The sequence below is a fragment of the Streptomyces sp. HM190 genome (assembly GCF_009857135.1).
Classification (GTDB): Bacteria; Actinomycetota; Actinomycetes; order Streptomycetales; family Streptomycetaceae; genus Streptomyces; species Streptomyces heilongjiangensis.
The window spans coordinates 2757744-2988429 of record NZ_CP047318.1 but is presented as its reverse complement, the minus strand read 5'-3'; the positions used below and the strand labels follow the sequence as shown (position 1 = coordinate 2988429).

The window sequence follows — 230686 nt, the reverse complement described above, 5'->3', positions numbered from 1 at the left end:
GGGGGAGCGACGGGGAACGGAAGGGGAGAGCGCCGGTGCCGCCGCGGTACGGGGCGTCGCGATCATCCTCGGGTACGGGTCCGACACCGAGCCGTGCCGGGCGCGGCGCGCCGGAGCCGCCTCACCCGGGCGGCGACGGGTGGCCGTGCCTGTCCGCCCCCACCGCCCGATTGGTGAATCCCTACAGGTGCTTCCCTCCGTGCCGACGTGGCCAAAGCCACTTCACCTCAGTGACCGGCGTCACGCCCCACCCGGTGTAACCCAAGGTCATTGTCGAAAGCGCACCACGCCGTCGTTCCCGCCTTTGTCGACGGCTGACGGTGTCCTGTTCATGACCGCTGGGATAGCGTCACCGTGTTCGATGCCGCATACACCCTTCTTTCCCTCAACCCTCGCGGAGTCCCCATGAGTACGGCCGTCGCCCCCGCCCGCACCGGTCAGGTCCTCGCCGACCTGCTCCCCGCCTCCCGCGTACGGGACATCGCGCTGGTGGTCGGTGGCGCCGCCGTCACCGGGCTCGCCGCGCAGATCGCCGTGCCGGTGCCGGGCTCGCCGGTCCCGGTGACCGGCCAGACCTTCGCCGCGCTGCTCGTGGGCACCGCGCTCGGCGCGGGCCGCGGTGTCGCGTCCCTCGCCCTGTACGCGCTCGTCGGCCTCCTGGGCGTGCCGTGGTTCGCGAACGGCACCTCCGGCGTCGGTGTCTCCTTCGGCTACATCCTCGGCATGATCCTCGCCTCCGCGGCCGTGGGCGCCCTCGCCCGCCGGGGCGCCGACCGCTCCGTGCTGCGCATGGCCGGCACGATGCTCGTGGGCGAGGCGGTCATCTACGCCGTCGGCGTCCCGTACCTCGCCGCCACCGCCGACATCACCCTCGCCTCCGCAGTCGCGGCCGGTCTCACCCCGTTCCTGATCGGCGACGCCCTGAAGGCCGCGCTGGCGATGGGCGCGTTGCCGACGGCGTGGAAGCTGCTGGACAAGTGACGTCGTAGTCCCCGCGGGGGAGTGCGGGCGATGCGGGGAGTGCGGGTGTGTCACCCATGCCGTGACACCCCCGCCCCCTTGGGGGAGTCGCTCGCACTGTGACGTCGTCGCCCTCTGAAGAGGCTCGCCCGGGTCGCACCCGACCCCCACCCGGGCGAGCCTCTTCCGCGTGTCCGCCTGCGGGGGAGAAGAAGGAGCAGAGCATCAGCGAGGGGCCCGGCCACCGACGGATCCGTCTGCAGGAGACCGAGTTCGCGGCGAACCGGCCGCGGTCCGGGAGCACACCGTCACCGCCCGGCAACTCCCCTGGCACGTCCGCTCCCTGGGCTTCGACACCGGCGGCACCTCGTACCGGCTCACCACCTGGTGGCACCCCGACATCGGGGACCGGGCCGTCCTGCCCGTCCGCAGAAAAGCCGAGAAGGGCTTCACACCCCTGTGAAGCCCTTCTCGACGAACGGGACGCTCAGCGCACCTTGTCGGCCTCGGCGGTCTTGTCGGCCACGCCGGCCGCCTCGGCCGGCGCGCCCGCCCGCTGCCCGAGGATCTTCTCCTTCACCAGGGAGATGCCGACGACGATGGCCGCGACCAGCAGCGAGAGCAACAGGATCTCCCGGTTGCCGTGCTCCGTGTCGGTGAGCATGTAGGCGAGGACGAAGAGGATCAGTCCGATGGTGGCCCATGTCAGATACGGGTACAGCCACATCTTCACCACGAGCTTCTCCGGGGTCTCCCGCTCGATGATCCTGCGCATCCGCAGCTGGGAGAAGCAGATCACCAGCCACACGAACAGGGCGACCGCGCCGGAGGAGTTCACGAGGAACAGGAACACGCCCTCGGGGAAGAAGTAGTTGAAGATCACCGCGACGAACCCGAAGACCACCGAGGCCAGGATCGCCGTCATCGGCACGCCGCGCGACGTGGTCCGACCGAACGACCGCGGCGCGTCCCCGCGCTCACCCAGGGAGAACGCCATCCGGGAGGCCGTGTAGAGGCCGGAGTTGAGGCAGGACAGCACCGACGTCAACACGATGAAGTTCATGATCTGACCCGCGTGGGCGATTCCCAGCGAGTCCAGCGCCGCGACGTAGGAACCCTTCTCCTTGATCGAGGGGTCGTTCCACGGCAGCAGGGCGACCACGACGAAGATCGAGCCCAGGTAGAAGACGGCGATACGCCAGATGATGCTGTTCGTCGACTTCGTGACGGACCGCTGCGGGTCCTCCGTCTCCCCGGCGGCGAGCGTGGCGATCTCACTGCCCATGAACGAGAAGACCACCAGCAGCACACCGATGAGGATGGCGCCCGGTCCGTTGGGCAGGAACCCGCCGTGGTCGGTCAGGTTGCCCAGTCCGGCCTTCTCGGCGTCCACCCCTGGCAGCACACCGAACACGGCCATCCCGCCCACCACGATGAACGCGGCGATCGCGACGACCTTGATACCGGCGAACCAGAACTCGAACTCGCCGTACGAGCCCACCGAGACCAGGTTCGTGGCGGTCAGTACCACCATCACGATCAGCGCCCAGCCCCACTGCGGTACGGCGGGGATCCAGCCCTCCAGGATCACCGCGCCGGCGGTCGCCTCCACCGCGAGGACGACGACCCAGAAGAACCAGTACAGCCAGCCGATCGAGAACCCGGCCCAGCGGCCCAGCGCCCGGTCGGCGTGCGCGGAGAACGACCCGGAGCTGGGGTTCGCCGCGGACATCTCACCGAGCATCCGCATGACCAGCACCACCATCGTGCCGACCAGGGCGTAGGACAGCAGGATGCCGGGACCGGCGGTCGCGATACCGGAGCTCGACCCGACGAACAGGCCCGCCCCGATCACACCTCCGATCGCGATCATCGACAGATGGCGGTTCTTGAGACCGGCGTGGAGGCCGGGGGAGGGGGGAGAGGACGAGCCTGGTGCGCCGGTGTCGGTCGGCAGAGTCGGCTGCGAGGTCATGGGGGGAGTTTCCTTTGCGCCGTTGTGGGGACTTCCGTGCGTCTGCCCACGCGATCCCCGGTGACTCTCGTCAGAGCGGGACACGAGAGGCGGCGGGGGACTGCGTGAGTCTCCGTAAAGATCGGTCCAGTGAATCGGAGGTGAAAGGAATCCTGAACCTTTGAATCCGTATTGTTACTTGAGCTTTTCTTGAGGTTCCGTGGTGCAGGTCACGCTTTTCGGCCGTCGGGCCCCCATCGCACCCCGGTGAGACGGGCGTGTCACACTCGGACCATGCGCGTCTACCTCGGCTCCGATCACGCCGGATACGAACTCAAGAACCACCTCGTCGAGTGGCTGAAGGCCGCCGGTCACGAGGCCGTCGACTGCGGTCCCCACATCTACGACGCCCAGGACGACTACCCGCCGTTCTGCCTCCGCGCGGCGGAGCGGACGGCCGCCGACCCCGGCTCGCTGGGCGTCGTCATCGGCGGATCCGGCAACGGGGAGCAGATCGCCGCGAACAAGGTGGCCGGCGTGCGGGCCGCGCTCGCGTGGAGCACCGAGACGGCCGCGCTGGGGCGCGAGCACAACAACGCGAACGTCGTGGCCGTCGGGGCGCGGATGCACGCGCAGGACGACGCGACCAAGTTCGTCGAGACGTTCCTCAACACGCCGTTCTCCGGTGACGAGCGCCACATCCGCCGCATCGACATGCTCGCGGCATACGAGACGACGGGCGACCTCCCCCCGATCCCGGCGCACCACCCGCAGCCGTAGGGCGCCTGACAACTCGGGGCTGCGCCCCGTGGTTCTCAGAACGAGCTGAAGGGCGGGCCGCAGGCCCGTTCCCTTCAGCGGCGCGGGGAACTACGCGACCAGCCCGCACCCGCACCCGCGCCCTCAGCGGCCCCAACCCCCTACGCGCCCCGCCCAACCCCCGGAGGGCCCCGTGCCGGAAGGCCACACGATCCATCGCCTGGCCGAGGACTACCTCGCCCGCTTCGGCGACGGCACGGCCATCCGCGTCACCAGCCCCCAGGGCAAGTTCGCCGACGCCGCCGCCCTCCTCGACGGCACCCCCCTCACCGCCGCCGAGGCCCACGGCAAGCACCTCTTCCTCCACTTCGGCGCCCCCGACGCGGAGGACTGGGTCCACATCCACCTCGGTCTCTTCGGCAAGGTCGGCTTCGGCTCCACGCCGGCGCCCCCGCCCACCGACACCGTCCGCCTCCGCCTGCGCAACGACACCTCGTACGTGGATCTGCGCGGCCCCACGACCTGCGCGCTGATCACGGACGCCGAGAAGCAGGCCGTCCACGCCCGCCTCGGCCCGGACCCGCTCCGCCCGGACGCCGACCCGGCCCTCGCGTACGCCCGGATCTCCCGCAGCCGTACGACGATCGCCGCGCTCCTCATGGACCAGAGGATCATCGCGGGCGTCGGCAACGTCTACCGCGCGGAGGTCCTGTTCCGGCACGGCATCGACCCGTACCGCGCCGGCCGGGACATCGGCGCGGCGGAATGGGACGCGATCTGGGCCGACCTCGTCGTCCTCATGCGCGAGGGCGTCCGCACCAACCGCATCGACACCGTCCGCCCGGAACACACCCCGCAGGCCATGGGCCGCCCGCCCCGCGTCGACGACCACGGCGGCGAGGTGTACGTGTACCGCAGGGCCCACCTGCCCTGCCACCTCTGCGGCGGCGAGATCCGCACCGCCGACCTCGCCGCCCGCAACCTCTTCTGGTGCCCCACCTGCCAGCACCGCTGACACCCCGGAGGGCACCCCTGCCTCAGCTTGTTCTTTATCTACCAAGATCTTCCGGGCTTGCCGATGGCCTTGAGGGTCTCGGGGCGTTTGACGGTTTTCCCGACGTCGTAGCGGGGTGCCCGGCGTTTGTTCTTGGCGCCGGGTGGCCGCCCGGGACCGGTGCCACGAGGTTTGGGAACACGGCTCGGGCAGGCGAGGTGAGCGCGGATGTTCCTGAACCCCCGGCGGACACGGGCCGGGGTGAGCCGGCCGGAGGTGGTGGGTTTCTCCCACGGTCGGCGGAGGTCCTCAGCGAGTGTCCGGGCGAGTCTGAGCTGGGTGTGAGCGACGATCAGGAGCCAGGTCCAGCGGTCCGCGGCCTGAGGAGTGCGGAGTTTCGGCGTGGTCCAGCCCAGGGTCTGCTTCGCGAAGCGGAAGGTGTGCTCCAGGTCGAAGCGGCGGAGGAACACCTGCCAGAAGCGGTCCACGTCGTCCGAGGTGGCGCCGGTCTTCGAGGACCACAACCACACCGGCGGAGCATCTCGTTCCTTCGACAAGTGCTCAACCTTCAGCCGGATCAACGTCCCTTCCACCAGGGGAAGTTCGCCCTCATGGTCCAGCCACGAGGAACGGTGAGTGAGCCGGGGATGGACCCGGTCCCATGCCTGGGTCTCGGCCTTGCCGTAGTTGCTGGTGTCCGTGATCGTGGTGATTGCGGGCTCCGGCCAGGTCTCCGGTCTGGTGAACCGGAACTCCGGACCGTGCTTGGGCGGCCGGCCGTTGACGCCGTGCATCCGCGGTGGCTTCGGTAGACGCATGACGCGGTCGGAGCGGACCCGGCCGACCAGCTCAACCGGCAGGTCGCGCAGCACCCAGGCCAGACGGGTCACGTCGTAGCCCGCGTCACTGACGATCACGATGGCCGGGTCCCCGGCCTGCCACTGACCAGCGGCCATGAGCCGCTCGACGACACCTCTCAGCTGGTCTGCCGTGACGGCGGTCGCGTCGTCCACCGGACCCAGCCGGACCGCGTCCAGGATCGCGGTCCAGGAGGTGGCACCCGGCTCCAGCACGGCGACAAAGGAGTAGGGCCAGCCCGGAATGAACTGCGACGCCGTCTTCGCCCGGCCATACACGTGGCAGAACAGCCGCTCCGCCGAGCACGGCGCGTCCGAACGCAGCCACGGTGACACATCGACCGCCAGAACCAGGCGTCCACCATCGAAACGCGGCAGCGGCAGCCCTGCCAGCACTGTCCGCAGTTGGCCGACGTCGATCCTGCCGTGATTCAAGCCGCCGTACATCGCTCCGTGCCCACGCCGGTGCTCGGGCAGCAACGTCAGATCCACCGGTGACTTCACCGCACCGTCCGCGCACAGCACCGCGTCCACCAACTCGAACAACTCATCGCGCCGAGCGGTCAGACACTCGTAGAACTCGTCCCGGAAGCGTGACGCCTCCGCGAACGCTTCCCTCCGTACAGCATCAGGCAGCAGACTCACCCTCACGGCCTTCGTCTTGGTCACGTGCACCTTGGTCGGAGCACAGGATCAGACGAGGGCCGCCCCCACGTCCGGCGAATCCCCAGGTGAGCGACCCAGTTCGACACACGATTCGAGCCCGGAAGAAAAAGAACAAGCTCAGCTTGTTCTTTATCTACCAAGATCTTCCGGGCTTGCCGATGGCCTTGAGGGTCTCGGGGCGTTTGACGGTTTTCCCGACGTCGTAGCGGGGTGCCCGGCGTTTGTTCTTGGCGCCGGGTGGCCGCCCGGGACCGGTGCCACGAGGTTTGGGAACACGGCTCGGGCAGGCGAGGTGAGCGCGGATGTTCCTGAACCCCCGGCGGACACGGGCCGGGGTGAGCCGGCCGGAGGTGGTGGGTTTCTCCCACGGTCGGCGGAGGTCCTCAGCGAGTGTCCGGGCGAGTCTGAGCTGGGTGTGAGCGACGATCAGGAGCCAGGTCCAGCGGTCCGCGGCCTGAGGAGTGCGGAGTTTCGGCGTGGTCCAGCCCAGGGTCTGCTTCGCGAAGCGGAAGGTGTGCTCCAGGTCGAAGCGGCGGAGGAACACCTGCCAGAAGCGGTCCACGTCGTCCGAGGTGGCGCCGGTCTTCGAGGACCACAACCACACCGGCGGAGCATCTCGTTCCTTCGACAAGTGCTCAACCTTCAGCCGGATCAACGTCCCTTCCACCAGGGGAAGTTCGCCCTCATGGTCCAGCCACGAGGAACGGTGAGTGAGCCGGGGATGGACCCGGTCCCATGCCTGGGTCTCGGCCTTGCCGTAGTTGCTGGTGTCCGTGATCGTGGTGATTGCGGGCTCCGGCCAGGTCTCCGGTCTGGTGAACCGGAACTCCGGACCGTGCTTGGGCGGCCGGCCGTTGACGCCGTGCATCCGCGGTGGCTTCGGTAGACGCATGACGCGGTCGGAGCGGACCCGGCCGACCAGCTCAACCGGCAGGTCGCGCAGCACCCAGGCCAGACGGGTCACGTCGTAGCCCGCGTCACTGACGATCACGATGGCCGGGTCCCCGGCCTGCCACTGACCAGCGGCCATGAGCCGCTCGACGACACCTCTCAGCTGGTCTGCCGTGACGGCGGTCGCGTCGTCCACCGGACCCAGCCGGACCGCGTCCAGGATCGCGGTCCAGGAGGTGGCACCCGGCTCCAGCACGGCGACAAAGGAGTAGGGCCAGCCCGGAATGAACTGCGACGCCGTCTTCGCCCGGCCATACACGTGGCAGAACAGCCGCTCCGCCGAGCACGGCGCGTCCGAACGCAGCCACGGTGACACATCGACCGCCAGAACCAGGCGTCCACCATCGAAACGCGGCAGCGGCAGCCCTGCCAGCACTGTCCGCAGTTGGCCGACGTCGATCCTGCCGTGATTCAAGCCGCCGTACATCGCTCCGTGCCCACGCCGGTGCTCGGGCAGCAACGTCAGATCCACCGGTGACTTCACCGCACCGTCCGCGCACAGCACCGCGTCCACCAACTCGAACAACTCATCGCGCCGAGCGGTCAGACACTCGTAGAACTCGTCCCGGAAGCGTGACGCCTCCGCGAACGCTTCCCTCCGTACAGCATCAGGCAGCAGACTCACCCTCACGGCCTTCGTCTTGGTCACGTGCACCTTGGTCGGAGCACAGGATCAGACGAGGGCCGCCCCCACGTCCGGCGAATCCCCAGGTGAGCGACCCAGTTCGACACACGATTCGAGCCCGGAAGAAAAAGAACAAGCTCAGAACGAGTGCGGCAACCAGGGCGCCACGGTCGACGAGCAGAACCCCACCGACGCCTCCGCGAGCGCCCCCGGCCGCAACTCCCGCACCCGCCCGGCCGCACCCAGCGACGCGAGGCTCACCCCGCCCAGATAGGCCGACGCCAACTCCCGCACCGACAGGACGAGATCGGCGGCCCGCCCGGTCCGCTGGCAGCTCGCCCCCCGCGCGTCCCCGACGAGCCGCCAACGCCCCTCGTTCCAGGGACAGAAGGCGTCCTCGACCTCCAGCACCAGATCCACCGGCGCCTGATAGGTCCGCGCCCGCAACGCCGCCCCGACGTCCACGAGCCGTACGTGCAGATCGTCCTGCACCCGCAGCCCGCACCGCCGGACGTCCGACACCATGTGCAGCCACGGCTCGTCCACGGGCCGCCGGTACGCGACGACCGACGACGTCAGGTCGATGTCGAACAGGAACCGCCACAACGCGGCGTGCGCGGCCGGATCCACCGCCTCCAGCGCGCTCAGCCGGACGACCCCCGCGGCGCCGCCCGGTCCCCAGTCCGGGGTGATCCGGAACCGCGCGTACCCGACGAGCCCCTTGCTCCCGTCCCGCTCCGCCACCACGCACTGCAACGGCGAGCCCCCCGCCCGGTGCCGGTCCGTGTCCAGCAGTTCCACCTGCTCCCAGCCGGGCCGCCGCACCAGCATCCCCGGCCGCTCCGGAACCCGGCGCGCGTACACCGCCTCACAGGCGTCGAGCACGTCGGCCGGGTCGGCGTACCGCAGCCGCACGTCCTCGGTGCCGGGCGGCACGGACAGCCGGACCCGCGTGCTGTCGACGTCGACACCGAGCCGGTGCGTGGCGACGCCGTACCCGAACCGGCCGTAGATCGCCGGCTCCGACGCGACCAGCACGGCCAGCGGCTCACCCCACGCGCGGACGTCCGCCAACTGCCGCCGCATCATGGACGTCAGCACCCCGCGCCGCCGGTGCGTCGCCGCGACACCCACCATCGTCACGCCCGCCGCGGGAACGACCGCGCCGCCCGGAACCGTGATCCGGAAGTCGAACGCCCCGGCCGTACCCACGCATTGACCGCCGTCCCAGGCGCCCAGCGCACGGCCGTAGTCGATGAGCGACTCGTCGAGGTCGCGTTCCTCGGCCGGAGTCCGCATCCCCCCGAATGCCCTCTCAACGTTCGCGTACCAGACATTCCACTCGTCCTTGCCCAGCACCCGCAGCTCAGTCGTCATGTGCCATGCGTAGCAGTGCCCTTGGTTACGAGCGAGTCAATTTCGCCGTACGGCGGGGGGACGTCGTGGGATCCTTCAGAGGTGCCGCGCGAGGGCCGCAGGACGGGCTCCCGTGTGAGATCTGTGTGAGATTCGTCGTGAACCGGCCCTCGGAAGGGGGACAAGTAGGACCTCCTGTGCACAGGGGCTGGTCCGATGGATAAGGTCCCGAACAATGGCAGCAGGACGAGAGCGGCGCGCGGCGGCCGATACGTTCACGGCCCGGATGAAGAAGCTGGTTCACCGGGTCCGCACCGGCGTGCGCAAATCCGCCGTCGACTACTTCCGGGGCGACGGCTCCGACTGGGTCGCCCTGGCGGGCCTGCTGCTGATGATCCCGCTCATCGCGATGCTCACCATGGTCGACCCGGTGTGGTTCTCGCCCGCCGCGCTGGTCCTGCCCATCGTCGCGGGCGGTGTCCTGCTGCGTCCCGCCAGCCTGCTCGGCCTGTACGCGGCGGCCGCGACCGCGCTGATCATCGAGTCCGTGCAGCTCGGCCCCTACACCGAGGGCCCGGCGAGAGTCACCCCCGGCATCGTGCTCGTGGTCGCCGCCTGCGGTTTCTTCGGCCTGCTCATCGCCCAGTTCCGCAGCCGCGTCGGCGTCCCCTGGCGACGCGGCGGCACCATGCTGTTCGACCTGCGCGAACGGATCAGGGTGCAGAGCAAGTTGCCGCAACTGCCCGCCGGCTGGCACCGCGAGATGGCGCTGCGCCCCGCCGGCGGCCAGTCGTTCTCCGGTGACTTCGTCGTCGCGGCCCGCACCAACGGCGGCCGCACCCTCGAAGTCGTGCTCACGGACGTGTCCGGCAAGGGCATGGACGCCGGCTCCCGCGCCCTGCTCCTCTCCGGAGCCTTCGGCGGCCTGCTGGGATCGCTCCCACCGCACGCGTTCCTCCCGGCGGCGAACGGCTACCTCCTGCGCCAGGACTGGGACGAGGGCTTCGCGACCTCCATCCACCTCGTCCTCGACCTCGACTCCGGCGACTACGAACTCTTCTCCGCGGGCCACCCACCCGGCCTCCAGCTCAGCGCCGGCACCGGCCGCTGGGAGGAGAAGGCCGCCGAGGGCCCGCTCCTCGGCGTCTACGACGGTGCCCAGTTCGACCCCGTCAAGGGTTCGCTGCGCCCCGGCGACGTCCTCATGCTGTTCACCGACGGCCTCGTGGAGACCTCCGAGCGCGACATAGTCGAGGGCATCGACCGTCTGACCGGCGAGGCCGACCGCTATGTCCCCGGCGGCTTCCACGGCGCCGCCTGGCACCTCATCGAGGCGGTGGCCAGGGACGTGAACGACGACCGGGCCCTGCTCCTGATCTGCCGAGAGGGCCCCACGGCCCCGAAGTGACAGGGCGCGCCCCCGAAGGCCGCCCCCCGGGACGCCCCCGAAGGTCGCCGCCGAGGCGCCGTCCCCAAGGGCCGCGGGGCCCGGGTGAACCGGTCACCCGGGATCCGGGTCCCGCCCGCTCGACACACCACAGGAGCCCACCCCATGCCCCTCTCCCTCGCCGACGTCGAAGCCATCGCCCGCAGTGCCCACACCGCCCAGACCGACAAGGCGGGCCGCCCCTACGCCGAGCACCTCCAGGCCGTCGCCCACGGTGTGGCCGCCCGCGGCGGCGACGAGGACCAGATCGCAGCGGCCTGGCTGCACGACGCCATCGAGGACGAGGCCCTCACCGAGGACTGGCTCGCCGAGGCCCCCCTGACCGCCCGTACGAAGGACATCGTGCTGGCCCTCACCAAGCGCCCCGGAGAGGCCCCGGAGGCGTACGCCGCGCGCATCCTCGCCACCCCGGGCGCCGTCCTCGTCAAGCAGTCCGACCTCGCCCACAACGCGAACCCGGCCCGCCTGGCCGTCCTCGACGAGTTCACCCGTGTCCGGCTGACCCACAAGTACGCCCGCATGCGAAACCTCCTCGGCCTGCCGGACGAACCGGCGGCCGAGGAGGTCACGGGCGGGCAGGACGGCTGAACGTCAGGTCCTCGTGGCGGACTTCCCGCGCTCGCGGGCCAGCTCGGTCGCGTCCCGCTTGAAGGCCCACTCCATCTTCGGCTCCATCGCGAACCGGAACATCCGCTGCACCGGCGGTGTGCACAGCACGGTGATGACGGCGGCCGCGACGAAGGTCACGAACAGCTCGCCGAGCGGCTGGTAGACCCACGCGTTGAGGTCGTACCAGTCCCAGAAGCGCGAGCCCTTCGCGAGGAAACCGTGCAGCAGGTAGCCGTACAGGGTGCCCGCGCCGAGCACGGTGAACCACATCTTCCGCCGGGGCACCCAGGCGAAGAAGCACGTGGTCAGCACCATGGAGCAGCCGAACAACGCGAAGGTCATCACGACACCGGCCCACCACGGCGCGCCCAGCTCCTGGGCGCTGTCCCGGTGGTAGAACCAGGCCGAGTTCATGTCCGGGCCCAGCCAGTACGCCATCGCCAGCGCGCCCGCCAGCACCGGCACGGACAGGATCCGCACCTCACGGCGGCGCATGAACTGGAAGTGCGCCGGCTTCATGGACAGCCCCACCACGAAGAACGGCAGGAACTGCAGGACGCGCTGGAGGTCGAGGTCGTCACCGATGTCCGGCGACACGGAGGCGAGCGCCGCGATGGCGAGCGCGAGCGGCACCGGCCAGCGCACGACCTTCCACAGCGGCGTCGTAAGCCGCCAGACGAACAGCGCGATCAGGAACCAGGTGAGATACCAGGGGTCCAGCAGGCTGATCGGGTGCGACGGGTCGTCGTCGGCGTACCGCTTGAAGACCGAGTACGCGATCTCGAACAGCACGTAAGGCACCGCCACGCCGGTGACCAGCCGCCGCAGCCGGTCGGGACGCATGTCGAAACTGCGGGAGAAATAGCCGGAGATGATGATGAACGCCGGCATGTGGAAGGTGTAGACGACCATGTACAGCGCCTCGGCGGCGCGGCTGTGGTCGGTCAGCGGCTCCCAGGCGTGGCCCATCGCGACGAGCACGATGGCCAGGTACTTGGCGTTGTCGAAGAACGCGTCGCGTTGTCTGGCCGGTCTGGTCCCGGGGGAGGCGGCGCTCGTGGCCGGGTGGGGGGACGATGACTTCAGCGAGCGTGGACTCGGCACTCCGTCCGTCGGCGACTGGGCCGGGGGGAGCGGCGCGCTGGTATGGCCATGCGGTCGCAGCGAGTTCGTCACAGACCCTCCCGCCGTGAACGACGCGGGCCGGTCCGAGCACTCGCTGCGCAGGCGGGGGACGAGGCAGCGGTGAACATCTGAGGCACCCTAGCGTTGTCTGTGCGCATCAGTGAAACCATCGAGGTTAATCCCGTATTGGTGAGTGAGTGTGCTCTTCGGGTACCCCGGATTTGGCGAAGTGAGCACCAGTCAGAGCGTCACCGTCCGTGCACCCAAGCGACATGGCGCGCCACCCTTATGTCCGCATACATCAGGACTCAGCGGTGCATAACATCCTCGGGCGACTCTGACGGAATGTCCTGTTAATTACCGTTCTCCGTACGGCCCTTGATGTGTCTGTGGCAACAATTCGAATTACCTGCGAACGGGATGTGTGTGCACGGAAACGATCACCGTGAATTCCGTCCCGGCGTCCTCTCGCCGGTCACCGGCACGACCGCGGACCCGCGTCACCGCGGCCTGCGTTGCCTCACCTGCCGCATAGGAAGGCCGGGTTGGTGGCACGATGGTTCTGGCGGGGTGCGCGTGGGGTCGGCGCCCCGGGCCGGGAGTGCGGACCGATCGAGGGTGTGATCTGTTGTGGCCATTTCGCTGTCAGTGGTTCTCTTGCTGGGGATCATCCTCGTCGTGCTGATGAGAGGCGGGACGATCAAGGCCGGCCCGGCCGTCGTCGCCATCCTCTTCGGCTTCTTCCTCGCCTCCACCGGCATGGCCGACGACCTCCAACGCTTCCTGAACTCGATAGCGCAGACGATCAACTCGATCCAGTTCTAGCCGGCGAGGGCGACGCGAGGACGACGCGACGACGGCACAAGGGCGACGCGGCGACCTCGCGCCACGAGGCGCGGGGACGGTGCGCGCCGTCACGGGACGCGCCGCGAAGGGCCCCGTGGCCCTCGTCGGCCCCCCCGGCCGTGCGAAGACCCCCGGAGACGCGAAAAGACCTCCGGCCCGGCTCCGAGGGAGTCCCTCGGAGCCGGGCCGGAGGCCACTGGAGCGGGCGACGGGAATCGAACCCGCGTAGCTAGTTTGGAAGACTAGGGCTCTACCATTGAGCTACGCCCGCACACGTCGCGCCGCAGGTCGGGAGACCGCGGCACTGAAGGCATCGTAGCGGGTCGGGCGGCCTCGCCGCACACCCCTTCCGGTCGCCCGGTGTGCCCGCCCGCGCACGCGCCCGCGCACTCGGGAAATGCGGCGGCTGCCCTGGCCCGGGACATGTACCCTACGTGTCGCACCAGACGGGGTGTGGCGCAGCTTGGTAGCGCGTCCGCTTTGGGAGCGGAAGGCCGTGGGTTCAAATCCCGCCACCCCGACCACCAGCCGGAACCAGCCGGAACCGGTCGCCCCGCCGGGCCGACCGGCAGGCGCCTGCCAGGGTACGACCCGCGGGCACCCGGTGTCTCAAGATCACCTTTTGGGGCGTGTACCGCCTGCGGTTACTATGCAAGCTGCGCGCCCGTGTGTCTGCACTCTCACGTCTCTCAAGGGCCGCGAATCCGCTGAGGCTCTGCCGGATCCGGTAGGGGACCCAGCAGAACCCCAAGAAGTCAGCCACAAGGAGACCGAACCGTGAAGAGCGCCGTGGAGACCCTGAACCCGACCCGGGTTCGGCTCACTGTCGAGGTGCCCTTCGAGGAGCTCAAGGACAGCCTCGACGCGGCGTACAAGAAGATCAACCAGCAGGTCACGGTGAAGGGCTTCCGCAAGGGCAAGATCCCGGCCCGGATCATCGACCAGCGGTTCGGTCGTGGCGCCGTGCTGGAGGAGGCTGTCAACGACGCGCTTCCGAAGCTCTACACCGAGGCGGTCAACGAGGCCGAGCTCAACGTCCTCGGCCAGCCCGAGGTCGACATCACGGAGCTGAAGGACGGCGAGACGCTGAACTTCACCGCCGAGGTCGACGTCCGCCCGACCATCGAGATCCCGGACTACTCCGGCATCGAGGTCGAGGTCGACGCCGTCGAGGTCACCGACGAGGACGTGGACAAGGCCGTCGAGCAGCTCCGTGAGCGCTTCGCCTCCACCTCCCCGGTCGAGCGGGCCGCCGAGGACGGCGACGTCGTGACGATCGACCTGCAGGCCAAGGTCGACGGCGAGGTCCTGGAGGACGGGGTCGCCGAGGGCGTCTCCTACACCATCGGCTCGGGCGAGCTGCTCGACGGCATCGACGACGCCGTGAAGGGCCTGGAGGCCGGCGCCGAGGCCACCTTCACCTCCGAGCTCAAGGGCGGCTCGGCGGCGGGCAAGGAGGCCGAGGTCACCGTCAAGGTCACCCAGGTCGCCGCCCGTGAGCTGCCCGAGCTGGACGACGAGTTCGCCCAGCTCGCCTCCGAGTTCGACACCCTCGAGGAGCTGCGGGCGGACAGCCGCAAGCGCCTGGAGAACATGAAGCAGTACGACCAGGCCACGCAGGCCCAGGAGCGCGTCCTGGAGAAGCTGCTGGAGCTGGTCGAGGTGCCCGTCCCCGAGAAGCTGCTCGAGGACGAGATCAACACCCGCAAGCACAACCTGGAGCACCACCAGCTCGGCCAGATGGGTCTCGACCTCGAGAAGTACCTCGAGATCCAGGGCAAGACGGTCGAGGAGTTCGACGCCGAGACCAAGGAAGCGGCCGTCAAGGGCATCAAGACCCAGTTCGTCCTCGACGAGCTGGTCGCCAAGGAGAAGCTGAACGTCAACCAGGAGGAGCTCACCGAGCACCTCATGCGGCGTGCGGCCTCCTCCGGCATGTCCCCCGACCAGTTCGCCCAGGCCGTCGTCCAGAACAACCAGGTCCAGCTCCTGGTCGGCGAGGTCGCCCGCGGCAAGGCCCTGGCCCTGGTCGTCGAGGCGTCCACGGTCAAGGACACCAACGGCGAGCTCGTCGACCTCGACGACGAGGACGAGGACGAGACCACCGAGGGCTCCGCCGAGACCACGGAGGCCGCCGCCGAGGAGACCCCGGCCGCCGCCGAGGAGACCCCGGCCGCCGCCGAGGCCGCCGAGGAGGCCCCTGCGGCCGCCGCCGAGGAGAAGAACGAGGCCTGAGCCTCGTAGCCACCTCTGATCCGCACGAAGAGGCCCCGGAGCACGAGCTCCGGGGCCTCTTCGCGTACGGCGGGGCAGCGGACCCGGGTGCGCGGGGAACCGCGCGACCGGCCCCGACCGGCCCCGTACGTGCCGCGGTCGCGTCGGCCACGCCAGGGTCCTCGGCGGGTGCGGCTTCGTGCCGGGCCGGTCGCGCGGTTCCCCGCGCACCCAGGGACCCCGGGGGGCGGCACGGCGCCCCTGTTCCACCAGCGGAGCGCATGCGCTGACAGCGAACAGTTCCCTTTGCGGGATTCCCCGGCGGAGCCTCCGCGTTAGGGTCCATGAATACGGGGCCGGAGCACTCGGCGAAACCGCCGCCAGGCCCCCGCAGGGAAACGTGAGACGGCCCGGCGCCGTCGTAAGACGAGCAGGTGGATACGTGACGAATCTGATGCCCTCCGCCGCCGGCGAACCTTCCATCGGCGGTGGCCTCGGCGACCATGTCTACAACCGGCTGCTCAACGAGCGGATCATCTTCCTCGGCCAGCCGGTCGACGACGACATCGCGAACAAGATCACCGCACAGCTGCTGCTCCTTGCCGCCGACCCGGACAAGGACATTTACCTGTACATCAACAGCCCGGGCGGTTCGATCACGGCCGGCATGGCGATCTACGACACCATGCAGTACATCAAGAACGACGTGGTGACCATCGCCATGGGCCTCGCGGCCTCGATGGGTCAGTTCCTCCTCAGCGCGGGCACCCCCGGCAAGCGCTTCGCGCTGCCGAACGCCGAGATCCTGATCCACCAGCCCTCCGCGGGCCTCGCCGGCTCGGCCTCGGACATCAAGATCCACGCCGAGCGGCTGCTGCACACCAAGAAGCGCATGGCCGAGCTCACGTCGCAGCACACCGGCCAGTCGGTCGAGCAGATCACCCGCGACTCGGACCGCGACCGCTGGTTCGACGCCTTCGAGGCCAAGGAGTACGGCCTCATCGACGACGTCATCGCCACGGCGGCCGGCATGCCGGGCGGCGGCGGTACCGGGGCCGGGCAGGCGTAACGGCACCCGCCGCGCCGCGCGTCGCCGTACGCGAGCCCGGCCGCGTCCGGACGCCGCAGGAGCCCGTAGGAGGGCCCGCGGCGGACGGACCGGCTCCGAGCCCGTACGGGGCGTACGGCGGCCGTACGACGGCCGTCACGGACGTACGACGGCGCGCAGCCCGGCGGCAGAGCCGACCCGCACCCCCCGAAAGCCCCAGCCGACCGCCTCAGCCCCTCTCAGGCTCCCAGGAGACCCACAGTGAACGACTTCCCCGGCCGCGGCCTCCACGACCGTGCGAGCTCCCAGTACACCGGCCCGACGGCCGAGTCCCGCTATGTGATCCCGCGCTTCGTCGAGCGCACCTCGCAGGGCATCCGCGAGTACGACCCGTACGCGAAGCTCTTCGAGGAGCGGGTGATCTTCCTCGGCGTCCAGATCGACGACGCCTCCGCCAACGACGTCATGGCGCAGCTGCTGTGCCTGGAGTCGATGGACCCCGACCGTGACATCTCGGTCTACATCAACAGCCCCGGCGGCTCCTTCACGGCGCTCACCGCGATCTACGACACGATGCAGTTCGTGAAGCCGGACATCCAGACGGTCTGCATGGGCCAGGCCGCCTCCGCCGCCGCGATCCTGCTGGCCGCCGGTACGCCCGGCAAGCGCATGGCGCTGCCGAACGCGCGCGTGCTGATCCACCAGCCGTACAGCGAGACCGGCCGCGGTCAGGTCTCCGACCTGGAGATCGCCGCCAACGAGATCCTCCGGATGCGTTCGCAGCTGGAGGAGATGCTGGCCAAGCACTCCACCACGCCGATCGAGAAGATCCGCGAGGACATCGAGCGCGACAAGATCCTCACGGCCGAGGACGCGCTGGCGTACGGCCTGATCGACCAGATCATCTCCACGCGGAAGATGAACAACAGCAGCGTCCGCTGACGGCGGAAAGCCTGTATTGTTCGCCGCCCCTTGGCATGGTTGGCACCGTTCGACCCAGTGCACGACAAGGTGCACGTCAAAGCGAACCGTGCCAAGGGGGGCCCGTACGGGGGGCCCGGCAAGGTACCGTCGACATAAGGCAGCACCAGGAGCCGCTGGATTCCAATCGTCCAGGCGTCTCCCAGGCGAAGGGGAAGCACACCGTGGCACGCATCGGTGACGGCGGCGATCTGCTCAAGTGCTCGTTCTGCGGCAAGAGCCAGAAGCAGGTCAAGAAGCTCATCGCAGGGCCCGGTGTGTACATCTGCGACGAGTGCATCGACCTCTGCAACGAGATCATCGAGGAAGAACTCGCGGAGACCAGCGAGGTCCGCTGGGAGGAACTCCCGAAGCCCCGCGAGATCTACGAGTTCCTCGAGGGGTACGTGGTCGGCCAGGAGGCCGCCAAGAAGGCCCTGTCGGTCGCGGTGTACAACCACTACAAGCGCGTCCAGGCCGGTGAGAACGGCGGCGGCCAAGGCCGTGACGACGCGATCGAGTTGGCCAAGTCCAACATCCTTCTCCTCGGCCCCACCGGCTCCGGCAAGACCCTGCTCGCCCAGACGCTGGCCCGCATGCTGAACGTCCCGTTCGCCATCGCGGACGCGACGGCGCTGACGGAGGCCGGCTATGTGGGCGAGGACGTCGAGAACATCCTCCTGAAGCTCATCCAGGCGGCCGACTACGACGTCAAGAAGGCCGAGACCGGGATCATCTACATCGACGAGATCGACAAGGTCGCGCGGAAGAGCGAAAACCCCTCCATCACGCGGGACGTGAGCGGCGAGGGTGTGCAGCAGGCCCTCCTCAAGATCCTCGAGGGCACGACGGCGTCGGTGCCGCCGCAGGGCGGACGCAAGCACCCGCACCAGGAGTTCATCCAGATCGACACGACGAACGTCCTGTTCATCGTGGGCGGCGCGTTCGCCGGCCTGGAGAAGATCATCGAGTCGCGGGCGGGCGCCAAGGGCATCGGCTTCGGCGCGACGATCCGTTCGAAGCGGGAGCTGGAGTCCAAGGACCAGTTCGAGGACGTCATGCCCGAGGACCTGGTCAAGTTCGGCATGATCCCCGAGTTCATCGGCCGTCTGCCCGTCATCACGTCGGTCCACAACCTGGACCGCGAGGCGCTCCTGCAGATCCTGGTCGAGCCCCGCAACGCGCTGGTGAAGCAGTACCAGCGCCTCTTCGAACTCGACGGCGTGGAGCTGGACTTCGAGCGCGAGGCCCTGGAGGCCATCGCCGACCAGGCCATCCTCCGCCAGACCGGCGCGCGCGGTCTGCGCGCCATCATGGAGGAGGTCCTGATGTCGGTCATGTACGAGGTCCCGTCCCGCAAGGACGTGGCCCGCGTGGTCATCACGGCGGACGTGGTCCACTCCAACGTCAACCCGACCCTCATCCCGAGGGACGCGCGGGGGCGGGGCTCGGGCGAGCAGAAGACGGCGTAGCCGCCGGACACGTACACGAAGAGGGCCTCCGACGCATCGCGGGGGCCCTCTTGCGTTGATCTCCGACGAGATCAGGCCGGGCGCCGTATATGGGCTGGCTTCATGAGCACTTCAAGTGATCTGCTGTCCGCCTCGGGGCCGACCACCCCGTGACCGTGAACGGAGGGATCTGACGTTGAAGGCAAGGCGTTTCCTGGCGGTGCTCAGCGTGGTCGCGGCGGCGGGCGTCATGCCCGTGGTCACGGCCGGCCCCGCGCAGGCCGACCCGTTCGACTGCGTGGAGTACCTCAAGGACCAGGGCTACCGTGTGGGGCCCAGGGTGACGCAGGCATGTGGCTACAACCGGGTTGCCAACAACTGGAAGTGCGTGGGCCAGCTCTCCCTGCTGATAACCAACACACGGCACATCTCCACCGCGTGCAACAAGGCGTTGGGTGACTGACGACAACACCACACAAGAGGGCACCCGTGCCGGATCGGCCGGGTGCCCCTGTGCGACGGCGTCAGAGCTTGACGCGGACTTCCTTGCGGAGCTTGGCCGCGATGTCGGCCGCCTCGTTGGGGTCCGTCGACTTGCCCGCGGCGAGGTCGGAGTACTCCATGGGCAGCACGAAGCCGAGCGTGCTGTGGTCGCCCCAGACGCAGTAGACCAGGTTCATCTCGCTCGGTCCGCCGTTCCCGGTGGCGCTCTCGTCCAACTCCCCCTTCGCCTTCTGGCATTTCATGACGGCGCCGTCCAGTGAGTCGGGCGTGTACGCCTCCGGCTCACCGACAAAGGTGACGTCGTTCTTCTCGGCTTCTTCCTGCTGGAGGGCGAGGAAGCCGTCGACAGCCTTCTCCGGGTCCTCGATCTCGCCGTAGACGCCGCCGTACGTGATCACCTTCCCGGCCAGGGGGTTGTTCTTGTCACCGGCCTGGTAACTGGCGCTGACGTCCTTGGGGTTCTTGATGCCGAAGCCCTCGGCCTTCTTCAGCTCCTCGTCGGTCATTTCGTCGCCGGAGTCGCTGCCCTTCTTGTACTCGCCGAGTACCGTCGCCGGCGTCGTCAGCTTGTGCGGCCCGTCGTCCGCGATGTCCGCGCTGCCGCTTCCGCCGAAGACGAGGTACGCGCCGACCGCGACCGCGGCGACCACGGCCACCGCGCCCAGGATGATGCCGACCTTCTTGCCGCCACCACCGGGGGCGACCGGCGGCTGGGGCACGGTCGGGTAGCCCGGCTGACCGCCGTACGGGGCCTGCGGCTGGCCGTAGGGCGGGGTCTGGGGCGGAACACCCTGGGGGGCCTGCTGCGGGTACCCGTAGCCCGGCTGCTGCGGGGGCGCCTGCTGCGGGTAGCCGTAGCCGGGCTGGGGGGCGGCCTGCGGCTGCTGCTGGCCGTAGGGGCCCGGCTGACCGTACGGTCCGGGCTGCTGGGGCTGCCCGCCGTACGGGCCCGGCTGGTTGTGACTCATGTTCTGGGTTCCCCTCCAGATGCTTATGTGTTCCTGACATCCTGGCGCAAAGTCGATGGGTGCCACGCACCGGGGGTCACACCGTTACGGAAGAATCGAGTTTCGGGACCACGCCGTGACACCCCTAAACTGAGCGCGTGACCGAGAACGCTCAGCAGCAGCCTCCAGCGCCCGCCACCGATCTGCCGACCCAGTACGCGCCGGCCGATGTAGAGGGGACGCTGTACGAGCGCTGGGTGGAGAAGGGGTACTTCGCGGCCGACGCCAAGAGCGACAAGCCCGCGTACACCATCGTCATCCCCCCGCCGAACGTCACCGGCAGCCTGCACCTCGGGCACGCCTTCCAGCACACCCTCATGGACGCCCTCACGCGCCGCAAGCGCATGCAGGGTTACGAGGCGTTGTGGCTCCCCGGCATGGACCACGCCGGCATCGCCACGCAGAACAAGGTCGAGCAGCAGCTCGCCGAAGAGGGCAAGTCCCGCCACGACTTGGGCCGCGAGGAGTTCGTCGAGCGCGTCTGGCAGTGGAAGCACGAGTACGGCGGCAAGATCCTCGGCCAGATGCGCCGCCTCGGCGACGGAGTCGACTGGGGCCGTGAGCGGTTCACGATGGACGAAGGGCTGTCCAAGGCCGTCCAGACCATCTTCAAGCGGCTCTACGACGACGAGCTGATCTACCGCGCCGAGCGCATCATCAACTGGTGCCCGCGCTGTCTGACGGCCATCTCCGACATCGAGGTCGAGCACCAGGAGGACGCCGGCGAGCTGGTCTCCATCCGGTACGGCGAGGGCGAGGACAGCCTCGTCGTCGCCACCACGCGCGCCGAGACGATGCTCGGTGACACCGCCGTCGCCGTCCACCCGGACGACGAGCGCTACCAGCACCTCATCGGCAAGCTGATCAAGCTGCCGCTCACCGACCGCTCCATCCCGGTCGTCGCCGACACCCATGTCGACCCGGAGTTCGGCACCGGCGCCGTCAAGGTCACCCCGGCCCACGACCCGAACGACTTCGCGATCGGCCAGCGCCACGACCTGCCCTCCATGACGATCATGGACGAGCACGGCGTCATCACCGTCCACGGCCCGTTCCTCGGCCAGGACCGCTTCGAGGCCCGGGACGCCGTCGTCGGCGCCCTGCGCTCGCAGGGCCGCATCGTCGCCGAGAAGCGCCCGTACCTCCACTCCGTCGGCCACTGCTCCCGCTGCAAGACGACCGTCGAGCCGCGGCTGTCGATGCAGTGGTGGGTCAAGGTCGCGCCCCTCGCCAAGGCCGCCGGCGACGCGGTCCGCGACGGCCGGGTCAAGATCCACCCCGAGGACATGTCGAAGCGCTACTTCGACTGGGTGGACAACATGTTCGACTGGTGCATCTCCCGCCAGCTCTGGTGGGGCCACCGCATCCCGGTCTGGTACGGCCCGAACGGCGAGACGGTCTGCGTCGGCCCCGACGAGGAGCCGCCCACCGGCGAGGGCTGGACCCAGGACACCGACGTCCTCGACACCTGGTTCTCCTCCGGACTGTGGCCGTTCTCCACGCTCGGCTGGCCCGAACAGACCGAGGACCTGCGGAAGTTCTACTCCACCGACGTCCTGCTCACCGGCCACGACATCATCTTCTTCTGGGTCGCCCGGATGATGATGTTCGGCCTCTACGCCATGGACGGCGAGGTCCCCTTCAAGACCATCGCGCTGACCGGCCTGGTCCGCGACGAGCGCGGCAAGAAGATGTCGAAGTCCTTCGGCAACGTCGTCGACCCGCTCGACTGGATGGACAAGTACGGCTCCGACGCGCTCCGCTTCACCCTCGCGCGCGGCGCCAACCCGGGCACCGACGTCCCGATCGGCGAGGACTGGGTCCAGGCGTCCCGCAACTTCGCCAACAAGATCTGGAACGCCACGCGCTTCGCGCTGATGAACGGCGCGACGGTCGAGGGCCCCCTGCCGGACGCGTCGAAGCTCTCCGCGACCGACCGCTGGATCCTCGCCCGCCTCGACGAGACGATCGAGCAGGTCGACGCGTACTACGAGGACTTCCAGTTCGCTAAGCTCAGCGAGGCGCTCTACCACTTCGCGTGGGACGAGGTCTTCGACTGGTACGTGGAGCTGTCCAAGACCACGTTCCAGGCGGGCGGCGAGCCGGCCGAGGTCAGCAAGCGGGTCCTCGGCGAGGTCCTCGACGTCACCCTGAAGCTGCTCCACCCGATCGTCCCGTTCGTCACGGACACCCTGTGGACGACGCTGACCGGCGGTGAGTCCCTCGCCGTCGCCGACTGGCCGACGGCGGTGTCCGTCCCGGGCGCCGACACCCCCGGCGGGTTCCGCGACGACGCCGCCGAGCGCGAGATCGAGCTGGTCCAGCGGGTCGTCACCGAGGTCCGCCGCTTCCGCGCCGACCAGGGCCTCCAGCCCGGTCAGCGCGTCCCGGCCCGCCTCACGCTCGACGGCACGGTGCTCGCCCCGCACGAGGCGGCGATCCGCCAGCTGCTCCGCCTCCAGCCCGAGGGCGAGGGCTTCTCGGCGACGGCCACCCTGCCGGTGGCCGGCGCCGAGGTCGCGCTGGACCTCTCCGGGGTGATCGACGTCGCCGCCGAGCGCAAGCGGCTCGCGAAGGACCTCGCCGCCGCCGAGAAGGAGAAGGCCCAGGCCACGGCCAAGCTGGGCAACGAGGCGTTCCTCGCGAAGGCCCCCGACCAGGTGGTCGACAAGATCCGTGGCCGCCTCGCCAAGGCGGACGAGGACATCACCCGCATCACCGCCCAGCTGGACCGCCTCCCCAAGGCGTAGCCGCAAGAGGACGACGAAGACCCCCGGTGCCCAGGAGCACCGGGGGTCTTCGCCTGCGACAGGGCGACTCGCGACCGCCGGACCCAGGGAGCCCAGGGGACCCGCCCGGGCCGCCCCACACCACCCGAATCCGCCCTTCCCCGCATACCCCCGAGCCGTCGGGCGCCCGCCGGGCGGCCCTCCGTAGACTGGGCCCCGTGAGCGAACGCAGTGAGCAGCAGCCCGAGCCGATCGACCCCTTCGAGGAGATCATCGCCGCCGAGACGGACCGTGACCCGGACCTCGCGGTGATCGAGGCGGGCAGCCGCACCCTGCGCGCGCAGGGCGGAGCCCCGCAGCCCGACGTGCCGTCGCGGCCGGCCGACCCGGAGGTCGACAAGGCGCTGCGCGACGTCGAGGCCGACCTCGCGACCCGCTGGGGCGAGACCAAGCTGGAGCCGTCGGTGCAGCGGATCGCCGCGCTGATGGACGTCCTCGGTGAGCCGCAGCGGTCGTACCCCTCGATCCACATCACCGGCACCAACGGCAAGACCTCGACCGCCCGCATGATCGAGGCCCTGCTCGGCGCCTTCGAACTGCGCACCGGCCGCTACACCTCCCCGCACGTCCAGTCGATCACCGAGCGCATCAGCCTGGACGGCGCCCCGATCTCCGCCGAGCGGTTCGTCGAGACGTACCAGGACATCAAGCCGTACGTCGAGATGGTGGACGGCTCCCAGGAGTACCGGCTCTCCTTCTTCGAGGTGCTCACCGGCATGGCGTACGCCGCCTTCGCCGACGCGCCGGTCGACGTGGCCGTCGTCGAGGTCGGGATGGGCGGCTCCTGGGACGCCACCAACGTCATCGACGGGGACGTCGCCGTCATCACCCCCATCGACCTGGACCACACCGACCGGCTGGGCTCGACGCCCGCCGAGATCGCCGTGGAGAAGTCCGGGATCATCAAGCAGGACGCGACCGTGATCCTCGCGCAGCAGCCGGTCGACGCGGCGCAGGTGATGCTGAAGAAGGCCGTGGAGGTCGACGCGACCGTGGCCCGCGAGGGCCTGGAGTTCGGCGTCGTCTCCCGGCAGGTCGCCGTCGGCGGGCAGATGCTCACCCTGCGCGGCCTCGGCGGCGAGTACCCCGAGGTGTACCTCCCGCTGCACGGCCCCTACCAGGCGCACAACGCGGCGGTCGCCCTGGCCGCCGTCGAGGCGTTCTTCGGCGTCGGGTCGCAGCGGCCGGAACCGCTGGACGCGGAGACGGTCCGCAAGGCGTTCGCGTCGGTGTCGTCGCCGGGCCGGCTGGAGGTCGTACGGCGCTCCCCGACGGTCGTGCTGGACGCGGCCCACAACCCGGCCGGCGCGCTGGCCACGGCCGAGGCGGTCGGCGAGGCGTTCGACTTCAGCAGGCTCATCGGGGTCGTGGGCGCGAGCGGCGACAAGAACGTACGGGGTGTCCTGGAGGCCTTCGAGCCGATCTTCGCCGAGGTCGTGATCACCCAGAACTCCAGCCACCGCGCGATGGACGCCGACGAACTGGCGGCGATCGCGGTGGAGGTCTTCGGCGACGAGCGCGTCCAGGTCGAGCCGCGGCTGCCGGACGCCCTGGAGGCGGCGATCACGCTCGCCGAGGAGGAGGGCGAGTTCGCGGGTGCCGGTGTCCTCGTCACCGGTTCCGTCATCACCGTCGGCGAGGCCCGGCTGCTGCTGGGGAAGGGCTGATCTCACCATGCGTACCCTGTGTGCCTCCACCCTGATCGGCGAGTTCTTCGTGATCGGCTTCGCCGGGCTGGTCGCCATGAAGGACCCGGACCTGGCCATGTCGACGGTCTGGACGGTCAGCGGTGCCGCCATGTTCCTGTGCGTGGTGCTGTGCGGGCTGGTCACCCGGCCGGGCGGTGTCCAGCTGGGCTGGGCGCTGCAGATCGCGCTGATCCTGTCCGGCTTCTTCGTGCCGACCATGTTCTTCATGGGCGCGGTGTTCGCGGCCCTGTGGTGGGCGTCCGTCCACTTCGGCCGCAAGGTCGACGAGGCGAAGGCCAGGTTCGCGGCCCAGGGCTCCTCCACGGAGGCCGGCGCGGGGGCTTCCTGACCCGTTCGCCGGCGGGCGTCCCGCGACGGGCTCGCTGACGCTGCGTAACGCCCGGCCGGGCCCGCCCTGTAGCCTCTGAGCTCCGCACGCCTGTGAAATGAAGGAGTCACCACCGTGAGCCAGCGCACCCTCGTCCTCCTCAAGCCCGACGCCGTCCGGCGTGGCCTGACCGGCGAGATCATCAGCCGCATCGAGCGGAAGGCTGGCTGGCGGATCACCGCGCTGGAACAGCGGACACTGGACCAGGACACCCTGGAGCAGCACTACGGCGAGCACAAGGGCAAGCCGTTCTACGAGCCGCTGATGGAGTTCATGTCCTCCGGCCCGGTCGTGGCGCTGATCGTCGAGGGCGAGCGCGTCATCGAGGGCGTGCGCGCGCTGGCCGGTCCGACCGACCCGATCGCCGCGGCCCCCGGGTCCATCCGCGGCGACTTCGGTGTCATCGTCCGCGAGAACCTCATCCACGCCTCGGACTCCGAGGAGTCGGCCGAGCGCGAGGTCAAGATCTTCTTCCCCGGCCGGGCGTAGTACTCTTCGCGGCGGCGGGGGCGGTGACGTCCGCTCGCCCCCACCGTCCTCGTCCCACCGCGGTGTCCGGCCACCACCCACACGGCCCACTCCCCGCCCGACCTGACGCACCGCCGCACCGCCGGACCGTCGAAAACATGGCAGTTCAACGGCATACGCGTGGCGATCGGGGGAACGCGCACCCCCGATGGCTCGTCTCCAGAGGCGAGGCGGCGCATCGCATGTCCACAATGGCGAAGACCCTCGCGCAGTGTTCGTGCGGGCGAGACTACGATGTAAGCCTTCACGTCACAGCACCCACTTCGCCGACCCGGAAAAGCCCTGAAAAGCCATCAAAAGCCGTCAGTGCTCGACCAGGGAAGGCCAGACGAATCCTGATGGGGAACTCAATGTCGTTCATCGGCCGTGACATGGCTGTCGACCTCGGGACCGCCAACACGCTGGTGTACGTCAGGGGTCGCGGGATCGTACTGAACGAGCCGTCCGTCGTCGCGATCAACACCAACACCGGTGGCATCCTCGCGGTCGGCGCGGAGGCGAAGAAGATGATCGGACGGACGCCCGGCAACATCGTTGCCGTACGTCCGCTGAAGGACGGTGTGATCGCCGACTTCGAGATCACCGAGCGGATGCTCCGCTACTTCATCCTGAAGATCCACAAGCGGCGCTATCTCGCCCGGCCCCGGGTCGTCGTCTGCGTGCCGTCCGGCATCACCGGTGTCGAGCGGCGCGCTGTCATCGAGGCGTCCTCCCAGGCCGGCGCGCGTCAGGTGCACATCATCGAGGAGCCCATGGCCGCGGCCATCGGCTCCGGCCTGCCGGTCCACGAGGCCACGGGCAACATGGTGGTGGACATCGGCGGCGGCACCACGGAGGTCGCGGTCATCTCCCTCGGCGGCATCGTCACCGCCCAGTCCATCCGCGTCGCGGGCGACGAGTTGGACAATGCGATCATCCAGCACATCAAGAAGGAGTACAGCCTCCTCCTCGGTGAGCGGACAGCCGAACAGATCAAGATCACGATCGGTTCGGCGTACGACCTCGACGCTGACGAGCACACCGAAATCCGCGGCCGGGACCTGGTGTCCGGGCTGCCCAAGACCGTCGTCATCTCCGCAGCGGAAGTGCGGAAGGCGATCGAGGAACCCGTCAACGCCATCGTGGATGCCGTCAAGACGACCCTCGACAAGTGCCCGCCGGAACTCTCCGGCGACATCATGGACCGCGGCATCGTCCTCACCGGCGGTGGCGCCCTGCTCCGCGGACTGGACGAGCGGCTGCGCCGGGAGACCGGTATGCCGATCCACATCGCCGAGGACCCGCTGGACAGCGTGGCGCTCGGTTCCGGCAAGTGCGTCGAGGAGTTCGAGGCGTTGCAGCAGGTGCTCGACGCCCAGCCCCGCAGATGACGTAACACTTCGATTCCGCCGTACGAGACGATCTCCTCTCGTGCGGCGGATCGTTGATATTGAGGCATAAGCTCCACAAAGCGCCCCTCCGGCTCCCGTCCCGGGATTTCCAAGGGGCTACCCGAATTCCCCGATTCCTGTCGAATTCCTATGAGGAAGGCACGGCCGCCGCACGTGAGGGACACACGAGAGAGCCGGCTGCTCCTGGTGCTGCTGATCGCCGTAGCGTTCGCGCTGATCACGGTGGACATCCGCGGCGGGGAGGACTCACCGGTCGACGGTGCCCGACGTGCCGCGGCCACCGTCTTCGGCCCGATCGAGGACGGGGTGTCGACCGCCGTCGACCCGATCGGCAACGCCATAAGCGCGGTCCGCGACTCCGGATCCCGCCACGACCGCCTCGCCGCCCTGGAGAAGGAGAACGCCGAGCTGAAGGCGTCGCTCGGCAGCGACGACCGCAACCGCAGCAGGACACGCCAGCTCGACAAGATCCTGAAGAGCGCCGCAGCCGGCCAGTACGGCATCAAGGGCGCCGAGGTCATCGCCATAGGAGCGGCCCAGGGCTTCTCCTGGACCGTCACCATCGACATCGGCTCCAACGACGGCATCACCCGCGACATGACGGTCCTCAACGGCGACGGACTCGTCGGCCGCGTCACCACCGTCGGCCCGAACACCGCGACGGTCCTCCTCGCCAACGACCCCGACTTCACCGTCGGCACCCGGATGGAGGCCACCGACGAACTCGGCTTCGCCTCCGGCCAGGGCGACCGCCCGCTGCGCGTCGAACTCCTCAACGGCAAGGCCAAGGTGAAGGCGGGCGACCGCCTCGTCACCTTCGGCTCCCAGGCCGACAAGCCGTTCGTGCCCGGCGTCCCCGTCGGCGTCGTCTCCCGCGTCGACCCCTCCGGCGGCGACCTCACCCGCACCATCTACGTCAAGCCGTACGTGGCGTTCACCCAGCTCGACATCGTCGGCGTCGTCGTCCAGCCGCCCCGCAAGGACCCGCGCGACACGGTGCTCCCGGACAAGCCGAAGCCCACCCCGCGACCCACCGTGACGGTCACCGTCACCCCGGGCGCGAACCAACCCGGCGACGGTGCCGACGGGCAGCAAGAGCAGTAGACGTAGGACAGTAGGAGCTGACCCCTTCATGCGCTTCAACCGGATGCTGCTCTCCACCACCCTGGTGATCGTCGCCCTGGTGATCCAGGTGAGCGTCCTCGCCCGACTCCATCTGCCGGGCGCCGTACCCGACCTGGTGCTCCTCACCGTCCTCGGTCTGGCCCTGGTGTACGGCCACGTCAGCGGCGCCCTCATCGGGTTCGGTGCCGGACTGCTGTCCGACCTAGCCCCGCCCGCCGACCACGCCGCCGGACGGTACGCCCTCGTCCTCTGCGTCGTCGGCTACCTCGCGGGCCTCGCCAAGCCCGAGACGGGCCGCCTGAAGTCCGCCACCGGGCCGATGGTCGTGGTCGTCGTCGCCGCGCTCGGCGCCACACTGCTGTACGCCGGGGTCGGCGCCCTCGTCGGCGACGACGCCGCCCGCCACGTCGGCCTGCCCAGCCTGCTGTTCACAGCCGCGCTCTACGACCTGCTGCTCGCGCCGTTCGTCGTCCCCGGCATCATGGCGCTCGCCCGGCGCGCCGACAACGACCCGCTCGCCGAGACCAACAACGCGGCCAAGGCCGCCGACGTCTCCGCCGGCTGGCTCTCCTCCGGCACCGGCCTGCGCATCGGCAGCCAGCGCACCGGCCTGCGCATGAAGGCGGCACGCTCACGGGTGGCCCGCGCGGGCCGCATCAAGGGGGTCAAGCGGCTGTGAGGGGACGTCAGACCGCCCACGGGACGGCCGCGAAGGCCATCGGCAACCGTGCCACGCACCCGTGCGGAACCGATCACCGGGCAGCGGTGCACTCCATGTACGTCGACGAGGCCCGGTACCGGCATCACCGGTCCACGCACTGAGAGGGGGAGACAGTGACCAACATCCCGGAGACCGGGCGGACACCACGGGTCCAGATCCGGCTCGTCATCATCCAGATCCTCGTCTTCTCCCTCCTCGGCACCCTGGGCGGCCGCCTCTGGTACCTCCAGATCCGCGAGGGCGACGCCTACGCCAAGGAGGCGTCCGGCAACCACGTCCAGCAGGTCGTCCAGCCCGCCGTGCGCGGCTCGATCCTGGACGCGCGCGGCGTGCCCATCGCGGACAACGAGACCCGGCTCGTCGTCTCCGCCTCCCGCACCGAGCTGCTGAAGATGGACGACGACGGCAAGGGCGTTCTCACCAAGCTCGCCGGCGTCCTTGGTATGAAGCCCCGGGACGTCATGGACAAGGTCCGGCTGTGCGACTCCGAGACCCCCCAGCCCTGCTGGAACGGCTCGCCCTACCAGCCGATCCCCATCACCGACGAGGCCACCGCCAAGCAGGCACTCCAGATCCGCGAGCGCTCCGAGGACTTCCCCGGCATCACCGCCGAACCCCAGGCCGTCCGCAGGTACGCCAGCCCCGGCGGCGCCAACACCGCCCAGGTCCTCGGCTACCTCTCGCCGGTCACCGACGAGGAGATCACCAAGGCCCAGGACACCGACTCGCCGTACCTGCGCTCCGACCAGGTCGGCCGGTCCGGCCTGGAGCGGCAGTACGACAAGGAACTGCGCGGCAAGGCCGGCGTCACCCGCTACGAGGTCGACAACCTCGGCCGCGTCATCGGCGAGGCCGAGGCCGACCCCGCCAGGCCCGGCGCCAACCTGGTCACCAGCATCGACGCCCGCGTGCAGCGCATCGCCGAGTACGAACTCAACGAGGCGATGAAGGAAGCCCGCAAGCAGATGGACCGGAACACCGGCACCAACTACAAGGCCGACTCCGGAGCCGTCGTCGTCATGGAGGCCAAGACCGGACGTATCGTCGCCATGGCCTCCAACCCGGACTACGACCCCAACGCCTGGGTCGGCGGCATCTCCGCCAAGGACTACGCCAAACTCACCGGCAAGAAGTCCAACTACCCGCTGCTGAACCGCGCGATCCAGGGCCAGTCCGCCCCCGGCTCCGTCTTCAAGGTGGTCCCGACCGCCGCCGCGGTGAACGCGGGCTACTCCTTCGACGGCCCCTACGAGTGCTCCAGCTCGTACTCCATCGGCGGCCAGGTCTTCAAGAACTTCGAGTCCAAGGGATACGGCGCGATCAGCCTCGGCCGCGCGCTGGAGGTCTCCTGCGACACCGTCTTCTACCGCCTCTCCCACGAGGAGTGGAAGCGCGACGGCGGCACCAAGCCGAAGAAGAACGCCAAGGACTGGTTCTACAAGACCGCCCACCAGTTCGGCCTCGGCGCCGAGACCGGCATCGACCTGCCCAACGAGGTCACCGGCCGCATCCCGGACCGCAAGTGGAAGCAGGACTACTGGAAGGCCAACAAGGACGCCTGGTGCAAGTACGGCAAGAAGGGCGGCTCATACGCCGAGCAGATCGCGTACGAGAACTGCCTCGAAGGCAACCGCATGCGCGCCGGTGACTCCGTCAACTACTCCATCGGCCAGGGCGACACCCTCGTCACCCCCATCCAGATGGCCACGATCTACGCCGCCCTCTCCAACGGCGGCACCCTGTACGACCCCACCGTCGGCAAGGCCGTCATCAGCGCCGACGGCAAGCACGTGCGGGAGATCGCGCCCAAGTCGCACGGCAAGCTCCCCATGACCAAGAAGACCCGCGACGAGATAGACCAAGCCCTTGAGGGAGTCGCCACCCGCGGTACGGCAGCCTGGCGTTTCCAGGGCTGGCCGCAGGACGAGATCCCGATGCACGCCAAGACCGGTACCGCCGAGGTCTACGGCAAGCAGACGACCTCGTGGTTCACGACGTACACCAAGGACTACGCGATCGTCATGACGATCTCCCAGGGTGGTACGGGCTCCGGCGCCTCGGCGCCCGCCGTGCGCAAGCTCTACAACGCGCTCTACGGCGTCTCCGAGGACGGCAAGATCGACAAGCGGAAGGCGCTGCTGCCGACCCCGCAGAAGAAGCTGCCGAAGATCGAGTCCGACGGCTCGATCGACGCCCCGAAGCTGGAGACCTACCCGCCGAAGAAGACCCCGGAGGAGCAGGCCGCCGAGGACGCACAGACGGTGGCAGCAGGGCCGGGCACCCTCCCGGTCTCCCACGCCCCGGGGACGGACGGCGCCCTCACCGTGGCGGCGACCGGGCCCGCCGGCCCGGCGGCGTTCGCGACCGCCGTCGCCACCGAACCGGGCACCGGGCCGGTCGCCCCCGACGAACCCGCGGCGATCGTCAGCACCCGGGGCGGCGGCAACCGGGCGGCACGACGGCGCACCGGCCCCGGCACCCCTGGCGGAGCGCTCACGCGAAGGACGTCCCGATGACCGGCAACAGCTTCTCCGTCTCCGGGTACGGACCCGAACGCTCCGGCTGGACCCGGCTGTTCGCCCGTGACTCGCTCGCCCGGCGGCTCGACTGGCCGATACTGTTCTCGGCCATCGCGCTCTCCCTGATCGGCGCGGCCCTCGTCTACTCGGCGACCCGCAACCGCACCGAACTGAACCAGGGCGACCCGTACTACTTCCTGCTCCGGCACCTGCTGAACACCGGCATCGGCTTCGCCCTGATGATCGGCACGGTCTGGCTCGGCCACCGCACCCTGCGCACGGCCGTACCGATCCTCTACGGCATCTCGGTCCTGCTGATCCTGCTGGTGCTGACCCCGCTCGGCGCGACCATCAACGGCGCCCACGCGTGGATCGTCATCGGCGGCGGCTTCTCGCTCCAGCCCTCCGAGTTCGTGAAGATCACGATCATCCTGGGGATGGCGATGCTGCTGGCGGCCCGCGTCGACGCGGGCGACAAACCACACCCGGACCACCGCACCGTCCTCCAGGCCCTCGGCCTCGCCGCCGTCCCGATACTGATCGTGCTGCTCATGCCCGACCTCGGCTCGGTCATGGTCATGGTGGTCATCGTGCTGGGCGTCCTGCTGACCTCCGGCGCCCCCAACCGCTGGATCTTCGGCCTCATCGGCACCGGCGCGCTCGGCGCGATCGCCGTCTGGCAGCTCGGGGTGCTCGACGAGTACCAGATCAACCGCTTCGCGGCGTTCGCCAACCCCGAGCTGGACCCGGCGGGCGTCGGCTACAACACCAACCAGGCCCGGATCGCCATCGGCTCCGGCGGGCTGCTCGGCACCGGGCTGTTCAAGGGGTCGCAGACCACCGGCCAGTTCGTGCCGGAGCAGCAGACCGACTTCGTCTTCACGGTGGCGGGGGAGGAACTGGGCTTCGTCGGAGCCGGGCTGATCATCCTGCTGCTGGGCGTCGTCCTGTGGCGTGCCTGCCGCATCGCCCGCGAGACCACCGAGCTGTACGGCACGATCGTCGCCGGCGGCATCATCGCCTGGTTCGCCTTCCAGGCCTTCGAGAACATCGGGATGACCCTCGGCATCATGCCGGTCGCCGGTCTGCCCCTGCCGTTCGTGTCGTACGGCGGTTCGTCTATGTTCGCGGTGTGGGTGGCGGTGGGGCTGCTGCAGTCGATCCGCGTGCAGCGGCCGATGTCGGCGTAGCCGCGCACCCGCGAAGGCCCGTGCGGGCGACGGCCCACGTGCTCCTCCAGGGTGCGCGTGGGCTGCCCTTTTGCCGCAGGTCCGACTAGATTCGGTGCATGGCGGACACGAAGCGGGAGATCGAGCGGAAGTACGAGTCCGACGAGAGCGGCCTGCCCGATCTCACCGGTGTGGCCGGGGTCGCGACGGTCCTCGCCAAGGGCGTCGCCGAGCTGGACGCCGTCTACTACGACACCCCCGACGAACGTCTCGCCGCCGCCTCCATCACCCTGCGCCGCCGTACCGGGGGAAGCGACGCCGGCTGGCACCTGAAGTTCCCCGTCTCCTCGGGGGTACGGGACGAGATCCGCGCTCCGCTGTCCGAGACCCTGCCCCGCGATCTTGCGGGGCTCGTGCGTTCCCGGGTCCGGGAGGCGGAGCTGGTGCCGCTGGTCCGGCTGAGGTCCACCCGGGACGTCAGCGACCTGCTCGACGCGGACGGCGGTCTCCTCGCCGAGGTCAGCGTGGACGCCGTGCGTGCCGAACGGCTCACCGACGGCGGCCGCAGCGCGCAGTGGTCCGAGATCGAGGTGGAACTCGCGGACGACGGCGACCCCGCGTTCCTCGACAAGGTCGAGAAGAAACTCCGCAAGGCGGGCGTACGGCCGTCCGCGTCACCGTCGAAGCTGGCGAGGGCCCTGCGGGAGACGGCGACCGCCGAGCCGGGCACGGCCGGGACGGACACCGCCAAGTCGGGGAAGCGCAAGAAGAAGGGCGCCGGGGGCAAGAAGGGCGGGGCCGGCCCGGCGAAGCCCGGTGGTGCCGCCGAGCACGTCCTCGCGTACCTCCGCGTCCAGCGGGACGCCATCGTCGAACTCGACCCGGCCGTCCGCCGCGACCTGTACGACTCCGTGCACAGCATGCGTGTGGCCACCCGCAGGCTGCGCAGCACCCTCAAGTCGTACGGGAAGGTCCTGGACCGGACCGTCACCGACCCCATCGGCGACGAACTGAAGTGGCTGGCGGGGGAGCTGGGCGTCGGCCGGGACCACGAGGTGCTGGCCGAACGGGTGACCGAGGCGCTCGCCGCGCTGCCCGAGAACCTGGTCGTCGGCCCGGTCCGTACCCGGGTGCGCACGTGGGTGGGAGAGGGGAGCAGCGGCTCCCGGCGCACCCTGATCGCCGCACTGGACGGCGAGCGGTACCTCACGCTCCTGCGCACCCTCGACGCCATGATCGCCGAGCCGCCGCTGCTGAAGGGGGCCGGCGGCGACCCGGAGAAGGTGATCGGCAAGGCGGTCGCACGGGCCTTCGGCAAGGTGTCCGACCTGGTCGAGGAGGCCCTGGCCCAGCCGCCCGGCGCCGAGCGGGACCACGCCATGCACGAGGCCCGCAAGAAGGGCAAGCGCGCCCGGTACGCGGCCGAGGCGGCGACCCCGCTCCTCGGCTCCCCCGCCAAGCATCTCGTGCGGGACATGAAGTCCCTGCAGTCCCTGCTCGGCGACCACCAGGACAGCGTGATGGCCCGCGAGACCCTGCGGGAACTGGCCCTCCAGGCCGACCGGGCGGGCGAGAGCTCCTTCACGTACGGGCTGCTGTACGGCAGGGAGGAGCGCAGGGCGGAGCTGGCGGAGGCGGCGCTGCCGGAGGCGTGGCGCACGATCACGGCCGACAGCGCCTTCTGAGGGGCCGGGCGCGGGGAACGCCGGCGTACGAGGGGTGGCTCCGGGGGCGTTAGGCTAGATGGTCACCCCTGTCAGCTCACGAAGGTAAACCCCGCGATGTCTGTCGAGTCGGTCTTCCCACAGCTAGAGGCCCTGCTCCCGCATGTGCAGAAGCCGATCCAGTACGTGGGCGGCGAGCTCAATTCCACCGTCAAGGAGTGGGACGCCTGCGACGTGCGCTGGGCGCTCATGTACCCGGACGCGTACGAGGTCGGTCTCCCCAACCAGGGCGTCATGATCCTTTACGAGGTCCTCAACGAGCGCGAGGGCGTCCTGGCCGAGCGCACCTACAGCGTGTGGCCCGACCTCGAACAGCTGATGCGTGACCACGGGGTGCCGCAGTTCACGGTGGACAGCCACCGCCCGGTGAAGGCGTTCGACGTGTTCGGCCTGTCCTTCTCCACGGAGCTGGGCTACACGAACATGCTGACCGCCCTGGACCTCGCCGGGATCCCCCTGGAGTCCAAGGACCGCACGCTCGACGACCCGATCGTCCTGGCCGGCGGCCACGCGGCCTTCAACCCGGAGCCGATCGCGGACTTCATCGACGCGGCGATCATCGGCGACGGCGAGCAGGCCGTCCTCGACGTGACCGAGATCATCCGCGCCTGGAAGGCCGAGGGCCGCCCCGGCGGTCGCGAGGAGGTCCTGCTCCGCCTCGCGAAGACGGGCTCGGTGTACATCCCGGCGTTCTACGACGTCGAGTACCTCGCCGACGGCCGTATCGCCCGCGTCGTCCCGAACCGGTCGGGCGTGCCGTGGCGTGTGTCCAAGCACACCGTCATGGACCTGGACGAGTGGCCGTACCCGAAGCAGCCGCTGGTGCCGCTGGCGGAGACGGTCCACGAGCGCATGTCCGTGGAGATCTTCCGCGGCTGCACCCGCGGCTGCCGCTTCTGCCAGGCCGGCATGATCACCCGCCCGGTGCGCGAGCGGTCCATCACGGGCATCGGCGAGATGGTCGAGAAGGGCCTCAAGGCCACCGGCTTCGAGGAGGTCGGCCTGCTCTCCCTCTCCTCCGCGGACCACAGCGAGATCGGTGACATCGCGAAGGGCCTGGCGGACCGGTACGAGGAGGACAAGATCGGTCTGTCCCTCCCGTCGACCCGCGTGGACGCCTTCAACGTCGACCTCGCGAACGAACTGACGCGCAACGGCCGCAGGTCCGGCCTGACGTTCGCCCCCGAGGGCGGCTCCGAGCGCATGCGGAAGGTCATCAACAAGATGGTCTCCGAGGAGGACCTGATCAGGACCGTCGCCACGGCCTACGGCAACGGCTGGCGCCAGGTCAAGCTGTACTTCATGTGCGGCCTGCCGACGGAGACCGACGAGGACGTCCTGCAGATCGCCGACATGGCGATGAACGTCATCGCGAAGGGCCGCGAGGTCTCCCGGTCGAACGACATCCGCTGCACGGTCTCCATCGGCGGCTTCGTGCCCAAGCCCCACACCCCCTTCCAGTGGGCGCCCCAGCTCTCCGCCGAGGAGACGGACGCGCGCCTGGAGAAGCTCCGCGACAAGATCCGCGGCGACAAGAAGTACGGCCGCTCCATCGGCTTCCGCTACCACGACGGCAAGCCGGGCATCGTGGAGGGCTTGCTCTCCCGCGGCGACCGCCGGGTCGGCGCCGTCATCCGCGCCGTCTACGAGGACGGCGGGCGCTTCGACGGCTGGCGCGAGCACTTCTCCTACGACCGCTGGATGAGCTGCGCCGACAAGGCCCTCGCCGACTTCGGCGTGGACGTCGACTGGTACACCACCCGCGAGCGCACCTACGAGGAGGTCCTGCCCTGGGACCACCTCGACTCCGGCCTCGACAAGGACTGGCTGTGGGAGGACTGGCAGGACGCCCTCGACGAGACCGAGGTCGAGGACTGCCGCTGGACACCGTGCTTCGACTGCGGGGTGTGTCCGCAGTTCGACACATGGCCACAAACGGGTCCGACGGGCAAGAAGCTGCTGCCGCTGACGGTCAAGAAGGACGCTGCGACCAGCGGACACGGGCACTGAGGTGAGTGAGGCGCTGCGGCGGATCGCGGATGCGCTGGCGGACGTGACGGAGGAGGAGGCTGCCGCTGTGCTTCGCGGGCTTGGTGCTCGCGGCGTGCGGCAGCGGACCTCACGGGATGTGCCTCGGACTCCGCTGCCGCCTCCTGGAGGCTCTTCGCGGGTGCTGTCCGAGGTGGAGTGGGTCTGACCCGGTGCCGGTGACCGAGCGCTTCGGAGGTGCCCGTGACGGGCGGCGCTGACCTCGACGGTGAAGGTGCGGCTGCGGACCGTCGGCCTGCGCGGGATACACCTGCGGACCGCCGGTCGATGTGCGGCGCCATGAGTGTGGATGTGCGGGGCGCTCACATCGGCTTGGTGGCGACCACCATTGTGGTGGTTGTCGTCGCCACCCTGGGAAGCCTCGGATGGGCATGGACAATCGCAGGCTGTTTTGGTGCCTGGTACTCCATGGCGTTGTTGGTTGCGCGTCTGCGCGATTGGCGTGGATGGAACGCCGTGCGACGCGCGTACGTGGCGACGTTCGGCTGGGGAGACTACATCACGCCTTGAGCGCGGCGTCGGCGCCGCTGGCCTGGTGTACTCGCCGTTGCCGCCTCTTGGAGACTGCCTGCAGCCCTACTCCGGGGTGGAGTGGGTCTGATGGCATTCAGGGTCTGAGTCTGTTGGCTGACCAGTTGCCCGCCGGATGGCCAGGGCGGAGTGTCGGTGCCTGGTGGTAACTGTTGGCGCATGGATGACGCGACCTCGGGTGTGATGGCCCTGCTGAGTGAAGCCTTTCCGGCGGAGTGTCGCTGTCGTCCTCTGGGCTGGGAAGCGCTCGGGGCTTGGGAGAGCAGGCACGGCGTGGTGTTGCCTGAGCCGTATCGCACCTTTGTGGCCGAGATCGCGAACGGGACGAACGAAGGCCCCCCTGAGGTGGGTGGATTGTTGCCCCTGGGAGAGAAGCCGATCAGCTGGGTTTCCTGGGAGGCGGACTGCTGGATGAGCCCGGAGCCGTTCGACGGTACCGCCGAACGAGTGCCCGGCCGGCCCTTCCCCCTGGAGGAGGAGTGGCAGTGGGAATACGACTACTACGATCACGCGCTCCACTCGTCCCTGCTGCACCGGACGTACCAGGACGGTTCAGTGCTGCTGGGGGCCGACGGAGTTGGTGAGTACTGGACGTTGGTGGTGGCCGGGCCGCAGCGTGGGCGCGTGTGGTGGCTCCGTGACGGCTGCGCCACGCCTTACACCGGTTCTCTCTCTGGGCAGCCGGAACACGGCTTCGCGAACTGGGTGAAGGACTGGCACGCTGCAAGCGGTTGGTGGCGCCCCGAGTAGAACGACCATCTGTTGTCCTGCTCTTGAAGGCTTCAGCCTTCCTCTGGGGCTGCGCTCGGAGTTGTGTCTCGGGGTGTGCCCGCAGATGGACACCCACATCCAGATCGGTCCCACCGGCAAGAAGCTGCTGCCGCTGACCGTGAAGAAGTCCGTTCCGGCCGGGTGAGCCACCCGGCCGGCGTCGTGCGCGAGACCCCCGACCGGACAGGTCGGGGGTCTCGCGCGTGATGCGGGGCCGAGGCGGTCGTCGGCGTGGAGAGGCTGAGTGGTGGCTTCGGGGTGGGAGGCCCCGCCCCGGCCGGTGGCGAAATCGAGGGGACGGGGCCGCATCCGGACGGGGCGTTGAGGCGTCTACGTCGGCATGGACCTGGAGAAGCGGCCCGCGCCGCGGCCCGCCGAGCCGGCGCACCGGACGCCACCGCGGGCGCCCGAGGGGTGCCTCACCGCGGCTATTCGGATTCCCGTACGGATCGTGGTGCTCGTGCTGGTCCTTCCGGTGCGGATGGTGTGGGACGCGCTCGTCGTCGCGGGCCGGTTCCTCGTCGACACCGTGCTGCGGCCGGTGGGGCGGGCCCTGCTGTGGGTCGCCGATGCCGTGCTGGTGTGGCCGTGGGTGGCGCTGTGGCGCCACGTCGTCGTGCCGGTCGGCACGGGGCTCGCCCGGCTCGGGTACTGGCTCCTCGTCCTGCCGCTGGTCCGGCTCCACCGGTACGTCCTGTCACCGGCTGGCCGTGCCCTCGCGCGGGCGGCGGCCGGGGTCCTGACCGGGCTCGTGTGGCTGTACGGGTGGACGCTGGTGCCGCTGGGGCGGGGCCTCGCGTGGCTGGCCCGGGGGCTCTGGCGCGGGATCGCCGCCGTGGGGCTCGGGGTGTTCGCGGTCCTGGCCTGGCTGGTGCGGTACCTCGTCGTCGTACCGGCCGGGTGGCTGTACCGGTGGGTGCTGACGCCCGTGGGACACGCCCTCGTGTGGACTGCCGGGGGAGTCATGTGGCTCCTACGGATGATCTTCAGCGGGCTCGGTCTCGGCCTCTACTGGACGCTGCGCGTCCTGTTCGTGCTGCCCGCACTCGCGCTGTGGCGGTGGGTGCTCGCCCCCGTCGGGCGCGCACTCGCCGTCGTCGGACGCGAGGTCCTGGACGCGGTCGGCCATGCCTGGCGGATCGCCGGACGGGTCTCGCTCGCCGTCGGACGGGCCCTCGCCACCGTCTTCCGGCTGCTCGTGGTCGAGCCGACGCGCTGGGTGTACCGGACCGTCCTCACCCCCGTCGGCCATGCCGTACGGGACGTGGTCTGGAAGCCCGCAACCGCCGCCGCCCGCGCCGTCGGCCGCATCGCCCGCCACGCCCTTGACACCGCTCGCTTGTCCCTCCGGCAGGCCCGCGCCGGCGTGCGCCAGGCACTCCTCGGACGGCCGGCGGAACCGGTGCCGGACGCCCGGCGGGAACCGCGGGCCGCCGAGACACGTACTCTTGGTAGCAGTACGACCGCTCTCACGAAGGAATGAACGACACTGGGCAAGCGACAGCCCGAAGGCCCGCCGCCCGCACCCGCGGTGCAGCGCATCCGACTGCGCTACACCAAGCGCGGCCGCCTCCGGTTCACCAGCCACCGTGACTTCCAGCGCGCCTTCGAGCGTGCGCTGCGCCGCGCCGAGGTGCCCATGGCGTACTCGGCGGGGTTCACGCCGCATCCGAAGGTGTCGTACGCCAATGCCGCACCCACCGGCACGGGCAGCGAGGCGGAGTACCTCGAGATCGCGCTCACCGACGCGCGCGACCCGGAGAAGCTCCGGATCCTCCTCGACGAGTCGCTGCCCACCGGGCTCGACATCGTCGACGCGGTCGAGGCCCGCACCTCCGGCCTCGCCGACCGGCTCACGGCCTCCGTCTGGGAGCTGCGGCTGGACGGCGTGGACCCGGACGAGGCCGCCCGCGCGGTCGCGGCCTTCAACGCCGCCGAGACCGTCGAGGTCCAGCGCATGACCAAGAACGGCGTCCGTACGTTCGACGCCCGTGCCGCCGTGGTCGAACTCGACCGTGTCGACGGCACCACGACGCCGAGTGCCGAGGCTGATAGGCCGACCGACCAGCCCTGTGCGATACTGCGGCTGGTTGTTCGGCACGTGACGCCTGCCGTACGACCCGACGACGTCCTGTCCGGTCTCCGCGCCGTGGCCGACCTGGCGCCGCCGGTCCCCGCAGCGGTGACCAGGCTGGCGCAGGGGCTGTTCGATGAAGAGACCGGCACGGTGACCGACCCGCTCGCGCCCGACCGCGAGGCAGCGGCGGCCCTCACAACGGCCGCCCCCACTGCCGCCGCGAAGGCGTCGGAGCCGGTCGGCCCCGCGTAGGACGGACGTCGTAGCGCCGCCCTCGTATCCGGGAGCCACCTGGGTCGGGCAGCGCACCGACCACAAGACTTTCGCCAGGCCGTACGCAACACGGCGTACGGAACCGGCGAGACAGGACACAGAGAGCTCCCGAGCGGCGCCCGCGCCCCGGACGGCGGCAGTCGCGTACGACGCGAGCCGCGGACGTCACCGGCCACGCCGGACCCGGGTGCGGCGCCCGGGAGCCTGACGGGAGAAACGCCCGCATGCCCGAACAGATCGAGAACGGGGAGCCCACGCAGGGCTCCGACCGCAACACGCCCAGCGACACCCTGCCGCCGCGCCGTCGCCGCCGTGCCGCGTCCCGCCCGGCGGGACCCCCCTCCGCGGCGAACGACGCGTCCGCCGAGACCGTCGAGCCGACCGTGTCGGCCGCGGAGCCCGAGGACCTCGCGACCATCGAGACCGCTGAGTCCGGTGAGTCCGCTGTGACGGAGGAGGACGCCGTCGCCGCCGAGAGCGATGTGGCTGCCGTGACCGACGAGGCCGAGGAGGCTTCCGAGGCCGAGGCCACCGCTGAGGGTGAGGCAGACAAGGCCGCCGAGCCGGTTGCCGACGCCGCGCCCGCCGGGCGTACGCGCCGGCGTGCCACGCGCCGTGCCTCCGCGCCCGCCGGTGCGCCCAAGGGTGCCGAGGCCGCCGAGATCGCCGAGACCGTCGTGCCGGCCGCCGCCGAGGAGAGCACCGCCTCCGTCGAGGCGTCCGCCCCCGTCGAGGTGCCCGCCGCCGCCGAGGAGGCCGCGCCCGCCGCCCGGCCGCGTCGCCGGGCCACGCGCCGCGCGTCGGCACCCGTCGGTGCGCCGCAGGCCGCCGAGACCGTGGTCGCCGACAGCGCCGCCTCGGCCGCCCCCGAGACCGCCCCCGACACCCAGGCGGCCGAGCCCGCCGCCGAGGTCGCCGAGGCCGCGCCCGCCGGGCGTACGCGCCGGCGTGCCACGCGTCGCGCCTCCGCGCCCGCCGGTGAGCCGCAGGCCGCCGAGGTCGTGACGGCTCCCGCAGGGAACCCGCGAGCCGTGGAGACCGCGGCCCCCGTGGACACCGCGCCCGTCGCGGTCGCGGACGAGGCCGTCCCCGAGCCCGTCCAGGACGCCGCGGCGGCCGAGGAGGCCGCGCCGCGCCGCACGCGCCGCCGTGCCACGCGCCGGGTGACCGCCCCCACGGGTGCCCCGGAGAGCGAGACCTCCACCGGCACCCCCTCGGCCGAGACCCCCGCCGCCGAGACGCCGGCCGCCACCGTCCAGGCCGTCGCCGAGCCCGCGCCCGCCCAGGCCCCCTCCGCCCCGGCCGCCACGGCGTCCGCCGAGAGCGAGGACGGCGGGACGCGGCGCGCCCGGCGCCGGGTCGCGCGCAAGGCGGCCGTCGGGTTCTCCGAGCCGAAGGCGTCCGGGGCCGAGGAAGCGCCCGCGCGGCCCGCCCGGCCCGCCGTGGCCGTGTTCCAGGCGCCGGTGTTCACCGAGCCGATGTTCCAGACGCCCGAGCGGGCCGCCGCCCAGGCCGCGGCCGAGGCGGAGGCGGAGGTCGCCGAGAGCGAAGAGCCCACCGGGTCCGGCGCGCCCGCCGAGGAGGAGACCACCGGCGGGTCGCGGCGTCGGCGCCGCCGCCGCGGCGAGCCCGCCGAGGCGGAGCCCGTGACGGCCGAGGAGACCCCCGAGTCGGCCGGGGCCGACGAGGCCGAGGAGACGGACGAGTCCGAGGAGCCCGAGGGGGCGTCCGAGGACGGTGCCGACGACGAGTTCGGCGAGGAGGAGAGCACCGGGTCGCGTCGTCGCCGCCGCCGTGGCGGCCGTCGTCGCCGCCGGGGCGAGTCGGCCGAGGGCGAGGGCGACGAGCTCGCCGCCGAGCAGGCCGGACAGGACGGCGAGGACACCGCCGAGCAGGTCGACGAGGACGCCGAGGACGAGGGCGACTCCGACGAGCGCGACGAGGCCTCCGGCTCCAGCAGCAGCCGTCGTCGCCGTCGCCGCCGCCGTCGCGCCGGGGACTCCTCCGGCGAGGCCGACGCCGCGTCGGACGACCCCGAGCGCACCGTCGTCAAGGTCCGCGAGCCGCGCGAGCGGCGCGCCAAGGAGACCGAGCCGTCGGACGAGGTGCAGTCCATCAAGGGCTCGACCCGTCTGGAGGCGAAGAAGCAGCGCCGCCGGGAAGGCCGTGAGCAGGGTCGCCGTCGCGTGCCGATCATCACGGAGGCCGAGTTCCTCGCCCGCCGCGAGGCCGTCGAGCGGGTGATGGTCGTCCGCCAGAGCGGCGAGCGCACCCAGATCGGCGTCCTGGAAGACAATGTGCTCGTCGAGCACTACGTCAACAAGGAGCAGGCGACCTCGTACGTCGGCAACGTCTACCTCGGCAAGGTGCAGAACGTGCTGCCGTCGATGGAGGCCGCCTTCATCGACATCGGCAAGGGCCGCAACGCCGTCCTGTACGCCGGTGAGGTCAACTTCGAGGCGCTGGGCCTCGCCAACGGTCCGCGGCGCATCGAGAGCGCGCTGAAGTCCGGGCAGTCCGTGCTGGTCCAGGTCACCAAGGACCCGATCGGACACAAGGGCGCCCGCCTGACCAGCCAGGTCTCGCTGCCCGGCCGCTACCTGGTGTACGTCCCCGAGGGGTCGATGACCGGCATCAGCCGCAAGCTGCCCGACACCGAGCGGGCCCGGCTGAAGACCATCCTCAAGAAGATCGTCCCCGAGGACGCGGGCGTCATCGTGCGCACCGCCGCCGAGGGCGCGAGCGAGGACGAGCTGCGCCGTGACGTCGAACGGCTCCAGGCGCAGTGGGAGGACATCCAGAAGAAGGCCAAGAGCGGCAACGCCCCGACGCTGCTGTACGGCGAGCCGGACATGACCGTCCGGGTCGTGCGCGACATCTTCAACGAGGACTTCTCCAAGGTCATCGTCAGCGGCGATGACGCCTGGGAGACCATCCACGGATATGTCTCCCACGTCGCGCCCGACCTCGCGGACCGGCTGCAGAAGTGGACCTCCGAGGTCGACGTCTTCGCCACGTACCGCATCGACGAGCAGCTGATGAAGGCGCTGGACCGCAAGGTGTGGCTGCCCAGCGGTGGGTCGCTGGTGATCGACAAGACCGAGGCCATGGTCGTGATCGACGTCAACACCGGCAAGTTCACCGGCCAGGGCGGCAACCTGGAGGAGACGGTCACCAGGAACAACCTGGAGGCGGCCGAGGAGATCGTGCGTCAGCTGCGGCTGCGCGACCTCGGCGGCATCGTCGTCATCGACTTCATCGACATGGTGCTGGAGTCCAACCGGGATCTGGTGCTGCGGCGCCTGCTGGAGTGCCTGGGCCGGGACCGCACGAAGCACCAGGTCGCCGAGGTCACCTCGCTGGGCCTGGTGCAGATGACCCGCAAGCGGGTCGGACAGGGTCTGCTGGAGTCCTTCTCCGAGACCTGCGTCCACTGCAACGGGCGTGGCGTGATCGTCCACATGGACCAGCCGACGGCCGCCGGTGGCGGTGGCAAGCGCCGCAAGCGCGGGCGTGGCGGCGCGGAGCACGACCACGAGCACGTGGCCGCGCCCGAGGCCGTCGAGCCGGAGGCCGCCGAAGCGGTGGAGCCGGCCGAGGCCGAGGCCGCGGAGGTGGCCGCCGAGGTCGCCGAGCCCGTGGCGCTGCCCTCGCCCGAGTTCGAGCCGGACGAGGAGCTGTACAGCAGTGTCGCCGAGGCGGAGGCCGCGGTCACGCGTGGTCGTTCGCGGCGCCGGGTGACCCGTCGGGCCTCCGCGCCCTCGGGCGCGCCGAAGCGCCGCGAGACCGTGGCGGTGGCCCCGTCCGTGGACGGGGCGGAGCCGGCTCCCACGTCGCGTGAGGCCGCCGAGGCCGAGCCGGTCGCGGTGGAGGACCCGGTCGTCGGGACGCCGGACGCGGTGACCGCCGAGGAGGCCGCGCCCAAGGCCCGTACGCGCCGCCGGGCGACCCGGAAGGTGTCCGCCCCGGCGGGTGCCCCCGCCGGGGCCGACGTGGACGACGCCGTGGTGACGGTCGCCGAGTCCGTCGCGGAGCCGGTCGTCGAGGACGTGGCCGAGCCGGTCGTGGAAGCGGCGGCGGAGCAGCCCGAGGCGGCCGCGGCCGAGAGCGCGGCTCCGTCCCGCCCGAGGCGGCGTGCCGTGCGCAAGGCGACGGCGCCCACCGCGCCGGAGGAGGCCGCGGTCGTGGTCGTGCCGTCCGTCGCGACCGAGGAGACGGTGCAGGAGACCGCGCAGGCTCCGGCCGAGGACGCCGGCGGGGTCGCGGAGGAGTCCGAGGCGCCCGCCAAGAAGGCGGCGGCGCGGAAGACGGCCAAGAAGGCGACGGCGAAGAAGGCCGCCACGAAGAAGACGGCGGCCAAGAAGACGGTCGCGAAGAAGGCCACGGCCAAGAAGGCGGCGACGAAGAAGTCGGCCTCGAAGAAGACCACGGTCGCCGCCGAGCAGGCGTCGAACACGGTCACCGCTTCGACCGACGAGAGCTGAGCCCCACGGGGCGGGCCACGGCCCGCCCCACCGAGGCCCCCGTCCGGCGGAACAACTGCCGGGCGGGGGCCTTCGCGTTGCCCGGCAGCGGCGAGAAAGCTCACACAACACGGGGATGTTTGGGATGGTTTGGGTAGCACTTTTGGCGCGTAAACACCCTCTGCCTCTTGGATCACCCGCAGACGCCTGCAAAACTCACGTAGTCGTACGAGCAAGAGCGTTGACGCACTACCTCGACGCACGGTCCGCCTGCGGGGGCGAGCACCCGGGGCCGTGGGCGGGGAACGGGGAGGGGATCGCATGACGCGTGTGCGCCTGACGAGCACGGGGCGGCACCGCCCCGGGGGGCCGGCCGGGGCCGCGCGCAAGGCGCTGGCGCTGGCCACCGTCCTGTCGGCGGCCGGGGTGCACACGGCGGTGTCCGCCCAGACCGCGCAGGCCGCCCCCACCTGGACCGAAGGGCCGGTGTTCAACGACCCGTTGGGCGAGGCGAGCGAGCAACTCGCGATCCGCACGCGCCTGATCGACCTGACGGCCGCCGCGCTGCCCGGCTCCACCATCAAGGTCGCCGTCTACCACGTGTGGGAGGCGTCCGTCGTCAACGCGCTCGTCGCCGCCAAGGACCGGGGCGTCAACGTCCAGGTCCTGCTGGACGAGTCCAGTGTCAGCGACCGCCCCGCCAACACCGCGTACGGCAGCCTCGTCGCCGCGCTCGGCACCGACCGCACGAAGGGCTCGTACATCGCGACCTGCCCGGTCGACAAGTCCTGTCTCGGCGACCCGAAGTACGGGCAGTCGATCATGCACAACAAGTTCTGGCTGTTCTCGGCTGTCGAGGGCGCCACGAACGTCGTCGTGCAGACGACCTCGAACTCGACGCCCTCCGCGCACACCAAGTTCTTCAACGACGCGCTGCTGCTGCCCGACAACCCGACGATGTACGACGCCTACGCGGACTACTTCGACACGATGGTGGCCCGGGACTGGGCGTCCTGGGACTACCGGACCGTCAGCAACGGCCTCTACAAGGCGTACTTCTTCCCTCGCGCGGGCAACACCCGGGCCACCGACAGTGTCCACTCGGTGCTCAACAACGTGCAGTGCTCCTACAAGGACACCGGGGGAGTCACCCGGAGGACCTGGGTGCGGGTGGCGATCTTCAAGATCACGCGGATGGCGATCGCGGAGAAGCTGGTCGCGCTGAAGAAGGCCGGCTGCGACGTGAGCATCGTGTACGCCGAGTCGGACAGCGCCAAGAGCTCGGGCGGCACGCCGGGCACCTGGGAGAAGATGCACACCTCCGGCGGGCCGACCGTGCGCTGCTACAACGACGACCGGGACCCGCTGAACCCGGGGCAGAAGCTCACCACGCCGTACATCATCCACTCCAAGTACATCCTCGTGGACGGCATGTACGACGGGGTGCGCAACAAGATCAGCTTCACCGGCTCCGGAAACTACACCGGGCCCGCGCTGCGCGAGAACGACGAGTCGATCGTCAAGGTCGACGACGACGCGGTGCACGACATGTACAAGGCCCACTTCAACCAGGTGATCAAGGTCGCCTACCCGGGCAGATCCGACGGTACGGACCTCTGCAAGGGTGTGAAGCCGCTGCCCGCGGACGGTGAGAAGGCGGCCGGGTGAGGCCCGTGGCCGCCGGGCGGGGCTCGGTTTGACCCGTTCGAGCGTCGCCCCGTAACCTTGGCCGTCGGCGTGTCCGTAAGCAGACGCGCCACATCCCCGTAAACCTCATCCTTCCGGGCGCCGGGCGCCTCGGGAGAGGCCGCACGCATGTCGGGTGGCTGGACTGCGGGGGTGCCGTTCCCGAGCGAGAGAGTGAGATCCGCGTGTACGCCATCGTGCGCAGCGGTGGTCGCCAGCACAAGGTTGCTGTCGGCGACATCGTTGAGGTTGACAAGATTTCCACTGCCAAGGTGGGCGACACGGTCGAGCTCTCGACCCTGCTCGTTGTCGACGGCGACGCTGTGACCAGCGACCCGTGGGTGCTGGCCGGCATCAAGGTCCAGGCCGAGGTCGTGGACCACCACAAGGGGCAGAAGATCGACATTCTGCGCTACAAGAACAAGACCGGCTACCGCCGTCGTCAGGGCCACCGCCAGCAGTACACGGCGATCAAGGTCACTGAGATCCCCACGGCTGCGAAGTAAGGGACTGAGGAGACATGGCACACAAGAAGGGCGCATCGTCCACCCGGAACGGTCGCGACTCGAACGCCCAGCGGCTCGGCGTGAAGCGCTTCGGCGGTCAGGTCGTGAGCGCGGGTGAGATCCTGGTCCGCCAGCGTGGCACCCACTTCCACCCCGGTGCGGGCGTCGGCCGCGGTGGCGACGACACGCTGTTCGCGCTGAACGCGGGTGCGGTGCAGTTCGGCACCAGCCGTGGCCGCAAGGTCGTGAACATCGTTCCGGTCGCCTGAGTCTTCCGACCAGGGCTTCCGTAGAGCGATCTCGTCGAGGCGGACCTCACTTCCCGTACGGGAAGCGGGTCCGCCTTTGACGTGTTACTGCTGAGACAATTCCGTACACCACGCATTGCGCGTAACTGGAGGCACCCACCATGACCACCTTCGTGGACCGCGTCGAGCTGCACGTCGCCGCGGGTAACGGAGGCCACGGCTGTGCCTCCGTCCACCGTGAGAAGTTCAAGCCGCTGGGCGGCCCCGACGGGGGCAACGGCGGTCGCGGCGGCGATGTGATCCTCACCGTGGACCAGTCCGTCACCACGCTGCTCGAGTACCACCACTCCCCGCACCGCAAGGCCACCAACGGCAAGCCGGGCGAGGGCGGCAACCGTTCCGGCAAGGACGGCCAGGACCTCGTCCTGTCCGTGCCGGACGGCACGGTGGTGCTCGACGGGCAGGGCAACGTCCTCGCCGACCTCGTCGGCCACGGCACCTCCTTCGTCGCCGCTCAGGGCGGCCGGGGCGGCCTCGGCAACGCGGCCCTCGCCTCCGCCCGCCGCAAGGCGCCCGGCTTCGCGCTGCTCGGTGAGCCGGGGGACCTGCGCGACATCGTCCTGGAGCTGAAGACCGTCGCCGACGTGGCGCTGGTCGGGTACCCGAGCGCCGGCAAGTCCTCGCTGATCTCGGTGCTGAGCGCCGCCAAGCCGAAGATCGCGGACTATCCGTTCACGACCCTCGTCCCCAACCTGGGCGTGGTCACGGCCGGCTCGACGGTCTACACCATCGCCGACGTGCCGGGCCTGATCCCCGGCGCCAGCCAGGGCAAGGGCCTCGGCCTCGAGTTCCTCCGGCACGTGGAGCGCTGCAGCGTCCTCGTCCACGTCCTGGACACGGCGACCCTGGAGTCCGACCGCGACCCCGTCTCCGACCTCGACATCATCGAGGAGGAGCTGAAGGAGTACGGCGGGCTCGACGACCGGCCGCGCATCGTCGTCCTCAACAAGATCGACGTGCCCGACGGCAAGGACCTCGCCGAGATGGTGCGGCCGGACCTGGAGGCCCGCGGCTACCGCGTCTTCGAGGTGTCCGCGGTCGCCCACACCGGCCTGAGGGAGCTGTCCTTCGCGCTCGCGGACCTCGTCGGCAAGGCGCGGGCCGCCAAGCCGAAGGAGGAGGCGACCCGGATCGTCATCCGCCCGAAGGCGGTCGACGACGCGGGCTTCACCGTCACCCGCGAGGAGGACGGCCTCTTCCGGGTGCGGGGCGAGAAGCCGGAGCGCTGGGTACGGCAGACCGACTTCAACAACGACGAGGCGGTGGGCTACCTCGCCGACCGTCTGAACCGCCTCGGCGTCGAGGAGGAGCTGATGAAGGCGGGCGCCCGCTCCGGCGACGGCGTCGCCATCGGCCCCGAGGACAACGCGGTCGTCTTCGACTGGGAGCCGACCGTGACGGCCGGCGCGGAGATGCTCGGCCGCCGCGGCGAGGACCACCGCTTCGAGGCGCCCCGCCCGGCCGTCCAGCGCCGCCGCGACCGCCAGGCCGAACGCGACGAACTCGACCAGGCGTACGACGACTTCGAGCCCTTCTAAAGGGACCGGGCGCGGCCCCGGGGCGCGGGCCCTTTGCCTTCAGGGCGCCCGGCACCGCCGACCAGCCGCAGCCACCCGGCACCGGCGAGGCGCCGTCGCGTGAGCGGGGTGAGCGAGGGAGCTGCGGCGGCGTGGGGGACTGCGCGGCTGTGGCGGCATGCGGGCACGTGACGGGGAGAACTGTCCTCACGGCACCGCTACGCAGCCGGGGCCGCCCCCACCAGGGGCGCGGGGAACCGGGCGACAAACCACAACGCACCCGCAGCCTCATCACGACCGCCCCTCCCGAGTTCTTGGGCGCACCGACCCCGCCCCAGCCGACACACGAGCCAAAGCCCCCAGCGACGGCGAAGGGCCCCGGCGGCACATCGCCACCGGGGCCCTTCGGCTGCACCGCTTCGGCTGAACCTAGCGGAGCGCCTCCGCGTCCTCGGCCGTCTCGCTGGGCTCCCCCTCGGCCGCCATCTCGTCCCGCGACTCGCGGGGGGCGGGGATCTCGTTGGCGAGGCGGGACTCCATGCGGACCCGGCGGTCGTCCGCCTTGGCGCACAGCGTCCGGACGGCCGCGCCGAACCGGACGAGGGACGGCGGGTCCGACGGGCCGAGCAGCTGTTCCTTCAGATCGGCGCGGGCCTTGGTGAAGGGGTCCTTCTCCGGGTTGCGCACCGCGTCCAGCAGCCCCGGCACCTCACGCGCGTCCGGCGTGATCACGACACCCGCCGACACGGTCGGGAACGCCGCGCGGAACGCCGCCTCCGGCAGCCCGGAGGTGTTGCCCACTGCGTACGGCTTCTCGCTGGACAGCCAGTCCGACACCACCGACGAGACATCGCTGATCAGCAGGTCGGACGCGTTGAAGCAGGCGAAGATGGCCGGCCGGGCCTCGGTGATGACGAGGTGCTCCCACTCGGGGAACGAGGCCCAGTACGCCTTCTCCCAGGCCAGCGTGGCCTCGGCGATGGCCGCCTCACGGTCACCGCTCGGCGCGCCCTGCAGCAGCATCCGCTCCATCTCGTCCGCGCTGGACCGGAACGACGTCGACGTCAGCCTGTCCAGCTCCGCCGTGCGGCGCACCAGCTCCGCGGCGGCCTCGGCGCCCGGCCGGGCCCCCGATCGCCTCGTGTTGGCCTCGCGGATCATCGCCATGATGCGCTCGTTCGCGGCGCCCGCGCGCGGGTCGACCGAGCCGGTCATCGGGTGCGGCTTGTACAGCAGCCGCACCTTGTCGTCGGCGAGCAGCGCCCGGACGATGTTCTCACCGGCCAGGACCACCGAGGTGTTGCCGGGGTTGCCGTCCCAGCCCTCCCAGGTGGGCGCGTAGAGCACGGTCGTGTACGTGCCGGTCGGCGGGCCCGCGTACGGGCGGATCGGCGCCAGCTGCGGGCGGCCCACCTCGACGATGTCCTTGTCCTCGACACCGACCTCGGCGAGCGCGTACCGCTCGCGCGCGGCGGGACCGGCGACCCACACCTCGTCGTACGCCTTCGCGTACGGGTTGCAGGAGGACAGCTTGTCGCTCTCGCCGTGGTTGATGAAGGCGTGCTTGATGGTGGGGATGCGCAGCACCTGGGAGGTCTTCGCGGCGTTGGCCGGGTGCAGCATCATCTTCAGGGTCGAGCTCTCCAGGGAGAACATCGTCGAGACCTTCGGGAAGCAGATGATCGGGACGTCGGTCGCGTCGATCTTCTGCACCATGAAGCGCTCGCGCAGCACGATCAGCGGCTTGTCCAGCCGGGACAGCGTGGAGAGCCACATGTTCGCCTGGTACGCCGAGGTGGTGCCGCCGGAGAAGTACATGGCGACGGTCGGCTGGTAGCGCTCCAGCCAGCTGTCCAGCCACTCCATGACCTGCTGCTCGTTCCTCGCCCGCTTCCCGGGCAGCAGCCAGGTCGCCAGGTACGCCGTGCCCCCGACGAGGAGGGTCAGGCCGAAGCCGAGGCCGAGACCGCCCCAGACGGCGTCCTTCGTGGCCGCCGTGGTCAGCATTCCGGCGGTGATCGGCAGCGAGAACGTCAGCAGCCGGTGGGCCTGGCGGCGGGCCAGGATGCGCGGCGGGGCGGCCGTCAGGTGCAGCTCGGAGGCGTCGATGTTGCGCGTGACGATCGGCAGCGTCCGGCTGCGGCGGACCAGCACGGAGACGCCCTGGCAGGCGAAGTGCACCGCGTAGAAGAGGCACAGGCCGACCAGCAGCGGCGCCTGCTCGCGCAGCGGGTCGATCCCGTCGATCCGCAGCAGGCCCACCAGAACCAGCATGTCGCGCAGCAGCTGGCGCACCAGCGCGTCGAAGCGGACCTTGCCCAGCAGCGCGAGGAGCCCGGGGTCCCGGTACTGCAGATACGTGTCCAGAAGGAGGCCCGCCGCGCCGGCGGCGACGAACAGGGCGATGTTCGGCAGCAGCGCGGAGACGATCTGGACCGTGAAGAGCGCGAACATCGCGCACAGCGCTGACAGCTGCACGATGCGGCGGGGTACGAGGCCTGCGGAGGGCACGGGCGGGGCTCCTGCGGAGGATGCGACGGACGGGAGGGGGGGAATGAGAGTAGTGGGGGTGGCCCGCCGCGGTGCGCGCACCCCCCGGGCGCCTTCCGACCCGGGAATGCCGCGCGAGATGAGGAAGGCCGATCCTGACCGTATGACCTAGGGCGGTCGAGGAGCAATCTCCCGTGAGATCAGTCACCAGTAATCGGACATAACGCCTGGTGTTCCGAGGTGTTTCTCACGCCGCGGCCCCCTCCGGGCCTCCGCGCCGGGCAGGGCGGACCGGTGCCGTCCGCCCCTCGAAATGAGCACGCGTCCGGCCCGGCGGCTCCCGTAGATTGCGCACTGCACACACCGGGCTGGTTCGGAACATTGGGGATACAGGTGTCAGCGGCAAGGCAGGGAGTGGCGGAAGCGCACCGGATCGTCGTCAAGGTGGGCTCCTCGTCGCTGACGACGGCCTCGGGGGGTCTCGACGCCGACCGGGTGGACGCCCTGGTGGACGTCCTGGCCAAGGTACGTGCCCAAGGGACGGCCCGAACGGCCTCGGCCGACGGTGGCGGTGGGCGACGGGCGGGCGGCGGAGAGAAGGAGATCGTCCTCGTCTCGTCCGGTGCCATCGCCGCCGGGCTCGCCCCGCTGGGCCTGCGCCGCCGCCCCAAGGACCTCGCCCGGCAGCAGGCCGCCGCCAGCGTCGGCCAGGGGCTCCTGGTGGCCCGTTACACGGCCTCCTGCGCCCGCTACGGCATCCGCGTCGGCCAGGTGCTCCTCACCTCCGACGACATGAGCCGCCGCGCCCACCACCGCAACGCCTCCCGCACCCTCGACAAGCTCCTCGCGATGGGCGCGCTGCCCGTCGTCAACGAGAACGACACGGTTGCCACGGACGAGATCCGCTTCGGTGACAACGACCGCCTCGCCGCCCTCGTCGCCCACCTCGTCCGCGCCGACCTGCTGGTCCTGCTCTCGGACGTCGACGGCGTGTACGACGGCGACCCCAGCAGGCCCGGCACCTCGCGGATAGCGGAGGTACGGGGCCCCGAGGACCTCGCGCACGTGGAGATCGGCAGCGCGGGCAAGGCCGGCGTCGGCACCGGCGGCATGGTCACCAAGGTCGAGGCGGCCGGGATCGCCACCGGCGCGGGCATCCCCGTGGTCCTCACCAGCGCCATCCACGCCGCGGACGCCCTCGCCGGCCGGGACACCGGCACCTACTTCCACCCCACCGGCAAACGCTCCGCCGACCGGCTGCTCTGGCTCCAGCACGCGTCCACCCCGCAGGGCGCGCTCACCCTCGACGACGGGGCGGTGCGCGCGGTCGTGGAGCGCCGCAAGTCCCTGTTGCCGGCCGGCATCGCGGGCGTCGACGGCGACTTCAGCGCCGGGGACCCGGTGGAGCTGCGCGACGGAGCGGGCCGGGCCGTCGCCCGCGGGCTGGTCAACTTCGACGCCAAGGAGATCCCCCAGCTGATCGGCCGCTCGACCCGGGAACTGGCGCGCGAGCTGGGTCCCGCGTACGAACGAGAGGTCGTACACAGGGACGACCTGGTGCTCCTGCACCCCTGACCAGCCACCCCGCGAAGGGTGCCGCAGCACGCCCCGCACCGGTGCGCGTTCCGTAAAACCGCCCCACGGAGCCCCCGAGCCTGCTCAACTTTGTCCCAGGGGCATTCCGCACCACCCCATGCGAAGCCCGCATCGTTGCGAAGGAGGCCGTCGTGAGACGAGTGCGCCCCGGGGCCACGGCGTCCCGTGGTGGTGGTACCTCCCGTGCGGCAGGCGAGGAGCGGACGCTCACCAGCGTCACCTCCTCGGACACGTACGAGGGCGGCGCCGAGGAGCCGCAGGACCTGCCCCGGCTGTGGCACGTCACGCTGAGCGTCTCCGGGCCCGAGGCCCCGCTGAAGGAGGTGCGGCGCGGCCTGGAACAGCTCGCCCACGACCACCCCTTCCTGCTGACCAGCCGCTACGCCAACGACCACGCCGAGATCCGCTACTGGGAGGAGGCCCGCGACCTCCACGACGCGGCCGCCGTCGCCCTGCGTCTGTGGGGCGAGCACCGCCGCACGGCCGGACTGCCGCCCTGGGAGATCGTCGGCCTGGAGGTCATCGACCGCCAGACCTACCACCAGCGCATCGCCGAGGGCTGCGGCCTCCCGCCGGCCGCCCGCGTCGGCGTCCACCCCTTCTAGGGCGACGACCCCTTCCAGGACGACCGCGCCTCGGGCGCGCCTTTCCGGCGCGCCGACCCGGTCGGCGTCCGCCGGGCCCGCTGTCGACGGGCCCGTTCGGTCTGTCTTCGGCGCGCGGGACCCCGCAGGTGCCGTCCGGGCCGCTTCGATCAGGCGTGCGGGGGCACGGCGCGCGGGCCCGTCCGGGGGCCGTCTCGGCTGGTGGGACGGCGACTGGGGCCGCCCTCCGCGGCGCACTACCCTTCCTCTATGACCACGCTCTCGCCGTACGACTCCATGTCCCCGGTCACCCGGGCCGCCTACCGTGCCAAGGCCGCCGCCGCCGACCTCGCGCCGCTCCCGCGCGCCGACAAGGACGACGCGCTGCTCGCCATCGCGGACGCGCTGGAAGTCCGTACGAACGAGGTCGTCGAGGCCAACGCCAAGGACATCGAGCGGGCCCGCGAGGCCGGCACCAGCGAGGCGATCATCGACCGGCTGACGCTCACCCCGGAGCGGATCCGTGCGATCGCCGCCGACGTGCGCGACGTCGCCGCGCTGCCCGACCCGGTCGGCGAGGTCGTCCGCGGCTCGACCCTGCCGAACGGCATCGACCTGCGCCAGGTCCGCGTCCCGCTCGGTGTCGTCGGCATCATCTACGAGGCCCGCCCGAACGTCACCGTCGACGCCGCCGCCCTCTGCCTGAAGTCGGGCAACGCGGTCCTGCTGCGCGGCTCGTCCTCCGCCTACGAGTCCAACACCGCCCTCGTCCGTGTCCTGCGCGACGCCGTCGGCGGCGCCGGGCTGCCCGCCGACGCCGTCCAGCTCGTCCCCGGCGAGAGCCGCGACTCCGTGCGTGAGCTGATGCGCGCCCGCGGCCTGGTCGACGTGCTCATCCCGCGCGGCGGCGCCTCCCTGATCCGCACGGTGGTCGAGGAGTCCACCGTCCCGGTGATCGAGACCGGCACCGGCAACTGCCACGTCTACGTGGACGCGGACGCCGACCTCGACATGGCGGTCGAGATCCTGATCAACTCCAAGGCCCAGCGGGTCAGCGTCTGCAACGCCGCCGAGACCCTCCTGGTCCACCAGGACATCGCCCCCGAGTTCCTGCCCCGCGCCCTGGACGCCCTCGCCGACGCCGGGGTCACCGTCCACGGCGACGAGCGCGTCCTCGCGTACGCCAAGGACACCCGCGCCACGGTCGTCGAGGCCACCACGGAGGACTGGGAGACCGAGTACCTCTCGTACGACATCGCCGCGGCCGTCGTCGACTCGCTCGACCGGGCCGTGGAGCACATCCGGCTGTGGAGCTCCGGGCACACCGAGGCGATCGTGACGACCTCCCAGCAGGCCGCCCGCCGCTTCACCCAGCTGGTCGACTCCACGACCGTCACCGTCAACGCCTCCACCCGCTTCACCGACGGTGGCCAGTTCGGCTTCGGCGCGGAGATCGGCATCTCCACCCAGAAGCTGCACGCCCGCGGCCCGATGGGGCTGCCCGAGCTGACCAGCACCAAGTACATCGTCACGGGTGACGGGCACGTACGCCGCTGACCACCTGCCGAGAACCCGGCGCGTACGACGCTCTGCGGGGCGCTCGGCGCTCTGCGGGGCGTACGGGCCTCGTGGGGCGCCGGCCGGTTCCCGGGGGACGACCGGCGACCCGCTGAGCAGAACGGATGAATTTCCTTACCGTCTGCCCAAATTGACCACCCCGGTCTACTCTGGATGCGTGCCGGAGGACGTGGGGGGCACGCCGTTCCCGGACGGCTGGGAGCCCGACGACGACCGCGACCGCGGAGGTAGGGACGAAGAGTTCGCCTCCGTGGTCTTCGACGAGGACTTCGTACGGGCGGCCGTGGTCCATGAGCCGACCGCGGTCGAGCGGCTGCTCGCGGCCGCGGAGGCCCGTGCCGCGGCTCAGGAGGCCGAGGCCCGCCGGGCGCACTCCAGAGGCCCCCGCGGTGACGACTACGACGACGGCTTCGCCGAGGGCCCGGACTACGGCCACGACCCCGACCTCGACGATCTCGACGACCCCGAGGTCCTGGAGGGCCGCTTCGGCTCCGACGGGCCCTACGGCAGGCAGACCCGCTGGCACCGCCCCGTCGCCTGGCTCCTCGCCCTGGTCATGGGCGTCGGAATGGTCGCGCTGGCCTTCGCCGCCGTCTACCGGGGCGCCTCCTCCAGCCGTGGCGACGAGGTCCCGCCCCCCGCCACCACCGGGGTCGAACAGGGCACCTCGGCCGGCCCCTCGGCCTCCGCGGACTACTCCCAGCCCGCGGTCCCGGCGGTCCCGCGCCAACCCTGACAAGCGGTTCGACGAGACGTTCGAAAACCTGGTGAGAACCTGTCAGAAGTTGTGGCGCAGCTCGGCGTTTACCGGAGCTCCGGCGGACCTACCCTGAAGGTATGGGCGGGCCCGGAGACCCACCCGAGGGGACACCCGAGGGCGCCCCCGGCGGTGGAGGTGAGGACGAATACCGATCCGTCGTGTTCGACGAATCGTTCATCCAAGCTGCCCGTCTCCAGGAGTTCTCCGCCCAGGAACGCCTCACCGACCACGCCCCGGCCGTCCGCCGCCGGGCGCCCGCGCGGCGCGGTCTCTCCCGGCAGGCACTGGTCCTCGTCCTGCTCATCGCCATCGCCTTCGGTACCGCCATCTACATGGGCGTCCGCCATCCGTACCAACCCCGGGCCACGGGTCCCACCGAACCGCTGCGGATGACGGTCATCCCCCTGGCCCCCCAGGCACCGGTCCCCGGCTCCGACGACCCCGAGAGACTGTTCGAGAACAGTCCCGCCGCCCACTTCCGCACCGGCGCCGACGGCATCACGATGCCCGCCACCCGCCGCACCGAGCACTTCTCCGACAGCCAGGTCGTCACCTCGCTGACCGTCGCCAAGGAGTACCTGGTCGCCTCCGCCCTCGACCCGCAGGTGCTCGCCGGCACCACCGTCCAGCCGGTACGACGGCTGCTCGACTCCGACCAGCTCGACCAGTTCGACCAGAGCTTCGACCACCCCACCGCGGACGGACGCCACGCGCCCACCGGCTGGCTCGTCCGTTTCGACCCCTCCCGGGCCCAGCTCGCCGACACCAGGATCCGCGTCCAGGGCACCCTCCAGGCGGCGGAGTTCGACTCTGGCACGCTGGAGGTCGTCGCCGCGCACACCTTCGTGTACGCGCTGCGCCCGGCGGGCCCCCGGGCAGGGTCCGTGGCGTCCCTGTTCACCCTGCGGCGCGAGTTGCACTTCCGCTTCGACCAGGACGACCTGCGCACCCACCAGGCCGAGGTCGTCGTCTCCTACGTCCAGGCCGGGCCGCTGGCCTGCGCCGACGACGCCACGAACCATCTGCGGCCCCTGCTCGCCGGCCAGCGGGACAAGGCCGGCGGCCCGGCCGGCACCGACCCGTACGCCACCGGCGGCGCCACCGCCCTGTGCGGCTCCCTGGCCCAGAGCGCCCAGCCGAAGGTGTGACCACGACACCGCACGGGTGACCGTGACGCCGCACGGCTGACCGCGACACCGCAGGGGTGACCACGACGGAGCGCCCGGCCCGGAGGGGGAACCTCCGGGCCGGGCGCTCTCGGCGCACCGGCGGTGTCCGCCGGTCACCCGTCGTGTCACTCGCCGTCCGGCCGCCTGTCCTCGGCGGTGTCCGTGCTCGTGCCGCCGCCCGCCGCCGAGCCCTCCGCCGCCGTGCCGCCGGACGCCGCGCCGGCGCCGCCCGCGAAGCCGCTGAAGCCGCGCCGCACCCGGCCGCCGAGGTCGCCCGCGCCGCCCGCGATGTCGGTGACCAGCTTCATCAGCGGGTCCTTGGAGCTCTTGACGTGGTTCGTGTAGTGCTCCGCCGACTCACGGATGGAGTCGGTCACCCTGGTGTCCTTGTCCTCGCTGCGGCGCGGGTAGTGGCCGTCCATGATCCGCTGGTAGTCGCGGGACTCCGCCCACCTCTTCAACTCGGCCGCGCGCACGGTGGTGAAGGGGTGCGAGCGGGGCAGCACGTTGAGGATCTTCAGCACGGAGTCGCGCAGGTCGCCCCCGGCCTCGTACTCCTCGGCCTGCGCGAGGAACGCGTCGACGTTCATCTCGTGCAGGTGGTTGCCGCCCGCGATCTTCATCAGACCGCGCATCGAGGCCCGCAGATCCTGCCCGACCAGGAGCCCGGCACGGTCGGCGGACAGCTCCGACTTGCGGAACCACTCCCGCAGCGCGGTCACGATCGCCATGATCGCGAGGTTGCCGAGCGGGATCCAGGCGACCTTCACCGCGAGGCTCGTCAGGAACAGCAGGATCGTGCGGTACACCGAGTGGCCGGAGAGGGCGTGGCCCACCTCGTGGCCGATGACGGCCCGCATCTCCTCCTCGTCGAGCAGCTCGACGAGCCCGGTCGTCACGACGATGATCGGCTCGTCCAGGCCGATGCACATCGCGTTCGGCTGCGGGTCCTGGTTGACGTACATCGGCGGGACCTTCTCCAGGTCCAGGATGTAACAGGCGTCCCGCAGCATGTCGTTGAGGTGCGCGAACTGCTGGTCCGAGACCCGTACGGAGTCGGACAGGAACAGCAGCCTGAGACTGCGCTCGGGCAGCAGACCGCTGAGTGCCTTGAACACCGTGTCGAAGCCGCTGAGCTTGCGCAGCGCCACCAGCGCCGAGCGGTCCGCGGGGTGTTCGTACGCCCGCGAGGAGATCCCCTCGAAGCGCCTGCGCTGCCTGCTCGGCACGTTCTCGTGCCCGTTCTGCTCGTGGCTGTCGTCCGGCATGTATCCCCCATGCGTTTGATTGCCCATTTCGCCCCCGAAGCGGAGACCAGCCTAGGCGGAGTTACCGTGGCAGGGCATCAACCGTAAGGAGCGATCTCATGGAGCATCTCCCCCAGCTCACGGCGGCCCCCTGGTTCACCGAGGCCGCGGGCGCCGCCGCCAAGGAGCAGGGCGCGGGAAACCTGCTGCGTGTGGTGCTGATCGTGATGGTCCTGGGGTCGGTCCTGATGGCCTGGTTCCTCCTGCGCGGATACAAGCGGGACGACTGAGGGTACGGAGGCGGAGCGCCGTCCGTTCATCCCAGGGCGGAGTCGGCGTGATCGCCGGCACGGCCCCCGCTTACGATGGGCCGAGTCTTTATCCCGATCCCACACGGATAGGTCCTGCCGACGATGAGCTTCCACAGCACCGCTGCCGACTTGGTCACTTTCGCCGCCGAGGGCGGCGGGGAGCACAGCGGCAACCACGAGAGCCTCAGCCCCTACCTGACCGGCGGCGGAGCCCTCTTCGCCCTGCTCCTGCTGCTGTGGATCACCACGCGCTTCAACCGCGACCGCTGAAACCGCGCAAAAGGCCATTCGAACAGAGCGCGTCCGCCGGGCCGGTAGGGTCTCGACGCATGGGAGAGCAGGAACTGCCTACCGGTCCGGAGCTCGACACGGCGAACGACCAGGCGCACGAGACCACCGGCGAGCGGGCCGGCAGCACCGGCACGGCACCGGGGAACGCCCCGTCGCACACGAAGCCGAACGCGAAGCCCAACGGTGAGTCGAACGCGAAGCCGAACGGGAAGCCGAAGCCGGGGCGCAGGCGACTCGGCGTCATGGGCGGAACGTTCGATCCGATCCACCACGGGCACCTCGTCGCGGCCCAGGAGGTCGCCGCGCAGTTCGGTCTCGACGAGGTCGTGTTCGTCCCGACCGGCCAGCCCTGGCAGAAGTCCCACCGCACGGTGTCGGCCGCCGAGGACCGGTACCTGATGACGGTCATCGCGACGGCCGAGAACCCCCAGTTCTCCGTGAGCCGCATCGACGTCGACCGCAAGGGCCCCACGTACACCATCGACACCCTGCGCGAGCTGCACGAACTCAACCCGGACACGGACCTCTTCTTCATCACCGGCGCCGACGCGCTCGGCCAGATCCTCACCTGGCGCGACGCCGAGGAGCTGTTCTCCCTCGCGCACTTCATCGGGGTCACCCGTCCCGGCCACACGTTGACCGACCCCGGCCTGCCCGCGGGCGGGGTCACGCTCGTCGAGGTTCCGGCGCTGGCCATCTCGTCCACCGACTGCCGTGCGAGGGTCGCCAAGGGCGACCCCGTCTGGTATCTGGTGCCGGACGGAGTGGTGCGCTACATCGACAAGCGGCAGCTGTACCGCGGCGAGTGAGCCGAGAGGGGCACCGGTGAACGACCGATACGACGCTGGCCACGGGGGCGACCAGCCGTACGAACTCGTCGGCTACGACGAGTTCGGACAGCCGGTGTACCGACAGGCGCCCACCCAGCAGGTGCCTCAGCAGCAGACGTACGACCCCTACGGGCAGCAGCAGGGCTACGGCCAGGGTTACTCCCAGGGCCACGGCGACTACGGACAGGGGTACGGGCAGGTCTACGGGTACGACCCGTACGCCACCGGACAGGTCCAGCAGCAGCACACCCAGGGCTACGGCACCGGCTACGACCCGGGGCAGCAGACACCGGCACCCGGGTACGACCCCTACGACCCGTACGGGCAGACCGCGGTCACCGGCCACCCGGCCCTCGCCGAGCAGACCGCCCACATCCCGCAGCAGGCGGGCCCCCAGGAGACCACCGAGGACGGCGCTCCCGAGGCCGGAGCGGAGGCCCGCGACCCGGAGTACCGCACCGAGCAGTTCGCCTTCGTCGACCAGCCCGACGGCGACTCCGAGGACGTCATCGACTGGCTGAACTTCACCGAGAACCGCACCGAGCGCCGTGAGGAGGCCAAGCGGCGCGCCAAGAGCCGCATGATCGCCCTCGTGGTCGTGCTGGCGCTGGTCGCGGTCGGCGGCGTCGGCTACCTGTGGTTCGCGGGCGTGCTGCCCGGCTCCTCCTCCGACCAGAAGACCGGCACGACGACCGCCGCCGGCGCCCAGAAGCGCGACGTGATCGCCGTCCACCTGCACGACACCAAGAAGGGCGGCACCTCCACGGCGCTGCTCGTCGACAACACCACCACCAAGCGGGGCGCGACCGTCCTGCTGCCCAACTCCCTCGCCCTGACCGGCGACGACGGCACCACGACCACCCTTGCCAAGTCCGTCGAGGACGACGGCTCCGCCGGCACCCGCGAGGAACTCGACACCGTCCTCGGCACCGACATCGAGGGCACCTGGCGGCTGGACACCCCCTTCCTGAGCAACCTCGTCGAACTCGTCGGCAACATCGACCTCGACACCAACGCCTCGGTACCGGACCCGGAGGCGAAGAAGAAGGGCGAGGCGCCCCTCGTCACCAAGGGCGAGAACCAGACCCTCAGCGGCAAGATGGCCGTCGCGTACGCCACCTACCGCGCCTCCGGCGAGTCGCAGGACGCCCAGCTCAAGCGGTTCGGCCAGGTCATGCAGGGCGTGCTGCGCAAGCTGTCCTCCGACGCCCAGGCGGCCACGGTCACCGTGCAGACCCTCGGCCAGATCCTCGACCCCTCGCTCGGCGAGAAGGACCTCGGCGCGTTCCTCGCCAAGCTCGCCGACCGCGCCAAGGGCGGCGACTACACGACCGAGCTGCTCCCCGTCCAGCAGGACGGCACCCTCAGCGCCGAGGACTCCGACAGCGTGGTCAAGGACCTGCTCGGCGGCACCGCCAGGAGCCCCGAGGCCGGGGACGCCGTCCGGGTCGGCATCCGCAACGCCACCGGCGACAAGGACGCCACCGAACAGGCGCGCGTGGTCCTGCTCAACGGCGGCTACACCTTCCTCGACGCCGGCACCGCCGGCACCGCCGAGGCCGCCTCCCGGGTGCTCTACTCCGACGCGGCCCGCAAGCAGGACGCCGTCGAGGTCGCCAAGACCCTGGGCCTGCCCGCGAGCGCCGTCAAGAAGGGCGAGACCACGTCCAACGCCGACGTCACCGTCGTCCTCGGCCAGAACTACGAGACGACGGACCCGACGGGCACGAGCGGCACGACGGGTACGACGGGTACGACGGGGACCACGGACACCGGTACTGCGGGTACGACCGGCACCACCGGTGCCACCGGCACGACGGGTACGACCGGCACCACCGGTGCCACCGGCACGACGGGCACGACCGGGACCACCGGCTGACCGTCACCCCCGCGGATCGGCAGCGATCACGATCAGGCCCCGGAGCCGCCACGAGGGCGCCGCTCCGGGGCCTGATCGCTTAACCCGTGGGGCCGTGTCCGCGGTCCGTGAGACCCTTGTGGGAGCCCGTGAGGGTTCCTGACCGCCTACGGAAAGCCATGTAGTGACCGCCACCGACCGCTCCCTCGAGCTCATCCGCACCGCCGCGCAGGCGGCCGCCGACAAGCTCGCGCACGACATCATCGCGTACGACGTCAGCGATGTGCTCTCCATCACGGACGCCTTCCTGCTCGCCTCCGCGCCCAACGACCGCCAGGTCAAGTCGATCGTCGACGAGATCGAGGAGCGGCTGAACAAGGAGCTCGGCGCCAAGCCGGTCCGCCGAGAGGGCGACCGCGAGGCCCGCTGGGTGCTGCTGGACTACGTCGACATCGTCGTCCACGTCCAGCACAGCGAGGAGCGCGTCTTCTACGCCCTGGAGCGGCTCTGGAAGGACTGCCCCGAGCTGGAGCTGCCCGCTGACGCCCAGGCCACCAGGGGCAAGGCCGCGGAGCACGCGAAGCTGCAGGCCGCCGAGGAGGCCGCCGAGCTGGGCGGGGAGCTGCGATGACCCAGGGGGCCGGCCCGGCCGACCGTGGGGGCCGCGGGCGCCGGATCATCCTGTGGCGGCACGGCCAGACCTCGTGGAACGTGGAGCGCCGCTTCCAGGGCACCACCGACGTCGAGCTGACCGAGACCGGCGTGGGTCAGGCCCGCCGCGCCGCCCGGCTGCTCGCCTCCCTCAAGCCGGACGCGATCGTCGCCTCCGACCTGCGGCGCGCCGCGCGGACGGCCGCCGAGCTGGCCGCCCTCACCGGCCTGGAGGTCGCGCTCGACGAGGGCCTGCGGGAGACGTACGCGGGCGTCTGGCAGGGCCTCACGCACGACGAGATCATCGCCCGGTACGGCGAGGAGTACGGCGCGTGGAAGCGCGGCGAAGCGGTCCGCCGCGGCGGCGGCGAACTGGAGACCGAGGTCGCCGACCGCGCTGCCCCCGTGGTGCTCCGGCACGCGGACAAGCTCCCGGAGAACGGCACCCTCGTGGTCACCAGCCACGGCGGCACCATCCGCACCACCATCGGGCGCCTCCTCGGCCTGGAGCCGCAGCACTGGGAGAGCCTCGGCGGCCTGTCCAACTGCTGCTGGTCCGTCCTCGGCGAGGGCGCCCGCGGCTGGCGCCTGCTGGAGCACAACGCCGGCACCCTCCCCGAGCCGGTGCTCGGCGACGACGACTGAGCGGCCGCGCGGGCCCCGGTGGCGGGGCCGCGGCCCGGATTTCACTTTCCGGCTGGTCGCAGGCTAAAGTTCTTCTTGTTCGCCCCGCCGAGCGGGGCGAAACACCATACGGCCTCGGCCGCATGGGGCAAGGGGCTATAGCTCAGTTGGTAGAGCGCCTGCATGGCATGCAGGAGGTCAGGAGTTCAATTCTCCTTAGCTCCACACATCGGACAGAAGATCCCGTTCCCGGCAGGGGACGGGATTTTTCGTGTGAGATCCGTGACCTCCTTGAGTGCGGGGCGCCCCACGGGCGTATACCTCTGCGGACGACCTTCTTTCCCGCCGCGTGTCCGGACTGGTACGAAGGCGTCGCTGACCGTATTGGTCCGGCCGTGGCAGAATCAAACGGCCGGAAGGGGGCGCGGCCCGACGGGAGGGAGAAGCGATGCCTGCGAGCATCCGCGGGAAGGTCCAGGACCTTCCCGCCGCTGTGATGATGCGGAGCAAGACCACCCTCCTGTGCCCTTCCTGCGGCTCGCTCCACGTTGCCCAAGTGCTCGGTGACAACGGAGGTATCTCCTACGTGTGCACGGCCTGCGGCCACAGCTGGAGCTGATCGATGGGCGCACACAGGAGGAAATGCGACTGGTGCGGCAGCGGCACCCCGATCGTCCGCGACATGGAACCCGTCAACGCCGACTACCAGTACTGGTGCGAGGAATGCGCACGGGCGCTGATCATAAAAGGCGACCCCATCGAGACCTACCGCGAGCTCGAGGGCGAGCCGATCTACGGCCGGCTCCTGGAGGAGCACTGCACGCTCAAGCGGTTCTACTCGTTCGTGACCGCCTGAGCGGTCGCCCGCCGACTCTCCGCCGCCCACACGGGCGCATCCGTCGAAATCGCCCATAAGGTGCGTCGGTCGGAAAGGATTTGGTGGTCAGCGCGGGGACCGGTAATGTTGTCGATGTCGCCGGGGGAACCCGGCGGAAACAGCAAGGGGCTATAGCTCAGTTGGTAGAGCGCCTGCATGGCATGCAGGAGGTCAGGAGTTCAATTCTCCTTAGCTCCACAGACAGGACCCCGTCCAAGTGGACGGGGTCTTCGCGTTGTTGACGACGCTTCGGTGCGTGGGCGGCACGACGGGCCATGAGCGCCTGCGAGGAGGGCGGGGGAAGGGAAAGGGCGGGCCCGCCCCTGGTCGGGGTGGCCCGCCCTCGCGTCGCCTCCGAGACGGCTCAGCGGCCGCTGCCCAGAGCCCGCCGGCCCCGGCCCTGGGAGAGGACCGGGAGGTTGCGGGACGGGGCGTTGCCGCGGGTGTCCTCCTCGATGCGCAGGGCCAGCGCCGGGCAGCGCCGCACCGCGCGCAGCGCCTTGGCCTCGGCGTACTGCGGGACCTTCGCCTGGGCGACGGTGGGGAAGCCGTCGGCGCCCAGCTGGAAGACCTCCGGGAGGATGTCGGCGCACAGGCCGTGGCCCCGGCACAGCGTCCAGTCGACGAAGATCTTCTGGCGGCTCGCGCCGGAGTCCTCCTGGCCGGCCCCGCCCGGGAGGCCCGTCGGTGCCCTGCCGCCCTCGAACAGCGGCAGGACGCCTTCCACGGGCCGCCCGCAGCCGTTGCCGAGGACATGGGCGGCGAGGTCGTCGGTGAAGGCCTTGATGGTCGACTCCAGGAACATCGCGGAGCCGTCGGGGTGCGAGCACGCCCCGCGCCGCTTGACGTTCTTGGCGACCTGCTTGAGTGCTTCGAGGGCGGCCGGTCCGCCGCCGTTGAGGATGTCCTCCATGCCGCGCGCGGCGGCCGGCAGACCGAGGTAGCAGGGACCGCACTGCCCCGCGCTCTCCTCGGCGAGCCACTTGGCGACCTGGAGCGACTCGCCGAGCGGGCAGGTGTCCTGGCTGATCGGCAGGATCGCGCCCGCGCCGAGCGCACCGCCCACCGCGTCCAGGGAGTTGCGGGAGACGATCGCCTCGTTGACCGTCGCCGCGTCGATCCACTTGCCGTGGTACCCGCCCGTCAGCACACCCTGCGGGACCGGCGGCGCGCCGGCGAGCTGCAGGATGTAGCGCAGCGGCACACCGGTCGGGGCCTCGATCACCATGGGCCGGGCGACCGCGCCGGAGACGGTGAGCATGACGGTGCCCGGCTCGTCGTACAGGCCGGTGTTGCCGTACCGCTCGGCGCCGATGCGGGCGCCGATGGCGAGCTGGGCGAAGGTCTCCGCGTTCGAGAGCAGGGTCGGCGCGCCTCCGACACCGCTCTTGGACGCACTGGTCTTGCGGCCGGGCGGGATCGCCGGGCCCCCGTCGATGGAACGGATCAGCGAGGCGGCCGCGCCGGTGACCATGCGGACCGGGTTGCGCTGCACGCTCGCGCGGATGGCCGCGCCACGCCGGTTGCCGAGGCCGCGCTCGGCGAGGGCGGCCTCCATCGAGCGCTCGGTGGATTCACGTGTCACCCCGATGACGAGCTGGCGGGCGCCCAGGGCCTCCGCGACCAGCAGGGCGCCGTCCAGGATGAGGTGCGGGGCACGGTTGATCAGCACCGTGTCCTTGCGGCAGGCGGGTTCGTCCTCACTGCCGTTGACGACCACGACGGGCCGGATGCCGCGCTTGATCGCCGACTCGGCGACCGAGCGCAGCTTCTTGTGGAACGGGAAGCCCGCGCCGCCCCTGCCCTTCAGATTGATCCGCTCGGAGAGCTGGGCCAACTGCTCCCCGCCCATGGGTTCGAGCGGACCGTGCACCTTCAGGTGCATGGGGAGATCGAGTCTCTCGACGAGGTCGAAGCCCGAGGTGAGCTGGGGGAGCCCCACCACACGGACTTCGGGGACGTCGGGAAGGGCCTCGTTCACTTAAAGCCTCCGGAAGGCGCGTTCCAGGGTTCGCCGGAGCCCGGCTGGTCGTACCCGGGCAGCGTTTCAGCAGCGGGACCGCTGTTGTACGTGTCGTTCGGGTTGTACGTGCCGTAGGGGGCGTTCGACTCAGCGGTTCCGTAGGAACTTTCCGGGACGCCCGTCGGATACGCCTGGCCCTGGTACGCCTGCCCCGGGTACGCCTGTCCGCCGAGGGTCTGGCCGCCCAGCGGCTGCCCGGCGAAGGTGTCCTGCATCGGGTCGTACGACGACGGGGGTGCCTCGCCGACCGGCGGCGGGGACGGGGACGGCCAGCGCGTGCCCGTGGCCGGACCCTCGTCGAGGCGGGGCATGGCCTGCGTGGGCTGCATGTCCAGCGGGGGCTGCTGCTGGGTCAGGTAGGGCGCCGTCGGCTCCGGGGAGCGCGGCGTCATCGACACCGCGCGGTAGGCCGCCGCGAAACCGGGGCCGTCGGCCGACGCGCCCGTGCGCGGCGGGGGGACGAGGGTGTCGCCCAGCGCGGGGCCCGGGGTCTGGCCGCCGAAGCCGGGCAGGGGGAACTGCCCGGTGTCCCGCTTCTGGGAGTCGCGCGGTCCGTCCTCGCGGCGACCGCCGGGGTCCTGGCGGGCGGCCCGGGACTTCACGAGCTCCTCGACCTCGGGGGGACGCTGACCGTCGGTGCCCAGGATGGCCGTGATGCGCTCGATGAACTGCCGCTTGACCGAACGGGGGGCCGCCCGCAGCAGCAGCGCCGCGGCCACCGCGACCAGGCCCAGCGAGTAGAGGGTGACGAAGATCGGCTTGGCCTCGCGACCCGCGTAGAGTCCGTGCACGAGCGCGAAGCACCAGGCCGCGTAGGCCAGCATGTGCATCGCCCGCCAGCGCGCAGCGACCTCCGCGGGCGAGGCGAAGTTGCTGCGCAGCGCGCCGGTGATGGCGACGAAGATCATCAGGGACCCGGCGGTCGCGCCGAAGCCGATGAGTGCGCCCGTACCCGTCACGCCGAGGGCGAAGGGGAACAGGGCGATCGCGGAGACGTGGTCCAGCGCCAGCTTGACGGTGACGTGGAGGACGAGGAACGCGACCGACGCGATGGCGGTCGTCCGGTGGACGGCCTGGCCGATGATCCGCTGGCGCACGCTGAGCAGGGTGCGGTCCTGGGCGACGAGTCCCCAGAGCACCGACAGGGTCAGCGACACCAGCGAGAGGACGCCCGCGCCGAAGTCGAGGAACTCCCGGTACGCGTCACCTCCGACCAGCACACTTACGGGTATCAGCAGCAGAGCGGCAGCGGTCGCGATCCCATAGGCCGAACGGCCGGTCTGGGGCAGCGAGCTGTTACTGCGACGAGGGTTCATGGGGGCAACTCCGAACAGTTCGGGAAAGCGGTCCCGTCGTCGAACTGTAAGTGGTGCCCAACCGAGCAGTAGGTGGTTTGAGTTATTGCGCTGTTATCGAGGGCCAATCTCACATCGGTGATGTCCTTTAGGGGTCGTTACGCGAAGTAAGATTTGAACTTTATTCAACTTTTTTGGCCGGATCGAGTGGCTGACACACCGCTGGTTCCTGCCTCATGATGGCCCGGAACCTCGTCGCGACGGCTGTGGGCCCTGGGGTACCCTGGCCCCATGCGTGCCGTACGCCTTCTGCTTAGCGAGCCGCGCTGATCAGTCCCGACCGCCGATGAACGGCGTGGTCGGCATCGGCGCGGCGTCCCCTCCTGTGCGAGGGGATTTTTCGTTTCCGGACGACACCCACCGCTGGCAGAGACGATCGATGGAGCTTTGAGGATCATGAGCGAGACGAACCCCACTGCCGCAGGTGCGTCGGTGGATGCCGCGCCGCACCGCTACACGGCCGCCGTCGCGGCCGAGATCGAGGCACGCTGGCAGGACTTCTGGGACGCCGAGGGCACCTACGCGGCACCCAATCCCAAGGGTGACCTGGCGGGCGACCCGGAGCTGGCCGCCCGGCCCAAGAAGTTCATCATGGACATGTTCCCCTACCCCTCCGGCGCGGGCCTGCACGTCGGTCACCCGCTGGGGTACATCGCCACCGACGTCTTCGCCCGCTACCAGCGGATGACCGGCCACAACGTCCTGCACACCCTGGGTTTCGACGCCTTCGGCCTGCCCGCAGAGCAGCACGCCGTGGCCACCGGCGAGCACCCCCGGGTCACCACCGAGGCAGCCATCACCAACATGAGGTCCCAGCTGCGCCGGCTGGGCCTGGGCCACGACAAGCGCCGGTCGTTCGCCACGATCGACCCGGACTACTACAAGTGGACCCAGTGGATCTTCCTGCAGATCTTCAACTCCTGGTACGACGACGAGGCGCGCAAGGCCCGCCCCATCGCCGAACTGGTCGCCCAGTTCGAGTCGGGTGAGCGCGCGGTACCCGGCGGGCGCTCCTGGAACGAGCTGAGCGCCGTCGAACGCGCCGACCTCCTGGGCGAGTACCGCCTGGCCTACGCCTCCGACGCGCCGGTCAACTGGTGCCCCGGCCTGGGCACCGTCCTGGCCAACGAGGAGGTCACCGCCGACGGCCGCTCCGAGCGCGGCAACTTCCCCGTCTTCAAGGCCAAGCTGCGCCAGTGGAACATGCGGATCACGGCGTACGCCGACCGCCTGCTGGAGGACCTGGAGGAGCTGGACTGGCCCGAGGCCATCAAGCTGCAGCAGCGCAACTGGATCGGACGCTCCGAGGGCGCCCGCGTCGACTTCCCGATCGACGGCGAGCACATCACCGTCTTCACCACGCGCCCCGACACGCTGTTCGGCGCCAGCTACATGGTCCTGGCCCCCGAGCACCCGCTGGTCGACCGGTTCACCCCGGCCGCCTGGCCCGAGGGCACCCGCGACGTGTGGACCGGCGGGCACGCCACCCCCGCCGAGGCCGTCTCCGCCTACCGCGCCCAGGCCGCCTCGAAGTCCGACGTCGAGCGGCAGGCCGAGGCCAAGGACAAGACCGGCGTCTTCACCGGCTCCTATGCCACCAACCCCGTCAACGGCGAGAAGATCCCCGTCTTCATCGCCGACTACGTCCTGATGGGCTACGGCACCGGCGCCATCATGGCCGTCCCCGCGCACGACGCGCGCGACTTCGCGTTCGCGCGCGCCTTCGAGCTGCCGATCACCTGCGTCGTCGAGCCGACGGACGACCGGGGCACGGACACGTCGACGTGGGACGACGCCTTCGTCTCGTACGACGCGAAGATCGTCAACTCCACCGGTGAGGGCGTCTCCCTGGACGGCCTGGGCGTCGTCGAGGCGAAGGCACGCGTCACCGAGTGGCTGGAGCGGTCCGGCATCGGTGAGGGCACCGTCAACTTCCGCCTGCGCGACTGGCTGTTCAGCCGCCAGCGCTACTGGGGCGAGCCCTTCCCGATCGTCTACGACGAGGACGGCGTCGCGCACGCCCTGCCCGAGTCGATGCTGCCGCTGGAGCTGCCCGAGGTCGAGGACTACTCGCCGCGCACCTTCGACCCGGACGACGCCGACACCCAGCCCGAGACGCCGCTGTCGCGGAACGAGGAGTGGGTCGACGTCACGCTGGACCTGGGCGACGGCCCCCGCAGGTACCGGCGCGAGACCAACACGATGCCCAACTGGGCCGGTTCCTGCTGGTACGAGCTGCGCTACCTGGACCCGCACAACGACCGGCAGATGGTCGACCCCGAGATCGAGCGCTACTGGATGGGCCCCGGCGAGGGCCGGCCGCACGGCGGTGTCGACCTGTACGTCGGCGGCGCCGAGCACGCCGTGCTGCACCTGCTGTACGCGCGCTTCTGGTCCAAGGTCCTGTTCGACCTGGGGTACGTCTCGTCCGCCGAGCCCTTCCACAAGCTGTTCAACCAGGGCATGATCCAGGCGTTCGTCTACCGCGACAGCCGTGGCTTCGCGGTGCCGGCCGCCGAGGTGGAGGAGCGCGACGGCGCGTTCTACTACCAGGGCGAGCAGGTCAGCCGTCTGCTGGGCAAGATGGGCAAGTCCCTGAAGAACGCGGTCACCCCGGAGTCCATCTGCGAGGAGTACGGCGCCGACACCCTGCGTCTGTACGAGATGGCGATGGGCCCGCTGGACGTCTCCCGGCCGTGGGACACGCGCGCGGTGGTGGGCCAGTTCCGGCTGCTGCAGCGGCTGTGGCGCAACATCGTCGACGAGGCGACCGGTGAGGTCACGGTCGTCGACGCGGAGCCCGGCGAGGACACGCTGCGGGCGCTGCACAAGGCGATCGACGGTGTGCGCCAGGACCTGGAGGGCCTGCGCTTCAACACGGCGATCGCCAAGGTCACCGAGCTGAACAACCACCTGACCAAGGCGGGCGGCCCCGTCTCGCGGTCCGTCGCCGAGGCCCTGGTCCTGCTGGTCGCGCCGCTGGCCCCGCACATCGCCGAGGAACTGTGGCGCAAACTGGGCCACACCGAAACCGTCGTCCACCAGGACTTCCCGGTTGCCGACCAGGCGTACGTCGTGGACGAGGCCGTCACCTGCGTCGTCCAGATCAAGGGCAAGGTCAAGGCGCGTCTGGAGGTCTCGCCGGCCATCTCCGAGGAGGAGCTGGAGAAGGTGGCCCTGGCCGACGAGAAGGTGGTCGAGGCGCTTGCCGGGGCACCGATCCGCAAGGTGATCGTGCGTGCGCCGAAGCTGGTGAACATCGTCGTGTGACGTGTGACGTGTGACGTGTGACGTGTGACGTGGGCCGGGGCGTCGGGGGCGCCGGCGGCCCCGGTGCACTCGGCGCCCCGGTGCGGCAGGGCTGTGCGGCGTATCGGCTGTGCGGCTGTACGGCTCCGAGGGTGGCGGTGCGGTCGCTCGGGGTGATCCCCTACGGGCAGGTTCGGGGTTCCGCTGGAACTGTGGACCTGCCCGTTGCGTTTACCGTGGAGGAGCGCCGCCGTATGTGGCGTGCCGGTCGAAGGAGGAGCGCGCCGTGGAAGCCGTGATCGCAATCGTCGCCCTGCTCTTCGTGCTGTGCGTGGTGCTGGGCGCCTACGTCACGGTGAAGGCGGTCGGCGCGGCCAAGCGCGGCGTGGACCGTACGATCACCCAGGCCAAGCGGACGGTCGAGGACACCACCCTGCGCGCCAGGAGCCTCGCCCAGCCCGGCCCCGTCGGACAACTGGCGGACCTGCGTCTGAGGTTGCGCACCTCCATGCGGGCCACCCAGGAGGCGCTCCAGGCGGGAGCCGGCGAGGACGGCTCCCTGAAGGAGTCCCTCACCCTGTTCCAGCAGCTCAGTCGGCACGGCCGCGAGCTGGACGGCGAGCTCAGGCGCCTGGAGGCCGAGCCGGACCGCACCAAGCTGGCCCAGCGGCTGCCCGACCTGCGCACCCGCACGGAGAAGGTCATCAAGTCGGCCGACCACCTGCGCTGGGCGGCCCACGACCGAGCCCGCAAGTTCGCCGAGGACGACCTGGAGACGCTCAGCGCCCAGATCGACGTCGAGGCAGGCGCGCTGCGGCACTGGACCACCGACGCGACCGAGCCCGCGCACGTCTGGCCCGAGGCGCCGAAGCCCGAGCCGACCGCTTCCGGCGGACAGACGTGGCAGGAGACCCCCGAGGCCCGCGCCGCCGAGCAGCCGCCCCGGCCGGCGATCACCCCTCCGGGACCGCGCCAGACGTACCCGTGGCAGAAGAAGCCGCGCCCGGAGAGCACGACTTGATGCGGTGCGCCACGGCGCGGCGTGGTGGCGAGGCGGTCGGTGGGGCCGGGCTGCCGTCGGTGGGACCTGGCGGGTAACCTCCAGCTCATGTCCCGCCATGTCGCGATCGTCACCGATTCAACGGCCTACCTGCCGCCGCAGACGATGGAGCGCCACGGCATCATCGCGGTGCCGTTGACCGTGGTCCTCGGCGATCAGGCGCTGGAGGAGGGCACCGAGATCTCGGCCCGCTCCCTGGCCCAGGCACTGCAGAAGAGACGGCCCGTCACCACCTCCCGCCCCAGCCCCGAGCTGTTCGCGGAGACCTACCGCACGATGGCCGAGGCGGGCGCCACGGGCATCGTGTCGCTCCACCTCTCCGCCGAGTTCTCCGGCACGTACGACGCCGCCGTGCTGGCGGCGCGCGAGGCGCCCGTGCCGGTGCGCGTCGTGGACACCGGGATGGTGGCGATGGCCCTCGGGTTCTGCGCGCTGGCCGCCGCGGAGGCCGCGGAGGCGGGTGGCACGGTCGACGAGGCCGTCACGGCCGCAGAGAAGCGGGCGGCGGGTACGTCCGCGTTCTTCTACGTCGACACGCTCGACTATCTGCGCCGGGGCGGCCGGATCGGCGCGGCGCAGGCACTGTTCGGCTCCGCGCTCGCGGTGAAGCCGCTGCTGCAGCTGGACGGCGGCCGCATCGAGATGCTGGAGAAGGTCCGCACGGCCTCCCGGGCGATCGCCCGCCTGGAGGAGATCGTCGCCGAGCGGGCCGGTGGCGCGCCGGTCGACATCGCCGTCCACCATCTCGCCGCGCCCGAGCGGGCGTCGGCGCTCGCGGAGCGGCTTCGCGAGCGGGTTCCGGGGCTCGCCGATCTGCATGTGAGCGAGGTCGGAGCGGTCATCGGGGCGCACACCGGGCCCGGGTTGCTGGCAGCGGTCGTTTCTCCTCGGTGACGGGTGACGGGTGACGGGTGACGGGTGACGGGTGACGGGTGACGGGTGACGGGTGACGGGTGACGGGTGACGGGTGACGGGTGACGGGTGACCCGCGGCTGTTGATCGTCGTCGGTGAGGCTTGTCGCTCGTATGGGTGGCGGAGTTGTCCACAACTGGGTAGTAATCCACGGGAATCGAGCAAGATCATCATGGGTGTGCGGTCTTGCCCCATCCTCGTCGCATGGCACTTCGATCACGTTCACGTACCGCGACAGTCACCAGTGGGCCGGGCCGGGGGCCGTCCTCCGACGGCCGCGTCCGCAACCGCGCCCGAGGGCCCAGGGGCCGCCGTGCCGGCCGCCACCGGGCCACGGCGCAGACGCTGAGGCTCCGCGCGGAGTCGCTCTTTCCGGACAGGCCCGCCGAGCCGAGGGAGTTGGGGCACGGCCCGCCGGGCGGGCGGAGGGGTGGGGCGACTGCGGGGACCGGAGACGCCGAGCCCGAGGATGCGGTCGCCGGCTGCGCCGGGGGCGGGGACACCTTGGACGCGGGTGTGAGGGGCGGCTGGCGGGATCGGATCGGACCGGCCGTCCGGGAGCGGCTGCCGTTGTGGTTGCAGGCGCGGTGCGGCATCGAGCGCAAGAGCGTGGTCGCGCTGAGCGTGGTGCTGGTCGTCGCCGCGGTCTTCGCGGGGCAGCACTTCTGGGCCGGACGGACCCAACCGGTGAGCGCCCCCGAGGTCGTCCGGGCGGGAACCCCGTCGGCTGCGTCGGCCCCGGCGGCGTCGTTCGGCGAGGAGGGCGGTGGCCCGGTGGCCGGAGCGGGTGCTTCGACCGGGTCCGGCGCGCCCACCGCCGGACCCTCGATCGTCGTGGACGTCAGAGGGAAGGTCCGCCGCCCCGGTGTCCAACGGCTCCCGGCCGGTTCCCGTGTGGCCGACGCGCTGCGGGCCGCGGGCGGAGTGCGCTCCGGCGCGCACACCGACGGGCTCAACCGCGCCCGCCTCCTGGTCGACGGCGAGCAGGTCCTGGTCGGCGGTCCGGCAGGGGTGGGAGCGGGTGCGGGCGGGGGTGCGGGGGTGGGCGGCGTGGCCGGATCCGTGGCCGGCGGAGCGGTCGCCGGAGCGGGCCCCGCGACACCTGTCTCGCTCAGTACCGCCACCGTGGAGCAACTCGACACGCTGCCCGGCGTCGGCCCCGTCCTCGCGCAGCACATCATCGCGTACCGCACCGAGCACGGCGGCTTCCGCTCGGTCGACGAACTGCGCGAGGTGAACGGCATCGGCGACCGCCGCTTCGCCGACCTACGGAACCTCGTACGGCCATGAGCGCGCGGGAGCCAGGAGAGCCGAGGGCCGCCGAGACGCGGGTCGGTGCGCGTGTCGAGTCGCGTACGGGAGTGGTGCGGGCGGGCCCGCGGCGGCCGACCGTGCACGCGGCCTCCGGGCATCGGCTCGGCGTCGCCCATCCGAGGCAGGAGGGCCCGACGGACCTGCGTCTCGTGCCACCGGCGCTGGCGGCATGGGGGACGGCGGCGCTGATGGTGCACGCCTCCACCGGGTGGGTCGTCGGCGTGGTCGCGGTCGGCCTGGCCGCGGGGGCCGGGCTGCTCGTCGCCCACCGAGGGCGGGGGCGGGCGTCGAGGGCGGGGTGGCGGCAGCCTCGTGTCAGGCCGGAATCCCGAGTGGAGCAGGAGTCCCCAGCGGTTCCTGAACCACCGGCGGGCCCGGAGCCGAGGGGCGGTCCGGAGCCGAGGGGCGGTCCCGCGTCGCAGGCGGGCCCGGAGTCAGAGGTCGGCCCGGTGCCGGGGGTGAGCCGGGTGCCGTACCGGATGCCGTTCTGCTCCGCAGCCGCGAAGGCGTCCGTCGCCGCCGTACTGCTCTGTGTCGCCGCCTCTGCTGCCTCCGCCGGGCTGCACGGGGCGGATCTGCGGCGCGGCCCGGTTCCCCGGCTGGCCGAGCGGTACACGCCGGTCACCGCCGAGGTCGAGCTGACGTCCGATCCCCGGCTCACCCGCCCTCGCGTCAACGGCGCTCACGCGGCCCCGACGGCCGTGCTCCTCCCGGCCGAGGTACGGAGGGTGAGGGGCCCGGACGGGACCGTGGTGGACACACGGACACCGGTGCTGGTGATCGTCGACGTGGCACGGCGGTCGTCGTCGGGGGAGAGGGGCCGTTCGCCGTGGCTGAAGCTACTGCCGTCGACGCGGGTGCGGGTGGCCGCGCAGGCCGTGCCGGCCCTGGCCGGGGGAGACCGGGTCGCGGCGATGCTGCGGGTGCGCGGCGGCAGGCCCCCGGAGGTGGTGGAGGAGGCGAGTGCGGCGCAGCGGCTCGCGGGGCGGTTGCGGGCGGGGCTGCGCGAGGCGACGGACGGGCTGGACGGGGACGCGCGGGCGTTGTTGCCGGGGTTCGTCGTGGGGGACACCTCGCGGGTCCCTGCCGAGTTGGACGAGGCATTCAAGGCGACCGACCTCACTCATCTCCTGGCGGTCAGCGGCGCCAACTTCACCATCCTGCTGGCCCTGTTCATCGGGCCGCCGGGGCTCGCCCAGCGGGCGGAGCGGCGGGGGCTCGCGCCCCGGCTGGGGATCCCGTTGAGGGCGACGGCGCTGGCCGGCGGTGCCCTGACGCTCGGTTTCGTGATCGTGTGCCGACCGGAGCCGAGCGTGGTGCGGGCGGCGGCCTGCGGGTCGATCGCGCTGCTCGCCCTCGCGACCGGGCGCCGCAGATCGCTCGTCCCCGCGCTGGCGACGGCCGTGCTGCTGCTGGTGCTGTACGACCCGTGGCTGGCCCGGAGTTACGGCTTCCTGCTGTCCGTGCTGGCGACCGGGGCCCTGCTCCTGCTCGCCCCGCGGTGGAGCGCGGCGCTCCAGCGGCGTCGGGTGCCGCCCCGTCCGGCCGAGGCGCTGGCGGCGGCGGGGGCCGCGCAGGCGGTGTGCGCGCCGGTCGTGGTGGTGCTGTCGGCGAAGGTGAGCCTGGTGGCGGTGCCGTGCAATCTGCTGGCGGAGTTCGCCGTGGCGCCGGCGACGGTGCTGGGGTTCGCCACGCTGGCGGTGGCGCCGATCGCGATGCCCGTGGCCGAACGCATCGCCTGGTGCGCGAGTTGGCCCGCAGGGTGGATCGCGGACATCGCGCGCGCGGGTGCCTCCCTGCCGGGAGCGGGGGTCGACTGGCCGGGCAGTTCGACGGGCGCGGCACTGCTGGCCCTCGTCACGGTGGTGGCGGTGTTCGTCGGGCGGCGGCTGCTGGGCCGCCCATGGCTGGTGGGAGCCTGCCTGGTGGTGTTCCTGCTGGCGGTGGTGCAGCCGCCGCCCCTGGCCAGGGTGATCACGGGGTGGCCGCCGCCCGGTTGGCGGTTCGTGATGTGCGACGTCGGGCAGGGCGACGCGACCGTGCTGGCGGCGGGCGACGGCAGAGGGGTCGTCGTGGACGCCGGCCCGGACCCGGTCCTGGTCGACCGCTGTCTGACGGCCCTCGGCATCACCGAGGTCCCTCTCGTGGTCCTCACCCATTTCCACGCCGACCATGTGGCCGGGTTGCCGGGGGTGCTGCGAGGGCGTGCGGTGGGGGCGATCGAGACGACCGGGTTCGAGGAGCCCGTGGAGCAGGCCGAGTTCGTGCACAGGGAGGCGGCGGCCCGGCGGATCCCGGTGACCCGGGCCGTCGCCGGGCAGGAACGACGCACGGGGGGCCTCGCGTGGCGGGTGCTGTGGCCGCCGGGCGACGCGGCCGTCCCGGACGGGCCGAACGACGCCAGCGTGACCATGCTGGTCCGCTCCGCCGGGCTGACCCTGCTGCTGCTCGGTGATCTCGAACCGCCCGCGCAGCGGGACCTGTCGAGATCCCCGGCGGTCGCGGAGGTGGCGGCGGTGGACGTGGTGAAGGTCGCCCACCACGGGTCGGTCTATCAGGACCCGGACCTGATACGGGTGATGGCCCCGCGGCTGGCACTCATCTCGGTGGGCGCCGACAACCCCTACGGCCACCCGGCGCCGAGCACGGTCGCGGCGCTGCGGGACGGGGGCGCCACGGTGCTGCGTACGGACGAGGACGGCGCGATCGCCGTCGCGGGTACGGCCGAGGAACTGCGGGTGGCGAGAGACTGAGGTCATGGATACCGCAGAGCTGGACGCCTACCTTCGCCGCATCGGAGCCGAGCACCCGGCCTGGCCCACCGTGGACGTACTGCGTGAACTGCACCTGCGCCATCTGCGGACGGTGCCCTTCGAGAACCTGTCGATCCACCTCGGGGAGGAGATCGTGCTGGAGGAGAAGCGGCTGCTCGACAAGATCGTGGGGGAGCGCAGGGGCGGGTTCTGCTACGAACTGAACGGGCTGTTCGGCGCGATGCTCGCGGCGCTCGGCTTCGACGTGACACTGCTCGCGGCGCGGGTCTACGGCGACGAGAAGAGCCTGGGCATCCCGTACGACCATCTCGCGCTGCGGGTGCGGACGGTGGACGGGGGTGACTGGCTGGCCGATGTGGGGTTCGGGACGAACAGCCACTGTCCGCTGGAGTTCGGGGGGAGAGGGGAGCAGGAGGATCCGGCGGGCACGTTCCGTGTGGTGGAGGCGGACCGGCAGAGCGGGGCGCGGGAGTTCGGGGACCTGGATGTGCTGCGGGACGGCAAGCCGCAGTACCGGCTGGAGGTGCGGTCGCGGGTTCTCGGGGACTTCGTGGCCGGGGCCTGGTGGCACAGCACCTCGCCGGCCTCGCACTTCACCCAGTCACTGGTCTGCTCGCGGCTCGGTGACGACGGGGGCCGGATCACGCTCAGCGGGCGCACCCTCACGGTCACGTCCCTGGAAGGTGAGAAGGAGGTGACCGAGCTGGGGACGGACGAGGAGGTCCTGGCGGTGTACCGGGAGCGGTTCGGGATGGAGTTGGGGCGGGTGCCGCAGGTGCGCGGGGCGGTGTAGGCGCGCGGGGCGGCGTGGGGCTGTGCGGGGCGGACGCCAGCGGGCGGCGGCCGGGTCGGGTCGGGTGTGGGGTGCCGGGCGGGGGCGGCGGGTGGGTCGCGGAAAATGGGGGCGTGAGCGATGTGAGACATGTGCTGGTGCTGCCCGATCGTGACGCCGCGGAAGAGGCGGCGGAGGCTCTCGGGGAGCGGTTCGGGCTGGCCGAGGAGCCCCAGCTGGTGCGGGACGCGCTGGCCGGGGAGGACGACGCTGAGGACGCCCAGTGGCTGCTGGTGCTGCGCGACGAGGACGGACGGCTCGATCCGGTGGCGCTGGACGAGTTCGCGGGGGAGTGGGAGGGGTGGCGTGAGGAGCCGTAGGGCTCGTTGTCGGTGCCCCGTGGGATGCTGTGCGTGATGGCCAAGAAGACCGCTCACGATGATCCCCTCGCCTCCGTCACCCTCGCCGTGGGCCAGGAGGAGCTGCTCCTCGACCGGGCCGTGCAGGAGGTGGTGGCCGCCGCCAGGGCCGCCGACGCCGACACGGACGTGCGGGACCTCACCTCGGACCAGTTGCAGCCGGGCACGCTCGCGGAGCTGACGAGCCCCTCGCTGTTCGCCGAGCGGAAGGTCGTGGTCGTGCGCAACGCGCAGGACCTGTCGGCCGACACCGTCAAGGACGTGAAGGCGTATCTGGGTGCCCCGGCCGAGGAGATCACCCTCGTGCTGCTGCACGCGGGCGGCGTCAAGGGCAAGGGGCTGCTGGACGCGGCGCGCAAGGCGGGGGCGCGGGAGGTGGCCTGCCCGAAGATGACGAAGCCGGCGGAGCGGCTGGCGTTCGTGCGGGGGGAGTTCCGGACGCTCGGGCGGTCCGCGACGCCGGAGGCGTGCCAGGCGCTGGTCGACGCGATCGGCAGCGATCTGCGCGAGCTGGCTTCGGCGGCCTCGCAGCTGTGCGCGGATGTCGAGGGGACCATCGACGAGGCCGTGGTCGGGCGGTACTACACCGGGCGGGCCGAGGCGTCGAGTTTCGAGGTCGCCGACCGGGCCGTCGAGGGACGGGCGGCGGAGGCGCTGGAGGCGCTCAGGTGGTCGCTCTCCACGGGGGTGGCACCGGTGCTGATCACCAGCGCGCTGGCACAGGGCGTCCGGGCGATCGGGAAGCTGTCGTCCGCGCGGGGCGGCAGACCGGCGGACCTGGCGCGGGAGCTGGGCATGCCGCCGTGGAAGATCGACCGGGTGCGGCAGCAGATGCGGGGCTGGACGCCGGAAGGTGTCGCCGTCGCGATGCGGGCCGTCGCCGAGGCCGACGCCGGGGTCAAGGGCGGCGGGGACGACCCCGAGTACGCGCTGGAGAAGGCGGTCGTGACCATCGCCCGAGCGGCGCGGTCCCGCCGGGGGTGAGCGCGCCGCCCTCGCCTGGCGCGAGGGAGCACGGAGTGGTTGCCGTGGCCTGCCCACTGCCCACTGCGCAACGCGAGAACCCGGCACCATGAGAACCCCACAACACGAGAACCCCACAACACGAGAACCCCACAACACGAGGACCCCGCAGCACGAGGACCCCGTCGTCCTCCCTGGGGAAGGGCGGGCGACGGGGTCCTCGGTTCACGATGGTGGACTTGCACCCGCGTGGCGAACGCAGGCCGCGTGCAGGTCCGGGGGTGCCGGGCGGGAGCGGATGAGAGAGGGCCCGCTGCGAATCCGTCCGGCGGTCAGATCAAAGGTGAAGCTCAGCCCTTGAGGGTGGCGACCTTGGAAGCAAGCGCCGACTTCTTGTTGGCGGCCTGGTTCTTGTGGATGACGCCCTTCGAGACGGCCTTGTCGAGCTGACGCGCGGCAGCGCGCTGGTACTCGGTGGCCTTCTCGACGTCACCCGCGGCAGCGGCCTCACGGGCCTTGCGGATCGCGGTCTTGAGCGACGACTTGACGGCCTTGTTGCGAAGGCGCGCCTTCTCGTTGGTCTTGTTCCGCTTGATCTGGGACTTGATGTTCGCCACGAATGAGCCTTTTCAGCTACTGGCGACCGAGGACATGCAGGGCATGCGGGCCCCGGGCACCTTTGGTTTTCTTTGGGATGTGCCTCCTGCAGAGAGGGCATGAGACACAGCCACCCAGGCTACCAGTGGCTCCGCGAGTGGCCCAAACCCGCCCCAGCCCCGCGCCCGTGGGACCATGGAGCCTACGTACAGACCCGGTAGACCCCGTTCGTACAGACCCGCTAGATCCGACCCGAGACCGCAGACGGCTGCGGACGCCTCAAGAATCAGGACCCTGCGTGCCCGCGATCCCTAGCCATGTGCCCGAGCCGAGCCGTACCGACCCGGCTCTGATCCGCAATTTCTGCATCATCGCGCACATCGACCACGGCAAGTCCACGCTCGCCGACCGGATGCTCCAGCTGACCGGTGTGGTCGAGCAGCGGCAGATGCGTGCTCAGTACCTCGACCGCATGGACATCGAGCGTGAGCGCGGCATCACGATCAAGTCCCAGGCGGTGCGTCTGCCGTGGGCGCCGACCGGCGATCCGGGCAACACGCACATCCTCAACATGATCGACACCCCCGGGCACGTCGACTTCACCTATGAGGTGTCACGGTCGCTGGCCGCCTGCGAGGGGACCGTCCTCCTCGTGGACGCCGCGCAGGGCATCGAGGCGCAGACCCTCGCCAACCTGTACCTGGCGATGGAGAACGACCTCACGATCATCCCGGTGCTCAACAAGATCGACCTCCCGGCCGCCCAGCCGGAGAAGTTCGCCGAGGAGCTGGCGAACCTCGTCGGCTGCGACCCCGACGACGTGCTGCGGGTCTCCGCCAAGACCGGTGTCGGGGTCGACGCGCTGCTCGACAGGGTCGTCGCCGAGGTCCCCGCCCCGGTCGGCGTCAAGGACGCCCCGGCGCGCGCGATGATCTTCGACTCGGTCTACGACTCGTACCGGGGCGTGGTCACGTATGTCCGTGTCATCGACGGCCAGCTCAACAAGCGCGAGCGCATCAGGATGATGTCGACGGGCGCGACCCACGAGCTGCTGGAGATCGGTACGAACTCGCCCGAGATGCTGGGGGCCGACGGCCTCGGCGTCGGAGAGGTGGGCTACCTCATCACCGGTGTGAAGGACGTCCGCCAGTCCAAGGTCGGTGACACCGTCACCAGCCAGCAGAAGGGCGCCACCGAGGCGCTCGGCGGTTACAAGGACCCCAAGCCCATGGTCTTCTCCGGGCTGTACCCGCTGGACGGGTCCGACTACCCCGAGCTGCGCGAGGCCCTCGACAAGCTCCAGCTCAACGACGCCGCGCTCGTCTACGAGCCGGAGACGTCCGCCGCGCTCGGCTTCGGCTTCCGCGTCGGCTTCCTCGGGCTGCTGCACCTCGACGTGATCCGTGAACGGCTGGAGCGCGAGTTCGGCCTCGACCTGATCGCCACCGCCCCGAACGTGGTCTACCGCGTCGTCATGGAGGACGGCAGCGAGCACACGGTCACCAACCCGAGCGAGTTCCCCGAGGGCAAGATCTCGGAGGTGTACGAGCCCGTCGTGCGCGCCACGATCCTCGCCCCGTCCGAGTTCATCGGCTCGATCATGGAGCTGTGCCAGACCCGGCGCGGTGTCCTGCTCGGCATGGACTACCTCTCCGAGGACCGTGTCGAGATCCGGTACACCCTGCCGCTCGCCGAGATCGTCTTCGACTTCTTCGACCAGCTGAAGTCCAAGACCCGCGGCTACGCCTCCCTCGACTACGAGCCCACCGGCGAGCAGACGTCCAGCCTCGTCAAGGTCGACATCCTGCTGCACGGCGACAAGGTGGACGCGTTCTCCGCGATCACGCACAAGGACCAGGCGTACGCGTACGGGGTCCGGCTCGTCGCCAAGCTGAAGGAGCTGATCCCGCGGCAGGCGTTCGAGGTGCCGGTCCAGGCCGCCATCGGCTCCCGGGTGATCGCCCGCGAGACCATCCGCGCCATCCGCAAGGACGTCCTCGCCAAGTGCTACGGCGGTGACATCTCCCGGAAGCGGAAGCTGCTGGAGAAGCAGAAGGAGGGCAAGAAGCGGATGAAGATGGTGGGCTCTGTGGAGGTTCCGCAGGAGGCCTTCATCGCCGTGCTGTCCAGTGACGACAGCGCCGGCGGCGCCAAGGGCAAGAAGTAGCCACCTGGGGGAATCCCCGCAGGTGCCGGCGGTAGCCGTTGTTACCCCCGGAAACTTGGGCAGGATGCGGGCCCGTCGCGTTTCGGCGCGGCGGGCCCGCATGTCTTCGGGGTGCGGTGGCCGCGTGCTCGTACGGTCGTTCTCGATGGAAAGTGACGGCCCGCCGCCCCTTACGAACCAGCCAACCTCGCTCTACCCTGATCACCACTCGATGGTTACTCGCGAGTTAAACAACAGCCGCTTTGAGCCAGCCGCCCAGTCCATGCTGACCCTGCCGCACTGTCGCGGGCCCCGGAGGATGTCGTGAGCGACACACAGACCCTGATCGAGAACCGACCGCCGTCCATGGCGGCCCTCTTCCTGGAGCGTGTGGCGGCCACGCCGGACGCGGAGGCGTTCCGCTACCCGGTGCCGCCCGCCTCGGGCCAGGGACCTTCGGACTGGAAGCCGCTGACCTGGGCGGAGGCCGCCGCGCGGGTCGACGCCATCGCCGCCGGGCTGGTCGAGCTGGGGGTTCGGCCCGAGGAGCGCATCGCGCTGTCCTCCGCCACCAGGATCGAGTGGATCCTGTGCGACCTCGGCATCATGTGCGCCGGTGCCGCCAACACCACGATCTACCCGTCGACCAACGCCGAGGAATCGGCGTACATCCTGTCCGACTCCGCCAGCAAGATCCTCATCGCGGAGAACGCCGAGCAGTTGGAGAAGGCCCGGGAGAAGAAGGCCGAGCTGCCCGAGCTGACCCATGTGATCGTCATCGACCCCGAGGGCGCCGACCTCTCGGAGGACTGGATCCTCTCGCTCGCCGATCTGGAGAAGCGCGGGACGGCGTACCTGGAGAAGAAGCCCGACCTGATCAAGGAGAAGGTCGGCGCGATCACCAAGGACCAGCTCGCCACCCTCATCTACACCTCGGGCACCACCGGCCGCCCCAAGGGCGTGCGCCTGCCGCACGACAACTGGGCGTACATGGGCAAGGCCATCGCCGCGACCGGCCTGCTCAGCCCGGAGGACGTGCAGTACCTGTGGCTGCCGCTCGCGCACGTCATGGGCAAGGTGCTGCTCTCCGGGCACATCGAGGTCGGGCACGTCACCGCCGTCGACGGCCGCGTCGACAAGATCATCGAGAATCTGCCGGTCGTGCGTCCGACGTACATGGCCGCGGTCCCGCGCATCTTCGAGAAGGTCTACAACGGTGTCGCCGCGAAGGCCCGCGCGGGCGGCGCCGCCAAGTACAAGATCTTCCAGTGGGCGTCCGAGGTCGCCCGCGAGTACGCCAAGGTCAGCCAGGACAACTTCCGCCGCACCGGCACCGCGTCCGTGCCGTTCGGGCTGGAGGCCAAGCACAAGGTCGCCGACGCGCTGGTCTACAAGAAGCTGCGCGAGGCGTTCGGCGGGCGGCTGCGCGCCTGCATCTCCGGCTCGGTGGCCCTGGCACCCGAGATCGGCTTCTTCTTCGCCGGCGCGGGCATCCCCATCCTGGAGGGCTACGGCCTGACCGAGTCCTCCGCGGCGTCGTTCCTGAACCCCGGCGAGGCGTTCCGCACCGGCACGGTCGGCAAGCCGCTGCCCGGCTGCGAGGTGCGCATCGCCGACGACGGCGAGATCCTGCTGCGCGGCCCCGGCATCATGCAGGGCTACCACGGGCTGCCGGAGAAGACCGCCGAGGTCCTCGAGCCGGACGGCTGGTTCCACACCGGAGACATCGGCGAGCTGTCGCCCGACGGCTACCTGCGGATCACCGACCGCAAGAAGGACCTCTTCAAGACCTCCGGCGGCAAGTACATCGCCCCGACCGAGATCGAGGGCCAGTTCAAGGCGCTGTGCCCCTTCACGTCCAACGTCATGGTCATCGGCGCCGACCGCAACTTCTGCACGGCCCTCGTCGCCCTCGACGAGGCGGCCCTCCTCGGCTGGGCCAAGGAGAACGGCCTGGAGGGCAAGTCGTACGAGCAGATCATCGCGGCCCCGGCCACGGTGGAGCTGATCGAGGGGTACGTCACCCGGCTCAACCAGGGGTTGCAGCGGTGGCAGACCGTCAAGAAGTTCCGGCTGCTGCCGCGGGACCTGGACGTCGAGCACGGTGAACTGACGCCGAGCCTGAAGCTGAAGCGGCCGGTGGTGGAGAAGGAGTACCAGCACCTCATCGACGAGATGTACGCGGGAACCCGGGAGAAGTAGCGAGGTCAGCTGTCCGGGTCCCCGGTCACCAGGGAACGGAGTTCCTGGACCTGTGCGCGGGCCTCCGCCAGGTCCGGGGGCTCCTCGGACAGCTGCTTCTCCAGCGCGCCCAGCCGGGACAGGACCTGTTCCGCCTGCTCCTTCCGCCGTGCCCGCAGTGCCTCCAGTTCGCGGGTCTTGCGGTGCATCTCCAGGAAGACGCTGACCTTCGCGCGCAGGACCCAGGGGTCGAAGGGCTTGGTCAGGTAGTCGGCGGCGCCGGTGGCGTACCCGCGGAAGGCGTAGCCCATCTCGGCGTCCGTGCCGGTGAGGAAGATGATCGGGACGTCCTTGGTCTGGTCGATGCGCTTGAGGTTGGCCGCCGTCTCGAAGCCGTCCATACCGGGCATGCGGATGTCGAGGAGGACGACGGCGAAGCGCTGCCGGAGCAGGGCCTTCATGGCCTCCTCCCCGGAACGGGCCCGTACCAGCGGCTCGTTGAGCGACGCCAGGACGGCCTCCAGCGCGATCAGGTTGTCCTCCATGTCGTCGACGAGGAGGATGCCCGCGCATCCGTCGGCCCGGTCCTGAGTGGTCATGGTGAGGGTGCCTCGTTCTCTTCGGTGTGTTTTTTCTCGGGCGACGGCTCGACGCCCTCCGGGTCCAGGACGGCGCACACCACGGTGAGCAGTTGGTCGAGGTCCACCGGCCTGGGTACGCAGTCGTCGGCTCCCCGGGCGATGGACTTCTCGCGGTCGCGGGGCATCGCCTTCGCGGTCAGCGCGACGTTGGGCAGACCGGCCCAGCGGGGCGTGCGACGTCGCGGTGGCGCTGCATCAGGGCGGCCAGGCGGGCGAGGCTGGACTCCAGCCAGTCCATCGCGCGGGTTGTCTCGCGGAGGTTGGCCACCATCGGGTTGATGTTGTCCTTCAGCTCGGCGACCTCGCCGCGCGCCTCCACCGTGATCGAGCGGGACATGGCGCCCTGGGCCATCGCCGAGGCCACCTCGGCGATGGCGAGGGCCTGCGTGGTCGGGTTCGGTGCGAGTTCGCTCACGTTCGTCGTCTGACGCTTCCAGGTGCCGTACACGCCCTCGACCCGGGCCTGCCCGCCGAGCTGCCCCTCCGAGCCGGCCTCGGGGGCCACCCGGGTCAGCTCACAGGTGAACAGCGGCAGTTGGTCCACCATCTGGTTCACCACGCGGCCCGAACGACGTGAATCGCCCCGTAGTCGCCGGATGCCGTCGTGCAGGTCGACGCGCTGGGTCAGGTCACCGCAGGCCACCGCGTCCAGCACCCGGGTGGCGTTCGCCGCGGGGGCGACCAGTGCGTCGAGCGTCTGGTTCACGTCGCCGACGCGGGTCGCCCACGCGCCCTGGCCGGGGTCGGCGGAGAGCCGCTCGTCCAGCCTGCCGTGCCGCACCGACTCCCGCTTGACGCGCTGCACTTCGCCGCCGACGTGGATGCTGCGGTCGGTGATCCGGTTGAAGAGGGCGCACCGTTCCGCCGCCGGTGCGGGACCCGTCTCCGGGGTCTTGACGAAGGTGCCGTCGCGCGCCGCCGTCATGGCGGCGGTGAGCGCGCGCAGGTCGGACACCCGGATCAACGCGTCCGTTCCGCTGTCTTTTTGACCGTCTTCGAGCGCCCGCGTAGCACTTTTCTCACTCATGGTTGCCCACTTCGGTGACTCGGCGCTTATGAGTGTGGCCAGTCTGTCACCCTTTCCCTGCAGCCTGAGGCCCAATCGTCCGAACTTCTCAGGGAGCCGCTCAGTGGGGGCCATACCGACGCAACGGGAGACCGTGCCAGGTTCTCCTGACGCGCCCGCGCACCCGGACGACGGGAGCGCCCCGGAGGGGCACGCCGGAGCCGCTTATGCCGGTTCCGTGCGCGCCGGAGCCGGCCTGTGCACGGTGGCGCGGTTGTCGCTGCCGGGAGGGCCGCTCGCGCCCGGAGCCGCCCGGCGCTTCGTCGGCAACGTGCTCCAGGAGTGGGCGGATCACGAACTCCCGGGCACCGCGGCGTTCGGCGGCCGGCTCGTCGAGGACGCGCTCGTCGTGGTCAGCGAACTGGTCACCAACGCGGTCGTCCACGCCGGTACCGACGTCGAAGTGCTGTGCCGCCACGACCGCGACGACCGCACCGCCGCGGGCTGGCTCGTCGTCGAGGTCTCCGACCACCATCCCTCCCGCGCGGTACGCGACGAGGGCCCCGCCCGCCCGTACCTCGTCGAACGTCTTTACGGGGCCGCCGAGTACGGCCGGGGTCTGCGCCTCGTCGCGGCGGTCTCCGAGGCGTGGGGCATCACCTACCGGACCGGCACGAAGACCGTCTGGGCCCGGCTGTCGGTGGAGGGGGCGCTGGCGGTGGACGAGGGGGATGAGGGGGGCGATGGAATCCAGGGGGCCGCGGGCGGGCAGGGCCTTGGCGGAGTCGGGGGCGTCGCGGGAGTCGGGGTCGGGGGAGCTGCAGGGCTCGGGGGTGTCCGCGGATTCGGGGAGACGAGCGGGGGGTTGGGGACGAGCGACGGGTTGGGGACGGGGGCGTACGCCGGTCCTGAGGGCCATGGCGCCGGGGCGTACGCCGGTGTCGTGGAGCGGCAGGACGCGGGCGCCGAGGCCTACCCCGCCGGGCCTGGGGGCGGGGACGCGCGGGGGCACGCCGGTGAGGTCGGGCTCGGGCCCGAGGGCGAGCGGGGGCAGGGACGTGAACCCGAGGGGGTGGGCGACGGCCCGGAGACGGTTGGCCCGGTCGGCCTGGTGAACCCGGTGAACCCTGGCGGCTCCGTCGGCTTCCAGGACCCCGAGGACCACATCGGCTCGACCGGCCCGGTCGTCCAAGAGCCTGCCGATCTCATCGCGCCGGTTCCCCGGCGTTCGGTGGAGGGGGACCCGGAGTGGCTGAACCGGGGCGCCCTCTCGTTCCTCGCGGAGGCGTCGGACCTGCTCGCCGGACAGCTCGACGAGGACCTCGTCGCCGCGCTCGCCGGACAGCTCCTGGTGCCCCGCCTGGCCGACTGGTGCGCGGTGTGGCTGGAGGACGAGACTCTCGGCTGGCGCGGCTCCGACGGCTCGACCGGCCCCGCGCCCCGGCTCGCCCGGGTCTGGCACGGCAGCGAGAACCGCATCGAGGACCTCCGCAGGGCCCTGGAGCAGGACCCGCCGAGGCTCCCCGAGTCGGTGCGGTCGCGAGCGGTTCCGGTGCCGTGGCCACGGATGGGCGGCACGGGGGGTACCGGGGCCACGGGCACCTCGGGGAGTCCGGCCACCTCGGCGGACGGGACCGGCGACGGCACGGCTGGAGGGTTCCGAGGTCCCCACGAGGTCCGCAGGGCCCTGCCGGGCACGCTCACTCTCTCGGAGACAGTGGGAAGTTCGGGCGCTCCGGGAAGTGCGGGTGCACCAGGAAGCACGGGCGCGCCCGAGAGCGCGGCGGTGGCCGGGGCGGCTCCCGCGCCGCGGCGGGCCGGTGGGTCGGGGGCGCCGTCCGGGGGTCGGCGCGACGCGGCACCCGGAGCCGGTCCGGAGGGCGGGGCGGCGCTCGCGTACCGGTTGATCGCCGGTGGGCGGCCCCTCGGCACGCTCGTGATCGGCCGCGCCGGGCTGCTCCGCTTCCCCGACGAGGTGACCGGGCTAGTGGAGGACCTCAGCCGCCGCATAGCGCTGGCGATCGGGGCGGCCCGGCAGTACGCCCGCCAGGCCACCATCAGCCGTATCCTGCAGCGCGGGCTGCTCCCGGGCGCGGTCGCCGAGATCCCCGGTGTCACCAGCGCCCTCGTGTACGAGCCGCGCGACAAGGGCGGGCCCAGCGGCGACTTCTACGACCTGTTCCCGGCGGGCCGGGGGCGCTGGTGCTTCGCCCTCGGCGACGTCCAGGGCAAGGGCCCCGAGGCCGCCGTCGTCATCGGCCTGGCCCGGCCCTGGCTCCGGCTGCTCGCCCGCGAGGGCTACGGCGTCGCCGACGTGCTCGACCGCCTCAACCAGCTCCTCCTCGACGACGCCACCGAGACGGCCGACGCCGCCGCGCGGGCCCTGGTCACGGCGGGCGATCCCGGCCTCGTCGACCCCGAGGTGTCCCAGACCCGTTTCCTCTCCCTCCTGTACGGCGAACTCGTCCCGTTCGACGGCGGTGTCCGCTGCACCCTCGCCTCCGCCGGGCATCCGCTGCCGCTGCTCCTCGGCCCCGACGGCGGTGTACGGGTCGTGGCCCAGCCGCAGACCCTGCTCGGGGTGATCGAGGACGCGGAGTACGTCTCCGAGACGTTCGAGCTGCGCCCCGGCGACACGCTGCTGAGCGTGACCGACGGGGTGACCGAGCGGCGCAGCGGCTCCGTCATGTTCGACGACGGCGACGGCCTGGCGAGCGCGCTGGCCGGCTGCGCCGGGCTCAACGCCCAGCTGATCGCCGAACGGATACGCCGGCTCGTGCACGAGTTCGGGCAGGGCGCCCCGGAGGACGACCTGGCGCTGCTGGTCCTTCAGGCGGAGTAGCCGCGCGCGGACACCGGGAGCGGACCGCCCACCGATGACAGACGTACGGAGCCGGACGGCGGTGCGGAGCGCACGGCCGTCAGCAGGCGACGGCGGTCAGCAGGCGACGGCCGTCCGGGACCGCGGGCCGGTGCTGGACAATGGAACGCATGCCTTCCGCACTTCCCGACGGCGAGCCCGTTCCCGACGACGGGGCGCTGCCCGCGCACGCCCTGGCCGGGGCGGCCGAGCGGCCCCTCGGGTTCTATCTGCACGTCCCGTACTGCGCGACCCGCTGCGGGTACTGCGACTTCAACACCTACACCGCCACCGAGCTGCGCGGCACCGGCGGTGCGCTCGCGTCCCGTGACAACTACGCGGACACCGTCGTCGACGAGATCCGCCTCGCCCGCAAGGTCCTCGGCGACGACCCGCGGCCCGTCCGCACGGTCTTCGTCGGCGGCGGTACGCCCACGCTGCTGGCCGCCGCCGACCTCGTACGGATGCTCGGGGCGATCCGGGACGAGTTCGGACTCGCGGACGACGCCGAGGTGACGACGGAGGCGAACCCGGAGTCCGTGGACCCCGCGTACCTGGCGGCCCTGCGGGCAGGCGGCTTCAACCGGATCTCCTTCGGCATGCAGAGCGCCCGGCAGCACGTGCTGCGGATCCTCGACCGGACGCACACACCGGGGCGCCCCGAGGCGTGTGTCGCCGAGGCGCGCGCGGCCGGGTTCGAGCACGTCAACCTCGACCTGATCTACGGCACGCCCGGCGAGTCCGACGACGACTGGCGGGCCTCCCTGGACGCGGCGCTCGGCGCCGGGCCGGACCACGTCTCGGCGTACGCGCTGATCGTGGAGGAGGGCACCCGGCTCGCGCGGCGGATCCGGCGGGGCGAGGTGCCGATGACGGACGACGACGTGCACGCCGACCGCTATCTGATCGCCGAGGAGATGCTCTCGGCCGCGGGCTTCGACTGGTACGAGGTCTCCAACTGGGCGACCTCCGAGGCGGGCCGGTGCCTTCACAACGAGCTGTACTGGCGGGGCGCCGACTGGTGGGGCGCGGGACCGGGCGCGCACAGCCACGTCGGCGGCGTCCGCTGGTGGAACGTCAAGCATCCCGGGGCGTACGCGGGCGCGCTGGCGGCGGGGCGCTCGCCCGGCGCGGGCCGGGAGCTGCTGTCGGACGAGGACCGCCGGGTGGAGCGGATCCTGCTGGAGCTGAGGCTGCGCGAGGGCGTGCCGCTGGACCTGCTGCGGGAGGCCGGGCGCGCGGCCGCGCAGCGCGCGCTCACGGACGGGCTGCTGGCGCGGGAGCCGTACGACGACGGGCACGCGGTACTGACCCTGCGGGGCCGTCTCCTCGCCGACGCAGTCGTCCGCGACCTCGTGGACTGACCGGCGGGAGGCCGGCCCCCGGACCCCCGCCGGGCCCCGGGACCGCCCGGCCGTCCTGGGAACCCCTGGACCGCCGGGACCGGTAGGCTACCCCTCGCCGGCCGTGACGAAGTCGATCAGTTCCTCCACGCGGCCCAGCAACGCAGGCTCCAGATCCTTGTAGGACCGCACGCTCCCCAGGATCCGCTGCCACGCCGCACCGGTGTTTTCCGGCCATCCCAGCGCCCGGCACACCCCGGTCTTCCAGTCCTGGCCGCGCGGCACCCGCGGCCACGCCGCGATGCCCACGGACGACGGCTTGACCGCCTCCCAGACGTCGATGTACGGGTGGCCCACGACGAGGGCGTGTTCCCCGGTCACGGACGCGGCGATGCGGGACTCCTTGCTGCCGGGGACCAGGTGGTCGACCAGGACGCCCAGCCGGGCGTCGGGGCCGGGGGCGAAGTCCGCGACGATCGCCGGGAGGTCGTCGACGCCCTCCAGGTACTCCACCACCACGCCCTCGATCCGCAGGTCGTCGCCCCAGACCCGCTCGACCAGCTCGGCGTCGTGGCGGCCCTCCACATAGATGCGGCCGGCACGGGCCACCCGCGCGCGGGCGCCGGGAACGGCGACCGAGCCGGACGCCGTACGGGTCGGACGCGGCGGGCCGGCGGACGAGGGGCGCACCAGCGTCACCACCCGTCCCTCCAGCAGGAACCCCCGCGGCTCCAGCGGGAACACCCGGTGCTTGCCGAAGCGGTCCTCCAGGGTGACCGTGCCCGCCTCGCAGCGGATCACCGCACCGCAGAAACCGGTGTCGGCCTCCTCGACCACCAGACCAGGATCGGCCGGGACCTCGGGAACCGGCTGGGGCTTCTTCCACGGCGGGGTCAGATCCGGAGAGTACTGGCGCATTCGGATGACGATAGGAGAACCCGCGCCCGGAACGGCCGCCGCTCACCCCGACACGCCGAAGCGGTGCGCGAGCGCGTCGCGCTGGGCCCGGACGAACGCCGCGTCGACCACCGCCCCGTGCCCCGGCACGTACAGCGCGTCCTCACCGCCCAGCTCCAGGAGCCGGTCCAGGGCGGCCGGCCAGCGGGACGGCACGGCGTCCGGGCCGGCCTGGGGGTCGCCGGACTCCTCCACCAGGTCCCCGCAGAAGACGACCTCGGGGGCGGTGGACGAGCCGGGCACGAGGACCACCAGATCGTGCGGCGTGTGACCGGGGCCCACGTTCGCCAGCAGCACCCGCAGACCGCCGCCCAGATCCAGGGTCCACTCGCCGGAGACCTGGTGCCGGGGTCGTACGAGCAGGTCGGCGGCCTCGGCGGCGTCCTCGGCGGGGAGCCCGTGGCGGACCGCGTCGGCGCGCAGCCCGTCCCGCCCGGCGGTCAGGACGGCGTCCAGGCCCACCGCGCCGAAGACTTCCGCCCCGGCGAAGGCGGACGCCCCGAAGACATGGTCGAAGTGCGAGTGGGTGAGCGCGAGATGTGTCACACGGGAGCCGTCGAGCAGCGCGTGCGCCTGACCTCGCAACCGCGCGCCCTCCCGCAGGCTCGACCCCGCGTCGATCATCAGGGCCGCACCGTCCCCGGCCACCAGCCCGACCGTGCAGTCCCAGCCGGGGAGGCGGCACCGCCCGACCCGCGGCGCCACACCCTCCCACCCGCACTCTTCCCACGTCACCGTCATGGCCCGACCCTAGGGCGTGCTTCGAGAGTCCCGTCTGCTCCTCGGGCAGACGACGCTCCTTTCGAAACGCGCCCCAGGGCCCTTCCCGATGGATCTCCTTGGCGCCCGCGGTGTCCGAGATCCCGTAAGGCCCCCGGTGCCCCTGTGTCCCCCGTCACCCTCCGTCGGGCCCCTGCGGCCACCTGCGGCCACCTGCGGCCACCTGCCGCGCCGGTACCCGCCGGTAGGAAGCGGTGCGACATCGCCGGACAGGTCGGTACACCTCGGCACGACATCGCGGGACCGCCCTTGCCGGGGGCGTACCCCACCGCCGTACACTGGGCGGGGAGTGTTGGCACTCGCCTGCGGTGAGTGCCAGGGGGATCGCGCGGGAGACGAGCTGGAGGTGTGCGCGAATGCTCAGTGAACGCAGGCTCCAGGTGCTGCGCGCCATCGTCCAGGACTATGTGGGCACCGAGGAGCCGGTGGGGTCGAAGGCCCTGACCGAGCGGCACAACCTCGGCGTGTCCCCGGCGACCGTCCGCAACGACATGGCGGCGCTGGAGGACGAGGGCTACATCGCCCAGCCGCACACCAGTGCGGGCCGCATCCCCACCGACAAGGGGTACCGGCTGTTCGTCGACAAGCTGGCCGGCGTCAAGCCGATGACCGCGCCCGAGCGGCGCGCCATCCAGAACTTCCTGGACGGCGCCGTCGACCTGGACGACGTGGTCGCGCGGACCGTGCGCCTGCTCGCCCAGCTGACCCGGCAGGTCGCCGTCGTGCAGTACCCGTCGCTCACCCGTTCGACGGTGCGCCATGTGGAACTGCTGTCGCTGGCTCCGGCCAGGCTGATGCTCGTGCTGATCACGGACACCGGCCGGGTGGAGCAGCGGATGGTCGACTGCCCGGCTCCGTTCGGAGAAACGTCTCTCGCGGACCTGCGCGCCCGGCTGAACAGCCGGGTCGCGGGCCGCCGGTTCACCGACGTGCCCCGGCTGGTGGAGGACCTGCCGGAGGCGTTCGACGTCGAGGACCGGGGTACGGTCTCGACGGTGCTCTCCAGTCTGCTGGAGACCCTGGTCGAGGAGAACGAGGAGCGGCTGATGATCGGCGGCACCGCCAATCTGACCCGCTTCGGACATGACTTCCCCCTCACCATCCGGCCCGTCCTCGAAGCCCTTGAGGAACAGGTCGTCCTCCTCAAGTTGCTGGGGGAGGCGGGGGATTCGGGCATGACCGTCCGCATCGGCCACGAGAACGCGTATGAGGGACTCAACTCCACGTCCGTCGTCTCGGTCGGCTACGGTTCGGGCGGCGAGGCAGTCGCGAAACTGGGCGTGGTCGGACCTACGCGCATGGACTATCCGGGAACGATGGGAGCGGTACGAGCGGTGGCACGGTACGTCGGACAGATCCTGGCGGAGTCCTAAGTGGCCACGGACTACTACGCCGTACTCGGCGTGCGCCGCGACGCGTCCCAGGACGAGATCAAGAAGGCGTTCCGCAGGCTCGCTCGCGAGCTGCACCCGGACGTCAACCCCGATCCGAAGACGCAGGAGCGGTTCAAGGAGATCAACGCGGCGTACGAGGTTCTCTCGGACCCGCAGAAGAAGCAGGTCTACGACCTCGGCGGCGACCCGCTGTCCCAGTCGGGAGGCGGAGGCGCGGGCGGCTTCGGCGCGGGCGGCTTCGGGAACTTCTCGGACATCATGGACGCCTTCTTCGGTACGGCGTCCCAGCGCGGCCCCCGCTCGCGCACCCGCCGCGGCCAGGACGCGATGATCCGGCTGGAGGTCGACCTCGACGAGGCCGCTTTCGGCACGACTAAGGACATCCAGGTCGACACGGCCGTCGTGTGCGGCACCTGCAGCGGCGAGGGCGCGGCCCCCGGTACGAGCGCGCAGACCTGTGACATGTGCCGCGGTCGCGGTGAGGTCTCCCAGGTCACGCGGTCCTTCCTGGGCCAGGTCATGACCTCGCGGCCCTGCCCGCAGTGCCAGGGCTTCGGCACGATCGTCCCGAACCCGTGCCCCGAGTGCGCGGGCGACGGCCGGGTGCGGTCGCGGCGGACGCTGACGGTGAAGATCCCGGCCGGCGTCGACAACGGCACGCGCATCCAGCTCGCCGGTGAGGGCGAGGTCGGTCCCGGCGGCGGTCCCGCCGGCGACCTGTACGTCGAGATCCACGAGCTGCCGCACCCGACGTTCCAGCGGCGCGGCGACGACCTCCACTGCACGGTGACGATCCCCATGACCGCGGCGGCGCTCGGCACGAAGGTGCCGCTGGAGACGCTCGACGGTCTGGAGGAGGTCGACATCCGGCCCGGCACCCAGTCCGGCCAGTCGATCCCGCTGCACGGGCGCGGCGTCACGCACCTGCGCGGCGGGGGCCGTGGCGACCTCATCGTCCACGTCGAGGTGCAGACCCCGACGAAGCTCGACCCCGAGCAGGAGCAGCTGCTGCGGCAGCTCGCCGCACTGCGGGGGGAGGAGCGGCCGACGGGGCAGTTCCAGCCGGGCCAGCAGGGGTTGTTCTCGCGGCTGAAGGACGCGTTCAACGGGCGCTGACGGCTGGCGGCTGACTGCTGTTCGTGTGGCCGCGGCCGCCGCTGCGGGTGCAGGTGCGGGTGACGTGGTCGCCCGCGTGGTTCCCCCCCCCGTCCCTTCGGGGGCGGGGCGGTGACCGATGCGGCTCCGCCGCGCGCCCGCACCTGATCCCCGGCCCCCCGCGCACCCGATCGGCCCACCCGCTCGCGGCCCCACCCGATTCGGACCCGCTTCGGCGGCGTGACACCATGCGGCCATGTCCTCCTCCGCACTGACCGATCTCTTTCCCCTCCCGATCGTGCAGGCCCCGATGGCGGGCGGTGTCTCCGTCCCCGCACTGGCCGCCGCCGTGTCCGAGGCCGGGGGCCTGGGTTTCCTGGCCGCCGGGTACAAGACGGCCGACGGGATGTACCAGGAGATCAACGCGCTCCGGGCGCTCACCTCGCGCCCGTTCGGCGTGAACCTGTTCATGCCGCAGCCCGAGTACTCGGAGCCCGCCGCCGTCGAGGTGTACGCGGAACAGCTGGCCGGCGAGGCCTCCTGGTACGAGACGGACCTGGGCGACCCCGACAGCGGGCGGGACGACGGCTACGAGGCCAAGCTCGCCGTCCTCCTCGACGACCCGGTCCCGGTCGTCTCCTTCCACTTCGGCTGCCCGACCCCCGAGGTCATCGAGTCCCTCGCCCGCAAGGGCACCCTGACCCTCGTCACCGCGACCTCCGCCGAGGAGGCGCAGGCCGTCGAGCGGTCGGGCGCCCACGCCGTGATCGTGCAGGGCGTCGAGGCCGGCGGCCACCAGGGCACCCACCGGGACGACCCCGAGCGGGACTGCGCCGGCATCGGACTGCTCGCCCTCGTCGCCCAGGTCCGGGAGGCCGTGGCGCTGCCGGTCGTCGCGGCCGGCGGGATCATGCGCGGCGGCCAGATCGCCGCCCTCCTCACCGCGGGCGCGAGCGCCGCCCAGCTCGGTACCGCGTTCCTCGCCACGCCCGAGTCCGGTGCCGCCGCCGTGCACAAGCGGGCCCTGACCGACCCCCTGTTCGTCCGTACGGAGCTGACCCGCGCCTTCTCCGGGCGCCCGGCCCGGGGCCTGGTCAACCGCTTCATGCGCGAGCACGGCCCCTACGCGCCCGTCGCCTACCCCGAGGTCCACCACCTGACGTCGCCGCTGCGCAAGGCCGCCGCCAAGGCCGGGGACGCGCAGGGCATGGCCCTGTGGGCCGGGCAGGGGCACCGGATGGCGCGGGAACTGCCCGCCGGGGAACTGGTCGCGGCCCTGGCCGCCGAGATCGCGCAGGCACAGGCCGCGGTCGTCTCCGCCGGGATCGGGACCACCGGACCGGGCTCCGCCTCCGCGCCGGCGTCCCCGTCCGGTGCCGACGCGGACGGCACCGGGGACGCGGCGGGCGGTGAGGGCCGATGACCGCTCCCGTCTTCGTCGTCGAGTCGCTGGAACTGCCCCCCGGCAGCGGTGGCGAGTTCGTCCTCGACGGACCCGAGGGGCGGCACGCCGTCTCCGTGAAGCGGCTGCGGCCCGGCGAGGACGTCGTCCTCACCGACGGCCGCGGGCACTGGGCCGAGGGGATCGTCAAGGCGGCCGAGGGCAAGGACCGGCTCGTCGTGATGGACCTGGAGTCCGTCCACGAGGAGCCCGCCGCCCGGCCCCGGATCACCGTCGTGCAGGCGTTGCCGAAGGGGGACCGGGGCGAGCTGGCCGTCGAGACCATGACCGAGGTCGGGATCGACGCGATCGTGCCGTGGGCGGCGTCGCGGTGCATCACCCAGTGGAAGGGCGAGCGCGGGCTCAAGGCCCTCGCGAAGTGGCGGGCGACCGCGCGGGAGGCGGGCAAGCAGTCACGGCGCGTCCGGTTCCCCGAGGTCGGGGAACTGGCCACCGGCAAGCAGGTCGCCGAGCTGCTCGCGGCAGCGGACTTCGCGGGTGTCCTGCACGAGAGCGGTGACGCCGCGCTGGCCTCGGCCGAACTCCCCACCGCCGGGGAGATCGTGCTGGTCGTGGGCCCCGAAGGCGGCGTGTCCCCGGAGGAGTTGGCGCTGTTCGCGCAGGCCGGGGCGCAGGCGTACCGGCTGGGGCCGAGCGTTCTGCGGACGTCCACCGCGGGGACGGCGGCAGGGGCGTTGCTGCTGACGCGTACGGGGCGTTGGGGGTGACCGGGCGCCTTGTGGCGCGGGGGTGCGCGGTGCGTCCGTGGGTGCGGGTGCGGGTGCGGGTGCGGGTGCGGGTGCGTCCTGGTTTCCCGCCCGGTTCCCCGCGCCCCTGACGAGCGACCGGGGCTGCGCCCCGTGCCTTTCGGCGTGACACCTGTGGCTCCGCCGCGTGGGCGCGCGCGACCACACACACCACCCGCACCCGCCAACGCGCCCCCGCTCCCGCGTTCCTGGGCGCGACGGACGGATAACCGCGGCCCCTCGGGGAACACCGGGGATGAGCGGAGCGGAACCATGGCCGCTTGTGGTCTTTCCGGGTCGGGACCCGTGGTGGGAGGGTGGCGTCCATGGGGGTTTCGGGACGAGTACGGGTGAATCGGTCCGGTGCGCGTCGGCTGTGGGCGCGGGCCGGACTCGGCGTCGTGGCGGTCGTCACGCTCGTGGCCTGCGAGGGGGGTGGGATCAACACCGGCGCGGTCGCCTTCACCACGGACCAGATGGGGACCAGGGAACTGGAGCGGCACGGCGTCGACGTCCAGTGGCTCACCTGCACGGCCTCGTACGGCGGCGGAGACCGGGGCGACAAGGGTGACAACGGCGGTGACGGCGGCGACAGGAAGAAGTCCGCCTCGTCCTCCGCCTCCGCCTCCGTCGACACCGTGGCGGACGTGAACTGCGAGGGCGAGGACAAGAAGGGCCGGGACATCACGATCACCGGGAAGGTGACCAAGGAGGTCGACGGCAAGTGCGTCCGCGGTGACCTGACCGCCAAGGTCGACGGCAAGCAGCGGTTCCACGTCGACGTGCTCGGCAACTGCAACGCGCCCGACCCCACCCCCGGAACACCGGACGGGCCCGGACAGCCCGGCCCCACCGCGACGGTCACGGTCACCCAGACCGTCTGGTGCCAGAGGGACCCGCAGTGCTGGCCGGAGGGGAAGTAGCCGGGGGCCCGGGGCGCGAAGGGGGCATGTGCGGTGTGTGGGGGGCGACATGATCCGAACGTCTCCCCAGACGCCCGTGCGCTGCTTACAGTGACCGGGTGACTCAGACCGCACCGTCCACACCGTCCGTACAGGCAGCTCAGGCCGCCCAGGCTGGGCGAGCCGTCCAGTCCGCCCCGTCCGTCCCGGACGCCCAGTCTGCCGCTTCCGTCCCATCGGCGTATTTCCGATTCCCGCACCTGCACGGCGACTTGGTCACCTTCACCGCCGAGGACGACGTCTGGGTCGCCCCTCTCGACGGCGGTCGTGCGTGGCGGGTCAGCGCGGACAACACGCCCGTCAACCACCCGCGCATCTCCCCGGACGGCACGCTCGTCGCGTGGACCTCCACCCGGGACGGCGCCCCCGAGGTGCATGTCGCGCCCGTCGACGGCGGTCCCGCCAAGCGCCTGACCCACTGGGGCAGTTGGCGCACCCAGGTGCGCGGCTGGACCCCCGACGGGCAGGTCCTCGCCCTCAGCACCCAGGGACAGGCCAGCCTGCGGCAGAGCTGGGCGCGGGCGGTACCGCTGGACGGCGGACCCGCCACGACACTGCCGTACGGACCGGTCGGCCACGTCGCGTACGGCCCGGCCACCGTGCTGCTGTCCGCGCCGATGGGCCGCGAGGCCGCCTGGTGGAAGCGGTACCGGGGCGGCACCGCGGGCAAGCTGTGGATCGACCGCGACGGCGACGGCGAGTTCGTCCGGCTCCACGCCGACCTCGACGGGAACCTGGAGTACCCCCTGTGGGTGGGCGACCGGATCGCGTTCCTCTCCGACCACGAGGGCGTCGGCGCGCTGTACTCCTCGCTCGCGGACGGCTCCGACCTGCGGCGCCACACCCCGGACGGGGGAGGCTTCTACGCCCGGCACGCGGCCACCGACGGCACCCGGGTCGTGTACGCGTCCGCCGGTGAACTGTGGCTGCTCGACGACCTCGACGGGGCCGAGCCGCGCAGGATCGACGTCCGGCTGGGCGGCCAGCGCGTCGACCTCCAGCCGTACCAGGTGAACGCCTCCCGCTGGTTCGGCTCCGCCTCACCCGACCACACCGCCCGGGGCAGCGCGGTCGCCGTCCGCGGTGCCGTCCACTGGGTCACCCACCGCTCCGGCCCCGCCCGGGCGCTCGCCGCCGAGCACGGGGTGCGGGCCCGGCTGCCGCACGCCTTCCGCGTGGAGGGCGAGGAATGGGTGGTGTGGGTGACGGACGCGGAGGGCGACGACGCCCTGGAGTTCGCCCCCGCCACCGGTGCCGCACCGGGCACGACCCCACGCCGGCTCGCCGCCGGACAGCTGGGCCGGGTCCTCGGGCTCGCCGTGGCCCCCGACGGCAGCCGGGTCGCCGTCGCCGCACACGACGGGCGGGTCCTGCTCGTCGAACGGGAGACGGGCGAGGTCAGGGAGGTCGACCGCAGCGAGGACGGCGAGGTGACCGGGCTCGTCTTCTCGCCCGACTCGGGCTGGCTCGCCTGGTCGCACCCCGGCGCACGCCCCCTGCGCCAGCTCAAGCTCGCCAACACCGCCGACCTGTCCGTCACCGAGGCCACCCCGCTGCGCTTCCAGGACTTCTCCCCGGCGTTCACCCTCGACGGCAAGCACCTGGCCTTCCTCTCCGCGCGCGCCTTCGACCCCGTCTACGACGAACACGTCTTCGACCTGCACTTCGTCAGCGGCGCCCGCCCGCACCTCATCACGCTCGCCGCGACCACGCCGTCGCCGTTCGGGCCGCAGCGCCACGGCCGGCCGTTCGAGGCGTCCGACAAGGAGGAGACCCCGGACAGCGAGGGCGCCCCCGTCACCCGTATCGACCTCGAAGGGCTCGCCGACCGGATCGTGCCGTTCCCCGTCGAGGCCGCCCGCTACTCCACGCTCCGCGCCGCCAAGGACGGCGTGCTGTGGCTGCGCCACCCCGTCACCGGTGTCCTCGGCCATGCGCGGGCCACCCCCGACGACCCCGACCCGAAGACGTCCCTGGAGCGGTACGACCTCGCCCAGCGGCGCCTGGAGTACCTCGCCTCCGACGCCGAGCACTACGCCGTCAGCGGCGACGGCAAGCGGGTCCTGCTGTGGACCGACGGCAAACTCAAGGTCGTCCCCAGCGACCGGCGGGCCTCGGGCGACGACGACAGCGACAGCAACATCACCGTCGACCTCGGCCGGGTGCGGCAGACCGTCGACCCGGCCGCCGAGTGGCGGCAGATGTTCGACGAGACCGGCCGCCTCATGCGGGACAACTTCTGGCACCCCGACCTCGGCGGCGTCGACTGGCAGGCCGTCCTCGACCGCTACCGGCCCGTCCTCGACCGGGTCGCCACCCACGACGACCTCGTCGACCTGCTGTGGGAGGTGCAGGGCGAACTGGGCACGTCGCACGCCTACGTCACCCCGCGCGGCGGCGGCGGCTTCGCGGACCGGCGGCAGGGTCTCCTCGGCGCGGACATCTCCCGGCACGAGGACGGGACCTGGCGCATCGACCGCGTCCTGCCCTCCGAGACGTCCGACCCCGACGCGCACGCGCCGCTCGCCGCGCCCGGCGTAGCCGTCCGGGCCGGGGACGCGATCGTCGCCGTCGGCGGACAGCCCGTCGACCCCGTGGCCGGGCCCGGACCGCTGCTCGTCGGCACCGCGGGCAAGCCGGTCGAACTGACCGTCCTGCCCTCCGGCGGCGGCGACCCCCGCCACGCCGTGGTGGTGCCCCTCGCGGACGAGGAGCCGCTGCGGTACCACGCGTGGGTGGCGGACCGGCGGGCGTACGTCCACGAGAAGTCCGGCGGACGGCTCGGCTATCTGCACGTGCCCGACATGGTCGGGTCCGGCTGGGCGCAGCTCCACCGGGACCTGCGGGTCGAGGTGGCGCGGGAGGGTCTCGTCGTGGACGTCCGGGAGAACCGGGGCGGACACACCTCGCAGCTCGTCGTGGAGAAACTGGCGCGGCGGATCGTGGGCTGGGACCTGCCGCGCGGGATGCGGCCGATCAGCTACCCCGACGACGCGCCCCGCGGCCCCGTCGTCGCCGTCGCCAACGAGTTCTCCGGGTCCGACGGGGACATCGTGAACGCGGCGATCAAGGCGCTCGGGATCGGGCCGGTCGTCGGGACGCGGACCTGGGGCGGGGTCGTCGGGATCGACAGCCGCTACCGGCTCGTCGACGGGACGCTGGTGACCCAGCCGAAGTACGCGTTCTGGCTGGAGGGGTACGGGTGGGGCGTCGAGAACCACGGCGTCGATCCGGACGTCGAGGTCGTGCAGACCCCGCAGGACCATGCGGCCGGACGTGATCCGCAGCTGGACGAGGCGATCCGGATCGCGTTGGCGGGGCTGGAGGAGACCCCGGCGAAGACGGCGCCCGCGCTGCCGCGTCAGGAGCCGGGCGCCTCATAGCCGGGGGTACATGTGGTGCGGCGGGCGCGGGTGGCGTGTGGTTTCTCGCGCGGTTGTCCGCGCCCCTGGAGAAGCGGGGGCCCGCGGCCCCGTGCTCTTCCGGTGAAGGGCGGGCCGCGGGCCCGGCCCTTCAGGGACGCGGACAACCCCCACCCACCCGCACCCGCACTCCTGTTTGCGCAGCGACGCCGCACCCCGGTCGCTACGATGGCGCGCGTAGTGATCACAGTGGCGGAGCGGAGGCGACGTATGGCAGGGGAGCCGCAGGACGACTGTCTGTTCTGCAAGATCGTGGCGGGGCACGTACCGGCGACGATCGTGAGGGAGTCGGAGACGACCGTCGCGTTCCGGGACATCAACCCGCAGGCGCCGACGCACGTCCTGGTGATCCCGAAGGCGCACTATCCGGACGCCGCCTCGCTCGCCACCGCGGCCCCCGCGCTCGCCGCGGACGTCCTGCGCGAGACCCAGGCCGTCGCGGACGAGGACAAGCTGGACAGCTACCGCGTCGTCTTCAACACCGGCGGCGGCGCCGGCCAGACCGTCTGGCACGCCCACGCGCACGTCATCGGCGGCCGTGGCCTCCAGTGGCCCCCCGGGTGACGAGCCGTGTCCTCACGTGAACTGGTGGTCCTCGGCACCGCCAGCCAGGTCCCGACCCGCCACCGCAACCACAACGGCTACCTCCTGCGGTGGGACGGCCAGGGCCTGCTGTTCGACCCCGGCGAGGGCACCCAGCGCCAGATGCTGCGCGCCGGTGTCGCCGCGCACGACCTGAACCGCCTGTGCGTCACCCACTTCCACGGTGACCACTCGCTCGGGCTCGCCGGCGTCATCCAGCGCATCAACCTCGACCGGGTCCCGCACGCGATCACCGCGCACTACCCGCGCTCCGGGAAACGGTTCTTCGACCGGCTGCGGTACGCGACGGCGTACCGGGAGACCGTGCCGATCACGGAGGTCCCCGTCGACGGGGAGGGCGCCGTGCTGGCCGCCACCCCCGCGTACACGCTCGACGCGCGCAAGCTGTCCCACCCGGTGGAGTCGTACGGCTACCGGCTCGTCGAACCCGACGGGCGCCGCATGCTGCCCGAACGGCTCGCCGCGCACGGGGTCTCGGGGCCGGACATCGGGCGGCTCCAGCGAGAGGGCGGCCTCGGCGGTGTGTCGCTGGACGACGTGAGTGAGCTGCGGCGCGGACAGCGGTTCGCGTTCATCATGGACACCCGGCTGTGCGACGGCGTGTACGCCCTCGCGGACGGCGTCGACATGCTCGTCATCGAGTCCACCTTCCTCAACGAGGACATCGAACTCGCCGTCGACCACGGTCATCTGACCGCCGGTCAGGCGGCCTCCGTGGCCCACGACTGCGGCGTACGGCACCTCGTGCTGACCCACTTCAGTCAGCGCTACACGGAGCCGGACGAGTTCGAACGGCAGGCGCGGGCCGCCGGGTTCGAGGGGGAGCTGAGCGTGGCGCACGACCTGATGCGGGTGGCCCTGCCGAAACGGCGGTGACCCCCGCACGGATGCGGATATGCGGCATGCCGGACGTACCATGCTTCGATGTCCCTCCCCAAAGCTGAACTGCACCTGCACATCGAAGGAACCCTGGAGCCGGAGCTGGCGTTCGAGCTGGCCGCGCGGAACGGGGTGAGCCTGCCGTACGCCGACACGGACGCGCTCCGCGAGGCGTACCGGTTCGAGGACCTCCAGTCGTTCCTGAACCTGTACTACGAACTCATGGCCGTGCTCCGCACCGAGCGGGACTTCGCGGACCTCGCCGACGCCTATCTCACCCGGGCCGCGGCGCAGGGCGTGCGGCACGTGGAGATGTTCTTCGACCCGCAGGCGCACACCGCCCGCGGGGTGGCCATGGGCACCGTCGTCGAGGGGCTGTGGCGGGCGCTGGAGAAGAGCGAGGAGACCCACGGGATCTCCACCCGGCTCATCATGTGCTTCCTGCGCGACGAGTCCGCCGCCTCCGCCATGGAGACGCTGCGGGCCGCCGGGCCCTACCTCGACCGGATCACCGGCGTCGGGCTCGACTCCGCCGAGGTCGGGCACCCGCCGGTCAAGTTCCGCGAGGTGTACGAGGCCGCCGCCGCGCTCGGACTGCGGCGGGTCGCCCACGCGGGCGAGGAGGGACCGCCGGAGTACATCACGCAGGCCCTGGACGTCCTCGGTGTCGAGCGGGTCGACCACGGGCTGCGCTGCATGGAGGACCCGGCGCTCGTGGAGCGGCTCGTGCGTGAGCGGATCCCGCTGACGCTGTGTCCGCTGTCCAACGTCCGGCTGCGCACCGTCGACACCCTCGCCGACCACCCGCTGCCCGCCATGCTCGACGCGGGGCTACTGTGCACGGTCAACTCCGACGACCCCGCCTACTTCGGCGGCTACGTCGGCGACAACTTCGACGCCGTGCGCCGCACCCTCGGCCTCGGCGAGGAGCGGCTGCGGGAGCTGGCCCGCAACTCCTTCACCGCCTCCTTCCTGGAGGACGACGAGGAGCGGCGGGCCCGGTGCCTCGCGGAGGTCGACGCGTACGAGTTCTGACCTGGACGTCTGTACGAGTTCTGATCTGTGCGAGGTCTGAGGCGTACGCGTTCTGAGACGTACGAGGTCTGAGACCTAGGGGTTCTGACGTCTACGGGCTCTGGTGGGGGCGACGGGCGCTCGTCGGCGGGCCGGGTTCAGGCCGCCGGGCGGTACTCCGGCAGCTCGGTGGGCGTCCGGTCCCGGTAACGGGCGTGCTCGGTCGTGGCGGTCGTGGCGCGCAGGGCCACGGCCGTCATGGGGGCGGCGATCAGGAGCAGGCCCACGGCCAGGATCGCGCCCATCGCCGGGAAACCCGCGTGCGCGGAGAGCAGGCTGCCGGTGAGGGGGCCGGCGGCCGTGCCGAGCGAGGACGCGGAGCCGACCAGGACCGCCCAGCGGCCGCGCGGGTCGAGCGAGGCGGCCAGACCGATCAGGTACGACAGCACGACCGGGTAGAGCACGTTCCAGGCGATCTCCCCCGTGGCGAAGCTGGTGAGGTCGTTCGCCGAGGCGCTCAGCGCGATACAGCCCGCGATGAGCGCGGTGCCGCCGCCGATGGGCAGCGCCCGGCCCAGCCGCGCGCCCAGCGCACCCGCGCCGATCACCCCGAGCAGACCCGCACCGAGGGCCGCCGCGAAGACCGCGCCGACGGTGACCTCGCTCAGCCCGGCCTGGGTGGTGCCGATGCGGCCGCTCACCCCCCACAGGGAGTTCTGCGCGAGGGACCACAGCAGGAGCGTCGCGGCGAGGACCAGACCCCAGCGGCGGTGGGGGAGCGGGCCGCGTTCCCCGGCGGTGGGGGCGGTGGCCACGGCGGTGGTGAGACGGCCGGTCACCGGCAGGGTGAGCAGGGCCGTGACGGCGAGCGCGGCGAGCGGCACGCCGTGGCCGGGGCCCAGGCGGGGGATCGTCAGATAGAGCGCGCCGGCCAGCGCCGAGACGCTCAGCAGGCCCGTGGTGGACACCCGGTGCGGGTCGCGCTGCGCGGCGATGCCGGCGGCGGCCACGGCGGTCGCCGTGCCCGAGCCGAAGCCGCCGAGGACCGCTCCCGCGACGACCACGGGGAGGCTGGTGGTGAGGGCGGCGGTGCCGTAGCCGGCGGCCGCGAGCAGCAGGCCCGCGCGGGCGAGGCGGCGCGGACCGAACCGCTCCACCTGCGCGGCGAGCGTGAAGCCGGCCGCGGCCGAGCCCAGCAGCAGGGCACTGCCGACGGCGCCGGCCTCGGTGGCGGTGAGGGAGAGGCCCGCGTCGAGTCTGCCGACGGTGGTCGGCAGGAGGTACGCGGCGAGATACCCGGCCGTGAAAAGGGCGACGAGGGGCCAGGGCAGGGGGGAGGTGCGGGGGGACACGGGCGTTCCTGGACGTGCGAGGGTGCGGCTCCGGACCTCGACGACCGCGGCCCGGCAGGGGAAGTGGGCGGCTGTCGACGGACAGGGACGCGCGGAGAATTTGTATCAAGGCCGCGGAGCACGGAAGAAACACTGGGGGTGTGATGTGAGTCACATTGTGTTTGGGGTGGGCTCGACGGGGCAGCTGCGAAGGCCCCGTTTGCGCGGAGGGGATCTCAACCGCCCTGCCGCGCCGGGGAGTTCACGTCAGGCCGAGCGGCGGAAGCCGATGGTGGGGACCGCGCGGCGCAGCGGCCAGGGCGCCACGGGCCCCTCGGGGACGAAGTCCTCCAGGAAGGCGTAGCGGCGCAGGGCGGCGGGGTCCTGGACGTCGAGGGAGCGCACACGACGCCACCACGCGGCGATCTCGGACCAGCCGGGCGCCGACAGCGACCCGCCGAACTCCTGCACCGACAGGGCGGCGGTCAGCCCCGCGAAGGCCAGCCGGTCCGCCAGTGGCCAGTCCGCGAGGGTGCCGGTGACGAAACCGGCCACGAACACGTCGCCGGCGCCCGTGGGGTCGAGGGCCTCCACCGCGATCGCCGGCACCTCGGCCGTCTCGCCGGTACGGCCGTCCACCGCGTACGCGCCCTCCGCGCCGAGCGTCACCACCGCCACCGGGACGTGCTTCGTCAGGGCGCGGGCGGCGGCGCGGGGGCAGTCGGCGCGGGTGTACCGCATCGCCTCCGCCGCGTTCGGCAGGAACGCCTCGCAGTGGGCGAGGTCGGGCAGCCCCGCCAGGTCCCAGGCGCCGGTCTCGTCCCAGCCGACGTCCGCGAAGATCCGGGTGCCCTTGAGCGCGGCCTGTGCGATCCAGGGGGCGCGCACGCCGGGCGCGAGGGAGGCGACGGCGGCGCGCGCGTGCGGCGGGCACTCCGGCGTGGCCTCCTCCGCGGGGGCGGCGTGGCCGTGCGAGACCATCGTGCGTTCGCCCTCGTACGCCATGGAGACGGTGACCGGGGAGTGCCAGCCGGGGACGGTGCGGGAGGCGGACAGGTCGATGCCCTCGCCCTGCTCCAGGGCGTCCCAGCAGTACTCGCCGTAGTGGTCGTCGCCGAAGGCCGCGGCGAGGGAGGTCCGCAGACCGAGCCGGGCCAGCGCCGTGGCCATGTTCGCCACGCCGCCGGGGCTGGACCCCATGCCGCGGGCCCAGGACTCGGTTCCGCGGACCGGGGCGGAGTCGAGGCCGGTGAAGATGATGTCGAGGAAGACGGTGCCGGTCAGATACACGTCCCAGGGCGGGTCGTCCGGGGTTCTGAGGGCCGACAGCGGGTCGGTCCCGGGCCGGCGGTGTGGACGCTCCCCTTTGAACGCGGTCACGGTGTGCTCCCTGGCGGTGGTGCGTGGATCTGGCCAGTCTGCACCAAGACGCTCCGCTGGATCGGGTGGGCGCCCCAGGGGCTCGGGGGGTACGGGTGGTTCCGGCGGGTGCGGGCGGTTGGGGGGTGTTCGCGCCGTTCCCCGCGCCCCTGAGAAGAGACCGGGCCACGCCCCGTACTTTTCGTGCGAGCCCCCCGCTCACCCGGCTCTACCAGCGAGGCACCGACGGTGTCACCCACTCCGGGTCCGCCACCCGCATCGCCGCCTCGTCGTCACGGTCGTGCAGGGAGCCGTCGTCGGCCAGCCACCGCTCGTGGAGGACGGCCAGCCGGGCGCGGTCCAGCTCCACGCCCAGGCCCGGCGCGTCGGACACCCGCACGGCGCCGTTCTCGAAGGTGAGGCGCTCGGCGAGGACGTCCTCGGACTGCCAGGGGTAGTGGGAGTCGCAGGCGTGGTGGAGGTTCGGCACCGTGGACGCCACGTGGGTCATCGCGGCGAGGCTGATGCCGAGGTGGGTGTTGGAGTGCATGGAGACGCCGACGCCGAAGGTGCGGCAGATCGCGGCCAGCTCACGGGTGTTGCGCAGCCCGCCCCAGTAGTGGTGGTCCGACAGCACGACCTGGACGGCGTCCTTCGTGAACGCCTCCTCGATCTCGGCGAAGGTCGTCACGCACATGTTGGTGGCGAGCGGCACCGTCGTGCGTGCCGCGACCTCCGCCATGGCGGACGTGCCCAGCGCAGGGTCCTCCAGGTACTCCAGGACGTCGGCGAGGGCGTCCGCGACCCGCACGGAGGTCTCCACGGACCAAGCCCCGTTGGGGTCGAGCCGCAGCGGACGGCCGGGGAACGCCTCCGCGAGGGCGCGGACCGCGGCGATCTCCTCGTCCGGCGGGAAGACACCGCCCTTGAGCTTGAAGGACGTGAAGCCGTAGCGCTCGGTGAACCTCCGGGCCTGCTCCACCACCCCGGCCGGGTCGACGGCCGCGCCCCAGTCGTCCTTCTCGCCGGCGACGCCCTCGGGATGGCCGGCCCACTTGTAGAACAGGTACGCGCTGTACTCCACCGTGTCCCGCACCTTGCCGCCGAGCAGCGCGTGCACCGGCAGCCCCAGCGCCTTGCCGAGGGCGTCCAGACAGGCCACCTCGAACGCCGAGACGACCGACAGCCGCAGCTTGTCGGCGGTCTGCACCCCGCGCAGGCCGCCCACGTCGACCTGGCCGGAGGTCCGCGACGCGTCGACGGCGACCGCGTCGGCGACCGCGAACAGCCCGTTCGTACCGGCGACCGAGCGGCCCACCAGCCGCGTCGCGAACGGCCGCGCCAGCTCCAGGTACTTCGTGTCGCCGTACGTCTCGCCGACGCCCGTGGTCCCGTCGGCGGTCACGACCTCCACGATCAGCCGGGGCGTGTACGGCTGGTGCACGCCCTGGGTGTTCAGCAGCGGCGGGTCGGCGACCAGGATCGGGGTCAGCCGGACCTCGGCGACGGTCAGATCGCGGTCGGCGGTCACAGGGCGGCTCCTGCGGTCGGGGCGGCGGACGCGGTGCCGGCGGATCCGGGCACCGCCTCGGCCGGGGCGGCGGACGCCGCGGCGGTCAGGTCCGCGGCCAGGGCCAGGCCGGCGGCCAGCAGTCGCTCCAGCTCGGCGAGATCGGCGGCGCGGGGGTCGGTGAGCGGGGCGCGGACCGGGCCGACGGGACGGCCGCGCAGCCGGGCGGCCGCCTTCACCAGCGACACCGCGTACCCGGGCCGCCGGTCCCGCAGTTCGACCAGGGGGACGTAGAACACACGCAGCAGCCTCTCCACCGCCGCGTCGTCACCGCGGCGCAACGCGCCGAAGAACGCCCCGGCGATCTCGGGCGCGAAGGCGTGGACGGCGGAGGAGTACGCCGGGACACCGACCGCGGCGTACGCGCGGGCCTGCACCTCGGCGGTCGCGGCGCCGTTGAAGAAGAGGAAGCCCTCGGGGGCGGCCAGGGTGAGGCGCTGGAGCCGGTCGAGGTCGCTGTGCCCGTCCTTCAGACCGATGACGTTCGGGACGCGGGCGATCCGGCGGAGCGACTCCGTGGTGAACGCGACCCGGTCGCGCTGGTAGACGACGAGCGGCAGCCGGGTCCGCGCGGCGATCTCCTCCACCTGGCGGACCAGCCCGTCCTGCGGGGCGGCCACCAGGTAGTGCGGCAGCACCAGCAGCGCGTCGGCGCCGGCCTCCTCGGCGATCCGCGCGAACCTCGCGGCCTGCGCCCAGCCGTAGCCGGTCCCGGCCACCACCGGCACCCGCCCGGCCGTCACCTCCACGGCGGCGGTCACGACCTGCCGGTACTCCTCCTCGTCCAGGGAGAAGAACTCGCCCGTGCCGCAGGCGGGGAAGACGGCGCCGGGGCCGGTCGCGACCTGCCCGTCGAGATACGCGGCGAAGCCGTCGAGGTCGAGGGAACCGTCGGCGCGGAAGCTGGTCAGCGGGAACGACAGGACGCCGTCCGCCATGCCGTCGCGCAGCCGCCGGACCGTGGCCGTGGGGAGGTCCGAGTCGAGGCCCACCTGAACGTCATCTCCCTATGTAGACGTCCTCCATGTATGAGGATGGAGGTTAGATACATGAACGACCGGCGTCAATGGGCGGCGCCCGGCCGCTTACGATCGGCGCATGGCGGACACGGAGGGCGCAGGGGGCGTCCGTGAGGTGAAATCGGCCGCGCGCACCCTCGACCTGCTGGAGCTGCTGGCCGCACGCGGCGACCGGCCGGCCCGGCTCCAGGAACTGGCGGACGAGCTGGGGGTCCCGCGCAGCTCGATGTACGCACTGCTCCAGACGCTGATCGGCCGGGGCTGGGTCCGCACCGACACCACCGGCTCCCTCTACGGCATCGGCATCCGCGCCCTGCTCACCGGCACCAACTACCTCGACTCCGACCCGCGCGTCCGCGCCGTGCGGCCGTATCTCGACGAGGCGTCCGAGGCGCTCGGCGAGACCATCCACCTCGCCCGCCTCGACGGCATGGACGTGGCCTACCTGGCCACCCGCGAGTCCCACGAGTACCTGCGCACGATCAGCCGCGTGGGCCGCCGCCTCCCCGCCCACGCCGGCGCCCTCGGCAAGGCCCTCCTCGCCGAGCGCCCCGACGCGGCGCTGCCCGACGGCCCCTACCGGGCGCTCACCCCCCGGACCCGCACCACCCGCGCCGCCCTCCTCGCCGACCTCGCCGCCACCCGCGCCCGCGGCCACTCCGTCGACCGCGAGGAGGGCGTCCCCGGCATCGTCGGCTTCGGCTTCGCCCTGCGCTACGACACCCCGGCCCGGGACGCCATCAGCTGCTCGGTGCCGACCAGCCGCCTGACCCCGGCACACGAGGAGCGCATCGTGCGGGTGATGACCGAGACCAGGGCGAGGATCGAGGCGGCGACCGGAGGCGCGGCGGGCGCCCCGCTCTGGCGCTGAGCCGCCGGGCCCCGGCCTTCGCACAGCGTCGAAAACTCCTACGGCGTTGTCGGTGCCCCGGCGTACCCTGGAAGCGCAAGCGCGGCCCTCGCACAGGGCCTGCGAGCCGTTACAAGGAGGACGTGCGGCCCCAGAGCCGGCCCATGACGCAGACACCCACAGCTCACACCCCCGCGCAGGGCAAGGCGAGAGCGCGTTTCACCGTCCCCGCGGCGCACCCCATGGTGACCGTGCTCGGTTCCGGCGACTCCCTCCTGCGCGTGATCGAGAAGGCCTTCCCGGCGGTCGACATCCACGTCCGGGGCAATGAGATCAGCGCGGTCGGCGACGCCCCCGAAGTCGCTCTCGTCCAGCGCCTGTTCGACGAGATGATGCTGGTGCTCCGCACCGGACAGCCGATGACGGAGGACGCAGTGGAACGCTCGATCGCCATGCTGAGGGCGAGTGAGAACGGCAAGGACGACGTCCAGGAGACCCCGGCCGAGGTGCTGACGCAGAACATCCTGTCGTCGCGCGGCCGCACCATCCGCCCCAAGACGCTCAACCAGAAGCGGTACGTCGACGCCATCGACAAGCACACCATCGTCTTCGGCATCGGTCCCGCCGGCACCGGCAAGACCTACCTGGCGATGGCCAAGGCCGTGCAGGCCCTGCAGTCCAAGCAGGTCAACCGCATCATCCTGACCCGCCCCGCGGTCGAGGCGGGCGAGCGGCTCGGCTTCCTGCCGGGCACCCTCTACGAGAAGATCGACCCCTACCTGCGCCCGCTGTACGACGCGCTGCACGACATGCTCGATCCCGACTCGATCCCGAGGCTCATGGCCGCCGGAACCATCGAGGTCGCGCCCCTGGCGTACATGCGGGGGCGCACGCTCAACGACGCCTTCATCATCCTCGACGAGGCCCAGAACACCTCGCCCGAGCAGATGAAGATGTTCCTCACCCGCCTCGGCTTCGACTCGAAGATCGTGATCACGGGTGACGTGACGCAGGTCGACCTGCCGGACGGCACGAAGTCCGGGCTGCGCCAGGTCCAGGAGATCCTGGACGGCGTCGAGGACGTGCACTTCTCCCGGCTGTCGTCGCAGGATGTCGTCCGGCACAAGCTCGTCGGCCGTATCGTCGACGCGTACGAGCAGTACGACAGCGAGCACGGCACCCAGAACGGCTCCCACAGGAGCCGCGGCAGGTCCGGGCACAAGGGGAAGTAGACAAGCACAGCACCATGTCGATCGACGTCAACAACGAGTCCGGAACCGAGGTCGACGAGCAGGCGATCCTCGACATCGCCCGCTACGCCCTCGCGCGGATGCGCATCCACCCGCTCTCCGAACTGTCGGTGATCGTGGTGGACGCCGACGCCATGGAGCAGCTGCACATCCAGTGGATGGACCTGCCCGGCCCCACGGATGTCATGTCCTTTCCCATGGACGAGCTGCGTCCGCCGTCGAAGGACGACGACGAGCCGCCGCAGGGCCTCCTCGGGGACATCGTGCTGTGCCCCGAGGTCGCCGAGAAGCAGGGCAAGGAAGCGGCCACGCAGCACTCCATGGACGAGGAGCTCCAGCTCCTGACCGTCCACGGGGTGCTGCACCTCCTCGGCTACGACCACGAGGAGCCCGACGAGAAGGCCGAGATGTTCGGTTTGCAGGCCGCCATCGTGGACGGCTGGCGCGCGGAGAAGGGCCTCACCGGCCCGTCCCCGGCCCCGACCGTGTCATGAGCGCATCCCTCGTCAGCGGCGCCGTCGCCCTGGTCGTCGTCGCCTGGCTCGCCGCCTGCGCGGAGGCGGGCCTCGCCCGGGTGTCCAGCTTCCGCGCCGAGGAGGCCGTCCGGTCCGGGCGGCGCGGCAGCGCCAAGCTCGCCCAGGTCACGGCCGACCCGACCCGCTATCTGAACGTCGCGCTCCTGGTGCGGGTGGCCTGCGAGATGGCGGCCGCCGCCCTCGTCACGTACGCCTGCCTGCGGGAGTTCGACGAGACCTGGGAGGCGCTGGCCGTCGCCATCGGCGTCATGGTCCTCGTCTCCTATGTCGCCGTCGGCGTCTCCCCGCGCACCATCGGCCGCCAGCACCCCCTGAACACGGCCACGGCGGCGGCGTACGTGCTGCTGCCGCTGGCCCGGATCATGGGCCCCGTCCCGGCCCTGCTGATCCTCATCGGCAACGCGCTCACCCCCGGCAAGGGCTTCCGTCGCGGCCCCTTCGCCTCCGAGGCGGAGCTGCGCGCGCTGGTGGACCTCGCCGAGCAGGAGTCGCTGATCGAGGCCGAGGAGCGCCGCATGGTGCACTCGGTGTTCGAACTCGGTGACACCCTCGTGCGCGAGGTGATGGTCCCGCGCACCGACCTGGTCGTCATCGAGCGGTACAAGACGATCCGCCAGGCGCTCACCCTCGCCCTGCGGTCCGGTTTCTCCCGCATCCCCGTCACCGGGGAGAGCGAGGACGACATCGTCGGCGTGGTCTACCTCAAGGACCTGGCCCGCAGGACGCACATCAACCGCGACGCCGAGAACGAGCTGGTCTCCACGGCGATGCGTCCCGCGGTCTTCGTCCCCGACACCAAGAACGCCGGCGACCTGCTGCGCGAGATGCAGCAGGAGCGCAACCACGTCGCCGTCGTCATCGACGAGTACGGCGGCACCGCCGGCATCGTCACCATCGAGGACATCCTGGAGGAGATCGTCGGCGAGATCACCGACGAGTACGACCGGGAGCTGCCGCCGGTGGAGGAGCTCGGCGACGACCGCCACCGGGTCACCGCCCGCCTCGACATCACCGACCTCGGTGAGCTGTACGGCCTCGACGCCTACGACGACGAGGACGTGGAGACCGTCGGCGGTCTCCTCGCCAAGGCACTGGGGCGGGTGCCCATCGCGGGTGCCTCCTCGGTGGTGGAGCTGCCCGACGGGCGGGAGCTGCGGCTCACCGCGGAGGCCGCGGCCGGCCGCCGGAACAAGATCGTCACGGTGCTGGTGGAGCCGATCGGCCCGGCAGAGCCGCCCCAGGAGGAGACGAAGCCGGAGTGAGCCCCGAGGAACTGCGCTCCCTGTGCCTGTCCTTCGACGAGGCCGTGGAGGACTTCCCGTTCCGGCCGGAGATCTCCGTCTTCAAGGTCCTCGGCAAGATGTTCGCGCTGAGCTGGACGGAACAGCGGCCCCTGAAGGTCAACCTCAAGTGCGACCCCGAGGACGCGGTCCGGCTGCGCGGCGAGCACCCCGGTCTGATCGCCCCCGGGTACCACATGAACAAGCGGCACTGGAACACGGTGACGGTCGACGGCGAGCTCCCGGACACCCTCGTCCGGGAGCTCGTCGAGGACTCGTACGACCTGGTGGTGGCCGGGCTGCCGCGAGCCGAGCGGCTGCGCCTCGACCGCCCCTGACGCGCCGCGTGCGGGGACGGGGGCGTCAGGGGCCGGCCGCGCGGCTCCGTATGCTCGGATCATGACCGACAGCAGCGCGCTCGACCCCGAGGACCGCAAGATCGTCACCCTGGCCCGTTCCGCGCGGGCCCGCAACGGCGTGCCCGAGGGCGCGGCCGTACGCGACGACACGGGCCGGACGTACGTCGCCGGAACCGTCGCCCTGGACTCCCTGCGGCTCAGCGCGCTGCGCACCGCCGTCGCCATGGCGGTGGCCTCCGGCGCCACGTCCCTGGAGGCGGCGGCCGTGGTGAGCGACACGGAGACCGTCTCCGACGAGGACCGCGCCGCCGTGCGCGACCTCGGCGGCGCGGCCGTCCCGGTCCTGCTGGCGGGACCGGACGGCACGGTCCGGTCGACGGTGACAGCGGGCTGAACCCCGCCGGGGCCGTCCGCACCAGAGTGTTACGGCCGGTAACAGTCGCCCGGGTCGGCGTGAGTTCCACGTCCGGGCGAGTGGACAGCCGGCCGGGGCCGTCGACAACCCGCGCGGGACGGGACCAAACACCCGCGCGGTCGCCCCTCCCTCGGTGGTTGAGCCCGCAACCGACGTAGGGCTTCGGCCAGTCTTGTCGCCGCCGGGCGCAACCGGCACGGCGTCTCTTGCAATCTCGGGCGACGCGCGCCTCAATGGAGCCGTTCCGATGGCGGACCGTCAGGTTCCGCCGCGCGGCCGCGCGTTGTTCCGCCCCCACATGGCAATGCCCGTACCGGGCCGTCCGGTGCTGTCCCAAGGTCCCGGACAACTCCCGTGCAAGGGAAGGGAAATCGCTCGATGAGACGCATACGACTCGGCGTCGGCGCGGCGTTCGCCGCCGGCACGCTCGCCGTCACCGGCCTCGCTCTCGCCCCCAGCGCCGCGGCGGTCACCCCGCAGTCCGCGACGATCAACGCCACCTGCGCGATCGGTGGTTCCGGCGCGGCCACGCTCACGGCCACCCAGGACGGCACCACCGCCACCGTCACCCTCTCCTCCACCGAGATCACCGCACCGATCGCCTTCGCCGAGGACTCCATCCAGTCCACGCTCACCTTCGTGAAGGCGGGCGGCGGCACCACCTCCTTCACCGGCACCGAGAACCCGGCGCTGGCCGCCGGCGACGGCATGGTCGTCGGCCCGCTCACCGGCACCGTCGCCCCCGGCGACAGCCTGGAGGCGTACGGCGGCTCCCTGCAGATGGTCGTCTTCGGCTTCCCCGTGAGCTGCACGGCGAACGGACCGCAGTCGCCCGGCCCGTTCGTGTTCGACTGATCCGCGGGACGTGAACGGGTGAGGGGTGGTGCCGCCGGACGGGCGGCACCACCCCTCACCCTCGCCCTCGGCCCCGCGCGTCAGAGCGCGTCCGGGCCCCGCTCGCCCGTGCGGACCCGCACCACCGTCTCGACGGGCAGCGCCCACACCTTGCCGTCGCCGATCTTGCCGGTGTGCGCGGCCTTCACGATCGCCTCGATCACGGCCTCGGAGTCCGCGTCGCCGACGACGACCTCGATGCGGACCTTGGGAACCAGGTCGACCTGGTACTCGGCGCCGCGGTAGACCTCGGTGTGGCCGCGCTGGCGCCCGTAGCCGCTGGCCTCGCTGACGGTCAGCCCGTGCACGCCCATCTCCTGGAGGGCGGTCTTGACCTCGTCGAGGCGGTACGGCTTGACGATCGCGGTGATGAGCTTCATGCCTTAAGCCTTGGCCTTCTGCGTGGAGGGAGCGGACGCGACGGACGCGGTGACCGGGGCGCCGTGGCCCAGGACGCCGTGATCGTATGCCGTCTCGGCGTGCACCGTAAGGTCGAGGCCGGTGTGCTCGTGCTCCTCGTCCGCGCGGAAGCCCAGCAGCCGGTCGATCAGCTTGCCGACGCCGTACGTCACGAGGAACGCGTACGCCCCGACGGCGACCACGGCCACCAGCTGCCTGCCCACCTGGCCGAACCCGCCGCCGTGGAGCAGGCCCTCCGGGCCGCCGGTCATCGAGTCGACGGCGAAGACGCCGATGAGCACCGTGCCGATGATCCCGCCGACCAGGTGGACGCCGACGACGTCGAGGGAGTCGTCGTAGTTCAGCTTGAACTTCCAGCTCACCGCGTAACTGCAGACGACACCGGCGGCCAGGCCGATCACCAGCGCGCCGAGCAGCGACACCGAACCGCAGGACGGGGTGATCGCGACGAGACCCGCGACGGCGCCGGAGGCCGCGCCCAGCGTCGTCGGGTGGCCGTCGCGCCGCTGCTCCACGAACAGCCAGCCCAGCAGTCCGGTGCAGCCGGCGGCCAGGGTGTTGAGGAACACGGCGGCGGCGAGACCGTTCGCGCCCAGGGCGGACCCGGCGTTGAAGCCGAACCAGCCGAACCACAGCAGGCCCGCGCCCAGCATGACCATGGGCAGGTTGTGCGGGCGCATGGCGTCCTTCTTGAAGCCCAGGCGGGGGCCGAGGACCAGGCACAGCGCGAGGCCCGAGGCACCGGAGGTGATCTCCACCGGCAGACCGCCCGCGAAGTCCAGGGCGCCGAGGTCGCCCGCGATCCAGCCGCCGGGACCCCACACCCAGTGGGTGACCGGAACGTATACGAGCAGCGCCCACACCGGGACGAAGACCAGCCACGCCCCGAACTTCGCCCGGTCCGCGACCGCGCCGCTGATGAGGGCGGCCGTGATGATCGCGAAGGTCAGCTGGAAGGTGGCGAACAGCAGGGTGGGCACGGTGCCCTGGACGCTGTCCGGGCCGAGGCCGGCCAGGCCGGCGTGGTCGAGGTTCCCGATGAGTCCGCCGAAGGCGTCGTCGCCGAACGCGAGCGCGTACCCGGCGGCCAGCCACACCACGGTGACCAGGGCGATCGACACGAAGCTCATCATCAGCATGTTGAGGACGCTCTTCGTCCTGACCATGCCGCCGTAGAAGAGGGCCAGGCCCGGGGTCATCAGCAGGACGAGGGCGGTGGCGCCGAGCAGCCAGGCGGTGTCGCCGGTGTCGATGCCTTTCGCGGCCAGGGGCGCGGCGAGGGGCGCGGCCAGGGTCACGGGCGTCACGGCCTTTCTCCAGCGGGTAAGGGTGCGGGGCTCGTCAGAGGGTCACCGGCATGCGTTTCCGGACGCGCACGGACGTGTTTCCGTGACGTTTCGTTGCGTAAGGGTTTCGGAAAGCTCACGGTCCGCGGCGGGGCGCGGGGCCGCGCCGGACGGGGCCGGGACGGCGTTCTCGCGGTCGGTGCCGCGGGGCTCCGGGGATCAGGGAGAATGGGCGCCATGAGCGTTCGTACCCAGTCATCCGAGCAGCCGGCCGAGGCCGCCCACCGCGCCGGTTTCGCCTGCTTCGTGGGCCGGCCCAACGCGGGCAAGTCCACCCTCACGAACGCTCTGGTCGGCCAGAAGGTGGCGATCACCGCGAACCAGCCGCAGACGACGCGGCACACGGTCCGCGGCATCGTGCACCGGCCGGACGCCCAGCTGATCCTCGTCGACACCCCGGGCCTGCACAAGCCGCGCACGCTGCTGGGGGAGCGCCTCAACGACGTCGTCCGCACGACCTGGGCCGAGGTCGACGTGATCGGCTTCTGCCTCCCCGCCAACGAGAAGCTCGGCCCCGGTGACCGGTTCATCGCGAAGGAACTGGCGTCCATCAAGAAGACGCCGAAGATCGCGATCGTCACCAAGACCGACCTCGTGGACGGCCGGCGGCTCGCCGAGCAGCTCATCGCGATCGACCAGCTCGGCAAGGAGCTGGGCTTCGAGTGGGCCGAGATCGTCCCGGTGTCGGCGGTCGGCGACCGGCAGGTCGACCTGCTCGCCGACCTGATCGTCCCCCTCCTTCCGGAGGGCCCGGCCCTCTACCCCGAGGGCGACCTCACCGACGAGCCCGAGCAGGTCATGATCGCCGAGCTGATCCGGGAGGCCGCGCTGGAGGGCGTCCGCGACGAGCTGCCGCACTCCATCGCCGTGGTCGTCGAGGAGATGCTGCCCCGCGAGGGCCGCCCCGCCGACAAGCCCCTCCTCGACATCCACGCCTTCGTCTACATCGAGCGCCCCAGCCAGAAGGGCATCATCATCGGCCCCAAGGGCAAGCGCCTGAAGGACGTCGGCATCAAGTCCCGCAAGCAGATCGAGGCGCTGCTGGGCACCCCGGTCTTCCTGGACCTGCATGTGAAGGTCGCCAAGGACTGGCAGCGGGACCCCAAGCAGCTGCGCCGCCTGGGCTTCTGACCCGCCCGCCCGTCAGTCCAGGGCGAACGGCTTCCTCGGCGTCGGCAGGCGCTGGTCGCCGAAGAGGTCGGCCGGCGGCGTCTCCACGGGGAGCGGCTCGTGGGGGATGCGGCCCTCCACAAAGGGTGACCGCGCGTCAGGAGTCGCTCGCCACCGACGACTTCACCGTCGGCGCGGACCGTTCGGGTCCCGGCGCAGCACGTGCCGCTGCCGGGGGGCAGCGGCACGTCCAGGCCGGATGCGCGGGTCCGCTACCGCGTCCACCAGGCGGCCGACGCGTCGCGCAGGGTGTTCGTACCGCAGTGGATCTCGCCCATGCCCTGGTGGTACGTCTCCCAGTCGTCGATGTACGACACCTTCATGCCGGCGGCCGTGTACGCGGCCGTCACCGCCTCGGTGAAGATGTCCTTGCCGCCGATGACGGGGCCCCACTGGCGCGGCGCCAGGTAGTGGGTGCGGCTGAGGACGATGCCGTTGACGGCACCGGGGACGTACGCGCTGGTCATGACCGAGGGCGCGGGGGCGGCGGGGCTGCCGACGCCGCCGTTCGCGGACGGGGCGGCGCTGCCCGGCTCGGCCCGGTCGAGGTTCCGCTGCTGGCCGTGGTCGCGGGCCACGTCGGGGAGTTCGGCTCCCGCGCCGAGGCGGCTCAGCCGGGGCAGGCGGAGCTTCTCGTCACCCGACTCGCCCCGCTGCTCCCGACCTCGGGTGAACAGCGCCGGCACCCGCACGACCTCGGCGTCCGTGACGCCCGTCTCGCGCTGCAGGATCGCGAGGTTGGCCTCGATGCGGCGCGTGGCGAGGTTGTTGTCGGAGACCAGCGTCCTCGAGGCGAGGGCCTCGTTGATCGTCTCGGTCGGGCCGACCGGCAGCGAGAACATCCGCTTCGAGCCGTGCCCGGCGGCCTTGGCGTCCCGCAGCAGCTTCAGGCCCGCCTCGGGGTCCGCGACGGCGAGCTTCCAGCCGCGCGGGGTGTCGGCGGGCAGGAACTGCACGAACTCGTCGACGTGGCCCACGTGCAGCCAGGAGGTGTCCAGGAACAGCGGGTCCTGCAGACCCTGCGACTTCAGGAACGTCCGCATCACCTTGGCCGGCTTGGAGCCGCTGTCGGGGCGGTGCCCCATGATGATCCGGCCCGCGGGGAAGGAACGGCCGCCGTGGGCGTAGGGCGGGATGGTCTCCACGTTGCCCATGGAGTTGAGCGTCCACTCCTCGGAGGGGCGGGCGCCGGTCACCTGGACGGCGCCGACGTTCGGGCCGCGCAGCTTCTCGAACAGCTCCCGGCCCGCCTCGCGGTCCATCTGCGCCGAGCGCAGCATGACCCGCATGACCTGCCGTCGTCCGTCGGCGCCGGTCATGCTGACGTAGCCGGGCTCCACGAAGTCCTGGGCCCAGATGTCCTCGTACTTGGTGAAGTTGATCGTCGGCCTCGTGATGCCGGCGGCCCGCGCCTCCTTGTCCAGGCCCTCGCGGAAGAGTCGGTTGCGCTTGGCGTAGCCGTCGGTTCCGGCGATCTTGGTGACCATCAACTGCTGGGTGTTCTGCAGGTGGTGGTGGGTCAGCAGCGGCGCCACCCGCAGGGTGACCGTGTCGGAGGAGGTGCCCGCGGAGGACTTCACGGTCAGCCGGACCCGGGCGGTGCCGTCCCACTTGGCGGTGTCCCGGATGACGTCCCGCGCCTCGACGCCGAACTCCACGCCCGCGCGCAGCTCGGCGCGCGTCAGCCGGGTCTTCGACGTGACCGGCACCCATGTGGCGGCCCGCTTCAGGAAGACGCGGGCCTTGTCGGCGCCGGCGGTCACCTTCACGGTGCCCTGCGCGCCGGCGGGCAGACTCCGCATCGGCACGGAGCGGATCCGCGCCAGGTCGGCGGCGTCGGCGGTGCCGTTCACCTTGGTGTCGGAGGCGTCGTTGCAGGCGGCCAGCTTGGCGTCGGACAGCGGCTTGCCGTTGGACGCCTTGGTGGGGCAGCGCCTGGTGTCGTCGTCGATGTTGGGCAGCATCAGCGCGCCGCGGCCGACGGTCCAGCCGTTCTCACCGGCGGTGTCCGTGGTGCCGGTGACGTCGACCCGGCCGTCCCGGTTCGCGTCCACCCGCAGATCGGTCGGCGGCGCCCCGTCCGCGAAGGCGGCGGGCGCCGCGAGCGACGGCACGGCGAGCAGGGTGCCGGAGACGGCGAGCACGGCTATCGCACGCCGTGCGGGGCGGGTGAGGGCGGATCTCGGTGAACGCGTGGGCACAGGGCGTCCCTTCAGCGACGGGGGGTGGTCGTCACGGAAGAGGGTCGAACGTGTGAATGAGTTCCCTGCGCGCCGACCGTATGCCGAGTGATCTACTCCACTCCCCGGATCCGCCCCACGAACACGGCCCCCGCGAGCCCGATCACCGCGGCCACGAGGTACAGCGTCCGGTAGCCGCCGAGGTACGTCACGATCGGCGCGGCGATCACCGGCGCGACCACCTGGGGAAGGGAGTTGGCGATGTTGATGACGCCGAGGTCCTTGCCCCGGTCGCGGGCCGTGGGCAGCACGTCGGTCATGAGGGCGAAGTCGACGGAGGCGAACACACCGAAGCCGAGCCCGAGGAGCGCCGAGGCGACGATCGCGCCGGGCCAGGTCGGCCAGAGCGCGATCAGCGCCGTCGCGACCGCCATCAGCAGCCCCGACCAGTACACGAACGGCTTGCGGCGCCCCACCCGGTCCGACCACACCCCGGCGACCACCACCGTCGCCAGCAGCATCGCCGCGTTCACCGCCGTGAGGATCAGCACCCCCTGCTCGGGGTCGGGGTAACGGACGCGGTCGCGCAGGTAGAAGAGCAGGTAGAGCAGGCCGATGCCGTTGCTCAGGTTCACCAGGAAACGCGTCAGCCACGCCCACGCGAAGTCCGGGTGGCGGCGCGGGCTCAGCCAGAACCCGGCGAGGAAGCCCCGCCACGACCACACAGGCCGGTCCGCCGCCGGCAGCCGCGGATCGGGGTGGCCCAGGACGTACGGCAGCACGCCCGCCAGGGTGAACACCGCGCACGCCGTGTACCCCGTGCCCACACCGCCGCCCAGCGTGGCGAGCCCCGTGCCGCCGACCACGCCCAGGATCTGCGCCGCGCCCAACCAGCCGCCGACCGCGCCCCGTTGGCGCCGCGTCACCCGGTCCGGAACCGCCGCGGTGACCGCCGCCCAGGACGCGTTGAGGGTCAGCTGCACGAGACACCAGCCGGCTGCCATCGTCCACAGCCCGCCCGCGCCCGCGAGGAGCAGCAGCGCCACCGCGCCGCCCGCCGCACCCGCCACGATCCACGGTGTACGGCGCCCCCAGCGGGACGTCGTCCGGTCCGACAGCGCGCCGAACAGCGGTGTGGCGACCAGGGAGACGACCGCGCCGGCGCCCGTCACCCAGGCCAGCATCGTCTCCTTCGACATCCCGGCGCCCGGCGCGAACTGCTCCGCCTGGGAGGCCAGCAGGATCTGCAGCGGGCCGTACCAGCCCACCCAGACCGCCGCGTTGGCCAGGGCCAGCGTGGCGGTCCAGCCCCCGCCGACCCGGGCGACGGGTTCGGCGAGGGCCTCGACCGGCCGCGTCGTCGTCATGCCCCGCGCTGCGCTCTGAGCAGGTCCCGGTACCAGCCGTACGACGCCTTGGGCGTCCGCTCCAGCGTCGTGTAGTCGACGTGCACGAGCCCGAACCGGCGGGCGTAGCCCTCCGCCCACTCGAAGTTGTCGAGCAGCGACCACACGAAGTACCCGCGGACGTCGACGCCCGCCTCCACGGCCCGGTGCAGGGCCCGGACATGGCCGTCCAGGTAGGCGACGCGCTCCTGGTCGTCGACGCCCTCGTACGAGCAGCCGTTCTCGGTGATGACCACGGGCGGCAGCCGGTCGCCGTAGCGGTCCCGGAAGGCGGTGAGGAGGTCCGTCAGGCCCGACGGCACCACCGGCCAGCCGAAGTCCGTCGTCGGGACGTCCTCGATCTCCTTGACCGTGAAGGGGAGTTCGGCGGGGATGGTGACACCGCCGAACTCGATGTCGGTGCCCTCGGGGGCGCCCACCCGGGTCGGCGCGTAGTAGTTGATCCCGTACCAGTCGACCGGCTCGGAGATCACCTTGAGGTCCGCCGCGACGTCGTCGCCCGGCATCAGTTCGCCGATCCCCTCCGGGTACTCGCCGAGCAGTACCGGCTCCGCGAACAGCCGGTTCAGCAGCAGGTCGTAGAAGGCCGCCGCCTCCACGTCCGGCTGCTCCGCGGACGCGGCCCACGTCGGCCCGTGCGAGTTGGCGATGCCGATGTCCGAGGCCCCGGCCGCGCGCAGCGCCCGTACGGCCAGGCCGTGGCCCAGCAGTTGGTGGTGGGCGGCCGGGAGGGCGTCGAACATCAGCTGCCTGCCCGGCGCGTGGGTGCCGAGCGCGTGGCCCAGCAGGGTGTGCTCGGCGGGCTCGTTGAGGGTGATCCACTTGGTGACCCGGTCACCGAGGCGGTCGGCGACGACGGCGACGTACTCGGCGAACCGCTCGGCGGTGTCCCGGTTCAGCCAGCCGCCCGCCTCCTGCAGCGACAGCGGCAGGTCCCAGTGGAAGAGGGTCGGCACCGGGCGGACGCCCGCGCCGGCCAGCTCGTCCACCAGCCGGTCGTAGAAGTCCAGTCCGCCGGGCGCGTTCACCCGGGGCCAGGACACCGAGAAGCGGTACGCGTCCACGCCCAGCTCGCGCAGGAGGGCCACGTCCTCGGGGTAGCGGTGGAAGTGGTCGCACGCCACCGCCGCGTTCGAGCCGTCCTTGACGCGGCCCTCCTCGGCCGTGAAGGCGTCCCACACGGAGGGCTCGCGCTGGTCCGCCGCCCCCTCGATCTGGTGCGCGGAGGTCGAGACGCCCCACAGGAAGCCGGCCGGGAACTGGGGGATCGGGTTCGTCGCCATGCGCGGATCATCCGTACCACGGGTAACGGAAGTCAACGGCCGCGGACGATTGCCCTGTTACCGCCGGGTATGGAAGGGGCGCGCACCTCACGCCCCTTCTTTGAGCACTCTTCTGATCAGCTCCCGCTGCTCCTCCGTCAGCCCGGGATCCGCGCAGTACACCGTCCGCCCGTCGACCGTGATCTCGTACGAGAACCCGTCCGGCACACCCGGGGGAGCCGCGCCCCGGCCGCGGGCGAGTGCCCCCTCGGCCAGGGCGCGCCAGTCCGGGGCGTCGGGCCGCCCCGTGGTGTCCACCACCGCGTGCCGCTCGATGCCCGCGAAACCGCCCGTGCGCCGCACCTCAATCCGCATGGGTCATGTCTAGTACGGAACTACAGCGTGCGCACGCCCACCTGCTCCCATGCCTTGAGCACGGCCGTCAGCTCGTCGCCCTGCCCGTACCGGTCCTTCGCCGCCTTCACCGTGAGCGTCGCGAAGTCCACGAACAGCGCCTGCTGCCGCAGTTCGCCGCCGGTCAGCACGTCGTACCAGATCTGCCCGGCCCGCTCCCAGGCGTAGCCGCCGAGCGCGGTGGCCACCAGGTAGAACGCGTGGTTGGGGATACCGGAGTTGATGTGCACGCCGCCGTTGTCGCGGCCCGTGCGGACGTAGCCGTCCATCGTCGCCGGCTGCGGGTCCTTGCCGAGCACGTCGTCGTCGTACGCGGTCCCCGGGGCCTTCATCGAGCGCAGGGCGACCCCCGTGACGCGCGGCGCGAGCAGGCCCGCCCCGATGAGCCAGTCCGCCTCGGCGGCGGTCTGCCCGAGCGTGTACTGCTTGATGAGGGCGCCGAAGACGTCCGACATGGACTCGTTGAGCGCGCCCGGCTGGCCGAAGTACGTGAGGTTCGCCGCGTACTGGGTGAGGCCGTGGCTGAGTTCGTGGCCGATGACGTCGACCGGGAGCGTGAAGTCGAGGAAGATCTCGCCGTCGCCGTCGCCGAACACCATCTGCTCGCCGTTCCAGAAGGCGTTGTTGTAGTCGCGGTCGTAGTGGACGGTCGCGTCCAGCGGCAGCCCGTTGCCGTCGATCGAGTCGTGCCCGTACGCCGTGAGCAGCAGCTCGAACGTGGCGCCGAGGCCCGCGTAGGCGCGGTTGACCGTGGCGTCCGTGCCGGGCTCCTCGCCCTCGCCGCGCACCTTGTGGCCGGGCAGGTCCGTGCCGTGCCGGGCGTCGTAGATCGTGCGGTGGGGCGTGCCGGGCTCGGCGCCGGCGGGCGCGGTGATCGCCGGGGCGCCGACGACGGTGGTCAGCCGACGGCGGGTGCGTTCGAGGGCGTCGCGCTCCAGGGTGCGGCGGGCGGCGCCGGAGAGCGCGGAGTCCTCGGACCGGGCGAGCTTGTCGAGGACGTGGGGCGGTACGACGGTGCAGAAGACGGGCTCGTGGCCCCCGTTTGTCGTCATGACTCGCACGATCGCACTCTGTGAGCGGCATGTCACTAGGGGCAACCATGATTGGTGAAATGTCGCCGTATGGGTTGCGATTCGACGTCGCCGCGTTACGGAGGGTTGTGAGCGGGCCGCGGCGACTTGGGGGTGGTCGCGCGGCCCGCGCGCCCTTCGTCGTCGGCCGGTGTGGCTTTGCGCACCTTTTGTCCGAGTCGCTCACCTGGTCCCGCATACTGATACGACCCCGCGCGACAGTGAAGACTCGGCTACGCTGCTCCGCATCATGCGTTTCGGGCTGCTTCTCCTTAGCTGCCGCGGCGAGGGCCTGTAGTCGAGGCCGACCCCCTCCCCGCGGTGCTCTGGCGTTGCGTTGTCGGCCGTCCTTTCGGACCATCGAGGAGCCCACGCACCATGGCGAACCGCCAGCAGCCCACGTCCATGCCGATCCACAAGTACGGGCAGTACGAGCAGGTCGACATCCCCGACCGCACCTGGCCCGACAAGCGGATCACCGCCGCCCCCCGCTGGCTCTCCACCGACCTGCGCGACGGCAACCAGTCCCTGATCGACCCGATGTCGCCCGAGCGCAAGCGCCGGATGTTCGACCAGCTGGTCAAGATGGGCTACAAGGAGATCGAGGTCGGCTTCCCGGCCTCGGGCCAGACCGACTTCGACTTCGTACGGTCGATCATCGAGGAGCCGGGCGCCATCCCGGACGACGTCACGATCTCCGTGCTGACCCAGGCCCGTGAGGACCTGATCGAGCGGACCGTGGAGTCGCTGAAGGGCGCCAAGCGTGCCACCGTGCACCTGTACAACGCCACCGCCCCCGTCTTCCGCCGCGTCGTCTTCCGCGGCTCCAGGGACGACATCAAGCAGATCGCCGTCGACGGCACGCGGCTGGTCATGGAGTACGCCGAGAAGCTGCTGGGCCCCGAGACCGAGTTCGGCTACCAGTACAGCCCCGAGATCTTCACCGACACCGAGCTGGACTTCGCGCTGGAGGTCTGCGAGGCGGTCATGGACGTCTGGCAGCCCGGTCCCGGCCGCGAGATCATCCTCAACCTGCCCGCCACCGTGGAGCGTTCGACGCCCTCCACGCACGCCGACCGCTTCGAGTGGATGGGCCGCAACCTGTCCCGCCGCGAGCACGTCTGCCTGTCGATCCACCCGCACAACGACCGCGGCACCGCCGTCGCCGCAGCCGAGCTGGCGCTGATGGCCGGCGCCGACCGCGTCGAGGGCTGCCTGTTCGGGCAGGGCGAGCGCACCGGCAACGTCGACCTGGTCACCCTGGGCATGAACCTGTTCTCCCAGGGCATCGACCCGCAGATCGACTTCTCCGACATCGACGAGATCCGCCGCGTGTGGGAGTACTGCAACCAGATGGAGGTCCACCCGCGCCACCCCTACGTGGGCGACCTGGTCTACACGTCCTTCTCCGGCTCCCACCAGGACGCCATCAAGAAGGGCTTCGACGCCATGGAGGCCGACGCCGCCGCGAAGGGCGTCACCGTCGACGACATCGAGTGGGCCGTCCCGTACCTGCCGATCGACCCCAAGGACGTCGGCCGCTCCTACGAGGCCGTCATCCGCGTCAACTCCCAGTCCGGCAAGGGCGGTATCGCCTACGTCCTGAAGAACGACCACAAGCTGGACCTGCCGCGCCGGATGCAGATCGAGTTCTCGAAGATCATCCAGGCGAAGACGGACGCCGAGGGCGGCGAGGTCACCGGCTCCGACATCTGGGCCGTCTTCCAGGACGAGTACCTGCCGAACCCGGACAACCCCTGGGGCCGCATCCAGGTCCGCAACAACCAGTCGACCACCGACAAGGACGGCGTGGACACGCTGACCGTGGAGGCCGAGGTCGACGGTGTGGAGACCACCCTGGTCGGCACCGGCAACGGCCCGATCTCCGCGTTCTTCGACGCCCTGCAGGGCATCGGCGTCGACGCCCGGCTGCTGGACTACCAGGAGCACACGATGAGCGAGGGCGCCTCCGCGCAGGCCGCCTCGTACATCGAGGTCGCCATCGACGGCAAGGTCCTGTGGGGCATCGGAATCGACGCGAACACGACCCGCGCCTCCCTGAAGGCCGTCGTCTCCGCCGTCAACCGCGCGACGCGCTGACCAGCCTCACCGGCGGTTTGAAAGCCCCGTCCGCCGAAATCCGGCGGACGGGGTCCGTCGTTTACCGGCCAATCCCTGTGGAGGTCACGGGAAGGCATCGTCCGGAGTACTGACTGCGCCTCACCGATGTGGCTAACATCACGCAAGCGCGGCGATGTTGCCGTGGAGTAACGGAGGTGCGACGTGCTGCCAGGACGGGGACCAATCGGCCGTGCCGCCGGGCTCGCCCGCGGTGGGCCGGCCGGGAACGCCGGTCCGACCGGAGGCGCCGCGCGACTCACGCGTCTCATGGGCACCCGGATCGCGTGGACCGGCGTCGGCGACGGCGAGTTCTTCTGCCCCGGCTGCGGAGGCGACCGCAACTACCAGCGCCTCACCGGACGCCGCCGCTTCACCCTGCTCGGCGTCCCCGTGCTGCCGCGCGGCGAGACCGGCCCCGTCGTGGAGTGCGCGGCCTGCCGCCACCACTACGGCACGGAGGTCCTCGACCACCCCACCACCGTCCGCCTCTCGGCGATGCTCCGCGACGCCGTCCACACCGTCGCCCTGGCCGTCCTCGCGGCCGGCGGCACCCGCGCCCGCACCTCCCTGAGCGTCGCCGCGGGCGCCGTGCGCTCCGCCGGCTTCGACGACTGCACCGAGGACCAGCTCGACGCCCTCGTGGAGGCCCTCGCCGCCGACACGGGCCGCCTCTTCGGGGAACCCTGCGGGGCGACCGGCCTGTCCATAGAGCTCCACGAGGCCCTCGACCCGCTCGCCCCGCACCTCGCCCCGGCCGGCCGCGAGGCGATCCTCCTGCAGGGCGCCCGCATCGCCCTCGCCGACGGTCCCTACACACCCGCCGAACGCGACGTCCTGTCCACCGTCGGCGCGGCGCTCACCCTCTGCACGGACGACGTGACCCGGCTGCTGGCGGCGGCCCACACCCCGTCCTGACGCCCACCGGCCCCTACAGCAGTCCCGCCGCCGCCAGGAACGCGCCGACCCGCTCGACCTCGTCGTCCGACAGCGGCACCTGGGGTTCCGCCGTCACCGGGCACGCGATCACGCCCCGCAGGTGCAGGGCCGCCTTGAAGGCACCGAGCGCGGAGGACCCGCTGCCCATGCGGTGCGGGTCGCCGGCGCGGACCATCCCGAAGAGGGCGCACAGCCGCTCCTGCTCGGCGCGGGCCCGGTCCCGGTCGCCCGCCCGGCACAGGCGGTCCAGGCGCACGTACCCGGCCGGGTCGACGTTCGCGAGGCCGGGGACCGCGCCGTCCGCGCCCAGCGCGAGCGCCGCGTCGACGAGCAGCTCGGACCCGGTGAGGACCGCGAAGCCGGTGACCCGGGCGTCGTCGCGGGCACCCGTGACGACCGTACGGAACCCGGCCAGGTCCCCGCTGGAGTCCTTCAGCCCGGCGATCACCCCGTCCGCCGCCAGCTCCAGCACCACCTCGGCGGGCAGCTTGGTGTGGACCGCCGACGGGATGTCGTACGCGAGGACGGGCACCGGGCAGCGGGAGCCCAGCACCCGGTAGTGACGGGAGACCTCCGCCGGGTGGGTGGCCGTGTAGAAGGGGGCGGTCGCCACGACCGCCTCCGCCCCGGCCGCCGTCACGGCCCGCACGTGGTCCAGGACGCGGGGCGACGTCATGTCGATCGCCCCGGCCAGCACCGGGAGCTGACCGCCGACGTGCCCCACCACCGCCTCCACCACCGTCCGCCGCTGCGCGTCTGTCAGGAACGCCGCCTCCGACGACGACCCCAGCACGAACAGCGCGTCCACACCGCCCGCCACCAGATGGTCGACCAGACGCACCAGGGAGGGGACGTCCACCTCGCGCTCCGGTGTCAGCGGGGTGCACACGGGCGGGATGACACCGGTCAGCGGGGCGGGGAAGGTCATGGCGGCTCCTTGGACTGGGTGTCTCGTACAGCGCTCCTGCGCGGCCACGGCGGCCGGGGACACGGACGCCGACCGGGCCGCTGCCTCGGCGACCAGGTCCCCCGTCCCCTCCGTCTCCTGCACAGGATGGTGGCAGCGGAAACGGCGTCCGGGGGCCGACGCGGCCGCGAAGCCCGGCATCACCCCCGCGCACACCTCGTCCGCCCGCCGGCGGCGGGTACGGAACGGGCAGCCGCTCGGCGGCCGGGTGGCCGACGGCACCGGGCCCGTCAGCGGGATCGGGTCGACCGGGTCCAGCAGCCGCGCTGCGCGCCCGCGACGTCGAGGGCGCCCAGCGGGTGATGGCCGAGCACTTCCGGGGCATCGAGGCCCGCGCGGCGGCGGCTTCCCCCGAGCACACCACGAGCCACGACGCGCGGCCCGGGCGTGACCCGAACCACACGGCCTATGCTGACCGGATGACCGATCCCGTCGAATCCTGGAACCCGGACGCCGCCGGGGTGCTGCGGCTGCCGTCCGGGCGGCTGGTGCGCGGGCGGGGGCTCCGGCATCCGCTGCCCGAGGGTCCCGCGCCGACGTACGCGGTGTACCTGCTCGGCAAGGAGCCGCCCGAAGTCCCCTGGGAGGCCCGCTGGTTGCGGTGGCCCGACTTCCGGCTGCCCGCGGACCGGGCGGAGGCGGCGCAGGTGTTCCGGGACGTCCGGGAGAGGGCGGCCGGCGGGCGCGTCGAGGTCGCCTGCGGCGGCGGCAGGGGCCGGACCGGCACCGCGCTGGCCTGTCTGGCGGTCCTGGACGGCGTACCGCCCGAGGAGGCCGTCGCCTATGTGCGCCGGCACTACGACCGCCACGCGGTGGAGACCCCGTGGCAGCGCCGCTACGTACGCCGCTTCGCCACCTGACGGGAGACCGGTTCCGGCTGCTCCGCATCCGTGCGGCGGGGCGTGCCCGCGCGCCGCGGACGGCGAAGCCCCCGCCGTCCCTGCCCGTCCCATCCGCAGGGTGCTGCCCGTGAACCCCCGCTACGGGGTTTGCCGCCGAGGCGACAACAGGGGTTCGGGTACAGCCCTCGGGGATGGGACGGGTAGGGACGGCGGGGGCGGCGGAGGGTCCCGGGCCCCCAGGTCCCCGGACCCTCCCGGCTACGGGCCGCCGAACTCGGCCGGCCCGTACAGCGCGCCGGGCGCCCCGGTCATCAGCGCCCAGTACCGGTCGCCGTACGACCAGTGCCACCACTCGGTGGGGTAGTTCACCAGTCCCGCCGTGGTGAGCGCCGCCGAGAGGATGCGGCGGTTGCCGCGGGCCGCGTCGGAGATGTGCGGCGCGTCCGTGTAGCAGGCGTCGTCGCTCTCCTCGGGGCTGGCGTCGACCGCCGTCCCCATGTCGAGCTCCTCGCCGGTGGTGGTGCACAGCGTCAGGTCGACGGCCGCCCCGGCGACGTGCGGCCCGATCTCCGGCGGGGAGAGGGACCGGCTGGTCTGCTCGCGCAGGTACTCCTGCGTCCAGTCCGGGTTGGCGCGCCGCAACTCGGCCGCGTACGCCTCGAAGTACTGGATCTGCAGGGCCGGCGGCCGGTACCCCTCGGTCACCAGCAGCCGCAGCCCGTCCGGCAGCAGCCGGGCGGCCCTGGCCAGCCGCCAGGCCACGCCCTCACGCAGGTGCGCGAACGCGCCGTCCGCGTCGGCCTGGCGCGGGTCGACCACCACGAAGGGCAGTTCCCTCAGATCGACGAGGGGTTCACCGCAGTCCCGGACCGGGACGCGGGCGACCTCGGGGTCGCTCATCAGGATGATCGAAGGCATGCGTCGTCTTCCACAGGGTCCACGAGTCCCGAGTGCGTCCTGGGCCTCGTACCGGAGGTGTGTCGCGGGGGATGAGGCTGCGCCCCGGGGAGGGAACTGATCCCCTGATGTCCCTCCCCGGGGGCCTCCCCCCTTGAGTGGTGGTCTGTGGCCTGACGGCGGTGACACCACCCGTCCGTCCCACCGTTGTGATCCCACTGTGTTCATGTTCCCGCCGGTCCGTCCCCTGTGCGTTCCGGTGGGCCGACCGGCCGGGCGGTGGTCGCCCGGCCGATCCGTTGTTCCCCCGAGAACCACGAGGATGCCGGGCGCCGCTGGAAGTTCTCTGCAAGTCGGCCGCAAGCGACTTCAAGCCGCGCCGAAACAGCAGCCCGGCCCGACGGCCACCGCCGCGACCGGCTCCGACCGGCCCCTACGCCGGTGCCCCCGGCCACGGTTCGTACCGCTCCCGTGCCTCGCACGTCTCGAACACCGCCATGGCCTCCGCGCGCAGCGCGGCGGCGCCCTCCGGGTCGCCGAGGGAGGCCCGCACCGCGGACAGGCTCCGCAGCGCGCGGGCGCGGGGCAGGGGCAGTGCGAGGACCTCCCAGAGCGCCGCCGAGGCGGTCAGCAGACCGTCCGCGTCCGCCGCCCGGCCCTCGGCGAAGGCGCACTCGCCCAGGGTGCGCAGCGTCAGCGCCTCGCCGAACCGGTCCTCGTGGACCCGGCAGACCTCCAGGATCTCCCGCAGCTCCGCCTCCGCCTCCCGCGTGTGCCCGAGCCGCAGCCGGGCCTTGGCGCGGGCCCGCAGTGCGTACGCCGCCATGTGCGGGTCACCGAGGGCGCGCAGGATCTCCAGCGCCTCCTCGGCCACCCGCGCCGCCTCGTCGTACGCGCCGAGCGAGCGGTGCACCAGACTGAGGGTGCGCAGCGCCAGCGCCTCACCGCGCCGGCTGCCGAGCCTCCGGTACGCCCGCAGCGACTCGTCGAGCAGCGGGAACGCCCCTTCCTGGTCGCCTAGTTCGAGCCGTACGGAACCGCCGTACCGGCAGGCCACCCCGACCCCGGTGTCGTCGCCGACCCGGCGGAAGCCGTCGGCCGCGTCGGTCAACGCGCGTTCCGCCTCGCGGAGTTCGCCGACCTCGCGGCAGGCGCTGCCCAGTCCGGCGAGCGCGGCGGACCGGCCCCGGACGTCACCGAGCTCGGTGCAGATCCGCTCGGCGGTGCGGAAGTACTCCTGGGCCTCCGCGATCCGGTCCTGCTCGTACCGCAGTTGCCCGAGGCCGATGATCAGCAGGGCCTCGCCCGAGCGGTCCTCGGCGCGGCGGGCCGCGGCGAGCGCCGCGTCGTGGCTGCGCCACCACGCGTCGAAGCGGTTCTTGATGGCGAACGACGAGGAGCACAGGGCCGCCGCCGCCTCACAGGCGAGGGTGTGCAGTCCCATCGCCGCCGCCCGTTCGACCGCGGACGTCAGGGCGTCCGCCTCCGCGTCGAACCAGGAGAACGGGTCCTCCAGGGCGAGGCGGGCGGTGCGTGCGCCCACGGGGTCAGGCGCCTCGGACGGTTCGCCGCCGGGGTGGGCGCGGTCCCCCGGCGGGGCCGCGCAGGGGTCGGCCCCGCGCTTCAGGAAGCTCTGCCGCAGGACCACCGCGCCCGAGGGCGCCGCCCTCGTCACCCGGTCCATCAGCCACAGGCCCGCGGACAGTGCCCGGCCCACCGCCGCCGTGCGGTCGCCGGGCGGGTCCTCCGCCTCGGCGCGTTCGGCGGCGTAGACCCGGACCAGGTCGTGGAGGCGGTAGCGGGGCTGCCCGATGTGGTCGGTGCCCGGGCAGTCGATCAACTGGGCGTCGAGGAGCCGCTCCAGGATCTCCTCGGCCTCGTCCTCCGGGGTGTCGGCGAGCGCCGCCACCGCCCACACGGCGACGTCGGCCGAGCCGAGCGTGGCGATGCGCCGCAGCACCCGGCGCGCGCACTGGTCCAGCGCCTGGTAGCTGAGGCCGAGGCTGGCCCGTACCGCCAGGTCGCCGACGGCGAGTTCGTCGAGTCTGCGGTGCTCGTCGGCGAGACGTTCGGCGAGCACCCGGGGCGTCCAGTGCCGCCGCGTCGCCAGCCGGGCGCCCGCGATCCGCAGCGCCAGCGGCAGTCCGCCGCACAGCTCGACGATGCGCCGGGCGGCGGCCTCCTCGCGCGGCTCGCCCGGCGTGCGCTCCGGCCCCGTCACCCGGGTCAGCAGCTCCAGGCCGCGCACGTCGTCCAGCACGCCGAGGTCGGTGCGCCGCGCCCCGACGAGGCCGCCGAGCCGGGCCCGCGAGGTGACCAGCACCCCGCAGGTCGCACTGCCCGGCAGCAGCGGCCGGACCTGCGCCTCGCCGCCCGCGTCGTCCAGCACCAGCAGGATCCGCCGCCCGGCGACGAGGCTGCGGAACAGGTCGCCGCGCTCCGCGGTGTCCTCCGGGGGGTCGGCGCCGAGGGCCCGCAGCAGCCGGCCCAGCACCTCGGCGGGCGGCACGGGCTCGCTGAAGCCGTGGAGTTCGGCGTAGAGCTGCCCGTCGGGGTAGGCGCCCGCCACCCGGTGCGCGGCCTGCACCGCGAGCGCCGACTTCCCGACCCCGGCGGTCCCCGACACCACCACGACGGGCATCGCCTCCCGCTCCCCGGACAGCCCCGCGACGACCGCCGCCAGTTCCTCCTCGCGCCCGGTGAAGTCCCCGATGGCGGGCGGCAGGAGGGACACCGTCCGGGGCACGGCGGCACCCCGTGCGGGGGTGGCGGGGGTGCCGGGCGCCAGCAGGTCCGGATCGGCCCGCAGGATCGCCTCGTACAGGCCGGTCAGTTCCGGGCCGGGGTCCAGGCCCAGTTCCTCGGCGAGCACCGCCCGGCCCTCCGCGTGGACGGCGAGCGCGTCCGCCTGCCGGCCCAGCCGGTACAGCCCCAGCATCAGCTGTCCGCGCAGCCGCTCCCACGTCGGATGCGCCCCCACCAGCGCGGTCAGCTCGGTGACCAGCTCCGCCTCGTGGCCCCCGGCCTCCAGCTCCGCGGCGATACGTTCCTCCAGCGTCGCCTGCCGGGCCTCCTCCAACCGCCCGGCCTCCCCCCGCAGCGCGTCCCCGACCCCGCCGAGCGCCGGACCGCGCCACAGCGCCTCCGCCGACCGCAGCAGCAGCGCCGCACCCTCGTGGTCACCCGCGGCGGCGGCCTGCCGCCCCTCCGCCGTCAGCGCCTCGAACTCCGCCAGGTCGACCCGTCCGACCCCGAGCCGCATCAGATACCCGGGCGGCCGTGTCTCGATCGCGTCCGCCGCCTCCGCGGGCAGCGCCCGCCGCAGCGCCGACACATACGTCTGCACCAGCGCCCGCGCGGTGTCCGGGGGGTCCTCCCCCCACACCGCGTCCACCAGCACGTCCGTGGGCACCACCTGCCCCGCCCGCAGCAGCAGCACGGCCAGCAGCGCGCGGGGCTTGGGGCCGCCCAGCCGCAGAGGTCTCCCCGCGTGCCACGCCTCGACCGGGCCGAGCAGTCGGAATTCCAGCTCCACGGGTCCCCATCTTCCGTGCCGTCGGACCGCCGGGACAGCGGCTGCTCACGCAGTGTTCGACGCTCATGTACGCCGAGTGGTTTCCCAGGACGCGTGATGCGCCGGAGAGTTGTCGTAGAACGGGGTAACCAGAGGGAATCTTAGGTGGAAGACACGGAGATTCGACATGTCCCCGTGGGCGCGCTGTGCGAGTGATGTGGCGGAGGCGGGGATGACGGACGTACGGGAGGGGCCGCCCGGAACACCTGCCTCCGCTCCGCGCCGGTGTCCGGGGGCGGGAGCGGTGCGTCCGTGGCCGTGGAGCACAGACTCCTGCCGAGTCTAGGCACAGCAGGTCACCGCGGGGACGCGAAGAGTGAAACTCGCGGTGCCTCGGGTAGCACCGTGGAGGCAATGGGCGAAGGGCTCGGGGGACGAGACCCGGCGCGGTGCGTCGAGTGAGGCGGAGGACACGGTGGAGGAAGTGCGGCGGGGACCCGCGAGAGCCGCGGGAGCTGCGGGAGCGCGGCCCGCGCCCCGGTGTCCGGCGGCGGTCCCGCGGTGACCGGCGACGGCGCGAAGCCGCCGATCGGCACCTACGCGGTGGACACCCGCACCGGGCAGGTCGGCCGTGTCATGGGCCACGAGGGGCCGTACGTCCAGCTGCGGCCCGTGGGCGGCGGACGGGAGTGGGACTGCCCGCCCCGCGCGGTACGGGCCGCGACGACGACGGAGCGGCTGCGTGCCGCGACCGCCCACGAGAACGCCCGCAGCGGCGGGGAGGACCCTTGAAGGACGCCCCCTGACCGGTCCGCCGCCGCGCCGTCGTAGGCGAGAATGGGCCCATGAGTCTGTTCCGCGACGACGGCATCGTGCTGCGCACCCAGAAGCTGGGCGAGGCGGACCGGATCATCACGCTGCTCACCCGCGGTCACGGACGCGTACGCGCCGTGGCCCGGGGGGTGCGGCGCACCAAGTCGAAGTTCGGGGCGCGGCTGGAGCCGTTCTCCCACGTGGACGTGCAGTTCTTCGCACGGGGCAGCGAGCTGATCGGCCGCGGGCTGCCGCTGTGCACCCAGAGCGAGACGATCGCCCCCTACGGCGGCGGCATCGTCACCGACTACGCCCGCTACACCGCCGGGACGGCCATGCTGGAGACGGCCGAGCGGTTCACCGACCACGAGGGCGAGCCCGCCGTGCAGCAGTACCTGCTGCTCGTCGGCGGCCTGCGCACCCTCGCCCGCGGCGAACACGCCCCGCACCTCGTCCTCGACGCCTTCCTGTTGCGCTCCCTCGCCGTCAACGGCTACGCCCCCACCTTCAGCGACTGCGCCAAGTGCGGTCTGCCCGGACCCAATCGGTTCTTCTCCGTCGCGGCCGGCGGCTCGGTCTGCGTGGACTGCCGGGTGCCCGGCAGCGTCGTACCCTCTGCTCAGGCCCTGGAACTCCTCGGCGCCCTGCTGACGGGGGACTGGGCGACCGCGGACGCCTGCGAGCCGCGGTACGTCAGGGAGGGGAGCGGACTGGTGTCCGCCTATCTGCACTGGCATCTGGAGCGCGGCCTGCGCTCCCTTCGGTACGTGGAAAAGTCCTGAGCGGCCACAGCGCCGCACTCACCACAGAGGAGACGAGAAGCACATGGTGGTACGCGGGTTCCTGGGGCGTCAGCGCCGCGAGTACAAGACGCCCGAGCCGCACCCGTCCGGTGCCCGCGCGCCCAAGCTCCCCGGCGAACTCGTCCCCCGGCACGTGGCGATCGTCATGGACGGCAACGGCCGTTGGGCCAAGGAGCGGGGACTGCCGCGCACCGAGGGCCACAAGGTCGGCGCCGAGCGCGTCCTCGACGTCCTGCAGGGCTCGATAGAGATCGGCGTGCGCAACATCTCCCTCTACGCCTTCTCCACCGAGAACTGGAAGCGCTCGCCCGACGAGGTCCGCTTCCTGATGAACTTCAACCGCGACTTCATCCGCAAGACCCGCGACCAGCTCGACGAACTCGGCGTCCGGGTCCGCTGGGTGGGCCGGATGCCCAAGCTGTGGAAGTCGGTCGCCAAGGAACTCCAGGTCGCCCAGGAGCAGACCAAGGACAACGACCTGCTGACCCTGTATTTCTGCATGAACTACGGCGGCCGCGCCGAGATCGCCGACGCCGCGCAGGCCCTCGCCGAGGACATCCGGGCCGGTCGGCTCGACCCCTCCAAGGTCACCGAGAAGACCTTCGCGAAGTACCTGTACTACCCCGACATGCCGGACGTCGACCTGTTCCTGCGGCCCAGCGGTGAGCAGCGCACCTCCAACTACCTGCTCTGGCAGAGCGCGTACGCCGAGATGGTCTTCCAGGACGTCCTCTGGCCGGACTTCGACCGCCGCGACCTGTGGCGCGCCTGCGTGGAGTTCGCCTCCCGCGACCGTCGCTTCGGCGGCGCCATCCCGAACGAGGAACTGCTGGCGATGGAAGGCCGACAGGAGGACTGACGCGTGGCCGAGGCCGGTGGGGAGCACGTCGAGCTGGTGTACCGCGCGACGGTCGGGGACTTCCGCGAGGCGCTGCGCGTCGCCGCGCGGGCCTCGGCCGCCGGCCGCTGGGGGCGGGGCCTGCTGTTCTTCGCCGCGGGCACGGGCGCCCTCGTCACGACGGTCTCCCTGGCGCTCGGCGGCACCCCGGGCGCCCAGGCCCTCGTGGGCCTGGGCGCGGCCGTCGTCGGTCTGGTGGTGCTGCCCCGGGCCCAGGCCCGCAGGCTGCACCGCCGGGCGGCGGCCAGGGGCGAGCACCGCACCGTGCTGGACCTCTGGGGCGTGACGACCACCACGGACCGGGGCGCGCCCCGCATGTCCCGCTGGAGCGAGATCACCCGCTACGCGGAGACCCGCGGCACCTTCGTCCTCCTGGACGGGCACCCGTACGCCCCGGCGCCCCTCCCGCTCCCGAAGCGGGTCACGGGAGATGTGGACGCCCTCCGGGCACTTCTCGACAGGAGGCTCAGCCGGCCACGGTCCGGCTAGAGGCGCGGCCGGCTACTGCGGACCTGCGGTCGTTCGCGCGGACCTGCGGCCGGCTATCGCGGACCTGCGGTGGCTCGCGCGGACCTGCTGCCGACCACCACGAACCTGCGGCCGGCTACCGCGGACCCGCGGTCGCTCACGCGGCACCCGCGGGCGCGAACGGCGCCTACTCGGCAGCCACGGACGCGCGGGCGCAGTCCGCGCAGGTGCCGAAGATCTCCACCGTGTGGGCCACGTTCACGAAGCCGTGCTCCGCCGCGATCGCGTCCGCCCACTTCTCCACCGCGGGCCCCTCGACCTCGACGGCCTTGCCGCACATCCGGCACACGAGGTGGTGATGGTGCTCCCCGGTGGAGCACCGCCGGTACACGGACTCCCCGTCGGACGTCCGCAGGACGTCGACCTCACCCGCGTCCGCGAGGGACTGCAGCGTGCGGTACACGGTGGTCAGCCCCACCGAGTCGCCACGGTGCTTCAGCATGTCGTGGAGTTCCTGCGCGCTGCGGAACTCGTCGACCTCGTCGAGTGCCGCGGCCACGGCCGCCCGCTGCCGGGTGGAACGACCTCGTACGGGTCCAGCGGTCGTCACCGGTGCCTCCTCATGTCACGGTCCTGCCGGGCCATTGTGCCAGCCCGGCGGCACCCCGGTCAGACACCGGTCATCCCGCGGACCCCTCGGCGGAGCCCCGGCTGGCCGGCACGGTGTCCCTGGCGACCCCCGCCCCGGCGGCCTCACCGGCCACCGGGATCACACACTCCGCGGGATCGCCCGAGGCCGTCACCGCCGCCTTCGCGCGCCGCCTGGCCAGCGGGGTCGCCAGCGCCGTGAGCAGCATGAACGCGGCGATGGCGAGCAGCACGATCGTCGCGCCGGGCGGCACGTCCCGGTAGTACGAGGTGACGGTGCCGCCGATCGTCACGGTCACCCCGATGGCGACGGCGATCGCGAACGTCGCCGCGAAGCTGCGGGTGAGCTGCTGCGCGGCGGCGACCGGCACCACCATCAGCGCGGAGACCAGCAGCAGGCCGACGACGCGCATGGCGACCGTCACGGTCACCGCCGCCGTGACCGCCGTGAGCAGGTTCAGGGCCCGCACCGGCAGACCGGTGACCCGCGCGAACTCCTCGTCCTGGCTCACCGCGAACAGCTGCCGGCGCAGCGCCAGCGTCATCACGATCACGAACGCGGCCAGGACGCAGATCGCGGTGATGTCCTCCTGCGACACGGTCGACAGCGAGCCGAACAGGAACGACATGAGGTTGGCGTTGGTGCCGCCCGGCGCGAGGTTGATGAGCATCACACCGCCCGCCATGCCGCCGTAGAAGAGCATGGCGAGGGCGATGTCGCCGCGGGTCCTGCCGTACCAGCGGATCAGCTCCATGAGGACCGCGCCCAGCACGGACACCAGGGTCGCCATCCACACCGGGGACCAGGAGAGCAGGAAGCCGAGGCCGACGCCGGTCATCGCGACGTGGCCGATTCCGTCGCCCATGAGGGCCTGGCGGCGCTGCACGAGGTACACGCCGATCGCGGGGGCGGTGACGCCGACGAGGACGGCGGCGAGCAGGGCCCGCTGCATGAAGGCGTAGTTCAGGAATTCCATGATCGGTGCCTTCTCAGCTCAGCAGACCGGTGCGGACCGGTTCGGTGCCGGGCGCCGCGTGCGGGTGGACGTGGTCGTGGCCGGGCAGGGCGTGCTGGCCGACCGCCTTCGGGGGCGGCCCGTCGTGCAGGACGCAGCCGTCGCGCAGGACGACCGCGCGGTCGATCAGCGGCTCCAGCGGGCCCAGCTCGTGCAGGACGAGCAGCACGGTGGTGCCGCGGGCGACCTCGCCCCGCAGGGTGCGCGCCAGCACCTCCTGGCTGGCCAGGTCGACGCCCGCCATCGGCTCGTCCATGATCAGCAGCTCGGGTTCGGAGGCCAGGGCGCGGGCGATGAGGACGCGCTGGTGCTGGCCGCCGGAGAGGGCGTTCACCGAGTCCTTGGCCCGGTCGGCGAGGCCGACGAGGTCGATGGCCCGGCGGATCGCCTCGTGGTCGGCCTTGCGGAGGATGCCGAGACGGGCGCGGGAGAGCCGGCCCGAGGCGACGACCTCCGTCACCGTCGCGGGCACGCCGCCCGCGGCGGTGGTGCGCTGCGGCACGTAGCCGAGCCGCCGCCAGTCGCGGAAGCGGCGCCTCGGGGTGCCGAACAGTTCGATCTCGCCGTCGGTGACGGGCACCTGGCCGATCACGGTGCGCACGGCGGTGGACTTGCCGGAACCGTTGGCGCCGAGCAGGGCCACGACCTCACCGCGGTTCACGGTGAGGTCGATGCCCCGCAGGACCGTGCGCGAGCCCAGTTCGGCGCGTACTGCGCGCAGCGAGATGACGGGCTCGGTCATGCCTGCGTCCTCCGGACTGGTCACGTGGCTCCCAGGGCGGTCCGGAGGGCCTTGAGATTGGCTTCCTGGACCGAGAAGTAGTCCTTGCCGCGGGACTTGCCGGTGATGCCCTCGATCGGGTCGAGGACGTCCGTCCTCAGCCCGGCGTCGGCGGCGATGGTCTTCGCGGTCTTGTCGCTGACCAGTGTCTCGTAGAAGACGGTGGTGACGCCGTCGGCCTTCGCCATCTTCTCCAGTTCGCGGACGCGGGCGCCGCTCGGCTCGGACTCGGGGTCGAGGCCGGAGATGGCCTCCTCGGTGAGGCCGTAGCGCTCGGCGAGGTAGCCGAAGGCGGCGTGGGTGGTGAGGAAGACCTTGGTCTCCGTGTTCTTCAGGCCGTCCTCGAACTGGCCGTTCAGCGCGCCGAGCTTCTCGACGAGGGCTTCGGTGTTGGTCTTGTACGTGGAGGCGTGGTCCGGGTCGGCCTTCTCGAAGGCGGCGCCGACGCCCTGGGCGATCTCGGCGTACTTCACCGGGTCGAGCCAGACGTGGGGATCCTTGCCGGACAGTTCCTCGTGCTCGTGGTCGTCGTGCTCGGCGGCGTGCCCGCCGACCTCGTCGCCGTGCTCCTCCAGGGAGGTCAGCGAGGCGGCGTCGATCTTCGTCCTGATCTCCGACTGGCCGACGGCGTCGTCGACGGCGGGCTGGAGGCCCTTGAGGTAGAGGACCGCGTCCGACTCCTGGAGCTGCGCGGTCTGCCGGGCGCTGATCTCCAGGTCGTGGGGCTCCTGGCCGGGTTCGGTGAGGTTGGTGACGTTCACGTACTTCCCGCCTATCTGCTCGGCGAGGAAGGCCATCGGGTAGAACGACGCGACGACGTCGAACTTGTCCGTGTTGCCCGCGGCGGCGCTGTCGGTGGAGCAGGCCGAAAGGGTCGTGAGGCTCAGGGCGGCGGCCGCGGTCGCCGCCGCGGGTATCAGGAGTCGTCGTCGTACTACGTTCATGACAGTCATTTTCAGCTTTTCTGGAAACGATTGTCAACAAGCTGGTTGGTAAGCCCTGGGTAAGGCCTATGTCCGTTCTGGCCCCGAACCGATTTGATTGGAAGGCAGCCTCCGCCGGTAACCTGAGGCATTCGCTCTGAAGCGCATCGCTTCGTCGCCCGTCGTCGTAATGAAGAGAGCACCGTGGCCGCCGACAAGATCGACACCATCGTCAGCCTGAGCAAGCGCCGTGGCTTCGTATTCCCGTGCAGCGAGATCTACGGCGGCCAGCGTGCCGCCTGGGACTACGGACCGCTGGGTGTCGAGCTCAAGGAGAACCTCAAGCGCCAGTGGTGGCGCTACATGGTGACGTCGCGCGAGGACGTGGTCGGTATCGACTCGTCCGTCATCCTGGCCTCCGAGGTCTGGGTCGCCTCCGGTCACGTCGCCACCTTCTCCGACCCGCTCACCGAGTGCACCTCCTGCCACAAGCGGTTCCGCGCGGACCACCTGGAGGAGGCGTACGAGGCGAAGAAGGGCCGCCTGCCGGAGAACGGGCTCGCGGACATCAACTGCCCGAACTGCGGTACCAAGGGCCAGTTCACCGAGCCCAAGCAGTTCTCGGGTCTGCTCTCCACGCACCTCGGCCCGACCCAGGACACCGGCTCGATCGCGTACCTGCGTCCCGAGACCGCCCAGGGCATCTTCACCAACTTCGCCCAGGTGCAGACCACTTCGCGCAAGAAGCCCCCGTTCGGCATCGCGCAGATGGGCAAGTCCTTCCGCAACGAGATCACGCCCGGCAACTTCATCTTCCGCACCCGCGAGTTCGAGCAGATGGAGATGGAGTTCTTCGTCAAGCCGGGCGAGGACGAGAAGTGGCAGGAGTACTGGATGCAGGAGCGGTGGAACTGGTACACCGGCCTGGGTCTGCGCGAGGAGAACATGCGGTGGTACGAGCACCCGAAGGAGAAGCTCTCCCACTACTCCAAGCGCACCGCCGACATCGAGTACCGCTTCCAGTTCGGCGGCAGCGAGTGGGGTGAGCTGGAGGGCGTCGCCAACCGCACGGACTACGACCTCTCCGCGCACTCCAAGGCCTCCGGCCAGGATCTCGTCTACTTCGACCAGGAGCTCGGCGAGAAGTACACCCCGTACGTCATCGAGCCCGCGGCCGGTGTCGGCCGCACGATGCTGGCGTTCCTGCTCGACGCGTACACCGAGGACGAGGCGCCCAACGCCAAGGGCAAGATGGAGAAGCGGACGGTGCTCCGCCTCGACCACCGGATCGCCCCGGTGAAGGTCGCGGTCCTGCCGCTGTCCCGCAACCCCGAGCTGTCCCCGAAGGCCAAGGGGCTCGCGCAGGCGCTGCGGCAGCACTGGAACATCGAGTTCGACGACGCGGGTGCGATCGGGCGCCGCTACCGCCGCCAGGACGAGATCGGTACGCCGTACTGCGTGACCGTGGACTTCGACACGCTCGACGACAACGCGGTCACGGTGCGTGAGCGTGACTCGATGAAGCAGGAGCGGGTGTCGCTGGACCAGATCGAGGGCTACCTCGCGGGACGCCTCATCGGCTGCTAGATCGTTTCTCCGCGGGACGGCGTCTGGCCGGCCCGTACTGCCGGCCGGCCGCGGGTTCGTCCGTGGCCGGCCGCCCCGTTCCCCGCGCCCCTCGGGTGGGCCGGGGAACTTTCTGTTGTCGGGGTGGCCCGGAGGACTTTGGTGCGGCGGTCGGACCTGCGGACGGGGTCGCGCCGGGCCGACCCGGCGGTCACCGCCCGCGCCGTCTTCCATGCCGCCGCCCGCTTCCATGAACCCGGCTACGCCCGGGACCGTAGCCGGCCGGACATCAAGGCCCAGGCCCGGTTCGAGGCTGTCGTGGACCTGGTGGTCCGGGGGCTGCGGGCCTGAGCGGGCGGGGCGGGTTCGCCGTACGGCGCCCGACATCCGGCGTCCGAGGTCCGGCGTAGGGCTTGGGTGCAGGGCGTCGCACGTCGGCCCTCGGCCATCGGACGCCGGGAAACGGGGCGTGGGACGGGGCCCTCAGGCCACGCAGAACTCGTTGCCCTCCGGGTCGTGCATCACCCACCAGTGGCCCGCCGGGCCCTTGTCCACCTCGTGCAGCCGGGTGGCGCCCAGGGTCTCCAGGCGGGCCACCAGGTCGTCCAGGCCGCCCGGTTCGGCGTGGACGTCGATGTGGAGGCGGTTCTTCACCGTCTTCGGCTCCGGGACGTCCTGGAAGAGGAGGCGACGCCCCCGGCCGACGCCGGTGAAGGGGTCGTACGGGTCGTCGGGGTGGCGGACGGCGGCGTAGCCCCGGAACACGGCGTGGCCGGCGTGCTCGCCGACGGCCTCCTCCGGGAGGCCGCCCGTGGAGCGCAGGTGGGCGATCAGCGCGCTCGGGTCCTCCACCTCGTAGCCCAGCGCGGCGGCCCAGAAATCGGCCAGGGGCTGCGCGTCACGGGTGTCGATGACCAGTTTCCAGCTCAGTGCGGCAGTCATGTAACCGGTTATAGTGGTTACATGCCCTCGTCGTCCACAGCAACCACGCCGGAGGAGGCCCCGCAAGGGCCGGGCATCCCCCTGCGGTCGTACACCGGCCACGTCTTCCGGTTCGACCCGGGCGCCCTCTGTCTGGAGCTGCTCGTCACCGGGGGCCCCGGCGCCCTCACCCGCTACGAGGTGCTGCACACCCCCGAGGACCTGGCCGCCTGGGTCGGACGGTCCCGGCTCACCCCCACGCCGGGCACCCTGGACCTCACCGACGCCGACGTGGAGCACGTCCGGGGGCTGCGCGACGCCCTGCTGCGCACGGTGGTCTCGCGCCTCCACCCGGGCGGACTGCCCCCACTGGACATCCCGGCGGCCGGCCCGGAGGACCTGCGCGTCATCAACGACGCGGCGGCACGGCCCCCGCTCGTCCCCGCCCTCGGTGAGGACGGCACCCGGCGCTGGTCGCCCGCCCCGGCGAACGGCGCCCAGCTCGCCTCCACCGTCGCCCGCGACGCCGTCGACCTGCTCACCGGCCCGTACGCGGACCGTGTCCGCATGTGCTCCGGTGAGCGCTGCTATCTGATCTACGTCGACACCTCGCGGCCCGGCCGCCGCCGCTGGTGCTCCATGGAGCACTGCGGCAACCGCAGCAAGGTGCGTGCCCACCGCGCCCGCCGCACCGACGAGCCCGCCCCGAACGAGGAGTGATCGCCATGGCCGCCACCGGACTGACCCGGAGCGTCGGGTGGGAGATCGGCGTCTCCCGCACTCTCGACCGACCACCGTCCGCTGTCTGGGAGTTCATCAGCGGACCACGGGGACTGGCCCTGTGGCTCGGCGCGGGCGCGCGGCTCACGCCCGAGCGCGGCGCCCCTTACACCACCGACGCGGGGATCGGCGGCGAGGTGCGCGGGTACCGGCCCGGTGCACGCATCCGCGTGACGTACGGCGACACGACCGTCCAGGTCACCGTCTCGGCCGCCGCCGGGGGCCGGGCCGTCCTCCGGTTCCACCAGGAGCGGATGGCGAGCGCCGGGGAACGGGAGCGGCGCGGGGAGCACTGGCGACGGGTCATGGACCGGGTCGCCGAGGCCCTCGACGCACCGGCCTGATGGTCCGGTCGTACGGCCCGTCCGGCCTCACGTCCGTCCGGCCGCACCGTCCGGCCGCACCGGCCGCACCGTCCGGCCGCACCGTCCGGCTGGCCGGCCGCACCGTCCGTCCGGAAGTCCGGGTCCCTTCAGGAGCCCGTCGGGTCCACCGTCGCCTGGTGGGCCTCGGCGAGGTGCTCCTGCGCCTTCAGCCTCGGCAGGAACTGCGCGCTCTTGCGCCAGCCGCAGGTGTCGCATCTGATCGTGCGCTGCACACCGGTGCGCTGGACCCGCACGACGTGCTGTCGCCCGTGCTGGTCCCAGCGGCTCACCTTGCTCGCGTTGTTCTCCGACATAAGGTCTCCAGCCGACACGACGAGGGCCGTCGGCCCTCCACCGACCGCTGCACGTGAGGAGTGTGCAGCAAGTCCGACATCAACAGGGCTGATCCGGAAGTGAGTTGTCCCACCCGGGTGCCACCCGGGCGCCGGCCGGCCGCCTGCCGGCGGGGCGGCGGACCCGTGCCCTCCGTATGCGCTGCCGGGGTGATCCCCACGTGTCGGCCGTGCGGGTGGCGCGTGCGAGGATGACGGCTGTTCTGAGACGGTCGGGGCGGCGGAGATTGGGACGCGATGATCGGGACGGTGTTCCGTAGCGAGGACGTGCCGGCGGACGACCGGTTCGACCACTGGCGGGAGATGGTCGGCCGGATGCGCTCGCCCAGCGACATCATCAGCGCCCACACCGCCGACTTCTGGGCGGAGTTCCGGCTGATGGAGCTGGGCCCCGTGACCGTGTGGCCCACCTCGTTCCTGCCGACGCGCTACCGGCGCAGCCAGCGGATGGTGCGGCAGTCCGACCCCGAGCTGTACCACCTGTCGCTGCTGCTGGACGGCGAGTTGACCCTCGACCACGCGGGACGCAGCGGCGCGTTCGGCGCGTACGACCTGCACCTCGCGGACAGTTCGCAGCCGTACGACCTCCGGCCGGCGGACGATCTGCGGCCCGCGCCCGTCCGGGGTGTGGGCGTCGACTTCCCCAAGTCGCTGCTGCCGCTGCCGCCGCACCGTGTGGGGGAGTTGCTGGGCCGCGGCATCCCGGGCCGGGAGGGTGTCGGCGCGCTGCTGACGAACTTCCTGGTCGGCCTGGAACGGCAGGCCGACACCCTCGGCCCCGCCGACGCGCCGCGCCTCGGGACGGTCGTCCTCGATCTGGTGTCCGTCGTGCTGGGCCAGGCACTGGACGCCGAGGCCGCGCTGCCGCCGGAGACCCGCCAGGAGGCCCTCGCCCGGCGGATCACCGCGTTCATCCGGCAGAACCTGCACGACCCGGAGCTGACGCCGCCGGTGATCGCCGCCGCGCACCACATCTCCGTCAGCTATCTGCACCGCGTCTTCCAGCAGCACACCCGGGGCGAGACGGTCGCCGCGTGGATCCGGGCCCGCCGCCTGGAAGGCGCCCGCCGCGACCTCGCCGACCGTTCCCTGCGCACCACCCCGGTCCACGTCATCGCCGGCCGCTGGGGCTACCCCCGCGCCTCCGACTTCACCCGAGCCTTCCGAACCGCGTACGGCGTCCCACCCACGGAGTACCGCCAGGAGGCCCTGGCGGACCGGGGCTAGGCGTATCGCCTGAAGCATCGCCGACGCGACCGAGGGGCGGGTGGCCGCCGAGCGCGGTGTGCCCCTGCTTCCAGGACACTCCTGCTCCAGAACCCCTTGCTTCCAGAGCCCCCCGCTTCCAGAGCCCCCCGCTTCCAGGGCCGCGGCGCCTAAGGCGTCGTCTCATTTGGCGAGTCGGCGGTAGCAGGTGAGGCTGCAGGCAATGGCGGTGAAGGCCGGGAAGTGCTCGGCCCTGCGTTCGTAGCGGCGGTGGAGTCGGCGGCAGCCGGAGCCAGGGCATGGTGCGTTCGATGGTCCAGTGATGCCGGCCGAGCCGTGTGGAGGATTCGATGCCCTTGCGGGCGACGCGGTGCCGGATGCCCCGCTTGCGGAGCCGTCGCCGCGGGTGGTCGTAGTCGTAGCCCTTGTCTGCGTGCCGCTTGGCAGGGCGGCGTCGACGGGGTCCGCAGGGGGAGCGGACCGGCGGGATGCCCCGCACGAGCGGCTCGAGGGCCGGGCCGTCGTGATGATTGGCACCGGAGATCCCGATCGAGAGGGGCAGACCGGTCCGCTCGGTGATCAAGTGGATCTTCGGCCCTTTCTTGCCCCGGTCGACGGGATTCGGACCTGTCAGGTCCCCCCTTTCAGGGCCCGCGTGTTCACCGAGTCGATCGCGCACCTCGACCAGTCCAGCTCGCCGCGGGAGCCGAGTTCGTCCAGGACCAGGCGGTGGAGTGTGGTCCACACCCGCGCCTTGCTCCATTCCGTGAACCGCCGGTGAGCCGTCGGACCCGACGGCCCGAACGATGGGGGCAACTGCCGCCACGTGCAGCCTGACGTGGCCACGAAGATGATCGCCGCCAGCACCTCGCGATCCCCGTACCGTCGTCGGCCACCGCCCTGCGGCCGCGACGGAGCAGGAGGCACGACCCGCTCGAACAGCTCCCACAACTCGTCCGGCACCAGACGCTCAACGATCCCCACGACAGCAGACTACCCAACACCCCAAATGAGACGTCCTCTTGGCGTGGGGGCGGCCGGCGGAACACCGCCGCGCAGGAGCCCGCGCCTTCAGATGTGTGAACAGAAAACAAGTACGCGACCATTGACGCGTCCACGGCAACTCCTTACCTTCACGGGAAAGCGCTTTCCACGCCACCCCCACCTCTGAGACGGACGGAGAGCAGGCATGCAGCGAACGGTCTCCCTGCGGTTCCACGCGGCCCTGGCCACCCTGGCGCTGGCCGCCACGACCGCCACCCTCGTGTCCATGCCCGAGGCGTCGGCCGCGACCGGCGGCGTCACCGGCTACGCGACCCAGAACGGCGGCACCACCGGCGGCGCCGGCGGCCAGACGGTCCGGGCGACCACGGGCACCGCGATCCACCAGGCCCTGTGCGGCCGCGCGAGCACCAGCACGCCGATCACCATCGAGGTCCAGGGGACCATCAACCACGCCAACACCAAGAAGGTGTCGGGCGGCAGCTGCGACACGGCGGACGGCGTGATCGAGCTCAAGAAGATCAGCAACGTGACCATCGTCGGAGTCGGCAGCGGCGCCGTCTTCGACCAGGTGGGCATCCACATCCGTGAGTCCAAGAACATCATCATCCAGAACGTGACCGTGCGGAACGTCAAGAAGTCCGGCTCACCCACCTCCAACGGCGGCGACGCCATCGGCATGGAGAGCAACGTCCGCAACGTCTGGGTCGACCACACCACCCTGGAGGCCTCGGGCGGCGAGTCCGAGGGCTACGACGGGCTGTTCGACATGAAGAACAACACCCAGTACGTGACCCTGTCCTACAGCGTCCTGCGCAACTCCGGCCGCGGCGGCCTGGTCGGCAGCAGCGAGAGCGACCGGTCGAACGGCTTCATCACCTACCACCACAACCGCTACGAGAACATCGACTCCCGCGCCCCGCTGCTGCGCGGCGGCATCGCGCACATGTACAACAACCACTACGTGCGCCTCAACGAGTCCGGCATCAACTCCCGGGCCGGCGCCCGCGCCAAGGTGGACAACAACTACTTCGAGGACTCCAAGGACGTCCTGGGCACCTTCTACACCGACGAGGCCGGGTACTGGCAGGTCTCCGGCAACGTCCTGGACAACGTCACGTGGTCGAAGCCCGGCACCGAGAACAACCCGGCCGGGCCGGACCTCAAGTCCACCACCACGGTCTCCGTCCCGTACTCGGTGAGCCTCGACAGGGCCGACTGCGTGCCGGCCGTCGTGAGCCGGACCGCGGGCGCGAACAAGGGCCTGCAGGTGTCCGACGGCACGTGCTGACCCCGGCGGCCCGCCGGAACCGGCCTCGGGCAGAGGATCCGGCTCCGGCGGGCCGTCCGCACCACCCGCCACCGGGCCCGGAATGCGGTGGTCCGCGGCCACCCGCACCGCAGGCTCTGGCCAGTAATCTCGGCGTCCATGCAGCAGAGGCATCTCGGCCGCACGGGCCTGTGTGTGTCACGGATCGGGCTCGGCGCCCTGACCTGAGGTCGGGGCACCGACGAACACGACGCCGCGGACCTGATGAAGACGTTCCGGGAAGCGGGCGGAACCCTCGTCGACACCGCGGACGTGTACGGCGACGGAGAGGCCGCATACCTGCACGGCCGACTGCTCGACGGGCTCGTGTCCCGGCGGGATCTCGTCATCTCGACCAAGGCGGCAGCGTGCCCGACCCCGACCGCCGCGTCGACGGCTCCCGCGGCCATCTGCTCGCCGCGCTGGACGCCGCGCTCGCCCGGCCTCGGCACCGACTGCGTCGACCTGTGGCACGTCCACGCCTTCGATCCCCGGACCCCGCTGGAGGAGACCCTCCAGGGCCTCGACCTCGCCGTCGCCGGCGGCCGTGCGCGCCACGCCGCCGTCTCCAACTTCTGCGGCTGGCAGCCGGCCAAGGCCGCGACCTGGCAGGCACACCGGCGGCAGCGCCGGCGCATACACCACGGCCTGTATCAACCGGCTCGCAGACGACCTGCCTGCAGCCCCGGACGACGTCTAAGGCGCCCCGACCCCCGCCGCGTCCCGTACCTCCGTCGACTCCAGCCGGGCCGCCGTGCGCTCGGCGGTGCCGCGGGCCCAGGTTCCGGTGGTCAGGGCGCCCAGGGTCAGGACGGCGAAGCCGCACGCGGCGACGATCCACCACGCGGGGCGGGCCGCCGCCACGAACGACTCGGCGTACGACGACGTCCCCACGCCCGCCGCCAGCACCGCGCCGATCACGGCGACCCCCAGCGTCTGGCCGATCTGCCGGCTGGTGGAGGCGACGGCCGCGGCGACACCGGCCTGCGCGCGGGGCATGCCGGAGACCGCCGTGTTGGTGATGGGCGCGTTGACGAAACCGAAGCCGATGCCGAACAGCACGTACCCGACGACCAGGGTGACGTTCGCCGTCTCCGCCTCGAACGCGGCGAACAGCACCCCGCTCGCGGTCATCGTCACCCCCGCCACGAGCAGCGGCAGCCGCGGGCCCCGGCTGCCGACCAGCCGCCCGGCGACCGGCGCGCACACGAAGCACAGGAACGCCATCGGGAGCATCCACAGCCCGGCGTGCAGGGCGTCCAGCCCGCGGACGTTCTGCAGGTACAGCGTCGACAGGAACAGGAAACCGCCGAGCGCCGCGAACGCGCTGACCGCGATCACGGTCGCCCCGCTGAACGGTGCCGAACGGAAGAAGCGCAGGTCGACGAGGGGCTCGTCCCGGCGCGGTTCGTACCGGAGCAGCGCCAGGAGCGCGGCGAGAGCGACCCCGCCGAACAGCACGGTCCGCCCCACCGGCGCGGTCGGCGCCTCGATGATCGCGTACGTCAGCGAACCGAGCAGCGCCATGACCAGGAACTGCCCCACGGGGTCCGGCCGGCGGGCCTTCGGCGCACGGGACTCGGGGACGAACCGCCAGGTCAGTACGAGGGCGGCCAGCCCGACCGGGAGGTTGATCCAGAAGATCGAACGCCAGCCGACCGACTCCACCAGGACACCGCCGATGATCGGTCCCGCCGCCATCGAGATGCCGACCACCGCACCCCACACCCCGATCGCCCGGGCCCGCTCGCGGGGCTGCGTGAACGTGTTGGTGATGATCGACATCGCGACCGGGTTGAGCATCGACCCGCCGACCGCCTGCACCATCCGGAACACCACGAGCGCGTCGAGGTTCGGGGCGAGGGAGCACAGCGCCGAGCCGAGGGTGAAGACGACGAGGCCCGCCATGAAGACCCGTTTGCGTCCGATCCGGTCGGCCGTGGAGCCTGCCAGCATCAGCAACGAGGCCAGGACCAGGGTGTAGGCGTCGATCGTCCACTGGAGACCGGCGACGCTCGCGCCCAGGTCGCGCTGGAGGGTGGGCAGGGCGACGTTGAGGACGGTGTTGTCCAGGCTCACGATCAGGAGGCTGGTGCAGCAGATCGCGAGCACCAGCAGACGGTGGCGACGGCTGAGCTCGGGCATGCCGCCCATCGTACGCCCAAGTCAATAGTGCGCCTAACTAATGAATGGGGGTGTCGGGGGACGGCCGCCACCCGCCCCGCGCCGGCGCTCGTCCGGCGTGCGGGACAATGGGGGAATGTCCACGCCCTCGACCACGCCCTCGACCCCGTCCGCGTCCGTGCCCGCCGGGCCGCTCCGGATCGGTCCCCACACCGTCGCCCCGCCCGTCGTCCTGGCCCCCATGGCCGGCATCACGAACGCGCCCTTCCGTACCCTGTGCAGGGAGTTCAGCGGCGGCAAGGGTCTGTTCGTCAGCGAGATGATCACGACGAGGGCGCTGGTCGAGCGCAACGAGAAGACCATGCAGCTGATCCACTTCGACGCGACCGAGAAGCCGCGCTCGATCCAGCTGTACGGCGTGGACCCGGTGACCGTCGGCAAGGCCGTCCGCATGATCGCGGAGGAGGACCTCGCCGACCACATCGACCTGAACTTCGGCTGCCCGGTCCCGAAGGTGACCAGGAAGGGCGGCGGCTCCGCCCTCCCGTACAAGCGGAACCTGCTGCGCGCCATCCTCCGGGAGGCCGTGAGCGGCGCCGGGGACCTCCCCGTCACCATGAAGATGCGCAAGGGCATCGACGACGACCACATCACCTACCTCGACGCCGGCCGTATCGCCGTCGAGGAGGGCGTCACCGCCATCGCCCTGCACGGCCGCACCGCCGCCCAGCACTACGGCGGCACCGCCGACTGGGACGCCATCGCCCGGCTGAAGGAGCACGTCCCCGAGATCCCGGTGCTCGGCAACGGAGACATCTGGTCCGCCGGGGACGCCCTGCGGATGGTCCGTGAGACCGGCTGCGACGGAGTCGTCGTCGGACGCGGCTGCCTGGGCCGGCCGTGGCTGTTCTCCGATCTCGTCGCCGCCTTCGAGGGGCGCCCCGAGGACATCGCCCGCCCGTCGCTGCGTGAGGTGGCCGACGTCATGGTCCGGCACGCCACCCTCCTCGGCGAGTGGATCGAAAATGGCGGGGCGGCCCAAAGGGCCCCGGTGGAGGGTGGTGGCGGGAGGCGGGCGGGCGAGTCCAAGGGTGTCGTCGACTTCCGCAAGCACGTCGCCTGGTACCTCAAGGGCTTCGCCGTCGGCTCCGAGATGCGCAAGCGGCTCGCCGTCACCTCGTCCCTCGCCGAACTCCGCGCGGGACTCGACGAGTTGGACCTGGACCAGGCGTGGCCGGCCGGCGCCGACGGACCGCGCGGCCGCACCTCCGGCAACAACCGCGTCGTCCTGCCCGACGGCTGGCTCAAGGACCCCTACGACTGCGCGGGTGTCGGCGAGGACGCCGAACTCGACACCTCCGGCGGCTGACCCGGCCGTCGCCACCCGGCCACCGCCACCGGCCGCAAGCGCCCGCAACTGGCCACGTTCGGGGGCCTGTTGCCCCGTTTCGTCGTCGTTCCGGTCGTAGTGCGGCCGGTTTCCGTCATCTCGGAATGAGTGAGGAAATGTCCGGGTAGCGCGCTTCGGTGTGCGGAGCGAACGAGAACCCGAAGACGACGGAGAAGACGGCGAAGCGGCCCACCCGCCGGACCGCGCGGAAACCGGCGGCACGCCCGAACCGGCCGGCCCCGCCTCCCGCGCCCGCCCCACCCCCGCCGTCCTACGTCCCGCACTGCTCCCACCACGTCTCCTACCTCCTCACCGTCCTGGACCGGCTCGTCCCCGTCGGCACCCGGTGCGCGGTCATCGGGGCCCCGCTCAACTCCAACGTCGGCGACAGCGCGATCTGGCTCGGCCAGCGGGCTCTGCTGGGCGCGCTCGGCGCCGAGGTGCGCTACGCCTGCGACCTGATGTCGTACGACCCCGCCCACCTCGCGGCGTGCGCGCCGGAGGGGCCGATCATGCTGACCGGCGGCGGCACCCTGGGCGACCTCTGGGAGGACAGCCAGCTGCTGCGGGAGCGGGTGCTGCGCGACTTCCCCGACCGCCGGATCGTCCAGCTGCCCCAGTCCGTGCACTTCACGCACCACGCCAACCTCACCCGCGCCCGCCGGGTCTTCGACGCCCACCCCGACCTCACCCTGCTGCTGCGCGACCGGCACAGTCTGCACCGCTGCCGCACCGTGTTCGAGGCGCCCGCGCTGCTCGTGCCCGACCTCGCGTTCGCCGTGCCCCCGGACGCGCTGACCGGCGGCGCGGCCAGCCATGATGTCGTCTGGCTGGCCCGGCAGGACAAGGAGTCCGCGCAGGGCCCACCCGCCGGGCGGGGCGGCGGCCCGTACGTCTTCGACTGGGCCCGCGAGGCCACGGACGCCGGGTGGCGGCAGGCGAAGGAGGCCCTGTGGCGGGGCCGGGCCCGCGCCCTGTGCCGGGCCTCCTCGGGCGACCCCGTCGGAGCGGCCCCCGGTCTCCTCGCCGCCTACGACGGTCTCGCCCGTCTCCAACTCGCGCGCGGCTGCCGCCTGCTGACGTCCGGCCGGGTCGCCGTCACCGACCGCCTGCACGGCCATGTCCTCGGGCTGCTCCTCGCCCTGCCGCACGTCCTCGTCCCCGACCGCTACGGCAAGATCCGCAGCTACTGGGACACCTGGACCGCCCACCGGCCCCCGGCCGCGCCGGGCGCGACCGTGGCCTGGGCGGGCACCGAGGCGGAGGCGAGGGAGACGGCGGGCAGGCTGCTGGTGGACCTGCCCTGAGGACCGGCGGACCGTCGGGGACGCGCTACGCGCCCCCGACGGCGGTCAGCAGCGCCAGCGGCGCCGCCGCCGACCGGGACTCCCGCACACACGCGTGCGGGTACGGCACCGGCTCCGGATGCGTGTCCCTGCCGTACCCGGCGAGCACCTCCGGCAGCCGGTGCCCCATGGCCGTGGCCGCGTCCACCAGCCCGCCCGCGACCGTGCGGGCCTCGTCGTGCAGCCCGTACCGGGCCAGCCCCAGGGTGATCAGCGCGTTGTCGTGCGGCCAGACCGAACCCCGGTGGTACGACAGCGGATGGAACGCCGGCTGCCCCGAGGCCAGCGTCCGCACGCCCCACCCGGAGAAGAAGTCCGGTGCGAGCAGCCGCCGGCCGACGGTCTCCCCGTACTCCTTGTCGAGCAGTCCCGACCACAGCAGGTGTCCCGCGTCGGAGGCGAGCGCGTCCGTCCGGCGGCCCTCGCCGTCCAGGGCCAGCGCCGGGAAGTCGTGTTCCGGCATCCAGAAGTCCCGCTGGAAACGGTCGCGGAGGTCACCGGCGGCCTGCTCCAGGAGGGCCGCGTAGACCTCGTCCTCCCAGACGGTGCGGGCCAGCGCGGCGGTCCGGCGCAGCGCGTCGTACGCGTAGCCCTGGGCGCCCGCCGCCATCACCGGCCCGGCGGGCGGGCGGCTGCCGTCGGCGGAGCAGATCGCGCCGGGGGAGTCCTTCCAGTTCTGGTTGGAGAGGCCGCCCTGGTCGGCGCGGTACACGAGGTAGCCGCGGGAGGTGAGGCCGCCGTGGTCCAGCATCCAGCCGATCGCGGCCCTGGCCTGCGGCTCCAGCCGGCGGGCCAGGGTGACGTCACCGGTCTGCTCCACGTACGCGCCGAGCAGCACGAGGAACAGCGGGGTCGCGTCGACCGAGCCGTAGTAGCGGCCGTACGGCACCTGCCCGAAGTGGGCCAGCTCGCCGTGGCGCACCTCGTGGACGATCTTGCCGGGCTGGGCGACCGCGTCCACGCCGACCTCGGTGGCCTGGGTGGCGGCGAGCGCGAGGAGCGTGGCGGCGGCCGGTTCCGGGCGGTAGGGCAGGGTGAACAGCGAGGTCAGCAGCGCGTCGCGGCCGAGGAGAGCCAGGAACCAGGGCGCCCCGGCCGCCGGCACCCGCAGGTTCTCGCCGTCCGGTCCGGTCGCGGGGACCTGGAGCGCGGCGAGATCGGCCAGGCCCCGCGCGCAGGCCGCCGCCAGCTCCGGCCAGCCGGTCGGGAACGCGACGCCCTCCATGAACTCGCCCTCGCAGGCGAGGACCTGGTCCGTCACGGCGGCCGGGGAGGCCGGCACGCGCAGGGGCCGCCGGTCGCCGTGCGGCCGGGCCATCACCCGCAGGGTCAGCTCCACCGAGCGGTGCGGCTCCAGCTCCAGCGCCCACACGAGACGCCGCGCGCCCGTCCCCGTCTCCTCCACGGCGTCCGGCGCGGGCTGGGCCGTGACCGTCGTGCAGGACCGCCACTCACCGCGCCGGTAACTGAACTCCACCCCGTCGTCGAGGACCTCACGTCCTCGGACGGCGCCGGTCTTGGCGTAGGTACGGAAGTCGGAGCGCAGCTCGAACTGGTCGGTGAAGTCGGCGTCCACGGTGAGCGCGATCCGGACGGTCGTCGGCACCGGACGGTTGCTGGTGACGCGCAGCGCCTCGACGAACGCGCTGTCGGAGACGGCCTGTTCCCGGAAGAGCGTGTACGCGGGCGGTTCCTGGCGTCCGCCCCGGGGGACCAGCACACACCGTGCGGTGTCGCCGTCGCCGACCGGGGTGAGCGTCTCGGGGACCGCGCCGTCGACGGTGAGCTGCCACCGGCTCAGATGCCGTGCGTCCCGGACGAACAAGCCGTCCGGGGAACTGCCGCCCCGCCGCCCGCTGATGTCGCCGCCGTCGCCCACGGCGGCGAACGTCCCGCCGCGCACGAGCAGGTGATGCCGGTCCGTCATCCCCGGTCCCCTCCCTGGTCACTCATGTCGCACGTGTCGAATCCGGCCCGGTCGTCGTGGTGCCGGTCGTCGTCGTCCGGTCCGTCGCCGCCTCGGCGGCCGTGGTCGTCCTGGTGCAGCAGATCGAGGGCGAGCGCGGCGGTCCAGCTGAAACCGAGGGCGCCGCAGGCCTCACCCGTGTACGGGTCGACGTACTCGGCGAAACCGGAGGCGCCCGCGGTCTCCAGCAGCGCCGTCCGTAGCGCGTCCGCCCGCCCCAGCTCCCCGTGGAGCCTCAGGCCCCGCTCCAGCATCCAGTTGGTGTTGAACCAGGCCGGGCCCCGCCAGTAGCGGTGCGGGTCGAAGGCCTCGCCCAGCAGGTCGTACGACGGCACGAGCCGGGTGGTTCCCCCGAGGCCGAAGTGCGGTCCGTGCACCGTCCGCACGAGGGCGGAGACGATCTCGCGGGGCAGACCGGGCACGAGCAGGGGCAGGAGTCCGGAGACACCGCGCTCGGGGACGAGGGCGCCGCCGATGACGTCCCGGCACAGGAACATCTCCTGCGCCGGGTCCCACAGCCGCTCCACCAGGGCCGCCGTCAGCCGCTCCGCGCGGGCGTCGCGGGCCGTGCCGGTCGCCCCCAGCTCCGCGGCGATCCGGGCCAGGGCGTGCTCGGAGGCGATGAGGAGGGCGTTGAAGCAGGGGTCCTCGACGGCGAACCCGCCCCGCCCGTCGGCGTATCCGCCGTCCCGGTAGTCCGCGGCCAGCCGCACGTACCGCCCGTAGTCCAGATCCGTCGGCCGGTCCTCGGCCGCGCCGTGGTCGAGGTCGGCGCGGCGGAAGGAGCGGGCCGGGGCCGGGGCCACCCGGGACAGGGGCGCGTCCCAGGCGGGGCTGTTGTCCATGCCCTGCTCCCAGGGGTGGACGACCGAGGCCAGCCCGCCGCCGCCCAGGTCCCGGCGGTGCAGCAGATAGCGGTGCCAGGCCGCGAGCCGCGGGTACACCCGGGACAGGAAGCCGCGCGCCCGGGAGAGCCCGGGGTCGGAGCGGTGCACCAGCCACGCGGCCAGCGCGTGCACCGGCGGCTGCACGATGCCGGAGGTCTGGGTGGTGCGCGGGGCGCCCGCAGCGCGCCCCGCGGTCGAGGAGCGCCAGAAGTCGGGGCTCGGGAAGTACGCCTCCAGCGGCACCGAGGGGTTGAAGACGATGTGCGGGATCCGTCCGTCGCCCCACTGCGCGTCGAGCAGGGTCTCCAGCTCGGTCTGCGCCCGCAGCGGCGACAGATGGCGCAGCCCGATCGCGACGAACGCCGAGTCCCACGACCACTGGTGGGGGTACAGCCGGCGCGAGGGCACCGTGGACGTGCCCGTCCAGTTGCCCTCCAGCACCTCGGCCGCCCCGCGGTGCAGCGATCCGGTCCGGACGCCCGGATCGTATACGGCGCCCGCGCGGCGGACGTCCGTGCCTGGTCGGCGGGTTGTGAGCTGGGTTGTGCGATCCACTCAGGGCTCCCCGAGGACAAGGTGCCGACCGGTTCGGCAGTAGGTACCGTAGGGTTACGTCTACTTAACACGCAAAACTCAATATGTAATGCAGAGTTGGTGAGCGCAAGAGGGTGGGCGCGAGCGGTCGCGCGGAGCGGTCCGCGCACCATCGCCGTGGGCGGTGCGCCCTCTTCCCGCCGGGGCGGGGATGATCGGGTGAGGGATCGCGCGAACGGGAGGTCGTGAAGGTGGGTAGTCACGCCGGTGCAGGAGATCTGCTGGAGCTGGTCCGCAGCGGCCGGGCCACCACCCGTGGCGCGCTCCAGCAGGCCACGGGCCTGTCCCGGGCCACGGTCGGCCAGCGCCTGGACCGGCTGTTCCGCGCGGGCTGGCTGCGCGAGGGCGCCGGCGGCCCGGTCGGCTCCCCGCTGGGCGGACGCCCCTCCATCACGCTGGAGTTCGACGACGAGCACGCGGTCGTCCTCGCCGCCGACCTGGACACCCGCCACGCCCGCGCCGCCGTCCTCTCCCTCACCGGCGAGATACAGGCCGAGCACACCGGCACCCTCGTCGTCGAGGACGGCCCCGACGCCGTCCTGGACGGGCTGGGGCGCTGGTTCGCCGAACTGCTGGAGAAGACGGGGCGGTCGGCCGACGCGGTCTGCGGCATCGGGCTCGCCGTGCCCGGACCGGTGGACCTGGACACCGGCCGGGTGGTGCAGCCGCCGATCATGCCCGGCTGGGACGGCTACGACATACGCGGCCGGCTGGCCCGCGCCTTCGCCGACCACGCCGCCGCCCCGCCCGGAGTCCCCGTCCTCGTCGACAACGACGCCAACCTCATGGCGTACGGCGAACAGCGCACGGGCTACCCGGACTGCTCGGCGTTCGCGCTGGTCAAGGTCTCCACGGGGATCGGCGCCGGCGTGGTGGTCGGCGGCTCGATCTACCGGGGCGTCGACGGCGGCGCCGGCGACATCGGCCACATCCGGGTGCCCGGCGGCGCGGACGCCCAGTGCAAATGCGGGTCCTACGGCTGTCTGGCGGCGGTCGCGAGCGGCGGTGCCGTCGCGCGGCGGCTGAGCGAGGCCGGGGTCCCCGCGGCCTCCGGTTCCGACGTGCGCGACCTGCTGGTCGCCGGGCACCCCGGGGCGACGGCCCTCGCGCGGGAGGCGGGGCGCTGCGTGGGCGACGTCCTGGCGACGGTCGTGACCCTGCTGAACCCGGGCGTCCTGATGATCGCCGGGGACCTGGCCGGAACCCCCTTCCTCACGGGTGTGCGGGAACTGCTCTACCAGCGGGCGCTGCCGCGCTCCACGGCCCACCTCGACGTCGTCACCTCCCGGCTGGGGGAGCGGGCGGGACTGGTCGGCGCGGGCGCCCTGGTCGTGGAACACCTGTACGCGCCCGAACGAGCGGAGCAGCGGCTCGCGGCCCTCGGGGTGTGACGGATGCGTGCGCGGGGCGTGTGACAGGCGGGTTTCCGTCCCGAGCGGCGGTCCGCATGGTGAAATCCGGGCTTCCGTCACCGCGTGATTCTCGCCACCCTTGATCGGGGTTGCGCTCAGATGAGCGGATTATGGGTGGCTCCGGGTTTTCAAAGGGTGGCACTGAGTGCCACCCTTTGATCGTTCATCGTGCGAACTCAGACGTGTTGAATGCTGCTCATCCGAGCGGATATCGCGGCTCCCGTACCGCGCCGCCTTCAAGAGGTGAACGCTTCGGCGTTCGTCTCCTTGCCAAGCCTTGACTTTCGATCTGCTGGCGGACGGGTGGTTACAGGCTCATGACGCGCAAGTGGACGTACCCAGGAGCCTTCGATCTGGGTATGTTCCTCGCCGTCAGGGCAGCCACCGCGTCCTCAAGGAGTTGGGACCCGTGTCGGAAAACAAAGATCCCCACGCAGGCCACGTAGCTCACAGCGTTGAGGGCGTGAAGTTCGTCTATGACTTCACCGAAGGCAACAAGGACCTCAAGGACCTCCTCGGTGGCAAGGGCGCGAACCTCGCCGAGATGACCAACCTCGGTCTCCCCGTGCCCCCCGGCTTCACCATCACCACCGAGGCCTGCAAGGTCTACCTCGACAGCGGCGACGAGCCCGCGGCACTGCGTGACGAGGTGAGCGCGCACCTCGACGCCCTCGAGACGAAGATGGGCAAGAAGCTCGGCCAGGCCGACGACCCGCTCCTCGTCTCGGTCCGCTCCGGCGCCAAGTTCTCCATGCCCGGCATGATGGACACCGTCCTCAACATCGGCCTCTCCGACAAGTCGGTGCAGGGCCTGGCCAAGCAGGCCGGCGACGACCGCTTCGCGTGGGACTCCTACCGCCGCCTCATCCAGATGTTCGGCAAGACCGTCCTCGGCGTCGACGGCGACCTCTTCGAGGAGGCCCTCGACAAGGCCAAGGAGGCCAAGAAGGTCACGGTCGACACCGACCTGGAGGCCGCCGACCTCAAGAAGCTGGTCACCGCCTTCAAGAAGATCGTCAAGAAGGAGGCCGGCCGGGACTTCCCGCAGGACCCGCGCGAGCAGATGGACCTCGCCATCAAGGCGGTCTTCGACTCGTGGAACGGCGACCGCGCGAAGCTCTACCGCCGCCAGGAGCGCATCCCGCACGACCTCGGCACCGCCGTCAACGTCTGCTCGATGGTCTTCGGCAACCTCGGCCCCGACTCCGGCACCGGCGTCGCCTTCACCCGCGACCCCGCCTCCGGCCACCAGGGCGTCTACGGCGACTACCTGCAGAACGCCCAGGGCGAGGACGTCGTCGCGGGCATCCGCAACACCGTCCCCCTGGCCGAGCTGGAGTCGATCGACAAGAAGTCGTACGACCAGCTGATGCAGATCATGGAGACGCTGGAGAACCACTACAAGGACCTCTGCGACATCGAGTTCACCATCGAGCGCGGTCAGCTGTGGATGCTCCAGACCCGCGTCGGCAAGCGCACGGCGGGCGCGGCCTTCCGTATCGCCACCCAGCTCGTCGACCAGGGCCTCATCGACGAGGCCGAGGCGCTCCAGCGCGTCAACGGGGCGCAGCTCGCGCAGCTGATGTTCCCCCGCTTCGACGAGGACGCGAAGGTCCGGCAGGTCGGCCGGGGCATCGCCGCCTCGCCGGGCGCGGCCGTCGGCAAGGCGGTCTTCGACTCGTACACCGCCGTGAAGTGGTCCCGGTCCGGCGAGAAGGTCATCCTGGTCCGCCGGGAGACCAACCCCGACGACCTCGACGGCATGATCGCCGCCGAGGGCATCCTGACCTCGCGCGGCGGCAAGACCTCCCACGCGGCCGTCGTCGCCCGCGGCATGGGCAAGACCTGTGTCTGCGGCGCCGAGGAGCTGGAGGTCGACACCAAGCGCCGCCGGATGACCGTGCCCGGCGGGCACGTGGTGGAGGAGGGCGACCTCATCTCCATCGACGGCTCGTCCGGCAAGGTCTACCTCGGCGAGGTCCCGGTGGTCCCGTCCCCGGTCGTGGAGTACTTCGAGGGCCGGATGCACGCCGGCGCCAACGACGCCGACGAACTGGTCGAGGCCGTCCACCGGATCATGGCCTTCGCCGACCGCAAGCGCCGGCTGCGGGTGCGGGCCAACGCCGACAACGCCGAGGACGCGCTGCGCGCCCGCCGCTTCGGCGCCCAGGGCATCGGCCTGTGCCGCACCGAGCACATGTTCCTCGGCGACCGCCGTGAACTGGTCGAGCGGCTGATCCTGGCCGACACGGAGGCGGAGCGCGAGGAGTCCCTGAAGGCACTGCTCCCGCTGCAGAAGCAGGACTTCGTCGAGCTGTTCTCGGCGATGGACGGGCTGCCGGTGACGATCCGTCTCCTCGACCCGCCGCTGCACGAGTTCCTGCCCGACATCACCGAGCTGTCGGTCCGGGTCGCCCTGGCGGAGTCCCGCCAGGAGCCCCACGAGAACGAACTCCGGCTCCTGCAGGCCGTCCACCGGCTCCACGAGCAGAACCCGATGCTGGGTCTGCGCGGGGTCCGCCTCGGCCTGGTCATCCCCGGCCTGTTCACCATGCAGGTGCGGGCCATCGCTGAGGCGGCCGCCGAGCGGAAGAACGCCAAGGGCGACCCGCGCGCCGAGATCATGATCCCGCTGGTCGGCACGGTCCAGGAGCTGGAGATCGTCCGCGAGGAGGCCGACCAGGTCGTCGCGGAGGTCGAGGCGGCGACCGGTACGCAGCTGAAGCTGGCGATCGGCACCATGATCGAGCTGCCGCGGGCCGCGCTGACCGCCGGTCAGATCGCGGAGGCGGCGGAGTTCTTCTCCTTCGGCACCAACGACCTCACCCAGACGGTGTGGGGCTTCAGCCGGGACGACGTCGAGGCGAGCTTCTTCACCGCCTACCTGGAGAAGGGCATCTTCGGCGTCAGCCCGTTCGAGACGATCGACAAGGACGGTGTGGGCTCCCTGGTGAAGCTGGCCGCCGAGGCCGGCCGCGCCACCCGCCCCGACCTCAAGCTGGGCGTCTGCGGCGAGCACGGGGGCGACCCCGAGTCGGTCCACTTCTTCCACGAGGTCGGTCTCGACTACGTCTCCTGCTCCCCGTTCCGCATCCCGGTGGCCCGCCTGGAGGCCGGCCGCGCGGCGACCCAGTCGGAGGGCAGCGACCACCGCTAGCGGGTACCGCGAGGCTCCCGCCTCGCCCCGGACCCCGGAACCGCCGTTCGTCCCCGACCGACCCTCACCGATGGGCGGCGGTTCCGGATCACGAGGAGAGGGCGGCACCCCGTGCGGGGGGTGCCGCCCTCTTCTCGTGCCCGGCGAGGACGCGGGCCGTGTGCCGTACGCCGACGGGGTACTCGTGCCGGGCCCCGGCGCGGGAAACCCCGTGGCCCGCCGGGCCGGGCTGTCGGTAGCGTCGAGGGACCGCCGACCGCTCCGGGCTGTCGGCCCGTTCCCCGAGGGTGGGTTCCATGAGCACGCCGCGCCGGACCTCGTCCGGGACGACCACGCTGTGGCGTCCCACCGGTCCCGAGGAGCTCGCGCTGGTGCGGGAGTCGGGCTGGAGGGCCTGGCCGCCGCGCCTTCCGGAGCAGCCGATCTTCTACCCCGTCCTCAACGAGGACTACGCGCTACGGATCGCGCGGGACTGGAACGTGAAGCACAGCGGGGCCGGTTTCGTGACGCGGTTCGAGGTCGAGACCGGGTTCGTGGGCCGCTACCCGGTGCGTCAGGCCGGCGGCGAGACGATCCTGGAGCTATGGGTGCCCGCCGAGGAGCTGGACGAGTTCAACGCGCACATCGTGGGCGCCATCGAGGTCACTCACGCGTTCCGCTGAGCAGGCCGCCGCGCGCACGGGCCGGCCGGGGGATCGGCACCGGCGACGCGGCCCCGTCCCGCCGGTCGCCGATCTCCCGCAGCACCCGCACGAGTTCGTCGTTCAGCGCGTCACTGATCTGCTGTGCCTCGGGTGTGTCCACGTGCAGCGTGTTGACGTGCAGACCCTCCGCCGTCCGGTGGAACCAGTGGCTGACGCCGTTGCCGCGGGCCGCCCACACGTGCATCGTCGGGTTCCACAGGGGGTGCCGCTCCCCGCCGGGAGTCCTGCGGAAGTCGATGTACGAGAAGAAGTTCACCGCGAACGGCCAGTGGTGCAGGGAGAACGCCTCCGGCGCGAGCAACTCCCAGGCCCGCACGAAGGGGACGGCCGTGTGCCGCTGCATCTCGGTGTACGCGGCCCGCACCCCGGCCATGGTGGCGGCGTGGCCCTGGACGCCGTCCTCGCCCGCCGCGCCCACCTCGAACTCGATGGGCATCGTGTTCACGAACCAGCCCACGGAGTGCTCCCACACCGCCTCGCTCCGCTCGCTGACCGGCAGCAGCCCCCGGTACACCGCCGGGCCGCCCAGCCGGCGCTGCGCCGTCGCGGCAGCGGCCAGCACCCCGGTGAAGACACTGCCTCCCGCCGCCCGGGCACCCGCCGCGAGGGCCTCCGTCCGCTCGGCGTCCAGCAGCCGGTGGCCGCGGTTCACCAGCGGGTACAGACGGCCGTCCGGCACCCCGATGTCGAAGGGGAACCGGGGGAAGAACCCGCCGTTGCGGGCGATGAAGCCCTTCCAGTACGCCAGCCGCTCGTCGTCGGGCCGCAGGGCCGACCAGCGGCGGCGCTGGGTGTCCCCGAAGGTCAGATAGCTGGCCACGGGCGGCAGTTCGGGGCGACGGCCGCCGGCGAGCGCCGAGTACGCCGTCTGGAGTTCGTTGACGACCACGGGCATCGACATGCCGTCGCACACGATGTGGTCGAAACAGAGGTAGACGGTCGTGTGCGACTCCCGGACCACCGCCCCCATCAGGAACAGCGGCCAGGACAGGGTGTCGAGGCTCTTGAACTCCTTGTCCAGATGGGTGTGCAACTCCTCCGGGGTCGGGAAACGGCCGACCTCCTCGGCCTCCAGGGAGATGGAGTCGGGGGAGAGGGCCGTGCAGTTCAGATCGCCGGCCAGCCGTCGGAACTCACAGCGGAGCACCTCGTGCCGGCGGACCAGGAGGAGGAAGGAGGATTCCAGCGCCGCGACGTCGAGCGGGCCGTCGATCTCGAAGGTGATGGTGATGGAGCTGGCGATGCCGTCACTCGTGCTCCGCGTCGCCTGGGACGACGAATGGTGCTTGTCCTGGTTGAAGGAGGCGGACGTGCGCGCGACGGCCTGGTCCTCCTCGCCGGAAAGGGGCGAGCGCTGGGTGCGCAGGGACCAGGACAGCACGGTTCCGGGCGCGATACGGGCATCGGTGAAAGGAATCTGCAGCACTGCGGGGCTCTCTGTTCTGGTGCACGGGGGGGAGGGGAAAGGGGGGCAGGGAGAAGGGGGGAACGAGAAGGGGGAAGGGCGGTGGGGCAAGGGCGGTACGGGACGGGGGAGGAGGGTCAGCTCGGGCGGGACGGGAGGGGCACGAGGGTCAGCTCGGGCGGGACGGGGGAGGAGGGTCAGCTCGGGCGGGACGGGAGGGGCACGAGGGTCAGCTCGGGCGGGACGGGGGAGGAGGGTCAGCTCGGGCGGGACGGGGGAGGAGGGTCAGCTCGGGCGCGACAGGAGGGACACGAGGGAACGCACCGCCGTGTCGACGCCGTCCTCGGAGCGGATCACCGGCGCCATCTCCGTCGCCCGGTGCAGCAGACTGCGGTCCTGAACCGCCCGGCCGATCGCCTCCGCGAGCCGTGCCGCCGTGAGGTGCCGGGCGGGGACGGGGGCGGGGGCCACGCCCAGCGCCCGCATCCGCGCGGACCAGTGGGACTGGTCGCCCATGTGGGGGCAGAGGACCTGGGGGCGGCCCGCGGCGAGGGCGGCTCCGACGGTGCCGGTGCCGCCGTGGTGGACGACCGCCGCCGTGCGCGGGAAGAGCCAGTCGTGCGGCGCCTCCCTCAGCGTCAGGACGTCACGGGCCGGGGGGCCGGACTCGATGCCGCCCCAGCCCGTCGCGACGACGGCACGCACCCCCGCGAGCCGCACCGCCTCCCTGACCAGGGCGTTGTTACGGCGCGCCCGGGTGCCGGTCATGCTTCCGAAGCCGATGTAGACGGGTGGCTCCCCCTCGTCCAGGAACCGGGCCAGCTCCGCGGGCGGCGTCCAGTCGGGGCGCCGGGGCAGGAACCAGAAGCCCGTGGTGCGGACGGCGTCGCCCCAGGCCGGGTCGACGGGGGTGACCTGCCGGCTGAACGGCTGCAGGACGGGCCGCCGTCTGCCCTCCGGGTCGCGCAGCCACCGGTGGGCGCCGTGCCGGCGTGCCGCGAGCCCCAGTTCCGTGGTCCGCCAGCGCTCCACCTCGCGGGAGCGCTGGGCCGCCGTCACCAGGGCGTAGGTGCCGCGGTTCAGCGGGCGCGGCACCCTGGGCAGGGGCAGCAGCGGGCAGGGGAACTCACCGGTGGGGATCCAGCCGGGCTGCAGGGCGACGACCACGGCCGGCACGTCCAGCATGTCCGCCACGTGCTGGGCCGGGAACGCCGCCGAGTGCACCACCGCCGCCACGTCCCCGTGGTCGTGGGCGATCGCGGCGACATCGCGCAGCGGGGGAATCATCAGCCGTCTGAGGCGGGCGACCGTCCGGGCGGCCGCGATCTTCCCGCCCACGCCCGACAGTCCGCTGTCGACGGTCCGGCGGGCTTCCGGCACGTCGAGGATCCGGGTCGGGCCGTCGTCGACGGCCGCGAAATCCACCCCGTACGCGGCGGTTTCGGCCGCGTAGGACGACGGGGCGGCCAACAACGGTGTGTGGCCGTGGCGACGGAGCGCCACGGCCAGTGCGAGGAAGGGTTGTACGTCCCCGCGAGTACCGCATGCCGCGAGGAGAACCTTGCGCGGGCGGATGCCGGCTCCGGGGCGCGCCGGCCCCGATTCTTTGGGCAAGACCACGCGCAGAACCTAGCAGAAGGGAAATCGAACGAGTTTGGTGTGCAAAAGGGTTCGAAACTCCCCGGAACGGCTCAGGTGCGGAACGGGCCCGTCACCTCGTACGTGATGCCGCCCGACGAACTGCCGCTCGTGCCGCGCTGGCTGGAGAAGTACAGCCGGCTGCCGTCGGGGGAGAAGGCCGGGCCGGTGATCTCCGAGGAGGACTGGCCGTCGACGCGGAGGAAGGCGGCGACGACGTCGTCCGGGGTGATCACGCAGATCTCCATGGTGCCGCCGTCCTCCGCGACGAACAGGTCTCCGGAGGCCGTGCCGGTGACGTTGTCGACGCCGGTGAGCGGGGCGTTGCCGCCGGTCACCAGGGAGTCGTCGTAGGCGAGTTCGATGGTCTGCGCGGCCGTGTCGTACTGCCAGACGCGGTTGTCGCCCTTCGTCGTGAACCAGCAGGTGCCGTCGGCGTAGTGGCAGCCCTCGCCGCCGTTAAAGCGCTTGGCGCCGGAGACCTGGTTGCGGGTCGCGGTCGCCCCGGACGGGTCGGGGACCCTGGCCCAGGTCACCGGGCCGCTGGTGCCGGTGCCGGCCACCAGGACCTCCAGCGTGCCCGACGACAGATCGCCCCAGGTCGTCGGCCGGAAGCGGTAGAAGCAGCCGTCGGTGACGTCCTCCGTCATGTAGACGACCCCGCGCTCCGGGTCGGCGGCCGCCGCCTCGTGCTTGAACCGGCCCATCGCGTCCCGGCGCACGGCCGCCTTCACACCCCACGGGTCGGTCTCGTAGACGTATCCGCGGTCGACCTCCTCACAGGACAGCCAGGTGTTCCAGGGGGTCTTCCCGCCCGCGCAGTTCGTCCGGGTGCCCGACAGGATGCGGTACGCGGAGGTGACCGTGCCCGTCGCGGAGAACCGCACCGCGCTCGCCCCGCCGGACGGGCTGATCTCCGAGTTGGAGACGTAGATCCAGCCGCTGCCGTCCGCGTAACAGGCCCCGCCGTCGGGCGCGTTGTGCCACGTGTACGACGTGCCGGGGACCCGCTGGCCGGAGCGGGCGACGACCCGGCTGGTGAAACCGCTCGGGAGCCTGATGCCGTTGGCGTCCGGCGCGCCGAGCGCGCCGTACGGGCCCGCGCCGGGCTGGGCGGGCGCGGCGTACGCGGCGCCGCGCCACAGGGTTCCGCCGAACGCGGTCGAGGTGCCGCCGAGGACGGCCGCGCGGAGCAGGGTACGACGTTCCACTGTCGCTCCAAGGGTGCGTGGACCGGCCCGCCTGCCGGTCGGCGGCGGGGTCGCGCGGTGTCGGACCCTAGGGCAGCGTGATGGACAGAGCATGGACAATCAGTGGCCGCGCGGGGACGTTCTCGGACGGCCCGCTGAGGGGAGCCGGGGCCGCGCCCCGCCTCCGTCCGGCCCGTGGAGTGCCTCACCCGCAGACAATCGTCCCGCCCGCTCCTACGCTGACGGTGTCAACGGCTGTTTTCGAGAGGGTGGTGGCATGGCGGGGTGGAACGTCGGCGACATTCCGGACCAGCGTGGGCGTACCGCTGTCGTGACCGGCGCCAACAGCGGCATCGGCTACGCCACCGCCCGTGTACTCGCCCGGCGGGGCGCCCGGGTCGTGCTCGCCTGCCGCAGTGCGGAGCGGGGCCTCGCCGCCCTGCAGCGGATGCGCGCCGAGGTGCCGGGCGGCCAGGTCGAGTTGCTGCGGCTGGACCTCGGGGACCTCGCGTCGGTGCGGGAGTTCGCCGCCGCGTACGAAGAGGCGTACGAACGGCTCGACCTGCTGATCAACAACGCGGGCGTGATGGCCGTGGCGGAGGGCCGTACCGCCGACGGGTTCGAGACGCAGTTCGGCACCAACCACCTCGGGCACTTCGCGCTCACGGGCCTGCTCGCGCCGCTGCTGCTCGGCACCGCCGCCGCGCGGGTCGTGACCCTCTCCAGCGGGATGCACCTGCGGGCCGACATCGACCTCGACGACCTGAACACCGAGCGCAGGTACGGGCGCTGGCTGGCGTACGGCCGCTCCAAGACGGCCAACCTGCTGTTCACGCACGAGCTGGCCCGGCGGCTCGCGGCCGCCGGTTCCGACGTCGTCGCCGCAGCCGCCCATCCCGGTTACGCGGCCACGAACCTCCAGACCGCCGGGGCCAGGGCGGAGGGCCGCAAGGGGACCGAGCGGTTCATGCGGGTCGGCAACCGCTTCTTCGCCCAGTCCGCCGACGCGGGTGCCCTGCCCACCCTGTACGCGGCCACCGCGCCCGGCGTCGCCCCCGACTCCTTCGTCGGCCCCCGGTTCCTGATGTGGGGCGGCGCGACCACCGGCTCGCCGCGCGCCCCCTGGACCCTCGACGACCGGGCCGGCCGACTCCTGTGGGAGCGCTCGGAACAGCTGACCGGCGTGACGTTCGACCAGCTGAAACCCTGAGCGCACACGGCGGCGCCGGAACGGTCCGTGCCGTTCCGGCGCCCACGCGTGACGGGTGAGCGGTTACGACGTCCGCACCTCGTACGTCCTGATCCGCACCGCCTCGTCGTCGAGGCACTGCCCGTTCTCCAGGTCGAAGCGCTGCTTCAGCAGGGGGGAGGCGACGAACGGCCGGCCCTGGTGCGAGCCGGTGAGGCCGCGGGAGAGGACCGCCGCGCCGCCGAACGGGTCGCGGTTGTCGACGGCGTACAGGGTGCCCGCGCGGTCGCGGAAGACGGCCACCTGCTCGCCGTCGGGCAGCAGGGCCGCCACGCCGCGGCCCGGCAGCAGGGCGCTCAGGTCGCAGACCGTGAGCCAGCCGTCGGCGAGCCGCAGTTGGACCTTCAGGTCGGTCGTCTCGGGTGCCAGGGTCATCGCTGGGCGGTTCCTTCCAGGACGTCTTCGGCGGGGCGCAGGCCGATGGACAGGAGTGGCAGGTCGGGCTTGATCTGGTCGCGCTCGGGCACGAAGCCCACGACCGGGTCGGGGGTGTCCGGCGCGTTCACGAAGGACACGAACCGGGCGAGTTTCTCTGGGTCGTTGATGGTGTCGGCCCACTCGTCGCGGTAGTGGGCGACGTGCGCCGCCATCAGCGACTCCAGTTCCTCGCAGATGCCGAGGGAGTCCTCCACCACCACCTCGCGCACGTGGTCCAGTCCGCCCGGGATCCGCTCCAGCCAGGTCGACGTGCGCTCCAGCCGGTCCGCCGTGCGGATGTAGAACATCAGGAAGCGGTCGATCAGCCGGATCAGTTCGGCGTCGGAGAGGTCCTGCGCCAGCAGGTCCGCGTGGCGCGGGGTGGCGCCGCCGTTGCCGCCGACGTACAGGTTCCAGCCGTTCGTGGTGGCGATGACGCCGAAGTCCTTCGACTGGGCCTCGGCGCACTCGCGGGCGCACCCCGACACCGCCGACTTGAGCTTGTGCGGGGAGCGCAGGCCCCGGTAGCGCAGCTCCAGGTCGATCGCCATGCGCACGGAGTCCTGGACGCCGTAACGGCACCAGGTCTGCCCGACGCAGGACTTCACCGTCCGCAGGGACTTGCCGTACGCGTGGCCCGACTCGAAGCCGGCGTCCACCAAACGCGTCCAGATCAGCGGGAGTTGCTCGACGCGGGCGCCGAACATGTCGATCCTCTGACCGCCGGTGATCTTGGTGTAGAGGCCGAAGTCGCGGGCGATCTCCCCGATGACGATCAGGCCCTCGGGGGTGATCTCACCGCCGGGGACGCGCGGGACGACCGAGTACGAGCCGTTCTTCTGGAGGTTGGCGAGGAAGTGGTCGTTGGTGTCCTGGAGAGCCGCCTGCTCGCCGTCCAGGACGTAGACGTCGGCGCCGATCGTCGGGGCGAGGGAGGCGATGATCGAGCCGACCGTGGGCTTGCAGATCTCGCAGCCGTCGCCGCCCCGGGCCTCCTCGCGGCCGTAACGGTCCAGCAGGTCCTGGTACGTGTTGACGCGCAGCGCCAGGACGATCTCGTACAGCTCCTCGCGGGTCTGCGAGAAGCAGCCGCACAGGCCCTTGTCGACGACGACACCGCCCGCCTCCAGCTCGGCGTTGACCAGCTGGCCGAGGACCTTCACGCAGGAGCCGCAGGTCGTGCCCGCCTTGGTGCACTTCTTCACCTCGGGCACGGTGGTGCACTGGTGGTCGGTGACGGCCGCGCGGATCGTGCCCTTGCGGACGTTGTTGCAGGAGCAGATGATCGCGTCGTCCGGCAGCGCGGTCGGGCCGAGCTGGGCGGACTCCCCGGCGCCGGCGGGCAGCACCAGCGACTCGGGGGAGACCGGCGGGACCGAGCCGGTGAACGCCTTCAGCGTGCCGTACGCCTCCGCGTCGCCGACCAGGATGCCGCCGAGGAGCGTGCCGTCCCTGCCGATGACCAGCTTCTTGTACAGACCCGAGCGGGAGTCGGAGTAGACGACGTCCAGGCAGTCCGCGGTGGTGCCGTGCGCGTCACCGAAGGACGCGACGTCCACACCGAGCAGCTTCAGCTTGGTGGACAGGTCCGCGCCGGTGAACGACAGTTGCTCCGCCTCGTCGGCGGCGATGGTCGCGGCGGCCGTCTCGGCCTGCTCGTAGCCGGGGGCCACCAGGCCGTACACCCGGCCGTCGGCGGCCAGCGCGCACTCGCCGATCGCGAAGACGTGCGGGTCGGAGACCGTGCGGCACTGCTCGTCGACGGCGATGCCGCCGCGTTCGCCGACCGTCAGACCGCAGTCGCGGGCGAGCTGGTCGCGGGGACGGACACCGGCGGAGAACACCACCATGTCGGTGGCGAGTCCGGAGCCGTCGGACAGCTTCATCCCGGTGACCGCGCCGTCCTCGCCGACGACGATCTCCTGCGTGCCCACCCCGGTGTGCACGGACAGGCCCATCTCCTCGATGGTCCGCAGCAGCGCCGCGCCACCGCCCTCGTCGACCTGCACCGGCATCAGCCGCGGCGCGAACTCCACGATGTGCGACTCGATCCCGAGGCCCTTGAGCGCGCCCGCGGCCTCCAGGCCGAGCAGACCGCCGCCGACCACGGCACCCACCCGCGCCCGGCTCCTCGCGTACTCCTCGATCGCGAGCAGGTCCTCGATGGTGCGGTAGACGAAGCAGCCCTCGGCGTCCTTGTTCGGGACGGGCGGCACGAACGGGTACGAGCCGGTGGCGAGGACGAGGACGTCGTAGTCGAAGACCTGCCCGGACCGCGCGGTGACCTTGCGGGCCTCGCGGTCCACGATGACCGCCGGGTCGCCGACGTACAGCTCGATGCCGTGGCCCTCGATGAACGCCATGTCCGTCATCGACAGGTCCTCGGGCGTCCTGCCCGAGAAGTACGAGGTCAGTGCCACACGGTCATAGGCGGGGCGCGGCTCCTCGCACAGCACGACCACGCGGTGCGTGGCGGTCAGGCCGCGCTCGGCGAGCGCTTCGAGGAAGCGCTGGCCGACCATGCCGTGGCCGACGAGCACGATCGTGGGGTTCGCCCCAGTGGCGGTCATCAGGAGCCTCCATCGTTGGTGAGCAGGTGGAGCAGAGGGCCGTTGTCGGGGAGCGGCTCTGCTCCCTCCCAGGCGCGGGCGAGCGCGCCGACGGTGCCGAGTTCGCCGACGAGCACCCCGCCGACCAGGCGGTCGTCGCGGACGACGACCTTGCGGTAGGTGCCACGGGTGGCGTCGGCGAGCTGGATGACGTCGTCACCGGGCCGGGGGTCGGGTTCGCCGAACGCGGCGAGATCCAGGAAGTCCTGACCGGCGAGCGTCAGCCGGGTCAGGGCGCGGGTGCCGGTGTAGCGGGCGCCCGTGTCCCCCGCCAGCAGCTCGGCGAGCACGTCGGCCTGTTCGAGCGCCGGGGTGGCGAGCCCGTAGACCGTGCCCTCGAACTGGGCGCAGTCGCCGATGGCGTGGATGTGCGGGTCGGAGGTGCGCAGCTCCTCGTCGACGATGACGCCCTTGTGCACCGCGAGGCCCGCGTCCTGGGCGAGGCCCACCCGGGGGTGGACTCCGCAGGCGATGACCACGAGGTCCGCGTCGAGCGCGTACCCGTCGGCCAGCGACACGGACCGCACGCTCCCGCCTACGCTGCGCACCGCGCGCACCCGGGTCTCGGTGTGCACCTCGACCCCCAGCTCGGTGAGGTGCCGGTGGACCAGCTTCGACGCCGACGGGTCGAGCTGGCGCTCCATCAGCCGCTCGCCCTGCTGGGCGAGGACGACCTGGGCGCCGCGCTGGGCGAGGGCCCGCGACGCGGAGACACCGAGCAGCCCGCCGCCGATGACGACGGCCCGTACGCCCGGCCGTACCGCCTTCGACAGCCCCAGGCAGTCGTCCATGGTCCGGAAGGCGTGCACCCCCTCGGGGAACTCGTGCCGCTCGGGGTCCCACAGGCCGCGCAGTGGTGGCAGCACGGGGTTCGAACCGGTCGCGAGGACGAGGGTGTCGTAGGCGACCCCCGTACCGTCCGCGAGATGTACGGCTCGCATCTCGCGGTCGATACGGACGACCCGGCCCCGTGTCAGCCGCGGGGGCGCGGGCAGCGTGATGACCTCGGGCGCGTACCGCCCGGCCAGGACATCGGCGAGCAGCACCCGGTTGTACGGTGTGTGCTCCTCCTCGCCCACCAGGGTGGCGGGCACACCGAGTTCTCCGAGCCGCCGGGCGAGACGTACGCCCGCGAGGCCGGAGCCGATCACCACCACACGCTCGTTCGAGGTCATGTCCCTGAGCGTGCGGTGCCGGTGTTACCCGACCGCATCACCCCTGTTTCCCGCGAGGAACGCTGCCCTCCCCATGGCGCGCACGGGAGTGTGAGGGGTTTCCCGAGGGCCGGGGCGGGGTGTGAGAACAGCGCCCGGACCGCCGCTGACCTGGGGGACGGTCGTGATGCGGGCGTATACGGGAAGGCGGAGCCCGAGCGTCCCGCCGGTGCCCGGACCGGTGGGCGACCTCAGAAAACGCTCAGGTCGATGGACGGCACACCTATGTCGCCCCGTAGGGTCCGATCATGCCCGACATATCGCTGACCATGGTCGTCGTCCTGTGCCTCGCGGCCCTCGCGGCCGGCTGGATCGACGCCGTGGTGGGCGGCGGTGGGCTGCTGCTCCTGCCCGCCCTGCTCCTCGGCCTGCCGAACGGCGCCTCCGCCGCCCAGTACGCCCTCGGCACCAACAAGGCGGTCGCGATCGTCGGCACCTCCGGCGCGGCGGTGACCTACGTCCGCCGCACCCCGGTGGACGTGCGGGTCGCGGTCCGCATCGGCCTCGCGGCGCTCGCCGGTTCGACGGCCGGGGCCTTCGTCGCCGCCGGGATGAGCACCGAGGTCCTGAAACCGGTCGTCATGGTCGTCCTGCTGGGCGTCGGCGCGTTCGTGATCCTGCGCCCCTCCTTCGGCACGGCACCCGCCACCGGCCCGGTTTCGCCCCGCCGCGTGCTCGCCGCGATCGGCCTCGCGGGCGTCGGCATCGGCTTCTACGACGGTCTCATCGGCCCCGGCACCGGCACGTTCCTCGTCCTCACCCTCACCGCGGTGCTCCACCTCGACCTCGTCACCGCCTCCGCCACCGCGAAGATCGTCAACTGCTGCACCAACGCCGGCGCCCTCGCCACGTTCGCCTGGAAGGGCACGGTGTACTGGCAACTGGCCGCGCTGATGGCCGTGTTCAACCTCGTCGGGGGCACGGTCGGCGCGCACACCGCACTGAAGAAGGGCAGCGGCTTCGTCCGGGCCGTGCTGCTGACGGTGGTGTTCACGCTGGTGGCGAAGATGGCGTACGAACAGTGGCTGGCCTGAGGACGAGGGACATGGCGAGGGGCACGAGCACGAGAGACACGAGCACGAGAGACACGAGCACGAGGGACTGAGGCGCCTGCCCGCCTGCCCGCCTGCCGGCCTGCCCGGCGGGCAGGCCGGGCCCGGCCGCGGCGAAGGTCCCCTCAGCGTGGGCGGCTGCCGGTGAGGTGGGCGAAGACGACGACGTTCCCCTGGTAGCCGGTCGCGCGGGAGTAGGGGCCGCCGCAGGTGATGACCCGCAACTCCGGCCGCGCGGCCGCCCCGTACACCTTCTCGTCGGGGAAGTCCCGCGCGGCGTACGCCTCGACCGCGTCCACCGTGAACACGGCGGTGCCGCCGTCCCGCCGGTCCACCTCGATCGTGGCACCCCGTCGCACCGCGCCGAGGTCGTAGAAGACGGCGGGCCCGTCCGCGGTGTCGACGTGCCCGGCGACGATCGCGGTGCCGCGCTCGCCCGGGGTGGTGCCGGCCGCGTACCAGCCGGCGAGGTTCTCCTCCTCGGCGGGCGGCACGTCGAGGCTGCCGGCGGGCGTGAGGCCGAGCCCGGTCAGCGGGGCGTCCACACGGATCGAGGGAATCCGGATCCGGTCCGGCGGTGAGGCCGCCAGGGCGGCCACGGCCGGCTCCCCGGGGCCCGGACGGCTGTGCCCCCGGCCGTGCCCCTGTGCGGCCGACGGCTGCGGTGGCGCGTGGGAGGCGGTACCGCTGCGCACCAGCCAGGCACCGCAGCAGAGGGCGACCACGGTGACACCGGTCAGGACGACGTCGACGAACCGTCGCACGGGTTCTCCTCCAGACCTCGCTGTCTCTGCGTCGCCTCCCTGTTCCTCCCCTCCGGGCCGAAGGGGCGTAGCGCCCGGAGGGGAGGGGGACGGCGGTACCGGCGGACGGACCGCGGAGGGTGTCCGTCAGATCCTGTCGCCTCTCGCCCGGCGGTGCAGGAGCCAGGTACCGCCCGCGGCGGCGACGGCGAGAGCCGCCACGCCGGCCGCGGTCTGCGCGGGGTCGGGACCGAGTGCGCCGCCGACCCCCGTCTTCACGCTGCCCCTCGGATGCGCGGGCGGCGCGCTGTGGCCGCCGGTCAACGAGACCACGAGGTCCCCGGCGATCCGCCGCCCGCCCTTCGCGCAGGTCACGACGATCTCGTACGTCCCCGGCTGGGCGCTCGGCGGCACCTCGAACCGCCCGCTGGGCCGCGGTCGCCCGGCGCCCGGCGCGAGCGCGAAGGAGCCGGCGCCGACCGCGCTGGCGTCGCCCGCACCCGTACCGTTCGCGCCGCAGGCCGCGGTACGGGCGGTCACCTCGTCACCGGGGACGACATCGGCCGGGGTCAGCTCCAGCCGTCCGTGGTCCTCCCCGCCGTACGCCGGGCCGGAGGGGAGCAGGAGGGCCGTGGTGAGGCCCGCGGTGACGGCCAGGCTGAGGGCCGGGCCGAGGACGGCGGGCGCGGTGCCGGTCAGTGGTCGGGGGATACGTCGCATCGAGCCGGCTCCTCTCGACAGTCCACCTTTCCCTTCCGAGGTAAGGGGTACGGGAGGCCCGGCGCTCCCTGAAGGCTCGTCAGAAATCGGGGTGACGGGCGCCGGGGAGGGCGGACGCGGGCGGGCGGTGCCGGTGTTCGGGCAGGTCATCGGCGGGGTGGGAGGAGGGGGAGGGGAGGAGGGGTCTGGGGGCGTGCAAACGGGTGACGCGGGGGCGGGACGGGGTCGGGTGCGGAGGGCGGACGCCGCGGCTTGACCTCAAGTCGACTTGAGGTAGGAGGGTGGTCGCCATGACGACCTCGACAGGTGAGCAAGCCGCTCCCCACACCGCTGCGACCCCTTCCTCCGCCTCCGCCGCGTCGTCCTCCGCCCCCGTCCGGGTGACGGTGGTCGTCGGGAGCAACCGCACGGGCCGGTTCGGGCCCGTGGTCGCCCGATGGCTCGTGGACCGGGTGCGGGACCACGACGACTTCGAGGTGGACGTCGTGGATGTCGCCGAGACCGACCTTCCGACGACGTTCGCGCCGACCCCCGAGGTGACCGCGCAGCTGGCGGAGGTCACGCCGAAGCTGGCGTCCGCCGAGGCGTTCGTGGTGCTGACGCCCGAGTACAACCACTCCTACCCGGCGGCACTGAAGAACCTCATCGACTGGCACTTCCACGAGTGGCGGGCCAAGCCGGTCGCCCTCGTCTCGTACGGCGGGGTCTCCGGGGGCCTGCGCGCGACGGAGCACCTGCGCCAGGTGTTCGCCGAACTGCACGCCACGACGGTCCGCGACACCGTGTCCTTCCACAACGCGCACGGCTCCTTCGACGACGAGGGCCGCCTGAAGGACCCGACCGGCCCCGACGCCGCGGCCAAGGTCATGCTGGATCAGCTGGCCTGGTGGGGGAGGGCCCTGAGGGAGGCGAGGGAGAAGCGACCGTACGACTGAGGGGGCTTCTGACGGGGGCCGGTGCGGCTGGGGTGCTGGTGCCGTGGGGCGCGGAAAACCGCGCGGGAACCACCCACGGCCCGCACCCGCCCGACCATCCGCACCCGCGAGCCGCAAGGCGCCCCCCGCTCGGCCCCGACGCGCTGCCCGCCCGCTATGTTCGAGCCGTTCATCCGACATTCGGAGCTGGCATGCAGAAGACAGACGAACCGGCCGAGGGGGCGGCGGTGCGGGCGCCCCACGCGGAGGCGGCCGACGCGCACGCGCCCGCGTCGGCGGCCGGCCCCGAGGACGCGGCTGAGCACTCCTGGCCCCGCCACTGGCCCCTCCTGCTCCTCGGCGCGGCCGTGGTCCCCGGCGCCGTGCTGTTCCTCGTCGGGCGGGGGCTGGAGGAACCGGCCGTGCAGGCGTGGCGGACGGTGTGTCTGTCCATCGCCGTGCAGGCGCTGCCGTTCCTGCTGCTCGGTACGGCCCTGTCGGGGGCCATCAACGCGTTCGTACCGGCGAGGGTGTTCAACCGGCTGCTGCCCCGCAACCCCGCCCTGGCGGTCCCGGTGGCGGGCGCCGCCGGAGTCGTCCTGCCCGGCTGCGAGTGCGCGTCCGTACCGGTCGCGAACAGTCTGATACGCCGGGGGGTCGACCCGGCGGCCGCGTTCGCCTTCCTGCTGTCGGCCCCCGCCGTCAACCCGATCGTCCTCGTCGCCACCGCCGTCGCCTTCCCCGGCAGCCCCGAGATGGTGCTGGCCCGGCTGCTCGCCTCGCTCCTCACCGCCGCCTCGATGGGCTGGCTGTGGCTGTGGCTGGGCCGCGCCGAGTGGCTGAAGCCGGCCCCGCGTCACACCGGACACCACGGGGGACGCAGCCGCTGGACGGAGTTCCGGCTCGGCTTCCAGCACGACTTCCTGCACGCGGGCGGCTTCCTGGTCGTCGGCGCGATGGCGGCGGCCACCTTCAACGTCGTGGTCCCGCGTTCCGTGCTCGACACCTTCGCCGACTCGCCCTGGCTCTCGGTGCTGTTCCTCGCCGGGCTCGCGATCCTCCTGTCCGTCTGCTCCGAGGCCGACGCCTTCGTCGCCGCCTCCCTCTCCGGTTTCTCGCCCCTCGCGCGGCTGACGTTCATGGTGGTCGGACCGATGGTCGACCTGAAGCTGATCGCCCTCCAGACGGGCACGTTCGGCCGGGCGTTCGCGCTCCGCTTCTCCGCCGCGACCGTCGTCGTGGCGATCCTCGCCAGCGCCCTGGTCGGAGGCGTCCTGCTGTGAAACGACCGCTCCAGGCCCTCCTGCTCGTCGTCAGCGCTCTCGGCCTGCTCCACGCGACGGTGTTCACCGACCTGTACCTCAGATACGTGAAGGAGGGCATGCGCCCCCTGCTCATCGCCTCGGGAGCGCTGCTGCTCGTGCTGGGCGCGGCGGAGGCGTGGTCGCTCCGCAAACCGACCGCCCCCGACCGGGACCGCGGTCACGACCACGACGACGAGCACCCCGGCCACGGCCACGGCCACGACCACTCCGCCCCACCCCGCATCGCCTGGCTCCTCCTGCTCCCCGCCCTGAGCCTGCTCTTCTACGCGCCCCCGGCCATCGGCGCGTACAGCGCGTCCCGCGAGGCGCCGAAGGCCGTCGAGGTGAAGGACCAGGACGCGTTCGATCCGCTGCCCGCGACGTCTCCGCTGCCGATGACCCTCACGGACTTCACCACCCGCGTGCAGCAGGACCGGACGAAGGCCATCGCGGGACGAGAGGTCCTGATGACCGGCTTCGCGACACCCGACGGCAGCGGCGACGGCTGGTACCTGACCCGTTCGATCTTCAGCTGCTGCGCGGCGGACACGCAGTTCGTGAAGGTCCGCGCCCACGGCACCCCGGCCCCGCCCGCGGACACCTGGGTCACGGTCACCGGCACCTGGCACGCCGACGGCACTCTCGGGACCGGCTCCGCCGACGTCGCCCTCGACGTCCGCACGATCAAGAAGGTCCCCCGCCCGACGAACGGCTACACGGACGCCCTCCTGCCCGGGGCCGGCTGACACCCGCCCCTCGGAATCGTTCCCGCACAGTCCCGCACCCCAGGTAGGAGAGGAGAACGGTGCTCCCCTTCTTCGTCTACGGCACGCTGCGCCCCGGCGAGCACAACCACGGCCTCTTCCTCCGGGGCCGCACGCGTTCCGAGGAACCGGCGGCGATGCGGGGCCTGACGCTCTACGACGGCCCCGGCTACCCGTACGCCGTCGAGACCCCCGGCGAGGCGGCCGTGGTGAGGGGCGAGCTGATCACGGCCCGCCCCGAGGCATACGAGGCCCTCCTGCGGTCCCTGGACCACCTGGAGGAGTACACGCCCGGCGCCCCCACCAACCTCTACGAACGGGTCCGCCGCGCCGCCGTCCTCACCCGCGGCACGTCCGTGCAGGCATGGGTGTACGTCGCCGCGCCGACGGTCGCGGCGCGGCTGCGGGCGCGGGGGACGCCGATCGCGAGCGGCGACTGGTCGGGGGAGGGCCGGGTCGGCGCCCGGTGAGCCGGGGTCAGGCACCCGGCCCGACCCGCACCACCGGCTCATCGTCCGGGTGCTGCCGCCGCCGCGCCCGGTGGTACGGCGTCAGCGCGGCCGGCGCCCCGTCGAGACCGGACCGACCGCCGGCCCGCGCCTACTTCCCCACGGCCTCCACCCGCACCGCGCACGCCTTGAACTCCGGCATCCGGGACGTGGGGTCGAGTGCCGGGTTCGTCAGCGTGTTGGCACGTCCTTCCCCCGGCCAGTGGAACGGCATGAACACGGTGTCGGGCCGGATCGCCGTGGTGATCCGTGCCGGAGCCACGGCCCGCCCCCGCCGCGACACCACGGCCACGGGGTCCCCCTCCGCCGCGCCCAGCCGTTCGGCCAGCCGCGGGTGCAGCTCCACGAACGGCCCCGGCGCCGCCGCGTTCAGTTCGTCCACACGCCGCGTCTGCGCCCCGGACTGGTACTGGGCCACGACCCGCCCGGTGGTGAGCAGCACCGGGTACTCGTCGTCCGGCTCCTCAGCCGCCGCCCGGTGCGAGACGGGCACGAACCGCGCCCGCCCGTCTTGCGTGGCGAACCGTTCGAGGAAGAGCCGCGGTGTCCCGGGGTGCGCGCTCCCACCCGGCACTCCCTCCCCGTCGCCCTCCGTGCCGCCCGCCGGCGCGGGGCAGGGCCAGAACACCCCGTTCTCCTCGGCCAGCCTGCGGTAGGTGATCCCCGAGTAGTCGGCCACGCCGCCCGCGCTGGCCCGCCGCAGCTCCTCGAAGACCTCCTCGGCGTCGGTCGGGAACCCCTTCTCGACGCCGAGCCGGCCGGCGAGTGCGTGCAGGACCTCCAGGTCGCTGCGGACACCGTCGGGCGGTGCGACGGCCCGCCGCCGCAGCAGGACCCGGCCCTCCAGACTGGTCGTCGTGCCGGTCTCCTCCGCCCACTGCGTCACCGGCAGCACGACGTCCGCGAGCGCCGCCGTCTCCGACAGCACGACGTCGCACACCGCCAGGAACTCCAGCGACCTGATCCGCTGCTCGACGTGTGCGGCCCGCGGCGCGGACACCACCGGGTTGGAGCCCATCACCAGCAGCGACCTGATGTCCGAACCGAGCGCGTCCAGCAGTTCGTACGCGCTGCGCCCCGGCCCCGGCAGACTGTCCGGGTCGACGCCCCACACCTCGGCGACGTGCCGGCGTGCCTCGGGGTCGTCCAGCTTGCGGTAGCCGGGCAACTGGTCGGCCTTCTGGCCGTGCTCCCGTCCGCCCTGCCCGTTGCCCTGCCCGGTGAGGCACCCGTACCCGGACAGCGGCCGCCCGGCGCGTCCCGTCGCCAGCGTCAGGTTGATCCACGCGCCGACGGTGTCCGTGCCCTTGGACTGCTGCTCGGGCCCGCGCGCGGTGAGCACCATCGCGTGCTCCGGCTCGCAGAACAGCCGTACCGCCTCGCGGAGCTGGGGAACGGACACCCCCGTGATCCGCTCCACGTACTCCGGCCAGTGCGCCATGGCCGCGGCGCGCGCCTCCTCCCAGCCGTTCGTCCGTTCGAGGATGTACCGCTCGTCGGTCCGTCCCTCGGCGACGATCAGATGCAGCAGCCCGAGGGCGAGCGCGAGATCGGTGCCGGGGCGCGGCGCGAGATGCAGGTCGGCCTGCTCGGCGGTGCGGGTGCGGCGCGGGTCGACGACGACGAGTGTGCCGCCGTTCTCCCGCAGCTCCGTGAAGTACCGCAGCGCCGGCGGCATCGTCTCGGCGGGGTTCGAGCCGACGAGGACGACGCACCCGGTCCTCGGGATGTCCTCCAGCGGGAACGGCAGCCCTCGGTCGAGGCCGAACGCCTTGATACCGGCGGCCGCGGCCGAGGACATGCAGAAGCGCCCGTTGTAGTCGATCTGCGAGGTGCCGAGCACGGTCCGGGCGAACTTGCCGAGCGCGTACGCCTTCTCGTTGGTGAGTCCGCCGCCGCCGAACACACCGCACGCGTCCGGGCCGTGCTCCGCACGCGTGCGGGTGATCCCCTCGGCGATCCGGTCGAGTGCCTCGTCCCAGGAGGCGGGCTCCAGGACGCCCGCCCTTCTGACCAGAGGTGTGGTCAGCCGCACCCGGGACGAGAGCACCGCCGGCGCCGTACGGCCCTTGCCGCACAGCGCGCCCCGGTTCACCGGGAAGTCCGCGCGCTCCGAGAGCACGACGACACCGTCGGTCCCGTCCGCGGCGGGCGTCAGGTTCATCCCGCACTGCAGGGCGCAGTACGGGCAGTGGGTGGGCGTCGCGGAGTTCGGCATGCCGCTCAGCGTGCGTCGGGCGTGTTACGCGCCGGGGCGCCCCCTCGTTACGCGACCGGCACGGGGACCTCCCGGCGGGCTCCGGGCGGCGGTGAGGAGCGGACGGCCGGGTCGGTGCGCGAACGGTGCGGGCGATGTCGCAGTTCTGTCACCGTGTGCGCCCACCCGAGCGCTCACGGTACGGGCGCTCGGCGCCGCGTGCTAGAACTGCGGGCGCACCGACACGGGGGTCGAGGCACGGTCCCGTGTGGCGCACGTCCTGTCACGTGGCCCGGGAGGGCCGTAGGGGGAAAGAAGGATCATCACGTGAACCGCATGCGCACGACCGTCGCCGTCCTGGGCGCCGCCGGGGCCCTGACCGCCGCCCAACTGGGTCTCGCCGGGACCGCCGCGGCCGCGGGGGCCGACACCCAGGCCGGCGGCTGCCCGATCAAGATCTCCACCCCGAAGCGCTTCTACGTCGACGCCAACCGCTGGGTGACCAACGGCGGTCTGTACTTCGGCCTGAAGAACACCAGCAAGACCAAGAGCTTCTCCGGCGTCAGCCTCACGATCAGCAAGCCCAAGAACCTGACGTTCGGTTACGCGACGCCGACCAAGGGCAGCAAGATCACCAAGCGGACGACGAAGACCGTCACCGTCTCCACCAAGAAGCTGGCCGCCAAGGGCAGCACCGGCTTCCGCGTCAGGACGCGCATGGGCAATGTCAACCGCGACTACGAGGTCAAGCTCACCGTCCGCGGCAAGGGCTGGGACTGCGCCGTGAACCAGGGCTGGTGGGGCACGATCGACCACGACTAGACCGCGGTCCACGTCCCGCGCCACCGCTCCCGCACCGCGTGCCGTGGCACGGCGGCGGGGCGGCGCGATCACCGCGGGGCGGCCGACACGATCGCGTTCAGGCGGGCACCGCGGACGCGGTCGCCCACCACCAGGGCCGGGGTCCCGACACGGGGCCCCGGTCGACGCGTGTCGACAGCCCGCGGGGACCGAGGGCCGTTGTCCGACGCACGCCACCATTGGGGCGCACCGCTCGTGTCGCCGCCGCGTGGCGCCGCGTCCGCCGGGAGCGCGCCGACGAGCATGGCGGATCCAGCTCCCTTCCCGCAGCGAGGCGATGCGATGCCCGACCGCGCCGGCCACGTCCGCACCGAGAACGCCGCGCCGGGGTGGATCGCACGGCACCGGCCGCCCGAGCAGTCCCTGTTCAACGTCATCTACGGGCTGGTCCTGGCCAGCGCACTGGTGGCCGCGCTCGACCCGGCGGGCGAGAAGGCCGACCCCGGCCCGGACGCCCTGTGGGTCCTGCTCACGGCACTGGCGTCGGCCGCCGCCCACGGGTACGCGCACGTCATCGCGCAGCGCGCGTCCGGCGACGGGGCGCCCCGCGCGCGCAGACTGCGGCTGGTGCTCGCCGAGTGGCCGCTGGTGGCCGCCGTCCTGCCCACGCTGGCCCTCCTGCTCGGCGCGGCGGCCGGCTGGTGGGCCGAGTCCGTCGCGGTGGACGTGGCCCTGCTGTTCAACACCGTCGCCCTGTTCGGCTGGGGTGTCGTGGCCGCCCGCACCGCCGGGTACGGATGGCCGTCCGCATACCGCGCGGGCGCCATGGACATGCTGATCGGCCTGGCGATCATCCTCGCGAACGCGCTGATCAAATAGCGTCCGCCCTCGTCCGTCCCCCGTCCGCCACGGCCGCGCCGCGGCCCGCCCACCCGTCACCCGCGTCGACGTCCCGCAGCCGCCAAGGGCCCTACCGTGCCGACGCGAGCGCCCGCGCGACCCCCGGCTCCTCCGGTCCGAGGAACCGCGGATCCGGTTCGAACAGGGCGTCCAGGGACGCCTTGCCCGCGGCGAACAGCTCGCGGGTGGCGCCGTAGTACCAGGTCTCGTCGTGCCGGTCCTGCACGCCGACGCCGTACGACGTGACGCCCGCCTCCTGGCACAGCGCGACCGCCCGGCGTATGTGGAAGCCCTGGCTGATGAGCACCGCGTGGTCGACGCCGAAGATCTTCCTGGCGCGGACGCAGGAGTCCCACGTGTCGAAGCCGGCGTAGTCGCTGACGATGTGCCGGTCGGGCACCCCGTGGTCGGTGAGGTAGGCCCGCATCGCGTCCGGCTCGTCGTACTCCTCCCGGCTGTTGTCGCCGGTGACGAGCACCACCTCTATCCGGCCCGAGCGGTACAGCTCGGCCGCCGCGTCCAGCCGCCGCGCCAGGTACGGCGACGGCTCGCCCTGCCACAGCCCCGCCCCGAAGACCATCGCGACATCCGTGCGCGGGACGTCGTCCGTGGTCCGCAGCCGGCCGTCGGCGGCGGTGAACATCCAGGTCGAGGGCAGCAGTGCCAGCACGCACAGACCCATCAGCACCTGCACCGCCCGCCGCCGCCCCGTACGGGTGCGCGGCAGCCGGAGCACCCGCCTCACACGTCCCACCCCAAGCCCCCGTCCGTGGCACGCACCCCTGTGTCGTGCGTGTTTCCGACGGACCCGGACCGGCCCGTCATCCCGACCAACGAAGACGTCGTCCGCGGTGATCCGGTTCACCGCACAGCGTGACAAGTTTCACCCGATCGTGTTGAAATCCCTGGTCAACGGGGTTCACATCCCGGCAGGGCGTGCCGTGAACCGCCGGAAAAGACCCGTCACCACGGTGCAACGGGCAGGCAACCTCCCTGCGGCAGCATCGACCCATGACGGCGACGACGAACAGGACGACGAGCCAGTCGAACGCGGACCTCGCCAGTACGGCGCACCTCATCAACCGGATCGGTGACCAGTTGGCCAGCCAGCTCAGCCTCGTCTCGCTCGACGGGACCCGGCGCCCCACCCCGCCCGCCCCCGCCCTCGTCCTGGTGGCGCACGGCAGCCGCGACCCCCGCGCGCTCGCCACCGTCCGCACCCTCATGGACCGCGTGCGCGCGCAGCGCCCCGGCCTGTCCGTGCACCTCGGCCACATCGAGCTGAACGAGCCCCTGCTCCCCGACACCCTCGCCGCCCTCGGCGACCGCGACGCCGTCCTCGTGCCCCTCCTGCTCAGCCGCGGCTACCACGTCAAGCGGGACATCCCCGAGATGGCCGCCGAGAGCCCGGTACGCGCGCGGGTGGCCGCCCCGCTCGGCCCGCACCCGCTCCTCGTGGAGACCCTGCACGCCCGCCTCGCCGAGGCCGGCTGGCGCACCCCCGCGGACCCCGAGGCCCGCCGGACCGGTGCCGTCGTCCTCGCCGCGGCCGGCTCCCGCGACCCCGAGTCGGGCATCGACACCGGCCGCACCGCCCACCTCCTCGCCGAACGCCTCGGTGTGCCCGTCGTCCCCGCCTACGCCACCACCGCCGCGCCCACGGTCCCCGACGCCCTCGCCGCCCTCGCGTCCCGGGGCCGCACCCGGGTGGCGGTCGCCTCCTGCTTCACGGCCCCCGGCCGCTTCGCCACCGAGTGCGCGCGGGCGGCCCCCTGGATCGCCTCCGCGCCCCTGGGCACCCACCCGGCGATGGCGCGCCTGGTCCTGCACCGCTACGACGAGGCCATGGCGACCCCGGACGCGACGACGGAACGGTCGCTGGCGACTGCGTAGGGCGCCGCACGACGGAGAGGGCACGTGCGGAAGGGGCGGGGCCCTACCGCATGTGCGGTTCCGCCGTGCGGGCGCGACAAGCCACGACGCACCCGTACCCGCCCGACGATCCGACCCGGCGGACGAGTGGGGCACCCATCTGTCGCACCCGCCCCGTACTGTCGCATCATGGAAGGCACCGCACCCCCCGACCACGACACCCCCGCGAGCCACGACGCCCCGGCGGGTTACGACCCGCCCTCCGTGGAGCGCTACGCCCCGGAACACGACAAACGCCCCGGCCGCACCGCCTTCCAGCGCGATCGCGCCCGCGTCCTGCACTCCGCGGCGCTGCGCAGACTCGCCGGCAAGACCCAGGTGGTCACGCCCGGCACCCGCACCCCCGCCTGGGACGCCAGCCCCCGCACCCGCCTCACCCACTCCCTGGAGTGCGCCCAGGTGGGCCGGGAACTGGGCGCCGCCCTCGGCTGCGACCCCGACCTCGTCGAGGCCGCCTGCCTCTCCCACGACCTCGGCCACCCCCCGTTCGGCCACAACGGCGAACAGGCCCTGAACGAGTTCGCCGAGGACTGCGGCGGTTTCGAGGGCAACGCCCAGTCCCTGCGTCTGCTGGCCCGCCTCGAACCCAAACGGTTCGTCCGGTCCCCCGAGTCCGGCGACCCCGTCAGCGTCGGCCTCAACCTCACCCGCGCCACCCTGGACGCCGCCACCAAGTACCCCTGGGCCCGTGGCGCCCACCCCACCGACCCGGCGTCCCCCAAGTTCGGTGTCTACGAGGACGACCGCCCCGTCTTCGACTGGGTCAGGAAGGGCGCCCCCGACGGCCGTACGACCTTCGAGGCCCAGGTCATGGACTGGTCCGACGACGTGGCGTACTCGGTGCACGACATCGAGGACGGCCTGCACGCCGGGCACATCGACCCCAACCTCCTGCACGCGGAGCCCGAGCGGCGGGCGGTGTTCGAGGTGGCCCTCGGCCGGTACGTGCCCGCCGACACCGACCCCGCCGAACTGGCCGAGGCCCTCGACCGGCTCCTCGACCAGGAGTGGTGGCCGCACGGCTACGACGGGACGGCCGTGGCGCAGGCCCGCCTGAAGGACGCCACCAGCCAGCTCATCGGCCGCTTCTGCCTCGCCGCCGAGGCGGCGACCCGGCAGGCCTACGGCGGCGGACGCCTCACCCGGTACGCCGCCGAGCTGGTCGTGCCGCGCGGCACGCGCCTGGAGTGCGCCGTCCTCAAGGCCGTCGCCGACCGGTACGTGATGCAGCGCGCCGAGCAGGAGCGGCTCCGTGCCGACCAGCGCGTCGTCGTCGCGGAGTTGGCCGAGGCCCTCACCGCCCGCGCCCCCGACGGGCTCGACCCGCAGTTCCGTGCGCTGTTCGACGCCGCGCCCGACGACCGGGCCCGCAAGCGGGTGATCGTCGATCAGATCGCCTCCCTCACCGACGCCTCGGCCCGCTCGCTGCACGCGAGACTGACCAACGCGACCGGCAGGAGGTGACCGCCACCCCCTGACCGACGGTGTGTGACCCGTGGGGCGTATGGGGCATCCATGTGACCCTCCGTGGCCTGATCGGGTCACTCCCTCTTCCCGCATCACGCTGTGTGCGGGACGCTCGCATGTGGACGCACCCTCAAGAGGAGGCATCAAGTGGTCGACGCGGATCAGACATTCGTCATCGTCGGAGGCGGCCTCGCCGGCGCGAAGGCGGCCGAGACGCTCCGAGCGGAGGGTTTCACCGGCCGCGTGATACTGATCTGCGACGAACGCGACCACCCCTACGAGCGCCCGCCGCTGTCCAAGGGCTATCTGCTGGGCAAGGACGACCGCGACAGCGTCTTCGTCCACGAGCCGTCCTGGTACGCGCGCCACGACGTCGAGCTGCACCTCGGCCAGACCGTCGACAGGATCGACCGCGCGGCCAGGACCGTGCACTTCGGCGACGACGGCACCTTCGTCCACTACGACAAGCTGCTGCTGGCGACCGGCGCCGAGCCCCGCCGCCTGGACATCCCGGGCACGGACCTCGCGGGCGTCCACCACCTGCGCCGCCTCGCCCACGCCGAACGCCTCAAGGGCGTCCTCGCCGCCCTCGGCCGGGACAACGGCCACCTGGTCGTCGCGGGCGCCGGCTGGATCGGCCTGGAGGTCGCGGCGGCGGCCCGCGAGTACGGCGCCGAGGTCACCGTCGTGGAACCGGAGCCCACGCCCCTGCACGGCGTGCTCGGCCCCGAGCTGGGCAACCTCTTCGCCGAGCTGCACCGCGAGCACGGCGTCCGCTTCGTCTTCGGCGCGAGGCTCACCGAGATCGTCGGCCAGGACGGCATGGTCCTCGCCGCCCGGACGGACACGGGTGAGGAGCACCCGGCGCACGACGTCCTCGCCGCGATCGGCGCGGCCCCCCGCATCGGCCTGGCCGAGGCGGCCGGCCTGGAGATCGCCGACCGCGCGCACGGCGGGGGCGTGGTCGTCGACGAGCGACTGCGCACCTCCGACCCGTCGATCTACGCGGCCGGCGACGTCGTCTCCTTCCCGCACCCCCTGTTCGACACCCGGCTGCGGGTCGAGCACTGGGCCAACGCGCTGAACGGCGGCCCGGCCGCCGCCCGGTCCATGCTCGGCCAGGACGTCACCTACGACCGGGTGCCCTACTTCTTCTCCGACCAGTACGACATGGGGATGGAGTACTCGGGATGGGCACCGCCCGGCTCGTACGACCAGGTGGTGATCCGCGGGGACGCCGGAAAGCGCGAGTTCATCGCGTTCTGGATCAAGGAGGGGCGGGTCCTCGCCGGGATGAACGTGAATGTGTGGGACGTCACGGAGAAGATCCAGAAGCTCATCAGGTCACGGACCCGGGTCGACGTCGACGCGCTCTGCGACCCCCAGCTCCCCCTGGAGGGACTGATCGCGGCACCTTAGCTGTCGGCGCGCCCCCGTAGAATCACCGCGTGGCAGGACGGATCAACGACGAGGACGTGAAGGCGGTACGGGACGCGGTCCCGATCGACGCCGTGGTGTCCGAGTACCTCCAGCTGCGGAACGCCGGCGGGGGGAACCTGAAGGGGCTGTGCCCCTTCCACGACGAGAAGTCGCCGTCCTTCCAGGTCAGCCCGAGCAAGGGACTCTTCCACTGCTTCGGCTGCCAGGAGGGCGGCGACACCATCACGTTCGTGATGAAGGTCGACCACCTCTCCTTCTCCGAGGCCGTCGAGCGGCTCGCCGCCCAGGCCGGCATCACCCTGCGGTACGAGGAGGGCGGGTACAACCCGTCGCACCAGCGCGGGGAGCGGATCCGCCTCGTCGAGGCCCACAAGATCGCCGCCGAGTGGTACGCGGAACAGCTCGCGACCAGCCCCGAGGCCGACACCGGGCGGATCTTCCTCGCCGAACGCGGCTTCGACCAGGCCGCCGCCGTCCACTTCGGCGTCGGCTACAGCCCCCAGGGCTGGGACCACCTCACCCGCTACCTCCGCGGCAAGGGCTTCACGGACAAGGAGCTGGTCCTGTCCGGGCTCGCGCAGGAGGGCCGCCGGGGCCCCATCGACCGGTTCCGGGGCCGGCTGATGTGGCCGATCCGCGACATCGGCGGCGACGTCGTGGGCTTCGGCGCCCGCAAGCTGTACGAGGCGGACAACGGCCCGAAGTACCTCAACACCCCCGACACCCCGATCTACCGCAAGTCCCAGGTCCTCTACGGCATCGACCTCGCCAAGAAGGACATCGCCAAGGCCAGCCGCGCCGTGGTCGTCGAGGGCTACACCGACGTCATGGCCTGCCACCTCGCCGGGGTCACCACCGCCATCGCCACCTGCGGCACGGCCTTCGGCGGCGAGCACATCAAGATCCTCCGCCGGCTGCTGATGGACAACGGCTCGGCCCGGGTGATCTTCACCTTCGACGGCGACGCGGCCGGCCAGAAGGCCGCCCTGCGCGCCTTCGAGGACGACCAGAAGTTCGCCGCCGAGACCTACATCGCCATCGCCCCCGACGGCATGGACCCCTGCGAGCTGCGCGTGGCGAAGGGCGACGACGCGGTCGCCGACCTGGTCGAACCCCGCACCCCGCTCTTCGAGTTCGCCCTCCGGCACATCGTCGCGCGCTACGACCTGGAGACCGCCGCCGGGCGCGCCTCCGCCCTCGACGAGGCGGCGCCCGTCGTCGCCCGCATCAAGAACAGCGGCGCCCAGCACGAGGTCGCCGTGCAGCTCGCCGGCATGCTCGGCATCCTCGACACCCAGTTCGTCGTCAAGCGCGTCGCCCAGCTGGCCCGCTGGGCCCGCGACCGCGGCGGCAAGGGCCCCGCCCCCGCCCCCCAGCAGCCAGCGCAGTCCTACGAGGCCGCCGCCCGCCGCCCCTCGGGCCCGGCCCTCAACCTCCGCAACCCCGTCTACGCCACCGAGCGCGAGCTCCTCAAACTCGCCCTCCAGCGGCCCGAGCTGGTCGCCCCCGCGTTCGACGCGTACGGGGTCGACGAGTTCACCGCCGCCCCCTACGCGGCCGTACGCGAGGCGATCATCGAGGCGGGCGGCGTCGAGTTCGGCGTCGAGGACCCGCAGGAGTACCTGGTCCGTGTCCGGGAGGCCGCGCCGGACGACGCGGTGCGCGCCATGGTGACCGAGCTGGCCGTCGAGGCGATCATGCGCAAGACGGTCGACGAGGTCTACGCCGGCGCCCAGCTGGTCACCGTCCGCCGCCGCGCCGTCGAGCGCCGCGTACGGGACGTCCAGAGCAGCCTGGCCCGCCTCGGCGCCCACGGCGACCCCGCCCAGCTGGCCGCCGTGCAGAACGAGCTGTGGGTGCTCCAGCAGTACGACCAGGCACTGCGGGAGAGGGGCGCGGAAGCGCTCTAGAGCGCCCCAGAGGAGGGGAACATCCCCGGCGCACTTGCCAATCGGGCGCCGGTCACCGCAGGTCGCCCCGTGCCGTCCGGGCGCCCCGATGTTTCACGGCCTGTCAGCGGCCCACTCGTCCGTGAGAGTAACCGCGGGGTCACGGACCGGACGCAAAAAGTCACCGCACGCCCCTCGTGGCGGCTGTGTGTCGTACTCCACACTGGGTTGCGGTGCCTGAGTCCTCGGAGCGCGGCCGACCCGTCCCCCACGGGTCCGAGATCCCCGCGGTTCCGCTCGATGAGTACGGGATGGAGGGCGGACGGGCCGCCCGCGCCATCCCCGACATACCGCTGCCGTACGCCTCAGCAGCGACATCCCTGGAGGTCGCCCCCGTGCAGACCCAGACCCTCACACAGAACGACACCCGTACGGCCCTGAGTACCGACGGCACGGAGCCGGGCCCGGAGACCGGCGTGATCGGCGGGGTCCCCGCCCAGAGCCGTGCCGCGCACCACCCCGAGGCGGCGCCGGAGCCCCCGCCGGACGCCGACGAGCCGCCCGCGGCGGCCGTGGAGGCCATCGAGACGGCCGAACCCGAGCCCGTGGAACTGCCGCGCCGCACCGACACCAGTGGCCCGTCCTCCGACCTGTTCCGCCAGTACCTGCGGGAGATCGGCCGCATCCCGCTGCTCACCGCGGCGGAGGAGGTGGAACTGGCCCGCCGGGTGGAGGCTGGCCTGTTCGCCGAGGAGAAGCTCGGCACCACCCCCGACCTCGACAGCCGGCTCGCCCTCGACCTCGACCGGCTGGTCGTGATGGGCCGCATGGCCAAGCGCCGCCTCATCGAGGCGAACCTGCGGCTCGTGGTGTCCGTGGCCAAGCGGTACGTCGGCCGCGGCCTGACCATGCTGGACCTCGTCCAGGAGGGCAACCTGGGCCTCATCCGGGCCGTCGAGAAGTTCGACTACGCCCGCGGCTACAAGTTCTCCACGTACGCCACCTGGTGGATCCGCCAGGCCATGTCCCGCGCGCTCGCGGACCAGGCCCGCACGATCCGCGTCCCCGTCCACGTCGTGGAACTCATCAACCGGGTCGTCCGCGTCCAGCGCCGCATGCTCCAGGAGCGGGGTCACGAGCCGACGCCGGAGGAGGTCGCCGCCCACCTCGACCTGCTGCCCGAGCGGGTCAGCGAGGTGCTCCGCCTCGCCCAGGAGCCGGTGTCCCTGCACGCCCCCGTGGGCGAGGAGGACGACGTGGCGCTCGGCGACCTCATCGAGGACGGCGACGCGGCGAGCCCCGTGGAGTCGGCGGCGTTCCTGCTGCTGCGGGAACACCTGGAGGCGGTGCTGTCCACGCTGGGGGAGCGGGAACGCAAGGTGGTGCAGCTGCGGTACGGGCTCGCGGACGGCCGGCCCCGGACGCTGGAGGAGATCGGCCGGATCTTCGGGGTGACCCGGGAGCGGATACGGCAGATCGAGTCGAAGACGCTGAACAAGCTGCGGGACCACGCGTTCGCGGACCAGCTGCGGGGTTATCTGGACTGAGGGGCGCCCGGCGACCCGGAGACGCGCCGATCGTGCGGCGGGTGCGGGTGCGGGTGCGGGTGCGGGTGCTCGCGCGGTTCCCACACACCCGCACCCGCCGACGTGCCCCGGCGGGCCGGCCTCAGTCGATCTCGGCCACCGCCTGCGCGAACTGCGCCTTGTACAGCCGCGCGTACGCCCCGCCCGACGCCAGCAGCTCCTCGTGCGCGCCCTGTTCGACGATCGACCCGTTCTCCATCACCAGGATCGTGTCGGCGTCCCGGATCGTCGACAGCCGGTGCGCGATGACGAACGACGTCCGCCCGTGCGCCAGCTTGGCCATCGCCTTCTGGATCAGCACCTCGGTCCGGGTGTCCACGGAACTCGTCGCCTCGTCCAGCACCAGGATCACCGGGTCCGACAGGAACGCCCGGGCGATGGTGATGAGCTGCTTCTCACCCGCGCTCACCCCGCTGCCCTCGTCGTCGATCACGGTGTCGTAGCCGTCCGGCAGCGTCCGGATGAACCGGTCCGCGTGCGCGGCCCGCGCGGCCTCCTCGATCTCCCCGCGCGTCACCTTGCGCGCGGTGGACGCCCCGTACGCGATGTTGTCCGCGATGGTTCCGCCGAACAGCCAGGTGTCCTGGAGGACCATCCCTATCCCGTCGCGCAGCTCGTCACGGGACATGGAGGCGATGTCCACGCCGTCCAGCGTGATCCGCCCGCCGGTGACCTCGTAGAACCGCATCAGCAGGTTCACCAGGGTGGTCTTGCCGGCGCCCGTGGGCCCCACGATCGCCACCGTGTGGCCGGGCTCGACCACCAGCGACAGGTCCTCGATCAGCGGCTTGTCCGGCTCGTAGCGGAAGGAGACGTGCTCCAGCGCCACCCGCCCGCGCAGTTCCTCGGGCCGCACCCCGGGCACGGCGTCCGCGGCCTGCTCCTCCGCGTCCAGCAGCTCGAAGATCCGCTCGGCGGACGCGACGCCCGACTGCACCAGGTTCGCCATGGACGCGACCTGCGTCAGCGGCATCGAGAACTGCCGCGAGTACTGGATGAAGGCCTGCACGTCACCGATGGACAGGGCACCGGTGGCCACCCGCAGTCCGCCGACCACGGCGACCAGCACATAGTTGAGGTTCGACACGAAGAACATCAGCGGCTGCATGATCCCGCTGTTGAACTGGGCCTTGAACCCGGCCTCGTACAGCCGTTCGTTCTCCTCGGCGAACTGCCGCGCCGACTCCTCCTGCCGCCCGAACACCTTCACGAGGGTGTGCCCGGTGTACATCTCCTCGATGTGCGCGTTGAGCTTCCCGGTGGTCCGCCACTGCGCCACGAAGTGCGGCTGCGACCGCTTGCCGACCCGCGTGGCCACCACGAACGACAGCGGCACGGTCACCAGCGCGACCAGCGCCAGCAGCGGCGACACCCAGAACATCATCACCAGCACACCGACGATCGTCAGCAGCGAGTTGACGAGCTGCCCCATCGACTGCTGCAGCGTCTGGCCGATGTTGTCGATGTCGTTGGTGGCCCGGCTGAGCACCTCACCGCGCTGCCGCTTGTCGAAGTACGACAGCGGCAGCCGCGACAGCTTCGCCTGGAGCTCCGCCCGCAGGTGGAACATCGTCCGGTTGATGGCCCGGGTGGACAGCCGGGTGGCCCCCGCCATCAGCAGCCCCGCGACCAGGAAGATGCCGAGGGCAACCAGCAGCACGGCGCCGACGGCGTCGAAGTCGATGCCCTGGCCGGGCGTGAAGTCCGTGCCGGACAGCATGTCGGCGACACCGCCGTCACCCCGCTCGCGCAGCCCTTCGAGCACCTCGGCCTTGGTCTGGCCGGCCGGCATCTCCCGCCCGACCACACCCGCGAAGACCAGGTCGGTCGCCCGGCCGAGGATCCACGGGCCCAGCACCGACAGACCGACACTCAGCACCGCGCACACGATCATCGCGTACATGGTGAACCGCTCGGGCCTGAACTGCGCGAGCAGGCGTTTGCCGGACCCCTTGAAGTCCATGGACTGCTGATCGGGACCGCCCCTGGCTCCCGCCATGCGTCCCAACGGCCCCGCCATCAGGCTGCCTCCGCTTCCGTCAGCTGGGAGAGCACGATCTCCCGGTAGGTCTCGTTCTCGGCCATCAGCTCGTGGTGCCGTCCCGTCCCCACGACACGGCCCTCGTCCAGGACCACGATCCGGTCGGCGTCGCGGATGGTCGACACCCGCTGCGCCACGATGACGACGGTCGCCTCGGCGGTCTCCAGCGACAGGGCCGCCCGCAGCGCCGCGTCCGTCGCGTAGTCGAGCGCGGAGAACGAGTCGTCGAACAGATAGATCTCCGGGCGCTGCACCAGCGTCCGCGCGATCGCCAGCCGCTGCCGCTGACCGCCCGACACATTGGTGCCGCCCTGCGCGACGGGGGCGTTCAGCCCGCCCTCCAGCCGCTCGACGAACTCCTTGGCCTGCGCCACCTCCAGCGCGTGCCACAGCTCCTCGTCGGTGGCGTCCGGATTGCCGTACCGCAGGTTCGTCGCCACGGTCCCCGAGAAGAGGTACGGCTTCTGCGGCACCAGGCTCACGGTCCTGGCCAGCAGCCGCGGATCGATCGTGCGCACGTCGACTCCGTCGACGAGCACCTCGCCCTCGGTGACGTCGAACAACCGGGGCACCAGCCCCAGCAGGGTCGACTTCCCGCTGCCGGTCGACCCGATGACGGCGGTCGTCTCACCCGGCCGCGCCACGACCTCGATGGACCGCAGCACCGGTTCCTCGGCCCCCGGGTAGCGGAAGCCGGCGCCCCGGATCTCCAGGTACCCGCGCCGCCGCAGCTCCCGCACGGGCGCGAGCGGAGGCACGACGCTGGTCCCGGTGTCGAGGACCTCCTGGATGCGCTCGGCGCACACCTCGGCGCGCGGCAACATCATGAACATGAAGGTGGCCATCATCACCGCCATGACGATCTGCATCAGATAGGCGAGGAAAGCGGTGAGGGCACCGATCTCCATCCCGCCGCTGTCGATCCGGTGGGCGCCGAACCACACGACGGCGATGGACGAGAAGTTGACGACCGTCATCACGATCGGGAACATCAGCGCCAGTATCCGGCCGGTGCCCAGCGACACCTCCGTCAGCTCGGTGTTGGCCGTGCGGAAGCGGTCCTTCTCGTAGTCGTCCCGGACGAACGCCCGGATGACCCGGTTGCCGGTGATCTGCTCGCGCAGCACCCGGTTCACGATGTCGAGCCGCTCCTGCATGGTGCGGAAAAGGGGGCGCAGCCGGCGCACGATGAGGCTGACGGAGACACCGAGCACCGGCACCACGGCCAGCAGCACACCCGACAGCGGCACGTCCAGACCGAGCGCCAGCACGATGCCGCCCACGCACATGATCGGCGCGGACACCACCAGGGTGAACGTCATCAGCACCAGCATCTGGACCTGCTGGACGTCGTTCGTGGTCCGCGTGATCAGCGACGGCGCCCCGAAGTGACCGACCTCACGTGCCGAGAACGACTGCACCCGGTCGAACACGGCCGCCCGGACGTCCCGGCCGACCGCCGCAGCCGTGCGGGCTCCGTAGTACACGGCCCCGATGTTGCAGAGGACCTGGACCAGTGAGATCCCGATCATCAGACCGCCGAGGGCCAGGATGTAGCCCGTGTCGCCCTGCACGACACCGTTGTCGATGATGTCCGCGTTCAGTGTGGGCAGGTAGAGCGTGGCGCATGTCTGCACGAACTGCAGCAGCACCAGCAGGGCGATGGGTTTCTTGTACGGACGTAGATGACTTCTGAGCAGTCGTATGAGCACGCGAGATCTCTCGGATTCGGCGATGGACGGGATGCACCACCCCCCATCGTCGAACACTCCACCCGTGTTACCTCAACCGAATTAACCCAACGGTGAAGGATCGATGGCGAGTCCTTGAGGCCGCCGCGGCCTGGGCGGACCGTCCCGCCGGACGATCAGCCCCGGAACGCCCCCGGGTGCGTCTGTTCGCGCACCGCCACGTACTGCTGGCGCACCGCCTGCCCCACGGCCAGTTCCTCGCCCGGCTCCAGGATCTGCGCGGTCGCCCCCGGCCACATCGGCGGCGTGCGCGGGTCGAGCGTGCCCTGGGACACCCCGAGCGCCCAGGCCGCCTGCCGCGCGGCGCCGACCGCCGCGTAGTCCGCGGGCTGCGGCACGACCACCTGCACCCCGAACAGCGCGGGCGCCGCCGCCTGCACCGCGGGCAGTCCAGCCGCCGCACCCAGCATGAAGATCCGCCGCACGTCGACGCCGCGCCCCCGCAGCACGTCGAGCGCGTCCGCGAGCCCGCACAGCATGCCCTCGAACGCGGCCCGCGCGAAGTGCTCCGGCCTCATCGACTCCCGCCGCAGCCCGGCCAGCGTCCCCGCCGTGTGCGGCAGGTTCGGCGTGCGCTCACCCTCCAGATACGGCAGCAGCACCAGCCCGTGCGACCCCGGTGTCGACTTCAGCGCCAGATCGGACAGCCCTTCCAGATCCGGCACCCCGAGCATCTCGGCGGCGCCGCGCAGCGCCCGTACCGCGTTGAGCGTGGTCACGACCGGCAGATGCATCCCCGTGGCGTCGGCCAGCGAGGTGATCATCCCCGAGGAGTCGACGAGCGCCTCGGTGTGCACGGCCATCACGGACCCGCTGGCGCCCAGCGACACCACCGCGTCACCGAGCCCGATGCCGAGGCCGAACGCCGCGGCCATGGTCTCGCCGGTGCCGGCGGAGATGAGGAGCCCCTCCGGCGTCGTACCGGCGGCGTCCGAGGGGCCCAGCACCTCGGGGAGCATGACCTGGTGGCCGAGCGCCATCTCGACGAGGTCGGTCCGGTACTGGCCGGTCGCCGCGTTCCAGTACCCGGTGCCGGAGGCGCCGCCCCGGTCGGTGGTCCGCCGCACGGGCCGCCCGAGCAGCTGCCAGACCAGCCAGTCGTGCGCCTGGAGCAGCACCGCCGTCCGCATGGCCGCGTCCGGCTCCGTACGGCTCATCCAGCGCAGCTTCGTCACCGGCTGCGCGGCCCCCGGCACGCACCCCACGGCCTCCGCCCACGCGCCGCGACCCCCGAGCGCGTCGATGAGGTCCGCCGCGGCGACCTGGGCACGCTTGTCACCGCCGACCATCGCCGGGCGCACGGCGTTGCCCTGCGCGTCCAGCGCGATCAGCCCGTTCTGCTGCGCCGACACCCCGATCGCCTGCACGCCCTCCAGCAGCCCGCCGCCGGCCGCCTCCCCCAGGGACAGCAGCCACGCCTGCGGATCGACGTCCGAGGGACGCCCCCCGTTCGGCGCGGGCTCCACCGGGTGTGGGGCATACCCCTGCCTGAGCATGGCCCCTGTGTCCGAGTCACAGACGACAATGCGCGTAAATTCGGGCGAACTATCAAGCCCGGCGACTATCCCCATGGCAGAAATTCTGCCGCACGGTCAGGGGTGTGGCGTGCCGCGGAACGAGGGCCGGGACCCGCCGGGGACAGGACCGGCGGCCCGACCGACAGCACGACCGGCCACGATGGGCCGGCGTCCGGCACACGAGCGGAACTCTCTTCGGCCCCGGCGTCCCGCCGGGGCCGGTCGGTGTCGCTGGGCCCCGGTGGGGCCCGGGTCTGTCGTCTGGATCATCCCGGCTTCGGGCTACGGCACTGACGCCTGTCGATGCGCGTGCCGAGCCCCGCGGCCCAGGGGTGGCCCGCACGGCGGACCCTAGTGCCGCGACGGGCAACGTTTGCGCCGTCGCCGGGCAAACGTTGCCTGCCGCGGCACTAGGGTGTGTGTCGAAAGTGGATCTTGAACGTGAGATGATCTTGCTTCGTGGCACGTGGAGATCTGACGGACGCGCAATGGGCGGTGCTGGAACCGCTGTTGCCGAAGGGCAAGAAGCCCGGACGGCCGCCGACGTGGGCCAGGCGGCAGCTGATCGACGGCATACGGTTCCGGGTCCGTACTGGCGTTCCGTGGCGGGACCTGCCCGCCGAGTACGGGCCGTGGGGCCGGGCGTACGACTTGTTCCGGCGGTGGCAGCGGGACGGCACCTGGCATCGGATCTTCACCGCGCTCCAGGCCCGGGCCGACGCGAAAGAGCTGATCACCTGGGACATCAACGTCGACTCCACGGTGTGTCGGGCCCACCAGCACGCCGCCGGGGCAAGGAAAAAGGGGAGCTGCAGAAGGAGCCGCCCGGCGGCGTCGGCGTCGAGCCCGACGACCACGGCCTCGGCCGCTCGCGCGGTGGCCTGACCACCAAGCTGCACCTGGCCGTCGAACAAGGCCAGAAGCCCATGTCCATCGTGATCACGGCCGGCCAGCGGGGCGACTCCCCGCAGTTCGAGCCTGTCCTGAACAAGATCCGCGTCCCGCGTCTTGGCCCAGGCAGGCCGCGCACCCGGCCCGATCGTGTGCGCGCCGACAAGGCGTACGCCTCCCGGAAGAACCGCGCTTACCTGCGGCAGCGCAGGATCCGCTGCACCATCCCGGACAAGGCCGACCAGGCCCGCAACCGCAAGAAACGCGGCTCGCGCGGCGGCCGACCGCCGAAGTTCGACCCGCAGGACTACAAGGCTCGGCACGCGGTCGAATGCGGCATCAACCGCCTCAAAAGGCACCGGGCCGTGGCCACGAGGTACGACAAGCTCGCGGTCCGCTACGAGGCGACCGTCCTCGTAGCGGCCATCAATGAATGGCTGTGACCAGCACATTCGATACACGCCCTAGGTGGCGCTGGTGCCCCAGTCGTCCGGTCGCGCGCCGTTCGCGTTGCGTTCCCGCAGCGAGCGGACCCGCCCGGCGACGGACTCCGGCACCCGGTCGCCGACCTTCTCACTGACCACGTGGTACGCCTTGCCGGCGAAGACGCGCCCCTGCTGGGCGGCCGACTCCGCGGTGTTGCGCACGGCCGGGTTCTGTGCGAACTGCCGGGCGGACTTCTTCAGCTGTTCGTAACGCTCGCGCCCGGCGCGTGTGCCCAGCACGTACCCCAGGGCCAGTCCGGCAACGAACGTGAGCCGATAGCGCATGGCGGCCACCCTTCCCTTACGTGTGCGTCGGTCCCTTGCGTTGCCCTGCGCGGGCGGCGGGCGCGGGGGGATACCGATTGGCGGAGCACCCCCCAGCTTGCGCTAATGTATGTGTCGCAGCGAGCGCACGCCCCCTGGCGGATACCCAGGTAGGTACGTTCGATGCAACGAGGCATTCCTCCGTAGCTCAATTGGCAGAGCAGCCGGCTGTTAACCGGCAGGTTACTGGTTCGAGTCCAGTCGGGGGAGCTCGGTCCTCCGTAGCTCAATTGGCAGAGCAGCCGGCTGTTAACCGGCAGGTTACTGGTTCGAGTCCAGTCGGGGGAGCAGCCTGAACGAGGGCCCCGCTGGGGTCCTTTTTCATGTCCGGGGGAACCGTGTGGTCCGCCTCGTGGTCTCCATGGTCAAGAAGCGCACGCGTGAAGTCGACCATCCGAAGCAGGAGATCGTATGAGCGGCTATGCTGCGGCAGACGGCGCGCACACATGTGCGCGACACACCGCACGGGGCGGTAGCTCAGCCGGTTAGAGCAGCGGACTCATAATCCGTCGGCCGTGGGTTCGAGTCCCACCCGCCCCACCAGTCGCAGGTGGATGCAGGACCGTTTCTACCTGCAGAAACGTGAGAGCGAGGGCCGCCACTCCAGAGTGGCGGCCCTCGTTCATTCGATCAGACCAAGATCCAGTGGACGCGTAGTGGACGCGGGGCGATCCAGTGGGCAGAGGGACCCTCACGCCGCCTTCCGACGCCCGTTCGGAGTCCGGCGAGCGGCCCGGGCCGCTGCGGGCGGCAGGCCTGTCGGCAGAGCCCAGCCGTCCAGGCCCGGGGCTTCGGAGCGGGCGATCGTGAAGCGTGTGAGCGAGAAGTCCGGCCGCTGCTCTTCCGGATACCGGTCGTTGAAGTTCTCCACTCGAACCAGCTCAAGATCGTTCGCGGTGCAGTGATCACGTATCCATTTCACGGCCGCGTTGGCCGCGTCGTCCTGGCTGCGGCCGGCCAGTGTGATCATGCCGAGAAGATCGGATTCCGGTTGGGCCTGAGCTCCCACAGCCCAGGTGGCACCTGACTGCCGCGCGCCGTGGGCGAAGAAGACGGCGATGTCGCCCTGCCAGGCCGTCTCGGGGATCGCCAGAGGCGTGCGCACCTCGAAGGGGACGTCGCGGGGGACGACGGCCATGACCGACTCGGCCTCGGCCCGCATCATCTCGGGCAGCACGCTGGTGTAGGTGTCGGAGGTGATCTGGCGCGAGGAGTGCCCCAGCTTCTCCTGGACCACCTTGATGTCGTTCCCAGCGAGCAGAGAGAGGGTGGCGGCGAGGTGACGCAGGTCGTGCAGACGGACCGGCGGCAGGCCGGACAGCTCCACGAGGCGGGTGAAGCGTCGGGATATCCAGTCGGGGTGCAGTGCCTCCCCGTTCTCGTGCGCCCATACGCGGCCGGTCTCGACGTAGGCGTCTCCCCACTCCTGGCGCTTCTGTTCCTGCTTCGCGCGGAAATTGACCAGGTTGTTGGCGGACTCCAGGCTCAGCGACAGGGTGCGGACGCTGTCGGCCTTCGGCGCTTCGCCGTACAGCTCGTAGGCGACCTCCACGATCTGCTGGGAGATCCGCAGCCAGAGGGCGTCTGTGCTGACCTCCGTCCACGGCAGCGCGGCCATCTCGCCGCGTCGGGGGCCGAGGAAGATGAAGCTGTGCCACAGCTCGTAGAGCCAGTCGCTCTTGACGAAGTCGAGGAACTGACCGGTCAGCTCCGGTGTCCAGACCATGACCGGGCCGGGCTTCTCGCCGGTGCGCTTCCAGTGCTCGACGCGCTCGGGCGTCCAGACGAGTGGCTTCGGCCGGGTGACCGGCGGTAGCTCCACGAGCTGCGCCCAGTTCCTGGCGAATGCCTGCTCGCGCTTGATCCCCCAGGAGAGCGCCGAGCTGAGGGTGTCGTTGATGCGATGCATGGTGGCGGCGGAGGTGACCTTCCGCAGCCCCTTCTTGCCCTCGCGGAGGGCCGCGTTCGCGTCGAGGAACGCTCGACGGGCGGCGCGGCGCTCCTCCTTCTTCCCGGCCGCCTTCACCCAGGCCCGGTGCGCGTCGTCGCGTTCCTTCTGGAGCTGATCGACGCGGAGACGGTGGAGGATGCGCTCGGCGTTCTCCTTCTCGATCGCGTCGTACATCCGGTCTAGGTGACTCACCTTGAGGTCACGGCGCTTGATGTGGCCGAGGTGAGGGACGAGGTAGTTGGTGATGTGCTCTTCGTAGCCGTGGCGAGTGGTGCGAGCGAGGGACTTCTTCGCCTTGATCCAGCGCAGGAAGAAGTCGCCGCACTTCTCGTCGGACAGCACGTCGGTGCCAGCGGTGGCGGCGTCGTACAGCTCCTTAGAACTCCTATCGGAATGCCCAACGTGGACTTGAGGTCCACGCCGGGGGCGTGGGCGAACGCGGTTGCTAGTGTCCGGGCGTGACCCTGACTGACCTCAACACCGGCTTCCGTGACGACGAGCAGCGGCGGCGCGTCCAGAGGGTCATTCATGACCGCCTCGCAGACGATCGTGACCCGCAGGAGTGCCGCTTCCTCATGCGGTTCTGGTGGCAGCTGGTCATGTCGTACCAAGAGGTGTCGATGGACGAGCTCAGCCGGAACGTCGGTAAGCCGAAGCTGGACGTGATCGAGGCGCTGATCAGCGCGATCAGGTCATCATGCCGAGGTCGACGCCTGGATCGCCGCTACACAGCGCGTCTTCCCGGTGATCCAGGATCGCGGCTTCAGGGCTGCCCAGGACACCGATAGTTAAAGAGGCCGGAGCTTCTTCAGCCGTCGCCAGCAGATGATGCTGCAAGCGAGGCTGAGGAAGGCTTCGTGGATGTCGTCGCGGATCTCCCAGCGGATCCGCAGGCGGCGGAACCAGTGCAGGTGGGCGAACGCGCGCTCCACGACCCATCGTTGTTTGCCGAGCCCGGAACCGTGTTCGGTGCCCCGTCGGGCGATCTGCGGCTTCACGCCGAGGTCCCAGACCAGACGGCGGTACTTGTCGTGGTCGTAGCCGCGGTCTCCGAGCACCACGTCTGGGCGGTGCCGGGGCCGGCCGCGCTTGCCCCGCACCGGTGGTACGGCCTCAAGCAGCGGGATCAGCTGGGTGACGTCGTTGCGATTGCCGCCGGTCAGGGTGGCGGCGAGTGGGATGCCGGTCGCGTCGGTGATCAGGTGGTGTTTGCTGCCCGTCCTGCCCCGGTCGACAGGGCTTCGTCCCGTCTTGGAGCCCCCTTTAACGCGCGGATGTGGGAGCCGTCGACCGCCGCGCGGGAGAAGTCCAGGGCGTTCGCGCTGCGGAGCTTGGCGAGAAGTACCTCGTGCAGCCGGGGCCAGACACCCGCCTTGGTCCATTCGGCCAGGCGGCGCCAGCACGTCATGCCGGAGCCGAAGCCGAGTTCCTGCGGAAGGTGTTCCCATGCGATCCCGGTGTGCAGCACGAACAAGATGCCCTGAAACACCAGCCGGTCCGGGTGCCGCTTGCGCCCCGGATGTCGAGCCCGACGCTCAACCCTGGGCAACAGCGGCTCGATCACCGCCCACAGGTCGTCATCGACTTCCCACGGCTTCGGCCGCGCCACCCCACACCTCCGGATCATCGGTCCCGGAGTGATCCAACCACCTCGAAGATCATTTCGTTAGGAGTTCTTAGCCTTCTTCTTCGCGTCGTCCTTGGTGGCGAAGCCGCCGCGGCGTACGCGCTGGCGCTTGCCTCCCTCGCCTGCTTCCAGCTCGAAGTAGAACGCCCAGGTCCCGTGTCCCTTCCCCAGCTTGGGGCATGTTGTGCCGATAGAGCCGATCTTGGGGTTGCCGTCGGCGTCGAGGACGGGCTTGCCGTCCTTGTCCTTGAGTGGCCCCTTGCACTGGCATCGCCGGTAGTAGCTCGGCGAGAACATCCGACCCCCTGCTATCAACTGGCTCGCTGCCGGTCGCCGTTGTACGCACGTGTCCGTACGTGTCTTGCTTGCTCTCTCTCGATCTTGCTGGGGCTGTCGGACACTGTTGTAAAGTCGCCTACAAGTTGGCGTGGGGGAGATTGCGACCAACGAAATGACTGCTCAGGAAGCGGGCGGGCAGGTTTCGGCCGGGGCGATGAGCCTGGAGGAGCTCCTGTCTCTTCCGGCCACGGTCAACGTGACAACTGCTGGGCGTGCCCTGGGGATCGGCCGTGACAAGGCGTACGAGCTGATCCGCAACGGGTCCTTCCCGGTCCGCACGCTCACGTTGGGTCGGACGGTACGTGTGCCGACGGCGGAACTGTGGAAGCTGCTCGGATTGGAGGAGCGGCGCGGAGGGTGATGAGTGATGCGTCGAGAGGTGTTCGGACGATTTAGCAAGATTGTGACCTATCTCCTGTAAAGTTTTACGAGTAGGGGGGTCGGTAGGAGGGGCGAGGAGATGCCAAGGCTGTACGGCTTCGACGACATGGCGTACCGGCGTGTGCGCGAGAGCGAGGCTGAGGGCATTCGGGCTGCCGCTTCTCGGCGGCTGCTCAAGCAGAGCTACCCCGCCATCTGCGAGTGGATGAACGCGGAGGGGTACCGCACCACGCGGGGCGGTCTCTTCAAGCCGGACGTCCTGGCGAACATCCTTGACCACCCGGCCATCGCCGGCCTGGCGGAGGACGAGAACGGGGAGTTGGTCGAGACCGGTGGCCCGGCGATCATTCCCCCCGAGGACTTCGTGGCCATCCGCGCGATGCGTCCCTCCAACAACCCGGACACCAAGCGGGCCGCGCAACGTGAGTACCTGATCTCTGGCCCCCTGGGTGTCTGCGGCCTGTGCGCGACCCCGCTCAGCGCCTCGCCCTCGAACAGCGGCACCCGCGGCCACCGCTGTGCTCCGAGTACCGCGCAGCATCCCGGCGGATGCGGCAAGGTCCGCATCAATGCTGACCTTCTAGAGACCTACGTGGCTGAGCACGTACTGGCCGAGCTGGCCAAGCCGGAGGTCAGTGCACTGATCGGGCAGGCACGCGACCAGTTGCTGGCCGAAGCCGCTGAACTGCGCAAGAAGGCGGCTGCCGCGCGGCGGCGGCAGAAGAAGCTGGGCGAGGAGTACGCGACCTCGTCGGGCATGTCGATGAAGGCATTCAAGGCGGCCGATAGGGAGCTTGCACAGCAGATCCGTGCGGACTCGGCACAGGCCCGCTTCCTTGAACAGGCCAAGCACGTCCCGGTCGGGGCTGTGCCGGACCTGGTTCGGTGGTGGAAGCACGCACCGCTGGTCGCGAAGAGGGGGGTCTTGGTCCTCATGCTGGAGCAAGTGGCTGTGTACCCGGCCGCGTCCAGGGGCTCGCGCACGGTGGACGCGGACCGGGTAGCACTGCACTGGCGCCAGTGGGGTGACGCCGAGTATGGCGAAAAGGTGGACGAGAAGTCCGCCTAGCCTCTGCTGCCCACGCGCCTGCGGCTGGCGTCCGCTCTGACGGTGGCCAGGGAGAGGCCGATAGTCACGCATCCGATGGCCAATCCTGCCAACGCGGGGCTGATCGCCTTCTCTACGGACAACGGCCATGCGTGGCCGGCGTGGACGGCAATGAGGTAGCTGCTCCGGCTCATGGCGTAGGCGAGTCCGAACGCTCCGCCTGCCGCGCAGATGCTCAGGCCGAGGGCGGAGGCATGGCCGCGCAGCCGCGTGCGGCGGGCAAGGAGTGCGGAGATGGTGCTCACCTCCAACGCGGCAGCTGCGGAGAAGGCCATATAGGTGAGCAGATACACGGTGACCTGGTGGTCACGCGCGTAGACCGTGGACAGGTCGACGTGTGCCGTGTCTATGCGATGGAACTCCCACAGGAGAAGCACGATGACGGCGCATGTGGCCGCCACGCGCTTCGTGACACTGGCGTTGACGCGCTCCCTCGGGTGCCGCCAGTCCACCACCATGACCTGGAGTCCGGCGCCGAAGACGACCGCCGCGAGGTCCGATGCCAGCGTGGCCAACTCATTGCACTTGGCCACCTGATCGACTGCGTCGGCAACGGGTGGGGATTGCAAGAAGCGAGCCAATGAAAGCACTCAGGGAGGCGATGGCCCGCGCTCGCCGGGCCAGGCGGTACTCGGGCCTATGCCGACGCTGGAGGGTGGTGTACAGGCACAGCGCGCTCGTGAGCGCCGTGAGCAGGGCACAGGCGCTGAAGATTGGGCCGTCCAACGGGTCAACGTCCTTCCAGATCGGCCGCTGCCCTCTCAGCGGCTTCGTCCCAGCTCAGGTGGCGCCGCGGTCGCCCCTCGCGGGGCTGGTCGACGCCGGGGGGAGGTGGGGGGATCGCTGGGACGTCGTTGGACAGCCCTCGTCGACCACGGATCTCCCGGAGCCTTATGTTGTGATTTCAAGAATGTCCTGCACCTCAAGGCCCTGCATTAAACGCAGAGTCTCACGAGCTTCGGGGCGCTCCCGGTACACGGTGAGCGCAGTCAGGTCGTCCCACTCTGCCCCTGGCAGCAGGAACGCCGCCGGGGCGTCAAGCGCCCCAGCAAGAGCGGCAATTGTAGACGACGTCGGGTTGCTGCTCGTGCCGTTCAGTAGGCTGTTCACCTGACCATGGGACAGAACTGGTTTGCGGCGCCCAGGGGTTGACGTTGCTTGTGCAACGTCGCGGGCGCTAGGAGTGAACCCGTCCGGGTCTCGTCGCAGGCGCAGCAGGGCGAGCAACTTCGCGCTCAGGCTACTGGGTTCGAGCCCGTCAGAGGTGTCTTCCATGCCCCGCCAACTCTGCTGTGTCGTATGCTCACCGGCAGGTGACTGGCCGGTAAAGAGCGTCCCACCTCTTACAGTACCTTGCAGGTCGAACGGTTTATAAGGTCTATCGGACAGTTCCCGGGGAGTGTCGACGTGTGTGCGGCGGGCGCCGCGACGCTCCGGGCGTCTGCTCGGCGGCAGGCGTTTAGAGGGGGAGTTGCACAGGGCGGGCGGTGGCGGCGCGCTTGCCGTTCACGGGAGGAATCGCATGTCCGGGATAGACGAGCGGCGGGTCGCTGCGCTGGCGAAGATGCCCCCGAGGATCCTGCGAGGGCAAGGCGGGGCCAAGGCTCTGGAAGAAGCGCGCAAGCTCGTGGAGTGCGTAGCCCTGATGCATCGGGAGAAGCCCAGTACCAACCCTCAGGAGGGCGGTCACGCTTGAACCGTCGCGGCATCGCCGCGATTGAGCAAGAGATAGGTGACATTGTTGAGAGCCTGAGGTAAGTTCTAAGAACTCCTATCGGAATGCCCAACGTGGACTTGAGGTCCACGCCGGGGGCGTGGGCGAACGCGGTTGCTAGTGTCCGGGCGTGACCCTGACTGACCTCAACACCGGCTTCCGTGACGACGAGCAGCGGCGGCGCGTCCAGAGGGTCATTCATGACCGCCTCGCAGACGATCGTGACCCGCAGGAGTGCCGCTTCCTCATGCGGTTCTGGTGGCAGCTGGTCATGTCGTACCAAGAGGTGTCGATGGACGAGCTCAGCCGGAACGTCGGTAAGCCGAAGCTGGACGTGATCGAGGCGCTGATCAGCGCGATCAGGTCATCATGCCGAGGTCGACGCCTGGATCGCCGCTACACAGCGCGTCTTCCCGGTGATCCAGGATCGCGGCTTCAGGGCTGCCCAGGACACCGATAGTTAAAGAGGCCGGAGCTTCTTCAGCCGTCGCCAGCAGATGATGCTGCAAGCGAGGCTGAGGAAGGCTTCGTGGATGTCGTCGCGGATCTCCCAGCGGATCCGCAGGCGGCGGAACCAGTGCAGGTGGGCGAACGCGCGCTCCACGACCCATCGTTGTTTGCCGAGCCCGGAACCGTGTTCGGTGCCCCGTCGGGCGATCTGCGGCTTCACGCCGAGGTCCCAGACCAGACGGCGGTACTTGTCGTGGTCGTAGCCGCGGTCTCCGAGCACCACGTCTGGGCGGTGCCGGGGCCGGCCGCGCTTGCCCCGCACCGGTGGTACGGCCTCAAGCAGCGGGATCAGCTGGGTGACGTCGTTGCGATTGCCGCCGGTCAGGGTGGCGGCGAGTGGGATGCCGGTCGTGTCGGTGATCAGGTGGTGTTTGCTGCCCGTCCTGCCCCGGTCGACAGGGCTTCGTCCCGTCTTGGAGCCCCCTTTAACGCGCGGATGTGGGAGCCGTCGACCGCCGCGCGGGAGAAGTCCAGGGCGTTCGCGCTGCGGAGCTTGGCGAGAAGTACCTCGTGCAGCCGGGGCCAGACACCCGCCTTGGTCCATTCGGCCAGGCGGCGCCAGCACGTCATGCCGGAGCCGAAGCCGAGTTCCTGCGGAAGGTGTTCCCATGCGATCCCGGTGTGCAGCACGAACAAGATGCCCTGAAACACCAGCCGGTCCGGGTGCCGCTTGCGCCCCGGATGTCGAGCCCGACGCTCAACCCTGGGCAACAGCGGCTCGATCACCGCCCACAGGTCGTCATCGACTTCCCACGGCTTCGGCCGCGCCACCCCACACCTCCGGATCATCGGTCCCGGAGTGATCCAACCACCTCGAAGATCATTTCGTTAGGAGTTCTAAGAACTCCTATCGGAATGCCCAACGTGGACTTGAGGTCCACGCCGGGGGCGTGGGCGAACGCGGTTGCTAGTGTCCGGGCGTGACCCTGACTGACCTCAACACCGGCTTCCGTGACGACGAGCAGCGGCGGCGCGTCCAGAGGGTCATTCATGACCGCCTCGCAGACGATCGTGACCCGCAGGAGTGCCGCTTCCTCATGCGGTTCTGGTGGCAGCTGGTCATGTCGTACCAAGAGGTGTCGATGGACGAGCTCAGCCGGAACGTCGGTAAGCCGAAGCTGGACGTGATCGAGGCGCTGATCAGCGCGATCAGGTCATCATGCCGAGGTCGACGCCTGGATCGCCGCTACACAGCGCGTCTTCCCGGTGATCCAGGATCGCGGCTTCAGGGCTGCCCAGGACACCGATAGTTAAAGAGGCCGGAGCTTCTTCAGCCGTCGCCAGCAGATGATGCTGCAAGCGAGGCTGAGGAAGGCTTCGTGGATGTCGTCGCGGATCTCCCAGCGGATCCGCAGGCGGCGGAACCAGTGCAGGTGGGCGAACGCGCGCTCCACGACCCATCGTTGTTTGCCGAGCCCGGAACCGTGTTCGGTGCCCCGTCGGGCGATCTGCGGCTTCACGCCGAGGTCCCAGACCAGACGGCGGTACTTGTCGTGGTCGTAGCCGCGGTCTCCGAGCACCACGTCTGGGCGGTGCCGGGGCCGGCCGCGCTTGCCCCGCACCGGTGGTACGGCCTCAAGCAGCGGGATCAGCTGGGTGACGTCGTTGCGATTGCCGCCGGTCAGGGTGGCGGCGAGTGGGATGCCGGTCGCGTCGGTGATCAGGTGGTGTTTGCTGCCCGTCCTGCCCCGGTCGACAGGGCTTCGTCCCGTCTTGGAGCCCCCTTTAACGCGCGGATGTGGGAGCCGTCGACCGCCGCGCGGGAGAAGTCCAGGGCGTTCGCGCTGCGGAGCTTGGCGAGAAGTACCTCGTGCAGCCGGGGCCAGACACCCGCCTTGGTCCATTCGGCCAGGCGGCGCCAGCACGTCATGCCGGAGCCGAAGCCGAGTTCCTGCGGAAGGTGTTCCCATGCGATCCCGGTGTGCAGCACGAACAAGATGCCCTGAAACACCAGCCGGTCCGGGTGCCGCTTGCGCCCCGGATGTCGAGCCCGACGCTCAACCCTGGGCAACAGCGGCTCGATCACCGCCCACAGGTCGTCATCGACTTCCCACGGCTTCGGCCGCGCCACCCCACACCTCCGGATCATCGGTCCCGGAGTGATCCAACCACCTCGAAGATCATTTCGTTAGGAGTTCTAAGGCGTCGAGGCGGGTACAGCAGCCGCAGGAACCCGCACGGCAACGTCGCGCAAGCGGCGTCCTTCCCTGCTCCTCGCCGGGCGGCCGACCCCCCCGCGCCCCGCCTGGCGAGGAGTCGGCCGTCCGGTGCGGTCGTCGGGGTGCGTGACGGGAGCCAGCCCGCCATTGACCGCTCGGTCGTGGCGGGCTCTCTCGTATCCACACCCGAATGGAATCTAGAAAAACGGGGGTGTTTCCTTTTTGAATTCCCTTGAATTAAAAGGCTTTCCCACTTGCCTTGGCGGTATCTGCCATTAAGATATAAGTGTAAGAACAAAGGGAAGCACCCTCTAAAGAGAATTCAGAAAGGCGTGGGAAATGGCCGACACTGGCAAGGTCGCTTTCATTAACATCAAGATCAGCGAGATCGCCCCCAACCCGGAGCAGCCCCGCAAGTTCTTCTCCGAGGAGGCGCAGCAGGAACTGACCGCCAGCATCAAGGAGAACGGCCTCCTCCAGCCGGTCGTCGTCCGGCCGGTCGAGGGCGCCAAGGTTCCCTACATGCTGATCGCGGGCGAGCGCCGCTGGCGGTCTTGCAAGGCGGCCGGCCTGGAGGTCATCCCGGCCAAGGTGGTCGAGGGCGCCTCAGAGGAGGAGGCGTACGTCCTCAGCATCGCGGAAAACGTGAACCGCGCCGACATGACCATCATGGAAGAGGCCGGCGCGTACGCCGACCTCAAGGCCGCCGGTTGGACCCCGGCGAAGATTGCCAAGCAGTTCGGCAAGACGGAAACCCACATCACCTGGCGGCTCGGTCTGCTCACCCTGCGCCCCGAGGTCGCGGAAATGGTCGACAACGGCCAGATCAAGAACAACCTGGCCTGGCACATCGCCCAGCTCACCCCGGCCAACCAGATGGTGGCCGCCATGCGGTACGTGCGTGGCGACTTCGACAGCGAGGCTGAGGCGCAGCACTTCGCGAATGGCCTCAAGCTGATGGAGCAGCAGACCTCCCTGACCAACGAGAAGGCTCCGACGACCGAGGAGCAGGAGACGCGAAAGAAGGCCAAGGCCAAGGCGAAGGACGGGCTCGGCAAGGCTGAGGAAGTCCTGATCCCGCTGCTGGAGGAGCTGGCCGAGAAGAAGCCGGAGGACCTGGCGGTCATCCTCGGTGACGACCTCAGTCGCCACGTGCGCGTCGTCGGCCGCCTGTACGCCAAGGTGCAGATGGTGCGGAACCTGCTGAGCAAGGCCCAGGGCATCCAGCGGGCCATGGAAGCGGAGTTCAACAAGGCCGCGGTCGAGGTCCAGCAGGAGGCTGCCAATGAGAAGGCGGCGCCGAAACCGCTGGCGCCGAAGAGCAAGGCGCGGACCGCGGCCACGGCCACGGCAACCAAGGCTCCGGCCAGGAAGTCCCCCGTGAAGAAGGCCGAGCCTGCGGCTGCGGCCGAAGAGAAGGTGGCGGCTCCGGCCGGTAAGTAGGAGCAGGCGAGGGGCCCGACGGCTGCCGGTCCTCTTCACTCCCGAGAAGTCAACGCCCGGAAGGTTCCGGGCGTTGACGCGTGATGTGCAACCCAGGAAAGGAAGTAGCTTGCTAACGCTCTTCACGAACCGGTACCAGCAATTCCAGCCGACACAGGGCGTGCCTGTCCGCATAACGTTGGGGGCCCCGCGGTTCAAGCTTCGATACACCCTCGCACACTCGGTGCGTGAACTCGCGCCGCAGAGGGAGTACTTCAGCAAATCGCTGCCGGAGTTCACGACGGCATACAGGGCCGATCTCGACCAATGCGGGGTTCAGCGCATCGCGGAACGACTCAAGCAGATCGCCGAGATCGAGAGGGACCACCGGCTGGTCCTGCTTTGTTTTGAGGACCTGTCCGATCCGGCACAGTGGTGTCACCGGAGGGTCTTCGCCGCTTGGTGGAAGGAAATGACCGGTGACACCGTCCGCGAGTTGGGGCCCATGGCTGGCCGCTATGAGCAGGGCACGTTGATGTGACGCCGTAGGTAAGTGGTAGGCGCTGCCTCGCCGAGCGGTGTTAGGCGAGTCTGTGCCCAGGGGCTCCGGCGTGCCATTGGTTGGAGCCCCTGCGGTCATAGCCGGCAGTGCCGATCCGTCCCTGGGCGCGTTCAGCGGCGGATGCCAGCGGCCCTCCGGAACGCCGAGTTTCTCTCCTTTTGTTCTTTGGTCGTGTTGTGTTCTCCCGTGAGCGTTCGGGACACGACCCTCGCTGTTTCGCGTAGCGGCTGCACCGCGTGGCCCAGTGTGGCCGCGGTGTCCACGTCAGTGCAGTCGTGGACGAGAGGCGCGAAGTCCTGCACGAATGTCTCTGGAACGCTATCGGGGTGCTGTTCCGCCAGCGCCCGGATCACATGGGCCGCCCGGTGCAGGCCATCCCGGCCTTCGGAGGCTGCGCTGAGTGCCGTGGACCACGCGGCCGTTGGATCGGGGATGCCTGCCACAGCCTTCTCGGCGGGGCCGGGCTGCCAGGCGGGAGCGTGTAGAAGCTCTTCGATGAACTGATTCACGGCGTCTGATGCCTCGGGGGCGTCGCGCAGGAGCTGTAGAAGATTCTCAAGATCCTCACCTGCACGCTGCAAGGCACCGAACAGCAGGGACATGGGACTCTCGGCTGCTTGTACGGCCAGCTCTGGGCAGCGCCCTCGCTCGGCCGCCAGGAGTTGGGCGCGCTGATCTTCGTTCAAGGCGGCCCAGAGCCTCGGGGCGGACTCCCACGGAGCGTCGGCCGAAACGTCGAGGAGATGGTTCAGCAGCAGCGCCGGAAGGTACTGAGCAGCCGCGTGAGGAGGCATCAGTTCGGGGCGGCCTGCGGCGCTAAGGACAAGATCGCGTTCGGCCGTGGCAAGAGCGTCCCAGTGTTGCCCGATCCAGGCCAGCCACTGGTCATTGACGGCGGGCTGGTCCGCATAGCGGGCGGCGAAGGCCATGGCAGGTCCGGCTTGGGCCGAGCTGATCCACTGCTGCACTCTTGTGAGCGCCTGAGGCAGGTGTTGGTCCCGCACGGTGGGGATCGCGAAGAGCTGGTGCAGAAGCGAGGTCAGCAGGAGCGCATGTGGCGTGGCCTGGTTCGGGATGGCATTGATGACCTGCATGGCGAGGGTCGGTGCGTGAGCCGAGCCCTGCTGGGTGGTCAGCAGATAAGGGAGACTCTCGTGGGCGAAGTCCCCCGCGGGGGCTTCCGCCTCCAGGCCGGCGGTGAGGCTAGCGATCACCTGCGTGGTGGCCTCGGCCGTAGCCGCTTCCTCGCTGTCCTTCGTAGCGTGGAGGAAGTTGATCAGGGTGGTACGCAGTGCGGCATCGATGGTGGGGGCAGCATCGCGCTGGGGGGTGAGTTTGGCTGCCAACGCCGCCGCGTAACGGGCAACGTCGGGTTCGGGAAGAATCGGCACAAGGTCGGCCGAAGCCTCGGCGAGCGCCATACTCGTATCGGCGGTATCGGCAAGCGCGTCGATCGTCAGGTCGATGGCGGTGCGATTGGAAGTGGCCAGCCAGTGCGGCAACCAGGCACGCAGCAAATCGGCGGCCTTCCCGGCCTCAGCGTCGTCTTGCTCCTCTCGCAGGCCCAAGGCCACCCGGTCGGCCAAGCGGACGGCAAGAGTCGAAGGCGAAAGGAGCTCCTGACCGGCCCCCTCGTCGTTCCCCCATTCGTCAGCGGGAATCTCCACGTGGTGAAGCAGTTCCAGCGCAACCTGCCGCATCTGTGACTCGTCCCCGAGACAATCCAGCAGGCCAAGGATGACGAGGCGGCCCCAACGGTGGCGGGAGGCGCCCGTCAGGATGACGGCACTGAGAAGTTGTTGCCTTTCCGGACTTGAGGACTGCGTTTCTGCTGGTGGGGCATAGGTCGGCGGTCTCTTGGGAGTAGTGGCGTGTCGTGTTGTCGCTGCCCGGGAGGTCGTGGATGCCGTCGGTTGTTGGACTGCTGGAACAGTACGAGCTCGCTGCTCGCCGTCGCGTCGACGGGCTGCGGGAGGAGGCCGACCGAATCCAGGCCGAGTTGGCCGCGGCCGAGCAGGAGTGGCAGGAGTGGGTGATCGCCCGCAGGCGAGTCGGTGACGTGCTGACTCCGGACACCGGCACCGCGGCCGTGGAGGTCGTCCAGGAAACGCGGGACACGGATGCGCAGGCGGTCGTCCGGGACGCGGCGAAGCCGAAGTCGCAGGTGCCCGTGTGGCGTGAAGGTCTGGCCTGGTCGGTGTTGTCGGCGGACTACCAGCGCATTCTGCAGGTGGCAGCCGACCGGGCCCGGCTCGGGCAGGGGCCGGTGACCTGCCAGGAGATGGCCGCCGCCTTCGGCATGGACGTGGTGCCGGCAAGGGTGGAGGCGCTCCGGTCGAAGGCGAAACGCCTGGTCGCGCGCGGCTGGCTGGCCGAGCCGGCCGCGGGCCGGTTCACGCCCGCCCGCGGTGTGGCCGGGCCAGGCGGCGGCTCATGACCATGGTCATCGACCAGTAGATGACCGCCTCGGCACTGGCGGTGCGGCGCTCGTAGTCGCGGGCCAGGCGGCGGCTGCGCATGAGATGGGCGAAAAGACGCTCGACGATCCACCGCTTGGGCAGCACCACGAAGCCGCGCATGTCATCGCTGCGTTTGACGATCACCAGCACCAGCGCGAAGGCGGCCAGGCAGTGCTCGACGAGGCTGCCGGTATAGCCGCCGTCGGCCCAGACGAGGGCGAGGCGGTGGTGCACGGCGGCCACCTGGGCCAGCAGGACCTGCGCGGCGGTGCGGTCGCCGACATCCGCAGCCGTGACCATCACACCCAGCAGCAGGCCGAGGGTATCGACCACGACGTGCCGCTTGCGCCCGTTGATCTGCTTGCCGCCGTCGTAGCCACGGCTGTCGGCACCGACGACGGCGTCCGCCTTGATGGACTGCGAGTCGATGACCCCGGCCGTCGGCTCCGTATCCCTGCCCAGCTTCTCGCGAACCCTGGCGCGCAGCCGGTCGTGGAACTCGCTGACCAGGCCATGGTCGCGCCAGCGGCGGAAGAAGGCGTAAATCCGGTCCCACGGCGGGAAGTCGACCGGCATCGCCCGCCACTTGATTCCGTTGTCCACGAGATAGCGGATCGCGTCCAGCATCGCACGGTGGCAATACCCCTCCGGCCGGCCGCCCCGCCCGCGCATCCAGCCCGGCACCGGCAGCAGTGACCGGACCTCGGCCCACTCCGCGTCCGTCATGTCCGTCGGGTACCGGCGCTGCCGTTCGGGCTGGTCGGCCGCGTTGCCGTACACGTGCGCGAGGCAATCACACGATGGAGCAGCCGAGTTGGACTGCCCTGCCATCGACACGGAAGACTGCGGCACCGGGGCCTCCTGCTGCTCTATGGATTCGACACCCACGAGCTGTTCAGGAGGCCCCGTCCTCATGCCCCGGCCACGGCCAGATCACCCGACCGGGAAACCGCGTTCGACCGCCACCGCTCAAGATCGAAAAGACAACACTCTCTCAGGCCGTACCAGTCCCGGGGCGAGGTGGGAACGGCCGAGCCGACTGTCACCAGGACTCCGCAGCCGAAGTGATAAGCGGTCGCTGCCAGATGAACGAATGCCGACTTGCCGGTCTCGACGCGGGCCTGTGCCAGCGCGGTGTCCTGCAACCGCTGCCGCGCGGCCGGAGCTAGCGTCTGCTGCCACGCGTTGACAAAGGAGGCGTTGGCCTCGGGGAACCGACGAGCGGCGTACTCAATCCGCTGAGTGCGCCAACGCTCCCTGCCAACACGCTCCTCCTCGGCATGGGCTGCGGCCTGCGCGATCGCCTCCGAGGTTGCCCACAGCCATCGCCAAACGCCAGTGCTCCCCACGCTCACTGGACCTGCGGGGGCCTAGGGCAGCAGGGTGGCGTTGAGAATACTGACGACTACCCCTCCCAAAGGGACCTCACGGTCGCGTTCCCAGTGTCCGTGCCGACCAGCCGGACACGTACGGTGGCCGTGGCTGCAGGTGCATTCCTCGGTGACGAACCGTGCCGGTCCGGCCTCCACTGCATAGTCCCCGACGTTTGCGGGTCTCACGAGCAGCGACGGAGCGGTTCCCAGCCAATTCCTGGATCGGTCGGACACCCAGCAGACCCGAATGCCGTCGGCAGCGTAGCGAGCGGTGCGCTCATCTATGTCTGCGCTGGTGGCCGCGGATAGCTGAGCCTCCCACGCCCAGCGTTTGGCACGATCGGGACTGACCGACAACACATCGGCACGCCACTTACCCCCAGGGCCAGATGCCTCCACCGACGCGTGATGCCCGGCACTGCGAACTGCGGTGGCCAGCGCCAGCTTCAGTCGATGGTGTGCCACCGACTCACCCGCCAGTGCACACTGACGTGACGCCCCGGCATCATGGGCGAAGAACCGCACGCCGCCAGGGGAGAGCTTGGCGTGGACGCGGTGATGGCAGGCCGGACATAACAGGACCGGTCGAGGCCGCACCCGATGCACGGCCGCCCAGTCCCGCCCACACCCCAGATCTGATTGTGTTGCGTCCAGGATCCCGAGGTCGGGATCAATGGCGGTAAGACTCATGTCTATCTCCCCGTCCCACAATCATAAGAACGCGGTTGTCGGGGTGAAGAGCGCCGTGGGTCGAGATCAGCGGCGCTGTTCGTCGATCAGATGAAGGTACCTGTCGTATTGGGTGTCAGCGACCGTGCGGTTGCGGATGAGGCTTCCTTCTTCCATTCGGTAGGTGCGGTCGGGGTCGCCTGCGAAGGACAGCCAGTTGAAGGAGGTGGTCACCCAGACGTTGTCGTAGACGAGGACCTTGGCATGGGTGCTTTTCAGGCGGGTGAAGGTGAACTTGTCGGGGTAGCGCGCGGCGAGATTGGTCAGTCTGCGGACGGCGTCGGGGTCGGTCTTGCGGTCGTTGTCCTCGTAGCCGTAGGCGATGTCTACCTTCACACCTCGGGTGAGGCGGGCTTCGAGCCGGCTGATGAACTCGGTGGTGACGATGGCCTTCTTGATCCACGGAGAGATGAGCAGCAGCCGGCGGCGGGCGTGGGTGAGCGCGTCTTCGAGGATCTCGGGGTGCTCGAAGACCCCGATGGCGCGGATTTCGTCCGTCTGCGGCTGGGGTTCGGCCGGGGCCTTCGGGGTGGGGGTCTGGGCCCCGAGCTGGAAGGCGGCCTGTTCGGCGCGGTGCTGGGTGACCTCGGCCAGAGGTACACGGGCCTTTTCCAGCTCGGAGTCCAGGACGGGCCGCTTGGCTGGTGGTTCGACAGTGATGCCGAGGGCCTTGGCCCCGCCGAGACCGATCAGGGCGAGCTCGTGGGGGTGGCTGAGTTCCCCGTCGACGACGACGCCTAGCTGGATGTCGGTGCGGTCCGTGTCGGCGTAGACGAGGAGTTTGACCGGCAGGACGCGGCGGGATGGGGACTGTTGGACGCTCTTGACCTGGAGCACCTCACGGTCGGTGGTGCCGTTGTCGCGCAGTAGCGCCGTGATGGCAGCGGCGGTGACGTCGGAGTCCTCGACCGGTCCGGAGCGAGCCACTGGCAACATGACCATGCCGGCCTGCTCAGCCTGGCCGCGGGGGATGGTGGTGTTGCGGTTGTAGGGGGCTATCTTCCACAGCATCTGGTCGTAGACCAGTGGCTGGTTGACGCGGACCGGGACGTTTTGCGCCGCCTCGCGGGCGGTGATCCGGCCCTTGTCGGTCAGTTGCAGGCCGCGTACGGCGGAGTCGTCGCCGGAGCCTGGGCGTGACCAGCGCAGGTCGTCAGAGCTGAAGAGAGCGGCGACGGTCTGGTCGACCATGCGCTCGGGAAGGCCGAGCATGCCGGCGATGCTGTGCCCTCGGGTCACCTGGTGGTCGACTAGCCGTAGGACGAACTCGTCCATCAGAGGGAGGCTCTTGCTGTCCTGTGCGAGGACCTCGGCAGTGATCTGGGCGACCGGCAGCGCGGCGTCGACGATGGTGATCAGATCGAGGCCTGGGCGTGCGTTGTGAAAGCGGACGGCCAGGAGGCTGTTCGGGCTAAAGGTAGGCATCGCGGATCTCGCAGTCTTCCGGGTGGCCGCTCATGTAGTCGAGGACGGTGCGCAGGGCTCCGGGTTTGCTCCGGCAGAACCCGGCGTCACCGATGACGATCAGGCCGAAGCGGGCGCGGCTGAGGGCGACGTTGATACGGCGCCAGTAGGGCTCGCCGAGGAACCCGAAGTGGCCGCGGGTGTTGCTGCGGGTGACGCTGAACACGGCGAGGTCGCATTCGCGGCCCTGGACGGCGTCGACGGACAGCACTTCGGGCGCGATGTGCTTGAGGCGCGACTTGAGGAAGGCCAGTTCCCGGGTGAGTTCGTCGACTTGGCGGCCGTAGGGGGCGATCACCAGGACGTCGAGGGGCCGCCCGTCTGGGACTTGGATGGCGTCCTTCTCGATGGCCTGGTCGATGACCTTCAGCCGGTTCATCGCGAGTTTGGCCTCAAGCCGGTTCGAGATGCTGGTCTCGGTGCCGGTGCGGTCGGATTCGCGTCGGCTCTCCAGGGCGCTGGTGTCCAGCCACAGGACGGGCTTGTTGATCCCGTCATAGCCGGCTAGCGCGTGGTCGTTAGGAGAGATCAGCTTCCCGCCGTAGAAGCAGCTGCTGATCATATTGCCGATTGCGGGGGTCATCCGATACTGCTCGCGCAACAGGTGCTTGACCGGGGCGTCAGTGCAGTTGGCGAAGTACTGGAACAGGGTGGTCTTCACCAATTCAGGGATGAGCTGGTGGTCGGCCATGATCTGCTCGTTGCGCAGCAGGTCCTCGTCGATGGGCGGCAGCTGGTTAGTATCGCCGACCAGGACCCACCTCTTGGCCCGGGCCAGCGGGACCAGGGACTCGGTCGCAGTGGCCTTCGACGCCTCGTCGAAGATGCACAGGTCGAATTCCAGATCCCTGACCGCCCGGTGGCCGAGGAATCCGATCGCGGTGCCTCCGACGACCTGCCGGGTGCGCAGGAAAGCGGTGATCAGGTCCTGGTCCGTACCGATGCGCTGGAGCCACTCGCCCTGCAGACGCAGCAGGTCCATCAGCTTCCGGCCAGATCCGGAGGGGCCGAGAAGGACAGCCACCGCGTCGCGTGCGTCGGAGGCGCTGAGGTCTTCCCGCAGGGTCAGATCGCCCGTGAGCGTGGCTTGGATCTGTGTAAAGAGCTCGGCGCGCTGGCCGAGCAGCTGCTCCTGGCGGGCACGGGCGGTGACGATTTCCTCGCCCAGTTCCCGGGCCGAACTGGTGCGTTCGGGTGCGGGCCGGGTCGACAGTTCTTCTAGGCGGGCCGTCACGTGGGCGAGGTCCGCGGCCACGGCGGCGAGTTCTTCCAGGAGCAGGGCAGCCCGGAGGTGGTGTGCTTCCAGACCGCTGCTGGCGGCCACCTCGTCAAGGTACTTCTCCGCCCGTGCGCGCACGCTCTGGGTCCACTTCTTAACCTGCCGGTCCAAGAGCAGAGGCTGGGCACTGGCCGCAACCCGAGGATCATCCGCGCGGCCCAAGCGCACCAGGCCGGTAACCCCGGCGTTCTCCAGCCGTGCCAGGGCGTTGTCGATGGCGATGTGGGTCTGGCTGACGATGAGGATCCGCGCGTGGGGGTTGCGTTTGAGGGTCTGCTCGACGATCTCGGCGATCACGGTGGTCTTGCCCGTGCCAGGCGGCCCCTCGACGAGCAGGAGGTCCTGGTTGCCCAGCGCGTGCGTGACCACGTCCCGCTTGCTCTTATCCAGGTCGGCACGGACCCAGCTGGTGACGTCCGTGGGCGGGCCGACGGGGATGGTTGCCGGGTTGTCGATGTACTGCCGCAGCAGCGGGTTGGCGCTCTGGCCGGCGGCGACGGCGCTGAGCGCATCGCGCTGCCGGTTGATGGCGCCCTGGCTCTGGCCGATCGACGGCAGCAGTACGCCCCGGGAGGGCAAGACTGCTTTGGGGCGCGTCATCCGCAGCACGAGGGTTCCGTCGGTCAGGTTGGTCACCTCACCACGGTCCAGGGGACGGCTATAGGGGTATTCCGCGACTGACCACTCTTCCCCTATCTCCGACGTGCCCCCGGCATCGGTGAGGTGGAAGACGCGGGTCTGGCCACCGCCCTCTATCCGTTCGTAGGCGATGGGCTTTCGGCCTTCGGCCGCGGCTTCCTCGCGGGCTTCGAGCACCCGACGCCAGCCCTCAAACAGATCCCCCAGGCTGTGGATCTTGTCTGCCTTCTCCTGGGCCTCGCGCTCGTCCAGGTGCTCATTCAGTTTTTCCAGCAGAAGGTCGAGCCCGTCGTAGGCGGGATCCTCTCCGGGGTCGTCGAAGGTCCAGTTGAGAACAGGGCCGAGCTTGAGTGCCGACTCGCGGCGTCGGGCCATCCACTCCTCCGGCCGCTCCTCCGCAGAGACAACAGCGGAGCGGTCCCTGGGGTTGTCCCGGTCGCTCTTCAAACGCAGGAACAGGGTGCGGCCAAACACCCGGATCGTTTCCGTGTCCGCCTCGCGGGCCTGGGCGTTGTAGCCGTAGTCGACGTGGAGCGTGCCGGAGATGTCGGCCAGCACCTTGGCCTTCGCAGCCTCCCAGTCGGGTTCCTGACCGGGGGGTTGCCCGGTCAGGGCCGCCGCCGCGGGGCGGGTCATCTTCAGCCAGACGGCGTTGCGGCGGCGTCCGTCGCGGTCGTCGTGGACCTGTTGCGCGGCTCGGAGCTTCGCCTCCAGGACGCTGGCGTTCGCGGGCCTGTTCTGCGGGTCGTAGTCGATGCAGGACGTCAGGATCCCACGGACGTCCGGTTCGAGGACAAGCTCGTCCAGGACGGCTTGAAGGTCGGCGTAGTCTCGCGCCTTGTTCCGGGATAGGACTTGGATGGCCAGGACCGCAAATGCGTAGACGTCACGGACATACGGAATCGCGTCGCTCAGGTCCGGCGGCGCGTACAAGCTGGAGCGGAAGTCGGCCACCGTCTCGTCGGTCACGACCGTGGCCTTGGACAGGATCTTGGCGATGCCGAAGTCCGCGAGCTTGACCGTACCGTCGCCGGTCAGCAGCACATTCGCCGGCTTCAGGTCCCGGTGCTCGATCTGCTTCTCGTGCGCGTAGGCCAGCGCGGACACCAAGGGGCCGCCGATCCGGGTGAAGTAGGCCGGCCAGTCCAGGGGACGGCCCTGTGCCATCTCCTCCTTGAGGCTGCGGTCGATCCACTCCAGGGCGATGAAGTACCGCTCCAACTCGGCGTCCCACCCGGAGTCGAGCATCCGCACGATGTTCGGGTGATCCAGCGCCTTCAGTGCCGAGGTCTCCCGCTCCAGGAATATCTCGCTGATCGAATCTTCACGTTGCTTGAGCAGTTTGACGGCCACATAGTCGCCACCCGTGCTCACCATGTCGACGGCCTTGCGGACCTCGGACAGACCACCCACACGTGCTTCCTGAGGAAGCAGCGCGAACCGGCCCTTGATCGTCTTCCCCACCCATTGCTCCCTGCTCAGGCACGCCGCTCGTGTCCCCGCCCTGAGCGCCTATCCTGCCAGCCGATCACGCCGCCAATCAGCGGTTTGATCTGAGAAAACCCGTCTGCCTGAACTGACGTTGAGAGCCGCTGCTCGGCCTGCTGCAGCCCAGCATCGTTCGGCAGCTTGCAAGCAGATGCCCTGGCCTATCAGAACAGCCGCTACCTGGCGATCTTCACTCGATGGTGGTGCATGCGCGATCAGTGTCAGAGGAGCGGGATACGGTCCCCTCAACGCTGAGGCGAGGGGGGCCATGATGGGTGACGCGTGTGCGGAGCAACTCCGGGAGTACGCGCTCGGAGTGCTGGAAGACTGGCGGCGGCCGACGAGATGGCGGCCGGCTCTTCAACTGCGCGCTCTGTCCTTCAGCAGCGCCCGGGATTACGCCGGACGCTTCCTGCTGGAGTTGCTGCAGAACGCTCATGACGCGCACCCCAAGGAGCGCCATGACGGCCAGGTGCACGTGCTGCTCGACGAGGACGAAGGTGAATGGGGAACGCTGTACGTCGCCAACGGCGGTGCACCGTTCACCTGGCAGAACGTTGAGGACGTCTGCAAGATAGCCCAGAGCTCAAAGGTCATCGGAGAGGGGATTGGCAACAAGGGCGTGGGGTTCCGGAGCGTCTTGCTGATCAGCGAGGAGCCCGAGATCTACAGCTCCGACCCGGATGGACCGGGCGGCTCGGAGTTGGACGGCTACTGCTTTCGGTTCGCTCGCGAGAGCGACGTAGTGGGGCTGCTGGGGGACGCGGAGACGGCGCGCAAGGCGGTCGCTGAATTTCCGCCCTTCCAGATCCCGTTCCCGGTCGAGGAGGTGCCCACGGTATGCGGCGAGCTGGCCGAGCTAGGGCACGTCACCGTTGTCCGGCTCCCCCTCCGGAGCGACGCTGCCCGCACTGAGGCTCGCCTCCGCTTGGAGGAGCTCGCTGAAGCCAAGGCGCCGATCATGCTTTTCTTGGACCGGCTATCTCGTCTGGTACTCGAACGCAGGGTGGACGGTGAGGTCTGCGAAGTTCACGAACTCACCCGCGCAGAGCGCCCGTTCGCTCCTGAGGGCGCATCGCCTGCCGCCCTCTCCGTCGCCGAAGTGGATCTCGGGACGACTGGTGTCTTTCTCGTCGCGCGCGGCAAAGTGGCGCGAGAGCGGCTGGACCAGACCCTCCTTGAGGCCGTCGATCGCGGCCTCCTGGACGACAAGTGGCGGCAGTGGGGCGAGTCTGCCGTGATCGAGATAGCAGTCCCGTTTGCGGCCTCGGGGAAAACACGGAGCGGACAGACGTACACCTTCCTGCCGCTGGGAGAGGGCGTAACAGCACCCTTCGCAGGGCACGTTAACGCACCTTTCTTCACCAAGATGGATCGAACCGACCTCGACCGCGAGCACCCGCTGAACGCCATGCTGTTCGACGCGCTTGCCGAAACCTGCTTGGCTGCCTCCGCGTGGCTGCGCACCGTGTCAAATCCGCGGCTTCGGCAGATGGCCGTAGACCTGGTGAGCTGGGGAAGTCGGTACGCGGGGCTGCTGGTCACGGCAGCCCGGCATGTGCACAGCTGCGAACTGGCCGAAGTACCGCTCGTGCCCGTCATTGCCAGCGACGACGCGGCACCGCACATGACCTGGGCCTCGCCACGGCGTGTGGTGCTCTGGCCCGACCTCGACCTGTCCGTCCTCACAGCACAGCGTGCGCACGAGTCCGGCGCCGTGGTCGCTGACCCGGAGCTCGGCAGCGAGCGGCTCAGGCGACTTGCCGTAATGTGCGAGAGGCTGAAGTGTCCCTGGGAGCCAACGCTGGAGGCGCTCGCGGATCACGTGGAGCGGATGGCCGCTACCCTCCCCCTGCCAGGTCCCGAGGGCAGCGGGTCTGTCGACGTGTGGAGGGTCCTGTACGACGACCTAGCCGCTCTCTTTGAGGAGGACGGCCGCGTGCTGCGCGGCAGGAGGCTGCTCCTGGCCGACGACGGAACTCTGCGGCAGGCCAACGGCGATGCTGAGCCGGGCGGTTCGGAAGGCAAGCGGACTTCGCGCCGGGCCCGGCGTGACGCTTTCTTCCAGCCGGTGCGCGGGGAGACGGACGACGCGCAGGCGCTATCGGTTCCGGCCGTGCTCGGCAAGCGGCTCTTCTACCTGCACCCCGGCCTGACCTGGACCGAGGGGACGGGGCACGTACGGCGTCTGCCCGCTCGCACCTTCCTCGAGAGCGCCGGGCTCGTCCGGCCCTTCGACATGAAGGGCCTGCTGGAACATGTGAGCCGGGCCCTCGCGGAGAGCAAGGACCACAAGCTGCGCCTCCAAGCCCTCCGGTTCGTCTTCCGGTTGTGGCGCGCGCGCCGGACGTCGGGCGGATTCGCGGCCTCGTCACTGGGACTGCGCTCGCTGGGGCTGTACGTGCCATCTACGGACGGAGCCCTTATCGAGGCCAATGGCGCGGCCTTCGGCCGAGGATGGGATGGCACCACCGGGGAGGATCTGGCCGCGGTGGTCACCGCTGGACAGGAAGCGTCCCAGAGCCTCAGAGGGATCGCCAAGCGACTGATCGCGGCGCCGGACGCCTTCGTCAAGCGAGGGGAAACGGCTGACGAGTGGCGGGCGTTCCTGGCCGAGGCTGGGGTAGCCGACGGGCTGACGCCGGTCTTCAGCAGGGGAGCCAAGACACGGGCCAACGGCAATGAACTGACCACTCGCCCGCTGGTCCGCATGGCGAACGTGTCGGCGGAGGTGGTGGCGCAGTGGGAGCCACACATCAACCGTCCGCAGTCCAATGCGCGCTACCCTCAAACGCCGTACACCGGCACCCCCGCGTATTGGCTCCCGGGCCAGGACGTTGTCGAGCGGCTAGGCGAAAGCGCCCGTCTGGCTTATGCGAGGCTCGTCCTACGCGGTCTCGCCTATTGGCGCGAAGCGTTTTTTGTCAGTACGTGGAGCAGTGCAGGGAGTCGAAGGGACGACCAGGAGCAGGTGCTGACGCCTCTGGCTGCCTTTATCAGGGAGCAGCCATGGCTTCCGGTACGGGGCCGCGACCGTGTCGTGCAGTTTGTACGGCCGGCCGATGCCTGGCACTGCCCACCGGGGCTGGACGAGGAGCCCTCCTACGCGCCGACTGTCGACCACCGCATACGCCATCTGCTGGAACCGGAGAAAGTGGGTACCCGGCTGCGCTCCATGGGGCTTCCAACCTGGGATTTCCCAGGGGACAGCGCACGGCTCATCATCGCGCTCGGGCGCTTCGTCGCCGAGGGAGCAGTCAGCGGCGAGGACCGGCCCGCCGCTCAGCGCGCCAATGAACGTGCCTGGAGGCACTTCGTGCAGCAGCCATACAGCACGCTGCCTGGGGACGCCCTCCTGCTCGCCGAGTCAGGGACCCGGCTCGTGTCCGTCCCGTTGTCCGAGCTGACGGGAACAGAAACCGTGTTGTATGTCAGTGGCGAGCGCGACGGACTGACCGCACGGTTGGTGCGCGAGATGGAGTTCCCGCTGCTGCTTGTTCCCGGCGCTGCCGCGCAGGCCGCCGACCGCCTTAGCCTCGGCCGCCCTAAAGCGGTCCGGCACGTCGACCACGCGACGTTCTCGGTGACTGTCGACGGCGAGAAAGTGAATCCAGCGGCCATGGGGGAGCTGATTGTTGACTACCTGCCCTGGCTCACTCTGGCCGTGGGCGTCCTCGCCGACCACGTCGCGGACGGTCCTCGGCCCAGCGAAGCCGAGCTCACCGAGCTGACGTCCGTGGTCCGCCGCATCCGGCTGTACCGCTACGGCTCCTGGGATATCAAACTCGATGGTCGTACCGTGACGATGCCCGACCGACTCGGCGGGATTCTGCCCCTCGACGATCCCAAGTATCCCCTTCTGCTGGCCCGGCAAGGGGACGCGGACTGGGCCGAGGTAGCCCGGCTTTCGGAGGCGCTCGCTGATCTGCTCGGACATCGGGAATACGGCATCCGACTACGCCTCGCCGCCCTTCAACTGGGCTCCTGCCACGCCGACATGCGCTCACCGGCGCCAGACGAACTTGCCGAGGCCCTCGGGGTCATGGTCCACCAGGTTGAGGAGACTGGCCGCCGCATCGACGGAGCTATTGGCGTGGTCTTGAAGCGGTGCCAGCCAATCCTTGTCCACATTCTCGGCTTCGACACGGCGAACGCACTGACCGTGCCGCCTCCGCGTGACACCAAGGAGTTCCAGGCCGCGCTCGAAAAGTACGCGGACGAACTGCCGCTGCCTCCAGACCAGTTCATCGCTCGGGCCCGCGCAGCCCGAGGCATCGACGAGCTGCGGCTTGCACTGGGGATCGACTTCGCTGCTCTGAACGACACCCTGCGGTCTCTGGTGCCATCCCATGATCCGGTCAGCCATGCGGATGCGCACGAGGAGGCGGTGCGGACGTACCTGGACCTACACAAGAAGGAGCTCGTGAACCGGCTCCGCTGGGCGACCAAGAACGACTTCGACGCACGGCGCCCGCTGGCGGACTGGCCCTCGCTGCGCTCACTAGACTGGATCACGGCTCCGGCAGCATGGGCGTATACCGTGGACGTCGCCGACGACGAGCTGCTGGAGCGGCACGTCGAAGAACAGCTCACGCTGCGGCTGGACGGACCGGCTCCCCGCAAAGGCGATCACCTTCCGGCGATCGACCAGGTGCGGAGTGGAAACCACCGGATGGTCGCCAGCGCAACTGCCGACCTCATTGCCCTAGTCAAGGCAGCGGGGCGCACGCTTCCCGCGGCGCTAGCCAGCACAAATCCGGCGGAAAGCATCACCGCGCACCTCGACAAGGCCGGCGCGCTGGACTTCCGCCTCCTCACCCCAGACGATGTCGTTGCGTGGCTGGCTGTTCTAGGTCATTGGCCGCACGGCATGCCCACGACGACTGACCCCGGCCAGCACGGGCTGACCATAGTTGACCTGGACAGGGTGCGGCACGCGGCAGAGCACGAGCGTCGCGAGCGGGAGCGCCGACGCAGAACGATCTCAGTCAGCGGCCGGGAATTCGACGTGCAGTCGGGCGACTTCGCCGAACTGACTGCCGAGCTCCAGCGGGCCCTCGACAAGGGCGCGGTCCCCGGGCTTGCAGGTGGCCGTGCCATCTTCACCAGGCCGCGGCCACTAGAGCCCGCCAGCCGGACGTCCGCGACGGGCCGCAGGCGCGGCGGGGGACATAGCGGTGCCGCGGACGCTGGACTGTCGCCAGCACAGCGCGAAGCCATCGGATACGTGGGCGAGTGGTATGCGTACCAATGGCTCCGCGGCCACTACGCCGCCGGAGTGGACGAGACCAGCTGGGTATCCAGCAATCGCCGGAAGGCATTCCCCGGTCCGCCCGGAGACGACAGCCTTGGGTTCGACTTCAAGGTTGGCTCCGGCAAGCGGCCCATGATGTTCGAGGTGAAGGCGACCCAGGGCGACGGAGGCCAGATCGAGCTGGGCGAGAGCGAGGTACGCGCGGCGCAGCAACATGCGGGCAGCGAACGCTGGCGCCTCCTCGTGATCACCTCCACCCTCGCCCCGGAGCGGGTGAACATACAGATGCTTCCGAACCCCTTCAGCAAGGACGGCCGCGGCCGTTACCGGGAAGAGGGCGGCGCGTTGCGCTTCTCCTATCGGCTATGAGGCGTGACGCCAGAAGTCGCTGATGCACGGCCCACCGGTGACTGCGGCTTTACCGTGTCATCCACCTGCCGCCGTGAGGGGGCGTGGCGCTTCCACAGGGACCTGACTTTCTCGTTCCTGGTCTGCCACGCCCACCTTCGAACCGGCCAGCCTCCAGAGCACTGCAGGAGCAGATGAGAGGCGGGTGCTGCTGGGGCCACCGGCGGGCGAGTACGTCGTCGCCCAGGCGCTGGGCGAGGCTGCTGCCCGAACAGCAGTAGGCCACGATGTCCGGCACGCCCTTCTACTGCGCGCTCACTGAGCTAGACTGCGGCTGACCTGCTAAAAGGCCGCGCGGCTCCACCCTCGGGCGAAGAGGGTGGGGCGCATTTCATCGGTAAGGCACTCCGCTGCGCGTGAGCCGCAACGTCGACGCTCCCCACCGCGTAGCCTGCGTCGATCCAGGGAGGCAACCCCAGGTGTCCCCTTCGTGAGGGCTCTCTTTGGACCGCCAGTGGACGCGCAGTGGACGGAAGGACCCGGAAGGATCAGGAAGGCTGGCGCAGAGCCAGAGCCGCGAACGGCCGCTGACCTGCGGTTATGGGAAGATCGAGGCAAGAGTGCGGACTGATCGGAAGATCAGAAAAGGACTCATAATCCGTCGGCCGTGGGTTCGAGTCCCACCCGCCCCACCACTCGCTACGCGAGAAGAAACGATCTGACCAGCGACTATGCGAGCTGGGTAGCGAGTTGAGGGACGCTCGTAGAGCGTCTCGATACGTGGTTTCATGATCGGCAGGACAGATTCGGGACGCCGATTGCGGTCAAGTCGGTCATAGGTCCCATGGGGTGATTCGCGGCGGGGTTGCAGTAGGCCCCGCTGATCCGTCCTGCATCGGGAAGCAGCCCGAACGGAGACGCCTCGGCAGCCTGCGCGCCTCGCTTGAGCGGTCTGTCGCAGTCGGTGGCGGCATTCGATGTTGGCGATGTATCGTTGATGCATACATTGTGGATGTTGGAGGTGTCCGGTGTCCGTCACGCAGATCGATCTCGACGACGAGGCGCTGGCCGAGGCCATGCGGCTCATGGGTGCCACGACGAAGAAGGAGACCGTCAACGCGGCCCTTCGGGACTACGTGGCGCGGATCAAGAGGCTGGAGGCCGCGGAGAAGCTGGCCGCGCGAGGTGAGCGCGGCGAGTTCGAGCAGGCCGCAGCGGCGCATGAAGTCGAGAAGCGTGCGCGGCGCGAGGCCTTCGAGTGATCACGTATCTGGTGGACACCTCGGCTCTGTGGCACCTGTTCCGTACCCCAGGTGCGCTGCGCCCCTGGGAGGGACACATCGCCGCCGGGGTGTTCCACATCTGCGAGCCGACACGTGCCGAATTCCTCTACTCGGCGACCAGCCCGTCTCACCGAGATGAGCTGGCCGAGGAACTGGACGCGCTCTGTCTGCTCTCTCCGGTTCCGAATAACGCCTGGCGGTGGGTCGACACCGCCCAGTACAAACTGACCCAGAGGGGCCAGCATCGGGCGGCGGGAGCGATCGACCTGCTGGTGTGTGCGACAGCTGTACACCATGGGCACACCGTCCTCCACGTGGACAATGACTTCGCGACGGTGGCCGGAGTCCTCAAGGAAGTCCAGCAGCGAGATGCACGAGCCTGATCTCCGGAGGCAGGAGCACGCCTGTCGTTTCTGGCCTCGGTGATCGATGTCTACGGGGCGCATCACTGCGACCTATCCGCGCATGCGCGAGGCCGACAGCTTTGGCGCACCGAACGCGCCCGCCACCTTGGAGCTATCCCCGCGTGCGCCGGGCCGACCTGCTGTCGGTCGACCCCACCTGGGACTACGGGGAGTTGTCCCCGCGTATGCGGGGGCCGACCGTGAAGAGGCGCTGAACCTGTACGGGTGCGCGGAGCTATTCCCGCGTGCGCGGGGCCGATGGGTTCATCAAGTTCCTAAGAAGCTCGGTCTGGGAGCTATCCCCGCATGTGCAGGGCGATATCGCCAGGACGCTGACGCCGCTCTACGGCCAAGAGCTTGGCCATCTCCGCCAGCGTCTGCGGGTCGCGTTCCCCGCCGATGAGGGCCTCCAGCATGGCCCGGCCCGAGACGCCCATGATGTCGGAGGCGACCGCGGCGAGTTTGATGCCGGTGTCCTCCAGCAGCTTCTCCAACCGCTGGACGATCTGCCCGCGTTCGCGGGTCATCTGGGTGCGGGCCCGGGTCAGATCCCGCAGTTCCCGCACCGGTGCGGGCGGCACGAACGGGGGGCGGACCAGGCCGTGTGCGCCGAGCTGGGCCAGCCGGGCGGCGTCGGAAACGTCTGTCTTGCGGCCGGGCAGGTTCTTGACCTGCCGGGCGTTGACCAGGATCACGTTCAAGTCCTCGTACGTGCTGCTGCGTCACCACCAACTCCACCGGCAGACCGGTTTGGCCGAACAGGCCTCCACCCTCGGTGTGCTGCTCACCCTGCGCACCGACGGCAGCCGGCTGTGGGACACCGCCGTGCTGCGCACCGAGGGCGACAACAACCTGGCGCCCGAGGAAGTGGAGCGGTACACCCAGTTGTGGAACACCCAGCCTGCTGAAGCTGCCTGAACACAGTCCCCAGTGCTCAAGCGATGGTGGGGTGCTTCGGCTCTCAACGAGCACGGCGTCCCGCCACCGGCCGTGATAGCGCCCGATGCGTTCACGTATGCCGATGACGAGGTAGCCGTCACGTCGATGCAATGCGAAGCCGGCCGCGTTTTCGGGGATGATCCCAGACTGGATCGCCCGCGTTCCGGCGGCCTCGGCGGAGTCGATCAGCGCCTTGAGGAGGGCGGAGGGCACACCGCATCCGCGAACGGCAGGGGCGACGTACATCGAGTGCTCAATGACACCGGCGTAGGTGCACCGGTCGGAGACCTTCGCCGCGGCGACCTGGCCGAGCACCGTCCCGTGCTCGTTGAGGGCGACGAAACGGTGTTCGGGAAGTTTCGCTGCGTCGTATGACTCCTTGTTGAGCGGGGTCATGCGCGCAGCGAGGCAGTGGGCGCGAGCGCCCGTGGTGGCGGTACCAGGCCCAGGGCTTCTATTTGATCGATAATGCAAAAAAGAAGGGGCATATTACCTAGATTGTGTAGGTTTGAAAACCTAAAAAGGCCAGTCCCGTTATTTTTGCCTGCTGCTCGCGATGGTGCCCATAGTGTCGAGGTCCGTTGCCCGTGCGGGGAAGTGCGGGCCGAGAGGGGGAAATCAGGTGGAGAGGCTTACGTGCATCGCGCTCGACAGCGGTGGGACCGTTCTCGTGGAAACCGCCTGGGGTACTGGCGCGACGCCCGCGCCGGACCAGGGAGGGAGTGACATCGTCAAGGCGGGGCGAGGGGCGGCGGCTGGGGGTGTCTCCTCGCAGCTGGCACTGGCCCTTGATCCCGTCGCGGACCTGTCCCGGAACCTGTTGCGGCAGCTTCGCCGGGCCCAACCCGACGGAGTCGAGGTCGAGTTCGGAGTGATCCTGGCGGCACAGGCTGGAGTGGTTATCGCGAAGAGTGAGACCAGTTGCCATCTGAAGGTCAAACTGGCCTGGAATCGCGACGGTGTGGCCCAGGACGAGACGGCCGAGCAGGGGCCCGGGGACGGCCCGCCCGATGCTCCGGCCGATTCAGCTCAGGTTGCTCCCGCTCCGGCCGCAGAGTAGCGAAACTGTACCCTTCCTGTGAGGCGCCGTGTCTGCTCTCGACCGAGCGCGCGCCACCGTGGTGCAGCGCGCCGTCGCCCAAGTTCTCGACCAAGCCGACGATGTGGTCGGCTCGGGCTTTCTTGTCGATGACCGCACTCTCATGACCTGCGCCCACGTCGTCAGTAAGGCTGGCTACGGCCCCGGCGACACTATGAAGATCTCCTTTCCCTGCGCTCCGGGCAGGCCTCAGATCCCCGCGACGGTTCTGGCGGAGGCATGGCGCGAGCCCGTCGGGCGCGACGTCTGCGTTCTGCGTCTCCTCTGGCATCCGGAAGGCTTGGACGCGCTGAGCCTGGACGTCTCCACGGAATCCTCGGGTCACGTGACAGCGTCCTTCGGCTACCCCAATGGCGCTGGGGAAGTACGCCTGGCAAGCGGTGAGGTGATCGGTTGGCTCGAGAGGGGAGTGGGGGGACCGGGGCCCGATGGGGGCAGTGGACCTCTGCTGCAGCTGGCCCATGCCAACGACATCACCCTCGGCTTCAGCGGTGGACCGGTCGTCGACACCACCAGCGGTCTGGTGATCGGCATGATCACCGCGATCACCGCCGGGGACGCGAACGACAGGCTCAGGGAAGTTGCTTTTGCCACACCGGCCCAGACGCTGTACGAGGTGTGGCCTCGACTCGTCGCCCGCGCGGTGCCCTACCGAGGCCTGGAGGCGTTTACCGAGGAGCACGCTCAGTGGTTCCACGGTCGGAAGCACACGATCCGGATCGTGCTGGAAACGATCCGTCAGCATCAACGGGCGGTGCTGCTGCTCGGGCCGTCGGGTTCCGGCAAGTCCTCCCTGGTGCGCGCCGGCCTGTTACCCGCTCTCCAGAAGGCCGCTCTGCCCTCCAGTGACAGGTGGCTGCCCATCGTCACACGTCCCGGGGAGGATCTGTTCGCGGAACTCGAGCGAGCCGGGCTGCCAGGGGCGGGCGGAGACCTCGAACAAGCCGTAGTTCGACGGCTTGGCTCCGAGCCCGGACACCAGAGGGTGTTGCTCGTCATCGACCAGTTCGAGGAACTGCTGACCCAACCGACGGTCGGCAGGAACGCCTCGCACGTAACCCCCGGGGCGGCGCTGGAACACCTCTTGCGGGCTGTCCGCTCGGGCGCCGCACTCAATGTGCTCATCATCATGCGCGACGACTTCTACTCCCAACTTGCCGCTAGAGCGCCCGGGTTGCTGGAGGCTGCCAAGCCCGGACTGGTCAACATGCCGGCCTTGGTGAGCAGGGACGAGCTTGAGGACATCGTGACCCTGCCCGCGGTACGAGCGGGTGCTCGGCTGGAGGACGGGCTGGTCGACCGCATCGTCAGCGACGTTCTGGCGGGAGACCATTCCGGGCCCGCCGCTGGCTGGGCCCCGGTTACGCTGTTGCCGCCGTTGCAACTTGCCCTCAGTCAGCTGTGGGAACGCATGGAAGACGGCAGGCTCACCCATGACGCGTACCGCGCCGTCGGCGAAGTGACCGGAGCACTGGCTGCTTGGTGCAACAGCACGATGGAAGAACTGGCCCCCGGCGAACGCCGCGTCGCCCGGCGCATGCTGACCGCCCTCGTACGGCCGGCCGACGACGCCTCGGGCGTCCCTCCGGTGCGGCAGCAGCGCAGCCTTCCCCACTTGCACGACCTGGTGGGCGACGTGCCCGAGGCGGTCGTCCCCGTGGGCTTCGAGTACGTGGACGTGGACGCCGTCCGGGACCACCTGGCTGAACGCCGGATCATCACCGTGCGTACGGCGTTCGAGGCCGCCGAGGACGGAACGTCGGTAGAGACTCCGGTGGCTGAACTGGTCCACGACACTCTCCTACGTGACTGGCCCGAACTCTCCGGGTGGGTCCGGGAGGACAGTCGGTTCCTCATCTGGCTGGGCCGGGCCGAGGCGCACCGCCGCCGCTGGGCCAGCAGCGAAGACCCCGACGACCTGCTGCGGGGAAGCGATCTGACGGAAGGGAAGGAATGGTCCGCTAAACGCCGCTTGCTGCCTGACATCCGCAGGTTTCTAAAGGAGAGCGAGCGTCGGCAGCAGGCAGGAATCCGCCGGATGCGGCGAATCAACACCCTGCTGCTGATCGCCCTTGTGTTGACCATTGCCGCCGCCGGGGTCGCCGTCAACAGGACCTGGCAGGCAAACGAGGAAGCCAGCCGCGCCGAATCCCAGAAACTGATCAGCGAGAGTGAACTCCTTCAGGCGGAGGATCCCGATCAGGCACGGCTGAAGAGCCTCGCGGCGTGGCAGCTGACCCGCGGTGCTACGAACGCCCGGGCCCGCTACGCCATGTTGGCCGCCGTGGCTCAGCCTGCTGTCGCCAGTTTCCGCATGGTGGGCGGCGTGGACGGTCCTGTCGCCTTCAGCCCGGATGGGAAGGTGCTCGCAGTGGGCGGTAGTACCAGTGGACGCGTCGGGCTCTGGAGCGTCTCCACGCACCGCAAGCTGGCTGAACTGCGTACCGGTCTGAACGGAGTCACCGCAATCGCGTTCCGTCCCGACAGCATGATTCTGGCCGTCGCTGGTCGTGGGCGTGACAGCGAGGATCCGTCCGCCCTGCTCGACACCCTCTTAGCCGGGAGCGTGCAGCTCTGGTCGGTGCAGAACCACCAGCGCATCGGGAAGACCGGAGATACCGATCACCCGGCCACCTCGGTGTCGTTCGAGCCCGATGGGAAGTCACTCGTCACTGTCGAGGTGAAGGAATCCACGTCGTCGGCGCTCACCGAGTTAACGGGAGGCGGCATCGAGGGATTCTATGTCTCAAGGTGGGAGGTGGAGAGCCTTGAATCGAAGGACCACCGCACCGTTTTCACGGTCGGTGAGGTACAGTCCGCGGTCCTGTCTCCAGATGCCCGTGAGATCGCTGTGGTCAGCGTCGTCAAGGGCGCGCTCGCCAAGACCGACGTGCTGGACGTGAAGAGCCTGCAGACGAGAACCCTTGACAGCGACAGTGTCACCCCTCGTGCGACCGCCTTCGGTTCGCGGGCCGCGAAGCGGCTTCTCGTCACCGGACACCTCGACGGAACCGTGCGGTTGTGGGACTCCGGAAATCAGCAGATCGGCGACCCCATCGAAACCGGTGACGGGGCGGTCATGGCGGTGGCGGTCAGCTCGGACTGTGAGACCCTGGCCGTCGCGACCAACAACAAGGATGCCGATGACGGCACCGTGCGGTTCTGGGACATGCGAACGCGCCGACCGCTCGGCACTCCTCTCACCACCAGTGCACTTCACGCGTTCGCTTTCAACCCGCGGGACGGCAACCTCGCATCCAGCCACAACAGTGGCACGGCCTGGCTGTGGGACGTCGCCGGGCGCCGCCCGTCACACGTCCGGGAAACCGAGGGAATCGGCCATATTACGGCATTCGCCCCGGACGGCATGTCCGTCGCGTATGTCGCGGACGGATCGATTCGGCTGCAGCCTCTTCAGGCGGACCGAAAGTTTCGAACAGTTCCCTTTCAAGGCGCGGTCGACGACATCCAGGTCATGGCAGTCCTTCCCCGATCGCACCTGCTCGTCACGGTCGACGACTTCTCGGCCGGCGATCGGAAAATACGCTATTGGAGCTTGACAAAGGGCCTGGAGATCTTCGCGAAGGAAATCCCCGACCAGGACGATGTCAACACGTTGGCGGTCGATCGGGACGAGACGGTCATCGCCACGGGACACGCGTCTGGAACAGTGCGGCTGTGGGACCTGAAAACCCATTGCTTGAAGAGTTCCTTCAACGTTCCGAGCGACGAACGGGTGACCGCGCTGGCGTTCAGGCCAGACGGATCCGAGCTCGCCGTGGGGAGCCAACGCGCCGGCAGAGCGGGACAGGTCCGCCAATACTCGGTCCAGGGCGGCAGGGAGACGGAAACGGCTCTCACCACGCGCAATGGCGATGTTGTGTCGCTCGCCTACAGCCCTGGCGGCGAGCTGCTCGCGGTGGGCGGCAAGGAAGCGATCGGCGCCGCGATCGAAAGGGTGCAGATCTGGCACCTGCCCACACGACGTCCCGTCGGGAACCCCCTTACCTACGACATCTCTCTCACCGCCGCGCTGAACTTCAAGGTCGACGAAGCCGGGCAGAACCTTCTTTGGAGCACCGGTACCGAAGTCCTGAGTTGGAACGTCTCAGGCCTGATCGATACGGAGAGAAGTCTGTGCGTCGCCGCCGGCGCATCCCCGGCGGCACAACGATGGAAAAAGGAGAAGGTCTCCGGCATTCCCTTCGAGGATTTGTGCCCGGGCCGGTGAGCCTGCGGATCCTGCAGTGGGGACAAGGACGTCTGAACCGACCCGGCCTGGTGCACGGCCATCGGCCTCACCGGCTACCTCTGGTCCAAGTCCGCCTTCAAGCGGACACGGTAAAACGTTCGGTGCAACTCCCCGATCATGGCAGTTGCATCGATGCCCAGCGACAACGTGACGGAGGTTGAACCCGTCGAGCCGTATGAGGCGGCGCCGTCGAAGTCTGTGGCCGACCGGCTGATTGACGAGCTGGTGGGCCAGGCTCAGGCCGAGGGTCGAGGCGGCGAGTGCCCTGCGCGCCTCGGTCGTCGACGGGCGGGCGGCACAGGAGGTCGGTCTGGCCGAGGAGGCGATCCGGGTGCTGGGGGAGGCGTACGGCGAGATCGACGACTCCGACGGTGTGGTCGGGGAGGCCGCCGCCGCGGCGGCCGAGGCCCGCGGGGAGGCCTGCCGGATCGCCCGCCCCGATCCCGATCGGCTGGCCGAGTGGCTGGTCGGCACGGTGCTCGACGACGGCAACTACGTGACAGACCCGGATCCGCTCGACTGTGCCGACGTGCCGGGGCCGAGCGGGCCGACCCGCTCGCGCCAGCTGACGGCCGAGGCGCCGAGGCGCAGGTCGTCCGGCTGGGCGGAGCGGGCCCCGCTGCGGGGCGGGGCCGTGGAGGGGTGGGCGTGGCGGTCAGACCTTGCAGAAGCCGAGCCCTTCGAGTGCCTCGTTGATCTGCTTGCCCTGGGCCTCGGTGGTGGTGACGTCCCGGTAGGTGAAGCGTTGGGCGGCGGTCCAGTCGGCCCGGGAGCTGTTGCCGTTGATGGCGCTGCACTGGTTGCGTGCCGCGTCGACCGCCTTCTCCTCGTACTTCACGATGTCGGGGTCGACCGCGGCGAGGGCGCGGAGGAGCTGGGCGCGCTGGGCGCCGGTGGGCTCGGGCGGGATACCGGCGGCCCTGAGGGCTTTGCTGGCTTCGGCACTGGGGTCGCTGCCCTTGTTGTCGTTGAGTCCTGCCTCCTCGCCGCCGGTGCAGCCGACGAGGGTGAGGGCGAGTGCCGCTGTGACGGCGCCGATGGCTCTGCGGGTGCGCATGGTTCCCCCTGGGGCGATGTGACTGAGAGGCATCATGTCGTCACGTCGCGCGGGTTGTCGGTGCTGTGGCCGTCCTGTGACCTGACGATTCGCCGCCCGGTCGCCGCACACGTCCAACACCAGGAGGATGCGGCTCCGCCTGCGTGGCCGTCGCCGGGCGCCGGGCTCCCCCGTCGACCCCGACCGGCCACTCCAAGCGTGCGCCCGCTTGGGCGGCCACCTGCCGCCTCGGGCCGGTCACGGCGCAGCCGGCGGCGGTGACTGCGGGGTGCGTGAGCCCGGTTGCCGGGGTGGGGGTGCGGTGATCTACTCGAAGTGCAGGAGTGTGTGGGAGCACCCGGCCCGGTAACCCCAGAACCCACGAAGCACGGCGCGCAGTGCCGCCGCCTGGCGTACCGGGAGGAGCCGGGATGCGTCGTGGACGGTCGCCGGTTTCCCCCAGCCCGCCTGACGAGCCCGCCTGACGAGTCCGCGTGCTGAGTCCGCGTGCTGAGTCCGCGTGGTGGCTGCGATCCGTGCTGATCAGCCTCATGAGAGGAACGCGGTGATGGCATCCTCAGCCAACAGCAACCATCCGAGGCGGCATCTGCGCCACGATCTCGTCGCCGCGGCAGCCGGCATCGGCCAAGCGGCGGCCGCCACCGGGAAGGCCACCGCGGCCGCCGTCCGGCACCCGGGGGACACCATCGGCCGCGCCCGGAAGGTGACCCGGGCCCTGCCCGTGGC

General features: G+C 71.1%; 184 protein-coding genes, 7 tRNA genes and 7 pseudogenes (1 of these 198 running past the window's edge). 127 read left to right on the top strand and 71 right to left on the bottom strand.

From position 1 onward, the window contains the following. The first annotated feature begins 405 nt into the window (after positions 1–405). Positions 406–981, top strand: a complete 576-nt coding sequence (locus tag GSY65_RS12470) for a biotin transporter BioY (RefSeq protein WP_159767393.1) — start codon at positions 406–408, stop codon at positions 979–981. Between the two features lie 169 nt (positions 982–1150). Continuing rightward, positions 1151–1423: a hypothetical protein gene (locus GSY65_RS12465; RefSeq protein WP_201452519.1), complete on the top strand. Its 273-nt coding sequence runs from the start codon at positions 1151–1153 to the stop codon at positions 1421–1423. Positions 1424–1447: 24 nt separating this feature from the next. Here the strand turns inward: GSY65_RS12465 and GSY65_RS12460 are convergent, their stop codons facing one another. Continuing rightward, entirely contained in the window at positions 1448–2935 is a 1488-nt protein-coding gene (locus GSY65_RS12460) for an amino acid permease (protein ID WP_159767392.1), read from the bottom strand. Between the two features lie 273 nt (positions 2936–3208). Between GSY65_RS12460 and GSY65_RS12455 the strand changes: the two genes are divergently transcribed. Together GSY65_RS12455 and GSY65_RS12450 are read left to right on the top strand one after the other, a co-directional pair. Beyond that, a complete protein-coding gene (locus GSY65_RS12455) occupies positions 3209–3694 on the top strand; it encodes a ribose-5-phosphate isomerase (RefSeq protein ID WP_159767391.1) in 486 nt (161 codons plus the stop codon). A gap of 172 nt (positions 3695–3866) precedes the next feature. Then, positions 3867–4688 carry an Fpg/Nei family DNA glycosylase gene (locus tag GSY65_RS12450; RefSeq protein WP_159767390.1) on the top strand — a complete coding sequence of 274 codons (822 nt, stop codon included), beginning with the start codon at positions 3867–3869 and terminating at the stop codon, positions 4686–4688. A gap of 38 nt (positions 4689–4726) precedes the next feature. Here GSY65_RS12450 and GSY65_RS12445 read toward each other — a convergent pair whose 3' ends face one another. The 3 genes from GSY65_RS12445 to GSY65_RS12435 all read right to left on the bottom strand — a co-directional run bounded on the left by GSY65_RS12445 (position 4727) and on the right by GSY65_RS12435 (position 9143). Then, a complete protein-coding gene (locus GSY65_RS12445; protein ID WP_159775849.1) occupies positions 4727–6169 on the bottom strand; it encodes an NF041680 family putative transposase in 1443 nt (480 codons plus the stop codon). A gap of 154 nt (positions 6170–6323) precedes the next feature. Further along, positions 6324–7766, bottom strand: coding sequence for an NF041680 family putative transposase (locus GSY65_RS12440; RefSeq protein ID WP_159775849.1), 1443 nt, complete (start codon positions 7764–7766; stop codon positions 6324–6326). Positions 7767–7904: 138 nt separating this feature from the next. Then, positions 7905–9143, bottom strand: coding sequence for a GNAT family N-acetyltransferase (locus GSY65_RS12435; RefSeq protein ID WP_159767389.1), 1239 nt, complete (start codon positions 9141–9143; stop codon positions 7905–7907). A 214-nt stretch (positions 9144–9357) separates the two neighbouring features. Between GSY65_RS12435 and GSY65_RS12430 the strand changes: the two genes are divergently transcribed. Beyond that, positions 9358–10530, top strand: coding sequence for a PP2C family protein-serine/threonine phosphatase (locus GSY65_RS12430; RefSeq protein ID WP_159767388.1), 1173 nt, complete (start codon positions 9358–9360; stop codon positions 10528–10530). A gap of 144 nt (positions 10531–10674) precedes the next feature. Next, complete coding sequence (locus GSY65_RS12425) at positions 10675–11157, top strand: HD domain-containing protein (RefSeq protein WP_159767387.1); 483 nt, start codon at positions 10675–10677, stop codon at positions 11155–11157. A gap of 3 nt (positions 11158–11160) precedes the next feature. On the opposite strand, the gene GSY65_RS12420 is transcribed toward GSY65_RS12425, so the two are convergent. After that, the gene (locus tag GSY65_RS12420; RefSeq protein WP_159767386.1) at positions 11161–12354 is read right to left on the bottom strand and encodes an acyltransferase family protein; all 1194 of its coding nucleotides are present in this window, start codon (positions 12352–12354) and stop codon (positions 11161–11163) included. A gap of 579 nt (positions 12355–12933) precedes the next feature. On the opposite strand from GSY65_RS12420, the gene GSY65_RS12415 reads away from it, so the two are divergent. Beyond that, positions 12934–13128 carry a hypothetical protein gene (locus GSY65_RS12415; protein ID WP_159767385.1) on the top strand — a complete coding sequence of 65 codons (195 nt, stop codon included), beginning with the start codon at positions 12934–12936 and terminating at the stop codon, positions 13126–13128. A gap of 218 nt (positions 13129–13346) precedes the next feature. On the opposite strand, the gene GSY65_RS12410 is transcribed toward GSY65_RS12415, so the two are convergent. Beyond that, positions 13347–13420 (bottom strand) — tRNA-Gly (locus tag GSY65_RS12410). A gap of 176 nt (positions 13421–13596) precedes the next feature. On the opposite strand from GSY65_RS12410, the gene GSY65_RS12405 reads away from it, so the two are divergent. The 6 genes from GSY65_RS12405 to GSY65_RS12380 all read left to right on the top strand — a co-directional run bounded on the left by GSY65_RS12405 (position 13597) and on the right by GSY65_RS12380 (position 19285). Further along, positions 13597–13673: transfer RNA gene (locus GSY65_RS12405), tRNA-Pro, on the top strand. 253 nt (positions 13674–13926) lie between these two features. Beyond that, positions 13927–15384, top strand: coding sequence for a trigger factor (gene tig, locus GSY65_RS12400; RefSeq protein WP_159767384.1), 1458 nt, complete (start codon positions 13927–13929; stop codon positions 15382–15384). Positions 15385–15817: 433 nt separating this feature from the next. Then, positions 15818–16432: an ATP-dependent Clp protease proteolytic subunit gene (locus GSY65_RS12395; protein WP_055519442.1), complete on the top strand. Its 615-nt coding sequence runs from the start codon at positions 15818–15820 to the stop codon at positions 16430–16432. Positions 16433–16672: 240 nt separating this feature from the next. Beyond that, a complete protein-coding gene (locus tag GSY65_RS12390; protein ID WP_159767383.1) occupies positions 16673–17353 on the top strand; it encodes an ATP-dependent Clp protease proteolytic subunit in 681 nt (226 codons plus the stop codon). 203 nt (positions 17354–17556) lie between these two features. After that, positions 17557–18843: an ATP-dependent Clp protease ATP-binding subunit ClpX gene (gene clpX / locus GSY65_RS12385; RefSeq protein ID WP_107464051.1), complete on the top strand. Its 1287-nt coding sequence runs from the start codon at positions 17557–17559 to the stop codon at positions 18841–18843. Between the two features lie 175 nt (positions 18844–19018). Beyond that, positions 19019–19285 carry a hypothetical protein gene (locus GSY65_RS12380; RefSeq protein ID WP_159767382.1) on the top strand — a complete coding sequence of 89 codons (267 nt, stop codon included), beginning with the start codon at positions 19019–19021 and terminating at the stop codon, positions 19283–19285. A gap of 61 nt (positions 19286–19346) precedes the next feature. On the opposite strand, the gene GSY65_RS12375 is transcribed toward GSY65_RS12380, so the two are convergent. Then, complete coding sequence (locus tag GSY65_RS12375) at positions 19347–20294, bottom strand: hypothetical protein (RefSeq protein WP_159767381.1); 948 nt, start codon at positions 20292–20294, stop codon at positions 19347–19349. Positions 20295–20431: 137 nt separating this feature from the next. On the opposite strand from GSY65_RS12375, the gene GSY65_RS12370 reads away from it, so the two are divergent. From GSY65_RS12370 to obgE, 20 genes are all read left to right on the top strand, one after another. Next, positions 20432–23083 (top strand): valine--tRNA ligase, encoded by a 2652-nt coding sequence (locus GSY65_RS12370; RefSeq protein WP_159767380.1) that lies wholly within the window; start codon positions 20432–20434, stop codon positions 23081–23083. Positions 23084–23280: 197 nt separating this feature from the next. Further along, positions 23281–24789: a bifunctional tetrahydrofolate synthase/dihydrofolate synthase gene (folC, locus tag GSY65_RS12365; protein WP_159767379.1), complete on the top strand. Its 1509-nt coding sequence runs from the start codon at positions 23281–23283 to the stop codon at positions 24787–24789. A gap of 7 nt (positions 24790–24796) precedes the next feature. Then, a complete protein-coding gene (locus GSY65_RS12360; RefSeq protein WP_159767378.1) occupies positions 24797–25159 on the top strand; it encodes a DUF4233 domain-containing protein in 363 nt (120 codons plus the stop codon). 114 nt (positions 25160–25273) lie between these two features. Further along, positions 25274–25687: a nucleoside-diphosphate kinase gene (gene ndk / locus GSY65_RS12355; RefSeq protein ID WP_159767377.1), complete on the top strand. Its 414-nt coding sequence runs from the start codon at positions 25274–25276 to the stop codon at positions 25685–25687. A 389-nt stretch (positions 25688–26076) separates the two neighbouring features. Then, positions 26077–27096, top strand: coding sequence for a rod shape-determining protein (locus GSY65_RS12350; RefSeq protein ID WP_004931372.1), 1020 nt, complete (start codon positions 26077–26079; stop codon positions 27094–27096). A gap of 174 nt (positions 27097–27270) precedes the next feature. Then, positions 27271–28221, top strand: a complete 951-nt coding sequence (gene mreC, locus GSY65_RS12345) for a rod shape-determining protein MreC (RefSeq protein ID WP_159767376.1) — start codon at positions 27271–27273, stop codon at positions 28219–28221. Positions 28222–28249: 28 nt separating this feature from the next. After that, entirely contained in the window at positions 28250–28921 is a 672-nt protein-coding gene (gene mreD, locus GSY65_RS12340; protein WP_159767375.1) for a rod shape-determining protein MreD, read from the top strand. 155 nt (positions 28922–29076) lie between these two features. Further along, on the top strand, positions 29077–31479 hold the full coding sequence (gene mrdA, locus GSY65_RS12335) for a penicillin-binding protein 2 (RefSeq protein WP_159767374.1): 2403 nt from the start codon (positions 29077–29079) through the stop codon (positions 31477–31479). Continuing rightward, a complete protein-coding gene (gene rodA / locus GSY65_RS12330; RefSeq protein ID WP_159767373.1) occupies positions 31476–32672 on the top strand; it encodes a rod shape-determining protein RodA in 1197 nt (398 codons plus the stop codon). Before mrdA ends, rodA begins: the two co-directional genes overlap by 4 nt. A 98-nt stretch (positions 32673–32770) precedes the next feature. After that, positions 32771–34336: a CYTH and CHAD domain-containing protein gene (locus tag GSY65_RS12325; RefSeq protein ID WP_159767372.1), complete on the top strand. Its 1566-nt coding sequence runs from the start codon at positions 32771–32773 to the stop codon at positions 34334–34336. A gap of 96 nt (positions 34337–34432) precedes the next feature. Further along, positions 34433–36385: a TIGR03960 family B12-binding radical SAM protein gene (locus GSY65_RS12320; protein ID WP_159767371.1), complete on the top strand. Its 1953-nt coding sequence runs from the start codon at positions 34433–34435 to the stop codon at positions 36383–36385. A 318-nt stretch (positions 36386–36703) separates the two neighbouring features. Continuing rightward, positions 36704–36934 carry a hypothetical protein gene (locus tag GSY65_RS12315; RefSeq protein ID WP_236579757.1) on the top strand — a complete coding sequence of 77 codons (231 nt, stop codon included), beginning with the start codon at positions 36704–36706 and terminating at the stop codon, positions 36932–36934. Positions 36935–37114: 180 nt separating this feature from the next. Next, complete coding sequence (locus tag GSY65_RS12310) at positions 37115–37705, top strand: SMI1/KNR4 family protein (protein WP_159767370.1); 591 nt, start codon at positions 37115–37117, stop codon at positions 37703–37705. Positions 37706–38066: 361 nt separating this feature from the next. Beyond that, on the top strand, positions 38067–39209 hold the full coding sequence (locus GSY65_RS12305; protein ID WP_159767369.1) for a hypothetical protein: 1143 nt from the start codon (positions 38067–38069) through the stop codon (positions 39207–39209). Between the two features lie 48 nt (positions 39210–39257). Beyond that, positions 39258–40055, top strand: a complete 798-nt coding sequence (locus GSY65_RS12300) for a TIGR03936 family radical SAM-associated protein (RefSeq protein ID WP_159767368.1) — start codon at positions 39258–39260, stop codon at positions 40053–40055. Between the two features lie 245 nt (positions 40056–40300). Then, positions 40301–44560, top strand: a complete 4260-nt coding sequence (locus GSY65_RS12295) for an Rne/Rng family ribonuclease (protein ID WP_159767367.1) — start codon at positions 40301–40303, stop codon at positions 44558–44560. Between the two features lie 300 nt (positions 44561–44860). Next, entirely contained in the window at positions 44861–46207 is a 1347-nt protein-coding gene (locus GSY65_RS12290; protein WP_159767366.1) for a phospholipase D-like domain-containing protein, read from the top strand. 203 nt (positions 46208–46410) lie between these two features. Continuing rightward, positions 46411–46731: a 50S ribosomal protein L21 gene (gene rplU / locus GSY65_RS12285; RefSeq protein ID WP_003990208.1), complete on the top strand. Its 321-nt coding sequence runs from the start codon at positions 46411–46413 to the stop codon at positions 46729–46731. A gap of 14 nt (positions 46732–46745) precedes the next feature. Further along, positions 46746–47000 carry a 50S ribosomal protein L27 gene (rpmA, locus tag GSY65_RS12280; protein ID WP_055515300.1) on the top strand — a complete coding sequence of 85 codons (255 nt, stop codon included), beginning with the start codon at positions 46746–46748 and terminating at the stop codon, positions 46998–47000. Positions 47001–47140: 140 nt separating this feature from the next. After that, positions 47141–48577: a GTPase ObgE gene (gene obgE / locus GSY65_RS12275; RefSeq protein WP_159767365.1), complete on the top strand. Its 1437-nt coding sequence runs from the start codon at positions 47141–47143 to the stop codon at positions 48575–48577. Positions 48578–48985: 408 nt separating this feature from the next. Here the strand turns inward: obgE and GSY65_RS12270 are convergent, their stop codons facing one another. Further along, the gene (locus GSY65_RS12270; protein ID WP_159767364.1) at positions 48986–51067 is read right to left on the bottom strand and encodes a hypothetical protein; all 2082 of its coding nucleotides are present in this window, start codon (positions 51065–51067) and stop codon (positions 48986–48988) included. A 372-nt stretch (positions 51068–51439) separates the two neighbouring features. Between GSY65_RS12270 and proB the strand changes: the two genes are divergently transcribed. The 5 genes from proB (at position 51440) to GSY65_RS12245 (ending at position 56712) form a co-directional block, all read left to right on the top strand. Further along, positions 51440–52621, top strand: coding sequence for a glutamate 5-kinase (proB, locus tag GSY65_RS12265; RefSeq protein ID WP_159767363.1), 1182 nt, complete (start codon positions 51440–51442; stop codon positions 52619–52621). 161 nt (positions 52622–52782) lie between these two features. Continuing rightward, positions 52783–53247: a hypothetical protein gene (locus GSY65_RS12260; RefSeq protein ID WP_159775845.1), complete on the top strand. Its 465-nt coding sequence runs from the start codon at positions 52783–52785 to the stop codon at positions 53245–53247. A gap of 249 nt (positions 53248–53496) precedes the next feature. Next, a complete protein-coding gene (locus GSY65_RS12255; protein WP_159767362.1) occupies positions 53497–54783 on the top strand; it encodes a glutamate-5-semialdehyde dehydrogenase in 1287 nt (428 codons plus the stop codon). 178 nt (positions 54784–54961) lie between these two features. Then, positions 54962–55540 carry an SCO2584 family spore wall biosynthesis protein gene (locus GSY65_RS12250; protein WP_159767361.1) on the top strand — a complete coding sequence of 193 codons (579 nt, stop codon included), beginning with the start codon at positions 54962–54964 and terminating at the stop codon, positions 55538–55540. Positions 55541–55641: 101 nt separating this feature from the next. Beyond that, positions 55642–56712 carry an SCO2583 family membrane protein gene (locus GSY65_RS12245; protein ID WP_159767360.1) on the top strand — a complete coding sequence of 357 codons (1071 nt, stop codon included), beginning with the start codon at positions 55642–55644 and terminating at the stop codon, positions 56710–56712. Between the two features lie 146 nt (positions 56713–56858). Here the strand turns inward: GSY65_RS12245 and GSY65_RS12240 are convergent, their stop codons facing one another. Further along, on the bottom strand, positions 56859–58001 hold the full coding sequence (locus GSY65_RS12240) for a M48 family metallopeptidase (protein WP_159767359.1): 1143 nt from the start codon (positions 57999–58001) through the stop codon (positions 56859–56861). A 98-nt stretch (positions 58002–58099) separates the two neighbouring features. On the opposite strand from GSY65_RS12240, the gene GSY65_RS33255 reads away from it, so the two are divergent. The 9 genes from GSY65_RS33255 (at position 58100) to GSY65_RS12205 (ending at position 63620) form a co-directional block, all read left to right on the top strand. Then, positions 58100–58270 carry a hypothetical protein gene (locus GSY65_RS33255; RefSeq protein ID WP_201452517.1) on the top strand — a complete coding sequence of 57 codons (171 nt, stop codon included), beginning with the start codon at positions 58100–58102 and terminating at the stop codon, positions 58268–58270. Between the two features lie 123 nt (positions 58271–58393). After that, on the top strand, positions 58394–58561 hold the full coding sequence (locus GSY65_RS33250; protein ID WP_201452516.1) for a hypothetical protein: 168 nt from the start codon (positions 58394–58396) through the stop codon (positions 58559–58561). Between the two features lie 59 nt (positions 58562–58620). Beyond that, positions 58621–59391 carry a nicotinate-nucleotide adenylyltransferase gene (gene nadD / locus GSY65_RS12235; protein ID WP_201452515.1) on the top strand — a complete coding sequence of 257 codons (771 nt, stop codon included), beginning with the start codon at positions 58621–58623 and terminating at the stop codon, positions 59389–59391. 16 nt (positions 59392–59407) lie between these two features. Beyond that, positions 59408–61291 carry an LCP family protein gene (locus GSY65_RS12230; protein ID WP_159767358.1) on the top strand — a complete coding sequence of 628 codons (1884 nt, stop codon included), beginning with the start codon at positions 59408–59410 and terminating at the stop codon, positions 61289–61291. 163 nt (positions 61292–61454) lie between these two features. Beyond that, entirely contained in the window at positions 61455–61901 is a 447-nt protein-coding gene (gene rsfS / locus GSY65_RS12225) for a ribosome silencing factor (RefSeq protein WP_159767357.1), read from the top strand. Next, the gene (locus GSY65_RS12220; RefSeq protein WP_159767356.1) at positions 61898–62566 is read left to right on the top strand and encodes a histidine phosphatase family protein; all 669 of its coding nucleotides are present in this window, start codon (positions 61898–61900) and stop codon (positions 62564–62566) included. The genes rsfS and GSY65_RS12220 overlap by 4 nt, the downstream gene beginning before the upstream one ends. A 131-nt stretch (positions 62567–62697) precedes the next feature. Beyond that, positions 62698–62770, top strand: a tRNA-Ala gene (locus GSY65_RS12215). Between the two features lie 397 nt (positions 62771–63167). Further along, positions 63168–63401, top strand: a complete 234-nt coding sequence (locus GSY65_RS12210; protein ID WP_005479297.1) for a hypothetical protein — start codon at positions 63168–63170, stop codon at positions 63399–63401. Between the two features lie 146 nt (positions 63402–63547). Next, positions 63548–63620 (top strand) — tRNA-Ala (locus GSY65_RS12205). Between the two features lie 166 nt (positions 63621–63786). On the opposite strand, the gene GSY65_RS12200 is transcribed toward GSY65_RS12205, so the two are convergent. Next, the gene (locus GSY65_RS12200; protein WP_159767355.1) at positions 63787–65403 is read right to left on the bottom strand and encodes an NADH-quinone oxidoreductase subunit NuoF family protein; all 1617 of its coding nucleotides are present in this window, start codon (positions 65401–65403) and stop codon (positions 63787–63789) included. Beyond that, the gene (locus tag GSY65_RS12195) at positions 65400–66761 is read right to left on the bottom strand and encodes a ferric reductase-like transmembrane domain-containing protein (RefSeq protein ID WP_236579756.1); all 1362 of its coding nucleotides are present in this window, start codon (positions 66759–66761) and stop codon (positions 65400–65402) included. Before GSY65_RS12195 ends, GSY65_RS12200 begins: the two co-directional genes overlap by 4 nt. A gap of 435 nt (positions 66762–67196) precedes the next feature. Between GSY65_RS12195 and leuS the strand changes: the two genes are divergently transcribed. The 8 genes from leuS (at position 67197) to holA (ending at position 78285) form a co-directional block, all read left to right on the top strand. Continuing rightward, complete coding sequence (leuS, locus tag GSY65_RS12190) at positions 67197–70070, top strand: leucine--tRNA ligase (protein WP_159767354.1); 2874 nt, start codon at positions 67197–67199, stop codon at positions 70068–70070. A gap of 265 nt (positions 70071–70335) precedes the next feature. After that, complete coding sequence (locus GSY65_RS12185; protein ID WP_201452514.1) at positions 70336–71070, top strand: hypothetical protein; 735 nt, start codon at positions 70336–70338, stop codon at positions 71068–71070. An 87-nt stretch (positions 71071–71157) separates the two neighbouring features. Further along, positions 71158–72003 carry a DegV family protein gene (locus tag GSY65_RS12180; protein WP_159767352.1) on the top strand — a complete coding sequence of 282 codons (846 nt, stop codon included), beginning with the start codon at positions 71158–71160 and terminating at the stop codon, positions 72001–72003. Between the two features lie 223 nt (positions 72004–72226). After that, a complete protein-coding gene (locus GSY65_RS12175) occupies positions 72227–73312 on the top strand; it encodes a ComEA family DNA-binding protein (RefSeq protein ID WP_159767351.1) in 1086 nt (361 codons plus the stop codon). A gap of 101 nt (positions 73313–73413) precedes the next feature. Beyond that, complete coding sequence (locus GSY65_RS12170; protein ID WP_236580201.1) at positions 73414–76089, top strand: ComEC/Rec2 family competence protein; 2676 nt, start codon at positions 73414–73416, stop codon at positions 76087–76089. 4 nt (positions 76090–76093) lie between these two features. Further along, positions 76094–76903, top strand: coding sequence for an arylamine N-acetyltransferase family protein (locus GSY65_RS12165; RefSeq protein WP_159767349.1), 810 nt, complete (start codon positions 76094–76096; stop codon positions 76901–76903). A gap of 113 nt (positions 76904–77016) precedes the next feature. Beyond that, positions 77017–77262, top strand: a complete 246-nt coding sequence (locus GSY65_RS12160; RefSeq protein WP_159767348.1) for a hypothetical protein — start codon at positions 77017–77019, stop codon at positions 77260–77262. 36 nt (positions 77263–77298) lie between these two features. Then, complete coding sequence (gene holA, locus GSY65_RS12155; protein ID WP_201452513.1) at positions 77299–78285, top strand: DNA polymerase III subunit delta; 987 nt, start codon at positions 77299–77301, stop codon at positions 78283–78285. 329 nt (positions 78286–78614) lie between these two features. Here holA and rpsT read toward each other — a convergent pair whose 3' ends face one another. Next, positions 78615–78881: a 30S ribosomal protein S20 gene (gene rpsT / locus GSY65_RS12150; protein WP_129309226.1), complete on the bottom strand. Its 267-nt coding sequence runs from the start codon at positions 78879–78881 to the stop codon at positions 78615–78617. 278 nt (positions 78882–79159) lie between these two features. Between rpsT and lepA the strand changes: the two genes are divergently transcribed. Together lepA and GSY65_RS12140 are read left to right on the top strand one after the other, a co-directional pair. After that, positions 79160–81028, top strand: coding sequence for a translation elongation factor 4 (lepA, locus tag GSY65_RS12145; RefSeq protein ID WP_159767347.1), 1869 nt, complete (start codon positions 79160–79162; stop codon positions 81026–81028). Between the two features lie 303 nt (positions 81029–81331). Continuing rightward, positions 81332–83209, top strand: coding sequence for an AMP-dependent synthetase/ligase (locus GSY65_RS12140; RefSeq protein WP_159767346.1), 1878 nt, complete (start codon positions 81332–81334; stop codon positions 83207–83209). 5 nt (positions 83210–83214) lie between these two features. Here the strand turns inward: GSY65_RS12140 and GSY65_RS12135 are convergent, their stop codons facing one another. From GSY65_RS12135 to GSY65_RS12125, 3 genes and pseudogenes are all read right to left on the bottom strand, one after another. Then, positions 83215–83787, bottom strand: coding sequence for a response regulator (locus tag GSY65_RS12135; protein WP_159767345.1), 573 nt, complete (start codon positions 83785–83787; stop codon positions 83215–83217). Beyond that, positions 83784–84008 (bottom strand): annotated as a pseudogene (locus tag GSY65_RS12130) (hypothetical protein); the annotation flags it as partial. The pseudogene GSY65_RS12130 and the gene GSY65_RS12135, both read right to left, overlap by 4 nt. A gap of 77 nt (positions 84009–84085) precedes the next feature. Next, positions 84086–84856 (bottom strand): annotated as a pseudogene (locus GSY65_RS12125) (HAMP domain-containing protein); the annotation flags it as partial. 217 nt (positions 84857–85073) lie between these two features. Between GSY65_RS12125 and GSY65_RS33725 the strand changes: the two are divergent. Together GSY65_RS33725 and hemW are read left to right on the top strand one after the other, a co-directional pair. Next, positions 85074–87677, top strand: a complete 2604-nt coding sequence (locus tag GSY65_RS33725; protein WP_443043211.1) for a SpoIIE family protein phosphatase — start codon at positions 85074–85076, stop codon at positions 87675–87677. A 149-nt stretch (positions 87678–87826) separates the two neighbouring features. Further along, a complete protein-coding gene (gene hemW / locus GSY65_RS12105; RefSeq protein WP_159767343.1) occupies positions 87827–89059 on the top strand; it encodes a radical SAM family heme chaperone HemW in 1233 nt (410 codons plus the stop codon). A gap of 87 nt (positions 89060–89146) precedes the next feature. Here the strand turns inward: hemW and GSY65_RS12100 are convergent, their stop codons facing one another. Both GSY65_RS12100 and GSY65_RS12095 read right to left on the bottom strand, forming a co-directional pair. Then, on the bottom strand, positions 89147–89956 hold the full coding sequence (locus tag GSY65_RS12100; protein ID WP_159767342.1) for a DUF3097 domain-containing protein: 810 nt from the start codon (positions 89954–89956) through the stop codon (positions 89147–89149). Positions 89957–89998: 42 nt separating this feature from the next. Continuing rightward, the gene (locus GSY65_RS12095; RefSeq protein ID WP_159767341.1) at positions 89999–90736 is read right to left on the bottom strand and encodes an MBL fold metallo-hydrolase; all 738 of its coding nucleotides are present in this window, start codon (positions 90734–90736) and stop codon (positions 89999–90001) included. A 395-nt stretch (positions 90737–91131) separates the two neighbouring features. Between GSY65_RS12095 and hrcA the strand changes: the two genes are divergently transcribed. The 9 genes from hrcA (at position 91132) to GSY65_RS12050 (ending at position 102352) form a co-directional block, all read left to right on the top strand. Then, complete coding sequence (gene hrcA, locus GSY65_RS12090; RefSeq protein WP_159767340.1) at positions 91132–92148, top strand: heat-inducible transcriptional repressor HrcA; 1017 nt, start codon at positions 91132–91134, stop codon at positions 92146–92148. Next, on the top strand, positions 92149–93285 hold the full coding sequence (gene dnaJ / locus GSY65_RS12085) for a molecular chaperone DnaJ (RefSeq protein WP_055543006.1): 1137 nt from the start codon (positions 92149–92151) through the stop codon (positions 93283–93285). Between the two features lie 235 nt (positions 93286–93520). Continuing rightward, positions 93521–94687 (top strand): nitronate monooxygenase, encoded by a 1167-nt coding sequence (locus GSY65_RS12080; RefSeq protein ID WP_159767339.1) that lies wholly within the window; start codon positions 93521–93523, stop codon positions 94685–94687. Further along, positions 94684–95433: a 16S rRNA (uracil(1498)-N(3))-methyltransferase gene (locus GSY65_RS12075; protein ID WP_159767338.1), complete on the top strand. Its 750-nt coding sequence runs from the start codon at positions 94684–94686 to the stop codon at positions 95431–95433. The genes GSY65_RS12080 and GSY65_RS12075 overlap by 4 nt, the downstream gene beginning before the upstream one ends. A 344-nt stretch (positions 95434–95777) precedes the next feature. Then, on the top strand, positions 95778–96374 hold the full coding sequence (locus tag GSY65_RS12070) for a hypothetical protein (protein ID WP_443043210.1): 597 nt from the start codon (positions 95778–95780) through the stop codon (positions 96372–96374). A gap of 251 nt (positions 96375–96625) precedes the next feature. Further along, positions 96626–99796 carry a S41 family peptidase gene (locus tag GSY65_RS12065; RefSeq protein ID WP_236580200.1) on the top strand — a complete coding sequence of 1057 codons (3171 nt, stop codon included), beginning with the start codon at positions 96626–96628 and terminating at the stop codon, positions 99794–99796. Between the two features lie 249 nt (positions 99797–100045). Next, positions 100046–100399, top strand: a complete 354-nt coding sequence (locus tag GSY65_RS12060) for a histidine triad nucleotide-binding protein (protein WP_159767337.1) — start codon at positions 100046–100048, stop codon at positions 100397–100399. Between the two features lie 6 nt (positions 100400–100405). Then, positions 100406–101314 (top strand): ribonuclease Z, encoded by a 909-nt coding sequence (locus GSY65_RS12055; RefSeq protein WP_159767336.1) that lies wholly within the window; start codon positions 100406–100408, stop codon positions 101312–101314. A gap of 48 nt (positions 101315–101362) precedes the next feature. Further along, positions 101363–102352 (top strand): adenosine deaminase, encoded by a 990-nt coding sequence (locus tag GSY65_RS12050; protein WP_159767335.1) that lies wholly within the window; start codon positions 101363–101365, stop codon positions 102350–102352. Between the two features lie 137 nt (positions 102353–102489). Here GSY65_RS12050 and GSY65_RS12045 read toward each other — a convergent pair whose 3' ends face one another. The 4 genes from GSY65_RS12045 to GSY65_RS12030 all read right to left on the bottom strand — a co-directional run bounded on the left by GSY65_RS12045 (position 102490) and on the right by GSY65_RS12030 (position 107583). After that, positions 102490–103683, bottom strand: coding sequence for an MFS transporter (locus GSY65_RS12045; RefSeq protein ID WP_159767334.1), 1194 nt, complete (start codon positions 103681–103683; stop codon positions 102490–102492). A 246-nt stretch (positions 103684–103929) separates the two neighbouring features. Beyond that, positions 103930–105042 (bottom strand): carbohydrate kinase family protein, encoded by a 1113-nt coding sequence (locus tag GSY65_RS12040; protein WP_159767333.1) that lies wholly within the window; start codon positions 105040–105042, stop codon positions 103930–103932. A 208-nt stretch (positions 105043–105250) separates the two neighbouring features. Continuing rightward, entirely contained in the window at positions 105251–106552 is a 1302-nt protein-coding gene (locus GSY65_RS12035) for a glucarate dehydratase family protein (protein WP_159767332.1), read from the bottom strand. Then, a complete protein-coding gene (locus tag GSY65_RS12030) occupies positions 106549–107583 on the bottom strand; it encodes a 5-dehydro-4-deoxyglucarate dehydratase (RefSeq protein ID WP_268978196.1) in 1035 nt (344 codons plus the stop codon). Before GSY65_RS12030 ends, GSY65_RS12035 begins: the two co-directional genes overlap by 4 nt. Before the next feature lie 106 nt (positions 107584–107689). On the opposite strand from GSY65_RS12030, the gene GSY65_RS12025 reads away from it, so the two are divergent. The 7 genes from GSY65_RS12025 (at position 107690) to GSY65_RS11995 (ending at position 113155) form a co-directional block, all read left to right on the top strand. Beyond that, positions 107690–108481 (top strand): IclR family transcriptional regulator, encoded by a 792-nt coding sequence (locus GSY65_RS12025; RefSeq protein WP_159767331.1) that lies wholly within the window; start codon positions 107690–107692, stop codon positions 108479–108481. A gap of 143 nt (positions 108482–108624) precedes the next feature. After that, positions 108625–109692, top strand: a complete 1068-nt coding sequence (locus GSY65_RS12020; protein ID WP_159767330.1) for a PhoH family protein — start codon at positions 108625–108627, stop codon at positions 109690–109692. Between the two features lie 14 nt (positions 109693–109706). Further along, complete coding sequence (gene ybeY / locus GSY65_RS12015) at positions 109707–110204, top strand: rRNA maturation RNase YbeY (RefSeq protein WP_055516287.1); 498 nt, start codon at positions 109707–109709, stop codon at positions 110202–110204. Further along, positions 110201–111508 carry a hemolysin family protein gene (locus GSY65_RS12010; protein ID WP_159767329.1) on the top strand — a complete coding sequence of 436 codons (1308 nt, stop codon included), beginning with the start codon at positions 110201–110203 and terminating at the stop codon, positions 111506–111508. Before ybeY ends, GSY65_RS12010 begins: the two co-directional genes overlap by 4 nt. After that, positions 111505–111864 carry an MmcQ/YjbR family DNA-binding protein gene (locus GSY65_RS12005; protein WP_159767328.1) on the top strand — a complete coding sequence of 120 codons (360 nt, stop codon included), beginning with the start codon at positions 111505–111507 and terminating at the stop codon, positions 111862–111864. Before GSY65_RS12010 ends, GSY65_RS12005 begins: the two co-directional genes overlap by 4 nt. Positions 111865–111925: 61 nt before the next feature. After that, the gene (locus GSY65_RS12000; protein ID WP_159767327.1) at positions 111926–112279 is read left to right on the top strand and encodes a cytidine deaminase; all 354 of its coding nucleotides are present in this window, start codon (positions 111926–111928) and stop codon (positions 112277–112279) included. Between the two features lie 399 nt (positions 112280–112678). Beyond that, entirely contained in the window at positions 112679–113155 is a 477-nt protein-coding gene (locus tag GSY65_RS11995; protein WP_159767326.1) for a hypothetical protein, read from the top strand. A gap of 80 nt (positions 113156–113235) precedes the next feature. Here GSY65_RS11995 and GSY65_RS11990 read toward each other — a convergent pair whose 3' ends face one another. Then, the gene (locus GSY65_RS11990) at positions 113236–113574 is read right to left on the bottom strand and encodes a P-II family nitrogen regulator (protein WP_159767325.1); all 339 of its coding nucleotides are present in this window, start codon (positions 113572–113574) and stop codon (positions 113236–113238) included. Positions 113575–113577: 3 nt separating this feature from the next. Then, positions 113578–114921: an ammonium transporter gene (locus tag GSY65_RS11985; protein ID WP_159767324.1), complete on the bottom strand. Its 1344-nt coding sequence runs from the start codon at positions 114919–114921 to the stop codon at positions 113578–113580. A 207-nt stretch (positions 114922–115128) separates the two neighbouring features. Between GSY65_RS11985 and era the strand changes: the two genes are divergently transcribed. Next, positions 115129–116091, top strand: coding sequence for a GTPase Era (gene era / locus GSY65_RS11980; protein WP_159767323.1), 963 nt, complete (start codon positions 115129–115131; stop codon positions 116089–116091). A 251-nt stretch (positions 116092–116342) separates the two neighbouring features. Here the strand turns inward: era and GSY65_RS11975 are convergent, their stop codons facing one another. The 5 genes from GSY65_RS11975 to GSY65_RS11955 all read right to left on the bottom strand — a co-directional run bounded on the left by GSY65_RS11975 (position 116343) and on the right by GSY65_RS11955 (position 122444). Next, complete coding sequence (locus GSY65_RS11975; RefSeq protein ID WP_159775831.1) at positions 116343–118274, bottom strand: protein-arginine deiminase domain-containing protein; 1932 nt, start codon at positions 118272–118274, stop codon at positions 116343–116345. Between the two features lie 149 nt (positions 118275–118423). Next, the gene (locus GSY65_RS11970; RefSeq protein ID WP_159767322.1) at positions 118424–119677 is read right to left on the bottom strand and encodes an MFS transporter; all 1254 of its coding nucleotides are present in this window, start codon (positions 119675–119677) and stop codon (positions 118424–118426) included. After that, the gene (locus tag GSY65_RS11965; protein WP_159767321.1) at positions 119674–120999 is read right to left on the bottom strand and encodes a GH1 family beta-glucosidase; all 1326 of its coding nucleotides are present in this window, start codon (positions 120997–120999) and stop codon (positions 119674–119676) included. The genes GSY65_RS11970 and GSY65_RS11965 overlap by 4 nt, the downstream gene beginning before the upstream one ends. 87 nt (positions 121000–121086) lie before the next feature. Then, on the bottom strand, positions 121087–121353 hold the full coding sequence (locus GSY65_RS11960; protein WP_159767320.1) for a protealysin inhibitor emfourin: 267 nt from the start codon (positions 121351–121353) through the stop codon (positions 121087–121089). Positions 121354–121373: 20 nt separating this feature from the next. Beyond that, positions 121374–122444, bottom strand: coding sequence for a M4 family metallopeptidase (locus tag GSY65_RS11955; protein WP_159767319.1), 1071 nt, complete (start codon positions 122442–122444; stop codon positions 121374–121376). 396 nt (positions 122445–122840) lie between these two features. On the opposite strand from GSY65_RS11955, the gene leuA reads away from it, so the two are divergent. Then, the gene (gene leuA / locus GSY65_RS11950; protein ID WP_159767318.1) at positions 122841–124562 is read left to right on the top strand and encodes a 2-isopropylmalate synthase; all 1722 of its coding nucleotides are present in this window, start codon (positions 122841–122843) and stop codon (positions 124560–124562) included. 183 nt (positions 124563–124745) lie between these two features. Next, a complete protein-coding gene (locus GSY65_RS11945) occupies positions 124746–125498 on the top strand; it encodes a TerB family tellurite resistance protein (RefSeq protein ID WP_443043209.1) in 753 nt (250 codons plus the stop codon). Positions 125499–125511: 13 nt separating this feature from the next. Here the strand turns inward: GSY65_RS11945 and GSY65_RS11940 are convergent, their stop codons facing one another. Further along, positions 125512–126447, bottom strand: coding sequence for a dihydrodipicolinate synthase family protein (locus GSY65_RS11940; RefSeq protein ID WP_159767316.1), 936 nt, complete (start codon positions 126445–126447; stop codon positions 125512–125514). 458 nt (positions 126448–126905) lie between these two features. Here GSY65_RS11940 and GSY65_RS11935 point away from each other — a divergent pair, with 458 nt between their 5' ends. Beyond that, on the top strand, positions 126906–127346 hold the full coding sequence (locus GSY65_RS11935; protein ID WP_159767315.1) for a protein-tyrosine phosphatase family protein: 441 nt from the start codon (positions 126906–126908) through the stop codon (positions 127344–127346). A gap of 240 nt (positions 127347–127586) precedes the next feature. Here GSY65_RS11935 and GSY65_RS11930 read toward each other — a convergent pair whose 3' ends face one another. Together GSY65_RS11930 and GSY65_RS11925 are read right to left on the bottom strand one after the other, a co-directional pair. Further along, positions 127587–128246, bottom strand: a complete 660-nt coding sequence (locus GSY65_RS11930; RefSeq protein ID WP_159767314.1) for a M15 family metallopeptidase — start codon at positions 128244–128246, stop codon at positions 127587–127589. 412 nt (positions 128247–128658) lie between these two features. After that, a complete protein-coding gene (locus GSY65_RS11925) occupies positions 128659–131760 on the bottom strand; it encodes an AfsR/SARP family transcriptional regulator (protein WP_159767313.1) in 3102 nt (1033 codons plus the stop codon). Positions 131761–132300: 540 nt separating this feature from the next. Between GSY65_RS11925 and GSY65_RS11920 the strand changes: the two genes are divergently transcribed. From GSY65_RS11920 to GSY65_RS11905, 4 genes are read left to right on the top strand one after another with little or no spacing between them, the layout of a single operon-like run. Continuing rightward, complete coding sequence (locus GSY65_RS11920) at positions 132301–132531, top strand: hypothetical protein (RefSeq protein ID WP_159767312.1); 231 nt, start codon at positions 132301–132303, stop codon at positions 132529–132531. 53 nt (positions 132532–132584) lie between these two features. Next, the gene (recO, locus tag GSY65_RS11915) at positions 132585–133334 is read left to right on the top strand and encodes a DNA repair protein RecO (protein WP_159767311.1); all 750 of its coding nucleotides are present in this window, start codon (positions 132585–132587) and stop codon (positions 133332–133334) included. Between the two features lie 43 nt (positions 133335–133377). Further along, entirely contained in the window at positions 133378–134214 is an 837-nt protein-coding gene (locus tag GSY65_RS11910; RefSeq protein WP_159767310.1) for an isoprenyl transferase, read from the top strand. A gap of 3 nt (positions 134215–134217) precedes the next feature. Further along, complete coding sequence (locus GSY65_RS11905; RefSeq protein WP_159767309.1) at positions 134218–134742, top strand: YcxB family protein; 525 nt, start codon at positions 134218–134220, stop codon at positions 134740–134742. 166 nt (positions 134743–134908) lie between these two features. Here the strand turns inward: GSY65_RS11905 and GSY65_RS11900 are convergent, their stop codons facing one another. The 4 genes from GSY65_RS11900 to GSY65_RS11885 all read right to left on the bottom strand — a co-directional run bounded on the left by GSY65_RS11900 (position 134909) and on the right by GSY65_RS11885 (position 138110). Beyond that, the gene (locus tag GSY65_RS11900; RefSeq protein WP_159767308.1) at positions 134909–135331 is read right to left on the bottom strand and encodes a Fur family transcriptional regulator; all 423 of its coding nucleotides are present in this window, start codon (positions 135329–135331) and stop codon (positions 134909–134911) included. Between the two features lie 70 nt (positions 135332–135401). Further along, positions 135402–136346 carry a metal ABC transporter permease gene (locus GSY65_RS11895; RefSeq protein WP_159767307.1) on the bottom strand — a complete coding sequence of 315 codons (945 nt, stop codon included), beginning with the start codon at positions 136344–136346 and terminating at the stop codon, positions 135402–135404. 13 nt (positions 136347–136359) lie between these two features. Next, positions 136360–137127: a metal ABC transporter ATP-binding protein gene (locus GSY65_RS11890; protein WP_159767306.1), complete on the bottom strand. Its 768-nt coding sequence runs from the start codon at positions 137125–137127 to the stop codon at positions 136360–136362. Positions 137128–137147: 20 nt separating this feature from the next. Further along, positions 137148–138110: a metal ABC transporter substrate-binding protein gene (locus GSY65_RS11885; protein ID WP_159767305.1), complete on the bottom strand. Its 963-nt coding sequence runs from the start codon at positions 138108–138110 to the stop codon at positions 137148–137150. A gap of 183 nt (positions 138111–138293) precedes the next feature. On the opposite strand from GSY65_RS11885, the gene GSY65_RS11880 reads away from it, so the two are divergent. Both GSY65_RS11880 and GSY65_RS33720 read left to right on the top strand, forming a co-directional pair. Then, positions 138294–139676, top strand: coding sequence for a glycine--tRNA ligase (locus tag GSY65_RS11880; protein WP_159767304.1), 1383 nt, complete (start codon positions 138294–138296; stop codon positions 139674–139676). 141 nt (positions 139677–139817) lie between these two features. Beyond that, the gene (locus GSY65_RS33720) at positions 139818–140006 is read left to right on the top strand and encodes a hypothetical protein (protein WP_328707490.1); all 189 of its coding nucleotides are present in this window, start codon (positions 139818–139820) and stop codon (positions 140004–140006) included. Positions 140007–140138: 132 nt separating this feature from the next. Here GSY65_RS33720 and GSY65_RS11870 read toward each other — a convergent pair whose 3' ends face one another. Further along, positions 140139–140597: a VOC family protein gene (locus GSY65_RS11870; RefSeq protein ID WP_159767303.1), complete on the bottom strand. Its 459-nt coding sequence runs from the start codon at positions 140595–140597 to the stop codon at positions 140139–140141. 21 nt (positions 140598–140618) lie between these two features. Between GSY65_RS11870 and GSY65_RS11865 the strand changes: the two genes are divergently transcribed. Continuing rightward, positions 140619–141296, top strand: a complete 678-nt coding sequence (locus GSY65_RS11865) for a CGNR zinc finger domain-containing protein (protein ID WP_159767302.1) — start codon at positions 140619–140621, stop codon at positions 141294–141296. Between the two features lie 5 nt (positions 141297–141301). Next, entirely contained in the window at positions 141302–141700 is a 399-nt protein-coding gene (locus GSY65_RS11860) for an SRPBCC domain-containing protein (protein WP_159767301.1), read from the top strand. A 128-nt stretch (positions 141701–141828) separates the two neighbouring features. Here GSY65_RS11860 and GSY65_RS11855 read toward each other — a convergent pair whose 3' ends face one another. Continuing rightward, positions 141829–142035, bottom strand: coding sequence for a hypothetical protein (locus tag GSY65_RS11855; protein ID WP_159767300.1), 207 nt, complete (start codon positions 142033–142035; stop codon positions 141829–141831). A 276-nt stretch (positions 142036–142311) separates the two neighbouring features. On the opposite strand from GSY65_RS11855, the gene GSY65_RS11850 reads away from it, so the two are divergent. After that, positions 142312–143301, top strand: a complete 990-nt coding sequence (locus GSY65_RS11850; RefSeq protein ID WP_159767299.1) for a helix-turn-helix transcriptional regulator — start codon at positions 142312–142314, stop codon at positions 143299–143301. 162 nt (positions 143302–143463) lie between these two features. On the opposite strand, the pseudogene GSY65_RS11845 reads toward GSY65_RS11850, so the two are convergent. Continuing rightward, positions 143464–144258 (bottom strand): annotated as a pseudogene (locus GSY65_RS11845) (IS5 family transposase). A 211-nt stretch (positions 144259–144469) separates the two neighbouring features. On the opposite strand from GSY65_RS11845, the pseudogene GSY65_RS11840 reads away from it, so the two are divergent. Together GSY65_RS11840 and GSY65_RS11835 are read left to right on the top strand one after the other, a co-directional pair. Next, positions 144470–145580: pseudogene (locus tag GSY65_RS11840) on the top strand (pectate lyase family protein); the annotation flags it as partial. 236 nt (positions 145581–145816) lie between these two features. Continuing rightward, positions 145817–146146: pseudogene (locus GSY65_RS11835) on the top strand (aldo/keto reductase); the annotation flags it as partial. 141 nt (positions 146147–146287) lie between these two features. On the opposite strand, the gene GSY65_RS11830 reads toward GSY65_RS11835, so the two are convergent. Beyond that, complete coding sequence (locus tag GSY65_RS11830; protein WP_159767297.1) at positions 146288–147736, bottom strand: MFS transporter; 1449 nt, start codon at positions 147734–147736, stop codon at positions 146288–146290. 115 nt (positions 147737–147851) lie between these two features. Between GSY65_RS11830 and dusB the strand changes: the two genes are divergently transcribed. Beyond that, complete coding sequence (gene dusB / locus GSY65_RS11825) at positions 147852–149084, top strand: tRNA dihydrouridine synthase DusB (RefSeq protein WP_159767296.1); 1233 nt, start codon at positions 147852–147854, stop codon at positions 149082–149084. A gap of 158 nt (positions 149085–149242) precedes the next feature. Beyond that, positions 149243–150412: a polysaccharide pyruvyl transferase family protein gene (locus tag GSY65_RS11820; protein ID WP_159767295.1), complete on the top strand. Its 1170-nt coding sequence runs from the start codon at positions 149243–149245 to the stop codon at positions 150410–150412. 25 nt (positions 150413–150437) lie between these two features. Here the strand turns inward: GSY65_RS11820 and GSY65_RS11815 are convergent, their stop codons facing one another. Next, a complete protein-coding gene (locus GSY65_RS11815) occupies positions 150438–152378 on the bottom strand; it encodes an amylo-alpha-1,6-glucosidase (protein WP_159767294.1) in 1941 nt (646 codons plus the stop codon). Further along, positions 152375–153859 carry an MGH1-like glycoside hydrolase domain-containing protein gene (locus GSY65_RS11810; protein ID WP_236579753.1) on the bottom strand — a complete coding sequence of 495 codons (1485 nt, stop codon included), beginning with the start codon at positions 153857–153859 and terminating at the stop codon, positions 152375–152377. The genes GSY65_RS11815 and GSY65_RS11810 overlap by 4 nt, the downstream gene beginning before the upstream one ends. 230 nt (positions 153860–154089) lie before the next feature. On the opposite strand from GSY65_RS11810, the gene GSY65_RS11805 reads away from it, so the two are divergent. The 3 genes from GSY65_RS11805 to GSY65_RS11795 all read left to right on the top strand — a co-directional run bounded on the left by GSY65_RS11805 (position 154090) and on the right by GSY65_RS11795 (position 159129). Next, positions 154090–155289 carry an ROK family protein gene (locus GSY65_RS11805; RefSeq protein WP_159775827.1) on the top strand — a complete coding sequence of 400 codons (1200 nt, stop codon included), beginning with the start codon at positions 154090–154092 and terminating at the stop codon, positions 155287–155289. A 430-nt stretch (positions 155290–155719) separates the two neighbouring features. Beyond that, a complete protein-coding gene (gene ppdK / locus GSY65_RS11800) occupies positions 155720–158467 on the top strand; it encodes a pyruvate, phosphate dikinase (RefSeq protein ID WP_443043208.1) in 2748 nt (915 codons plus the stop codon). 296 nt (positions 158468–158763) lie between these two features. Beyond that, positions 158764–159129: a hypothetical protein gene (locus GSY65_RS11795; protein ID WP_159767292.1), complete on the top strand. Its 366-nt coding sequence runs from the start codon at positions 158764–158766 to the stop codon at positions 159127–159129. Here GSY65_RS11795 and GSY65_RS11790 read toward each other — a convergent pair. The 3 genes from GSY65_RS11790 to GSY65_RS11780 form a co-directional block, all read right to left on the bottom strand. Continuing rightward, on the bottom strand, positions 159110–160597 hold the full coding sequence (locus tag GSY65_RS11790) for a condensation domain-containing protein (protein WP_159767291.1): 1488 nt from the start codon (positions 160595–160597) through the stop codon (positions 159110–159112). The two genes, GSY65_RS11795 and GSY65_RS11790, sit on opposite strands and share 20 nt — an antisense overlap. Positions 160598–160861: 264 nt before the next feature. Next, positions 160862–162196: a glycosyltransferase gene (locus GSY65_RS11785; protein WP_268978195.1), complete on the bottom strand. Its 1335-nt coding sequence runs from the start codon at positions 162194–162196 to the stop codon at positions 160862–160864. Positions 162197–162267: 71 nt separating this feature from the next. Then, complete coding sequence (locus GSY65_RS11780) at positions 162268–163425, bottom strand: alkaline phosphatase PhoX (protein ID WP_159767290.1); 1158 nt, start codon at positions 163423–163425, stop codon at positions 162268–162270. A 256-nt stretch (positions 163426–163681) separates the two neighbouring features. Here GSY65_RS11780 and GSY65_RS11775 point away from each other — a divergent pair, with 256 nt between their 5' ends. Beyond that, positions 163682–164614, top strand: coding sequence for an oxidoreductase (locus GSY65_RS11775; protein ID WP_159767289.1), 933 nt, complete (start codon positions 163682–163684; stop codon positions 164612–164614). 63 nt (positions 164615–164677) lie between these two features. On the opposite strand, the gene nirD is transcribed toward GSY65_RS11775, so the two are convergent. From nirD to GSY65_RS11760, 3 genes are read right to left on the bottom strand one after another with little or no spacing between them, the layout of a single operon-like run. Beyond that, complete coding sequence (nirD, locus tag GSY65_RS11770) at positions 164678–165028, bottom strand: nitrite reductase small subunit NirD (RefSeq protein WP_159767288.1); 351 nt, start codon at positions 165026–165028, stop codon at positions 164678–164680. After that, positions 165025–167640, bottom strand: a complete 2616-nt coding sequence (gene nirB, locus GSY65_RS11765) for a nitrite reductase large subunit NirB (protein WP_159767287.1) — start codon at positions 167638–167640, stop codon at positions 165025–165027. Before nirB ends, nirD begins: the two co-directional genes overlap by 4 nt. Further along, on the bottom strand, positions 167640–168854 hold the full coding sequence (locus GSY65_RS11760; protein WP_159767286.1) for an NAD(P)/FAD-dependent oxidoreductase: 1215 nt from the start codon (positions 168852–168854) through the stop codon (positions 167640–167642). The genes nirB and GSY65_RS11760 overlap by 1 nt, the downstream gene beginning before the upstream one ends. 287 nt (positions 168855–169141) lie before the next feature. On the opposite strand from GSY65_RS11760, the gene GSY65_RS11755 reads away from it, so the two are divergent. Further along, a complete protein-coding gene (locus GSY65_RS11755; RefSeq protein WP_159767285.1) occupies positions 169142–169927 on the top strand; it encodes a sulfite exporter TauE/SafE family protein in 786 nt (261 codons plus the stop codon). A 143-nt stretch (positions 169928–170070) separates the two neighbouring features. Here the strand turns inward: GSY65_RS11755 and GSY65_RS11750 are convergent, their stop codons facing one another. Together GSY65_RS11750 and GSY65_RS11745 are read right to left on the bottom strand one after the other, a co-directional pair. Continuing rightward, a complete protein-coding gene (locus GSY65_RS11750) occupies positions 170071–170709 on the bottom strand; it encodes a class F sortase (RefSeq protein WP_159767284.1) in 639 nt (212 codons plus the stop codon). Positions 170710–170835: 126 nt separating this feature from the next. Further along, positions 170836–171408 carry a hypothetical protein gene (locus tag GSY65_RS11745; protein ID WP_159767283.1) on the bottom strand — a complete coding sequence of 191 codons (573 nt, stop codon included), beginning with the start codon at positions 171406–171408 and terminating at the stop codon, positions 170836–170838. A gap of 290 nt (positions 171409–171698) precedes the next feature. Here GSY65_RS11745 and GSY65_RS11740 point away from each other — a divergent pair, with 290 nt between their 5' ends. From GSY65_RS11740 to GSY65_RS11725, 4 genes are all read left to right on the top strand, one after another. After that, positions 171699–172343, top strand: coding sequence for an NADPH-dependent FMN reductase (locus GSY65_RS11740; protein ID WP_159767282.1), 645 nt, complete (start codon positions 171699–171701; stop codon positions 172341–172343). Positions 172344–172534: 191 nt separating this feature from the next. Further along, positions 172535–173605 carry a permease gene (locus GSY65_RS11735; protein ID WP_159767281.1) on the top strand — a complete coding sequence of 357 codons (1071 nt, stop codon included), beginning with the start codon at positions 172535–172537 and terminating at the stop codon, positions 173603–173605. Further along, a complete protein-coding gene (locus GSY65_RS11730) occupies positions 173602–174372 on the top strand; it encodes a TIGR03943 family putative permease subunit (RefSeq protein WP_159767280.1) in 771 nt (256 codons plus the stop codon). Before GSY65_RS11735 ends, GSY65_RS11730 begins: the two co-directional genes overlap by 4 nt. A 59-nt stretch (positions 174373–174431) precedes the next feature. Then, positions 174432–174860, top strand: coding sequence for a gamma-glutamylcyclotransferase family protein (locus GSY65_RS11725; protein ID WP_159767279.1), 429 nt, complete (start codon positions 174432–174434; stop codon positions 174858–174860). A gap of 130 nt (positions 174861–174990) precedes the next feature. Here GSY65_RS11725 and GSY65_RS11720 read toward each other — a convergent pair whose 3' ends face one another. Next, complete coding sequence (locus GSY65_RS11720) at positions 174991–177117, bottom strand: molybdopterin oxidoreductase family protein (protein WP_159767278.1); 2127 nt, start codon at positions 177115–177117, stop codon at positions 174991–174993. A 315-nt stretch (positions 177118–177432) separates the two neighbouring features. On the opposite strand from GSY65_RS11720, the gene GSY65_RS11715 reads away from it, so the two are divergent. Both GSY65_RS11715 and GSY65_RS11710 read left to right on the top strand, forming a co-directional pair. After that, positions 177433–177918: a hypothetical protein gene (locus tag GSY65_RS11715; RefSeq protein WP_236580198.1), complete on the top strand. Its 486-nt coding sequence runs from the start codon at positions 177433–177435 to the stop codon at positions 177916–177918. A gap of 321 nt (positions 177919–178239) precedes the next feature. After that, the gene (locus GSY65_RS11710; RefSeq protein ID WP_159767276.1) at positions 178240–178776 is read left to right on the top strand and encodes a hypothetical protein; all 537 of its coding nucleotides are present in this window, start codon (positions 178240–178242) and stop codon (positions 178774–178776) included. A gap of 91 nt (positions 178777–178867) precedes the next feature. On the opposite strand, the gene GSY65_RS11705 is transcribed toward GSY65_RS11710, so the two are convergent. Continuing rightward, positions 178868–179533 (bottom strand): SanA/YdcF family protein, encoded by a 666-nt coding sequence (locus GSY65_RS11705; RefSeq protein WP_159775823.1) that lies wholly within the window; start codon positions 179531–179533, stop codon positions 178868–178870. Positions 179534–179808: 275 nt separating this feature from the next. Here GSY65_RS11705 and GSY65_RS11700 point away from each other — a divergent pair, with 275 nt between their 5' ends. From GSY65_RS11700 to GSY65_RS11680, 5 genes are all read left to right on the top strand, one after another. After that, positions 179809–180690: a sirohydrochlorin chelatase gene (locus GSY65_RS11700; protein ID WP_159767275.1), complete on the top strand. Its 882-nt coding sequence runs from the start codon at positions 179809–179811 to the stop codon at positions 180688–180690. A gap of 168 nt (positions 180691–180858) precedes the next feature. Beyond that, complete coding sequence (locus GSY65_RS11695; RefSeq protein ID WP_159767274.1) at positions 180859–182193, top strand: deoxyguanosinetriphosphate triphosphohydrolase; 1335 nt, start codon at positions 180859–180861, stop codon at positions 182191–182193. Between the two features lie 150 nt (positions 182194–182343). Beyond that, a complete protein-coding gene (locus GSY65_RS11690) occupies positions 182344–183615 on the top strand; it encodes an NAD(P)/FAD-dependent oxidoreductase (RefSeq protein ID WP_159767273.1) in 1272 nt (423 codons plus the stop codon). Between the two features lie 29 nt (positions 183616–183644). Next, positions 183645–185546 (top strand): DNA primase, encoded by a 1902-nt coding sequence (gene dnaG, locus GSY65_RS11685; protein WP_159767272.1) that lies wholly within the window; start codon positions 183645–183647, stop codon positions 185544–185546. A gap of 212 nt (positions 185547–185758) precedes the next feature. Then, positions 185759–187072: an RNA polymerase sigma factor gene (locus GSY65_RS11680; RefSeq protein WP_159767271.1), complete on the top strand. Its 1314-nt coding sequence runs from the start codon at positions 185759–185761 to the stop codon at positions 187070–187072. A 121-nt stretch (positions 187073–187193) separates the two neighbouring features. Here the strand turns inward: GSY65_RS11680 and GSY65_RS11675 are convergent, their stop codons facing one another. The 3 genes from GSY65_RS11675 to GSY65_RS11665 form a co-directional block, all read right to left on the bottom strand. Then, a complete protein-coding gene (locus tag GSY65_RS11675; RefSeq protein ID WP_159767270.1) occupies positions 187194–189131 on the bottom strand; it encodes an ABC transporter ATP-binding protein in 1938 nt (645 codons plus the stop codon). Then, positions 189131–190864 (bottom strand): ABC transporter ATP-binding protein, encoded by a 1734-nt coding sequence (locus GSY65_RS11670; protein ID WP_159767269.1) that lies wholly within the window; start codon positions 190862–190864, stop codon positions 189131–189133. The genes GSY65_RS11675 and GSY65_RS11670 overlap by 1 nt, the downstream gene beginning before the upstream one ends. Before the next feature lie 155 nt (positions 190865–191019). Then, entirely contained in the window at positions 191020–192474 is a 1455-nt protein-coding gene (locus GSY65_RS11665; RefSeq protein WP_159767268.1) for an FGGY family carbohydrate kinase, read from the bottom strand. A 405-nt stretch (positions 192475–192879) separates the two neighbouring features. Between GSY65_RS11665 and GSY65_RS11660 the strand changes: the two genes are divergently transcribed. Then, positions 192880–193754 (top strand): IS5 family transposase gene (locus tag GSY65_RS11660; RefSeq protein WP_443043178.1). Its coding sequence is split into 2 segments (ribosomal slippage): positions 192880–193269 and positions 193272–193754, totalling 873 coding nucleotides; the frame shifts between segments, so codons are not numbered across the junction. Positions 193755–193775: 21 nt separating this feature from the next. On the opposite strand, the gene GSY65_RS11655 is transcribed toward GSY65_RS11660, so the two are convergent. Next, entirely contained in the window at positions 193776–194081 is a 306-nt protein-coding gene (locus tag GSY65_RS11655) for a YtxH domain-containing protein (RefSeq protein ID WP_159767267.1), read from the bottom strand. Positions 194082–194257: 176 nt separating this feature from the next. Here GSY65_RS11655 and GSY65_RS11650 point away from each other — a divergent pair. The 3 genes from GSY65_RS11650 to GSY65_RS11640 all read left to right on the top strand — a co-directional run bounded on the left by GSY65_RS11650 (position 194258) and on the right by GSY65_RS11640 (position 194663). Further along, positions 194258–194330: transfer RNA gene (locus tag GSY65_RS11650), tRNA-Asn, on the top strand. Positions 194331–194335: 5 nt separating this feature from the next. Further along, positions 194336–194408: transfer RNA gene (locus GSY65_RS11645), tRNA-Asn, on the top strand. A 178-nt stretch (positions 194409–194586) separates the two neighbouring features. Continuing rightward, positions 194587–194663, top strand: a tRNA-Ile gene (locus GSY65_RS11640). 148 nt (positions 194664–194811) lie between these two features. On the opposite strand, the gene GSY65_RS11635 is transcribed toward GSY65_RS11640, so the two are convergent. Beyond that, positions 194812–196413, bottom strand: a complete 1602-nt coding sequence (locus tag GSY65_RS11635) for a tyrosine-type recombinase/integrase (RefSeq protein ID WP_159767266.1) — start codon at positions 196411–196413, stop codon at positions 194812–194814. Positions 196414–196529: 116 nt separating this feature from the next. On the opposite strand from GSY65_RS11635, the gene GSY65_RS11630 reads away from it, so the two are divergent. Then, a complete protein-coding gene (locus tag GSY65_RS11630) occupies positions 196530–196859 on the top strand; it encodes a hypothetical protein (protein WP_159767260.1) in 330 nt (109 codons plus the stop codon). Here the strand turns inward: GSY65_RS11630 and GSY65_RS11625 are convergent. Next, positions 196860–197698, bottom strand: a protein-coding gene (locus tag GSY65_RS11625; protein WP_236579749.1) for an IS5 family transposase whose coding sequence is annotated in 2 segments (ribosomal slippage) — positions 196860–197335 and positions 197335–197698 — 840 coding nt in all. Because the reading frame shifts where the segments join, the coding sequence is not laid out codon by codon here. It abuts the gene before it with no gap. 39 nt (positions 197699–197737) lie between these two features. Then, positions 197738–197995, bottom strand: coding sequence for a hypothetical protein (locus GSY65_RS11620; RefSeq protein ID WP_159767265.1), 258 nt, complete (start codon positions 197993–197995; stop codon positions 197738–197740). 130 nt (positions 197996–198125) lie between these two features. Between GSY65_RS11620 and GSY65_RS11615 the strand changes: the two genes are divergently transcribed. Together GSY65_RS11615 and GSY65_RS11610 are read left to right on the top strand one after the other, a co-directional pair. Next, complete coding sequence (locus tag GSY65_RS11615; RefSeq protein WP_328707489.1) at positions 198126–198398, top strand: DNA-binding protein; 273 nt, start codon at positions 198126–198128, stop codon at positions 198396–198398. 99 nt (positions 198399–198497) lie between these two features. Continuing rightward, positions 198498–199487, top strand: coding sequence for a recombinase family protein (locus GSY65_RS11610; protein ID WP_159767264.1), 990 nt, complete (start codon positions 198498–198500; stop codon positions 199485–199487). Here GSY65_RS11610 and GSY65_RS11605 read toward each other — a convergent pair. Together GSY65_RS11605 and GSY65_RS11600 are read right to left on the bottom strand one after the other, a co-directional pair. Next, positions 199484–200116, bottom strand: coding sequence for a hypothetical protein (locus GSY65_RS11605; RefSeq protein ID WP_236579751.1), 633 nt, complete (start codon positions 200114–200116; stop codon positions 199484–199486). The two genes, GSY65_RS11610 and GSY65_RS11605, sit on opposite strands and share 4 nt — an antisense overlap. 301 nt (positions 200117–200417) lie before the next feature. Continuing rightward, a complete protein-coding gene (locus tag GSY65_RS11600) occupies positions 200418–200801 on the bottom strand; it encodes a hypothetical protein (RefSeq protein WP_159767262.1) in 384 nt (127 codons plus the stop codon). Positions 200802–201370: 569 nt separating this feature from the next. Here GSY65_RS11600 and GSY65_RS11595 point away from each other — a divergent pair. Then, the gene (locus GSY65_RS11595; protein ID WP_159767260.1) at positions 201371–201700 is read left to right on the top strand and encodes a hypothetical protein; all 330 of its coding nucleotides are present in this window, start codon (positions 201371–201373) and stop codon (positions 201698–201700) included. On the opposite strand, the gene GSY65_RS11590 is transcribed toward GSY65_RS11595, so the two are convergent. Continuing rightward, positions 201701–202539 (bottom strand): IS5 family transposase gene (locus GSY65_RS11590; RefSeq protein WP_236579750.1). Its coding sequence is split into 2 segments (ribosomal slippage): positions 201701–202176 and positions 202176–202539, totalling 840 coding nucleotides; the frame shifts between segments, so codons are not numbered across the junction. 131 nt (positions 202540–202670) lie between these two features. Between GSY65_RS11590 and GSY65_RS11585 the strand changes: the two genes are divergently transcribed. After that, positions 202671–203000, top strand: coding sequence for a hypothetical protein (locus tag GSY65_RS11585; protein ID WP_159767260.1), 330 nt, complete (start codon positions 202671–202673; stop codon positions 202998–203000). On the opposite strand, the gene GSY65_RS11580 is transcribed toward GSY65_RS11585, so the two are convergent. Continuing rightward, a protein-coding gene (locus GSY65_RS11580) for an IS5 family transposase (protein ID WP_236579749.1) occupies positions 203001–203839 on the bottom strand; the annotation gives its coding sequence in 2 pieces (ribosomal slippage) (positions 203001–203476 and positions 203476–203839; 840 coding nt in all). 409 nt (positions 203840–204248) lie between these two features. On the opposite strand from GSY65_RS11580, the gene GSY65_RS11575 reads away from it, so the two are divergent. Further along, positions 204249–205352, top strand: coding sequence for a ParB/RepB/Spo0J family partition protein (locus tag GSY65_RS11575; RefSeq protein WP_159767258.1), 1104 nt, complete (start codon positions 204249–204251; stop codon positions 205350–205352). 85 nt (positions 205353–205437) lie between these two features. Continuing rightward, positions 205438–205872, top strand: a complete 435-nt coding sequence (locus tag GSY65_RS11570; RefSeq protein ID WP_328707529.1) for a DUF488 family protein — start codon at positions 205438–205440, stop codon at positions 205870–205872. 131 nt (positions 205873–206003) lie between these two features. Here the strand turns inward: GSY65_RS11570 and GSY65_RS11565 are convergent, their stop codons facing one another. Next, positions 206004–207593: a hypothetical protein gene (locus tag GSY65_RS11565; protein ID WP_159767256.1), complete on the bottom strand. Its 1590-nt coding sequence runs from the start codon at positions 207591–207593 to the stop codon at positions 206004–206006. A gap of 203 nt (positions 207594–207796) precedes the next feature. Between GSY65_RS11565 and GSY65_RS11560 the strand changes: the two genes are divergently transcribed. Beyond that, entirely contained in the window at positions 207797–208330 is a 534-nt protein-coding gene (locus GSY65_RS11560; RefSeq protein ID WP_159767255.1) for a hypothetical protein, read from the top strand. Here the strand turns inward: GSY65_RS11560 and GSY65_RS11555 are convergent. The 5 genes from GSY65_RS11555 to GSY65_RS11535 all read right to left on the bottom strand — a co-directional run bounded on the left by GSY65_RS11555 (position 208287) and on the right by GSY65_RS11535 (position 215300). Then, the gene (locus tag GSY65_RS11555; RefSeq protein ID WP_236580197.1) at positions 208287–209078 is read right to left on the bottom strand and encodes an IS5 family transposase; all 792 of its coding nucleotides are present in this window, start codon (positions 209076–209078) and stop codon (positions 208287–208289) included. The two genes, GSY65_RS11560 and GSY65_RS11555, sit on opposite strands and share 44 nt — an antisense overlap. Positions 209079–209263: 185 nt before the next feature. Further along, positions 209264–209701, bottom strand: coding sequence for a hypothetical protein (locus GSY65_RS11550; RefSeq protein ID WP_159767254.1), 438 nt, complete (start codon positions 209699–209701; stop codon positions 209264–209266). A gap of 21 nt (positions 209702–209722) precedes the next feature. Continuing rightward, positions 209723–210415, bottom strand: coding sequence for a competence protein CoiA family protein (locus GSY65_RS34675; RefSeq protein ID WP_159767253.1), 693 nt, complete (start codon positions 210413–210415; stop codon positions 209723–209725). 66 nt (positions 210416–210481) lie between these two features. Next, complete coding sequence (locus tag GSY65_RS11540) at positions 210482–211879, bottom strand: hypothetical protein (RefSeq protein WP_159767252.1); 1398 nt, start codon at positions 211877–211879, stop codon at positions 210482–210484. After that, positions 211866–215300, bottom strand: a complete 3435-nt coding sequence (locus GSY65_RS11535; RefSeq protein ID WP_236579748.1) for a serine/threonine-protein kinase — start codon at positions 215298–215300, stop codon at positions 211866–211868. The genes GSY65_RS11540 and GSY65_RS11535 overlap by 14 nt, the downstream gene beginning before the upstream one ends. Positions 215301–215592: 292 nt before the next feature. Here GSY65_RS11535 and GSY65_RS11530 point away from each other — a divergent pair, with 292 nt between their 5' ends. The 3 genes from GSY65_RS11530 to GSY65_RS11520 all read left to right on the top strand — a co-directional run bounded on the left by GSY65_RS11530 (position 215593) and on the right by GSY65_RS11520 (position 222592). Then, positions 215593–220947 (top strand): sacsin N-terminal ATP-binding-like domain-containing protein, encoded by a 5355-nt coding sequence (locus tag GSY65_RS11530; protein WP_159767251.1) that lies wholly within the window; start codon positions 215593–215595, stop codon positions 220945–220947. 1007 nt (positions 220948–221954) lie between these two features. Continuing rightward, positions 221955–222188 (top strand): type II toxin-antitoxin system VapB family antitoxin, encoded by a 234-nt coding sequence (locus tag GSY65_RS11525; RefSeq protein ID WP_159767250.1) that lies wholly within the window; start codon positions 221955–221957, stop codon positions 222186–222188. Next, positions 222185–222592, top strand: coding sequence for a PIN domain nuclease (locus tag GSY65_RS11520; protein WP_159767249.1), 408 nt, complete (start codon positions 222185–222187; stop codon positions 222590–222592). Before GSY65_RS11525 ends, GSY65_RS11520 begins: the two co-directional genes overlap by 4 nt. Before the next feature lie 377 nt (positions 222593–222969). On the opposite strand, the pseudogene GSY65_RS11515 reads toward GSY65_RS11520, so the two are convergent. Beyond that, positions 222970–223320 (bottom strand): annotated as a pseudogene (locus tag GSY65_RS11515) (IS110 family transposase); the annotation flags it as partial. Here GSY65_RS11515 and GSY65_RS11510 point away from each other — a divergent pair. After that, a complete protein-coding gene (locus tag GSY65_RS11510; RefSeq protein ID WP_159767248.1) occupies positions 223295–223531 on the top strand; it encodes a hypothetical protein in 237 nt (78 codons plus the stop codon). The pseudogene GSY65_RS11515 and the gene GSY65_RS11510 sit on opposite strands and share 26 nt — an antisense overlap. A gap of 33 nt (positions 223532–223564) precedes the next feature. On the opposite strand, the pseudogene GSY65_RS11505 reads toward GSY65_RS11510, so the two are convergent. After that, positions 223565–224026, bottom strand: a pseudogene (locus GSY65_RS11505) (GNAT family N-acetyltransferase); the annotation flags it as partial. Positions 224027–224222: 196 nt separating this feature from the next. On the opposite strand from GSY65_RS11505, the gene GSY65_RS11500 reads away from it, so the two are divergent. Next, complete coding sequence (locus GSY65_RS11500; RefSeq protein WP_201452511.1) at positions 224223–224612, top strand: CU044_2847 family protein; 390 nt, start codon at positions 224223–224225, stop codon at positions 224610–224612. Positions 224613–224640: 28 nt separating this feature from the next. Then, positions 224641–228882, top strand: a complete 4242-nt coding sequence (locus GSY65_RS11495) for an nSTAND1 domain-containing NTPase (protein WP_159767247.1) — start codon at positions 224641–224643, stop codon at positions 228880–228882. Positions 228883–229558: 676 nt separating this feature from the next. Here GSY65_RS11495 and GSY65_RS11490 read toward each other — a convergent pair. Then, a complete protein-coding gene (locus GSY65_RS11490; protein WP_159767246.1) occupies positions 229559–229960 on the bottom strand; it encodes a hypothetical protein in 402 nt (133 codons plus the stop codon). Between the two features lie 547 nt (positions 229961–230507). On the opposite strand from GSY65_RS11490, the gene GSY65_RS11485 reads away from it, so the two are divergent. After that, positions 230508–230686, top strand: the 5' end (the start) of a protein-coding gene (locus GSY65_RS11485; RefSeq protein ID WP_159767245.1) for a DUF1254 domain-containing protein. 1357 nt of this gene lie beyond the right edge of the window; 179 of the gene's 1536 nt are visible here — the first part of the coding sequence; the start codon lies at positions 230508–230510; the stop codon falls past the right edge of the window.

Excerpts from the sequence above, each read along its gene's own strand:
- GSY65_RS12195 (WP_236579756.1), bottom strand. The coding sequence starts at position 66,761 with ATGAACCCTCGTCGCAGTAACAGCTCGCTGCCCCAGACCGGCCGTTCG.
- GSY65_RS11955 (WP_159767319.1), bottom strand. The coding sequence starts at position 122,444 with ATGACGACAAACGGGGGCCACGAGCCCGTCTTCTGCACCGTCGTACCG.
- GSY65_RS11850 (WP_159767299.1), top strand. The coding sequence starts at position 142,312 with ATGATCGGGACGGTGTTCCGTAGCGAGGACGTGCCGGCGGACGACCGG.
- GSY65_RS11910 (WP_159767310.1), top strand. The coding sequence starts at position 133,378 with ATGGTGGTACGCGGGTTCCTGGGGCGTCAGCGCCGCGAGTACAAGACG.
- GSY65_RS11745 (WP_159767283.1), bottom strand. The coding sequence starts at position 171,408 with ATGCGACGTATCCCCCGACCACTGACCGGCACCGCGCCCGCCGTCCTC.
- GSY65_RS12095 (WP_159767341.1), bottom strand. The coding sequence starts at position 90,736 with ATGACGGTGACGTGGGAAGAGTGCGGGTGGGAGGGTGTGGCGCCGCGG.
- GSY65_RS12070 (WP_443043210.1), top strand. The coding sequence starts at position 95,778 with ATGGGGGTTTCGGGACGAGTACGGGTGAATCGGTCCGGTGCGCGTCGG.
- hrcA (WP_159767340.1), top strand. The coding sequence starts at position 91,132 with ATGCTCAGTGAACGCAGGCTCCAGGTGCTGCGCGCCATCGTCCAGGAC.
- hemW (WP_159767343.1), top strand. The coding sequence starts at position 87,827 with ATGCCTTCCGCACTTCCCGACGGCGAGCCCGTTCCCGACGACGGGGCG.
- mreD (WP_159767375.1), top strand. The coding sequence starts at position 28,250 with ATGCGCTTCAACCGGATGCTGCTCTCCACCACCCTGGTGATCGTCGCC.
- GSY65_RS11555 (WP_236580197.1), bottom strand. The coding sequence starts at position 209,078 with ATGACGGACGCGGAGTGGGCCGAGGTCCGGTCACTGCTGCCGGTGCCG.
- GSY65_RS11735 (WP_159767281.1), top strand. The coding sequence starts at position 172,535 with ATGCAGAAGACAGACGAACCGGCCGAGGGGGCGGCGGTGCGGGCGCCC.
- leuS (WP_159767354.1), top strand. The coding sequence starts at position 67,197 with ATGAGCGAGACGAACCCCACTGCCGCAGGTGCGTCGGTGGATGCCGCG.
- GSY65_RS12210 (WP_005479297.1), top strand. The coding sequence starts at position 63,168 with ATGGGCGCACACAGGAGGAAATGCGACTGGTGCGGCAGCGGCACCCCG.
- GSY65_RS12295 (WP_159767367.1), top strand. The coding sequence starts at position 40,301 with ATGCCCGAACAGATCGAGAACGGGGAGCCCACGCAGGGCTCCGACCGC.
- GSY65_RS12375 (WP_159767381.1), bottom strand. The coding sequence starts at position 20,294 with ATGAGTCACAACCAGCCGGGCCCGTACGGCGGGCAGCCCCAGCAGCCC.
- GSY65_RS12100 (WP_159767342.1), bottom strand. The coding sequence starts at position 89,956 with ATGCGCCAGTACTCTCCGGATCTGACCCCGCCGTGGAAGAAGCCCCAG.
- GSY65_RS11600 (WP_159767262.1), bottom strand. The coding sequence starts at position 200,801 with ATGGAAGACACCTCTGACGGGCTCGAACCCAGTAGCCTGAGCGCGAAG.
- GSY65_RS11885 (WP_159767305.1), bottom strand. The coding sequence starts at position 138,110 with ATGAACGTAGTACGACGACGACTCCTGATACCCGCGGCGGCGACCGCG.
- GSY65_RS11865 (WP_159767302.1), top strand. The coding sequence starts at position 140,619 with ATGCCCTCGTCGTCCACAGCAACCACGCCGGAGGAGGCCCCGCAAGGG.
- GSY65_RS12360 (WP_159767378.1), top strand. The coding sequence starts at position 24,797 with ATGCGTACCCTGTGTGCCTCCACCCTGATCGGCGAGTTCTTCGTGATC.
- GSY65_RS12325 (WP_159767372.1), top strand. The coding sequence starts at position 32,771 with ATGGCGGACACGAAGCGGGAGATCGAGCGGAAGTACGAGTCCGACGAG.
- GSY65_RS33255 (WP_201452517.1), top strand. The coding sequence starts at position 58,100 with ATGGAGCATCTCCCCCAGCTCACGGCGGCCCCCTGGTTCACCGAGGCC.
- GSY65_RS11675 (WP_159767270.1), bottom strand. The coding sequence starts at position 189,131 with ATGGCGGGGCCGTTGGGACGCATGGCGGGAGCCAGGGGCGGTCCCGAT.
- GSY65_RS11620 (WP_159767265.1), bottom strand. The coding sequence starts at position 197,995 with ATGTTCTCGCCGAGCTACTACCGGCGATGCCAGTGCAAGGGGCCACTC.
- GSY65_RS11995 (WP_159767326.1), top strand. The coding sequence starts at position 112,679 with ATGAGACGCATACGACTCGGCGTCGGCGCGGCGTTCGCCGCCGGCACG.
- GSY65_RS11775 (WP_159767289.1), top strand. The coding sequence starts at position 163,682 with ATGGCGGGGTGGAACGTCGGCGACATTCCGGACCAGCGTGGGCGTACC.
- GSY65_RS11710 (WP_159767276.1), top strand. The coding sequence starts at position 178,240 with ATGCCCGACCGCGCCGGCCACGTCCGCACCGAGAACGCCGCGCCGGGG.
- GSY65_RS11965 (WP_159767321.1), bottom strand. The coding sequence starts at position 120,999 with ATGGCGACGAACCCGATCCCCCAGTTCCCGGCCGGCTTCCTGTGGGGC.
- GSY65_RS12245 (WP_159767360.1), top strand. The coding sequence starts at position 55,642 with ATGGGCGGGCCCGGAGACCCACCCGAGGGGACACCCGAGGGCGCCCCC.
- GSY65_RS11665 (WP_159767268.1), bottom strand. The coding sequence starts at position 192,474 with ATGGGGATAGTCGCCGGGCTTGATAGTTCGCCCGAATTTACGCGCATT.
- GSY65_RS12315 (WP_236579757.1), top strand. The coding sequence starts at position 36,704 with ATGAGTGTGGATGTGCGGGGCGCTCACATCGGCTTGGTGGCGACCACC.
- nadD (WP_201452515.1), top strand. The coding sequence starts at position 58,621 with ATGGGAGAGCAGGAACTGCCTACCGGTCCGGAGCTCGACACGGCGAAC.
- GSY65_RS12075 (WP_159767338.1), top strand. The coding sequence starts at position 94,684 with ATGACCGCTCCCGTCTTCGTCGTCGAGTCGCTGGAACTGCCCCCCGGC.
- GSY65_RS11795 (WP_159767292.1), top strand. The coding sequence starts at position 158,764 with ATGAGCACGCCGCGCCGGACCTCGTCCGGGACGACCACGCTGTGGCGT.
- GSY65_RS11870 (WP_159767303.1), bottom strand. The coding sequence starts at position 140,597 with ATGACTGCCGCACTGAGCTGGAAACTGGTCATCGACACCCGTGACGCG.
- GSY65_RS11715 (WP_236580198.1), top strand. The coding sequence starts at position 177,433 with ATGCGCACGACCGTCGCCGTCCTGGGCGCCGCCGGGGCCCTGACCGCC.
- GSY65_RS12425 (WP_159767387.1), top strand. The coding sequence starts at position 10,675 with ATGCCCCTCTCCCTCGCCGACGTCGAAGCCATCGCCCGCAGTGCCCAC.
- GSY65_RS11990 (WP_159767325.1), bottom strand. The coding sequence starts at position 113,574 with ATGAAGCTCATCACCGCGATCGTCAAGCCGTACCGCCTCGACGAGGTC.
- GSY65_RS12180 (WP_159767352.1), top strand. The coding sequence starts at position 71,158 with ATGTCCCGCCATGTCGCGATCGTCACCGATTCAACGGCCTACCTGCCG.
- GSY65_RS12310 (WP_159767370.1), top strand. The coding sequence starts at position 37,115 with ATGGATGACGCGACCTCGGGTGTGATGGCCCTGCTGAGTGAAGCCTTT.
- rodA (WP_159767373.1), top strand. The coding sequence starts at position 31,476 with ATGACCGGCAACAGCTTCTCCGTCTCCGGGTACGGACCCGAACGCTCC.
- GSY65_RS11540 (WP_159767252.1), bottom strand. The coding sequence starts at position 211,879 with ATGCCTACCTTTAGCCCGAACAGCCTCCTGGCCGTCCGCTTTCACAAC.
- GSY65_RS11655 (WP_159767267.1), bottom strand. The coding sequence starts at position 194,081 with ATGCGCTATCGGCTCACGTTCGTTGCCGGACTGGCCCTGGGGTACGTG.
- GSY65_RS12430 (WP_159767388.1), top strand. The coding sequence starts at position 9,358 with ATGGCAGCAGGACGAGAGCGGCGCGCGGCGGCCGATACGTTCACGGCC.
- GSY65_RS33250 (WP_201452516.1), top strand. The coding sequence starts at position 58,394 with ATGAGCTTCCACAGCACCGCTGCCGACTTGGTCACTTTCGCCGCCGAG.
- GSY65_RS11860 (WP_159767301.1), top strand. The coding sequence starts at position 141,302 with ATGGCCGCCACCGGACTGACCCGGAGCGTCGGGTGGGAGATCGGCGTC.
- GSY65_RS11695 (WP_159767274.1), top strand. The coding sequence starts at position 180,859 with ATGGAAGGCACCGCACCCCCCGACCACGACACCCCCGCGAGCCACGAC.
- GSY65_RS12455 (WP_159767391.1), top strand. The coding sequence starts at position 3,209 with ATGCGCGTCTACCTCGGCTCCGATCACGCCGGATACGAACTCAAGAAC.
- GSY65_RS11940 (WP_159767316.1), bottom strand. The coding sequence starts at position 126,447 with ATGACCTTCCCCGCCCCGCTGACCGGTGTCATCCCGCCCGTGTGCACC.
- nirD (WP_159767288.1), bottom strand. The coding sequence starts at position 165,028 with ATGACCCTGGCACCCGAGACGACCGACCTGAAGGTCCAACTGCGGCTC.
- GSY65_RS11755 (WP_159767285.1), top strand. The coding sequence starts at position 169,142 with ATGCCCGACATATCGCTGACCATGGTCGTCGTCCTGTGCCTCGCGGCC.
- GSY65_RS12320 (WP_159767371.1), top strand. The coding sequence starts at position 34,433 with ATGTCTGTCGAGTCGGTCTTCCCACAGCTAGAGGCCCTGCTCCCGCAT.
- GSY65_RS11960 (WP_159767320.1), bottom strand. The coding sequence starts at position 121,353 with ATGCGGATTGAGGTGCGGCGCACGGGCGGTTTCGCGGGCATCGAGCGG.
- GSY65_RS11815 (WP_159767294.1), bottom strand. The coding sequence starts at position 152,378 with ATGACGGACCGGCATCACCTGCTCGTGCGCGGCGGGACGTTCGCCGCC.
- GSY65_RS12220 (WP_159767356.1), top strand. The coding sequence starts at position 61,898 with ATGACCCAGGGGGCCGGCCCGGCCGACCGTGGGGGCCGCGGGCGCCGG.
- GSY65_RS12290 (WP_159767366.1), top strand. The coding sequence starts at position 44,861 with ATGACGCGTGTGCGCCTGACGAGCACGGGGCGGCACCGCCCCGGGGGG.
- GSY65_RS11575 (WP_159767258.1), top strand. The coding sequence starts at position 204,249 with ATGGCCGACACTGGCAAGGTCGCTTTCATTAACATCAAGATCAGCGAG.
- recO (WP_159767311.1), top strand. The coding sequence starts at position 132,585 with ATGAGTCTGTTCCGCGACGACGGCATCGTGCTGCGCACCCAGAAGCTG.
- GSY65_RS11890 (WP_159767306.1), bottom strand. The coding sequence starts at position 137,127 with ATGACCGAGCCCGTCATCTCGCTGCGCGCAGTACGCGCCGAACTGGGC.
- GSY65_RS12460 (WP_159767392.1), bottom strand. The coding sequence starts at position 2,935 with ATGACCTCGCAGCCGACTCTGCCGACCGACACCGGCGCACCAGGCTCG.
- GSY65_RS12255 (WP_159767362.1), top strand. The coding sequence starts at position 53,497 with ATGACCACGCTCTCGCCGTACGACTCCATGTCCCCGGTCACCCGGGCC.
- GSY65_RS12025 (WP_159767331.1), top strand. The coding sequence starts at position 107,690 with ATGGCGGACACGGAGGGCGCAGGGGGCGTCCGTGAGGTGAAATCGGCC.
- GSY65_RS12010 (WP_159767329.1), top strand. The coding sequence starts at position 110,201 with ATGAGCGCATCCCTCGTCAGCGGCGCCGTCGCCCTGGTCGTCGTCGCC.
- GSY65_RS12000 (WP_159767327.1), top strand. The coding sequence starts at position 111,926 with ATGACCGACAGCAGCGCGCTCGACCCCGAGGACCGCAAGATCGTCACC.
- GSY65_RS11930 (WP_159767314.1), bottom strand. The coding sequence starts at position 128,246 with ATGCCTTCGATCATCCTGATGAGCGACCCCGAGGTCGCCCGCGTCCCG.
- GSY65_RS12060 (WP_159767337.1), top strand. The coding sequence starts at position 100,046 with ATGGCAGGGGAGCCGCAGGACGACTGTCTGTTCTGCAAGATCGTGGCG.
- GSY65_RS12080 (WP_159767339.1), top strand. The coding sequence starts at position 93,521 with ATGTCCTCCTCCGCACTGACCGATCTCTTTCCCCTCCCGATCGTGCAG.
- GSY65_RS12305 (WP_159767369.1), top strand. The coding sequence starts at position 38,067 with ATGGACCTGGAGAAGCGGCCCGCGCCGCGGCCCGCCGAGCCGGCGCAC.
- GSY65_RS11740 (WP_159767282.1), top strand. The coding sequence starts at position 171,699 with ATGACGACCTCGACAGGTGAGCAAGCCGCTCCCCACACCGCTGCGACC.
- dusB (WP_159767296.1), top strand. The coding sequence starts at position 147,852 with ATGTCCACGCCCTCGACCACGCCCTCGACCCCGTCCGCGTCCGTGCCC.
- ybeY (WP_055516287.1), top strand. The coding sequence starts at position 109,707 with ATGTCGATCGACGTCAACAACGAGTCCGGAACCGAGGTCGACGAGCAG.
- GSY65_RS12350 (WP_004931372.1), top strand. The coding sequence starts at position 26,077 with ATGTCGTTCATCGGCCGTGACATGGCTGTCGACCTCGGGACCGCCAAC.
- GSY65_RS11490 (WP_159767246.1), bottom strand. The coding sequence starts at position 229,960 with ATGCGCACCCGCAGAGCCATCGGCGCCGTCACAGCGGCACTCGCCCTC.
- GSY65_RS11700 (WP_159767275.1), top strand. The coding sequence starts at position 179,809 with ATGACGGCGACGACGAACAGGACGACGAGCCAGTCGAACGCGGACCTC.
- nirB (WP_159767287.1), bottom strand. The coding sequence starts at position 167,640 with ATGACCGCCACTGGGGCGAACCCCACGATCGTGCTCGTCGGCCACGGC.
- GSY65_RS11895 (WP_159767307.1), bottom strand. The coding sequence starts at position 136,346 with ATGGAATTCCTGAACTACGCCTTCATGCAGCGGGCCCTGCTCGCCGCC.
- GSY65_RS12135 (WP_159767345.1), bottom strand. The coding sequence starts at position 83,787 with ATGACCACTCAGGACCGGGCCGACGGATGCGCGGGCATCCTCCTCGTC.
- GSY65_RS34675 (WP_159767253.1), bottom strand. The coding sequence starts at position 210,415 with ATGAGTCTTACCGCCATTGATCCCGACCTCGGGATCCTGGACGCAACA.
- GSY65_RS12395 (WP_055519442.1), top strand. The coding sequence starts at position 15,818 with ATGCCCTCCGCCGCCGGCGAACCTTCCATCGGCGGTGGCCTCGGCGAC.
- obgE (WP_159767365.1), top strand. The coding sequence starts at position 47,141 with ATGACCACCTTCGTGGACCGCGTCGAGCTGCACGTCGCCGCGGGTAAC.
- era (WP_159767323.1), top strand. The coding sequence starts at position 115,129 with ATGGGCGCCATGAGCGTTCGTACCCAGTCATCCGAGCAGCCGGCCGAG.
- GSY65_RS11610 (WP_159767264.1), top strand. The coding sequence starts at position 198,498 with ATGCCAAGGCTGTACGGCTTCGACGACATGGCGTACCGGCGTGTGCGC.
- GSY65_RS11720 (WP_159767278.1), bottom strand. The coding sequence starts at position 177,117 with ATGCCGAACTCCGCGACGCCCACCCACTGCCCGTACTGCGCCCTGCAG.
- GSY65_RS12050 (WP_159767335.1), top strand. The coding sequence starts at position 101,363 with ATGTCCCTCCCCAAAGCTGAACTGCACCTGCACATCGAAGGAACCCTG.
- rpmA (WP_055515300.1), top strand. The coding sequence starts at position 46,746 with ATGGCACACAAGAAGGGCGCATCGTCCACCCGGAACGGTCGCGACTCG.
- GSY65_RS12470 (WP_159767393.1), top strand. The coding sequence starts at position 406 with ATGAGTACGGCCGTCGCCCCCGCCCGCACCGGTCAGGTCCTCGCCGAC.
- GSY65_RS12165 (WP_159767349.1), top strand. The coding sequence starts at position 76,094 with ATGGATACCGCAGAGCTGGACGCCTACCTTCGCCGCATCGGAGCCGAG.
- GSY65_RS11565 (WP_159767256.1), bottom strand. The coding sequence starts at position 207,593 with ATGCGGCAGGTTGCGCTGGAACTGCTTCACCACGTGGAGATTCCCGCT.
- GSY65_RS11830 (WP_159767297.1), bottom strand. The coding sequence starts at position 147,736 with ATGCCCGAGCTCAGCCGTCGCCACCGTCTGCTGGTGCTCGCGATCTGC.
- leuA (WP_159767318.1), top strand. The coding sequence starts at position 122,841 with ATGGCGAACCGCCAGCAGCCCACGTCCATGCCGATCCACAAGTACGGG.
- GSY65_RS11970 (WP_159767322.1), bottom strand. The coding sequence starts at position 119,677 with ATGACGACGACGCGGCCGGTCGAGGCCCTCGCCGAACCCGTCGCCCGG.
- GSY65_RS11935 (WP_159767315.1), top strand. The coding sequence starts at position 126,906 with ATGACCGATCCCGTCGAATCCTGGAACCCGGACGCCGCCGGGGTGCTG.
- GSY65_RS11855 (WP_159767300.1), bottom strand. The coding sequence starts at position 142,035 with ATGTCGGAGAACAACGCGAGCAAGGTGAGCCGCTGGGACCAGCACGGG.
- holA (WP_201452513.1), top strand. The coding sequence starts at position 77,299 with ATGGCCAAGAAGACCGCTCACGATGATCCCCTCGCCTCCGTCACCCTC.
- GSY65_RS11560 (WP_159767255.1), top strand. The coding sequence starts at position 207,797 with ATGCCGTCGGTTGTTGGACTGCTGGAACAGTACGAGCTCGCTGCTCGC.
- GSY65_RS12435 (WP_159767389.1), bottom strand. The coding sequence starts at position 9,143 with ATGACGACTGAGCTGCGGGTGCTGGGCAAGGACGAGTGGAATGTCTGG.
- GSY65_RS11530 (WP_159767251.1), top strand. The coding sequence starts at position 215,593 with ATGATGGGTGACGCGTGTGCGGAGCAACTCCGGGAGTACGCGCTCGGA.
- GSY65_RS12240 (WP_159767359.1), bottom strand. The coding sequence starts at position 58,001 with ATGCCGGACGACAGCCACGAGCAGAACGGGCACGAGAACGTGCCGAGC.
- GSY65_RS12175 (WP_159767351.1), top strand. The coding sequence starts at position 72,227 with ATGGCACTTCGATCACGTTCACGTACCGCGACAGTCACCAGTGGGCCG.
- GSY65_RS12020 (WP_159767330.1), top strand. The coding sequence starts at position 108,625 with ATGACGCAGACACCCACAGCTCACACCCCCGCGCAGGGCAAGGCGAGA.
- GSY65_RS11760 (WP_159767286.1), bottom strand. The coding sequence starts at position 168,854 with ATGACCTCGAACGAGCGTGTGGTGGTGATCGGCTCCGGCCTCGCGGGC.